Raw genomic sequence first — 230,686 nt, 5'->3', positions numbered from 1 at the left:
GCGCAGTTCGGTTTGCCGGAAACCAGTCTTGGTCTGCTGCCGGCGCAGATCGCGCCGTTTGTGGTGCAGCGCATCGGCCTCACTGAAGCCCGCCGCCTGGCGCTGACCGCCGCGCGTTTTGACGGCCATCAGGCACGGCGTCTGGGGCTGGTGCACTTTGTCGAGCAGGATTCCCAGGCGCTTGCCGAACGTTTGGATGAAGTGCTGCAACATGTGCTGTGCTGCGCCCCCGAAGCGAATGCCGCCACCAAGAAACTTTTGCTGGCCAGCGCCGGCCAACCATCGAGTGAATTGCTGGATGAAGCGGCGCAGTGGTTCAGCGAAGCCGTGACCGGTGCCGAAGGTATCGAAGGCACGATGGCGTTTGTGCAAAAACGCAAACCCGGATGGAGCACCTGACCTTGCGAAAGCGAGCTCGCGATGAGGCCCTCCAATCCACCGCCAACATTCAGGAAAAACCACCATGCCCGCCCTCCACAAAGTCCTGATCGCCAACCGCGGTGAAATCGCCTGCCGCATCCAGCGCACCGCCCAGGCCCTCGGTTATCGCACCGTCGCGGTGTTCAGCGACGCCGACGCCGATGCGCTGCATGTCCGAATGGCGGACGAGGCAGTGAACATCGGCCCGGCACCGGTTCAACAGTCCTACCTGAATATCCCGGCGATCCTCGACGCCGCCCGGCGCAGCGGTGCCGACGCCATACACCCAGGCTACGGCTTCCTCTCGGAAAATGCCGAATTCGCCCGCGCCTGCGAACAGGCCGGCCTGACCTTCATCGGCCCCAGCGTCGAAGCCATCGAGCTGATGGGCAGCAAACGCCAGTCGAAAATTGCCATGCTCGCCGCCGGAGTGCCGTGCATCGCCGGCTATCAAGGTGCCGAGCAGGACGACGCAACCCTGACCCTTGAAGCCGAACGCATCGGCTATCCACTGATGATCAAGGCCAGCGCCGGCGGTGGCGGACGCGGCATGCGGCTGGTGCATCACGCCGAGGATCTGACGGCGCAATTGCGCACGGCGCGCTCTGAAGCCCTCAACGGATTCGGCAGCGACGAACTGATCCTCGAACAGGCCCTGATCGAACCACGGCATGTCGAGATTCAGCTGTTCGGCGACCAGCACGGTAACCTGATTTACCTCGGCGAACGAGACTGCTCGATCCAGCGTCGTCACCAGAAGGTCATCGAGGAAGCGCCGTGCCCGGTAATGACCGAAGAACTGCGCCAGGCGATGGGCGAAGCGGCGCTCAAGGCTGGGCGGGCGGCGAACTATGTGGGTGCCGGCACCGTTGAGTTCCTGCTCGATGCCCGCGGCCAGTTCTACTTTCTGGAGATGAATACCCGGTTGCAGGTCGAACACCCGGTAACCGAATTGATTACCGGGCTGGACCTGGTGTCCTGGCAACTTTTGGTTGCCGAAGGCCAGCCGCTGCCGTTGACCCAGGCGCAGGTAAAACTCGAAGGCCACGCCATGGAAGTGCGTCTCTACGCCGAGGACCCGGCCCAGGGATTTCTGCCTCAGACCGGTCGTGTCGAAACCTGGGCACCGGCGCTGGATCGTGGGGCGCGGGTTGATCACGGGCTGATCGAAGGTCAGTCGATCTCACCGTTCTACGACCCGATGCTCGGCAAACTGATCACACACGGCGCGACCCGCGAAGAGGCCCGGCGCAAACTGTTGTGCGCGGTGCAGGACAGCGTGTTGCTCGGCGTGCAGAGCAATCAGCGACTGCTCGCCGGTCTGTTGCAGCATCCGCAGTTCATCAGCGGTGAGTTCAGCACCGGGTTTATCCCGCAACACTTCGCCGATCATCCTTGTCTGCATCCCCATACACCGAGCGCCGAAGAACTCGCAGTGGCGGCGCTGCTGTTTTATCAATCCGCCGCAGGTTCGCATCGCACACCGCTGGCCGGTTGGCGCAACAACGCTGGCGCGCCGCTGAACTATCGGCTGGGCCTCGACGATCAGGCGTGGAGTGTGCATTTGCTCGCCGCCCCAGACGGCATCGTTCGGGTTCAAGTGGCTGAACGTGCCTTCGAACTGAAGCTCATCGAATACAACGAACGCTCGATATCCCTGGAAATCGAAGGCCTGCGCCGACGCCACGCCTATCGGCTGCACGACGACCAGCTCTGGCTGTTCACCCGTCCCGGCAGCCTGCGCCTGGTGGATCGAACTCATGCCGTGATCGACAGTCAGACCAGCGTCAGCACCGGCACCTTGAAAGCCCCGATGGATGGCGCAATCATCGACGTGCTTGTCAGCGAAGGCAGCCCGGTCAGCAAAGGCCAGTTGCTGGTGGTGCTGGAGGCGATGAAAATGGAGCACCCGCTCAAGGCCGGCATCGATGGCGTACTCAAGCGGGTGCAGGTCAAGGTCGGCGATCAGGTGAAAAATCGTCAGGTTCTGTTGCAGGTCGAGTAGTCACCGCGCGCATCCGCAAGGTTTGACTACGCTCTGAATAATCAGGACGCGGAAATCAGGAACCCTGCGATGCCCCATTGGCTGGTCATAGATCTGGAAGCCACCACCGATGAGGGTGGCTGGCCGGTTACGGAAATGGAGATCATCGAGATCGGCGCCACGCTGGTGGATCGTGCCGGTCGCGAGCAGGATCACTTTCAACGCTTCGTCAAACCGACGCGTCGGCCACTGCTGACGCCGTTCTGTCGCGAACTCACGCATATCACCCAGGCCAATATCGACGCGGCACAGCCGCTGACCGACGTCTGGCCGGCGTTCGAGCGCTGGCTCGGTCAGCACCAGACACGCCTTGAAGGCTGGGCCAGCTGGGGCGATTACGACCGCAAGCAATTGCTTCAGGAATGGCAGCGCCTGCAACTCGACAGCGCGCTGAGCCGTGTGCCGCACATGAACCTCAAACAACGCTTTGCCAAGGCCCGACGTCTCGAACGACCTCTTGGACTCAATGGCGCCCTGCAACTGGCGGGGATGCAGTTCACCGGTCAGCAGCACCGGGCACTGGAGGATGCACGTAATACCGCCCGATTATTGCCGCTGGCGCTGCCGCTCTAGCGCAGGTGACGACGCCCTGAGCCTTGTGCATACTGGCCAACCTTTTTGACCCTTTTAAGCCCTTTTCGAGAGGAATCGCCCATGTTTAAAGTCAACGAGTACTTCGACGGCACCGTCAAGTCGATCGCCTTTGGCACTGCTGAAGGTCCTGCGACCATCGGCGTCATGGCCCCGGGCGAATACGAATTCGGCACCAGCCAGCGTGAAATCATGCACGTGGTGTCCGGCGCACTGACCGTCAAACTGCCGGACAGCAGCGACTGGGAAACCTTCGCTGCAGGCAGCCAGTTCAACGTGCCAGCCAACAGCAAGTTTCAGCTGAAAGTGGCCGTCGACACCGCTTACCTGTGCGAATACCGCGGCTGAAACCACGGTTTTCTGCGGCAATAAAAAATGCCCGTGTCCTTGAACACGGGCATTTTTCGTTTCGGGGCAGATTACTCGAGGATCTCCACCGGCATGCCGACTTCGAGTCGACCGTTGCTGTCATTGACCAGGTTCTGACCGAACATCGCACCATCGGCCTGGGCGCGGGTCTTCTGCAGGGTCGCCAGTGGTTCGCGGTCAGCGCTGCGCTCACCGGTCTGCGGATCGATGGTGGTGAGAATGCACCGCGAGCATGACTTGACCACGCGGAACTCGACATCGCCGATGCGGATGCGCTTCCAGCCATCCTCGGCATACGCCTCACTGCCTTCGATCACCAGGTTCGGCCGGAACCGCAGCATTTCCAGCGGGCGCCCGACTTCCTGCGACAGATGTTGCAGCGACGCCTCGCCAATCAGCAGCAACGGGAAACCGTCGGCGAACGCCACCTGGTCGTCATCGTTGCCGTACCCGGCTGCAGTCGTACGGGCGCGATCCAGCGGCACTTGCACCAGACGGGTCGGTTTGCCGATGAACTCGCTGACCCAGCGGGCCGCTTCTTCGCCGGCATCAGGCACGCGCAGGGTGTCGCGCCAGATGGTCACGCCGCGCAGTTCGGCTTCGTTGCCCGGCAAGGCGATATCAATCGCCGAATGCCCCGGCGCTTCGAGGGTCAGGCCACCGTCGGCATTCCACAGCGCCGACAACTGGCTCATCTTCGCTTCGGCACGCTGAGTCAGGAAACGCCCGCTGGCCTCATCCACCAGCATCCAGCGTCGATCGCCCTCAAGCCCCAGTTTGTCAAGGCCGATCCCTTGCAGAACCTCGCCCTTGCCGGATTTCAACGGGTAACGATAAAGCGCGCTCAGACGCAGCATGGCCAACTCCCTGGTGGGTGAAAAACGCCACCCTATACGAGCTGGGTCGCCGAATCAAAGGCCGGAGAATGAGGAAGCGAACTAGCTCGCTTCCGCTGCAACCACGTCGTGATCAGGCCGGGACTTCGTCGAGCATCAGACGCTGACGAACTACATCGACCAGCTTGTCCGGCTGGAACTTGGAGAGGAAGTTGTCACAGCCGACCTTCTTCACCATCGAGTCGTTGAAACTGCCGGACAGCGAGGTGTGCAATACCACATACAAGCCACGCAGACGCGGGTCGTTGCGGATTTCGGTGGTCAGGCGATAGCCGTCCATCTCCGGCATTTCGGCGTCGGTGAACACCATCAGCAGTTTGTCGGTCATGTTCACCCCGGTGTCCGCCCAGGCCTTGAGCATGTTCAGGGCTTTAAGGCCGTCGCTGGCGATATGCATCTTCACGCCCAACTGGCCGAGGGTGTCGCGCAATTGCGAGAGCGCCACGTTGGAGTCGTCCACCAGCAACACTTCGCGGCCACGGGCGCGTTCCAGCACCGGATCGTCCAGTTTGTCGCGAGAAACCTTGGCGTTGTACGGCACGATTTCGGCGAGGACCTTCTCGACGTCGATGATTTCCACCAGTTGATCGTCAACCTTGCTGATGGCGGTCAGGTAGTGCTGGCGGCCGGCGCTGGTCGGCGGCGGCAGGATGGCTTCCCAGTTCATGTTGACGATGCGGTCCACACCACCGACGAGGAACGCCTGCACGGAGCGGTTGTACTCGGTGACGATGATCGTGCTGTTGGGGCCCGGTACCAGCGGACGCATGCCGATCGCCTGGGACAGGTCGATCACCGGCAGGGTCTGGCCGCGCAGGTTGACCACACCGCAGACAAACGGGTGACGCTGAGGCATCAGGGTCAGCTTCGGCAGTTGCAGGACTTCCTGAACCTTGAACACGTTGATCGCGAACAATTGGCGCCCGGCCAGCCGAAACATGAGAATTTCCAGGCGATTCTCACCCACCAGTTGCGTGCGTTGGTCTACCGTATCGAGAATGCCGGCCATCAATGACTCCTGGGCTGTTCTGGTGAATTCATTAAAGGGGGTTATCGGCTGATTCCGGCCAATCTTGATCCCCATACAAATCACCTACAAAATGCCATGAGAAGGCATTGATGTCACATTAACATCATGCTTTACTGCCTCCGTGATTTCATCTGCTACATTCTCTGCGGCGCGACCTCGGTTTGCGCGGCAGGTTCCCGTGTCTAAGGGATTCCCCTAGTAACAATCAGGCCCAACCTGATGTTCGCAATATCCAATAGCCATTAATGTGACGCCATTCTCATTGCATGAACGGAGTCAGGCTTTTGTGTGCGATCGCAGGTCAGTGGAAACTCACCCTCTCGAAACCCCTGTCAAAAGCCTCGGGACCGCAGGGCGCGATCTCACGACGGTTCATGATCGTCGACACACACGACATTCGCTCATCAGACATGACGTTGTGGAGATAAGCATGCCGAACGACCGTAAAGAGTGGGCGCAGCGGTTCCCCGAATTTCTTGTCGAGGCTGAAACGCTCCTGGCCAAGTCCGAAGAGTGCCTGAGTCATTTACAACTGATCAGCAATGACAAGGACGCCATCGACTGCATGCTCAGCAGCCTGCTCAAACTGGCGAACAAGGCTGACGCCCTCGCATTGGTGGCAGTGTCCGAATTCTGCCTGCACCTGCACGGCCTGCTCACTCAGACGCAGGATCATGTCGACCTGCATGCCCAGGCGCTCGACGCCCTGAAAGATTGCTTCACCTTGATGGCCTGGCAACTTGAACTGGTCGACCAGAGCACCGGCCAGTTGAGCCTGGACGAAAGCGAGCAGACGTCCCTCATCGAAGCGTTCGCCTTCCAGGTCGGACAGAGCCAGTTTCAGCCGCCGCTCAGTGCCAAACCCTTGTCCCTCGTGTCATACGCGGAGCGGCAAGCGTAATCGAGTGCACGCCGGGCCCATTGCAGGCCGTTAGTTCGAGCCATCGAATGTCGCAATTGAATAACTCATGCCTGCCAGCGACAACCTCAAATAAATAAATACGCTCCAACATGCAGACTGGCCATCGTTGAAGTCAGGGTTTACCTGTGTATGAAAATTGAAAACTTCAGGTTTCATCGATAATTATCGATCCCAATAAATCAACTTTTTCCATTATGGAACTCGCGTCCAAATGGCGTAATTCCTGACTCTTTGGACATATAGGGTGAACGCGACCAACGGTATGTTAAGTGGTATTATGCCGCCCGTTAGTTGCTTTCACTTAATGGCACAGTGACTTCAATGATCGGGCCCCACCGAAGTTGGCAGTCAATTATCGATCACTGAACCGTATTGAAACCAACAACCTGAATCACAGATTTTCAGACAGAGACCGCCGGCCACTCCGCCCGGTCTACCCGCAGCGAACATCCATTGGCTCCATCCGCTATGTACGCCAGCCTCAAGTCAATCACCACATGGCCACCCTCCCGAGAAAACGCGCGCAGGTTCACGCTCACGCTTTGCATTGGCGCGGCGGTGGGCAGCCTGCTGACTTATGGTTTGTCTGCACCGCTGTCGTTTGGTCTGCTTTTGATCAATCTGGCAGCTGCCGGCTGTGTCTGGACACAGCATCGCCTGTCGCGCAAGTCGATTAAGTTTCAGCCTCAGGAACTGGCCGATCGATTACTCGAAGTTCAGGAAAACGAACGTCACCGCCTCAGTCGCGAATTGCACGACGATATTGGCCAGTTGCTGACCGCCGCCAAGCTGCAGAGCGAATGGCTCAAGCGACGGCTGCCGGACGAATTGCAGGAACAGTGTTCGGCACTCTGCGACACCCTTGAGGAAACCCTCAATAAAGTCCGCGACGTTTCGGCCATTCTCAATCCACGGCAACTGACCAGCCTTGGCCTGGAAGCCAGTCTGCGTGCGCATCTGCTCAAGACATTGACCAACACTTCGGTGCACTGGAGCCTGGACTGTCAGCAGCGTTTGAACGGCATTCCCGAAGAAATGGCAGTCGCCGCGTTCCGCATCACCCAGGAAGCCGTGACCAACATCCTGCGTCATGCGCAGGCCAAGAACCTGCTGATCCGCGTGCAACGCCTTCCCCAAGGCTTGACCCTGCTGATCAGCGATGACGGTCTGGGCTTTGCCCCGGCCGCCAATCCCGGTCGTGAAGGACAACGAGGCATGGCCGGGATGGCCGAGCGGATCGAGCAACTGGGCGGCAGCCTGAGCGTGACGAGCGAACCGGGCAAAGGCACTCAAATCGAAGCACTATTCCCCTGGGCGCCCCGTGCACTCGAGCGGGCCAGTACGAATAAGGTTATGCGTTGACTTGTAACTTACTTCTGGTGGATGACCACTCGCTGATCAGGGCCGGCGTGCGCGCTCTGGTGCTGGATATTCCCGGTTATGCGGTAATCGGCGAAGCCAATGACGGCTCGCAGTTGCTTGAAATGGTCGAGCAACTGAACCCCGATATCGTCTTGCTGGATATTTCCATGAGAGAAACCGGCGGCCTGGAGGCGTTGCAACGGCTCAGACGGGTTCGTCCGCACAGCAAGGTACTGATTCTGTCGATGCACACCGACCCTGCGTTGATCATGCAGGCACTGGAATCCGGTGCCCACGGTTATCTGCTCAAGGACACCACGGCCACCGAGCTCGAACATGCGCTGGAAGCCCTGCGCAACAATGAACGCTACCTGAGCCCGGCCATCGCCCACACTGTGATCAATCAGGCACTGACCCGCAATCAGAAGCTGCAACCGGAAGTCGCCGACTCACATAACCTGACAGCGCGCCAGCTGGAAATCCTGCGCCTGATCGTGCGCGGCAAGTCCACCCGCGAGATCGCCAATGGTCTGGGCCTGAGCATCAAGACCGTGGAAACTCACCGCTCGCAGATCATGAAACGCCTGCAGATTTACGATGTGGCCGGGCTGGTGCTGTTTGCCGTACGGGAACAGATCATCAGTCTGGACGACTGACGCGCGGCGTCCTGCCCAATAGCGGCGAGTTTTCCGGCAAGTGCACACGCAACGCCGCCGGACGCGCCGCAAACCGCAGACTGTCTCCTTCCAGAGGCTCGCCATCGAGATTGATGCAGAGCCCTTCGGCGACCTTGATTTCGACCCACGGCAAACGCGTGCGCACAAACATGTTGTCGATGCCGAACCCGTCGCTGAGCAGATTTTTCAGTGTGCCAACCAATTCCTGCGGGGCCGGCAGGATGCTGATATCCAGCAGGCCGTCATCCGCTAATGCCTCTGGGCACAATACATGCCCTCCGCCCGCTTGGCGGCCGTTGCCGATGCCCAGCGCGAGCAGCTCACCGCGCCAATGGAAATCCGGCCCCTGCAATTCGCCATAGGCGGCGTGCAGCTCACTGAATCGCGACAAGCCTGTAAACAGATAGGCCGCGCCCCCGAGTACCTTTTTCAGATCTTCCGAGGTATTGGCGGTGACCTGACTGCCAAACCCGCCCGTGGCCATGTTCAGGAATATCTGCCCGCCCACCTCCCCCAGATCGATCTCACAGGCAGGTGCATCAAGCAACTCGAGTGCCTCATCCGGCTCCAGAGGAACACCGGCCGCGCGAGAAAAATCGTTGGCAGTGCCCAGAGGCAACAACACCAGACTGGCCTTGCCCGGGTGAGCCGCCAGGGCCTCGGCGATATCACGCAAGGTGCCATCGCCACCGCCAGCAATGATCTGCCCGAATCCGGCAGCCAGAGCTTCTTCGACCAGACGCTGGGCATCGCCGGCTTCCCAGGTCAGGCGTACAGCCAATTCCCAGCCCTGCTTGCGTTTGCGCTCAACAGCGGCACGAACCGCTTCGTTGAGTGCCTGCTTGCCATGCAGAATCAACAATGCCCTGCGTTCACTCATTTTGTGTCACTCCCGGAATTGAATCAGCTCGGGACATCTTGACCCTCACGGCACGTAAAAGAGCCGTCGCAATCCCAAGTATTTCCAGTACCCCCTTTCACTCGTCCTACAAGGCGGTATTTTTTCGTACGGAATGTAAGGAATCGGCTCAATTGACCCACCCTGGCCATTGGTACACCGTGTGTCGGTGGCAACAATTTTCAACCCGATAACACAAGGATGTGCAGGTAATGAGTCAAAACATCATCAGGACTTTCGATCATTCGAGTAGCCGTTTCTGCCGGCAGAAACTCATGGCAGCAGGCGGGTATTTCCATGCACAGCCATAAAGCAAGAATGCCAGTGAGTCCGGTTGCCCCCCTCTCCGACAGTCGCGCCAGTCAAAAAGCCGAATTCAACAGCTGTACCAAAAACACTGGAGAAACCGTTATGGAACCTCGTGTCACCGAGCTGGAAACCCACCTCAAGTACATCCGCCGTGACATGGACGAAGTAAAGGGAGACGTCAAAGCCATCAAGCACCGTCTCGCCTACTCCGCAGGTGCCACAGCGGTGGTTCTTGGATTGTTGGGCTGGGTTGCCAATAGTCGCTTCGACCAGCTCGTTGCACTGATCAGCCGTTGACGGACTGAAGTGCAGGCCCATGACGAGCCTGCATTTCAATGATCAGCCGAGAAGTTCACTCATGGGAATGAAGGGCACCATGTCTCCCTGAGTCAGGGTGCGCCCCTCCTGCACCTCTACCAATCCATCAGCCCAAGCGGCGCTACGCAAAACGCCCGAACTCTGGTTGCGGTAGATCGTTGCCTGTCCCTGCTCCAGACGTCCCCTCAGGAATTCACGCCGATTGCCGGCCTGGGGCCAGACGAATCCAGCCGGAACTGGAAACTTGAGTGGCTCGACATCCTGCACCCCCTGACGACGCAGCAAATAGGGCTTGGTCAACAAGGCAAACGTCACCAGGGTCGACGCCGGGTTGCCGGGCAGACCGATGACCGGAACATCGCGGAAATGACCTACAGTCAAAGGCTTCCCGGGTTTGATCGCCAGCTTCCACAGTGTCAGCTCACCCTCTTCCCTCAGCGCAACGCCGAGGAAGTCCGCTTCCCCAACCGATACGCCACCGGTCGACAGTATCAAGTCGGCTTCCTTGAGCGCCTCAAGACGTGCGCGGGTGATGGACAAGTCATCCGGAAGAATCCCGGCATCCAGCACTTCACAACCCAAACGCTGCAGCCAGCTGCACAGCACCACCCGGTTGCTGTTGTAAATCTGTCCCGGGCCCAGTGCCGTTCCCGGTTCGACCAACTCATCGCCAGTGGACAACACTGCCACGCGGATCTTGCGGACCACATCAAGGCCGGCGCAGCCCAAAGACGCAGCCAGCCCTTGCTCGATCGGACCGAGCCGGGTTCCCGCAGACAGGATCAACTCACCCACTGTAGTTTCTTGCCCCTGCGGGCGGATGTTCTGGCCGGACACCATGGTCTCGATGAACCGCACTCGTTCGTCAGCTTCGATCACGGCGTTTTCCTGCATCTCGACGCAATCGGCGCCCGGCGGAACGGGCGCCCCCGTAAAGATACGGGCGCAGGTGCCCGGCTCCAGCGGTTCAGGCGCCTGACCGGCAAAAACCTTCTGACTGACCGGCATCGGCTCACCAGTCCAGTCGGCCAGGCTCAAGGCATAACCGTCCATGGCACTGTTGGGCCATGGCGGCAGATCCAGCGTCGAAACCAGATCCTGCGCCAACACCCGCCCCTCGACCTGCGCCAATGGCAGATACTCTGATTCGACAATCCGCGAGGCGTCAGCCATGTCCAGCAGACGCGCCAGGGCCACCTCGACCGGCATCAGGCTTCCGGCCTTTCCAGGCTTACCCGCGGGATACACAGGGAGCCACCTGTTTCAGATGAGGGACGAAATTGCATGGACGGTGCCGCGAATCCAGTTGCTCAGCCAGGATGCCATCCCAACCGGTACGAACCGCGTTGGTCGAGCCCGGCAGACAGCAGACCAGCGTACCGTTGGCCAACCCTGCCAGGGCACGGGACTGCACAGTGGAGGTGCCGATATCGGCAACCGAGATCTGGCGGAACAGCTCACCAAAACCATCGACTTGCTTGTCGAGCAGGCACGCAACGGCTTCGGGTGTACTGTCGCGACCAGTAAAGCCTGTGCCCCCGGTGATCAGCACCACCTGCACGACGTCTTCGGCAATCCAGTGGGCGACTTGCGCACGGATTTTGTACAGGTCATCTTTGAGCAATACCCGCTCCGCCAGGTTGTGACCGGCTGCGGTCAATCGGTCGACGAAGACCTGGCCGGAGGTATCGGTTTCCAGGGTACGAGTGTCGCTGACCGTCAATACCGCGATATTGAGCGGTGCGAAAGGTACATCAGCCTTGGCTTTCATAGGCTCATCCAGTTGTAGGAGAAACAGCCCGGTGTTATATCACAGCGCCCCATTTTTTCGCCGAACCTGCGGAGAGTTGCCATGACTTCCAATACCCGATTGCCGCCCTGTTCCGTCCTGTTGCTGGCCGGTGGACGAGGCCAGCGCATGGGTGGTCAGGACAAAGGACTGATCGAATGGCAAGGGGAACCACTGATCGCTCATTTGCAGCGCAAGGTTCGTCCGCTGACCGACGACCTGATCATTTCCTGCAACCGCAATCGCGAACGCTATGCACCCTTTGCCGATCAATTGGTCTCGGATGACGAGGAAAATTTTCCCGGGCCATTGGCCGGTATTCGTGCAGGCTTGCGAGCCGCCCACCATACGCATCTGCTGGTATTGCCATGCGACGTACCGCTAATCGACCTTCCCCTGTTGCAGAGCATGCGCGAGACCGCGAGCCTGCAACCTGAAAACCCGTTGATGCTGCGTCACGACGAGCACTGGGAACCGCTGCTTTGCGTGATTCCCGTGGCGCTTCTGCCCGCATTCGAAGAGGCCTGGCATGAGGGGGAGCGCAGCCCTGGCCGGCTCATGCGCAGCCTTGGCGCCCAGGCCCTGATTTGCCCGGACAACGACCCACGGCTGGCCAATCTCAATACCCCGGAACTGTTAAGCTCTCATAACACTGTGTCAGACTGACCGCATTCAAGGAACTCTCACGCCTTGCATACGTCTACAAGCTCAGTAACCAAAAGAATTCCCTTCGGAGACAAACACATGACTCAACGGACTCTCGCCACTTTCATGCTCGCTCTGGGCCTGGCCACCCTCGCCGGTTGCGCTTCGCCAACGGTGATCACCTTGAATGACGGTCGCGAAATCCAGGCTGTCGACTCGCCTAAATACGACAAGGATTCGGGCTTCTACGAATTCGAACAACTGGACGGCAAGCATACTCGCATCAACAAAGATCAGGTTCGCACCGTTAAAGAGCTGTAAGCGACGCCAGATATAGAAAAGCCCGCATGATGCGGGCTTTTTCGTGGGCGCAAGAAAGTGGCCAACGGTGATAATCACCAGTCCAGCGTGATCCGGCTTTCAAATTCGCGCTTCTGCCTAGTGACTGGATCGATGAACCGCAACCCCTGCGCCAGCAGCTTCAGCGGTTTGGCGTAATCATCCTCAACGTCCTTCAGAACCTGAGGGTAGAACGGATCGTTGCAGATGCTCGCGCCCAGCGCCGTCATGTGTACCCGCAACTGATGCTTCTTGCCGGTCACCGGATACAGGCCGTAGCGCCAGAGTTCACCGTTCCTTTCGCGCACTTCCACTGCCGTTTCGGTGTTGCTGACACCGGGAGCTTCCTGCATGCGGAAAAAAGGCTCGCCATCGACCATACGGCTCTTGTGTACCAATGGAAAATCCAGCCCCGGCAATGCAGCAGCGATGGCTTCGTAGCGTTTTTCGATTTGCCGTGTCGGGAACAATGACTGATACGCCGAACGCGTCTGCGGGTTGGCCGAAAAAATTACCAACCCGGCGGTATGCCGGTCAATCCGGTGCAGCGGCACCAGGTGCGGATTGTCCAGTCGGCGAATCAACCGGCGCAGCAGCGTTTGCTCCACGTATTCCCCCGCTGGCGTCACCGGCAGGAAGTGGGGTTTGTCTGCGACGACCAGATGCTCGTCCGCGTAGAGAATCGACTCGACCACCGGAATCGGCTTTTCATCCGGCACTTCGCGAAAGTAATGGATACGCAGGCCTTCCTTGTACGGCAAGTCCAGCGCAATTGGCTGGCCTTCACCATCCAGCACCCCACCTCGGGCAATCCGGTCCAGCCATTGAGCGCGTCCGATGGCACTGAAGTGATCACATAGACAATCGAACACTGTCCGCCAGTCGCCGGGAGGCAGATAAAGCGTGCTGGCCTGATTCTGTGCGGCGGAAAATGTAGGTGTGCTGGACATACGGAGAACTCGAATCCTCAAAGCAGAGCGGCATTATCCAACACGGGGCGCAGCAGACCTAGCGCAGAATCAGGCAGGGATCGATTTGAGGGCCGCTGCCTCGGTGAACTCCTTCAGCCAGCGCAACACATCGACAGCCTCCCAGCGGCCCGGATCGTACAACGCGTACAACAAGCCCTGATAACCCACCACATCCAGCTGCTTGTGATAGCCGGCGCGCTGGAACAACGCCTCGATCTCGGCAAAACAGGTATTGAAATGCAGCTTGTTGAACGGCGTCTTGCCCTCCGTGACCAGACCGTCCAGGCGCAATTCGTGGACGGCTTCGCGCACTACGTCAACCGACATCCGGTTCACGCTGCTTTTCAACTGTTCGACATTGACCACGGTTCATCCCTCTGACGTCCTGACTGCCCTGCTTATCGCCCCAAAGGGGCACAGCACGACGAGCTCACCCATTTACTGTATGAACATACAGTAACCGAATAAACCCCAGAGTGCCAAGGTTCGATAACCGTCTCGATGAATGGCCAGACAGCGTCGAGGGAAAGGATTAACGCAGAAATGCCACAACCTGATCGGCGCTGAACGGCCAGCCCAGTTCCGCCCCGGTATCAACCCGGCGCAGCACAGGAATCCGCAGGCTATAAGCTTCGAACCAGGACTCATCGTCAGCAATGTCCACCAGTTCCACTAGCAGGCCATGCTCGACAAACGGCATCAGCTCGGCTTCAGCGACTTCACACAGATGGCACCCCAGGGTACCGAACAACTGGCATTCAGGAAGCATGCGCGTTCAATCCCAAAATTTGATTGGCCATTTTAGGCCTGACCTGTGAACCCGTCGACCCACCAGAGACCTCAAGCCGTTGAGCGGGGCTGTCCTCGCAAAACCCTGACTCAAATCAGCCCGCACAAATGTGTTTTACACCATGCTCCGGTGTTTTTTGCCTCTACGCTTGAAGAGCCTGACCCTGCCGCCGGAGTGTTTTGTGTTTGCCAATCTGTTGATCATTCTTGCCTCGTCACTGGTGATGATTGCCCTGTTCCGCCGCCTGCGCCTGCCACCGGTGCTGGGCTATCTGTGCGTCGGGCTGATGGTCGGACCGAAGGCGTTCGACTGGATCAACGAGAGCGAGCATCTACCGGACCTTGCAGAGTTGGGCGTGGTATTTCTGCTGTTTTCCCTGGGGCTGGAATTCTCCCTGTCGAAAATGATCGCCCTGCGTCAGGTGGTTTTTCGTCTGGGCAGCCAACAGGTGCTGGTCAGTTCAGCGCTGTTGGGAAGTGTGCTGATGCTGCTGGGCATGCCTCTCACCCCGGCGCTGCTGCTCGGCGCGGGTCTGTCGCTTTCTTCCACGGCGATCGTCACCAAGGAACTGGGCAGCCTCGGCGAAATCTTCAGCAGCCACGGCCAGAACGCAGTGGGCGTCCTGTTGTTTCAGGACGTGGTAGCCGTGTTGTTGCTGACGCTGGTGCCCGTCTTCGCCGGCAGCAGCGATCAAGCCTGGTATTGGGCGTTGCCGCTGACACTGCTCAAGACTGTCTTGCTGTTCATCGGCTTGCTGCTGGCCAGTCGCTGGCTGTTGCCACGCCTGTTCCAGGAGGTGGCGGCATCGCGCTCGGCCGAGCTGTTCGTACTGTTGGCGCTGGTCATCGTGTTGCTCACGGCATGGCTGACTCACCTGCTCGGCCTGTCCCCTGCCCTCGGCGCCTTCCTGGCCGGCATGCTGCTGGGGGAAAGCCATTATCGGCATCAGATCGAGGCCGATATCCGGCCGTTCCGCGACATCTTGCTCGGCCTGTTCTTCGTCAGCATCGGCATGCTGATCGACCTGCAATTGTTCGCCAGCCACAGCGTGCTGATTATTGCGATGACCCTGGGTTTGCTGGTGATCAAGGGTTCAGTGGTGGCGCTGCTGGTGAAATGGCGCGGCAACGACAATGAGACCGCGTGGCGCAGCGGCCTGGCACTGGCTCAGGGCGGTGAGTTCTGTTTCGCCCTGATGGCCCAGATGCAGCAGACCCGATTGCTCCCCGCCGAACTCGGCGCCCTGCTGCTGGCCGCCACGTTTTGCTCGATGCTGCTGACGCCGCTGATGCTGCGTGCCGCACCACGCATCGCCGCCGCTCTGCACCGCAAACCCAATCAGGAAGCGCAGATCGAGGAAATCAGTGCCCTCAATGCCGGGTTGGAAGGGCATGTGGTGATCTGTGGTTACGGCCGTGTCGGTCAATCCATCGGGCGCATCATGCGCAATGCCGGGCAAACCTACATCGCACTGGACAACGATCCGGTGCGGATACAGGAAGCCGCCACCGCCGAACGCGACGTCCACTACGGAGATTCAACACGCGGCGATCTGTTGACCGCCGTCGGTTTGCTGCGCGCGAGGTTGCTGGTGATTGCCGTGGATCAAGCCGACGTGGCCTTGCGGGTTCTCAATGAGGCCCGGCGCCTCAACCCGAAAGTGCCGATCCTGGTGCGCACCCGGGACGACAGCCAGTCGGCCGAGCTGAAAGCAGCCGGCGCCAGCGAGGTGGTGCCGGAACTGCTGGAGTCGAGCCTGATGCTCGGTTCGCATGCCTTGGTCCTATTGGGGTTTCCTGCGCACCAGGTGCAGGAGAAAGTCGATCAGGTGCGCGCCGACCGTTATCGCCTGCTTCACGGCCTTTATCCCGGGGCCGCTGATGAGGAGACCTAATCCTGACTTACCGCGCCAATCTTGTGCAGCGACAGGTCAGCGCCGTAATACTCCTGTTCCTGACTCAGGCGCAGACCATGCAGTGCCTTGATCGAGCCGTAGACGGCAAAGCCACCGACCAGCGCCACCAGCACGCCCGATGCCGTGCCGATCAACTGGCTGATCAGGCTGACGCCACCGAGTCCGCCCAACGCGCTCGAACCGAAGATCCCGCAGGCGATGCCGCCCCACACGCCACACAAGCCGTGCAACGGCCAGACACCCAGCACGTCGTCGATCCGCCATTTGACCTGCGCGGCCGTGAAGCACCAGACAAACAGGGCACCGGCAATCGCACCGGTGACCAGCGCGCCCACCGGATGCATCAGGTCGGATCCGGCACACACCGCCACCAGACCGGCCAGCGGACCGTTGTGCAGAAAGCCCGGGTCATTGCGTCCGACGATCAACGCCGCCACGGTACCTCCCACCATCGCCATCAACGAATTGACCGCCACCAGGCCACTGACGCCCTGCAAGGTTTGCGCGCTCATCACGTTGAAGCCGAACCAGCCGACGATCAGGATCCACGAGCCCAGCGCCAGAAACGGAATGCTCGACGGCGCGAACGCCACCAGCCGGCCATCGCGATAGCGGCCGTTGCGTGGGCCCAGCAACAGCACCGCCGCCAGCGCCAGCCAGCCACCCATGGCGTGAACCACCACGGAGCCGGCGAAATCATGGAACGGGGCGCCGAATCGCGCGGTCAGCCAGGCTTGCAGACCGTAGTTGCCGTTCCAGATCATCCCCTCGAAAAACGGATAGATGAACGCCACAATCAATGCCGTCGCGCACAGCTGCGGAACGAACCGCGCCCGCTCGGCAATGCCGCCGGAAATGATCGCCGGAATCGCCGCCGCAAACGTCAGGAGGAAGAAAAACTTCACCAGCCCGTAACCATGATCGGCACTGAGCACCGCCGCCGGTTGCAGAAACGTCACCCCGTATGAAATCCAATAGCCTATAAAGAAATAGGCCAGGGTCGATACGGCGAAGTCGCTGAGAATCTTCGACAGAGCGTTCACCTGATTCTTCTGGCGAACCGTTCCGACCTCCAGAAAGGCGAAACCGGCGTGCATGGCCAGCACCATGACCGCACCGATCAGAATGAACAACGTGTTGGAACTATGAACGAGCGTATCCACAGCGCTTTGCAGATTTTCCATGAAGAGGCAGACCCAAGGCTGAAAAAGGCACCAAAGCGGTTCATGCAGACATTTCATGCACCAAGTTGCGACCGCGCAGTCATGACCCCCATGGAGCCGGTGAACCGCTTTGGCGCACGAGGTCGATGTCCTGAGCTGAACCCGTGTCATCCGGGCTATGATTTCCCGGCTTCGCGCCCGACAACAGCGCACTGCTGCCGGATGACGCACCACGACATAGCAAAAGATGTACCAGTCATTTGTAATGAACCTTCACGCAAGGCTCATACTCGAAAGTTTCAGAAGCCGCTTCAGACCGCCACTTACGGAGATTCCCAATGGCCAGCACCAAGGCAAAGACTGCTCAAGAAATCCTGATGAACGACTTCCAGACCCTGGTCAGCGACACCGAACGGTTGCTGGAACACACCGCCACGCTGGCCGGTGATCAGGCTGACGAATTGCGCGAACAGATCCACGAAAGTCTGCTGCGTGCGCGAGAAACCCTGAAGCTGACCGAAGACACTCTGCGCGAGCGCGGCCAGGCTGCGGTCACTGCCACCGAAGATTATGTGTCGGCCAACCCGTGGCAATCAGTGGGTATCGCGGCGGGTGTGGGCTTTCTGATTGGCCTGCTGGCCACGCGGCGCTGATCATGTCGATCGGTGAATCCGGCCCGACTGCGGGCACTGCCTCTTCCACGCGGCGCCTGGGTGCAGCCGTCCTTGGTCTGTTGCACAGTCATGTCGAACTGTTCGGCATCGAACTGCAGGAGCAGAAAGCACGCACCGTCAGCCTGTTGCTGTTTGCAGGCCTGGCGCTGGTGTTTGCATTGCTGTTGCTGGTCGGCCTGTCGACCCTCGTCCTGATCGTGTTCTGGGACACGTATCGTCTCGCCGCGATCGTCGGCCTGTGCGTGTTCTACACCCTGGCGGCGATCTTCTGCGCATTGCGCCTCAAGGCTGCGATCTTCGATGAGTCCTCGCCCTTCCACGGTACCCTGGAAGAACTGGCCAACGACCGGGAGCGTCTGCTGCCATGAGCCTTCCTGAACTTCCGCGCAACAGCTCGCGCCAGGAAATGCGCAAGGCCCTGATCCGTCTGCGCATGGAAATGCATCGCCAGGAAATCCGTCACGAAACCGGCCAGGTGCTGCAGCCCTTGCAACGCATGCGCGGCATGACGCAGAACCTGCAGGACGGTTTCGGCATCAAACATGCGCCGTTATGGGGCGTAGCCGCCGTGACACTACTGGGGTTCCTGACCGGCAAAGGTGCGAAAAGCGGTGGCATCGGCGGCCTGAGCCGGTTGATCCGCCTCGGCACCAGCCTCGCCCCGCTGATCAAACTGGTCATGCAGAACTCGGGTAAACGCTGAGCTGCACATCTGGCTGCATTCTTGCACTGCTGGCGGGATTGAATCTCTTCACCCGGAGATTCAATCCCGTTTGCCTACCCGGCAGGCAGGACCCCACCAGAACAACAATGACCAAGGAGGCCCCGTGATCGACGGGCAACCGCTCGCCTGCTTTCAGCCTTTCATCGATACCGCCACCGGACGCATTGCAGGCGTCGAGGCTCTGGGTCGACTGCGCCAGGCGCATGGACAACTGACCTCGGTCGGGCCGTTGTTCGCCGACCCACGAACGCCCGCTACCGCCTTGCGCCGCCTCGACCGGCAGATTCGTGACAATGCACTGAGCCGATTTCACGAAGCACCGCCAGACTGGTTTCTCAGCCTGAACATGTCACCGCGCTGGATCAGCCGTCTGCGCGCCGATCAGGCGCTTCCCAGCCTGAAACAACTCGCCCGGCATGGCGTCGACCCGCAGCGGATTGTCTTCGAGATCACTGAACTGGGCGGCAACAGTGAGCGTCTGTCTGAAGTGGTCGCACGCTATCGCGATGCCGGGGCGCGAATCGCGATCGACGATTTCGGCGCCGGGTATTCACAACTTGATCGTGTGCTCGCATTGCAACCGGACATCCTCAAGCTCGACATGCGCCTGTTTCAGGCCGCCGCGCTCGGCGGCCCGAGCAGCGATGTGGTCAAGGCGCTGGCACAGATGGCCGAAAAAACCGGCTGCTGGATCATCGCTGAAGGCGTGGAGACCGAAGCGCAGCTGAATTTCGCGCTGGAGTGTGGTTCACGCTACGTACAGGGTTTTCTGTTCGCCCAGGCGCAGGAGGCTTTTTTTGCGACGGATGCGTTCGTCCAGCGCTTCGCTGAACTACGCCAATCCTATGTGAAGCAGAAGCTCAATGAGCGAGGCAAGTTGATGGCCATGCGCCAACAGCTCGGCGAGTTGATGACGATCCTGCAGACCTGGGCCCAGGCTCGCGCGCCGCTCAGCGCCTTGCCGCAACTTGATGCCTTTCCGTGGTTGCTGCGGTTTTATCAGTGCGACCGTCAGGGCACGCAACTAACCCCGAATCTGGAATGGCGCCAAAGCGGCTGGGTCGCCGACAACCGCTATCTGGGGCACAACTGGTCGTGGCGCCCTTATTTCTACCACCTGCTGGCCGAAGGCTGGGAAGAACGGCGGCTGACGCTCTCCAACACCTACCGCGATGCCACCAGCAACCAGTATTGCCTGACCGCCGGGCAATTCTTCGACAATGGCGAACGCCTGCTATTGATCGATATTGATGCCGCCGGACTGTAGTTGCGCTTGCAGACACTCGCTCGAACCGGGAAGCTAGGGCACCAGTCACCCGACGGAGAGAATCAGCCTTGGATTGGCAAACCCTGCTCAACCGCGAACGTCTCGGCAAGCCTCTGCACAGCCCGCAGGAACTCGGGCGCAGCCCGTTCCACAAAGACCATGACCGCATCATTTTCTCTGGCGCCTTTCGCCGCCTGGGACGCAAGACCCAGGTGCATCCCGTGTCGAGCAACGACCACATTCACACGCGACTGACCCACTCGCTGGAAGTCAGCTGCGTCGGTCGTTCGCTGGGCATGCGCGTCGGTGAAACCCTGCGTCGCGACCTGCCAGAGTGGTGCGAGCCGAGCGATCTGGGCATGGTCGTCCAGTCCGCCTGCCTGGCCCATGACATCGGCAATCCGCCGTTTGGCCATTCCGGTGAAGACGCCATTCGTCACTGGTTCCAGCAGGCTGCGGGGCGCGGCTGGCTGGATGCGATGAGTGACGCCGAGCGCGGTGACTTCCTGAACTTCGAGGGTAATGCCCAAGGTTTCCGGGTCCTCACGCAATTGGAATATCACCAGTTCGACGGTGGCACCCGGCTGACCTACGCGACCCTCGGCACCTACCTCAAGTACCCGTGGACCGCGCGTCACGCCGACTCCCTGGGCTACAAGAAACACAAATTCGGCTGCTATCAGAGCGAATTGCCACTGCTGGAACAGATCGCCCACAAACTGGGTCTGCCGCAACTCGAAGAGCAGCGCTGGGCACGCCATCCACTGGTGTATCTGATGGAGGCCGCGGATGACATCTGCTATGCGCTGATCGATCTGGAAGATGGCCTGGAGATGGAGCTGCTGGATTACGCCGAAGTCGAGTCGCTGTTGCTGGGTCTGGTCGGCGACGATCTGCCGGAAACCTATCGACAGCTGGGCCCGCAGGATTCGCGCCGGCGCAAACTGGCGATCCTGCGGGGCAAGGCCATCGAGCACCTGACCAACGCCGCCGCCCGGGCCTTCGTCGAGCAGCAGGACGCGCTGCTGGCGGGAACGCTGCACGGGGATCTCGTGGAGCATATGCACGGCCCGGCCAAACGCTGTGTCTTGAATGCAAAAGACATCGCCCGCCGGAAGATCTTCCAGGACAAGCGCAAGACGCTGCACGAGATTGGTGCCTACACGACACTGGAAATTCTTCTCAACGCGTTTTGCGGCGCGGCTCTGGAACAGCACAACGGCCGTACGCCGTCGTTCAAAAGCCGCAGAATCCTCGATTTGTTGGGTAACAATGCGCCGGATCCACACGGCCCGTTGCACACATCGTTCCTGCGCATGATCGACTTCATCGCGGGCATGACTGACAGTTACGCCAGTGACATGGCCCTGGAAATGACGGGGCGCTCCAGTCATTGATGCTTCGTAGCCCGATCGGTCAGGCATTGATCGGTCGGGCACGATCCCACGATCCACGCAGCACATAAAACAGATTCGGGCCAGGGTCTGTTGCAGGTTCCACCCTCACTCACATAGGCATCGTCCGAATGTCGCGAAGCATCATCGAAACAAAAAACCGAAGAAATATTAATGTTCGATAAATATTAAACAGCCAGGCTTTTCAGCAATACACTGCGCTCCTTTGAAGAAATCCAATTAACGCCCCACTCCCTCTACCTACGTCAAAACGAGTTAACACGTAGTACTGTTCTTGTTTATTTGTAGGATTAATCCTAGATTGCCGATGAAGCACTATCACTTCATGCGACCGCTCATTCATCTGAGCTAAGGTGCGCCCTTTATTCGCGCTCGCATGGGACTTTATTATGAACTCCGTTTTTATTGTCGACGATCATCCGGTTATTCGTCTTGCCGTTCGAATGTTATTGGAACATGAGGGCTACAAGGTCGTCGGTGAAACCGATAATGGGGTCGATGCCATGCAAATGGTTCGAGAGTGCGCGCCTGACCTGATCATTCTCGACATCAGCATTCCGAAGCTGGATGGCCTGGAAGTCCTCGCTCGCTTCAATGCCATGAGTTCCCCGTTCAAGACATTGATACTGACCGCACAGTGTCCGACGCTGTTCGGCATTCGCTGCATGCAGTCCGGCGCATCGGGTTACGTATGCAAGCAGGAAGACCTGAGTGAACTGGTCAGCGCCATCAAGGCAGTACTTTCCGGTTACAACTATTTCCCCAGCCAGGCTCTGAATCCCGCTCGCAATGATGATGTTCGCTATGCGGAACTGGAACTTTTCAAGTCCGTCAATGACCGGGAACTGATGGTATTGCAACTATTTGCCCAAGGCCGCACAAACAAGGAAATCGCCAAAGGCATGTTCCTCAGCAACAAAACCGTCAGCACTTACAAGAAACGGCTGATGCAGAAACTCAAGGCCAAATCCCTTGTAGAACTAATCGAAATGGCCAAACGTAACGCACTCGTGTGAGAGCCAACATGCCCAGCCGTTTAAAGAATTGTCTGATTGTAGTGAGTGCGTACCTTGGATTGAGCGTTCATGTAAATGCCACGCCCATCACCTCGCAAGACCTGACCCTGCTCAACCGTTCGACCAGCAAGTTGCTGCCAGTTTCGCTTGAATACTCGCAACGGGATTGGCTGCACGGTCGCAAAGAACTGATTCTGGGTACATCAGCTCCCGACTATCCGCCTTTTGACATGACAGCCAGCGGCCACGACTACGAAGGCTTCACAGCTGACTACGCCGGACTCGTGGGCCAGGCAACCGGCCTGCCGATCCGGGTAAAGCGCTATGCCACGCGAGACGCCGCGATACGAGCATTGATCGATGGCAATATCGACATGCTCGGAACGTCCAACGGGCTGGAAGCGGAAAATGCCCACATCATGCTGTCCGCCCCCTACGCCGTCGATCAACCGGTATTGGTGACCCGCGAGGGCGAAACCCGGTCACTGAGCGATGGGCTGGCCGGTATGCGGCTGAGTATGCTGTATCACTACCTGCCGCTGGACGAGGTCAAGTCCCTCTATCCAAAAGCATTGATCACGTCCTATCCGTCTTACCAGAACGCAATCAACGCGGTCGCTTTCGATCAGGCAGACGTGTTTCTCGGTGACACCATTTCCACCCACTACATGATCAGCAAGGGTTACCTGAACAACATCCGGATGGCCAATTTCGGCAAACACGAAGCCCACGGTTTCAGCTTCGCCGTGCGCCGTGACAATCCTCATCTGCTGGGCATCATCGATAGTGTGCTCAAAGCCGTCCCGGGCAGCGAGCGCGAGACTATTGCCAAACGCTGGAGTGCCGGCAGCGACACCTTGCTGACCGACCAGAAACTGCAACTGACCCATCGCGAAGAACAATGGCTGAAAAAGAATCCGGTGGTGAGCGTGGTCGTCAACGAGGCCTTTGCTCCTCTGACGTTCTTCGACACGGACGGCAATTTTCGCGGCATCAGCGCCGACCTGCTCGAACTCATCCGGTTGCGCACCGGCCTGCGCTTCGAAATCCGTCGCAGCCGCAGCGACGCCGAGATGATCAAGCAGATCGAGAACCATCAGGCCGACCTGATCGCCGCTCTGCTACCTACCGCTCAGCGAGAGAAAACCCTGAAATTCAGCCGCCCCTACCTTGAAAACTCCTACGTTCTGTTGACGCGCAAGGCGGCGGACAGTCCGACGCATCTGGGCCAGCTCAAGCGCAAACGCCTGGCCATAGCCCAGGGCAATCCGATGATCGAGTACCTGCGCCACGAGTTTCCGCGCATTCAGTTGATCGAAACACCGGACACCTTCAGTGCCGTGGCACTGCTCGACGAAGGCCAGGTCGAGGGGGCGGTGAACTCGCTGGTGATTGCCAATTACTTCATCGCCTCACACATCTTCGAACAGCCGTTGCAGATCACCACCACGATTGGCACGCGGCAGGCAGCCTTTTCCCTGGCAACGGCCCGGGACAGCACGGAGCTGGGCTCGATCATCGACAAGGCGCTGATGAGCACAACGCCCGAAGAACTGGGGATCATCAATGGTCGCTGGCGGGGTTACTCAACCCTTTCACAGGGCACCTGGCACCATTATCGACGCTTGTTCTATCAGGTGATCGGAGGCGCCGGCCTGCTCTTGCTGTTGTCGATGCTCTGGAATGCCTACATGCGCCGCCAGATCAAACAACGCCAGTCGGCCGAACGCGCGTTGAATGATCAACTGGAATTCATGCGTTCGTTGCTCAACGGCACCCCTCATCCGATCTATGTGCGTGATAGACAGGGCCTGCTGCAAAGCTGCAACGACAGTTACCTTGAGGCCTTCAATGCCAGACGCGAAGATGTCATTGGCAAGAATGTGATGGAAGGTGCGCTCAACAACGCTTCCGAAGCCAGAGCCTTTCAGGCCGACTATCACCGGGTAGCGTCCGAGGGTAAGCCACTCGTGCAAGACCGGCCTTTGCATATCGGCAACCGGCGACTGACCATCTATCACTGGATACTGCCGTATCGCGACTCCAGTGGCGATGTCCAGGGAGTCATCGGCGGCTGGATCGACATCAGTGAACGTCATGAACTGCTCGACGAATTGCGCACCGCCAAGGAGCGTGCGGATGAAGCCAACCGGGCCAAGAGTACCTTCCTGGCAACCATGAGCCACGAAATCCGTACCCCGATGAACGCAGTGATCGGCATGCTGGAGCTGACGCTCAAGCGCATGGACAAAATGCATCCGGACCGCTCCAGCATCGAAACCGCCTACAGCTCGGCCAAGGACCTGTTGGGCTTGATCGGCGACATACTGGATATCGCCCGGATCGAATCCGGACGCCTGAGCCTGAGTCCCGAACGGGTCAATCTCATTGAAACTGTCGGCTCGGCGACCCGGATTTTCGAAGGCCTGGCCCGACAGAAACGGCTGGCCTTGATCGTGCACGTCTCCCCTCCCGAACTTAACGTCGACGTGCACCTGGACCCCTTGCGCTTCAAGCAGGTGCTGTCGAACCTGATCAGCAATGCCATCAAGTTCACCAACAAAGGCCAGGTCAGAATCACCCTTGAACTTCTGGCCAGCGATGTTCCCGAATGCTCGCAAGTGCATCTGACCGTTCAGGACAGCGGCATCGGTATCTGCGCCGAAGATCAGCGACGTCTGTTCGAACCTTTCACCCAGGCCCGCCATGGCAAGGATCGGGCAATCAGTGGTGCGGGACTTGGACTGGTCATCAGTCGTAGCCTCTGCGAAATGATGGGTGGCCAACTGCAACTGAGCAGCCAGCCCGGGGTCGGCACACAAGTAAGTGTGTCGCTGCCACTGGCCACCCTGCCCGCTGAAGTGACCGGTCCGAAACACGAACCGCAGATCAAGACCGCCCTCACCCCCCTGAATGTTCTGGTAGTCGACGACCACCCGGCCAATCGCCTGTTGATGTGCCAGCAACTGGAATTCCTCGGCCATCTCTTCAGCATCGCCGAAGAAGGGCGAAGCGCACTGGAACAATGGAAAAACGGTTCATTCGATCTGGTCATCGCCGATTGCAACATGCCCCTCATGAACGGCTATGAACTGACTCGCGCCATCCGTCGCCACGAAAAACTCATGCGGCGTCCGACCTGTACCGTGCTGGGGTTTACGGCCAATGCACAACCGGAAGAGATTCTTCGCTGCAAGCAGGCCGGCATGGACGACTGCCTGTTCAAACCCCTGAGCCTGATTGTCTTGAGCCAGTGGGTCGACAGCGTCCAGCCGCTGTTCCCTGCGCCTGCATTCAACCTGCAAGGGTTGAAGTCGCTGACCGGAGGCAATCCTGTCCAGATTCAGCGACTGCTGACTGAACTGCTCGACAGCAGTCGGCTGGACCGAAAGGATCTGCAGGCATTGTCCCCCCAACGGGATCACCAGGCACTGGCCGAGATCGCACACAAAATCAAAGGTGCAGCGCGTATTGCCCAGGCATCACGCCTGATCGAAAGTTGCGACGCGCTGGAACAGGCCTGCCTGCAAGCATTGCCGACTGACGAGATCCAACGCCGCTGCAAAGCGAGCAACCTCGCCATCCTTGAACTGGAGAAAGCACTGGAGCAGCAACTGATGCAGGCTGATCAGAGCATAACGATCGGGCGTTAACTATGCTTGAGCGCTGAGCAGTGTGTTTACCAACACGGAGAGCCCGCAATGCCCAGCCCACTGCGTCCGGATCAACGCCGGTTTCCTCTGCACGTGCACATTAGCGTGATGTTCACCTTTCTGCTGTTGCTCACAGGAGTCGTGCTGGGGCTATTCAATTACCGCCAGACGACACAGATCATTCTGTCAAGCAGCGAGAAACTGTTCGAACGCATCGAACAGGATGTACGCGTCGACCTGCAATCGACCTATTCGCCGATCCGGCACCTGCTGAGCCTGCTCGCGGACAACCCGGGAACCCAGACCTTTGTCCTCGAACAACGCCTGGCGCTGCTCAAGCCGTTCAGCCAGTCACTCGCGGACAACCCGGACCTGGCCTCATTGTATTTGGGTTACGACAACGGCGATTTTTTCATGGTGCGCCCATTGCGCAGTGCATCACTCAAAACGCTGCTGAAAGCTCCGGGCGCGGCGGCGTATCAAGTCTGGAGCATCGAACATGACGCCAATGGCAGCGTCAGATCGCAATCGCTGTTCTTCGATCAGGCGTTATCACCGGTCGGTCGACACGACAATCCGGACGATGCCTACGACCCGCGCAGCCGAGGCTGGTACATCGGCGCACAAAAACAGAACGAGCAGATCACTACCGAACCCTACGTGTTCTTTTCCACCCACAATGTCGGCACGACCCTCGCCAAGCGTAGCGGTGAGCATGCCGTGATCGCTGCCGATCTGACCCTCGACGCGCTGTCGGCAACCCTGACCAAGCATGTTGTGACGCCGGCGACAGAAATCGTCCTCTTCGACGTCGATGGCAACGCCGTGGCGTATCCCGACAGCGGCCGGCTGATCGTCGATGATCGTACCGCGCGCCTGGCCAAGGCGGCCGACTTGAGCCCGAGCCTGAATGCCCTGTTGTCCGGCGGGCATCAGGGCAATCGGCTGAAGGCTGACGGACGACGCTGGATCGTCGCCCGCAGCAGTCTGCAGGAAGGCGGCCCGAAAGGTTTGCAGATGGCCTTGCTGGTACCAGAGGACGAGTTGCTGGTCGATGCCTATCGCATGCGCTGGCAAGGTGCGCTGATTACTCTCGCCACCCTGTTGCTCTGCCTGCCGCTGGGCTGGCTGATCTCGCGAATTCTGGTCAAGCCGCTGCATGCACTGGTCAAGGAAGCCGATGCCATCCGCAGCTTCGATTTCAACTTTCCCCTGACCCGTCGCTCGCCGGTGCTGGAGGTTGACCAGTTGAGCCTGTCGATGGCGCGGATGAAGGACACCCTGGCCAGCTTCTTTCGCATCACCGACAGCCTGACCGCCGAAACCCGGTTCGCCCCGCTGCTGCAACGGGTGTTGTTCGAAACGGTGCAAATTGCCCAGGCCCAGGTGGGCCTGATCTACCTGCGTGAAAGTGATGGCAACCGCATGGAGCCTTACGGGCTCGTGGTCGACGGCACTTCCCAGCCACTGGCAGCGTTCGACATTCAAGGCCACAACCTTGACACCGCGCAGGGTCCCGCCTGGTTCGAGCAACTGGCGCATGCCGACAACGTGGTGAGCAACCTCGGCTTCGAACAGGCCGCCGACCTGCAAAAGGTTCTGCTGGCCATGGACACGCCGCGCGTCCACCTGATCGGGATCCGCCTGCACAACCAACACAACGAAACAATCGGATTACTGGTGTTGCTGATCAACGACAGCGGCACCCCCGCCGACCTGGAGAAGCTGCGGCCCGACCGCATTGCGTTCCTGCAAGCGGTGTCCGGTGCGGCGGCGGTGAGTATCGAAAGCCAGCGCCTGCAAGCCCGACAGAAACAACTGCTCGATGCGTTCATTCAACTGCTCGCCGGCGCCATCGATGCCAAGAGCCCTTACACCGGCGGGCATTGCCAACGCGTGCCGGAACTGACCCTGATGCTCGCCCACGCCGCAGCGGCCAGCGAGGCCCCCGCCTTCAGCGACTACCAGCCCAGTGAGGACGAATGGGAAGCCTTGCACATCGCCGCGTGGCTGCACGACTGCGGCAAGGTCACGACGCCGGAATACGTCGTCGACAAAGCCACCAAACTGGAAACCCTGAACGATCGCATTCATGAAATCCGCACCCGGTTCGAAGTGCTCAAGCGCGATGCCTGGATCAGCTACTGGCAAGCCCTGGCGTCAGGTGGCGACGAGCGAAACCTGGCTAACCTGCGCGACACGACGCTGGCAGCTCTGGATGATGATTTCAGTTTCGTAGCACGCTGCAATCTGGGTAGTGAAGCAATGGCAGACGCCGATCTTAGGCGTCTTGAGGGCATTGCACAGCGCACCTGGACACGCACACTGGATGACCGCCTGGGCGTTTCATGGGAGGAAAACCGGCGTCAGGCACGCACATCGGCGCCCCTCCTGCCGGTCAGCGAAAAGTTACTGTCCGACAAGCCCGAACACCTGCTCGAACGCGCCGACAGCGAACTGATTCCGGAGGACAACCCGTGGGGGTTCAAACTCGACGTCCCGCGCTACAAATACAACCGCGGCGAGCTGTACAACCTGAGCATTCCTCGCGGCACCCTGACCCGAGAGGAGCGTTACATCATCAACCATCACATGGTGCAGACGATTCTGATGCTCAGCCATCTGCCCTTCCCCGGGCATCTGAACAACGTGGCGGAAATCGCCGGCGGCCATCACGAAAAAATGGACGGCACCGGTTACCCGAAACGCTTGAGACGTGAAGAAATGAGCCTGCCGGCACGGATGATGGCGATTGCCGACATCTTCGAAGCGCTGACCGCCGCCGACCGCCCGTACAAAAAGGCCAAGACCCTCAGCGAAGCGCTGGGGATCATGGCCACCATGTGCCGCGAGGCGCACATCGATGCCGAACTGTTCGGCCTGTTCATTCGCGAAGGCCTTTATCTGCAGTACGCCAGTCGTTTCCTCGATCCGCAACAGATCGATGCGGTCGACCCTGCCGGCGTGCTGCGCAAGGCGGGGCTTGCGGCGTGATCAGCAGTCGGTCAGGCGCAGGAAGATCGCTGCCAGTCGTTCGATACCAGCCTGATCGTCTACACCGAAACGTGAAAGCTTCGGGCTGTCGAGGTCGAGCACACCGATCAGACGACCGTCCTTGACCAGCGGCACCACCAGTTCGCTGTTCGACGCGCTGTCACAGGCGATGTGGCCGGGGAACGCGTGAACGTCTTCGACCCGTTGTGTCTGCAGACTGGCCGCCGCCGCGCCACACACACCGCGACCGAACGGAATGCGTACGCAAGCGATCTGGCCCTGGAACGGGCCGAGCACCAGTTCTTCATTGCGATTGAGGTAAAAACCGGCCCAGTTCAGATCATCGAGCTGGTTGAACAGGAACGCCGAAAACTGCGCGGCGTTGGCGATGAAATCGCGTTCGTCCGCCAGCAGCGACTCCAGTTGCGCGGCCAACATGCCATAGCCTTCGAGGCCCTGGCCGCTCTGTTGCAAATCAATCATGCCTTGTGCTCCAGCAATTTCAGTCCCACCCAGTAACGGGCGAATTGGTACGCGCAACGTCCGTTGCGGTTGCCACGGCCGGTCGCCCAGCGCACGGCAAGAATGTCCAGTTGTTCGTCGCGTTGCCAGCTCAGGCCGGCCTTGGCGGCCAACTGGCCGATCCAGTGCTCGACGACATTGAGAAAGTGTTCCTGGGTAAACGGATAGAACGACAGCCACAAGCCGAAGCGATCCGACAGCGCGATCTTGTCTTCTACCGCTTCGCTGGGATGCAGTTCGCCATCGACGCGCTTCCAGTTTTCGTTGTCGCTTTCCTTTTCCGGCACCAGATGGCGACGGTTGGAGGTGGCGTACAGCAACACGTTGTCCGGCGCCTGCTCCAGCGAGCCATCCAGCACGCTTTTCAGCACGCGGTAATCACCTTCGCCGGATTCGAACGACAGGTCATCGCAGAACAGGACGAATCGTTGCGGCAGTTTGGCAATCTGCTCCACCACCCGCGGCAGATCCGCCAGGTGATCGCGCTCGATCTCGATCAGGCGCAGACCAGCCTTGGCGTGTTCGGCCAGCAGCGCCCGCACCAGTGAGGATTTACCGGTACCGCGCGAACCCCAGAGCAGCGCATGGTTGGCCGGCATGCCGTCGAGAAACTGTTGGGTATTTCGGCCCAATTGCTCCAGTTGCCGATCGACACCGATCAAGTCCGACAGACGCATGTCTAGGCTGACTTCCAGCGGCAGCAGATAGCCGCTGTGACCGTCACGCTGCCAGCGTGCGGCCAGGCAAGTGCCCCAGTCGATGACCGGGCGTGGCGCCGGCAGCAGCGGTTCGATCCGCGCCAGAACCGATTCGGCGCGCTCAAGAAAAGCATTCAATCGGGAATCCACGTCTTCTCCTCGGGCTGGTTCACAGTAATGATGGCGATACAGCGACGACCAATAGCGTTCGACACCCGCCCCGGCCCTTGTTACAAGGCGATTCGGGAACCACGGTATCCATACATGATCGACTATGCTTGAGCAGCGAAGGGAAACGGAAGTGGTTCAACACCCCATGGATATCAAATTCACCCACCGGCTGTCGTACAAACAGGCCCGGCTTACCGTGCTGGTCGGGTTCATTCTGGGCACGCTGCTCAGCCTGCTGCAAATCGGCATCGATTATGCCAGTGAAGACGCGTCCATCAACCGTGAAATCCTGTCTTTGCTGGAAATCAGCCATAACCCGGCCTCGCGTATCGCCTATAACATCGATGCCGAGCTGGCCCAGGAACTCACGCTGGGCCTGCTGCGCTCGCCGGCCATCATTTCCGCACAACTGACCGACAACAATCAGACGGTACTGGCCAGCGTGAAGCGCCCGGAGCTGCAAAGCGGCTATCGGTTGATCAGCGACTTCCTGTTCGGCGCCAAACGCGAGTTCGAAGATCGGCTCTATCTCGACCACTTGCCCAACGAATCCCTCGGTACCCTGAGCCTGGAAGTCGACACCTATGCCTTCGGCAGCCGCTTCCTGCGTCGGGCCGAAGTCACGCTGCTCAATGGTTTTGCCCGCAGCCTGATTCTGACCGGCATCCTGCTGGCACTGTTCTACGTGATGCTGACCAAGCCGCTGGTGCGGGTGATCCGTGAACTCAGCGGGCGCGATCCGCGCAGTGCCGAACCGACCACTCTTGAATGTCCGAGTGGCCACGCCAACGACGAGATCGGCGTGCTGGTGAAGGTCGCCAACCAGCAGTTCGAGAACATCGCCACGGAAATCCAGCAACGGCGCACCGCGGAAAACCGCCTCACCGACTACCTCGCCCAACTCGAAGATATCGTGTCGGCGCGCACCGCCGAACTCAAAGCGATCAACGCCCGCCTCAGCCAGTCCAACGAAGAACTGGAGGTCGCTCGCAGCACTGCACTGGACATGGCCGAAGCGCGCTCGGCGTTCCTTGCCAACATGAGCCACGAGATCCGCACCCCGCTCAACGGCCTGCTGGGCATGATCGCGCTGTCCCTCGACGGCCCGCTCAATGGCGAACAACAGCAACAACTGTCCATTGCCCACGACTCGGGCAAAGTGCTGGTGGAGTTGCTCAACGATATTCTCGACCTGTCGAAATTCGATGCCGGGCAACTGGAGCTGGAACAGATCCCGTTCGACCTCGGCTCGCTGATCGAAGACACCGCCAACCTGCTTTCGCAGAATGCGGCACCGAGTGTCGAGCTGACGTGCCTGATCGATCCGCACTTTCCGGCGCTGGTGCTCGGCGACCCGACACGGGTCAGGCAGATCGTCAGTAACCTGCTGTCCAACGCCCTGAAGTTCACCCGTTTTGGTCGGGTCGATGTGCGTTTGTCGACCTGGAAGGATGGCGTGCGCATCGAGGTATGCGATACCGGCATCGGCATTGCCCAGGAGGCCCAGGTCAAGATTTTCCAGCCGTTCACCCAGGCCGGGGCCGGTATTACCCGCCAGTACGGCGGCACCGGACTGGGCCTGGCGCTGACCTACAACCTGTGCGAAGCCATGGAGGGGCGACTGACGATCAGCTCCGAAGTCGGTTTCGGCAGCCAGTTCTGTGCCGAACTGCCACTGCCCTGCCACACCCGCGCGGTCATTCCGGCACAACTGCATGGCAGCGTGCTTGCCATCACCACGGCGGCCAGCGGCCTGTCAGAGCTGCTGAGCAGTCTGTTGCCGGTCTGGGGCCTGTCGTACGAACAGCGCACGATTGAAGCGTCACTGCTCGGCCCGTCACCGGACATCATCATCACGGATTGCCCCGAATGCCTGTTCGGCCTGCGGCCGACCATGACCGCACCGATTCTGCTGGTGACGGCTTACGGCAGTTTCCTGCCGGGCGAAGAAGCCGCCGCCCTCGCCCCGCTGCAACAGCAGGCTCGCCCCCTGGCTCGCAATGCGCTGTATCAGAATCTGCGCAGAACCCTGCAACCGGACATCACCACCATCGACCGCGGGCGGCTTGAAAGCGTGCCGTCACAGCGTCGCGGGCGAGTGTTGCTGGTGGAAGACAACCCGGTCAACCAACTGGTGGCCAAGGGCATGCTGGGTAAACTCGGTTGCGAAGTGGTGGTGGCGGCCCATGGCGCAGAAGCGCTGGATCAACTGGAATACCACGAGTTCGATCTGGTGCTGATGGACTGCAACATGCCGGTGATGGATGGCTACGAAGCGAGCCGGCAAATCCGTCAGAGCGGCCGCTGGCCGCACCTGCCGATCGTGGCGTTGACGGCCAACGCCATGTCTGAAGAACGCGAACGCTGCCGGGCTGCTGGTATGAGTGACTATCTGGCCAAACCATTTCGTCGCGAAGAACTGGCCGCACTGCTGGATCAGTGGATACCGACTACGACAACGCTTTGATTTGCCCCAGCAGATGGTCAAGCCCGGTGCGCAGTTCGTTGAGCCGATCCATGTCCACGCCGCTGTCGCACAGCAACCGTTCCTTCAATGGCCCGACTTGCTCGCGCAGCGCCTGCCCCTGAGGCGTGAGGCTCAGGTGAACCTCACGCTCGTCCCGCGCCGAACGTTGGCGCTGCACCAGTTGCAGTTGCTCCAGACGCTTGAGCAGTGGCGTCAGCGTCCCGGAATCCAGCGCCAGACGCTCACCCAACGCCTTGACGGTCGGTTGTTCAGGCGCCGCTTCCTGCCATTCCCACAACACCAGCATCGCCAGGTATTGCGGGTAGGTCAGGCCAAGCTGATCGAGCATCGGCTTGTAGGCACGAATCACTGCCCGGGACGCGGCGTACAGCTTGAAGCACAACTGACTGTCGAGCTTCAGCGCATCGGCTGACAGTTCGTTCATTTGAGCAGGGCTTCGATCTCACGGCTCAAATCCTGCGGCTTGGTGGCCGGGGCGAAGCGCTTGACCAACTGGCCGTCCTTGCCGATCAGGAATTTGGTGAAGTTCCACTTGATGCCTTGGGAACCCAGTACCCCCGGCGCACGCTTCTTCAACTGCACGAACAGCGGATGCGCACCGTTACCGTTTACTTCAATCTTCTTGAACAGCGGGAAGCTGACGCCGTAGTTGAGCTCACAGAACTCGCTGATCGCACCCTCGTTGCCGGGCTCCTGCTTGCCGAACTGGTTGCACGGAAAGCCCAGCACCACCAGCCCCTGATCCTTGTAGGTCTGCCAGAGCTCTTCAAGACCCTTGTATTGCGGGGTGAAGCCGCACTTGCTAGCAGTGTTGACCACCAGCACCGCTTTGCCGGCGAAATCGGCCAGGGTCTTCTGCTCACCCTTGATGGTGGTGCACGGGATGGTCAGCAGGTTATCGCTCATGGTGCGCACTCTGGAAAGTTGAGAAGCTGTAAAAATAGCGAGCAATTGAATTGTGTGCAATTTAATTATCCGAAAGGCGATCCGTGGATCGCCCGCATCGGCTATTCGCGCGGCACCAGGTCCAGGCACACCGAGTTGATGCAGTAACGCAGGCCGGTCGGCGGCGGGCCATCGGGGAATACGTGGCCGAGGTGAGCGTCGCAGCGGGCGCATTTCACTTCGGTGCGGATCATGCCGTGACTGGTGTCGCGGATTTCGGTCATGGCGCTCTCGCCGATCGGCGCGTAGAAGCTAGGCCAGCCGCAACCGGAGTCGAATTTGGTCTTGGAATCGAATAGCGGCTCGTTGCAGCAGACGCAGTGATAGACACCGTCGGTCTTGGTGGCGTTGTATTTACCCGAGAACGGTCGCTCGGTGGCACTGAGACGACACACGTTGTATTGCTCAGGGTCGAGCATCGCGCGCCATTCCTCCAGGGTCTTTTCTATCTTTTCCATCATCACACCTCAGCGGCTGAAAAAGCCCGATCTGTACCTTTTCCACGGATCGGGCGGCACGTATGATTGCGCCTCGTCACACGCCAGTCTGGCAGCGGGATCCTGCGCATTCAAACGGATTATTGGAAACCGCCGCTCAAGACGCTTGCCTGTGTGAAGACGCAGGATTCCCAGCACGGTTGTCCATTCGCCGCCTGGATCGTTCATTTTCGGGATCACATCGCCATGCAGTTCAGCAAATCGAACAAGCTCGCCAACGTCTGCTACGACATTCGCGGCCCAGTGCTCAAGCACGCCAAACGCCTGGAAGAGGAAGGCCATCGCATCCTCAAGCTGAACATCGGCAACCCGGCGCCCTTTGGTTTCGAAGCGCCGGACGAAATTCTCCAGGATGTGATCCGTAACCTGCCGACCGCCCAGGGCTACAGCGACTCCAAAGGCCTGTTCAGCGCCCGCAAGGCCGTGATGCAGTACTACCAGCAAAAGCAGGTAGAAGGTGTCGGCATCGAAGACATCTACCTGGGCAACGGTGTCTCCGAGCTGATCGTGATGTCGTTGCAGGCACTCCTTAACAATGGCGACGAAGTGCTGGTGCCGGCGCCGGACTATCCGCTGTGGACCGCTGCGGTGAGCCTGGCCGGCGGTAACGCGGTGCACTACCTGTGCGACGAAGGCGCCGACTGGTTCCCGGATCTGGCGGACATGAAGGCCAAGATCACCCCGAACACCAAAGCCATGGTGATCATCAACCCGAACAACCCGACCGGCGCGGTGTATTCGAAGGAAGTGTTGCTGGGCATGCTGGAACTGGCCCGCCAGCACAACCTGGTGGTGTTCTCCGACGAGATCTACGACAAGATCCTTTACGACGACGCCGTGCACATCTGCACCGCTTCGCTCGCGCCGGACCTGTTGTGCCTGACCTTCAACGGTCTGTCGAAGTCGTATCGCGTGGCGGGTTTCCGTTCCGGCTGGATCGCCATTTCCGGGCCGAAACACAACGCCCACAGCTACATCGAAGGCATCGACATGCTGGCCAACATGCGCCTGTGTGCCAACGTGCCGAGCCAGCACGCGATCCAGACCGCCCTCGGCGGCTATCAGAGCATCAACGACCTGGTGTTGCCGCAAGGTCGCCTGCTGGAACAGCGCAACCGCACTTGGGAGTTGCTCAACGACATTCCCGGTGTGAGCTGCGTGAAGCCGATGGGTGCCCTGTATGCATTCCCGAAGATCGACCCGAAGATCTGCCCGATCCACAACGACGAGAAATTCGTCCTTGACCTGCTGCTGTCCGAGAAGTTGCTGGTGGTTCAGGGTACGGCCTTCAACTGGCCGTGGCCGGATCACTTCCGCGTCGTGACCTTGCCTCGTGTCGATGACCTGGACATGGCCATCGGACGTATCGGCAACTTCCTCAAGTCCTACCGTCAGTAACCACCCACCAGTGCGCAACGACCTTTTCGTTGCGCACTGTCTGATTCAGCAACACTTCTGCCCAGCCCCCTTCCGTACGCCTTCTACACTGTCGACTCGTACCGATCACACGTGCCTGACGCAACGGTCGTGGGTAGCGGACGACTGTCATCCATGTCGTCTCCGGGGGTAGGAATTGTCCCGCACACCGGAGAATCCGATGTAGGACACAGTTTGAAATAGTCACTCGGTTGAATCGCCCGGTGCCGCACCTTATATACCCCGCAGTACGCTACATCTTTAGCTTGAGGAGATTTCTACAACCATGATGCGCATCCTGCTGTTTTTGGCCACTAACCTGGCGGTCGTGCTGATAGCCAGCATCACCCTGAGCCTGTTCGGCTTCAACGGGTTCATGGCGGCCAACGGGGTTGACCTCAACCTCAGTCAGCTGCTGGTTTTCTGTGCGGTCTTTGGTTTCGCCGGTTCGCTGTTCTCGCTGTTCATCTCCAAATGGATGGCGAAGATGAGCACCAGTACGCAAATCATCACTCAACCGCGCACCCGCCACGAACAATGGCTGCTGCAAACCGTCGAGCAACTGTCCCGCGAAGCCGGGATCAAGATGCCCGAAGTCGGGATTTTCCCGGCCTACGAAGCGAACGCCTTCGCCACCGGCTGGAACAAGAACGACGCGCTGGTCGCCGTGAGTCAGGGCTTGCTCGAGCGGTTCAAGGAAGACGAAGTGAGGGCCGTTCTGGCCCACGAGATCGGCCACGTGGCCAACGGTGACATGGTCACCCTGGCACTGATCCAGGGCGTGGTGAACACCTTCGTGATGTTCTTCGCGCGGATCATCGGCAACTTCGTGGACAAGGTGATCTTCAAGAACGAGGAAGGCCAGGGCATCGCGTACTACATCGCGACCATCTTCGCCGAACTGGTTCTGGGCATTCTGGCCAGCGCAATCGTGATGTGGTTCTCGCGCAAACGGGAATTCCGTGCCGACGACGCCGGCGCTCGCCTGGCCGGTACCGGCGCGATGATCAACGCCCTGCAACGCCTGCGTGCTGAACAGGGCCTGCCGGTGCACATGCCCGACACCCTGAACGCATTTGGTATCAACGGTGGCATCAAACAAGGGTTCGCACGCATGTTCATGAGCCACCCGCCGCTGGAAGAGCGTATTGACGCCCTGCGTCGTCGCGGCTGATCATCCCGGCTGAAAACGAAAGGCCCGCAGTGATGCGGGCCTTTTTTGTGCCTGTTACCGACCAGTTAACCGGTACACCCGCTCTTCCAGGCGCATCACTCCTGCCTCCAGGAACTTCCCGCTTTCGCTCAATACGTCCTGTTCTTCCAGCGCCTGTACCTGCCAGTCGCCACCAAACAGCCGCTGCACCTCGGCATCTTCCACCGCAAACGGCGGCCCGGGCATTCGCGCCTGATCATAATCCAGCGTGATCAGCAAACCGCGTACGCCCGCCGGCAAGATATTCTGCAAGTGCGTCGCGTAGCGCTCACGCATCGGTGGCGGCAGGGCAATCAGCGCCGCACGGTCATACAGAGCCGTGCAATCGGCCACATCGCTCGCGGACAAGGCGAAGAAGTCCCCGCACCACAACTCGATCGCCCCGGCCCGATAAACCTTGAAGCCGCCCTCTTCGCTGAGCTGCGGCTGCAATTGCTGCTCACGGAAGAAATCCTCGACAGCCCTCTGCGACAGTTCGACGCCGAGAACCCGATTCCCACACCCAGCCAGCCACAACAGATCCAGGCTTTTCCCGCACAACGGCACCAGCACACGCCCCTGCGCCGGGATGCTCAGATCGGGCCAATGCCGCTGTAAATACGGGTTCACCTCGGGCTGGTGAAAGCCGATCTGGTTCGATTCCCACTTCTTGTGCCAAAACTCCGGCTGCATGGTTCCTCCTAAGAATTCGATCAAAAAGCGTTAAAACTTATATTGGAATTAGATCAATGAACTGACTGAAGATGAACCATCTTAACGCTCAGGAACCCTTCCATGTTTCCCAGCCTGTTTATCTCTCACGGCTCACCCATGCTCGCACTGGAACCCGGCGCCAGTGGCCCGGCCCTGGCGCGCCTGGCCGCCGAACTGCCACGCCCGAAAGCCATCGTCATCGTTTCCGCCCACTGGGAAAGCCATGAGTTGCTGGTCAGCAGCCATCCGCAACCGGAAACCTGGCACGATTTCGGCGGTTTCCCCCGTGCATTGTTTGAAGTGCAGTACCCGGCACCGGGAAATCCGCAATTGGCGCAAGAGGTCGCCGAACTGCTGATCGTCAACAACCTGCCCGCGCGTCTCGACTCGCAACGACCGTTCGACCATGGGGTGTGGGTACCGCTGTCGCTGATGTATCCGCAAGCCGATATCCCGGTAGTTCAGGTGTCCCTGCCCAGCCGTGGCGGCCCGATGTTGCAGACCCGGGTCGGCCAGGCGCTGGCCAGTCTGCGCAGCCAGGGCATTCTGTTGATCGGTTCCGGCAGCATCACCCACAACCTGCGTGAACTGGACTGGCATGCCGGCCCGGAAAGTGTCGAGCCGTGGGCCCGGGAATTCCGCGACTGGATAGTCGACAAGCTCGCCGCCAACGATGAAGTCGCCCTGCACGATTACCGCCAGCAAGCGCCTAACGCCGTGCGCAGCCATCCGAGCGATGAACATCTGTTGCCACTGTACTTCGCCCGCGGCGCCGGCGGTGATTTCAGCATTGCGCACCAAGGGTTCACCATGGGCGCGCTGGGCATGGACATCTACCGTTTCGGCTGAGGCGCTCATTTCCCAGCTCAAATCGCAGGCAAAAAAAATCCCCGAACCAGTCGGGGATTTTTTTATGTTCGATCAATCAGCCCAAGGGCGGATCAATCTTCGCGGTAGCGACGCAGCTTCAACTGCTTACCGGCAACGCGAGTGTCCTTCAGCTTGGTCAGGAGCTTGTCCAGACCATCTTCCGGCAGCTCGACGAGGCTGAAGCTGTCACGCACCTGGATGCGACCGATGGCTTCACGTGCCAGACCACCTTCGTTGAGGATGGCGCCCAGCAGGTTTTTCGCCGCGATACCGTCACGCGCGCCCAGCGCGGTACGGCAACGAGCACGGCCTTCGCCCAGCGGCATCGGAGCACGACGCTCGCGATCACCACGGTCCGGACGATCACCGGAACGCTCAGGACGGTCGCCACGTGGAGCGCTGTTCGGCACCAGTGGACGTTCCTTCTCGATCGCTGCCAGGTTCAGCGCCTGACCATTGGTGGCCTTGCGCAGCAGAGCGGCAGCCAGGGCACGCGGGGTGCAACCGATGTCGGCGGTCAGGCGATCCAGCAGATCACCGTGAGTCGATTCGGCGTCAGCCACCAGCGGCGACAGGCTGTTGGTCAGTTTCTTGATGCGGGCATCGAGAACGGCCTGGGCGTCCGGCAGACGTACTTCGGCAACTTTCTGACCGGTTACACGCTCGATCACTTGCAGCATGCGACGCTCACGAGGCGTCACCAGCAGCAGCGCGCGGCCTTCGCGACCGGCACGGCCGGTACGGCCGATACGGTGCACGTAGGATTCCGGATCGTACGGCATGTCCACGTTGAACACGTGGGTGATGCGCGGAACGTCCAGACCACGGGCGGCAACGTCGGTCGCCACAACGATGTCCAGACGGCCATCCTTGAGCGAGTCGATAACGCGCTCACGCTGGTTCTGGGCGATGTCACCGTTCAACGCTGCGGCTTTGTAGCCTTTGGCGTCGAGAGCACTGGCCAGATCCAGGGTCGCTTGCTTGGTGCGCACGAACATGATCAGAGCGTCGAAATCTTCCACTTCCAGCAAGCTGAGAACGGCAGAGGTCTTCTGGTCAGCGTGAACCAACAGGTGAGCCTGTTCGATCGCGGTAACGGTCTGAGTCTTGCTCTGGATCTTCACGTGCTTTGGATCGCGCAGGTGACGCTCGGCGATGGCACGGATCGATTGCGGCAGGGTCGCCGAGAACAATACGGTCTGACGGGTTTCCGGCATGGCCTTGAAGATGACTTCGAGGTCGTCCATGAAGCCCAGCTTGAGCATTTCGTCTGCTTCGTCGAGAACCAGGTGGTTCACGGTCTGCAGCACTTTTTCGTCGCGACGCAGGTGGTCGCACAGACGGCCCGGAGTGGCGACAACGATTTGTGCGCCATTACGGATTGCTTTCAATTGTGGGCCCATCGGCGCGCCGCCGTAGACAGCCACAACAGTTACGCCCGGCATTTGCTTGGCGTAGGTTTCGAAAGCGGTTGCAACTTGTAGCGCCAACTCACGAGTTGGGGCCAGGATCAGAGCTTGCGGCTCGCGCTTGGACGGATCAATGCGGTGCAGGATAGGCAGGGCAAAGGCAGCGGTTTTACCGGTACCGGTTTGCGCCTGACCAATCATATCGTGACCGGCGAGGATGATCGGGATCGACTGCTGCTGAATGGCCGAAGGCTCTTCATAGCCGGTAGCGACTACTGCAGCGACAATATTGGGATGAAGTTCAAGAGCGGCGAAGCCGCCGATTTCCTGGGTCATGGGTCTGCCTCTAAGTGCATCCGCAAAGACCCATGCTCCAAAGCTGCACATGCCGTGTTGAGACTCAAGAGTCGCCCTGGCAGCTTTGTCGGCGGGGATTTGCGAAAACGAATGAATGAAAAAGAATCGTCAAGGAAGAGCCCGCAGTGCGGACGTGCAGCCGAAGCTGACTTCGGGGAATTGCGCTACCTAAACGCGGCCCGGTTAAAGGCCGGCGCGCACTATACCGGAATTTGCCCAAAAAGGGAGCTTTTTTTATCGGTGAAATACAGTTGTCACCGCTGTGTAACGGGGTTTTGCGGATAATCGGGCAAAGGTCTATTTTTCAAAGACCCCGGCCCTGCGGGCGATGGCACTTAAACGATTCACCGATGTGCGGCATCTGGTCGCTGCACCCTTTCTTTCCGTCCGAGGAAACACCCATGAATCAGCCCTGCCCCGGCCGCGTCAGCCGTGCGCGCCACGGTCACGTCCATTTGATTGGTCTGGACCGTGCAGCCAAGCGCAATGCTTTCGATCTGGATCTGCTCAATGACCTGGCCCTGGCCTACGGTGAATTCGAGGCCGACAGCGATGCGCGGGTGGCTGTGGTGTTCGGGCATGGTGAGCACTTCACCGCCGGGCTCGATCTGGTGAATGCCAGTTCCGCCCTGGCCCAAGGCTGGCAGGTGCCATCCGGCGGTTGCGATCCGTGGGGAGTGTTCGTCGGGCCACGGGTCAGCAAACCGGTGATCGTTGCCGCGCAGGGTTATTGCCTGACCATCGGCATCGAGCTGATGCTCGCCGCCGACATCAACCTGTGCGCCAGCAATACCCGGTTCGCCCAGATGGAAGTACAGCGCGGGATCTTTCCGTTCGGCGGTGCGACGTTACGCTTTCACCAGGTCGCTGGCTGGGGCAATGCCATGCGCTGGCTGCTGACCGGCGACGAATTTGATGCCCATGATGCGTTGCGCCTGGGTCTGGTGCAGGAAGTCATGGCCAGCGAAGACTTGCTGCCGCGCGCCATCGAACTGGCCGAACGGATTGCCCGACAGGCGCCGCTGGGGGTGCAGGCGACGCTGATGTCGGCGCGTCAGGCGCGCTATGAGGGCGAGACCGCCGCGGCGCAGAGCTTGCCGCCGCTGGTGAAGAAATTGCTGGCAACCGAGGATGCCAAAGAAGGTGTGCGTTCGCTGGTGGAGCGCAGACCGGGGGTCTTCAAGGGCATTTGAGGCTCAGGTTGCCGGGCGAATTGCCTTGATCAACGACGCCAGCGAATAACCCAGCTTCGGCGCAAGCGCTTCAGCTCGCGCGGTGAGCGCCTGCATGTCCAGCACCTGATCGAGATCCGCCGGCACGATCAGAATCACGTTGCCCTCCTTCACCGGCAGTTCCCAGTAATGCCGGTGATAGAGCCCGCGCAACAGCGCCGCCCCCAGAGGTTTTCCGTCATCGGTGGCCCACTGGTTGATCACCAGCCAGCCACCGGGATTCAGACGTTTCTGACAGTCACCGAGGAAATTCCACGCAAGGTGCGCGGCGCCCGGGCCGACATCGGTGTAGAGGTCGACGAAGATCAGATCCGCGGGTTCGGCCGTCGGCAACAGTTCGATTGCATCACCAACGCGGATGTACAGACGCGGATCGTCATCCAGCCCGAGGTATTCGATAGCCAGACGCGGCACGTCCGGGCGCAGCTCGATAGCTTCGACATCTTCCAGCGGCAGGAACTTGAGGCAGGCCTGGGTCAGCGTCCCCGCGCCCAGCCCGAGAAACAACGCGCTCTCCGGTTGCTCATGGCAAAGCGCGCCAATCAGCATTGCCCGGGTGTAGTCGTACTCCAGCCAGCTCGGGTCGGCGGTAAACACGCAGCTTTGCTCGATCGCATCGCCGAACTCCAGAAAGCGGTAGTCGGCCACTTCCAGCACGCGAATCACGCCGAACTCATCCTGTACCTCGGCGAGCAACAGCTCGACGCGCTCCTCAGTCATTTCATCTCCTGGTGGTCACCGGGCGCGGTGACGCGATGGCACCGCTGTGGCGCCGTGGCAAAGCGGCGATTGTCGGCGAAGCGGCGGGAGCAGGTCACGCACTAATTGCTGCTAACATGGCCGTCCGTGCGTAGAACCTTAGAGACCGTGATGAACCAACCCTGGAGCCCTGACAGCTGGCGCGCCTTGCCGATCCAGCAACAACCCCAATACCCCGACGCCGCGCACCTGCGCCAGGTCGAGCAGACGCTGGCCAGCTATCCGCCGCTGGTGTTTGCCGGCGAAGCGCGCGAGTTGCGTCGTCAGTTTGCCGAAGTCACCCAGGGCCGGGCGTTCCTGTTGCAGGGCGGCGACTGCGCGGAAAGCTTTGCCGAGTTTTCCGCCGCCAAGATCCGCGACACCTTTAAAGTGCTGCTGCAAATGGCGATCGTCATGACCTTCGCCGCCGGTTGCCCGGTGGTGAAAGTCGGGCGCATGGCCGGCCAGTTCGCCAAGCCGCGCTCGGCCAACGACGAGACTATCGACGGCGTGACCCTGCCGGCCTACCGGGGCGACATCGTCAACGGCATCGGTTTCGACTCGGCCAGCCGCGTACCGGATCCGGAGCGCCTGCTGCAGTCCTATCACCAGTCCACCGCGACCCTCAACCTGTTGCGCGCCTTCGCCCAGGGCGGTTTTGCCGACCTGCATCAGGTACACAAGTGGAACCTCGATTTCATCGCCAACTCGGCGTTGGCCGAGAAGTACAGCCACCTCGCCGACCGCATCGATGAAACCCTGGCGTTCATGCGTGCCTGCGGCATGGACAGCTCGCCGCAACTGCGCGAGACCAGTTTCTTCACGGCCCACGAAGCGCTGCTGCTGAACTACGAAGAAGCCTTCGTACGCCGCGACAGCCTGACCAACGACTACTACGATTGCTCGGCGCACATGCTGTGGATCGGCGACCGTACCCGTCAGCTCGACGGCGCCCACGTCGAGTTCCTGCGCGGGGTGAACAACCCGATCGGTGTAAAAGTCGGCCCGAGCATGAACCCCGACGACCTGATCCGCCTGATCGACGTGCTCAACCCGGATAACGATCCGGGCCGCCTCAACCTGATTGCGCGGATGGGTGCGAACAAGGTCGGCGATCACCTGCCGGCGCTGATCCGCGCGGTGCAGCGCGAAGGCAAGCAGGTGCTGTGGAGTTCCGACCCGATGCACGGCAACACCATCAAGGCCAGCAGCGGCTACAAGACCCGCGACTTCGCGCAGATCCTTGGTGAGGTGAAACAGTTCTTCCAGGTTCACGAAGCGGAGGGCAGCTACGCCGGCGGCATCCACATCGAGATGACCGGGCAGAACGTCACAGAGTGCATCGGTGGCGCGCGGCCAATCACTGAAGATGGATTGTCGGATCGCTATCACACCCATTGCGACCCGCGGATGAACGCCGATCAGTCGCTGGAACTGGCATTCTTGATCGCCGAGACGCTGAAACAGGTCAAACGCTAAATCGCGATGACGTTGGCTCGGTCGTTTTCGACTTGAGCCAACGCCACCCGCAACCGGTCGGCACTTTCGCGCTGACAATTAAGCTGCACCTGCTGAAGTCCCAGCCAATCTGCCATCCGCCGCAGATTCAGCGCCAAGGCCAGCATCCCCGCCTCGTCCAGTCCCGTTTCCTCCTCGTGTACGGCATGCACCGTCAACCGCCCCGCCGCCCGCTCGGCGCGCAGATCGACCCGCGCAGCAATCCGTTCGTTGTGCAGGAACGGCAGCACGTAATAGCCGTAAACACGTTTATCCGGCGGCGTGTAAATCTCCAGCCGATAGCGGAAATCGAACAGCCGCTCGGTGCGACTGCGCTCCCATATCAATGAGTCAAACGGCGACAGCAATGCGCTGGCCTCGACTTTTCGCGGGATTTTCGGCTCGGGCAGGCAGTAGGCAATCTGGCGCCAGCCAGCAACTTCGCAGGTCAGCAGTTGCCCGTCTTCCACCATCTCCGCCAGACGCGGGCGGGCATCGGAAGGGTTCAGGCGGAAGTAATCGCGCAGGTCTTTTTCCGTGCCGACACCCAGCGTCTGCGCTGCATGCAATAGCAAACCGCGCTGCGCCTCGGCCTCATCGGGCAACGGCTGTTGCAGCACAGAAGCCGGAATCACCCGCTCCGGCAAGTCATACAGCCGCTCGAACCCACGGCGCCCGGCCACGGTGACTTCGCCAGCGGCAAACAGCCATTCCAGCGCATGTTTTTCCGCGCTCCAGTCCCACCACGGTCCAGCCTTTTCCTGGCGGGTCGACAGACTGCCGGCGCCCAATGCGCCTTGCTCCTCGACCGACGCCAGCACCCGGCGAATGGTGTCCTGTTGCTCGCGGCCGAAACGCGCCAGTTGCTGATAGATGTCTTCACCACGCCTGGCCCGCTGCATTCGCCAGCCCATCAACGGGTACATCGACAGCGGCAGCAACGACGCTTCATGACCCCAGTATTCGAACAGCGAACGACGTCGCCCCGAACTCCAGGCAGCCTGGTCGAGCAAGTCAGCAGAATAAGAACCGAGACGGGAAAACAGCGGCAGGTAGTGCGAGCGCACCACGGCGTTGACGGAGTCGATCTGCAACAGGCCGAGGCGTTCGATCAGCCGGTTGACGTGCAGAGCTTTGACAGCCGGCGGCTGGCGCCCGTGAAACCCTTGGGCAGCCAGTGCCAGACGTCGAGCCTGTTTAAGGGAAAAGGACAAAGTCGCGGGCATGTGTACCTCCATGGCTGCTCGCAACCTACCTCACTGCAAGATGGTTTGTGTAGCGGTGGCCTCATCATTTATGCATCGGATCGTCCCAGAACGGCCGAATCGCTTCATGCTCGACATCGGCACGGCTGACCCCGATATCCTTCAAAGCCTCGTCGCTCAGACTGGCGAGCAGCTCGCGTTCACGGTGAAGTTCGTACCAGCGGCTAAACTTGTGCAGCAGATCGGAAATCAGATGGACCGGCACTCTTTCATCGCTCACATACAGTTTTTGACCTTTCATCGTGTTGCCCTCCTTTAGGGATGGCTCAAGTCTCGCGCTGGGGCTACGATCAATCCAACGAATGTTTCTGATGGCATGCATCACGGAGATTCATCAATTGTCGGCGTACCCCAGTATCGATACCGATGTTCTACGCACCTTTGTCGCAATTGCCGATCAGGGAGGTTTTACCCGCGCCGGCGAAATGGTCAACCGCACTCAGTCGGCGGTGAGCATGCAGATGAAGCGTCTGGAAGAGGACGTGTTGCAGCGCCAGTTGTTCGAGCGCGACGGACGTCAGGTGCGCCTCACTGCCGAGGGCCAAGTGTTGCTCGGTTACGCGCGGCGCATCCTGAAATTGCACAGCGAAGTTTTCAACACCCTGCGCGAGCCGCACATGGTCGGCACGGTGCGGATCGGCACGCCGGACGATTACGTGATGCGGTTTCTGCCGGGGATCCTGTCGCGTTTCGCCCAGTTCTATCCGCTGATCCAGATTGAAGTGCACTGCGAGTCGACCAAACAGTTGCTGCAACGCACGGACCTGGATCTGTCGATCGTCACCCGCGAGCCGGGCAACGAGATTGGCCAGTTGCTGCGCAAGGAGCGCTTTGTCTGGGCCGAGGCGCAGAATTTCAGCGCCCACGAACAGACGCCGTTGCCGCTGGCGATGTTCAACAGTGATTGTTTCTGTCGCCTGTGGGCCTGCAACGCGCTGGACGCGATGGGCCGCGAATACCGGATTGCCTACAACAGCACCAGCCTGTCGGCGTTGATGGCGGTGGTGAGCGCGGGTCTGGCGATCACCGCGCAGCTGGAAAGCCTGATCACCCCGGACCTGCGGATTCTCGGGGCCGCCGAAGATCTGCCGCTGTTGCCCGAGGCCAGCATCATGCTGATCCGCAACCTGAACAATCCGTCGCCGATCACCGAATGCCTGGCCGAGCACATCGTCGAAGGCTTCAAACTTTAAAGGCGAGCATCACCGCACACAGCACCAGGAAGCCGCAGAACAGCCCGCGCAGGAGTTTTTCCGGCATCGCGTGGGCCACTTTCACGCCCCAACTGATGCTGGCCAGCCCGCCAACGGCCAGCGGCAGGCCGATCATCCAGTCCACTTCGTGATGCACCGCGTACGTCACCAGCGTCACACCGGTGCTGGGCAATGCCAGCGCCAGCGACAGGCCTTGAGCGACCACCTGAGTGGTGCCGAACAGACTGGTCAACACAGGCGTCGCCACCACTGCCCCACCGACACCGAACAGACCGCCCATGGTGCCGGACGCCGCGCCGAGCACGCCCAGCCACGGCCATGAATAACGCATCTCGGATGTCGCTGCCGGACGCGCGCCGAACATGCGCACCAGGTTGTAGGCCGACAACGCCACGAGGAACGCGACAAATCCGATACGCATCGTTTGCGCGTCGATGCCCACGGCCCAGATCGAGCCGATCCACGCGAAACAGAATCCCATCACCGCCAGTGGCAACGCGTGTCTGAGTTCGATGCGGTTGCGCTGGTGATAACGCCACAGTGCCAGCATCACGTTCGGCACCACCATCACCAGCGCCGTGCCCTGGGCGATCTGTTGATCGAGCCCGAACCACACGCCCAACAGCGGAATGGCAATCAAGCCGCCGCCGATTCCGAAGATCCCACCCAGAGTGCCAAGTGCGGCGCCAAACAACAGGTACAGCAAAAACTCGATCACAGCAGAATTCCTCATACGTCAGGCAACTCATCCTACGCAGTCGGCGCTGGCACGGAAACGCACAGCAACGCACAATGGCTATGCCAAATTCGCATAGGCACTGAGCCGATTCATGAATCCCAATCAATTGACCGAACAACTTGGGCTGTTTCTCGATGTGCTGGAGAGCGGCAGCTTTTCCGCCGCCTCGCGCCGGCATCCGCTGACGCCATCGGCCGTCGCCCGGCGCATCGACAGTCTGGAAAGTGCTGTCGGCAGCCAGTTGTTCATCCGCAGCACGCATGCGGTGCGCGCCACGCCGGCCGGTCTTGCGTTTGCCGAACGGGCACGGCGCATCGTGGCGGAGTTGCAACTGGCCCGGGCTGAAGCGGTGTCTCTGAGCAGCGCGCCGGAAGGCTTGATTCGGGTGGATGCGCCGGCGGCATTCGGGCGTCGGCATTTGGCCCCGGTGATTGCCGATTTTCTGGTGCTGTATCCGGGACTCGACGTGCAACTGCACCTGATAGACAGCTTCGTCGACATGGACGGATCGAACCTGGGCAAGGTCGATCTGGTGCTGCGTGCCGGACAGATGGCTGACACTCGCCTGGTGGCCACACCATTGGCGAGCATCGTGCGCATTGCCTGCGCCAGCCCCGACTACCTGAAGCGTCGAGGCGTGCCGGGCGAGCCCGCGCAATTGAGCGAGCATGACGGCCTCGATTGGGACGGCCTCGCCCCACCTTTCGCCTGGCGTTTCGAGCAGGCCGGGCAGATGCAGTTGCACCGCCCGGCGAGGGTGCGCATGAGCGCCAACAACGCCGAGGCGTTGGTCTGCGGTGCACTTGCGGGACTCGGGATCGCGCATTTGCCTACCTGGCTGGCCAGCGAATACCTGTTGCATGGTGAGTTGCTGCCGCTGTTCTGTGAAAACGGCTTGCCGAAACCGGAGAGCACAGGCATCTACGCGCTGCGGCTGGAACAGCAAGCCAGCTCCCGCAGCCGCCTGCTGCTGGAATACCTCAAGACCCGTTTCAGCCCCGTGCCGCCGTGGGATCTGGCACTGCAACGAGAACTGGGCCGGCATTGACCGATTCGCCACCGGCCATAATTGTCTGGCGCATTAAAGATTCGAGCGCTAGATTCATCGGTATCACCGTTCAAGGCACCGACATGACCAACGACCGCGACACCTCCGATCACTGCGAAGACCTGCTGCTCGACAATCAGGCCTGCTTCGCCCTGCATTCCACTTCGCTGATGATGACCAAGGTCTACAAGCCGCTGCTGCAAGCGCTTGGCCTGACCTATCCGCAATATCTGGCGATGATGGTGCTGTGGGAAAAGGATGGCTTGACCGTCGGGGAAATCAGCACCCGACTGTTGACCGATCCGGGTTCGCTGACCCCGCTGCTCAAGCGCCTGGAAGGTGAAGGCTTGCTGAGCCGAACCCGCAGCCGCGAGGATGAACGGGTGGTGATCGTCGAACTTACTGCACAGGGCCGCGCGCTGAAAGACAAGGCCCGATCCGTTCCGCAATGCATTCTGGGGGCCAGTGGCTTCACGCTGGAGCGCCTGCAAAACCTGCAAGCCGAGTTGCAGGCCTTGCGTGGTCATTTGCAGGATAGCCTCACCTAAGCCTCACTCTTCCCTGTAGTGCAGCCTCGCACCTACAGGGAAACCTCACCTTTCTGTGATTGCCCTCTCTCCCGAAAAATTTTTTTCCTCTCGCTTTTCCTTCATAAAAACCTTTCATATCAAAAGCTTGGGATCTCATCCCAGCCTGAACCACGTTTCGATTCAGTTCTTCTTCAAAAATTTATCTTGCGCACTAAATATTAGAGCAGTACATTTACTTCGCACCTAGTTAGCGCGCAAACAATTAGCGCAACAAACCACACTTAATGAGGCTCACACCATGCAAACTCTCTACACCGCAATCGCAACCTCCACTGGCGGCCGTGACGGTCGTGCGATCTCCAGCGACAACATTCTCGACGTCAAACTGGCCACCCCGAAAGAACTCGGCGGTGCCGGTGGCGCAGCTACCAACCCTGAGCAACTGTTCGCTGCCGGCTACTCGGCCTGCTTCATCGGCGCGCTGAAATTCGTCGCCAGCCAGACCAAACGCAAAATCCCGGACGACGCCTCGATCACCGCTCACGTCGGTATCGGCCAGATTCCTGGCGGTTTCGGTCTGGACATCGACCTGCACATCAGCCTTCCAGGCCTGGAACAGGCTGACGCGCAAAGTCTGGTCGACGCGGCTCACCAGGTTTGCCCGTACTCCAACGCCACCCGTGGCAATGTCGATGTACGCCTGCACGTCACCGTGTAATCACTGACACCCAGGCCCGAACAGGAAATGAACATGAACACTTTCAGCAAAGTCTTGACCGGTACTCTTCTCGCTCTGTCCATCCACAGCGCATTTGCCGGGGAGGTTGAACACAACACCCAGGCGTTCCTCGATGTGCTGAACGCCGGCACCGGCAAACCGATGGAACAGATGACGCCCAAAGACGCCCGCGCCGTACTGACGGGCGCGCAGTCCGGGGTCAAACTGACGCTGCCCAAAGCCGATGTCAGCGAGAAGACCATCCAGGTCGATGGCCAACCGTTGAGCCTGACCATCGTCCGTCCGGCCGGGGTCAAGGATGAGTTGCCGGTGTTCATGTTCTTCCACGGCGGTGGCTGGGTGCTGGGAGATTTCCCGACCCACGAACGTCTGGTGCGGGATCTGGTGGTCGGCTCAGGGGCAGCGGCGGTATTCGTCAACTACACCCCTTCGCCGGAAGCGCATTACCCGGTGGCGATCAACCAGGCTTACGCGGCAACCAAGTGGGTGGCCGAACACGGCAAAGAGATCAACGTCGACGGCAAGCGTCTGGCGGTGGCGGGCAACAGTGTCGGCGGCAACATGGCGGCAGTCGTCGCCTTGATGGCCAAAGACAAAGGCACGCCGGCAATCAAGCTCCAGGTGTTGCTGTGGCCGGTGACCGATGCCAATTTCGACACTGGTTCGTATAACCAATATGCCGAGGGGCACTTCCTCACCCGCAACATGATGAAGTGGTTCTGGGACAACTACACCACCGACGCCAACCAGCGTAACGAGATCTACGCCTCGCCGCTGCGGGCCACGACTGCACAATTGAAAGGTCTGCCGCCTGCACTGGTGCAGACCGCCGGGGCCGACGTGCTGCGTGACGAAGGTGAAGCCTACGCCCGAAAACTCGACGAAGCCGGGGTGCCGGTGACTTCAGCGCGCTACAACGGCATGATCCACGACTACGGTTTGCTCAACGTGGTCAGCCAGGTACCGGCGGTGCGCTCGGCGATGCTGCAAGCTTCGGAAGAACTGAAACAGCATCTGAAGAAGTAATTTTCATCAGATACAAAAAAGCCCGACTCAATGGTCGGGCTTTTTCTTTCCGCAAAAAACAGTGCTTATTTAGCACGGCCTTTGTAGGAACCGCCTTCGCGGGTATCGATCTCGATCATGTCGCCGATTTCGATGAAGTCAGCAACCGACAGCTCGGTACCGTTCTTCAGTTTGGCAGGCTTCATCACCTTGCCGGAAGTGTCACCGCGAGCGGAACCTTCGGTGTAGTCAACCTGACGCACGATGGTGGTCGGCAGCTCTACGGAAACCAGACGCTCTTCGAAGAACACGGCTTCGCAAACGTCGGTCATGCCTTCTTCCACGAATGGCAGAACGCTTTCGATGTCTTCAGCGTTCAGCTCGTACATGGTGTAGTCAGTGGTGTCCATGAACGTGTAGGTGTCACCGCTGATGAAGGACAGGGTCGCTTCTTTGCGGTCCAGGATCACGTCGTCCAGCTTGTCGTCCGCACCGTAAACGGTTTCGGTCTTGTAACCGGTCAGCAGGTTCTTCAGCTTGGTCTTCATGATCGCGCTGTTACGGCCCGACTTGGTGAATTCAGCTTTCTGAACCAGCCAAGGATCGTTGTCGATACGGATCACGGTACCGGGTTTGAGTTCTTTACCAGTTTTCATTGCGAATATCCGAATTTGGATGGGATTTACAAAAATCTAGGCCGCGTATCATATCCAATTTCGGTAAAACTGTACCAGCGCCGTCGCAAGATCGGCCTGCAAGGCCTGTTCCAGACACCATGCTTCGGCATTTTCCTGCAGTTCCGGCCAATATTTACGGGCCTCAAGCCAGTTCTCGCCGATAGGCTTCCCGGCACTCCAGGCCCGCCAGAGACCGTTCATCGCCTCGGCAGCTTCAGTCGAAAGACCTTTTCCATAGAGCGCGAGGAAGGCATCGAGCTTGTCCAGATGGATATCTTCGTCCTGCTGATAGATGTGCCACAGCATCGGCCGCCCCGCCCATTGCGCCCGTACGAATGAGTCTTCGCCGCGCACTGCGTTGAAATCGCAGCACCACAACAGTTGATCGTATTGATCCTGTCGGACGAACGGCAGTACCTGCACGGTCAGTGACCGATCGACATGCACTGCGCCGACCGTCAACGACTCAACGCCGAGCCAGCGTGCAACATCACCCAGAATCCGTCCCTCCGGCACCAGCAGATAAGTGGGCGTCGAGTCTGCCGCAAGCACATCCAGCCAACTGGCGAGTCCGGCATTCTCGTAGGCGAACAGCGAAATCAATTGCGTACCGGGCGCAGTAACAACTCCCAGTGTTTGCAGGAATTGTCGTTGCGCCTCGGGATCCTGCTGAAACCGCTGACGTCGCACAAGCAATCCGCTTTCACGCAACAACCCGCCAGTGCCCGCCTGGAACCCCGGGAAGAAAAAGATCTTCTGCACGGACTTGTACTTCACCGACGGCAGACCGTGACAGCCGACCACCCAGTCTTCAGCGCTGAGATAGTCGAGGTTAATCCACAATGGCGGCGTTATCCGCTCGGCCATGGCGTCCATGTAGACACCCGGCAACTGGCAGGCGAACGCCGCGATCACTACGTCGGCGGCGTCCGTTTCCGGCCATTCTGCCGGCCAGTGCCGGACCTCGACACCCTGCTGCCATTGCGAGTCGAGATTGATGTCGAGTTCCGGGCAAATCCGTTCGAACGCGCGCAGGTCATCGACCCACAGCCGCACCGCCAATGCATGCTCGGCCACCAGTTGCCGGGCCAGACGCCAGGTCACCCCGATGTCGCCATAGTTGTCGACCACGGTACAAAAGATGTCCCAGCGGGTTTTCGGTTGCGGCATTCAAGACTCCCGTTGGCAAAAGCGACGATTGTCCGCATAAATGTCTGCGTGCAGAAGAGCCGACGACGATTAATCTTCGTGCGACAATCGCCACTTGCCCGCAATCATCCGCCAGGAGGCAGCCATGCCCTATCGCCCCAATACGCGTCGCCCCTTGCCTGTCCAGCTTAGCGCGCTGCAATTGACCGGCAGCATTGCCCTGGGCCTGTGGCTGGGTTTTCTGGCCATTGCGCTGACTTGCTGGCTCGCTTCAATACTGTTCAGCCGTCAATTGCAACCGGTGGCGGATGCAGTGCAACAACTGAGCAAGCCACCGGTGGCCACCCAGCCACAATCAGAATCCGAGCCGCAAAACCGTCTGTTCGAACAATACGAAGAAAACCTGCGCAAGAACGAACAGCAGAATCGCCTGGATCAGGCCCGCAGCAGCACGCGCAACCAGTCGAACCCGAAATGCCAGTTCTGGCTCCAGCAGGATCAGACTGCTCCGAGCGAAAAGAGCCGCGCCAACGTCCTGCAATTCTGCGATTGATCATGAACAAGTACGCCGTCCACCAACTGATTCTCGACAAACTGCGCGTCGACCTCGACATCGCCGAGCGCGCGGCACAAACCGCATACGAAACCGCGACCCACGAAAAGAACATCGCTGAAAACAAGTACGACACCCTGGGGCTTGAGGCGTCGTACCTGGCGGCCGGGCAAGCGAAACGGGTCGAGGAGATCCGCCAGGCACTGGCGGTCTGCCAGAACCTGACGCTGCGGGCCTATGACGATCAACGCGGGATTGAAATCGGTACCCTGCTCGGTCTGGAAGACGAGAAGGGTCGCGAGCAATGGCTGTTTCTGGCGCCGGATGCGGCGGGCCTGAAAGTAGACGTGGTCGGTCAGCCGGTCACCGTCATCACCCCGCGCTCGCCGCTGGGCAAAAGCCTGCTGGGCAAGTTCGAGGGTGATGAGGTGGAGATTCTGGTGGCGGGCACCCGGCAACAGTTCGCTGTCACCGAGGTGCTCTAGACAGGGGCTTAGTGGACGGGCAGTTCGACGCCTTCGAACAGTTCTTCCAGTTCCTGCTTGTTGTGGCACTGGATGGCCTTGGCCATGACGTCGCGAGTCAGGTGCGGCGCGAATTTCTCGATAAAGTCGCACATGAAACCACGCAGGAAAGTGCCGCGACGGAAACCGATCTTGGTCACGCTGGACTCGAAAAGCTCGCTGGCATCAAGCACCACCAGGTCGTTGTCGAGTTTGGTATCGACCGCCATTTTCGCCACGATGCCGACACCCAGACCCAGGCGTACGTAGGTTTTGATCACGTCGGCGTCGGCGGCGGTGAACACCACTTTCGGCGTCAGGCCACGATGGCTGAAAGCCTCGTCGAGTTTCGAGCGACCGGTGAAGCCGAACACGTAAGTCACGATCGGGTATTCGGCCAGCGCTTCGAGGGTCAGCTTCGGCAGTTTGGTCAGCGGGTGGCCCTGAGGCACGACCACGCAGCGGTTCCAGCGGTAGCACGGCATCATCACCAGATCGCCAAACAGTTCCAGCGCCTCGGTGGCAATGGCGAAATCCACGGTGCCGTCAGCGGCCATTTCGGCGATCTGCATCGGCGACCCCTGGTGCATGTGCAGTGCCACGTCCGGGTATTGCTTGATGAAGTTGCTGATCACCGGCGGCAGTGCGTAACGTGCCTGGGTGTGAGTGGTGGCGATCGACAGGGTGCCTTTCTTCTCGTTGGAGAACTCCTGAGCGATCTGCTTGATGCTCTCGACCTTGCGCAGAATCTCACCGGCGGTGGTGATGATGCGCTCGCCGGCCGGGGTGACGCGGGTCAGGTGCTTGCCGCTGCGGGCGAACACTTCGACGCCCAGTTCGTCTTCCAGCAGACGGATTTGCTTACTGATGCCCGGTTGCGAGGTGTAGAGACTTTGGGCTGTAGCGGAAACGTTGAGGTCGTGGTGCGCCACTTCCCAGATGTAGCGCAATTGTTGAAGCTTCATATGAATCCCTCAAAGCAGGTAGACGCCACGGGCATCAGCGACGGTATATAACTATATTAATGGTTTGAAGAATAAATCTAGAACTTTTTATCAAAACGCCATTATTCCCGCCTCAGCGATCCTCCCGACGCCGACGCTCCACCAGCGGCACCATGTAAACCGGCACCTTGGACAACTGCAGCAAGCGAGTCGCCGTGCGCCCCAACGGTGTTTCCGCCCCAACCCCGTGGCTGTGACTTCCTACGATCAGCAAATCGACGGAGAGTTTCTGTACCTGGTCGAGAATCACCTGAGACGGATCGCCCTGCAGCACACGCACCGCACGAATCCGCAGCAGATCCTGTTCGCCTTCGTCCCCCAGTTCCTCGCGAAAACTATCCAGCACCCGCTGCTCGATATTGGCGATGACAGTTTTCAGACCCTGACTGTGAAATTCGTTCAACGCCTGCTCGTCGAGATAGCTCTGCAACACAGACTCGGCAAACAGCCCCATGGGCTCCACCGCGTGCACCACATACAAGTCGGCATTGAAGATTCGCGCCATCGCCAGGGCATGCTGCATCACTAACGGTGCGTACAGACCGAGGTCAGTGGCATACAGCATCGAACGAATCATATGACCTCCTCGCAAGCCAACATGGCGGAGATTTGATTCAGCTTAGCAGTGCCTTGGCGAGTACGACGTGCGACGCAACGTCTTGAACCACGAGGGCTTTAGACCGCCGGTTCGTTGCTGATGCCGTGGGGGACATGGCCGGTGGCAACCACCTCCCGGGCCAGCTCGCAGTGACCGGCCTGATCGTCGAAAAACACGTCCGCAGCGAACGCTTCGAGGAACGCCGATTTGGTCAGTCCGCCCAGAAACAGCGACTCGTCCAGACGGATGTCCCACTCACGCAAGGTACGGATTACCCGCTCGTGAGCCGGTGCCGAACGCGCGGTGACCAGTGCGGTGCGGATCGGGCAGTTATCGTCCGGGAACTCACGCTGCAATAGATTGAGCGCTGCGAGGAAGCCCTTGAACGGCCCGCCACGCAATGGCTCGCGAGCGGATTCGCGCTCCTTGGCCTGAAAGGCTTCGAGGCCTCCGGACTGATAAACCCGCTCCGACTCGTCGGAAAACAGCACCGCGTCGCCGTCGAAGGCAATGCGCAATTCATCGCTGGCCGCACGGCTGGCGCCACCGGAAAGGATGGTCGCCGCCGCAAAGCCGTTGTCCAGCGCCGAGCGCACGTCTTCGGCGTGGGTGGAAAGAAACAGGTCGCAACCGAACGCCTTCAGATAAGGATAAGGACTGCGCCCGCCGACGAACGCTGCGCGGGAAATCGCCAGACCATAATGGTCAATTGAGTTGAACACCCGCAGGCCGGTGTCGGCACTGTTGCGCGACACCAGAATCACCTCGACCCGGGCACGGCCGAGGCGGCTGTTGAGGTTGAGCAGTTTTTCCACCAGCGGAAAGGCATCGCCCGGCGCGAGGATTTCGTCTTCGTGCTCGATCTGATATTGCCGATAGGCTTCGACACCGCTCGACAGATATACCTTGTGACTCTCGCTCAGGTCGAACAGGGCACGGGACGAAATCGCCAGCACCAGTTTGTCATCGATGTTCTTGGCCATGCCTTCCCCCCAAATCCCCTCAAGAAACCGACTCAGGTGTTACGCCGGTCGATGAAACGCAAACTGCGGTACAACGCTTCGATGCGCGGCAGCTCGCAACCTGCCGCTTTTGCCGCCGCCAAGGGTCGAGCGTAGATGGCATCCAGCTCCAGCGGTCGCTTGTGCAGAAAATCGTGGTACATGCTCGGCCAATAGTCGGGCATTTTCTCGGTCATCATGAACAGGTACCCGGCATAACCGGGCGGCATGTCATGACCGCAGGCCTTGGCGCCCTGCACCACTTCGGCCATCAACGCCTGAATCAGAATGCGGCTGTCGGCATCGGCCATCAGCGGCGTGGTGCTCGCGCCGAGCAGCACCGATAGACCGTTGTAGGGAATGTTCCAGACCAGTTTCTGCCAACGCGCCTGATGCAGGTTCGGCATTGCCTGTGAATCGATGCCCGCAGTGCGGAACAGACCGACGCCCTCCTCGACGATCGCCATGCGCGCCGCATCATCGGCTGCCGGGCCACTGTGATAACCGACGTTGACTGCCCCCAGCGCTTGGTGGGTGATATGGCCCGGGCCTTCCCGGTGAACGCAGATCAGGCACAAGCCACCCAGCAAGTGCAGCGAATCGGGCAGCAACGCCCGCAAACCGTCTTCGACGTCCAGGCCGTTCTGCAGCACCAGCACTTTCGCGTCGGGTTTCGCCGCCTGAATGATCGACGGCGCCAGCCCGGCATTGCTGGTGGTCTTGGCGCCGACCAGCAACCAGTCACAGGGCGGCATGTCTTCTGCCGATGAATAAGCCTGCACCGGATTCAGCGTCAGCGTGCCGTGAACCGCACTGTCCACCTGCAAACCACGCTCGGCGACGGCGGAAAACTCGCTGCGAAGCAGAAAATGCACATCGAACCCGGCCCGGGCCAGCATCAAGCCGTAGAACCCTCCGATAGCGCCGGTGCCGATAATCCCCACGACCGGTTTATTCACTGCTCCCATCACGGCAACTCCTCTGCAATTCGACCCAGCACCTGGGCCACGGCTGCGTTCAGCTCCGTGGCGTTCAAGCGCGTATGTACTGCCCCAAAGAACTCGCCGTCGCGCACCACAAACAACGCCGGCAAATGAAAGACCTGATAACGCTCGACCAGCCCGCCGTTGTTGCCAGCGTCGATCCAGCACACGCGATCGACTGCCAGATTCAGCCCCGGCAACACCTCGCGGGCATAACGGCAACGGGTGCAGCCGGCACTGGTGAAGATCACCAGCGAAACGCCGCTCATCGCCAGCAGCCGTTGGTCGGCGTCGAAATCGGTCAGTTCAGATTCGAACACTATACTGGGGGAAACAATGTCAGATGGCCGACACAGGGAGTCTGTGCTCATGGGACGGTTTATTCCTCATCCGGATGATGTGCCCGTCGAATTAACGTTGCTCAAACCTGAGTGTATTTCGCGGCAACAGCTGCACACTATCAGCCTCGGCGGCATCGCTTGCAATTACCACCGTGCCTGGCGCCATGGCACCGCGCTGCAAGTGCGCATGCCCACACTCAATGCCGACTTCGCCTATCCGGGCTATGTAGCCTGGTGCCTGCGCCGTAAAAAAGGCTATCTGGTGGGCATTGCGTTCACCGATGAGCAGACACTGTTCAGCGCGCGAATGGGTGAGCAGGTGTGTCAGATCGAGCGTTATTGCCGGATCAATGATGCCCACGATGACCTGCAGGATATCCAGGCGCGAGCGCTGCAATGGGTCGAGCAGCACGCCGAAGAGTTCTCCCACGACAGCGTTCGCAAGGCTTTTGCGTAACCAGAGCTGGACTGAACAGTGACTTGCCCATTGTCTAGCAGGCGTCTAACGCGATAAGGTTCCGCTCCCCGACGCGCTTAAATCTGCTGTGCTCCGCCGCGCGGGGATCGCTGGCGGCCGGCACCCGTGACCTGACGAGTAAACGATGGCTGATTTACCGATCAACGACCTGAACGTCGCCTCCAACGAGACCCTGATCACTCCCGATCAGCTCAAGCGTGATATCCCTCTGAGCGACGCTGCCCTGCGCACCGTCACCAAGGGTCGCGAAGTCATCCGCAACATTCTCGATGGCACCGACCACCGTTTGTTCGTGGTCATCGGGCCCTGCTCGATCCACGACATCAAGGCTGCCCACGAATACGCCGATCGCCTGAAAGTGCTGGCGGCGGAAGTGTCGGACACCTTGTATCTGGTCATGCGCGTGTACTTCGAAAAACCGCGGACCACTGTCGGCTGGAAAGGCCTGATCAACGACCCGTACCTGGATGACTCGTTCAAGATCCAGGACGGTCTGCACATCGGTCGCCAGTTGCTGCTGGATCTGGCCGAGAAAGGCCTGCCAACCGCCACCGAAGCCCTCGACCCGATCTCCCCGCAGTATCTGCAGGATCTGATCAGTTGGTCGGCCATCGGCGCACGGACCACCGAATCCCAGACCCACCGCGAAATGGCTTCCGGCCTGTCCTCGGCGGTCGGTTTCAAGAACGGCACCGACGGCGGCCTGACTGTGGCAATCAACGCCTTGCAGTCGGTTTCCAGCCCGCACCGTTTCCTGGGCATCAACCAGGAAGGTGGCGTGTCGATCGTCACCACCAAGGGCAACGCCTACGGTCATGTGGTACTGCGCGGCGGCAATGGCAAGCCGAACTACGATTCGGTCAGCGTCGCCCTGTGCGAACAGGCGCTGAACAAGGCGAAGATCAAGCCGAACATCATGGTCGATTGCAGCCACGCCAACTCCAACAAGGATCCGGCCCTGCAACCACTGGTGATGGAGAACGTCGCCAACCAGATCCTCGAAGGCAACCAGTCGATCATCGGTCTGATGGTCGAGAGCCACCTGAACTGGGGTTGCCAGGCGATTCCGAAAGACCTCGCCGACCTGCAATACGGCGTCTCGATCACCGATGCCTGCATCGACTGGTCGGCCACCGAAAACACTCTTCGCAGCATGCACGCCAAGCTCAAGGATGTACTGCCGAAACGTCAGCGCGGCTGACAGCCGTTTCGCAGGCATAAAAAAACGCCGGGGATTGCCCGGCGTTTTTTTGTGTGTGGTGTGAGGTCAGTCAGATCTTGGCGGTGCGCCGCTGATGACGCTCCATGTAGCGCTCCACGTAGGAGCACGACGGGATGACCGTGTAGCCCATTTCATCGGCGTACTGCAGCGCCCGCTCGGTCAGAGCTGCCGCGATACCTCGGCCACGCAATGCGTTGGGCACGAAGGTGCGGTAGATATCCAGGGTCTGTTTCCCCAGATCCATATAGGTCAGGTAGGCACGATGACCGTCCACATTGGTCTCGAACTGATGACCAGCCTGGTCATGGTGGATGGACAACGCCTCGCTCATCACTACTCCTCGCGGGTCTTTGATTCGACCCCTACCTTACCGATGTTTTCCCGGCGAAGGAACATCTACGCCACCCTGTGCCTGATGGACACCGAGAAGAACTGCACCGTTCTCGTGCAACCCGAGCACGTATCAAATAGTAGGCACCAATGACGAAAATGCTCAAGGCACGCTCGTCATCATGCTGATTGATGGGGCAGTTCCGGTGGACTCAGGTTCGGCTCGGGAGACGCTCGTCCCGAACCGAAAGGCTGAACATCGCCGGATGTTGAGACTTAAGACGTGCCCGTTTTTTTAAAGTCACCTGAACATGGACAAAGATAGGTGAGACGCTGCACAAAATCGCAACAAAAGTGTGGACGAATCCATATAGACAGACTCTAGCCACTACCTGCAAAACAGCACTGGACGACGGGAACTTTTTCTCATTAACTCGCTCAGCTCGGGCCTTGCAGCTGAATATTTTTTATACAATCCAGTTAAAAGTTGCTCGAAAAAGAATCAACGCCTACAATTTTTTTTGCTTCTTGCCTTACGTCAGTTTACTTACTACAAGTAATGGGTAGTATGTACGCCGGCTATTTCCTCAATCGGAGGAGACAGCCACTTAATTGAAAGTCCTTGAAGGGGAACACGATGAACAACGTTCTGAAATTCTCTGCTCTGGCTCTGGCCGCAGTTCTGGCTACCGGTTGCAGCAGCGCATCGAAAGAAACCGAAGCACGTCTGACCGCTACTGAAGACGCAGCTGCTCGCTCCCAGGCTCGTGCAGACGAAGCTTACCGTAAAGCTGATGAAGCTCTGGCTGCTGCTCAAAAAGCACAACAGACTGCTGACGAAGCTAACGAGCGTGCTCTGCGCATGCTGGAAAAAGCTAGCCGCAAGTAATAGTCCTTCGGGATTGTTATCAAGCCGACCCGTTTTTCGGGTCGGCTTTTTTTTGCCTGAAATTTTCTTCATGCAATAAAAAACCCGCCGATGCGAAGACATCGGCGGGTTCTTTTTATCGGCTTACTGCTGCAAATCGATCGGTGCGCTGGAGACGATCGGCGCCGAGGTGTTCGGTGTGCCGATTTCGGTTGGCAGGCCATCTTCGGCCGCCACCACATCACGCACCACATCCCAGTTCATGCGCAGATTGTTGGTGATGTCTTCACGCTTGAGCATCGCGTTAATCACGGCGGTGTGCTTGTCGACCACCGACGGGTTGCCCTTGTCGTCGATCGGCGTGTGCGCTTCCAGGTAGATCTTGCCGCCACTGCGACCGAACTTGTACGCATCGTTGAGGATTCGTACCGACGTGCCCACCGGTACCATGCTGGCCATTTCCAGCACATTGTTGTTGAACATGCGGAAGCAGCCGTGGCTGGTGCGCATGCCGATACCGAACTTCTTGTTCGAACCGTGGATCAGGTAGCCCGGGGTGCCCAAGGTGAACTTGAACGGGCCCAGCGGGTTGTCCGGACCGGCTGGCACTACGTTCGGCAGCGGATCGCCATCGGCGGCGTGTTCGGCCTTGATCGAGGCTGGCGGTGTCCAGGTCGGGTTTGGCGTCTTGGCGGTGATCGTGGTGTGGGCGATCGGCGAGCCCCAGCCTTCGCGACCGATACCCAGCGGGAAGGTGTACACCACGTTCCGGCCTTTCGGATAGTAGTAGAGGCGGTACTCGGCGAGGTTGATCACGATGCCTTCACGCGGGCCTGGCGGCAGGATGAAGCGGGTCGGCAGGACCACTTCGGTGCCGGCGCCCGGCAGCCAGGCATCGACGCCCGGGTTGGCCGCGACCATTTCCGAATAGCCCAGATCGTAGGTGGTGCCCAGATCGGCAAAGGTGTCTTCGTACTTGGCCTTGATCACCTGCACCTGGCCGATGATGTCTTCACCAGGTGGTGGCAGGGGAAACTCCAGTGCGGCAACGGGACCGGCCACACACAGGGCGGCAAGAGACAGGCAGCGGGTGACGGCAGGAAAACGCGGCAACATCCGGAGAATCCTTCGCAAGATCGACAAGGGTGATAAGAACGCGATTGTACACCGCGCCTCGGGGATTCGGGGAGATACGCCGATGGGCAGGCAGAACTCTTCATAATTGAAGCCACCGCCAGCTCGGGCTGTGTTCGGAAGATGTTTGCGCTTAAAGCTCGAAACGTAGCTCAGGCCAGATCGGTGAGGTTCCACGCTTCTGCGATTCGAGAATGGCCCGGCACAGCGAACACAGACGCTGATCCTGAAACACTCGACGATCCACGCTCGACCAGCGCGGTTGCGCCGGCAACAGGCTGCCGCACAGGGTTCGGTCGGCCGAGCCACCGAGCTCCAACTGACGGGTCACCAGATGCACCCGCACTTCCTGGCAGGCGAACAGATCCAGCTGTTCGTCAGGCTCGATCAGTTGGTAGGCAAACAGGGACCAGGCAGGACGCGGCATCGGGGGCTCCAAATAAGGGGGCGCCACATTAGCCGAAAGCCTGCCGCTAGAAAAGCCTCATAACAGCGGTTTTAGCGTCGGCCAGACATTTTCCAGCAACTTGCCCTGAGCCCCGGCTGCCGGGTGCAGACCGTCGGCCTGCATCAAGTCCGGGTGCCCACCCACGCCCTCGAGGAAAAACGGCACCAGCGGAATCTTTTTCTCCTCGGCCAGCTTGCCGTAGACCTGTGCAAAGGCATCGGTGTAGCGCTTGCCGTAATTGGGCGGCAGTTGCATGCCAAGCAGCAGCACCCTGGCACCGCTTTGACGGGAGCTGTCGATCATCGAAGCAAGATTTTGTTGCAATTGCGTGGGCGGCATTCCGCGCAGGCCATCGTTGCCGCCCAACTCGAGGATCACCAGCTCCGGCTTATGCTCTGCAAGCAGCGCCGGCAGCCGCGCCTGGCCTCCGGCACTGGTGTCACCGCTGATGGAGGCGTTGACCACTTTATCGTCAAAACCTTCGGACTTGAGCCGCTGCTCGAGCAACGACACCCACCCCAACCGGGTATCCAGTCCGAAACCGGCGCTGATACTATCGCCAACGATCAGGACTGTACCCGCCGCTGCGTTCTGGGCCATGCACATCAAGGCCAGGCCAGCACTCAAAAACCACACACGCATCGGATTCTCCATGGGCGCAAGCATTCTCACCGCGAAGAACCTTAGCAAAGTGGTTCCCAGCGCGGAAGGTGAACTGACCATCCTGCACGAACTCAGCCTGGAACTGAACAAGGGCGACAGCCTGGCCATCGTCGGCGCGTCTGGCTCCGGCAAATCCACCCTGCTCGGCCTGCTCGCCGGCCTTGACCTGCCAAGCAGCGGCGAAGTCATTCTCGCGGGCCAGTCCCTGAGCAATCTCGACGAAGACCAACGCGCGCGCATTCGTGCCGAACATGTGGGTTTCGTGTTTCAGTCGTTCCAGTTGCTCGACAGTCTCAACGCCCTGGAAAACGTCATGCTGCCGCTGGAGCTCGATGGCCGCAAAGATGCCCGCGGTCGCGCCACGGAATTGCTGCAACGGGTTGGCCTCGGTCAGCGCCTGACGCACTCGCCGCGCCAGCTCTCCGGTGGCGAGCAGCAGCGTGTCGCCATTGCCCGGGCCTTCGCCGCCGAACCTGACGTGCTGTTCGCCGACGAACCCACCGGCAACCTCGACAGCCACACCGGCGAGCGCATCAGCGATTTGCTGTTCGAACTGAACAAGGAACGCGGCACCACCCTGGTGCTGGTGACCCACGATGAACGCCTGGCCCATCGCTGCAGGCGCCTGATCCGACTTGAAGCCGGCCTGTTGGTCGCCCCTCTGGAGCCTTGATGGCACGTCTGCCGCTGTTGCGCCTGTTCAGCCTTGCCCTGCGCCAACTTATGCGCGATGCCCGTGCCGGGGAGTTGCGGGTGCTGTTCTTTGCCTTACTGGTGGCCGTGGCGGCGAGTACCGCCATCGGCTACTTCGGGGCTCGCCTGAATGGCGCCATGACCTTGCGCGCCACCGAGTTTCTTGGCGCGGACCTGGTGCTCGAAGGCAGCTCTCCCGCCCGAACCGAGCAAATCAAGAGTGGCACCGAGCTACGCCTCGACCATGCGCAGATCGTTGAATTCTCCAGCGTCATCGCCACCGACAACGGCATTCAGTTGTCGAGCATCAAGGCCGTCGACCGCGCCTATCCGTTGCGTGGTGAGCTGAAAAGTGCACCAGCGCCGTTCGCTGCCGAAGAATCAGGCGGCGAACCACAGCCGGGAGAAGCCTGGGTCGAATCGCGTCTGCTCACGGCGCTGGACCTTAAGATCGGCGACAGCATCGACGTCGGCATGAAGACGTTGAAGCTCACAAGGGTGCTGACTTACGAACCGGATCGTGCCGGCAACTTTTACAGCCTGACGCCACGGGTACTGATCAACCTCGAGGACCTCGCCGCGACTGGCGTGGTCCAGCCCGGTAGCCGGGTGAGCTACCGCGAATTGTGGCGCGGCGAACCCAATGCGCTGGAAACCTATCGCCAACTGATCAAACCGGGGCTTGCCGCCAACCAGCGAATTCAGGATGCCCGCGACGGCAACCGGCAGATTGGCGGCGCACTGGGCAAGGCCGAGCGTTATCTGAACATGGCCAGTCTGGTCGCCGTGCTGCTGGCAGGCGTGGCCGTGGCGTTGTCGGCGAATCGCTTCGCCAGCCGCCGTTTCGATGCCAGTGCGCTGTTGCGTTGCCTCGGTTTGTCTCGCCGGGAAGCCATGGTGCTGTTCAGCCTGCAACTGGCAGTGCTTGGCCTGTTCGCCAGCCTCAGCGGCGCCCTGCTCGGCTGGCTTGCTCAGTTGGGATTGTTTGCGCTGCTGCATGATCTGCTGCCGGCCGATGTACCGCCGGGTGGCTTGCTGCCCGCATTGGCCGGGATCGGCACCGGGCTGGTGGCGCTGGCCGGTTTCGCCCTGCCGCCACTGGCCGCATTGGGTCGCGTACCGCCACTGCGAGTATTGCGTCGGGACATGCTGCCGATTCCGTCGAGCACCTGGATGGTCTACGGCGCGGCACTCGGTGCGCTCGGGCTGATCATGTGGCGTCTGAGCCTGGATCTGCTGTTGACCTTTGCCCTGCTCGGCGGTGGTGTGGTCGCCGCGCTCGTGCTGGGTGGGTTGCTGTTGTTGCTGCTCAACAGTCTGCGTCGCCTATTGGCTCGTGCTTCGTTGCCATGGCGTCTCGGCCTCGGTCAGTTGCTGCGTCATCCGTTGGCAGCGGCCGGACAGTCGCTGGCATTCGGTCTGATCTTGCTGTCCATGGCTTTGATTGCGCTGCTGCGCGGCGAATTGCTCGACACCTGGCAAAACCAGCTGCCGAAAAACGCCCCCAACTATTTCGCCCTGAACATCCTGCCTGCGGACAAACAGGCCTTCACCGATCACCTCATCAACGTCTCGGCCCAGGCTGCGCCGTTGTATCCGGTGGTGCCGGGACGACTGATCAGCATCAACGGCGAAGCGGTGCAGCAAATCGTCAGCAAGGATTCCGCCGGTGACCGGGCGATCCAGCGCGACCTGAGCCTGACCTGGGCCACCGACCTGCCAGCAGGCAACAAGCTCACCGCCGGTGAGTGGTGGAAAGATCAGCCACAGGACGATGTGCCCGGTGTGTCAGTGGAAGGCAAGGTCGCTGAAAGCCTCAAGCTCAAGCTCGGCGATCATCTGGTGTTCACCGTTGGCGGAGTGAATCGCGAAGCGAAGGTCACCAGCCTGCGGGAGATCAACTGGGACAACTTCCAGCCGAACTTCTTCATGATCTTCCAGCCTGGCACCTTGAAGGATCTGCCAGCGACCTACCTCACCAGCTTCTATCTGGCCCCCGGCCACGATCAGCAGATTGTCGAGCTGTCGCGGGCGTTTCCGGCGGTGACCATCCTGCAGGTCGAAGCCTTGCTCGAACAGCTGCGCAGCATCCTCGCTCAGGTCACCCTGGCGGTGGAGTACGTGTTGTTGTTTGTGTTGGCGGCCGGTATGGCGGTGCTGTTTTCCGGGTTGCAGGCAACTCTGGATGAACGCATTCGCCAGGGCGCGCTATTACGTGCGCTGGGGGCGGAACGGCAGTTGCTGGTCAAGGCACGGCGGATCGAGTTCGGCCTGCTTGGTGCGGTCAGCGGGTTGCTGGCGGCCATCGGTTCGGAAGTGGTGAGTCTGGTGTTGTATCGCTTCGCATTCGACCTGCCCTGGCATCCGCATCCATGGTTGCTGGTCCTGCCGTTGATCGGCGCGGCCCTGATCGGTGGCGCCGGCGTGTTCGGCACCCGTCGGGCACTGAATGCGAGCCCGCTGACAGTGCTGCGCGAGGGTTGATAGACTCCAGCCCTCAATATCACAAGAAGTTGCCATGAGCCGTTATCGCCCTCCCCGCACCGCTGGCACCGCGCTGATCACCCCCGAAGGTGAAGCGCGGATGCGCGCCGAATTCCATGAGTTGTGGCACGTACGCCGCCCGCAGGTGACGCAGTCGGTCAGCGAAGCGGCGGCTCAGGGCGATCGTTCGGAGAATGCCGAGTACACCTACGGCAAGAAGATGCTGCGCGAGATCGACAGTCGTGTACGTTTTCTCACCAAGCGCCTTGAGGCCTTGAAAGTCGTCAGCGAAAAACCGAGCGATCCGAACAAGGTCTACTTTGGCGCCTGGGTGACCATCGAAGATGAAGACGGCAAGCAGTCGCGCTACCGCATCGTCGGCCCGGACGAGCTGGATCTGAAGCTGGGCCTGATCAGCATCGACTCGCCGCTGGCACGAGCATTGATCGGCAAGGCGCTGGACGCCGAAGTACGGGTCCAGACGCCAACCGGCGAGCAATTCGTTTACATCGTGGCGATCGACTATCCCTGACACTCAGCGCCGGGCAATCAGACCCTGGCGGGCAACGCGGGTCAGTTGACGGATCATTTCCGGGGCGTCTTCAGCGCTGGGCGACTGGATCACCGCCAGGTCGAAACTGTCATCGGCAAAACGCGCCAGCGACTCGCCGTCTTCAACAAACTGGATCAGGAAGGCGGCAGGACCGCCGCTGCGACGTGGCCAGCCATCGAGATAACGCAACAGCGTCGGCTGGTGTTTGCCGCCAAGCAGGATTTTTGGATTGCGCTGGGTGACATGTGCCGTGATCGGCGCGGGACGTGCTGGAGGGCGAAGTGCATTCATCGTGTCGTGTCTCTGCCTCAAAAGTCTGCATGGCAGGTGAGAGGCAACACCGAACCAGCGCTTTAGCGGTATTTCGAAGCCCTGTTCCGGCTTCTGACGGCAACTTGAGAATAGTCACCTGGCGCCCCGCAAGTAGCTGTTTAAATCGGCGCATGAGCGGCATCCTAGAGAACGTGACCGGCCAGTGTCAAGAATCAGCCGCAACAAAAAAGGCCCGCACAATGCGGGCCTTTTGCTTGAGCCAGAGCCTTCAACCGGCGATGGCGCGATCCACCGAGAGCTTGCCAGCACCTTCGATCAGCACCGCGAGGCTGCCACCGAGCAGAGCCAGGGCGAACTCGTAACCATTGTTGGCCATGAACAGACCGTTGCTGATATGCACAGTGAAGATGGCCACCAGCGACAGGAAGGTCAGACCCAGTGCCGCCGGGCGCACCAGCAGGCCGATGATCAGCGCCAGACCGGCGAAGAACTCGGTGCCGCCGGCCAGGGTGGCCATCAGATAACCCGGGGTCAGACCGATGCTTTCCATGTATTGCGCGGTGCCTGCCAGACCGTAGCCACCGAACAGGCCAAAGAGTTTCTGCGAGCCGTGGGCGGCGAAGATCACGCCGACGGCAATGCGCAGAATGGTCAGACCGTAGCCGGCGCGGGTGAACAGGACCTTGTTGATCAGAGAGCTCATGTTGCGTTTCCTTGTTGTCAGAAGTGCTTGTTGGTTGGCCGCTATATTAATCAGTTAATTTCATGTTAAAAGCGCAAAAAATCCGCCATAACAATCAATTTATTAGATCATTTGCGTGAGACCACTTTTTGCCCTGCGGGCTCCAACGACTCCCGCTCCCGGTCGAACGCCAAGTAATACTTGTTCACGCTATTAACATAGCTGACGGCTCCCATTCCCACCTGCTCCATGGCGATGCGCTCGACCTGGAAGAACCACTGGTTCGGGTTCAGCCCACGGCGCCGCGCCTCGGCGCGCATGCCCTGCACACGTTCCGGGCCGATGTTGTAGGCAGCCAGGGTGAACGCCATGCGCTCGCGCTCGTTGAGCTTGGGGCTGTTGAAGAACTTGCGGCGGATCATCGCCAGGTACTTGGCCCCTGCCTGCACATTCGCATCGAGATTCTGGATATTGTTGACGCCGACCCGCTGCGCGGCGGACGGCGTGATCTGCATCAGCCCGGTCGGCCCGCCGCCACCGCGTGCACTGGGTTGCAGCGCCGATTCCTTGAACGCCAGCGCAGCCAGGTTCAGCCAGTCCATGTTCTGCGCTTCGGCATGCTTTTGCAGGGTCGGACGCAGTTTTTCCAGGCGCTGGCGGTCAGCTTTGGCCAATGGATAGTGAACTTGATAGAGACGACGGTAAATCCGCAGAAACGCTGCGTCTTCATTCGAAGGCGTCTTGTAGCCAGTCAGGAAGCGGTCGATGCTCGCCCGCAGCATCGAGGCATCGCGTCGCACGAACCAGTATTCCTCGCCCGGTTCGCTGATCATCAACTGCCGGTCGAATCGCAGTTTGGGCAGGATCTTGCCCCAGCGTTCGGCAATCGGTTGCTCGACGATGGTCAGGTGGAAGATCCCGCCCTGGACCATTTCCAGCACGTCCTCGACCGCCAACGTAGGATCGACCCATTCGATCTTGATCGGCGCCAGTTTGTGCAGCGCCAGTTTCTGGTTGAGCTGACTGACCGCCTCCCCCGCCGCACTGCCGGTGGGCAGCGCCAGGGTCTTGCCGGCGAGTTGCTCGACCTTGGTGTAGCGCTTCTCCCCCTTGATGCCGACCAGCACCAGCGGCACATTACTGGCAATCGGCTCGCTGCTGGCGACTGCATGACCCGGTTGCAGGTCGAGCAATTCACCCGGCGCCACCAGATCGCCTTCGCCACGCTGTAACGCGCCGAGCAATTGATCCTTGGCTTTGGGAATGATCTTGAGGGAAATTTCCTGGCCGTCGCGTGCGTGGCCATTGAGGTACTGCTCGAAGGCGCGCAAACGGTGATATTCGACGCCGATGGTCTGGCCCTGGACTTCGCCAGAGCTGTTGCGGCTCTGGTTGACCAGCACCCGCAACACACGGCTGTTGCGGATCTCGGTCAGGTCGCGGACCTTGGCGGCCGGCACGGCTTGCAGCGGCCCGGGCAAGCGCGCGACCGCCGTCATCGGCAGCAGCAACGAACCACACAGCAGGAGCAAAACCGAGGGACGAATCATCCACTCTCCGGAAAGAATACGGGGCGTTTTTGCCGCTGAACGGTCGCAAAACACCGACGAAAACAGAGCGCCTGGAGCGCTGATAAAGTGCGAGAGACTGGCACAGTGATGGCAACTGCACCACCCCGTGTTGCCTCGCGGCCTCAACAGACAGCCATAAGCCGTTGTAGTTCTTGGTTTTTCTTTTAAATCTACTGCTCTGATATGCTTTCCGGCCTTCGGCCCGAGGTAGCACCATGCAACTCATCGATATCGGCGTCAACCTGACCAACCCCAGTTTCGCCGACAAACACCAGGCCGTACTCGACCGCGCCTATGCTGCCGGGGTCTGCCAACTGGTGCTGACCGGCACCAGCGTCGAGGGCAGCGAACAGGCGCTGGAACTGTGCCAGCAACTGGATTCGGACGGGCAGCGACTGTTCGCCACCGCCGGTATTCACCCGCATTCGGCCAGTGACTGGAACGCCGACAGCGCACGGCGTCTGCGCGCTCTGCTGAAGGAATCGAAAGTGGTGGCGGTGGGTGAATGCGGGCTGGATTTCAACCGCGATTTCTCGCCGCACCCGCAGCAGGAAAAAGTCCTCGAAGAGCATCTGGCCCTGGCTGTGGAACTGCAATTGCCGGTGTTCCTCCACGAGCGTGACGCCAGCCAGCGCCTGCTGGAAATTCTCCGTGATTTCCGCGATCAATTGCCTGCCGCCGTGGTGCATTGCTTCACCGGCGAACAGAAAGCGCTGTTCAGTTACCTCGACCTCGACCTGCATATCGGCATCACCGGCTGGATTTGCGATGAGCGTCGTGGCACCCATTTGCATCCATTGGTGAAAGAGATCAAACGGGGTCGCCTGATGCTGGAAAGCGATGCGCCTTACCTGCTGCCGCGCACTCTGCGCCCAAAACCGAAGAACGGACGAAACGAGCCGGCGTATCTGACCGAAGTGCTGCGTGAAGTAGCGTTGCATCGGGGCGAGACCGAGGAAGATCTGGCGGCCCATACCACCGCCTGCGCCCGGGCGTTCTACGGTTTGCCTGCCCTGCCCTAAGCCCAGTCGAATGCATCACTTGTTGATGCACATCAAGTTCCGAAGCCCTGCGTAGCGGCACAATGCTGGCACCTTGCCAAAACTGTTTCCGCTATCAGAGAAGACCTCCATGGGTGCCTGGCTTAGCAATATCTCGCTGAAATACAAATTCTGGGCGGTCAATGCGGTCGCCTTTGTCACCACCCTGTTGTTGGTCTTGTACGCGGTACAGCTCGAACAGCAGGCACGCAGCCATGCCGCGCAAACCTCGGCGCAGGCGCAGGCGCAATTGCTCAAGGCCTGGCCTGCGGATCAGGCCCTGCCCAAGAGCGATCAGGTGCTGACGTTCAAACGCGGTGAAGCGCCGCGCCTCAACGATCAACCGCTGCTGGAAATCACCGACAGTAACGGCTGGGTCGACATCAGTCACTTGCCGCTGTTTGGCGAAAACCCGTTGCTCGGTGCCGAGGTGTTCAGCCGCGCTGATGGCCAGGTTGCGGTGATTGCTTTCGCGCCGAGCCTGAGCCAGGTGTTCAGCGAACGTTTCGCCAACTATGCGGTGGCAGTGTTCATTTTGATGTTGGCGATGCTCGGTGCTTCACAGTTGCTGATCCGCTTCCTGCTCAGCCAGCTCAACACGCTCAAAGACGTGATGCTGCACGTGGAGAAAACCGGCGATCTTTCGGCGCGGGTGCCGTTGGCCTGCAAGGACGAAGTCGGTCAGATGGCCAATGCGTTCAACGCGATGCAGGCCGGCTACCAGCGTGTGGTCACTACTGTGGCCAACACTGCTCGGCAACTGGACGTCGGTGCTGCGCGGCTGGCATCGAGCATGAACGAGGTGCGCCACGGCATGCTTGGTCAACAGAGCGAAACCGATCAGGCGGCCACCGCGATCAACGAGATGACCGCCACCGTCTACCACATCGCCCAGCACGCCGGCGCCACCCGCGACCTGTCGCAGACTGCCGACGGCCTGGCCGGCAGCGGTCAGCAGGTGGTCACACGCGTTCAGCATTCGATTGCCGGCCTGTCCAGCGGCGTGCAGCAGACCGCCGAAATGATCCAGCGCCTGGCCGAGGACAGCCAGAAAATCAACGGCGTGGTCAGCGTCATCCACAGCATCGCCGAGCAGACCAATCTGCTGGCCCTCAATGCCGCCATTGAAGCGGCGCGCGCCGGGGAAATGGGTCGCGGGTTCGCGGTGGTCGCCGACGAGGTGCGCAACCTCGCCAAGCGCGTGCAGACCTCCACCGATGAAATCACCACCATGGTGTCGGCATTGCAGGCCGGCACCCGCGACGCGGTGGATTTCATGCAGGAGAGTTCGTACAAGGCCGACGACTGCGTGCAGCAGGCGCAAGAGGCTGGTGTAGCGCTGGCGGAAATCACCGGGGCGGTGGCGCAGATGCGCGAGAGCAACACGCAGATTGCCGTGGCGGCAGAACAGCAGAGCCAAGTGGCCGAAGAGATGAACCGCGCGGTGGTGAGCATTCGTGATGTGACCGAAAACACCGTGCAGCAGACCGTGGATTCGGCGACCACCAGTAACGAGCTGGCGACGCTGGCCGGTGAGCTGAACAAGGCAATCGGTCAGTTGAAGCTCTAGGGACAACATCAAGAATGACCATTGTCCCTATCACTGCAATAGCCAACCTTGATTCGCCGCCCTGCCCACCCGGGCCTATTCTTCAACTATGAATCGAACATGGATTGAGGAGCAGCAACATGGGCAAACGTCACCCCAACCTTCCCGCGTGGCAATGGCGCGCGTACCCGGCCAATCATCAGCACCCGACCAATCTGGTGTTGCACCTGATCGCCGTGCCGCTGTTCATCGTTGCGTTTCTGTTGATCGTCTCTGGCGTGTTCAGCCTGAGTCTGGCGAGCGTGGCGATTGGCGTCATCGGGATCGTCGCGGCGCTGGGTCTGCAGCGCCACGGCCACAGCCTGGAGGCGCAAGCCTCCGAGCCGTTCAGTGATCGCAAGGACGCGGTATCGCGCCTGCTGGTCGAGCAGTTTCTGACCTTCCCACGGTTCTTTCTCAGTGGCGGCTGGTATCGCGCCTGGCGTGAACGTCACCGCCGGCATTGAGTCAGGCGAAGATCGTCACCGTCTGCCGGCTCATGGCGATCAGTTCACCCTCCGCGCTCCACAGCTTGGCGGCGACGTGGCCGTAACCGTCGGCGGCATACTCGATGTCCGCCAGATACTGGCACCAGTCCAGCGTGCTCAAATCGTGTAAGGGCTGAACGAATTCGATGGTCCAGGTCAGCGTACTGCCCGGTGCCGGTTTCTTCAGATACGGCAACAGCGCCGGCGGCCAGGCATCGACCAGCGCCAGCAGATGCGCCTCGTTGACCGGCTCTTCCTTCACATCCCCACGCAAGCGCACCCAGCCGCCCATCAGCCGCGATTGAATGCCGGTAAATGGCATGCCGCCGACACTCCAGCGCATCGCCAGATGACGCATGAACTCCGGGGTCATGCCTTTGATGTACGGCAGTTCCTGGCAGTCGTCCCAGTGCTTCATCTCGGGCGCCGGATAGGCTGCAACCGCCACTTCCGAAGGGCGCGAAGCACCGAAGCTGCCTTGTACCATCGTCACCACCTGACCGTTCTGCACGGCGCGTCCCAGCACCTGAATGACCGCTTTGCCTTCGCGCAACACCTCGACCTCGAAGCTCACCGGCACTTCGGGCTCGACCGGGCCGACGAAGGTGATCGCCAGCGAACGCACCGGCCGTCCAGTTGGCACCCGAGTGCGCATCACTTCAAATTGCAGTGCGGCAACCAACCCGCCAAAACTGGCTCGGCCCTGACCCCACTCCGCAGGAATCGTGACCTCCGGTTGACGACGGACAGCATCGATCAGATCGCAAAAGCGCATGGGAACCTCGGACACGAAAAAGGGAATGACCGGATCTTAACCAGCGCGACAGAGCGGCGCAGCGTCCATTCCGGTCAAAGAGACTGACAGATAAGACAGCCGCGCCGAGCTGTAGAGGGTTTCAGGACTTGAAGCAGGCTGCGCTGAGCTTTTCCAGCACCCGGTCAGCCTTGATCTCGGCCTTGGCCATGGTCGCCTGCCAGGTAGCAATGCAGGGCTGCAGATCTGATTCCTGCTCGGCTTTCGCCAGCCACTGCCAGCAATCATGCCAGTCGCCCAAGGCGCCTTGCGCAGACTTCAGGCGCTCCAACGCAGCTTTAGGCAGGCGATCGAGTTCGGGATAGGCTTCGATCCCGTAGCGCACCCGCTTGATCAACAGGCGCAGACGATGACGGTCGTGGGCCGGATCGTGCAGCGCCACGTCGAGGTTCTTCCATTGTTTGCCCAGGCGTTTTTCGATGCGTTTGTCCAGATCATCGAGCAAGCCCTGACGCTGGGACGCCCTCAGGAAACGCGGAAACGCATCGAGGATCATCAGCAGCGAAGCCACTTCGGCACTGGCTGCCAAAGTCGGGTAAGCCTCGGCCATCTGCGCCATGCGCCGCTGCGCGGCTTCAGGCTGGCCATGTTCGGTCAGCCAGGCTGCCAGCACCTCGCGGTCACGCCAGGGCGTGGTCAGTTGCCCGACAGCAGCGGCCGCATCTTCCAGTTGCTCGACACCGGGCAAGCCGCGCAATGGCCGCAACAGGCTGCGCAAGCGGCGCACGGTGGTTCGCAGATCATGCAGCGCCTCAGGGTCGGTCCGAGCGGTCAAACGTGCCTGACAGGCCAGCAGCCTGACTTCCAGGCTCAGGACATGAGCCACCAACCGGTCGACCAACGCAGACATTACTTGCTCCTGAATTCAATGGCGCTGCATGAGTGTGCGCCTGCGCACGGCAGCTGCACTTGCGCTACGTCAGCAGCTTAGCGCCCGGCGCGGGATTCGCGAATGTAGAAACGCGCCTTCTCGGCTTTTTTGCTGCAACCCTCGAATCCCTCGAATTGCTGCTGAGTCTTGGCCGCAGTCAGCAACGACAGGGCTTTGGAGTAGCTGACCGTGCCGGCGAAACCCTCGGCCTTGGCCAGGTCCAGTTCATGCCACGCCGCGTCGAGCTGGCTGCCGCAGCTGTCGCGATAAGCAGTCTTGCCAGCGCAACCGGCCAATGCCAGGGCAATCAAGGGCACACAGATCCAGGCTTTCATCACTTACACCTCAAAGATAGGTCAACAGTCGTGCAGTTAAGACGTTCGGGTGGTGAAAAAGTGCCTTGTGCCCCGTGAATCCACCGCACGGCGAAAGATAACGCCAGCGGGTCATGAAGTATCGAAATAACGACGCCATCGCCACCCCGAGCGACCGTGACGATTGTAGCCCGACCCTCGATGGGTGCATTGTGGAAACCTGTCGGGGAGGAAGTCTGATGAAAAAGCGTGTCGCACTGGTGCTGGGCTCCGGTGGCGCCCGGGGCTATGCCCATATCGGGGTCATCGAAGAGATTGAACGGCGTGGTTACGACATCGCCTGTATTGCCGGTTGTTCGATGGGCGCCGTGGTCGGCGGAATCTATGCCGCCGGTAAACTCGACGAGTACCGCAACTGGATCGAAGGCCTGGATTATCTCGATGTGCTGCGGCTGGTGGACGTGAGTTTCCGTCTCGGCGCAATCCGTGGCGAAAAGGTCTTCGGCCAGATCCGCAAGATCGTCGGCGAGGTCAACATCGAGGAGCTGCGCATCCCCTACACGGCGGTGGCCGCCGACCTTACCAATCAACAGGAAATCTGGTTTCAGGAAGGCTGCCTGCATCAGGCGATGCGTGCCTCGGCGGCGATTCCCAGTCTGTTCACGCCGGTGATGCAAGGCAACCGGATGCTGGTGGACGGCGGGATTCTCAACCCGTTGCCGATCGTGCCGGTGGTGTCGAGCCATTGCGATCTGATCATCGCGGTCAATCTCAACTCGACCAACCAGCGTCATTACAAATTGCCGGTGATCCAGCGGCCTGCCGCGTTTCGTAGCCGCTTCGACAACCTGATCAGTTCACTCGGTTCGAAGATGCCGTTCCGCCGCACTCAAGCCGAGCAATTGCTGCGACTCGAACAGGAGGCGTTGCGCGCCGAGGCCGCCGAGATCAACCCGTGGGTCGAAGGTGCGGAGCCTGAAACCCAGCAACCGGCGGCCGCTCCCGAACGTGAAGGCGCCCCGAAATCCGCCACCGGTTCGTTCATCATCGATAACGTCGGGCCGGCATCGTTGCTGGACTTGATCAACCAGAGTTTCGAGGTGATGCAGACCTCGCTGGCGCAGTACAAAATCGCCGGGTATCCGCCGGACATCCTGATCAACGTACCGAAGCGGGTGTGCCGGTTCTTCGAGTTCTACAAGGCGCCGGAGCTGATCGCGCTGGGTCGCGAGATCGCCCGGGACACCCTCGACCGTTACGAGAGCGAACAGAACTAAAGGCTGTTCTCGTTCAACAACCGATAACCAACGCCGGCCTCGGTCACGATGAACCGTGGCCGGGTCGGATCGTCCGCCAGTTTCTGCCGCAGATGCCCGACCACGATCCGCAGATAATGACTGTCTTCGGTGTGGGTCGGGCCCCAGATATCCTTGAGCAATTGCTGCTGGGTGATCACCCGCCCCGGATGCCGCGCCAGTTGCGCCAGCACCGCGTATTCCTTGCGGGTCAGGGCGACTTCGACGCCGTCGAGCAACACGCGGCGATACGCTAGGTCCACGGTCAGCGGGCCGAAATTCAACGCGGCCTGCTGTGCTTCGCCGGCCGGTGCCTGACGCAGCAACGCGCGCACCCGGGCGAGAAATTCCTGAATGCCGAACGGCTTGGTCACGTAGTCATTGGCGCCGCCATCCAGCGCCTGGACTTTTTGCCCTTCGCTGGCGCGCACCGAGAGCACCAGCACCGGTACCGTAGCCCACTCGCGAAACTCGCGCAGCACTTGCTGACCGTCCATGTCCGGCAGACCGAGGTCGAGCACCAACAGGTCAGGTTTATTCAGCGCCGCATGGGCCAGGCCCTCGGCACCAGTGCCGGCCTCCAGCACTTTGTAGCCTTGCGAGGCGAGGCTGATGCGCAGGAACTTGCGGATCTGCGGTTCATCATCGATGACCAAAATGGTCGCGGTCTGAGTCATGAGTTCACATCAACACAAAAGAGTGGCAAGAGAGTAGCGCAGCGCGGATCAGGCTTCACCGTCCATCCCCGGTTGTGCCTGCAAAGGAAGGTGCAGGGTGATACAGGTGCCGCGCCCGTCGATGCCGTCGCCGACACTGATCCGCCCGCCATGGGCGCCGACCATGCCCTGACAGATCGCCAGCCCCAGGCCGGTGCCCTGCCCGCCGCGATCGCCCCGGGCGGCGGTGTAGAACATGTCGAAAATTTTCGCCCGCTCATCGACGGGAATCCCCGGCCCCTCATCGCTGACCGAGAAAAACACCTCGCTGTCATCCGCCCCGGCACGCAGTTGCAGACGGCCGTGGGACGGCGAGAAACGCGCGGCGTTTTCCAGCACGTTCACCAGCGCCTGTTCGATCAACGCGGCATGGACGAACAGCAGCGGCAACTCGGCCGGTACGTCGGTGCTGACTTGCAATGATGACAATACGGCACGCAGGCGATTGAGCGCACTGCCGACGATGTCCGCCGGCGATACCCAGTCCCGCGCCAGTTTCAGGGCGCCGTGGCCGAGGCGGGTCATGTCCAGCAGATTCTGAATGTAACGGTCGAGACGTTCGGCTTCATCGCGAGTGCCTTCGAGCAACTCGCGGCGATCCTCCAGCGGGATTGCTTCGCCGAGTGCCAGCAGGCTGTCGATGCTGCCGCGCATTGACGTCAGCGGCGTGCGCAGATCGTGGGACACCGAAGCCAGCAAGGCGCTGCGCAGTTGTTCGGTTTCGCCGTGCAGGCGCGCGGCTTCCAGGTCATCGGCCAGTTGCGCTCGGGCCAGTGCCTGAGCGAGTGGCTGGCTCAGTGCGGTCAGTAAGCGGCGGCGTTGCCCACTCAAAGTCTGACCTTCTTTGGCACACACACCGAGCAGTGCGAGCGGCCCGTCCTCCACCGACAACGGCCACCACCACCAACGCCCGAAAGGCAACGTGCCGGTGCCCATGCCCGCCGGTTGATCGTGTTGCCAGGCCCAGTCGGCAGCGGCGCGTTCGGATTCAGTGAACTGCAACGGCCCACCGGTCTCGACTTTCCAGCCACCCTGCCCGTCGCGATTGAGCAGGCACAGTTGCAGATCGCTCCAGCCATTGAGGTGCTGTGCGGCGGCGCTGACCACGGCCTGACGGTCGGTGGCGGCGGTGAGTTTGCGCGAAAGGTCGAGCAGCTCGGTGGTCTCTTCCTGGGTATCGCGCAACGCCTGCAATTGCCGCCGCTGACGCGCCGCCAGGTTGCCGGTAAGCGCTGCCATCAGCAGGAAGAACAGCAAGGTCAGCACGTCTTCTTCGCGCTGGATAGCGAAGGAAAAATTCGGCGGAATGAACAGAAAGTCGTAGGTCAGAAACGACAACGCCGCACAAGCCAGCGAAGGCCCCAGACTGCTGCGTACCGCCACCAGCAATACCGCGGCAAGGAACACCAGTGAGATGTTCGGCAACGGCAATACGCTGGACACCGCCCACGCCAGCGCACTGGCCAACACCGTGGCCACCAGCGCCAGCGCGTAGTCGAACCACACCAGCGTTGGCGCCGTCCGCAGGCGTGGCGCGTGCTGCTCGTGATCGCTGTCCAGCACGTTGATTTCCAGGCCATGGGACTGACGCAACAATCGCGCTGCCAGACCACCACCGAACAAGCGCCGGCGCAGACTCGGGCGCGACTGGCCAACCAGCACCAGACTGGCCCGGCGCTCGGTTGCATGCTGAATCAGGGTCTTCGCCACTTCGCCGGCCCGCAGCAGCACCACTTCCCCGCCAAGCCGTTCGGCCAGTTGCTGGGCGCCTTGCAGGCGCAGCCGCGATTGCTCATCGCGCACACTGCCGTTGTCGACGTGCACCAGGCTCCACGGCAAATGCCGACGTTGGGCGACACGGCTGGCATGACGCACCAGACGTTCGGCATCGGCATTGCCATCGACGCCGACCAGCAAGCGTCCGCGCACTGCCGGCGCGGCCTGACCGAGCTTGCGGTAGCCCTGGGCCAGATCGTTGTCGACCTGCGCCGCAGCCGTCTGCATCGCCAGTTCCCGCAACGCGGTGAGATTGGTCTGGGTAAAAAACGCATCGATCGCGGCCCGGGCCTGCTCGGGCACGTAGACCTTGCCTTCGCGCAAGCGCTCGAGCAGTTCCCGGGGCGGCAGGTCGATCAGCAGCAGTTCGTAGGCTTCCTGCAGCACCCAGTCCGGCAGGGTTTCGCGCACCTGCACGCCGGTGATGCCACGCACCTGATCGTTGAGGCTTTCCAGGTGCTGGACGTTGACCGTGGTGTAGACGTCGATGCCGGCGGCGAGCAGTTCCTGAATGTCCTGCCAGCGTTTGGCGTGGCGACTGCCGGGGGCGTTGCTGTGGGCGAGTTCGTCGACCAGCACCAGTTTCGGTTTTGCTGCGAGCAGACCGTCGAGGTCCATTTCCTCCAGCGTCACGCCACGGTATTCCGAACGCACCAGCGGCAGTTGCGGCAAGCCGCCGAGCAGCGCTTCGGTTTCGGCGCGTCCGTGGGTTTCGACCACACCGGCGATGACTTTCACGCCCTGGCGCAGCTGGCTATGGGCGGCCTGCAGCATGGCGAAGGTCTTGCCCACGCCCGGCGCGGCGCCGAGAAAAACCTTGAGCCGGCCGCGTCCGTCGCGGGGCAGTTCTGCTAACAGCGCGTCGGCGCGGCCGGAGTCACTCATGCTTGAAGCTCTCTTCCTGAAGGATTCATTACAGCTTTTCCAGCGCCATGTTCAACGCCAGCACATTCACCACCGGCGGCCCCACCAGCGGCTGTTCGATGTGGGCGTCGAGCAACTGTTGCAAGGTCGCCACCGGCAAGTTGCGCGCGTGGGCGACACGCGCCAGTTGATAGGCAATCGCGGCCGGTGGCAAGTGCGGATCGAGACCGCTGCCGGACGTAGTCAGCAGCGCCAGCGGCACCGGGCCCTGACCGGGCACCAGCAGTTTGTTGGCGTCATCGATCACCCGAGTGGCCAGTGCCGGATTACTCGGCGCCAGGTTGCTCGCGCTGCTCGACACGGTGGCAAAGGCACCGGCCGACGGACGTGGATGAAACCACGCATCGCCGACAAAATCCTGAGCAATCAGGGACGAGCCGCGCACCTTGCCTTCGGCATCGCGCACCAGGCTGCCGTTGGCCTGCTCGGGGAATGCGACTTGCGCAACACCGGTGACCACCAGCGGATAGGCAACGCCGGTGACCAGGGTCATCAGCACCAGCAGGCTCAGGGCCGGACGTAACAATGTGGACATTTCAGACTCCTCGAATTCGGGCTTAAAGCGGTGTGCCCGGCACACCGCTGTTCAGGGTCAAACCAGATGCAACGCTGTCAGCAACATGTCGATCGCCTTGATCCCCACGAACGGCACCAGAATCCCGCCCAGGCCATAGATCAGCAGGTTGCGTCGCAGCAACGCCGCCGCATTCGCCGCCTGCACCCGCACGCCGCGCAGGGCCAGCGGGATCAGCACGACGATGATCAAAGCGTTAAAGACGATGGCCGACAGGATCGCGCTCTGCGGGCTGCTCAAGTGCATGATGTTCAGCACGCCCAGTTGCGGGTAGATCGCAGCGAACAGTGCCGGCAGGATCGCGAAGTACTTGGCCACGTCGTTGGCGATGGAAAAGGTCGTCAATGCGCCGCGAGTCACCAGCAGTTCCTTGCCGATCTGCACCACATCCAGCAGCTTGGTCGGGTCGCTGTCGAGATCGACCATGTTGGCCGCTTCACGCGCCGCCTGAGTGCCGTCGTTCATCGCCATGCCGACGTCAGCCTGGGCCAGCGCCGGGGCATCGTTGGCACCGTCGCCGCACATCGCGACCAGGCGACCGTCGTTTTGCTCGTGACGGATGCGCGCCAGTTTCTTCTCTGGCGTCGCTTCGGCCAGTACATCGTCGACGCCTGCTTCAGCGGCAATCGCGGCGGCGGTCAGCGGGTTGTCGCCGGTGACCATCACCGTGCGGATCCCCAGTTTGCGCAGCTCGGCGAAACGCTCGCGGATGCCCGGCTTGACCACGTCTTTCAAGTGGATGACACCGAGCAGTTTGCCGTCGGCACAGACCAGCAACGGGGTGCCGCCGCTCTGGGCAATCTTGTCGATTTCCCGGGACAGCGCCGGCGCCAGATCCTTGCGTTGTTGACCGAGGAATGCCAGCAGCGAATCCACCGCGCCCTTGCGGAATACACGGCCCTGATAGTCGACACCGGACAAGCGTGTTTCCGCACTGAACGGCACCGCAGTCAACACATCCAGCGCAGGTTCCGCTTGCGGATGCAGGCCACGCAGGTACTCGACGATGGACTTGCCTTCGGCGGTTTCATCGGCGAGCGAAGCGAACAGCGCGCCTTCGGCCAGCTCGCGACCACTCACGCCGGGAGCGGCATACACCGCGCTGCAACGACGGTTGCCGAAGGTGATGGTGCCGGTCTTGTCCAGCAGCAACACGTGCACATCACCCGCTGCTTCCACTGCACGACCGGACTTGGCAATCACGTTCAGGCGCACTAGACGATCCATCCCGGCGATACCGATCGCTGACAACAGGCCGCCGATAGTGGTCGGAATCAGCGTGACCAACAGCGCCACCAGGAACACCAGCGGCAGGCTGCCGTTGGCAAAGTGAGCGAACGGTTGCAGGGTCACGACCACCAGCAGGAAGATCAGGGTCAGACCGATCAGCAGAATGTCCAGCGCCACTTCGTTCGGGGTCTTCTGGCGTTTGGCGCCTTCGACCAGCGCGATCATGCGGTCCAGAGTCGATTCGCCGGGGTTGGCGGTGATCTTCACCAGCAGCCAGTCGGACACCAGCCGCGTGTTGCCGGTGACCGCAGAACGGTCGCCGCCGGACTCGCGGATCACGGGAGCCGATTCACCGGTAATCGCCGCTTCGTTAACGGCCGCGATGCCTTCGATGACCTCGCCGTCACCGGGGATCATCTCCCCGGCTTCAACGCGCACCACATCACCCTTGCGCAGGCTGGCGGCGGGCACCACCTGGAAGCTGCCGTTGGCCAGTTTGCGTCGCGCACTCAGGCCTTCGCTGCCAGCCTTGAGGCTGTCGGCGCGGGCCTTGCCACGGCCTTCGGCCAGCGCTTCGGCGAAGTTGGCGAACAGCACGGTGAACCACAGCCACAGCGCAATTTGTGCCGCGACGAAGGTCGGCACGACGTTGTCCGGGATGAAGCACAACACGGTGGTGAAAATCGCGGTCAGTTCGACCACCAGCATCACTGGAGAGCGCACCAACTGGCGTGGGTCGAGCTTGACGAACGCTTGCACCAGCGCCGGACGCCACAGGGCGCTGATCGCGGTTTTGGGCGCTTCTGCCGACTTGGCAACTACCGCAGGTTTTGAAGCTGGAACATGCATATTCATGATGGATTCCTTAGAAGCCCATGCTCAGGTGTTCGGCAATCGGGCCGAGCGCCAGGGTCGGCAAGAAGGTCAGGCCGCCCACCAGCAAAATGGTCACGGTCAGCAGGGTCACGAACAGCGGGCCGTGGGTCGGGAAGCTGTTCTGGCCGATCGGCGCGGTTTTCTTCATCGCCAGGCTGCCGGCCAGGGCCAGTACCGGGAGGATGTAACCGAAGCGACCGATCAACATGCCCAGGCCCAGCATCAGGTTGTGGAACGGGGTGTTGGCACTCAGGCCACCGAAGGCCGAACCGTTGTTGGCACTGGCCGAGGTATAGGCGTACAGCAACTGGCTGAAACCGTGGGGGCCGGGGTTGCTGATGGTCGCCGCCGGGCCAGGCAGGGCAGCGGCGATCGCGCCCAGCACCAGTACGCCAACCGGCATCACCAGCAAGGTCACGACCAACAGTTGCACTTCGCGGGCCTGGAGTTTCTTGCCGAGGTATTCCGGGGTGCGGCCGATCATCAGACCGGCGAGGAACACCGCGATCAGCACGTTCAGCAACATGCCGTAGAGCCCGGCACCGACGCCGCCGAAGATCACTTCGCCGACCATCATGTTGACCAGCGCCACCATGCCGCTGAGCGGGTTGAGGCTGTCATGCATGCCGTTGACCGAACCGTTCGAGGCTGCGGTGGTGGTCACCGACCAGAGCACGGTGGCAGTGGTGCCGAAACGCGATTCCTTGCCTTCCAGCGGTGCGGTCTGTTCGACGGCCACGTTGTTCAGCGCAGGATTCGGTTGATACTCGGCCCACAGCGACGTGGCGCCGCCGATCAGGAACAGTGCGAGCATGCAGCCGATGATGGCGCGGCTCTGACGCAGATCCTTGACGTAGTGACCGAAGGTGAACACCAGCGCCACCGGGATCAGGATGATCGAAGTGACTTCGAACAGGTTGCTCCACGCGGTCGGATTCTCGAATGGATGCGCCGAGTTGACGCCGAAAAAACCACCGCCGTTGGTGCCCAGTTGCTTGATCGCAATCTGGCTGGCTGCGGGGCCGAGCGGGATTACTTGATCCACGCCTTGCAGAGTCACCGCATTCACGTATTGCGCGAAGGTCTGCGGCACGCCCTGCCACACCAGATACAGCGCCAGCAGCAGGCACAGCGGCAGCAGACCGTAGAGGGTGGCGCGGGTCATGTCGGCCCAGAAGTTGCCGAGGGTCTTGGTGGATTTGCGACCGATGCCACGGCACAACGCGACGAGCACGGCAAGACCGGTGGCGGCGCTGACGAAGTTCTGCACGGTGAGGCCGACCATCTGGCTCAGGTAGCTGAGGGTCGCTTCACCGCTGTAGGACTGCCAGTTGGTGTTGGTCATGAAGCTGACGGCGGTGTTGAACGCCTGGGTCCACTCCTGGCCCGGCAGGTTTTGCGGGTTCAGCGGCAGGTGATCCTGGAACAACAGGATCGCGAACAGCAACAGGAAACCCGCGAGGTTGAACGCCAGCAGCGCCAGCGTGTACTTCTGCCAGCTCTGTTCGGCTTGCGGATCGACCCCGGCAATGCGGTAACAGCCGCGCTCGACCGGGCCGAGAATCGGCGTCAGCCAGGTGCGCTGACCTTCCATCACCTTGTAGTAGAAGCGCCCGAGGAACGGCGCCGGCAGCAACACCAACGCGAAAAACGCGAGGATCTGCCAATAGTCATAACTGTGCATAGCCGCTCCTAGTTCCGGTCCGCGCGCAACAGCGCAACCAACAGATAAATGAACAGCCCCACTGCCAGCAGCAGGGACACCCCGTCCAGAACGCTCATGGAAGATCTCCGTGTTACGGCTTATTGCCGCGTGTGGAGGCATTGTCGGAAAGGAGGCTGTAAAGAAACGAGACCGAGGGTGCGGGCGGGGCATAAAGAATGCGTAAAGAGTGGGTTTATGCCTTCTTTACGACTGTTCCCGATGGCCGACGCACCTGACTGGCGCACAGAAATGTGGCTATCGAGTCGCGAACATCCCCGATACGACAGCTTTCAGCCCATTGCGACCCGCCAATACAAAATGGCACGCCCACTGCACACGCCCTCCCCCGAGCTTTCCAAACCGTTCAGGGAGCAAACGCATGAACACACAACTCAAACCCACGCTGGGCACATTGCACCTGTGGGGCATTGCGGTGGGGCTGGTGATTTCCGGGGAGTATTTCGGCTGGAGTTATGGCTGGGGCGTCGCCGGAACATTGGGCTTTCTGGTGACCTCGTTCATGGTCGCGACCATGTACACCTGCTTCATTTTCAGCTTCACCGAACTGACCACGGCGATCCCGCATGCGGGCGGGCCGTTTGCCTACAGTCGCCGGGCTTTTGGTGAAAAGGGCGGATTGATCGCCGGATTGGCAACGCTGATCGAATTCGTTTTTGCCCCACCGGCGATTGCGCTGGCGATTGGCGCCTATCTGAACGTACAGTTTCCGGCCCTCGATCCGAAACACGCAGCGGTTGGTGCATACATCGTGTTCATGGGCCTGAACATTCTTGGTGTGAAACTGGCCGCGACCTTCGAGTTGATCGTCTGCGTGCTGGCCGTCGCCGAGTTGCTGGTGTTCATGGGCGTGGTCGCACCCGCCTTCAGCTTCAGCAACTTCGCCCTCAATGGCTGGGCCGGCGCGGACGTGTTCGGCGCACCGGCGATCGCCGGGATGTTCGCGGCGATTCCGTTTGCGATCTGGTTCTTCCTCGCGATTGAAGGCGCGGCCATGGCGGCAGAAGAAGCCAAGGATCCGAAACGCACGATTCCCAAGGCTTACATCAGCGGCATCCTGACCCTGGTGCTGCTGGCCATGGGCGTGATGTTCTTTGCCGGCGGCGTCGGCGACTGGCGCACCCTGTCGAACATCAACGACCCGCTGCCGCAGGCGATGAAAGCGGTGGTCGGCGACAATTCCGGCTGGCTGCACATGCTGGTGTGGATCGGCCTGTTCGGGCTGGTGGCGAGTTTCCACGGGATCATTCTCGGCTACTCGCGGCAGTTCTTCGCCCTCGCCCGTGCCGGTTACCTGCCCGCCTCGCTGGCGAAGCTGTCGCGCTTCCAGACGCCGCACCGGGCGATCATCGCCGGCGGAATCATCGGCATTGCCGCCATTTACAGCGACGGCCTGATCAACCTCGGCGGCATGACCCTCACTGCCGCAATGATCACCATGGCCGTGTTCGGCGCCATCGTGATGTACATCATGAGCATGCTCAGTCTGTTCAAGCTGCGCAAAAGCGAACCGAATCTGGAGCGGACTTTCCGCGCGCCGTGCTACCCATTGATCCCGTTCATTGCGCTGGTCCTGGCAATCGTGTGCCTGGTAGCGATGGCGTGGTTCAATGCGCTGATCGGCCTGATTTTCCTGGGGATCATGGCGGTCGGTTTCGGCTACTTTTTGCTCACCGGGCAGTTGCGCGCGAACGCTCCGGCGGATGCCATGCTGACGGGGCTTTAACCGCACCGGGCATAACCGGCCTAGAATGGAACCACTGCGATTTCCCATCGCTCAAACGTGGTAAGCAGCATCGCCGGCGAAATCCTCGCCCGGCGACCTGCCATTAAGGAGAGCCGCTATGCCCTGGTATGCCTGGTTGATTCTGGTCGTTGCAATCGGCTCGATCGTGGGGGGTCTGATGATGCTGCGCGACACCGCCAACAAGGTCGAACTGACCGAAGAACAACGTCAACGCGTTGCCGAGCGCAATGCCGAAGCGGACATCAAGGACGCGCAGGACCGCTGAACGAAAAACCCCGCCTGAATCGGCGGGGTTTGTTTTTTATCGCGGTTACTTTTCCCAGTCGGCCTTGGCAATGTGCAAGCCATGCAGGCCTTTGTACGCCGCGCGCTCCGGCGAGCTCCAGCCTTCCAGCAGAGACTCGTCCAGACGATAGATTTCCACACCCAGCGGGCGGCACACGCTCAATGGATCCTGCGCGTCCGGCCCCCACATCGCCAGCGACAGATCACCGCCGGGACACGTCGACAATGCACACAGCAAGTCGATTTCCGCAAAGAACTCCAGATAATCGCCCTTCTGCGCCGGGCAGGCCTTCATGAAGTACAAGTCATCATGATTCAGCCCCGTGCACTGAAAGATGTTCAAAACGTCATGCACATCGAATTCGGTCAGACCGTGCGGTAGCACGGCGCGGGTCAGGTTGGAGTGGCAGTGATGGTGGAAGTCTTCGCCGGTGAGCATTTTGTTCACATACGGATCACAGCGTGTGCCGAGCAAGTCGTGCAGGCGCCCGCCGTGTTCATCGATGCCGTAATCGGCCAGGCTGTCATCGGTGATGGTCACCAGAGGCCGTAGAAAAGGCAGGTTCGACCAGAGACGATCATGGGTGCTGACATGCGCGCCCTGCAGTTGTCGGGTGCGCGCCGCCCACATCCGTTCACGCGGATCGTGGGCATTCCACACATTGAAGTCGCCCACCTGAGGCCCCACCGGTGTGGTGACACGAAACACATGCCCCGCCGGAACATGCCAGGCGCGGCCGGTGCGGATCGGCACTTCGAATTGCTCGATCAGGGTCCGCGCAGCCTTCTGGTCGCGAATCCGCTCATAAAACGGTGTATTGACCTGCAAGGCCGAGCCCTTACTGACTTGATAGGCGGCCGGATAGTCTTTGTACATGGTTCTCCTGCTCCTTCGGTGATGGCAACTTTGTGAGCTGCTACCACTATCCGTGCCAACCATTGACGGCTGTTACGAACATGTTGGATTCACCGGCAGGCTTTTTAGAAGTAGAAGTACAGTCACCATTCAATTTGCATTGGTTAAGATGGCGGTCTTGTTGCGGAGAGTTTAAATGCGTTACTCGCAAGATCATAAAGCCCAGACCCATCAGCGCATTATCAAGGAAGCATCCGAACGCTTTCGCAAGGACGGCATCGGCGCGACCGGTCTGCAACCGTTGATGAAAGCGCTGGGCCTGACCCACGGTGGCTTTTATTCGCATTTCAAATCCAAGGACGACCTGGTCGAAAAAGCCCTGCAGGCGGCTGGCGATCAGGTCGCGGGCTTGTGCGAGGAGCTGTTCGCCCAGGAAAAACCGCTGGAAGCCTTCATCGATACGTACCTGTCCGAATGGCACCAGACCTCTCCTCATGAAGGCTGCCCGCTGCTGACCATTTCTTCGGAACTGGGATTGCGCGGACAACCGAGCCCGACCAGCGATCTCGTGCTCAAGGCGCGTCTGGATCAGATCCAGAACACCCTTGAAGGCGAGAACGCGGCCGAACGCAGCATCGTCATCATGGCGACACTGGCGGGCGCGCTCCTGCTCTCACGCAGCGTCGCGGATGCCGGGTTTGCCCAACAGATCCTCGACGTCACCCGCGAACAACTCAAGCGCTCCGAAGACTAAGCCTGCCAGCGCTTGAACAGCACGCTGGCATTGACCCCACCGAAACCGAAGCCGTTGGACAGCGCGTATTCGATCGGCATTGACCGCGCCTGACCGTGGACGATGTCCACGCCTTCGCTGGCCGGGTCGGGATTGTCCAGATTGAGGGTAGGCGGAACGGTCTGGTCGCGGATAGCCAACAACGTGAAGATCGCTTCCAGGCCACCGGCAGCTCCCAATAAATGGCCGGTGGCGGATTTGGTCGAGGTCACGGCGATCTTGCTCTGCGCTCCAAACACCGACTTGATGGCCGCCAGTTCCCCGAGATCGCCAACCGGCGTCGAGGTCGCATGTGCATTCAGATGCTGCACCTGATCCGGCGCGATACCGGCCTGAGCCAGCGCCAGCGTCATGGCTCGTCGAGCTCCGCTGCCGTCTTCCGGCCCGGCAGTCAAATGATAGGCGTCGGCACTGGTGCCGTAGCCGACCAGTTCGGCCAGTGGCTTGGCACCACGGGCCAATGCGTGATCCAGCGACTCGATCACCAGCAACCCGGCCCCCTCGCCCATCACGAAACCGTCACGCCCGCTGTCGAACGGGCGCGAAGCACGCTCGGGCGTTTCGTTGTAGCCACTGGAGAGTGCCCGCGCCGCTGCAAATCCGGCAAGGCTCACGCGGTCGATGCATGCTTCCGCACCGCCGCACACGGCAATGTCGGCCTCACCGGCACGAATCAGCCGAGCGGCGTCACCGATCGCCTGCACGCCAGCGGCACACGCGGTGACCGGCGCACCTAGCGGGCCCTTCAGACCGTGCTGGATCGAGACATGGCCCGCCGCGAGGTTGACCAAAAACGAAGGGATGGTGAACGGCGACAAGCGACGCGGACCACGGCTGTCGGTGGTGCGCACGGCATCGGCAATCGCGCCGAATCCGCCGACACCGGAGCCGATGATGGTCGCTGTGCGCTCCTGAGCGAGGGGGGCGTTCGGGTGCCAGCCGGCCTGCTCAAGCGCCTGACGGGCAGCCTCCATGGCAAACAGAATGAAACGATCCATTTTCTTCTGCTCTTTGGGCGGCGTCGCCCGATCCGGATCGAAACCGGCCTCGGCGTCCTCTTCCATTGTCGGCACCACACCACCGACCCGGGCCGGCAGATCGGCAATCACCGCTTCCGGCAACTGGCGCAAGCCCGAGCGCCCGGCAAGCAAACGCTGCCAAACGACTTCGACACCACTGCCCAAGGGCGATACCAGGCCCATACCCGTAACAACTACTCGACGCTGATCCATATCGGGTTGACCTCTCACGACTCAAAAGTCCTTCACTTGTAACGGCTGGCCGCCGAGCTGTGGGACAGGTTGGGCGCCATCACATGACGCGCGGCGACGAAGGCTTGCCACTCTGCGGCGTCTGGCAGCGAAGGAATGGTGACGAGTTCGCCCTGATCCAGCCCGGACAATGCGGCATCGACCATTTCGCCCGCCTCCATGACCATCTCCGCGGGTATGCCACTGGCGTCAGTGCCGGACCGTTCCCAGATTTCAGTTCGGGTCACACCGGGCAATACCGCTTGCACCTTGACCCCGGTGCCTTCAAGTTCCGTATTGAGCGACTGAGTGAGGCTCAACACGTAGGCCTTGCTGGCACTGTAGGTGGCATTGAAACGTTCGGGGAACAAGGCGACCACCGACGCGATATTAATGATCGTGCCGCGCCCGGCGCTGGTGAATGCCGAGGCAGCAGCGGCTGCCAGCCGGGTGAGGGTTGTGACGTTCAATTGAATCAGCTTCTCCAGCGCCTCGGGATCGGCATTGGCCAGCAATCCATTAATTGCCACCCCCGCATTGTTGACCAACAGGCTGATGCTGGAATCGCTGCGCAGGCGCTGCTCAAGCTTGAGCACCTCATTTTTTTGCGTCAGATCGGCCCTCAGCACTTCGACCTGGACACCGTGAGCATCCCGCAACCTGTCTGCAGCAGACTCCAGGCGTTCCTGATCGCGAGCCACCAGCAACAGATCAAAACCACGCGCCGCCAATCGATCGGCATACACCGCACCGATGCCGGAAGAGGCGCCCGTGACAAGCGCCGTGCCTTGGGTTTTCGGTGAATTCATAACGATACTCCTGAAATGCGTGAAGGATGAGCGACCTCTGAAAAGCAGAAGGCTTCAGTGGCGGCTGAAATTATTATAGGCATAATCTCAAAGCAATATGATAGCCGTAATTTTCTATTTTCCGACGGAAAGGCTGTCGTCCTTCTGCGATGTACTCAGGAACCGGGAACCAAAAAGGGCCGGTCAATGACCGGCCCTTTAGCGTTGAACAATAAGCTTAGTTCACTTCCAGCTTGTCGCGATTGCGATCCAGGATCGCCTTGCCGATCCCCTTCACTTCCAGCAATTCATCCACCGACGCGAACGGCCCGTTTGTTTCACGATAAGCAACAATCGCTTTCGCCTTGGCCTCGCCTACGCCTGCAAGTTCCTTCTGCAGAGTGGCCGCATCGGCACCGTTCAGATCGACCTTCTGATTTTCAGAAGCGGCTGAGGCGTCCATCACCACAGGCGCCTTGTTCGTTTCGGAAGAAGCCAGAGGTGCAGCAATGGCGGCAATCGAGGCACTGGTCAGCAAGGCAAAAATCAGGGAGTAGAAATAACCGGTACGCATAAGTGACGCTCCATCATCAATTGAGAAAGCAGCTTTTCCGAAGCTGCTCTCCAAACTTAGGCGATGATGGGAGCCTGTCAAAAACGTGTCCGTTACAGGATGTGAAACAATCAGGGTTCGAGACGGCGCTGCTGGTAGATCCAGTCGACGATTTCGCCGTCAGGGGTGTAGCCGCTGACGGTTTCGCGCAGAAGCTGGCGGACGCGGGAGTAGTCATCCGCATCGACAGCAGCGAGCAGCTCTCCCAACCGGGATTTAAGAACATCCCATGGCAAATGATCTTCACTGGCAGTCATGATCATCGGATGCGGCGTGGCGGCGACGTTGTCGCCGATCAATAGCTCTTCATAGAGCTTTTCTCCAGGCCGCAAACCGGTGAACTCAATTGAGATGTCACCCTGCGGATTACGCTCGGAGCGAATGCTCAGACCGGACAGATGGATCATCTTTTCCGCGAGCTCAACGATTTTCACCGGCTCCCCCATATCCAGCACGAACACATCGCCGCCCTGCCCCATGGAGCCTGCCTGGATAACCAGTTGTGCGGCTTCGGGGATGGTCATGAAGTAACGGGTGATTTTCGGATGGGTGACTGTCAGCGGGCCGCCGGACTTGATCTGGTTGTGAAACAGCGGAATCACCGACCCGGATGACCCCAGCACATTACCGAAACGGACCATGGTGAAGCGGGTTTTATTGACCCGAGAGACATTGGATTTGTCGCCAAACAAAACCGGCGCAATTTCACGACTCAAGGCCTGAAGGGTCAACTCGGCCAAGCGCTTGGTGCTGCCCATGATGTTGGTCGGACGCACAGCCTTGTCCGTCGAAATCAATACAAAGTTGGACACGCCTGATTGCAATGCTGCCTGAGCCGTATTGAGCGTGCCGATCACATTGTTCAGCACGCCTTCGGCAATGTTGTGCTCGACCATAGGCACATGCTTGTAGGCGGCAGCGTGATAAACGGTGTCGACCCGCCAGGTCTTCATGACATCGAGCAGTTTATGCGGGTGGCGGATAGAGCCGAGAATCGGCAGCAAGTGCACGGATACAGACTCCCGGCAACCACGCCGTTCCAGCTCGGACAGAATGCTGTACAGATTGAACTCACTGTGATCGAACAGCAGCAGCGTGGTCGGTCCCAGTGCGAAGATCTGCCGGCACAATTCCGAACCGATCGAGCCGCCCGCTCCCGTCACCATCACAGTCTTGCCCTTGATACAGCGCTCCAGCAGATCCGGCTGCGCGGGCACCGAGTCGCGTCCCAGCAGGTCGGCAATATCTACCTCTTGAATATCCTCGACCTTGACCCGGCCGCTCGCCAGATCGGTGAAATTCGGCACACTTCTTACGTGAAGCGGAAACCCTTCAAGCAGGTTAAGAATCTCCCGACGCCGCGCCCGGGTCGATGACGGAAGCGCGAGGAGGATTTCCTGGGCGCCTGTGACATCGATCATCTCTTGAATGTGTTTGGGCTTGTAGACATGCAGCCCGGAAATCGAACGCTCCGCAATACTCGGGTCATCGTCAACGAACGCCACCGGGCGCATCACTTTACCCATGCGAAGTGCTGCCACCAATTGATTGCCGGCAACACCGGCGCCGTAGATGGCGACCTTGGTCAAGCCGTTGTCGCGACTGGTGAACGGTACATGCAAAGACGCGGTAAACCAGTCCCCCATGAAGTACTGACGCATGCAAAGGCGCAATCCGCCGATAATGACCAGACTCAGCCACCAGTAGTTGAATATGATCGAACGCGGAACAACGGTTTCGTGATTGCTGTACCAGTAGACAACTACAGCCAAAATCAAGGAGGACAAACTGACGGCTTTGATAATCGCGATCAACGCGTCATTGCCGAAGTAACGCATGACCGCCCGGTACATGCCAAAACGAATAAACAGAGGAATCGCGACAACGGGTGCGCATGCGAACAGCCAGAGATGCACTTTGAAGGGGTTGTACATGTCGTCAATCCCCAGTCGGACAATGAATGCCAACCAGAGCGCGGCCCAGACCAGGATAATGTCTGTTGCCACTTGTATAAGACGCTTTCGCCGCCGGGGCAATCCCAGCAACCGCTCTCTGATCTTGTTCATTGAATCCTCAAACACCTCAGCCCCTCCCTTCAACTGATGCATCGCCTCGGTAAATCAGTAGCGCATCTCGTCTACTTTAAACCTAAATGACAATCTCAATACCGTTAACAGTTATTCATCAACCTTCTATTCAAGTTCACCGGCCCGAAACCTGATTGCCAGCAACAGCAAAGGAGCATAGGCCACAATCAGGCCCAGGCTGCCGTCCAGCCCAAAACGTGTCACCGCCACGGCAACCGGCAACAGCCAGAACATATTGATCGCCGCAACGGCAATAGTTACCGGCAGATGACGACCAAACCGACGAGAGGCGAACTGATAGGCATGGCTGCGATGGGCTTCATACACTTTGTCACCGCGTAGCAATCGGCGAAGCAAGGTGTAAGTTGCATCAACAATGAATACGCCGAGCAGGATCAGCCAGCCCCATAAAAAATCACTCGAAACCGCCGCCGCCTGCAGCGACAGGCCTCCCAGCACGATGCCGAGGAAGCCACTACCGGCATCACCCATGAAGATTTTTGCGGGCGGAAAATTCCAGAACAGGAAACCGGCGACGCACACCGCAAGCAGCAGCGGTGCCCAGACCAATTGCAACCAACCGCCTAGCCAGGCAAGCAGACACGCACTGAGACAGATGCTGATGGCTTCGACACTCGCGATACCGTCAATGCCATCCATGAAGTTGTATAGATTCAGCAACCACACCAGATAAACCACGGCAAGCAACTGCCCAACCACGCCGAGATCGACCTGCCATCCGAAAATCGCGATAGGCGGCAGACCTCCCATCCAGAAAAGCAGCCAGGTGGCGGCTGCAAAATGACCCAACAGGCGCCAGCGAGCAGCGATATGCCCGTGGTCATCCATAAAGCCGATGACCGCGACCAGGCCGCCCGCTCCCGCAATCGCCCAGAACTGAGCCGTGACGATCAGGTCCCGCCAGAGCAGGAAAACCAGTGCGACCATGAAAGTCAGGACTATGGCTACTCCGCCACCACGCGGGGTCGGCACAGAATGCGAACTGCGCGCATTGGGAATATCCATCAGGCTGCGCGACAACGCGTAGTGGCGTAATAGCCAGGTACAACCGAAGGACAGAAGTGCAGCGACTGGTATGAACCATCCGTAATTCATGATTGGCGAGTATCCAGAAAGTGTTGCGCCGTCATTGCCAGGGCGCGGTCCAGGGCTACCGGAGGCACCCAGTTCAACAGCCGCCGGTTTTTGCTGATATCAACTTGCAGGGAGGCAAAAATCCTTTGCGACAGCGCCCGGCGCCCCAACACGGTGGCCACGCCATTCATCACGCTGACCGGCACCGGCAACAGATGCGCATGGCGCCCCATGGCAACTGCCAGCTTGCGCAGGAGCTGAGTGGTCGATAGATCTTCGCCATCACTGGCCAGGAAAATCTGGTTGGCGGCGCCTGGGTGCTCGGCGCATGTCATGATCAGGTCGACCAGATTGTCGATGGCAACCAGGCTTCGCCGATTCCCTACAGCGCCAAACGGTAGCGGCACGCCGCGATACAGCCAGCGCATCATGCTGAGAAAGTTGGCTTTCACCCCGGGACCATAGACCAGCACCGGGCGGATGATCACCAGCTCCATGCCTGTTTCGGCCGCCAGCACCTGCAAGGCCTGTTCGGCCTCAAGTTTGGAGACGCCATAGGGATCGACGGGAGCGGGCAAATCGTCTGCGGTGAAGGGGTGCCCGGGCGTCGTGACCTCGCCATTGACCTTGATCGAACTGATGAAAACGAACCTGCCGACCCCGGCTGCAGCGGCCTGACGCGCCAGGTTCAAGGTGCCATCGACATTGACCAGGCGAAACGCCGCCAGCGGATCGGCCGCGGCTTCTTTCATGACATGAACGCGAGCGGCAGCGTGAATGACACACTCGACACCGTTCAGCGCCGCACTCCAGTCCTGCGGCGACTCAAGACTCGCGCACGGGACCGAGCGTGCTCCGGGCGGAAGTGGTATCACCGCGCCCCGTACCGGAGCAACGACAGAACACTCTGGTGTCACTGACAGTCGTTCGATTAATGCGCGCCCCACAAAACCGCTGCCACCAGTAACCAGGAATATCTTGGAGCTCATGGGTGACCCTTGGGGAAACATGAATGAGGGCGAAGAGGACGCGCGGACTCTTCGTGAAATGGCAATCAACTGCCCCATCAATGAGGAGACAGACGTTATCCGGGGAATAGCTTTGGGCCGCAGTTTATTGAATCGGTGAACGGTTGACCACTTTCGCTGAACAGCCGTCTTGTAGCACTGGCTCACGATAGTCCGGACTCACGCCGAACAATGATTTGCAGCACAAGATATCGAATAGCCAGAAAATAAACTTTAGCGCGCACTGATTCTTGACGATTCGCAATCCAGTACGACACATCACGTTCAAATCAGTAGTGCCCGTCACGCCAGCGAAAATGCGGTTCCCACCTCCACAACACAAACAAATCGCCTAAATCCGCTTCGCTGGTTGGAGCTGGCTCAGGGTACGGATAGAATCCGTCCGGAAAAGTGGCACGAGCCCATGCCTGCAAGAGCCAACTGCATGCTCGGCACATAATATTATCGGCGAACACCGCCAAAAATACATATATCGCACGTCTTTTGCTTCGAAATGGAGAGCCCCATGCAGCAGATCAATAACCTTGCAGCGAAGATAGAAAAGTTTCAATCGCAAATCAGTTCTTCGGTGCAACGCGTAATTGCCAGCGGCTGGGTGATTTTGGGACCGGAAGTCAAACGCTTTGAAACCGCCTTCGCGCAATATTTGAATGCCGGTCATTGCATCACTGTCGCCAACGGTACCGATGCCATCGAACTGGCTCTCAAGGCTCTGGGCGTCGGCAAAGGCGATCAAGTGGCAACCGTCGCCAATGCCGGGATGTACACCACTACGTCGGTTCTGGCCATCGGCGCCACCCCGATTTTCATGGACGTCGACCTGCAGACTCACGTAGTGACCCTCGAAGGCGTCAAGCAGGCGATTGAAGCCGGTGCCAAAGCCGTGGTCGTCACCCACCTGTACGGCCTGGCAACCCCACAAATCAAGGCCATCGCCGAATACTGCAGCGAGCGGCAGATTCCATTGCTCGAAGATTGCGCCCAGGCCCACGGCGCCGAGCGCGACGGACAGCGAGTCGGCACTTTTGGCGACGCTGCGAGCTTCAGCTTCTACCCAACCAAAAACCTTGGCGCACTGGGTGACGGCGGCGCCGTCGTCACCAACTCCGCGACCATTGCCCAGCGCGTAGCGCAATTGCGCCAATACGGCTGGTCCTCGAAATATTGTGTCGAACTGGACGGCGCCCGCAACAGTCGCCTGGATGAAATGCAGGCAGCGATCCTGTCCGAGTTTCTGCCGCACCTCGACGAGAGTAACGCACGCCGTCGTGAAATCGCGTCGCGCTACAGAAACGAAATCCATCACGCGGATGTAAATCACGCCGAAGATCAAGGCACCGCCTCGGTCGCCCACCTGTACGTGATCAAGTCGGCGAAGCGCGATGCGCTGCAAGTGCACTTGCGCGAAGCACAGATCGCGTCCGACGTTCATTACCCGATCCCGGACTACAAGCAACCAGTCTTTGGCAAGCAGTTCGCCGACTACAGCCTGGCCAACACCGAACAACTGGCCTCGCTGATCCTGACCCTGCCTTGCTACCCGGAAATGACCGACGAAGAGGTCAGCACCGTGATCACCGCCGTCAACGGATGGGTGGCATGAGATATTCCGTTATCGTCCCGGTTTACAAGAACGCTGACTCGATACCCCGGCTGATCCAGGCCCTGACAGACATGAACGACACACTCGAGAATCAGCTCGAGGTGGTTTTTGTGGTGGATGGCAGTCCCGACGATTCGTTTGCCCTGCTCAAGAATGCACTGGGCACCATGCGCTTTTCCGCGCAATTGTTGGCTCATTCGCGCAACTTCGGCTCGTTTCCGGCCATTCGCACTGGCCTGATGGCTGCCAGGGGCGAGTATTTCGGCGTGATGGCAGCAGACCTTCAGGAGCCGCCAGAGCTTTTGATCAGCTTCTTCAAGTCGCTTTCCAATGACGAATGCGACGTCGCCATCGGCACCCGCAATGCCCGTCAGGATCCGCTTTCCAGCCGCATGGCCTCCTCGATCTTCTGGGGTCTGTATCGCCGACTGGTCGTGCATGACATGCCAAAGGGCGGCGTGGATATTTTCGGTTGCAACAAGGCGTTCCGTGAACAACTGCTACAACTGAACGAGTCCCGCTCGTCGCTCATCGCACTGATCTTCTGGCTGGGCTTCCGTCGCAAGTTCATCGAGTACGAGCGTCAGACCCGCCTCGAAGGCAAATCGGCATGGACCTTCAAGAAAAAGCTCGAATACATGATGGACAGTGTGTTCGCCTTCACCGACTACCCAATCAGACTGCTGACCCGAATGGGCGCGATGGGCTCGCTCATCTCTCTGTTCATTGGCGTAATGGTCATCATCGCGCGACTGTCGGGAGCCATTGAGGTACCGGGTTACGCCGCAACCATGCTGGTGGTGCTGCTGCTGGGGACATTGAATCTGCTCGGGGTCGGCCTCGTGGGCACTTATGCCTGGCGGGCCTACGAAAACAGCAAGCAGCGACCGCTGGCCATTGTCTGCATGAAACTCGACAACAAGGAAATTCCAAATGAGTGAGCCGTTCATCCACGCCAGCGCCGATGTCAAAAGCAAGAACATCGGCAAGAACACGCGCATCTGGCAGTACGTGGTGGTCTTCCAGGATGCGGTGATTGGTGAAGACGTCAATGTCTGCTCGCACTCACTGATCGAAAACGACGTGGTGATCGGCGATCGTACGACCATCAAATCCGGGGTTTATGTCTGGGACGGCCTGCGGATCGGCTCCGATGTGTTCATCGGCCCGAACGCCACGTTCACCAACGACAAGTTCCCACGCTCGAAGGTCTATCCGGAGTCGTTCTCTCAGACGGTGATCCAGGACGGCGCTTCCATCGGCGGCGGAGCAGTCATCCTGCCAGGCATCACTATCGGCACGGGTGCGATGGTCGGCGCAGGTGCCGTGGTCACAAAATCTGTACCGCCATACGCCATCGTCACGGGATCCCCTGCCCGGATCACCGGCTACGTCGAGAACTCCGCCTTCAGCGATGCAGCCAAAAGCCCTGCGGCGAAACCCGAAGAGCAGTCGGATGCTGTGGTTCGGATCGGTGTGGGCGATGTCACCACCCACCGATTCAAATACATCGCCGACATGCGTGGTGACTTGTCGGTCGGCGAGTTCCACAAGGAAATCCCCTTCACACCAAAACGCTACTTCCTGGTATTCAACGTTCCGAGCCAGAAGACTCGTGGTGAGCATGCTCATCACAAATGCCACCAGTTCCTGATTTGTGTGAAAGGCAGCTGTGCGGTGGTGGTCGATGATGGTACCAATCGGGCAGAAGTTACTCTGGATGCGCCAAACAAAGGGATTTACCTGCCACCACTAACGTGGGGCATCCAATACAAATACTCTGAAGACGCAGTGTTGCTGGTGTTCACTTCCGATTACTACGAAGCTGACGACTATATTCGAGATTATTCGGAATTCGTCAAACTCACCTCGAAAAAATCACCATTGTGATAGCACTTAAAGACAATAACCAAGCTCGTCGCTGGATTCAGTTTCTGATCGGCGGCGGGCTCAACACCGGCCTGACCTACTGCCTCTACTTGATGTTGAGTTACTGGATCGACTATCAGATAGCCTATGCAATCGCCTATGCGGCCGGGATTGTTTTTGCCTACTTCTTCAACTCGAAAGTTGTTTTCAAGGTTCAACAGTCATGGATTGGCATGGCGATCTATCCGAGCATCTACCTGGTGCAGTATCTGCTCGGCGCATTAATACTCAACCTCCTGGTCGAGCACCTGCATTTACACAAAGCGATCGCTCCGATTCTGGTGATTTTGCTTCTGCTGCCATGCAGCTATCTATTGAATAAATTTGTCCTGAAGGTCACACATAAAACAAAACCATAACAGGACCAACGGGCACCACATGACTGCAATTTTCAATCAGGCGCCAACTTTGGCGCCAGCAACACTTCATGGAAAAAAACTGATCTGGCTCGCCCATCTGGGCCCAGCTCTGCTTACCGTATTTTTTATCTGGCTTCCGTTTGGCTTCGCCCTGACCGGATTGCTCGAAGAGTGGGGGGTTGTTGGGTTATTCAGCAGAGTCGGTGTGTTTTTTCTGACAGATGCCGCCAGTGCAATGCCGGCGCATGCCCTTCGACCGCTCACTATTCTTCCTCATGCAATTGCATACAGCCTCGACCCTAACTCGTTCAACTATTGGCATGTCTTACTGATCATTGCCTTGGTGATCAAGGGATGGGCTGCCAGTGTCATCACCACCCGCATCACAGGCGCAATCAAATGGGGAATGCTGGCGAGCGTGCTGGTCATCGTTTTCCCCGCTGACACCATGCAACTGTCGTTCAGGTCCATCCACATCAACTGGGCCCTCAGCCTTGTCTTGTTGGCCAGCGTCCTGCTGATACGGGCACTCGACGAAAGAAACAGAGTCAAGTCCTTAATTCTCAGTGCCCTTGCAAGCCTGATACTCGCTGCCAGCTGCGCGATGTACGAAGTAGCGCTACTGCTGGCGGCCATTCCAGCATTCGTGGTCTTCATACAAGTCGGCATCAAAGGCATTGCTGCGCATATCAAGCGGTTCTACTGTCAACACCTGATCTGGGCGGTCGGCCCGGCCGCGTATATCATCTATGTAATACACACTCTGCCGCTGGTACACAGTTATCAAAGCGCAGTGGTGGGTGATAGTGCACTAGCCTCTGTAAAAATGTACTTCCCCAAACTGTTCACCCTGGGTGTAAAACGAAGCGTTTTCGGCGGCTGGATTGATGCATTCAGAATCACCGGTTCTGAAATCGGCAGTTATTGGTATGTGACCGTCGCTACCGCGCTACTGCTTGCATTGATTGCATTTGCCGCCTGGAAATCAAAAGACACCCTCCTGGTCGAGACAGGTTCGAACTCACGCTGGACGTTGCCCGTGCGCATGATCGCGATCGGACTCGTCCTGATTTGCCTAGGCTATCTGCCGTTCATTTTCAATCCTGCGCACATGGCCGTCAGCCAGAGAACTTTTCTATATGCAGCTCCCGGAGCGACGATGATATTTATCGCACTGCTCCTGTGCATTTACCGATATTCGAAAACAGCCACAGCCACGCTGTCTGCAATGCTGATTTTCACCGGACTGTCAGCACAGCTGTTTCAGTTCCAGCACTACATTGAAATTTCCAAAAGGCAACAGTCGATCCTCAACGACATCGCCCATAACTTTGACGGAAATGCAGTCGGTAAAACTCTGCTGATCCTTGACTACTCCAATCAACTCAATCATGACTGGATGTTTTTGAACCCAGACCTGAGCGCCATCCTTTTCCATATATACGAAAAGCCGGCGGACACCATTGAAGTCTGCTATATGCCTAGCCACGAGTGGCAACAGACCGACCCGTTGCAGCGCAAAGGTACATGCGAGAAAACCGAAGAAGGATGGACACTCAACTATCCCGTGCCGTTTGACACTCCCCCACCACCGAGCAAGAAACTTTCCAATGCGGACGTTGTAACTGTCGAAGTTGGAAGGGGCGAAGCACCTGCTGCCAATGCCGAGCTGAATGCATGGCGCAAGGAGCTGGAGTCCGAGTCATCTCCGGCAGGTGCCCGGCTGCGAGGCATCACTGAATCGCACCCCTGGTTTCAATTCTTCCAGTTCCGCCAACCGGCCCCTGATGAGTACTACTGGGACTTTGGCAGGTGGTGGAGCATGACTCCGCCAATCGCCGGGTCTGGCTGGAGGAACACGCAATGGGAAACAAGACGCTTTGTTCATACAGCTTCGGCGTGGAAAAACGCACCGCAGTCATCTCTCGTTTTCGATTTGATACCTGCATCTGCCCCTTATGAGATCAATGGTTTTTTCAAAAGCTTCGCCAATAAACAGTTACGCGACAAGATGCAGGTAGAAGTCAACGGAATCCATATTCCGCTGCAGTGGATCCAGGACGGCAGATTCAGTGGAAGCGTGCCGGCCGACACACTCAAGCCAGGTCGAAACTCCATCGAATTCATTTCAGATGTGGACGCCGGAAATGGCGGCGTTTCCGCCGAACTGGACTGGATAAACGTTACTAGGCAAATCAGATGAAAGCGCGATAAGTAACGTTGTACAGACGTCATGCTGCGACTGATCCAGCCTGCAAAATGACAAATATCGGACGCTGCCTGTCAGGCCAGAACCCGATCAGGCACCAGAATTTATAAAGCCATGGAAAGATAAATGAGCATCAGGTCATCCACAGCCCCATCCAGTACTCACCCGGACGAAAACTCAGAGCCTGATGCCACTCCTGTGGCGGTAAAGCGCTGGCTCGCACACATTGCTCCCGCAGCCGTTATCATCTTGATACTTTGGCTGCCGTTCGGTTTCGCCATGACCGGGCTGATCGAGGAGTGGGGGATTTTAGGACTCTTCGTCAAAAACGGGATATTCTTCATCTCCGATACCTCCAGCCCGCTGCCGTTACACGCACTGAGACCACTGACGATCCTTCCTCAGGCCGTTGCTTTCTGGCTTGACAACAACTCGTTCTTTTTTTGGCATGTTCTGTTAATTCTTGCACTGCTGATAAAAGGCTCTTCCGTTAGCTACATCATCGAGAAACTGACGAGCAGTTCAAAACTCGGAATCATTGCATGCGCACTGGTCATCATTTATCCAGCAGACACCATGCAACTTTCCTTCAGAAGCCTGCATATCAACTGGGCACTTAGCCTCACGCTATTGAGCAGTGCTGTTTTCCTGCACGCACTGTCACTTAACCGAAAGTCCCATGCCCTAATGCTAAGCATAGTGGCGAGTGCCCTGCTCTCCTCTGCCTGTTTCATGTATGAGGCTTCACTGCTGCTCGCCTGCATTCCAGCTTTGCTGTTGTTTATCCGTGACGGCATGCTATCGGCGCTGATTCAAATCAAACAGAAACTGCTGGAGCACGCGATCTGGGTCGCCGGAGCCGTTGTTTATGTTGCATACGCCCTCCACACCGCACCACTTGTAAACAGCTATCAAACAAGTGTTGTCGGGTCCAATCTGCTGGCAACTCTGAAAATCACCTACCCAAAACTCTTCAGCATCGGGCTACTGCGCAGCACACTTGGCGGCTGGTTTGATGCCGTACGAATTACCAAACATGAATTTTCCAGCTACGGATATGTAATCGCCGCAAGCGTTTTTTTCTTTTTGATTATCGCGGCGATACTTATATCTAATAGCAAGCACAACAAAGCTGCCCCCAAACAAAGCCTTTCTTTTAATGGCAGGCTCGCAATTGCAGGCGTGACACTCATTCTCCTTGGCTACTTTCCATTTCTGATTTCCCCTAGCCATCTCTTGGTTAGTCAAAGAACATTTTTATTTGCAACACCTGGCGCCGCACTTCTGCTGTTGGCAATCATCAGCACCGGATACCGCCTCTCCAAATCGATAACCAATATAGTTTTTGGTTTCTTTTTCATTATCGGAGTGTCATTCCAGCTTTACCAATTCCACCACTACATTGAAATCTCCCGCAAGCAGGCGACGGTACTCAATGAGATCACCGAAAAATTTGATGGCAATATCGAGAACAAGACCCTTCTGATTCTCGACCATGGGAATCAGCTGAACTACATATGGATGTTCATCAACGAGAGCCTGACCGGTTCTTTGTCCTTCTTGTATAACAAACCGATATCAGACATCCAGGTTTGCCATATGCCCAGCAAGCACTGGCAGCACTCGGATTCGCTGGGGCGTAAAGGTCGGTGCGTAGAGAACGCTCAGAACTGGACGTTCGAATACCCGACCCCGGTCAGCGGGCCGGGCTTTCCAGCCTCGGAGCAACCCGCAAGCCTGGTAATCCCCAAGACCTCAATCGTCACAGTGGAGATTGGCAACGAGAGTGAAGACAGTCAGAGCGGTCGTACAACTCCAGAGAGTCGAGGCGTTGTAGCGGAACGTCGAGATGCCATTGAAAGTGCACGCAACGCACAGACACGCTTCGTTCGCTTTGAAGACGCTGTTGTGAGTGACGAATACGACTGGACGTTTGGCAAATGGTGGAGCATGGAGTTGCCCACTCACGGTACTGGCTGGCGAGAAGCCGAGTGGGATATAGGCAGTTTTTATCACCATCCATCGGCCTGGAAAATTGATAAGCACGCCAACCTTGCTTTCGAATTCAAACCCGGAAGCGACATAGCTTATGAACTCAAAGGCCGGTTTACTCTATTCGCGGAACCAGACGCTCAAAGCAATATGGTCATCAAACTCAACGGCAAGACCTTACCTGTCCAATGGAGTGAAAACGGAGAGTTCGAGGCAAAAATCGATAACGGCGTACTAAAAAACGGCTCCAACAACCTGGAGTTAGACTCGCCGACCAACGATACCTACTATGGACTGTCCGCCCGACTGGAAGGTATCCATATAAAAAGGCAACAATAAGCCCCGCGAGACACCGGCTCACCGGGCATGGAAATATGCCCCGTGAGCTGGTGAAAAAATTGAAGCTCTTGGCGGGCTTCAACAATGCATCAATGATCAGTCAGCGATCTGTGACACCCAACTCCCGAGCGATCGCTCGCGCGACGAAATCCGAGCCGTGACGGGTCAAGTGAACGATGTCGAGATAAAAAGCATCACCACTCGATGCCGTCTCTCTCATGAGACAACCCTCCTCGTTACACATTTTCTGAGCCACTGAAATGTAAAGGGCGCCTGACTCCTGCGCCAAAATTCTCAAATCCCTTTCCGCAGCGTCGGTTCCAGTGTCCAGCTCACCATTCACCTCCTGCTCCTGACCCATTCCATACTTCTCGTAGTCCAACCGCTCTGATGGAATACGATGCAACGGATCATGACTCCACAAGTTGAAGGCAATACGAGAAGGCGTGTCTTTCCAGGCAGGCGTAGGCCCCAGGAGAATCACTCTACGACTCCCGGCATCCTGAATCTGTTTGACGGTCGCTGACAAAAGCGTCTTGTCATATCGCGGCCACATGCCAGCAAGAATCACAGTATCAGGCACCAGCTCGCGAACCTTATCGATGGTCCACTGATTGTTTGATTTGCACGCCGGATTCTTTCCCTGAAATCCGACTATCGGCGGGCATGACGAAGATGTGAATTGTGCCAGCCGGAATTGTCCGGAGCGATCCGCAAGCCCACGCAACCCCGAATATATGGCGGCGGCATCGGAATCTCCCCACAACACCCACAACGGCTTGTCACCCTTGTCTACGCACTCAGGAGCGTACTGGGTCGCTTCTTGCCCGACATCCATGAAACAGACGAGGTTACGAAGACCTGCGCGGTAGCCGTCGAGATCATATTCGGTCGCACGCTGGATGATTTGCGGGTACCGGGAAGGAAAGCCGCCAGATTTGAAAACGATGCCTGCCAATACACCCGCCACGCACATCAATGCACAAAGAACGAGGACACTGAAACGCTTACTGGAGCCCGAACGAAATGGACGCTCGATATAAACGTATGTAAGAGTCGCGAGAAAAGCACTGCCAGCCAGAAGACCTAAACGCACCAGCCAAGGCACACCTTCCGGATAGGCACTCCTGGCAAACGTCAGCAATGGCCAATGCCATAGATAAAGCGGGAAGCTGATCAGCCCGATAAACGTCATCACACGGTTGCTCAGCAGGGCTCGATTCATCCAGGCACCAGGGCCAGCCACAATAATGAGTGCGGCACCAATAACCGGAAAAAGTGCCCACTTGCCGGGAAAAGGTAATGTGCTATTGATGCGGAAAACTGCATAGACAATGAACAGCATTCCAATAACTGAAATTACAGTTCGCGTCTGCTGCCGATCAAATACCTGTGCAATCTTTTTCATTGATCGGCCGTACCTGTCAGCTCTCAAACACGAGCCCGACCCGAAGCAAGCCAACACCGCACCAACGACAAGCTCCCACCCTCGAGAAAGCGGCGAATAGAAAGTTGCGGTTGCGTGCTCATGCACTCCGATGATGTTCAGTACAAAGGATAAGACTCCAACAATGACAACAATTGGCAACAGCGGAATTCGCATTCGCCAGACAGCCCAAAACAAGAGCGGCCATATGACATAGAACTGCTCTTCTATCCCCAGTGACCACAGATGAAGCAGAGGCTTGAGCTCTGATGCCTTGTCAAAATAATCGGCCTCACCCCACAAAATGAAGTTTGAGACAAAAGTGGCACCACCAAGAACATGTTTTGCCAGCAGCGTCAGGTCATCGGCAAGCATCGTGCTCCAGCCGAAAGCCAAACATACGGCCAATACGGTAAATAGCGCGGGAAAAATGCGTCGGATGCGCCGGGAATAAAAGTCAGCAACGCTGAACGTACCCTGATCCAGCGTCGTGATGATGACCCTGGATATCAGGTAACCGGAGATGACAAAGAATATGTCCACCCCTACAAAACCGCCCCGCAACAGCGCAGGGAAGGCGTGAAAAAACAATACAGACAAAACAGCGATGGCCCGAAGCCCATCGATATCGGGCCGGTATCCAATATGACGGGTTTGATTACGCGAAACGGGAGAGACTACGGATTGGTTTTGAGTTGCGCTCATCGTCATCGGTATCTACCAAAACTGAGTTACTACCAAAGGGCGGACCTGAAGCCGTCCAAAAAGTGCAGAAAGAAGTACCGGCGATTATTTGACCAGCAGAAGCGAGTTGCGCCGCAAGCCCAGGATGGCTCAGCAGTCATCAGACTGCCTTGCAAACCTTCCGATACAAGTCGGCATAGGCCTTGGCCATCTCATCGGCTGAAAACACATCCCTGTAACGACACAGAGCACGTTGCCCCATCTCGCGAGCCAACTCATCGTTGTTCCAGAGTGTATTCATTGCGCCGGCCAGCGCCGTGGAGTCGCGCGGCGGGACTACGAGGCCGGTTTCATTCGCAAGATTGATAAACGTGGTACCGGAACCGATTTCACAGGAAATAAGCGGTTTTCCGTACATCGCCGCCTCGAGCAACGAAATACCGAACGACTCCGAGCGAAGATGCGACGGGAATACAAATCCATGGCATAACGTCAGCAACGCGGCCTTGTCGTCATCACCCAATCCGCCCAGAAAGTGCACATTGGTCAGGCCGAGGCGTGAAGCTTGCTCCTTCAGTTCGCTCTCCTGGTGCCCTCCTCCCAGAAGAACGACCGGCAACCCGGTAATCCGCGCCGCCTCAAGCAGATAGTCGAGGCCCTTGTAATAACGCAGGGCACCGACAAACAAAAAGAATTTCTCGCCAACCCTGACTCGCCAATCCGCGAGTTTTTGCGGCGTTGCGACTGGATAGGTTGTCGCGTCCAACCCATACGGGATGATTTCGACTTTATCGCGGAACCGGGTCAGCACCGGGCTGCTTTGCGCATAGTTCGGTGAAGAGGCAACGATGCAATCCACGCTGGACAGAAACCGGCTCATCAACGGCTCATATAGTTTGAGCAGCGTCTTTTGCTTGACGATATCCGAGTGATAGCTGACCACCGAAGGCTTGCCATGCCGACTGGCAAAATGAAGCAGATCCATATAGGGCCAAGGAAAGTGGTAGTGCACCACATCCGCTTCTTTGGCCAGCTCGGAAAAATCCTTGAAGGCCGACAACGAAAAGCCAGTCGAAGCCACATGTAGATCAAGTTTCGAGCGGTGAGTCAGGTGATTGCCTACCGTTTCGTTTCGCGCCGAGCCTCGCTCGCTGAGATAAAGAACCTGCGAAGAAAAACCGTGGCTGGCACCACCTTGGGCAATCTGAAAAATAACCTGTTCGATACCACCCATGGTTTCCGGGTAATAGGTTTTGAAAAAGTGCAGGACCTTGATCATGTTCCTTTGATTACCCTCTGGTAGACCTGCATGGTTTCGACGGCACAGCGCTCCCACGAGAAGCCCTGCGCATGCTGCTGTCCCTTGATGACCGCAGTCTCGCGCCAGGCATCATCGGTCAGCCCTCGCTCGAGCAGACGGGTCAGTTCGTCGACATCCATCGGCGCGCACATCAGCGCCGCCTCACCCGCGACCTCCGGAAGCGACGAACTGTTGGAACACACCACCGGCACCCCTGAACTCATTGCCTCGAGCACCGGCAAACCAAACCCCTCGTAAAGAGACGGAAAGGCAAACAGACGAGCACCGGCAAAAAGCAGCGGCAGATCTGCGCTCGGCACGAACCCGAGATAATGCGCCCAGCCTTCACGTCGCGCGCTCTCGAGCTTCCGATGAATCAAATCGCTGCGCCATCCCTGGTAGCCGGTGAGAATCAGCGGCCAGCGCGTTCGCAAGGCCAGCGGCAGTCGCTCATAGGCATCAAGGAGCGTCTCGATGTTCTTGCGCGGCTCGATCGTACCGACAAACAGCGTATAACCACCTCGCTCCAGCCCATGCCGATCGAGCGTAGCCCTGAGCTCGTCATGCGACCGGGGGTAAAACTCTGGAGAACTTGCCAGCGGCACGGTATGTATCCGCTCAATTGGCCATGAAAAATAGCTGGCCAACTCCTGGCGGGTAAACTCCGAATCGGTGATCAGCGCATCGGCTCTCACCAGTGTGGTCTTGAGCTCTTTCTGCAGGTAGCGGACCAGTTGTGGCGCATGACAGTGGGCCCAGGTAAAGGGCGAAAGATCATGAAACGTGGCGACACTGCGCCCGGCAAAGGGAGGGAGATAATAATTGGGACTGTGATACAGAAAGTCGCCGTGCCCCTTGAGGGCAGCCTTTCGCAGCATCGGCATCAACAATCGATAGGCTTCTACAGCTAGAAAATTCTTCTGTACCGCACGCTTCAAACCATAGCCACTACCGGATTCGTTCGCAGCAGTGGGCAATTCGGGCAAGAAACGTCGACCGGCAAAAAACTGCAGGTCTGTAATTTCGGGACTTTGCTGAAGTCTCAGCGCAAGTTCGTAGGTATAGCGACCGATACCGGTCAGTGGAAAGCGGATCGGCTCAACAGAGAGAACTAGCTTCATTTATTCCGCCGAAAGCATCCAACTCAGTGTTTTATCCAATCCTGGCGTATCCCAGCCCGCCACCAACTGGCAGAGACGAGTGTTATCACCACAGAGGATCTTCACTTCATTGGCTCGGACAAATGCCGGATTCACCTCGACCTCCAACTGGTGGCCGGTGTATGCAGAACACATGTCGATCACTTCACGAAGGGTATGACTCTTTCCGGAACTGACGTTGACGGTTTGCCCCAATGGTCTGGCCTCGATCAAGCCACGATACGCCTTGACCACTGCCCGCACATCACTGAAATCACGGGAAACATCCAGATTGCCCAGTTCGATCTTGTCGGCACGCCGACGAAAGTGCGTAACGATCTTGGGCAACAGGAAACTGTCGGCCTGACCCACGCCGGTATAGTTGAACGGGCGCGTAATCACGATCGGTAACCGGTTGAACCAAAGACTGGCCATGTACTCCATGGCGAGCTTACTGACCGCATAATCGTTGGCAGGTGCTGGTGAAGTGGTTTCGCTCAACAACCCCGCCGACGCATTGCCATAGACATTGGCGCTGCTCGCAAGCAGCACGCAATCTGGCACCTTGCCGCAGGCTTCAACAGCCTCCAGCAAATGGCGGGTGCCAATGAGATTGACGCGGTAGAACGCATCTGCGGCACCGTGCCCGACAAAGGCCAGCGCCGCAAGATGCACTACTACATCAGGTTGAATAGTTGCCAGCAACTCGCGCAGAGCAGGGCCATCGGCCAGATCCACCTGAAAATAACCAGGTTCGTCCGAGGGTTGCGTCCCCATTCCTATCACTTCATAGCCACCGGCCTTAAGCTCGGCAGCCATGTATCGACCAGTGAAACCTTGAACCCCTGTAATCAGCGCGCGTTTACCAGCAGTACTCATCAGAACGAAAATCCTTTTTCATTTCGGCGCAGGTCAGCTTCGACCATCATGCGGCACAGCTCTTCCAGCGTGGTTTTCGGTTCCCAACCCAATGCCGCCTTGGCCTTGGCCGGATTACCGATCAGCAGTTCAACTTCCGTAGGGCGGTAGAACTTCGGATTGATGGTGACCAGCACTTTGCCGGTTGCCTTGTCGGTACCCTGCTCGTCTTCCGCAGCGCCGCTCCAGGAAAGGTCAATCCCGGCAGCCTTGAACGCCATGGTGACAAAATCACGCACAGTTTCAGTGCGGTTGGTTGCCAGTACGAAAGTGTCCGGTTCATCGGCCTGCAGCATGCGCCACATGCCCTCGACGTATTCCTTGGCGAAACCCCAGTCGCGCTTGGCGTCCAGGTTGCCGAGTTCCATCTTGTCGAGCAGGCCCAGTTTGATCTTGGCCACGGAGTCGGTGATCTTGCGGGTCACGAACTCACGGCCACGCAGTGGCGATTCGTGATTGAACAGAATACCGCTGGTGGCGAAGATGCCATAGGACTCGCGGTAGTTGATGGTCATCCAGTGCGCGTACAGCTTGGCAACACCATAAGGGCTGCGTGGGTAGAACGGCGTGCTCTCGACCTGAGGAATCGCCTGGACCTTGCCGAACATCTCGGAGGTAGAAGCCTGGTAGAAACGTACCTTCGGGTTGACGATACGGATTGCTTCCAGAAGATTCACACAACCCATGCCGGTGATGTCGCCGGTCGTCAGAGGCTGATCGAAAGATACGCCTACAAAGCTCTGGGCCGCGAGGTTGTAGACCTCGGTGGCTTCGGTGGTCTGGAGCAGACGAATGCTGGCCGACAGGTCGGTCAGGTCATACTCGACCAGGTGCAGATTGGGATTGTTGTGGATCCCGAGCTCTTCGATACGCCAGAAATTGACAGAACTGGTCCGACGGTAGGTGCCGTAAACCGTGTAACCTTTTTCCAGCAGCAGTTCCGCCAGGTAGGCGCCGTCTTGCCCAGTAATGCCAGTAACGATAGCTTTCATGCGAATCCTCTAAACTCCATTTGAGCGCCTTTAGCAGGCTCTGTTGTGTCAAACGCGCCATTGGGCTCCACTGGAGAGCCGCAAATTCTTGCAGATCATACAGAATGCGGCCCCGAACGACGATACCCAACCTTCTTTCAACACGTAACCGTATACATCCTGCCAGCATTGACTGGCTGCAATTCTTGCTTGTCGCATTTCAAACGGAGCAACTGCAACGCAATACTCCTCGAAACGCTTCCCTTCTGAAATTCAAGGAATTGAAGAGTCCACAACGATTCCGCCCCCAATACTCTACGAACCCTAAAGAAATAATGCAGAAAGAGTGACACTCCTCTGCCCCCAGCCTAAAATGGCGTGTTTTTTTGATCACTAATCTGGTGCTATTAATGCGCAATGGTTCTGTAAGTATCGCGCTGTCGGATATCGTCGCTGCGACAAAACGATACGCTCTGGTAGGGATGCTAGGCTGGCAAGACGTCCGGCAGCGCTATAGAAGGTCGGCACTGGGCCCATTCTGGCTGACGATCAGTATGGGCGTGATGATCGGGACCATCGGGATAGTGTTCGGCCAGATCTTCAACTCCCCCATGCACGAGTTCCTTCCGTTTCTCGCCATCGGCATGATTCTCTGGAGCTTCATGTCCTCGGTCATCACCGAGGGTTGTACCGGCTTCATCGCTGCCGAAGGCATCATCAAGCAATTGCCGATCCCTTTGTTCACCCACATTCTTCGCATGATCTGGCGCAACATCCTGATCCTGGGCCACAACATCGTGATCTTCCCGCTGGTACTGCTTGCCGTCAGCAAGCCTCTGACCTGGCTGGCGTTCATCAGTATTCCCGGCCTTTTGCTGGCACTGCTGAACCTGACGTGGATCGCCTTGCTGCTGGGCATCCTCTGCGCACGCTATCGTGACCTGCCTCAGATTGTCGGAAGCTTGTTGCAAGTAGTGTTCTACCTCACACCGATCATGTGGATGCCGAGTTTGCTGCCTCAAAGGGCCGGGCTTTACCTGCTTGACCTGAATCCGGTCTACCACATCATGTCGATCGTCCGCTCCCCACTGATCGGGCAGTTGCCAACCGCCACCAACTGGTGGGTTTCCCTGGGCATGGCCGCTGTCGGCTGGGTCGTTGCGCTCGTGGTCTACGGCCGTTACAAGCGCCGCATCGCTTACTGGCTCTAAGAAGAACTCCTAATGTCGCTGATCGAATTCAAAAATGTTTGTGTGGATTTTCCGATCTACAACGCTAACGGCCGTTCCCTGAAGAAACGCCTGATTCAGGTTGCCACCGGTGGACAATTGGGCGCGGATCAACAGGGTCGCGTCATCGTCAGAGCGCTCGAAGACCTGACCTTCACCTTGCGTGACGGTGACCGGGTCGGGCTGCTGGGCCATAACGGCGCCGGCAAGAGTACGCTGCTGCGCCTGCTCAGCAGTGTCTATGAGCCATCGTCGGGCACCGCTCGAATCGATGGAGAGATCGGTTCCCTGATCGACATTTCCCTGGGAACGGATCCCGAGGCTACCGGGCGGGAGAACATCTACCTGCGCGGCGGAATTTTGGGCATGACCAAGGCACAGATCACCGAAAAGCTCGACGAGATCATTGAGTTTTCCGAACTGGGTGACTTTGTCGACATGCCTATCCGCACCTATTCCTCGGGCATGCACCTGCGCCTGGCTTTCGCAGTCTCGACCACGATCAAACCGGAAATCCTGCTGATGGACGAATGGCTATCGGTGGGTGATGAAGGCTTCAAGCACAAGGCCGAGATCCGCATGAACGAGCTGGTGAAATCGACCAACATTCTGGTGATTGCCAGCCACTCCCGCGAACTGGTCATGCACACCTGTAATCGGGTGCTGTGGCTGGAGCACGGCAAGATAAAAATGGATGGAGACCCGACAACGGTCACCACTGCCTACTTTGGAGCTTGAAGCTAATGAACAGCATTAAGCGCAATGGTGTGGAAATCGAAACGGCCTTTTCGATTGCGTCGAAGCGCTTGTTCGCGCGCGCAGTTTCCCATCCCGTCATCAGCGCGCCGACCGATGTCGAGATCGATGTCGCCAGCAGTGCCAGTGATATCCCTCATGCAACCTCACCAGCCATGAGCCGGATGCTGCGCCATCACGTCAAGCAGACACTTCGGCGGATTGCCCAGAGCGTTTTTCGCGTCACCCGGCCTTTCACGCGTCCGGTGCTCTTCCGCCTGCGCAACTATTTGAATGCCACGATCCGCCAGGACATGTTGCAAGAGTTCGCCACTCTCCAACAGGCGTTCGCCAGCCTGCAGGAGCAACAGCGCGAACAAACCCAGCAAGTCATGCTGGAGCTTCAGCGACTGACCAACTCGACGAATGTCCAGGCTTCCCTGTCGCGAGAACTTTTCGCCAGCCAGCTCCCGGTGGAAAAAGCCGGCCCGCAACTCGATCGAATCGAGCAATATGCATTGCTTGATGTCAACCGCATCGCCATCAACTCCGGACCGGATGAAACACTGGTCAAAACTGCAGTCGGCTATATGCTCTGCGGCGCCAGGGATCACGCTCTGCTGGCCAACCTGATGGAAGCAGGAGAGCTTGAACCTGGAACGCGGATTCTGATCGAGCGCATTATCAAACCTGGGGATGTCTATATCGATGTCGGGGCCAATATCGGAATGCATTCGATAGCCGCCGCTCGAGCCATGTCGGGACAAGGCAGGATATTTGCTTTTGAGCCATTCGAGCCGACCCGAAAACTGCTGGAAAGAAACCTGTGGCTCAACGGTTTTTCATCCATCAGCGAAATCTCCCATTACGCACTTTCGGACAAAGCGGGCAGTCACAAACTGCACCTGGGTGCTACCAGCGGCCACCATTCACTTTATGAGCTGGAACCCTCGACGTTTGCCCCGACGACTTCCGTGGACATCTCAACCATTACCCTGGACGAGTTTCTGCCGGAAGATCTGACTGCAAAGCTGCTGAAAATCGATGCGGAAGGCGCAGAAATCGATGTCATGAAAGGTGCGCGACGCCTGCTTGCCGCCAATCCAGAAATGCTTCTTATCGTTGAGCTTGGCCTCTCCCACCTGAAGCGAAATGCGATAAGCCTCGAGAACTGGCTCAAGAGTTTCACTGCTTCCGGACTGGTGTTCAGTGTTATCAATGAACGTACCGGCAACCTTGAAAGCTGGTCGGTCGAACAACTGTCGCACACAGACTCGGTCAATCTACTGTTTCACCGCCCGGAGTGGACTCATTCCGCAAGGAGTGACGCATGAAGACTGAAATCATCGTTGTAGGGGCCGGCGGCCATGCGAAGGTTTGCATCGAGCTACTGCAAGCCCAGGGCGAAAAAATTGCCTACTGCGTCGGCAATCCAGACAGCCCGGACACTTGCCTGGGCATCCCGGTTCTGAAAAGCGACGACCACCTGCCGGCGCTGCACAAGGACGGGTATGAACGAGCATTCATCGCCATCGGGTCAAACCCTGTCCGAAACAAACTGGCGAAAAAAGCAATTGAGACGGGCTTCAGACTGGTAAATGCCATCAGCCCTGCGGCAGTTGTTTCGCCCTCGGCCAACCTGGGCGTCGGCATTGCCGTCATGGCAGGCGCGGTGATCAATGCGGAGGTCTCCATATCCGACCTTTGTATTATCAACACCGGGGCGACTATCGACCACGATTGCGTGATCGGACTGGCGGCTCACATTGCCCCTCAGTGCGCACTGGCCGGTAACGTGCGCGTAGGCAATTTAAGTTTCGTCGGCATAGGCAGCAAAGTCATACCGGAAATTCATATCGGCGAGTCCGTCATGGTCGGTGCTGGCAGCGTCGTCATTTCGAATATCGATTCAGCAGTCACGGTTGTGGGTGTGCCTGCCAAAGCTTTGAACAAATTTTGAAGGAAGAGACATGAAACGTATTTCCGTTGCACAACCAAAACTCGCTGGAAACGAACGCAATTACGTGCTCGATTGCCTGGATACAAACTGGATCTCCTCCAACGGCAAGTACATCACCGCCTTTGAAGAAAGCTTTGCCGCGTTCTGTGGCGTCAAGCACGCGATCGCCACCAACAACGGCACCACCGCTCTGCACCTGGCCCTGGTCGTACTTGACCTGCAACCTGGCGACGAAGTGATCATCCCTACCGTGACCTACATCGCAACGGCCAACGCCGTACGCTATTGCGGCGCGACTCCGGTACTGGTGGATGTGTGCGCAGATACCATGAACATCGATCCACAAACGATCGAAAGCAAGATCACTGCCAAGACCAAGGGCATCATCCCGGTGCACCTCTATGGTCATCCGGCACAGATGGACGTCGTCAACGAAATCGCCCGCAAGCACAATCTGTGGGTTGTCGAGGACGCCGCCGAGGCTCACGGCGCCGAGGTCAAGGGCAGCAAAGTGGGCAGCCTGGGCACTTGCGCGACCTTCAGCTTTTTCGGCAACAAGATCATTACCACCGGCGAAGGCGGCATGATCACCACCAATGACGACGAACTCGCCGCCAAGCTGCGCCTGTTCCGTGGTCAGGGCATGGATCCGAATCGTCGCTACTGGTTCCCGGTAGTCGGTTACAACTATCGTATGACCAACATCCAGGCGGCCATTGGCCTGGCCCAGATGGAGAACATCGATACGGCACTTGCCGATCGCGAACGCCTGGCAGGCTGGTACAACGAAGCACTGGCAGAACTCAAGGGCAAGATCGTCCTGCCGACCGAGGCGTCATGGGCCAAGCAGGTCTTCTGGATGTACAACATCTTCCTGGCGGACGGTGATGAGCACAAACGTGACGCAGTCATGCAGAAACTGGATGCAATGGGCATCGAAACCCGTCCGGTCTTCTACCCGATGCACGTCCTGCCGCCTTACAAGGAAGACAACACCTACCCGGTAGCAGACCTGTGGTCTGGCCGTGGCATCAACCTGCCGACGCATCAGGATCTGACCCGGGAAGATGTCATCAGAATTGCGGCGAGCCTGCGCGAGGTCCTCGCGGCCTGATGAAAATCGCCCTTTGCTCCTCGTTCATGCCCTTCATCAGGGGCGGTGGAAGAAATATCGTCGACTGGCTGGCCTCGACCCTGACCGAAGCCGGGCACCAGGTAGAAGTCGTGTACCTGCCGGAACTCGACTCGCCTCCGGATATCCTGTTTCAGCAGATGATGGCGCTGCGCTGGGTAGACCTTCAGGCAGCGGACCGGATCATTTGCTTCCGGCCGCAGGCCCACCTGATACCGCATCCGCACAAGATCCTGTGGTTCATTCACCACATACGTACTTTTTACGATCTGTGGGACTCGCCTTATCGTGACTTCCCGGACACCGCGCACAATCGCGCTATCCGTGAATCCCTGATTGACGTGGATACCCGGGCAATGGGTGAAGCAAAGACTATTTTCACCAACTCGAAGGTTGTCTCTGGTCGCCTCAAGACCTTCAACGGTGTGGACAGTGAAGTGCTGTACCCTCCGGTTTTCGAACCGGAGCGCTTTTTCAGTGCCGGATACAACGACGAAATCGTGTGCATCTGTCGCCTGGAACACTACAAGCGCCAGCACTTGCTTATCGAAGCCCTCAGCTACACCAAGACTCCGGTTCGCTTGCGCATTATGGGAACTGGCGCAAGCCCGGACTACGGTATTGCGCTTCAACAAAAAGCCGAGACCTGCAATGTAGCCGATCGAGTGACTCTTGAAGACCGCTGGATCACCGAAGAAGAGAAAGTGGAGCACTTGTCGCAATGCCTGGCCGCCGCCTATCTGCCGATCGATGAAGACTCCTACGGCTATCCTTGCCTGGAGGCCAGCCACGCTCAGAAGCCTGTCCTGACCACCTCCGATTCCGGTGGCGTGCTTGAACTGATTCAGGACGGTTACAACGGCTACATCGCCGAACCGACTCCCGAATCACTGGCTCGAGCCATGGACAAATTGTACCGGGATAAAAACGTGACAGAAGCAATGGGCAAGAATGCCGCACAGCGATTGGTCGACTTGAAGATTTCATGGTCGCAGGTGCTGGAGCGTCTTTTGGCATGAAAGTATTAATCGTAAACAACATGGCACCGTTCATTTGGGGTGGCGCCGAAGAGCTGGCTGTCAACCTGCAGAAGAACCTGGTCATTTCCGGCCATGACGCGGAAATCCTGCGAATTCCGTTTCAATGGGAACCCTCGACAGGCATTCCCGCGCAAATGCTGTTGGCGCGCACCATGGAAATCGCCAATACCGATCACGTCATTGCCTTGAAGTTTCCCGCGTATCTGGTTCGGCATCACCGCAAATCGCTGTGGCTGCTTCATCAATACCGGCAAGCCTATGACTTGTATGATGCTGGCCAGACCAATCTGCCTCCGGGCCAGCACGGTGCGGATATCCGCAAGGTGATTGCCCATGCGGATAATGAAAGCTTCGCAGAGAGTCGCCACATCTACACCAACTCTGAAGTTACAAGACAGCGACTGCTGAAATACAACGGTTTTGACTCCAAGGTACTGCTTCCACCGGTCAACGACCCGGAAGTCTTCACCGGTGGCGAGTCTGATGACTACATATTTGCCGGCGGCCGGGTAAACGGCATGAAACGCCAGTACCTGCTTCTGCAAGCACTGGCGAAGGCCGATCGAAGAGTCAAAATGATCATCGCTGGGCCACCCGAGTCTCCTGCCGACACGCAACAATTGCACGCCATCATTGAACAACTCGGCCTGAAGGATCGCGTGAAGCTCGACCTGCGCTTTCTGCCCCGAGCCACCTATGTGGATTATGTCAATCGTGCGCTTGCCGTAGCCTACATCCCCTTTGATGAAGACTCACTTGGCTACGTGAGCATGGAAGCGGCCACTGCTCGCAAAGCGCTGATCACCACCACTGACAGTGGTGGCATTCTAGGCCTGGTCAAGCCCGGTGAAACCGGCTGGAGAGCAGAACCGACCGCAGAAGGTCTGGCCGAGGCGATGAGCGCCGCTTACGAAAGCAAGGCGCGAACCCGACAGTACGGAGAAGGAGCTCAGGCGCTGTGGAACAGCCTGGGCATAAATTGGCCCGAAACTGTCGAGGCGCTTCTGAAATGAAACTTGTCATATTCACACCTGCGGTCAAAACATCGGCTATCGGTCGAATGGCCCGACTCGTCGTTCGTCAACTCCTGGCCAACCAACATGAAGTTATCGTGGTTCGTACCGAAAGCCAGCACGTATCGGCGAAGGAGCTGCATGACTTCGGCTGCGCTGTGCTGCCATGGGACAACGACTCGCAAGTCACCCGCGAAATCGAGAGCGCCGATTGCTGCGTCTATCAGATTGGTAACAGCTATGAATTTCACGAAGGCGCCATCGCCTGGCTTGCAAAGGTGCCAGGAATTGTCTGCCTGCATGACTTCTTCCTGGGGCATCTGTTTTTTGGCTGGTCACAAAACCGACGCGAAGAAGCCATTCGAGTATTGAGTCAGTGGTACGGCGCAACGATTGCCGACGAATACTTCAAAATTCATGATGGCTCGGTGTTCATCAGCAAAACGCGAAACGAAGCACCACTGACCGAGTGGATCAGCTCAATGGCGACCTGCGTGATCACCCATAGCAATTGGGGCTGCGATCGCGTGATGGCCGCCTGCCCAGGCCCGGTTTTCGTTACGCCGCTGGCCTATGATGCGCCAGGAGCCACAGGCTCTGAGCTTCAGTCAGACAACGATAAGCTGAATGTCCTGACCATTGGCCATGTCAACCCCAACAAACGAGTCGAGAGTTGCATCCTGGCAATTGCCAGCAGCCCTGCATTGCGCTCGAACGTTCGTTATCGCCTGGTCGGCGCCATCCAGCCGGAAACCGAAAAAAGGTTGTCCGAACTGGCAAATGACAACGGCGTAGAGCTGATCATTTCCAATGAGGTCGACGACGCAGCGCTATCCATGGCCATCAGGGAAGCGGACGTCATCAGCTGCCTGCGCTGGCCTAGTCTGGAAGCCGCTTCAGCCTCGGCTATTGAAGCCATGCTCTATGGCAAAGCCACCATCGTTACCGATACCGGCTTCTACAGTGAGCTTCCCGATGAATTTGTGCTGAAGATATCCGTCGACAACGAAGTAGAAGACTTGAAGAAAATCTTCCTGTCTCTTCATAGCGACCAAACCTCGGCCAAGGCAATCGGAAAGCAGGCGCAGGAATGGGCACAAACCACCTTCACGGCCGAGAACTACGCACAGAAGCTGGAACAGGCCGTTCCTGCAGCGCTTCGAGCGAACGTCATCCTCTCGGCGGTCGAGCACTTTTCATCCATCTTCGAAAAATGGTCAGCGAACCCGGAACTGCTGGAAACCCCGGACATACTGCAGCCATTGAGTGTGTTTAACACCAATACCATCGTGTAAACCGTATGCGGTGGATCAGCGCTGCTGCTCCACCGCATTTCACAACCTTTGCTGCATTCGCCCCTTACTTCAAACTGCCGAAGACATACTGCGCCGTGTCCTTCCACGCGACGGGCTTGTAGTCACGCTTGATTGCATCTTCCTTGGCAGCCAGCGCTGCAGGGTCGAACGCATACTTCTGCAGTTCCGCCACCCATACCGAGACATCCCACGGTTCCAGGTAATCCAGCAGTTCACCACCCACTTCCGGTATGGACGCCGCACTGGAGGCAAGGCAGTACTTGCCGGCAGCCAGACTCTCTGCAACCGGCAGTCCCCAACCTTCATACAGCGACGGAAATGCCGTCATCATGCAATGACGGTACAGGTGCATGAGGTCCGAATCGGAGACATTGTTCAGGATACGAATGTAGTCCTTGGTTCTCGGATCAAGCTGGATGTCCGCCATCAAGTCACCAACGCCCCAGCCCTGCATCCCGACAAACACCAGTTTCGGCAGATCCTGAACACCACTATCAATCAGACGCGTGTAGGCACGATAAAGAACCTCGTGATTCTTGCGGCGCTCGATCGTTGAAACGAACAACACGAACCGCTCTTTCAATAGCGCCTTCACATCAGCACTGATGTCATCGCTCAGTTCATGCGAGAGCTGGCATCCCAGCTTGACCACGGCCGTTTCCGGGACCGGCGCACCGAGTTCCTCGAGCAGAGCGATCAGGTCTTTGCGGGTGCATTCCGAAATACACAGGATCTTGTCCGCACACCAGGAGACGTCAGTGAAATAGTTGGCAAACTTGGCCGCCACATCACCCACGCACAAATGAGGGAGTCTTACCGGGATCACGTCATAGCAGAACAGTATGACGCGCAGACCAACTTGCTTCTTGAGCTCATAAAGATGCGGAAGATTCTTATTGTCCCAGTCCAACCCCACAGAAATGTAACTGTCGCCCTTCGAGAACGGGTGGCCGGCCATGCTTGCCTTGACGGACGACGGAGTGAAGACATGAGTCCGGTTGGCTGGCTTCAGGAAGCCCCTGACCGCCGAGCGCATGTGCCGCAGAGCGATCACGGCCTCGACGATGGACACGCGACGCAGCTGAAAGAACTGATAAATGCGCCCACTGACCTTTGGCGGCAAGCGGTTGAGCACCTTGGTTGCTTTCTCCTTCAGCCGTGCTTCAATCGAACTCTTGCTCGAGCTGCTCGCCACTACCTTGCCCGCCGCGGCCGAGTGGGCACCGGAAATTCGCTTCAGGGTTGCGGCCACATCAGCAGAGTCGACAGCGCTATAACCCGTGGAGTGACTGTAGAAGCAAAACTTCACATCTTCGCCGGCGGCGATCAGCTCGAGCGCGTGGGCAGCCGCTTCCGCTTCAGTACGAATAATGCCTACCGCCGGCCGACGCCAGCCAAGGATGGTCGTTACGTCAAACCAGGTCGTCATGCTTGCGCCTTCTTCTCAATGACTTGTATTGCTGCATGCGGAATCGATTCCAGGCTTCGTGCCCAGGTCAACGATTCCCGGGACTCTCTGTCCGGGCCACGGACATCGATCGTCGCCGGCCCGGTCAAGCGCATGCGGATCGCCGCATGAAACTCGCCCGGTGTGCGGGCGACACTGATTTCCGGCAGATCCAGATGCTGCTCGAAGCCACGGAACGCCGACTCCGTTCCGACCACGTACTTGCCGGAGTAGATAGCTTCTGCAGTCTTGATGTTGGAACCGCCACCATGGGGAATCGGCAACAGGAACGCATGAGCGAGGGTTTTCACTGCATCCAGGTCATCATCCGGCAGCATGTACAACAGTTGCAGGCGCGACAGGTTCAGTTGCCCCCAACGGCTGTCCCTAAGCGTCGACTCCAGGTGTTCGCACACACTGCCGACCACCACCAGCTTGCTGTCAGGTGGAATGCACGCAAGGGAACTGCCCAGGCACTCATTGAAACCTTTGAAGTTGGGCGGATGGGCGCTGGCGACATAGAGAATCCACGGCGACTCGGGCAGGCGTTCCCTCCAGCTCTCGAGCACCTCGGCCTTCGCTGTCCAGGGTGCGATGCCATTGGGCGCCAACAGGGGCATTTTTGCACCCCAGGCCTTGAGAATGTCGTAGTCCGCTTGCGTAACAGCGACGGCAATATCGGCTTCCAGCGCAGCCTTGCGCTCAAGGGCTTCAATATCGGCAATGACCGGCTCAGCGCCCTTGATACCGTAGCTGTCGAGGATTTCCTGCTTCAGCGGGGCCTCGATGTTCTGCGATCCATAAATCAGGCAGGCATTACTGTATTGCGGCAGTTGCTTGATCTTCAGCACCAACGGCCAGAGCCAAGGCTGCTCGACATGAATGACGTCGATAACCGCAGGCAGTTTCTTGAGAATATCGGCAAACCCGCCCTCTTCCGACGCGGCGAACTCTCCCGAAAGCAGATCGTTGATCAACGGCACATAGGTGCCTTTGTATTTGCGGAAGCGGCTGCCGGCGGGAAAACTGACGTCGTTGGAACCCAATGTCGACGGCGGGTAACCTTCAGGCTCATAAACGGCCAGATGGGTAACGTCCCAGCCACTTTCCTCGAAGGTTTTCGCGATGTTGGCAACCCGGACCTGGCCCCCGTGGCGGGGACTGGCGATCGGATAGGTGCTTAGCAATAAAACCGTTTTCAAAATATGAACCTATAGTATTGATATTTCACAACCCGCGACCGCACCGCGATGAATCGCTCACCGCAGCACGGGCGCCGTTGAATACCAAAGAGACCGAAGATCTCAAGCACCCTTGATCAGCGTTTCGAGCTCTTTCAGTCGAGCCCACATCAACGTTTGATCACCCCTTGCTTCAACGTTCAGTCGCAACAACGGCTCGGTATTGGAACCGCGCAAATTGAAGCGCCAGTCGGAAAAGGAGACACTGATGCCATCCGTCCTGTCGAGGACCGGATTCTGTGGCAAATAGTGTTCCAGCACCTTCTGCAGCATCGCCGGCACATCGTCCACCCGATAGTTGATCTCGCCGGTACACGGATAAGCCGCAATACGCTCATCAACCAGTTGCGCAAGGGTCTTGCCGGTGGAGGACATCAGGGCTGTCACCAGCAACCACGGAATCATCCCGCTGTCGCAGTAGGCAAAATCGCGGAAATAGTGGTGGGCGCTCATTTCGCCGCCGTAGATCGCATCCTCAAGCCGCATGCGCTCTTTGATAAAGGCATGCCCGGTCTTGCACAGCACCGGCACACCGCCGGCCTGTTCAACCTGGTCGATGGTGTTCCAGGTCAGGCGCGGGTCATGAATGATCTTGCTGCCCGGGTGCTGTTTGAGCAGCATTTCCGCCAGCAGACCGACCAGATAGTAGCCTTCGATGAATCGACCGGTTTCGTCGAAAAAGAAGCAGCGGTCAAAGTCACCATCCCATGCCAGGCCCACGTCACAGCCTTTGTCCAACAGCGCCTGACGGGTCAGTTCGCGGTTTTCCGGCAGCAGTGGATTGGGCACGCCGTTGGGGAAGTTACCGTCCGGTTCGGCATTGATCAGCACCCACTCGAAAGGCAGCTTGTCGATCAGTTCCTGCAGTACCGGGCCGGCGGCGCCGTTGCCTGGATCGGCGAGGACCTTCAGCGGTTTCAGATCCGCAACGTCGATATAAGTCAACAGATGGGCGATGTAGCGCGCCTTGTCCAGCTCGTGACGAACAGCACCAGGCTCGTCTGCCAGCGGCCCGAGATCGCCACTTTCCACGCGGTCTCGGATCGCATTGAGCCCCGTATCACCACTGATCGGTCGCGACTGCGACTTGACCAGCTTCATGCCGTTGTACCCTTTGGGGTTGTGACTTGCGGTGATCATCACACCGCCATCGGCGCCGAATGCGCTGGTAGCGAAGTAGACTTCTTCGGTGCCACACAAGCCGATATCAATGACCTGTGCCCCGGCCTCGCGCAGACCGCGGGTCATTGCTTCGGCCAGCATCGGGCTTTCCAGCCGCATATCCCGCCCCAGCACAATGCTCTTGCCTTGCAGCTCGGCGACCATTGCACGGCCAATCCGATAAGCCACATCTTCGTTGAGGTCGGAAGGCACCTGGCCACGGATGTCATAAGCCTTGAAGCAGCGGGTTTTGATAGGGGTATGCATTCTGGTCTCTTGCCGGGAAACGGGGATGACACATTTCGAACGGGTCGTGCGTCATCGATAGGAATTAAAGTCGAGGGTGGACACATGCAAATAAGCCTGACCGGTTGAACAATCACCGGTCAGGCTTATGACTGCCAGCACGCTGTTACTTGTCAACGCGGCCGTAGATGTCTTCAAAACGAACGATATCGTCCTCACCCAGATACTCGCCGCTCTGCACTTCGATGAGCACCAAGTCGATCATGCCCGGGTTCTCCAGCCGGTGCCGGTGACCTGCACGGATGAACGTCGACTCGTTGGTGTCGAGCATCAACTCCTGCTGATCATTGACCACCTTTGCCATGCCGCTGACAACAATCCAGTGTTCACTGCGGTGGTGATGCATCTGCAGAGACAGGGACGCCTTCGGCTTGACGACAATACGTTTGATCTTGAAACGCTCGCCGTTTTCCAGGGTGGTGTAGGTGCCCCATGGACGATGTACCGTGCGATGCAGCAAGTGCACGGTATGGCTGCACGCCTTGAGCTGGTTGACGATGTGCTTGACGTCCTGAGCGTGATCCTTGTGGGCAATCATCACGGCATCGGGCGTGTCGATGACCAGCAGGTCTTCCACACCGACCAGAGCGGTCAGGCGCCCTTCACTGTTCACATAGTTGTTGCGTGAGCCATGGGACAGAACCTCACCTTCGAAACGGTTGCCGTTTTCGTCAGCCGGGGTCAGCTCGCTCACGGCGTTCCAGGAACCGATGTCGCTCCAGCCAATATCGCAAGGAATGGTCGCAACTTTCGTCGAGCGCTCCATCAGGGCGTAGTCGATGGAAATATCCGGAACCTCGGCAAAACGCTCAGCATCCAGCGCCAGGCAGCGATATTTGCTCGAGGAGGTCAGGCGCGAGGCTTCGATGGTTTTGGCCACGGCATCGACAACGTCAGGCGCGTGCTGGCGAAGCTCTTCCAGCACAGTGCCCACGCGGAAGCAGAACATGCCGGAGTTCCAGAAATAGTTGCCGGCGCTCACGTACCCCTGGGCTGTTTCCAGGTTGGGCTTCTCGACAAAACGCGCGACCTTCAAGCCACCCTCGAGTGGAGCATCCTTCTGCGCCTCGATGTAGCCGAAGCCGGTTTCCGGATAGGTCGGCTGAATACCAAACGTGACCAGCCAACCCTTGCTGGCCAGCGCAACGGCCTTGCCGACCGCCGCCGCAAAGGCTTTTTCATCCTTGATCAGGTGGTCAGCTGCCAGCACCAGCATATGCGCATCCGGGCCATGGGTGGCCTCCAGTTGCAGTGCCGCTGCCGCCACCGCCGCTGCCGTATTGCGTCCGAAAGGCTCCAGGATGAAGCCTTGGGCGTGCTTGGCCGTGTTGACGACACCGTACTCGTCTTCAGTCTTGAACAACAGTTCACGATTGGTGACAGTGAGAACCTCAACGACGCCTTCAAGGCGCGAAGCGCGCAGGAACGTCTTCTGGATCAGATTCTGGCCATCCGGCAGATCCATGAAAGGCTTGGGATGAGCTTCGCGAGAAACAGGCCACAGGCGGCTGCCTACGCCACCAGACAAAATTACGGGAATCAGTTCCATGCTCTAAATCCTTAATCCCCTTTACTGACGGTAAGTATCAGAAAAACGGGCTCAGTTATGTTTCTAGTCATTCTTGCACCGAAATCAGTGCACATTCTTGCCCCGACCGTTCGCTTGAAACAGTGGAAGCTCTGCCACATCCCGCCCAAAGAGTACCTGCCTGCCCCTTTGACAACAGGCAAAGGGGCTGATTGAACCGCCCTCCGAGGCGTCAAATACATCGCTGGTTTCTGCCTGCCATTCTAGCGTGACAACCATGAATTAATAACTCGGTAATTAGCCTCCGAGACCCATGGACCGACAGAAAGAACGATATTAGATCGAAGGTTGGTCCAGCAGCTTTTGCAGGTACTGCCCATAACCGGTTTTCCGCAGACGCTCGGCCTGAGTCGCGACCTGTTCAGCGGTGATCCAGCCATTGTTGTATGCAATCTCTTCGAGGCAGGCGACCTTCAGGCCTTGGCGATGCTCGATGGTATGCACAAAGTGACCGGCTTCAAGCAAGGAGTCATGCGTTCCGGTATCCAGCCAGGCAAAGCCGCGACCTAACATTTCGACATTAAGCGTTCTCTTCTCCAGATAGGCGCGATTGATGTCGGTGATCTCCAACTCGCCACGCTCAGAAGGCTTGATGCTCTTTGCGATCTCCACAACCTGATTATCGTAGAAATACAACCCGGTAACCGCGTAGTTGGACTTCGGTTTGAGAGGCTTCTCTTCAATGCTCAAGGCTCTGCCATTGGCATCAAATTCCACAACCCCGAAACGCTCCGGATCGGAAACGTGATAACCGAACACCGTAGCACCCGATGCCTGAGCACTGGCCGAACGCAGGTTCTCGGTGAAATATTGTCCGTAGAAAATATTGTCGCCCAGAATCAGGCAGCAAGGATCTTCACCAATGAACTCTTCACCGATGATGAACGCTTGGGCCAGCCCGTCCGGGCTTGGCTGCTCGGCATAACTCAATTCGATGCCGTACAGGCTACCGTCACCCAGCAACTTGCGAAAATTCGGCAAATCCTCAGGTGTGGAGATGATCAGGATTTCCCGCATCCCTGCCAGCATGAGCACCGACAACGGATAGAAAATCATCGGTTTGTCATAGATCGGCAACAACTGCTTGGACACACCAAGGGTGACCGGGTGCAGGCGTGTACCCGAACCACCGGCCAGAATGATGCCTTTACGGTTAGTCTTGATCATTTGTTGAGAATTTCCCTGAGCATTCGGGTGACACCACTTTGCCAATCCGGCAAGTGCAAAGAAAAGGCCCGGCACAGCTTTTGAGTATTCAGACGAGAATTCAAAGGGCGGCGTGCGGGGGTTGGATAGGCGCTGGTTTCAATCGGGTTGATCGTTGTCACCGCAAACGCCTCGCCATGGCGTCGAGCAAAATCGATCACAAAAGACGCATAACCGTGCCAGGACACTTCACCGCCAGCCGCCAGGTGGTACACCCCGGCAAGTTCCGGAGAATGCATGACACGCTGAATAGCCAACGCCGTGACATCGGCAATCAGATCCGCACCGGTCGGCGAGCCGATCTGATCCACGATCACACTCAGCGTGTCACGCTCACTGGCCAGCCTCATCATGGTCTTGGCGAAGTTGCTGCCGCGCACGCCATAACACCAACTGGTACGGAAGATCAGGTGCTTGCAGCCTGAGGCGATAATCGCCTGCTCACCGGCGGCCTTGCTGAAGCCATAGCGGTTCAGGGGAGCAATTTCATCGGTTTCGACCCAGGGTGTCGAACCTTGGCCATTGAATACGTAGTCGGTCGAATAATGAATCAACCATGCATCCAGTGCCGCTGCTTCTTCGGCCATGACCTGACTGGCCCGCGCATTCACGCAATCGGCCAGCTCGGTCTCGACTTCAGCCCTGTCGACAGCGGTGTATGCCGCTGCGTTGACGATAATGTTCGGGCGGACACTACGAATGGTGGCGCGCAGACCGACGAGGTCGGACAAGTCGCCGCACAAACCATCCGCGCCATGGCGATCCAGCGAAATCAGTTCCCCCAATGGAGAAAGGGAGCGCTGCAGCTCCCATCCCACCTGGCCACTTTTCCCTAGCAAGAGAATTCTCATCACTGGCCTGAGCGACTTGCGTAGTTCTGATCAATCCACTGTTGGTAACTGCCACTTTTGACATGAGCGACCCAGTCGGCATTATTCAAATACCACTCGACCGTTTTACGGATGCCGGTTTCGAAAGTTTCCTGCGGCGTCCAGCCCAGCTCCCGCTGGATCTTGCTGGCATCGATCGCGTAACGCTGGTCATGGCCCGGCCGGTCCTGAACATATGTGATCAGACTGGCATGTGGGCGATAAGCAGATTCAGGACGCAACTCATCAAGCAGCGCGCACAACGTATGCACCACTTCGATGTTCTGCTTTTCGTTATGACCACCGATGTTATAGGTCTCGCCGATCACACCTTCGGTAACAACTTTATAGAGTGCACGGGCATGATCTTCGACGTAGAGCCAGTCACGAACCTGATTACCCTTGCCATACACAGGCAGCGGCTTGCCCTCCAATGCATTTAGAATGATCAGCGGGATCAGCTTTTCAGGGAAATGGCAGGGGCCGTAATTGTTCGAGCAATTGGTCACCAGAGTCGGCAGACCATAGGTTCGAGCCCAGGCGCGGACGAGATGATCGGAGCTGGCCTTGCTCGCCGAATACGGGGAGCTCGGCTGATAAGGCGTTTCTTCGGTGAAAAGATCTTCAGGCCCTTCAAGATCGCCGTAAACCTCGTCCGTCGAGATATGGTGGAATCGGAAAGCGCTCTTGCGATGATCGTCGAGGGTTATCCAGTACTGCCGTACAGCCTCGAGAAGCGTGTAGGTACCAATAATATTGGTCTGGATGAATTCCGAAGGACCGGAAATCGAGCGGTCGACATGCGACTCTGCCGCCAGGTGCATGATCGCGTCTGGCTGATGCACTTGCAGGACACGCTCAATCTCTGCGCGATCACAGATGTCCACACGTTCGAATACATAACGCGGGTCGTGACTGACCTGAGCCAGCGATTCAAGATTACCGGCATACGTCAACTTGTCGACGTTCACTACAGAGTCGGATGTATTGGAAATGATGTGACGGATAACTGCTGAGCCAATAAACCCGGCACCGCCGGTTACTAGAATTTTCACGCGAAACCATACCCTTGAGGTGCTGACAGGGCTGCCAACCGAGCGCTGTCTAATCCATGAATGCAAAGCCTGAGTCGAGAGGCTTCTTTAAGAGCAAGTCTTCAGCGACATGCAAATATGCCACTGTCGAATAAGGGCGGCATTTTACAGCTAAATGAACGTTTTACTAATGGATATAGACAGGTAGCGGTGCAAATTCACGACCTCCCACCCCCCCATCATTTCAGACCAGTCGCTTGCGAGCAGCTCTGGAGGAGCGCCCCAGAAACCAGCCCAGCACAGGTCCGATCAGCATCCCGACGAGCAGCGCGACAACCATGATCAGCGAGACGGGAAGTTGCGGACCAGCCCAGCCAAGAAACACCAGAGAGATTGACTGCTGATTCTCGAGAACGAACGCCAGAATCACCAACACCAGCAGAAGAATGAAAACACCAAGAAGCATGCGCTTGAAATTACGCATGGAAAACTCCCCGAAGGATAGCAACTGTCAAAGCCCCTCCTCCTCTTCCTCGTTCACCCGATCACGCAATTCCTTTCCCGGCTTGAAATGCGGAACGAACTTGCCGTCAAGACTGACAGATTGACCAGTTTTTGGATTGCGCCCGACCCGCGGGGCACGATAGTGCAGGGAGAAGCTGCCAAAGCCACGGATCTCGATGCGATCACCCGTAGCCAGGCATTGGGACATTTGTTCGAGCATGGTCTTGATGGCCAACTCCACATCCTTGGATGAGAGCAGCCCTTGATGGGTGACAATTCGTTCGATCAACTCCGACTTCGTCATATTTTTCCCTTCTTTTTCAAGCAGCTAGATCAGCGCTTAAAAGGTTTTAGCACGCCCGAAAGATTTTGAACAGCCCAGGGGTTGACATATCTTTTCCCACACCAAAACGCCCACTTCCAGGGCATCTAGTCACCCGCCGGAACAACGCACTCTCAGCGACAGATGACCAGCATGGTACGAGTGACGTAGCCTGCGGGATTGAAGCCGAAGGGAAACAAATCCTCATCCTTGGCATCATCCGATCGGGTGACCACCTTATAACCCGCCCCCTTGCATTCTTTCGCCGCACGTTTTTGACACTTCTCCCAACCCGACCCCAAACCGGAGCAATCAACCTCAATGCCACTGACGCCGCGCACCGCATGAGTCTTCGCGCTGGTCGTACAGCCCGCCAAAGCCAGCATGCCCATCAAGACTATAAGCTTGTTCATTCATTTCCTTATGCCAGGCTTCACACCCGACTACTGCGATCTTCAGACTAAGCCTAGACGCGAATAGACGATTGATCCGATTAAAGAAACAGACCGCCGCACAAAGGGAATGGTTTCACCGGGACAACACACAGCATGGCGCCACACCAAATCGCAGGCATAAAAAAGGGCGACCGAAGTCGCCCTTTTTAATGATCAGACAGAACTCAGTTCTGTTTGGCCATTGCTTGACGCAGCAGTGCCGCCATAGTGGTGTCAGCTGCTTCACCTTCCGGAGCCGCTTTCAGGCTCTGGATGGCTTCTTTCTCTTCAGCATCGTCTTTCGATTTGATCGACAGCTGGATTACGCGGCTCTTACGATCAACGCTGATGATCTTGGCTTCTACTTGCTGGCCTTCTTTCAGAACGTTGCGCGCGTCTTCAACGCGGTCACGGCTGATTTCGGAGGCTTTCAGAGTCGCTTCGATATCGTCGGCCAGAACGATGATGGCGCCTTTGGCGTCAACTTCTTTCACGGTGCCAGTAACGATTGCGCCTTTGTCGTTAACCGAGACGTACTCGGAGAACGGATCGCTTTCCAGTTGCTTGATACCCAGGGAGATACGCTCACGCTCCGGGTCAACCGACAGGATAACGGTGTCCAGCTCGTCGCCCTTCTTGAAACGACGTACGGCTTCTTCGCCCACTTCGTTCCAGGAGATGTCGGACAGGTGAACCAGACCGTCGATGCCGCCGTCCAGACCAATGAAGATACCGAAATCGGTGATCGACTTGATGGTGCCGGAGATCTTGTCGCCCTTGTTGAACTGGCCAGAGAAGTCTTCCCATGGGTTCGACTTGCACTGCTTGATGCCCAGGGAAATACGACGACGCTCTTCGTCGATGTCCAGAACCATGACTTCCACTTCGTCGCCGACCTGTACGACTTTCGAAGGGTGGATGTTCTTGTTGGTCCAGTCCATTTCCGAAACGTGTACCAGACCTTCAACGCCTTCTTCCAGCTCAGCGAAGCAGCCGTAGTCGGTCAGGTTGGTTACACGAGCGGTAACGCGAGTGCCTTCTGGGTAACGGGCTTTGATAGCAACCCATGGATCTTCGCCCAGTTGCTTCAGGCCCAGGGAAACACGGTTGCGTTCGCGATCGTATTTCAGAACCTTGACGTCAATCTCGTCACCAACGTTGACGATCTCGGAAGGATGCTTGATGCGCTTCCAGGCCATGTCGGTGATGTGCAGCAGGCCGTCCACGCCACCCAGATCGACGAATGCGCCGTAATCGGTGAGGTTTTTGACGATACCTTTAACTTGCTGGCCTTCCTGCAGGGATTCCAGCAGAGCTTCACGCTCGGCGGAGTTCTCAGCTTCCAGGACACTGCGACGGGAAACAACAACGTTGTTGCGCTTCTGGTCCAGCTTGATGACCTTGAATTCCAGCTCTTTGCCTTCCAGGTGCGTGGTGTCGCGCACTGGACGGACGTCAACCAAGGAACCTGGCAGGAACGCACGGATGCCGTTAACGTCGACAGTGAAGCCGCCTTTAACCTTACCGTTGATAACGCCCTTGACCACTTCCTCAGCTGCGAAGGCTGCTTCCAGAACGATCCAGCATTCAGCGCGCTTGGCTTTTTCACGGGACAGCTTGGTTTCACCGAAACCGTCTTCAACCGAGTCCAGAGCAACGTGAACTTCGTCACCGACGTTGATGTTCAGTTCGCCAGCGTCGTTGTAGAACTGCTCCAGAGGGATCAGCGCTTCGGACTTCAGGCCAGCGTGAACGGTTACCCAGCGAGCTTGGTAATCGATATCAACGATAACACCGGTGATGATGGAGCCTGCCTGAAGGTTCAGGGTCTTTAGGCTTTCTTCAAAGAGTTCCGCAAAGCTTTCGCTCATTTTAATTCCTGTTGATTAGGGCGAAAAAGTACGCCCATCTCCACATCCCAGACAATGTGGGTTAGTTTCATTAAAAAGAAGCACCGCAGGACTATGACTGGTCCCCTGTGGCCCTCTTGGTCACCCGGCGATATCGCGAATGGCAATCTCGCTCATGATGCGTTCAAGCACCTGATCGATGGACAACTCCGTGGAATCCAGCTGTAACGCGTCGGCCGCCGGCTTGAGCGGGGCCACCGCTCGCTGAGTATCACGCTCATCGCGCGCACGGATCTCATCTAGCAGACTCGACAGACTAACACCCTCGACTTTGCCCTTCAACTGCAAATATCGACGGCGCGCCCGCTCCTCGGCACTGGCGGTCAGGAAAATCTTCAAGGGCGCATTCGGAAATACCACCGTTCCCATGTCGCGACCATCGGCCACCAAGCCCGGCGCTTCCTGAAAAGCACGCTGGCGCTGCAGCAGCGCCTCGCGCACGGCCGGCAATGCAGCCACCTGGGAAGCGCCGGAACCGACGCTCTCGGTGCGAATGACATCGCTGACTTCGTCACCTTCCAGAATGATGCGCTGCAACTGACCGTCGGTCGCCGCGATGAACTGCACATCCAGATGAGCGGCCAGTTTCTTCAGCAGCTCTTCATTGGTCAGGTCTACACCATGGTTGTGCGCAGCAAACGCCAGCAAGCGATACAGCGCACCGGAATCCAGCAGATTCCAGCCCAGACGCTTGGCCAGAATCCCGGCTACGGTGCCTTTGCCCGAGCCGCTTGGCCCATCGATGGTGATGACCGGAGCAATGTTGTTCACGACTGAGCCTCTTGCGCCACACGAATACCGACCTGCGCGCACAGCGCCAGGAAGTTCGGGAACGATGTCGCGACGTTGGCGCAATCATGGATGCGGATCGGTGCAGTGGCGCGCAACGAGGCCACGCTGAAAGCCATCGCGATGCGGTGATCGCCATGACCGTGCACTTCGCCGCCGCCGATCTGGCCGCCGTCGATGATGATGCCGTCCGGGGTCGGTTCGCACTTGACGCCCAGCGCCAGCAAACCGTCCGCCATGACCTGGATACGGTCCGATTCCTTGACCCGCAACTCTTCTGCGCCGGTCAGCACGGTGCGCCCTTCGGCACAGGCTGCCGCCACGAACAGCACCGGGAACTCGTCGATGGCCAGTGGAACCAGCGCTTCCGGAATCTCGATACCTTTGAGTTTAGCTGCTCGTACGCGCAGGTCTGCAACCGGCTCGCCACCCACTTCACGCTGGTTTTCCAGGGTGATGTCGGCACCCATCAGGCGCAGGATGTCGATTACACCGGTACGAGTCGGGTTGATGCCGACGTGCTCGAGCACCAGCTCCGAACCTTCAGCAATCGACGCCGCCACCAGAAAAAACGCCGACGACGAGATGTCGCCCGGCACTTCGATGTGGGTCGCGGTCAGCTTGCCGCCGGACTCGACCGATGCCGTCGCGCCATCGACGCTCACCGAATAGCCGAAGCCGCGCAGCATGCGCTCGGTATGGTCGCGGGTCGGGGCTGGCTCGGTCACGGTTGTCTTGCCTTCGGCATACAGCCCCGCCAGCAGCAGGCAGGATTTCACCTGAGCACTGGCCATCGGCATGGTGTAGGTCAGGCCTTTGAGCTTGTGACCGCCACGAATGGTCATCGGCGGACGACCGTCGGCAGCAGTTTCAATCACGGCGCCCATTTCCCGCAGCGGGTTGGCGACGCGATTCATCGGACGCTTGGACAGCGACGCGTCACCGGTCAGGGTGCTGTCGAAATCCTGCGCGGCCAGCAGGCCGGAAAGCAGGCGCATCGAAGTGCCGGAGTTGCCCAGATAGATCGGGCCCGGCGCAGGTTTCAGGCCGTGCAGGCCGACACCGTGAATGGTCACGCGGCCGTGATGCGGGCCTTCGATGACCACGCCCATGTCGCGGAACGCCTGCAAGGTCGCCAAGGCATCTTCGCCCTCGAGGAAGCCTTCGACTTCGGTGACGCCTTCAGCCAGGGAGCCGAGCATGATCGAACGGTGGGAAATCGATTTGTCACCCGGTACGCGAATCCGACCGGACAGGCGGCCACCAGGTTGAGCCAGGAAGATCAGATCGTTGGAGTTCATAGCGTCCACATAGGCCCTGCGGGCCAGGATTTTACTGAAATGCTCGCGGGCAACCCGGGCGCGCGTGAAGACGCCCAACAATTGGTGCCCATCCCCTGCATCGACCGCGTCGCGCAAGGCGTCGAGGTCGCTGCGAAATGTATCGAGTGTGCGCAGGACAGCCTCGCGATTGGCGAGAAAGATGTCATGCCACATGACCGGGTCGCTTCCGGCGATTCTTGTGAAATCGCGAAAACCGCCCGCAGCGTAACGGAAGATCTCAAGGTTTTCATTGCGTTTGGCCAGCGAATCGACCAGACCGAAGGCCAGCAGATGCGGCAGATGACTGGTCGCTGCCAGCACTTCATCGTGCCGCTCGACCTGCATGTGCTCGACGTCGGCACCCAGCTCGCGCCACAAACGATCAACCACTGCCAGCGCAGCCGGATCAGTCTGCTCCAACGGGGTCAGAATCACCTTGTGACGACGAAACAGCTCTGAGTTGGAGGCTTCCACCCCACTCTGCTCGGAGCCGGCAATCGGATGACCCGGCACGAAGCGCGCCGGCATGCCGCCGAACGCTTCGGTCGCCGCACGCACCACATTGCCCTTGGCGCTGCCGACGTCCGTCAGGATCGCCTGCCCCAGATCCATGCCGGCCAGACGGGCCAACACTTTTTCCATAGCCAGGATCGGCACCGCCAACTGGATCACATCCGCGCCCTGGCAAGCAGCAACCAGGTCGTCTTCGCAGCGATCCACCACGCCCAAATCGACCGCCAGCTTGCGCGATTGCGGGTCGAGATCGACCCCGACCACTTCGCGGCACACACCGCTTTCACGCAAGCCTTTGGCAAACGAACCACCGATCAGCCCCAGACCGACCACCACCAGGCGCCCGATCATAGGTGCCGCAGGTTGCAACGCAGTGACATCACCCACGAGCCAGAACCTTGCGCAGCGCTTCAAGGAAGCGACTGTTTTCCGCCGGCAGACCGATGGTCACCCGCAGATGGTTCGGCATGCCGTAGTTGGCCACCGGACGCACGATCACGCCTTCGCGCAGCAGACCCTGGAACACCGGAGCCGCCACCTGAGCGAGGTCGACGCAGATAAAGTTGCCCTTGGACGGAATCCAGCTCAGGCCCAGCTCGCGGAAACCCGCTTCCAGCTGTTGCATGCCGGACTCGTTGAGCTGACGGCTCTGCGCCAGATACTCCTCGTCCTTCAGCGCCGCACACGCTGCCGCCAGGGCCAGGCTGTTGACGTTGAACGGCTGACGTACGCGGTTCAGCACGTCTGCCACCACCGGGGTGGACAGGCCGTAACCAACGCGCAGCGCCGCCAGACCATAGGCCTTGGAGAAGGTGCGCGAGACCAGCAGGTTCGGATAAGCCGCGAGGAAATCCAGACCGTCCGGCAGATCACTGCCTTCGGCGTATTCGATGTAGGCCTCGTCCAGCACCACCAGCACATGCTCAGGCACGTCCTGCAGGAACTCGTCCAGCGCTTCGGCGCCGAACCAGGTGCCAGTCGGGTTGTTCGGGTTGGCGATGAACACGACGCGCGTGTTGGCGTCGATGGCCGCCAGCATCGCCGGCAGATCATGCCCCCAGTCCTTGGCCGGAACGACCTTGGCCTGAGCGCCGACCGCCTGGGTCGCGATCGGATACACAGCAAACGCGTGCTCGCTGAACACCGCATTCAGGCCCGGCGCCAGATAGGCGCGCGCCACCAGCTCGAGAATGTCGTTGGAGCCGTTGCCCAGGGTCACCTGGTTCAGCTCGACACGGCACTGCTCGGCCAGCAGGGATTTCAGAGCAAAACCGTTGCCGTCCGGATAACGGGTCAGCTCGTCCAGCGCTTCGCGGATTGCGGCCAGCGCTTTCGGGCTCGCGCCCAGCGGGTTTTCGTTGCTCGCCAGCTTGACGATGCTTGCCGGATCCAGGTCCAGCTCGCGCGCCAGCTCGTCCACGGGCTTGCCCGGCACGTATGGCGAAAGTTGTTGCACGCCCGGCTGTGCCAGAGCGAGGAAGTTGCCACTCATTTGCTACCGCCCCTTAGAGAACTGCTTTCGGGTAGGAACCCAGCACCTTGAGTGCTACTGCTTCCTGACTGATCTTTTCCAGCACACCTTTGATCAGCGGATCACGGTGATGGCCGACGAAGTCGATGAAGAACACGTAGGTCCATTTACCGCTGCGCGACGGACGGGTTTCGATCCGGGTCAGGTCGATCCCGTTGTCATGGAACGGCACCAGCAGCTCGTGGAGCGCACCTGGCTTGTTGCTCATGGACACGATGATCGACGTCTTGTCGTCGCCGGTCGGCGGCACTTCCTGGTTACCGATCATCAGGAAGCGCGTGGAGTTGTCCGGACGATCCTCGATCTTCTCGGCCAGACGGGTCAGGCCATACAGCCCGGCCGCCATGTCGCCGGCGATCGCCGCCGAATTCCATTCGCCCTTGACCCGCTTGGCCGCTTCGGCGTTGCTGGACACCGCCACGCGCTCGACATTCGGGTAATGAGCGTCCAGCCACTTGCGGCATTGGGCCAGAGACTGAGCGTGGGAATAGATGCGACTGATGCTGTCGGTCTTGGTGTTTTCACCGACCAGCAGATGATGGTGAATCCGCAGCTCGACTTCGCCACAAATAACCATGTCGTGCTCGAGGAAGCTGTCGAGGGTGTGGTTGACCGCACCCTCGGTGGAGTTCTCCACCGGCACCACGCCGAAATTCACAGCACCGGCCGCCACTTCGCGGAACACTTCGTCGATCGCCGCCATCGGCTTGCTGATCACTGCGTGACCGAAGTGCTTCATGGCCGCCGCCTGGGTGAACGTACCTTCCGGACCGAGATAGGCCACTTTCAGCGGGTTCTCAAGGGCGAGGCACGAGGACATGATTTCGCGGAACAAGCGCGCCATCTCTTCGTTGCCCAGCGGCCCCTTGTTGCGCTCCATCACGCGCTTGAGGACCTGCGCCTCACGCTCGGGACGATAGAACACCGGCTGCTCGCCTTCGGCCAGACTGGCCATCTTGACCCGGGCAACTTCCTCGGCGCAGCGAGCGCGATCGCTGATCAGCTGGAGGATCTTCTCATCGAGGCTGTCGATGCGAACGCGCAGCGCCTTGAGTTCCTGTTCGGACATCAGGAATGCTCCTTCTCGAACTCAGCCATGTAGCCAACCAGCGCTTCAACCGCATCCAGGCCCAGGGCGTTGTAGATCGAGGCACGCATGCCGCCGACCGAACGATGGCCCTTGAGGTTGAGCAGGCCACGAGCATCAGCACCGGCCAGGAACGCCTTGTCCAGACGCTCGTCAGCCAGGCGGAACGGCACGTTCATCCAGGAACGGGCGTTAACGCTGATCGGGTTGGTGTAGAAATCGCTGTTGTCGATGAAGCCGTACAGGCGATCTTTCTTCGCCTTGTTGCGCTGCTCCATCGCAGCGACGCCGCCCTGCTCCTTCAGCCACTCGAAGACGAGGCCCGAGAGGTACCAAGAATAGGTGGCCGGGGTGTTGTACATCGAACCGTTGTCGGCCGAGATCTTGTAGTCGAGCATGGTCGGGCACGAACTGCGGGCACGGCCCAGCAGGTCTTCACGGACGATCACTACGACCAGACCGCTCGGGCCGATGTTCTTCTGCGCACCAGCGTAGATCAGGCCGTACTGCGACACATCGATGGGACGCGAGAGGATATCGGAAGACATGTCGACCACCAGCGGAACGTCACCGACCTCGGGAACCCAGTCGAACTGCAGGCCGCCGATGGTTTCGTTGGACGCGTAGTGCAGATAGGCCGCACCCGGGGTCAGCTTCCACTCGTTCTGGCCGGGGATTGCCAGATAGTCATAAGGCTTGGCGCTGGCAGCAACGTTGATGTTGCCGAAGCGACGCGCCTCCTCGATGGCTTTCTTCGACCAGATGCCGGTCTCGACATAGTCGGCAGTGCCATTCTCGGGCAGCAGGTTCAGCGGAATCTCGGCGAACTGCTGGCTCGCGCCGCCCTGCAGGAACAGCACTTTGTAATTGGAGGGGATGGACAGCAGGTCGCGCAGGTCCTGTTCGGCTTTCTCGGCGATGGCCACGTAGTCGTCGCTACGATGGCTCATCTCCATGACCGACAGACCCTTGCCGTGCCAGTCGAGCAGCTCGGACTGGGCACGCAACAGGACAGCTTCAGGCAGCGCAGCGGGACCTGCGCAGAAGTTAAAGGCTCGTTTGCTCACATCCACTCTCGCTATGCAATCACGGTAGCGGACAGAGCAAACACTCTGCCCTGCTACGATTTGGTTAGTCTTGCGACTCTTCTTCGTCTGCGGCGTCCGCCTGCAGGTTGTCGACTGCATCGTCCGGTTCAGCGCCGATCACGCCCTCTTCCAGCTCGACACCTTCTTCACCCTCAAACTCTTCACCCTCGACTTCCGACGGCTCCTGGACCCGCTCCAGACCGACCAGGGTTTCATCCTTGGCCAGCTTGATCAGGGTCACGCCCTGGGTGTTACGACCCAGACTGGAAACTTCGTCGACGCGGGTACGCACCAGCGTGCCCTGGTCGGAGATCAGCATGATCTCTTCGCCGTCCTGCACCTGAACCGCACCGACCAGACGGCCGTTACGCTCGTTGCTGACCATGGCGATAACGCCCTGGCCGCCACGCTTGTATTCAGGGAACTCGGTGATCGCCGTGCGCTTGCCGTAGCCACGCTCGGAAGCCGTCAGGATCTGGCTGCCCTCTTCCGGGATCAGCATGGAAATCAGCTTCTGCCCTTCCGGCAGACGCATGCCACGCACACCGCGAGCGGTACGACCCATGGCGCGGACTTCGGATTCCTTGAAGCGCGTCACCTTGCCGCCGTCGGAGAACAGCATGATTTCCTGCTCGCCATCGGTGATGGCAGCGGAGATCAGGATGTCGCCCTCGTCCAACTCCAGCGCGATCAGACCGACGCTGCGCTGACGACTGAAGGCCACCAGCGGGGTCTTCTTGACGGTACCGTTGGCGGTCGACATGAAGATGAACGGTGCCTTCTTGCGGTCGGCAGCCTTGATACGCGCCTTGCGCTCTTCTTCGGTTTCGTTGCTGTTTTCGATGTCGTCTACATCAGCCTCGGCGCCTTCGGCTTCTTCTTCATCAGCCTGACGCTTCATGGCTTCGAGATCGACCGGCAGCATGGTGGTGATGTATTCACCGTCATCCAGCGGCAACAGGTTGACCAGCGGACGGCCACGGGCGGCGCGGGACGCTTCCGGAATCTCGTAGGTCTTGAGCCAGTACACCTTGCCCTTGCTGGAGAACAGCAGCAGCGTGGTGTGGCTGTTGGCGACCAGCAGGTGAGCGATGTAGTCCTCATCCTTCACGCCGGTAGCCGATTTACCCTTACCACCACGACGCTGAGCCTGGTACGCAGCCAGTGGCTGAGTCTTGGCATAACCGCCGTGGGAGATGGTCACGACGCGCTCTTCTTCCGGGATCATGTCGCCCAGGGTCAGGTCGAGGCGTGCATCGAGGATCTCGGTGCGGCGCACGTCGCCGTATTCGGCGCGGATCACTTCCAGCTCTTCGCGGATCACTTCCATCAGGCGCGTGGCGCTGTTGAGGATGCGGATCAGCTCGCCGATCTGGTTCAGGATCTCTTGATACTCGGCCAGCAGCTTTTCGTGCTCCAGGCCGGTCAGGCGGTGCAGACGCAGTTCCAGAATGGCTTGTGCCTGTTCCGGCGACAGGAAGTACTTGCCGTCGCGCAGACCGTATTGCGGATCGAGGTTTTCCGGACGGCACGAATCGGCACCGGCACGCTCGACCATGGTCATCACCGCACTGGATTCCCACGGCGTGCTGACCAGTGCCTCCTTGGCTTCCGACGGGGTCGGCGACGCCTTGATCAGCGCGATCACCGGGTCGATGTTCGACAGGGCGACGGCCTGACCCTCAAGGATATGGCCACGCTCGCGAGCCTTGCGCAGTTCGAACACGGTACGGCGGGTAACGACTTCGCGACGGTGACGAACGAAGGCTTCCAGCAGATCCTTGAGGTTCAGGATCCGCGGACGGCCGTCGATCAGCGCGACGATGTTGATGCCGAATACCGATTGCAGCTGGGTCTGGGCGTAGAGGTTGTTGAGGATCACCTCAGGCACTTCGCCGCGACGCAGCTCGATCACGACGCGCATACCATCCTTGTCGGACTCGTCGCGCAGCTCGGTGATGCCTTCGAGTTTCTTCTCTTTTACCAGCTCGGCGATCTTCTCGATCAGACGCGCCTTGTTCAACTGGTAAGGCAGCTCGGTGATGACGATCTGCTGACGGCCACCGACCTTGTCGATGTCTTCGATGATCGAACGCGCACGCATGTAAATGCGGCCACGGCCGGTGCGGTAGGCTTCGATGATGCCGGCACGACCGTTGATGATCGCAGCGGTCGGGAAGTCCGGACCGGGAATGTATTGCATCAGCTCATCGACGGTCAGCTCAGGGTTGTCGATGAGAGCCAGGCAACCGTCGATGACTTCACCGAGGTTGTGCGGCGGAATGTTGGTCGCCATGCCCACGGCGATACCGCTGGAACCGTTGACCAGCAGGTTCGGAACGCGGGTCGGCATGACCGCCGGGATCAGTTCGGTGCCGTCGTAGTTCGGCACCCAGTCCACGGTTTCCTTGTGCAGGTCGGCCAGCAGCTCGTGCGCCAGCTTGGTCATGCGCACTTCGGTGTATCGCATGGCCGCGGCGTTGTCGCCGTCCACCGAACCGAAGTTGCCCTGACCGTCCACCAGCAGGTAACGCAGCGAGAATGGCTGAGCCATACGGACGATGGTGTCGTACACCGCGGTATCACCGTGAGGGTGATACTTACCGATCACGTCACCGACAACACGGGCAGATTTCTTGTACGGCTTGTTGAAGTCGTTGCCCAGCTCGCTCATCGCGAACAGCACGCGACGGTGCACGGGCTTCAAGCCATCGCGCGCATCCGGCAGTGCACGGCCGACGATCACGCTCATCGCGTAATCGAGATAGGACTGTTTCAGCTCGTCTTCGATATTGACCGGGAGGATTTCTTTGGCCAGTTCGCCCATGAGAAGCCTGATTCCTTTTTCTGGTGAAACTTCGCCATATCCATAGGGGACGCACGAAGCTCGTCGATGCAGGCCGAGTGCCATGCGCCGACTTACGACAAATCAACAAGTTGACCCTGGATTTGCGCAGTGAAGACAACCCCGTGGGACTGCCTCGGAAAACGCCGGATGTTATCACAAGAGCCGCCACGCACCTATCCCCCAGATGCGCATGGAGCATAGTTAGATGACCGATGACAGGCTTAACGGGGACGAGAGAGGCTCAGAGCTTCCCTGAATGCAAATTTCGGGACGAAATTGCGGATGTTTATTGACTTTCAAGACCCCATCGCTGGCACGCCAGCTGCCACAGAATCAGTGGTGAACACTGAAGCTGTGGGAGCCAGCCTGCTGGCGATGGCGATTCAGCGGGCGCGCCCCCCCCCCTAATGCAGGCGCTTGCGGCACATCAACTGCGCCATTTTCGCGGTATCCGGGCGCTCGACGATGCCTTTCTCGGTGACGATCGCATCGATCAGGTCTGCCGGGGTCACGTCAAACACCGGGTTGAACGCTTCAACGTCTGCCCCGACGCGCTTGCCACCAACTTCCAGCAATTCGGCGCCGGCGCGCTCTTCGATCGGGATGTCATCACCGCTGGCCAGATTCATGTCGATGGTCGAACTCGGCGCCACCACCATGAAACGAACGCCATGGTGCATGGCGTTGACTGCCAGTTGATAGGTGCCAATCTTGTTCGCCACGTCGCCGTTGGCAGTGATCCGGTCAGCGCCGACGATCACCCAGGTCACGCCTTTGGTTTTCATGATGTGGGCGGCAGCGGAGTCAGCGTTAAGGGTCACCGGAATGCCTTCATTGGCCAGTTCCCATGCCGTCAGGCGCGAGCCTTGCAGCCACGGCCGGGTTTCATCGGCATAGACACGCTCGACCATACCCTCAATGAATGCGGCGCGGATCACCCCGAGCGCCGTGCCGAATCCGCCGGTGGCCAGGGCGCCGGTATTGCAGTGGGTCAGGATTGCCTGGGCGTTGCCCTGATGTTTGCGGATCAGGTCAACGCCGAGCTGGGCCATGGTCAGGTTGGCTTCGCGATCGCTTTCATGGATGGCGATGGCTTCGGCCTCCAGCGTCGCCAGCGGATCGGCGTTTTCTTTCAACCGATCCAGCCGGTCATGCATGCGGTTCAACGCCCAGAACAGATTGACCGCCGTCGGCCGGGAATCGGCCAGCAGCATGAAATCCTCTTCCAGCGCCGCGTACCAGTCGCCACCTTCGGCGATCCGGGCACGGGCGGCCAACACGATGCCATACGCCGCACTGATGCCAATGGCCGGCGCACCGCGCACTACCATCGAACGAATCGCCTCGGCCACGCCGGCGGCGCTGGTGTAGGCGATCCAGTTTTCCTCGAACGGCAAAACGCGCTGATCCAGCAGGTGGAGCGCGCCATCACGCCAATCGATGGCCTTTACTTTCTCCGCAGCCAATAGTCGATCGCGCATCCCTCACCCCGCACTCATGAACAAAAGCCGCCGATTATAGCGATCCCCCCGCGAAGACGCTCGGGTATACTTCGCCATCCTTATACAAAAGCACTGGAACCGACCCTCGATGCCGAAACCTGCCATTGCGCTCGACTTATTATTGCTGCCGACCTGGCTGGTACCCGTCGAACCCGCAGGCGTGGTCCTCAAGGAACATGGCCTGGGCATCCGCGACGGTCGCATCGTGTTCATCGGCCCGCGTGCCGAAGCCTTGAAGTGTAACGCCGCCGAAGTCCGCGAATTGCCGGACGTGCTGCTCAGCCCCGGCCTGATCAACGCTCACGGCCATGCGGCCATGACCTTGTTCCGCGGTCTCGCTGACGATCTGCCGTTGATGACCTGGCTGGAAAACCATATCTGGCCGGCCGAAGGCAAATGGGTCGATGAAGACTTCGTACGTGACGGCACTGACCTCGCCATCGCCGAGCAGATAAAAGGTGGCATCACCTGCTTCTCGGACATGTACTTCTTCCCGAAGGTTGCCAGTGAGCGCGTGCACAACAGCGGAATCCGTGCACAGATCGCCATTCCGATCCTCGATTTCCCGATTCCGGGCGCTGCCAGCGCCGATGAAGCCATTCGTCAGGGCGTCGAACTGTTCGGCGACCTGAAGCATCACGAACGCATCAAGATTACTTTCGGCCCTCATGCACCCTACACCGTTGGTGATGAGAACCTGGAAAAAATCCGCGTGATCGCCGAAGAGCTGGACGCCTCGATCCACATGCACGTCCACGAAACCGCCTTCGAAGTGCAGCAAGCAGTCGAACAGCGCGGCGAACGCCCGTTGGCGCGCCTTGGCCGACTGGGCCTGCTCGGCCCGCGCTTCCAGGCCGTGCACATGACCCAGATCAGCGATGACGACCTGGCGTTACTGGTAGAAAGCAACACCAGCGTGATCCATTGCCCGGAGTCGAACCTGAAACTGGCCAGCGGTTTCTGCCCGGTCGAGCGCCTGTGGCAGGCCGGGGTCAACGTGGCCGTCGGCACCGATGGCGCGGCGAGCAACAACGATCTGGACCTGCTGGGCGAAACCCGCACCGCTGCATTGCTGGCCAAAGCTGTCGCCGGCTCGGCCACCGCGCTGGACGCCCACCGGGCGCTGCGCATGGCCACGCTGAACGGTGCGCGAGCCTTGGGGATCGAAGCCGAGACCGGCTCGCTGGAACTCGGCAAGGCGGCAGACATCGTCGCGTTCGATCTGTCCGGTCTGGCACAGCAACCGGTCTATGACCCGGTCTCGCAGCTTATTTACGCCACCGGCCGGGACTGCGTGAAACACCTGTGGGTTGCCGGCAAGCAGTTACTCGACGATCGCCGCCTGACCCGCCTGGACGAACAACAGCTGGGCGAAACCGCCCGGGCCTGGGGCCGTCGCATCAGCGGCCACACCGAATCGTAAACACCCCGGGGCAAACTCCGGGGCTACAGCCTTTTTCAAGTTTTAGAGGATTGAAACATGAGCAACGTCGACCACGCCGAAATCGCCAAATTCGAAGCACTGGCCCATCGCTGGTGGGACCGCGAAAGCGAGTTCAAACCGCTGCACGATATCAACCCACTGCGGGTCAACTGGATTGACGAGCGGGTCAACCTGGCCGGCAAGAAGGTCCTCGACGTCGGGTGCGGCGGCGGCATTCTCAGCGAAGCCATGGCCCAGCGCGGCGCGACCGTGACCGGCATCGACATGGGCGAAGCGCCACTGGCGGTCGCACAACTGCATCAGCTGGAATCCGGCGTGAACGTCGAATACCGCCAGATCACCGCCGAAGCCCTGGCCGAAGAAATGCCCGAGCAGTTCGACGTCGTCACCTGCCTGGAAATGCTCGAACACGTACCGGATCCATCCTCGGTGATCCGCGCCTGCTTCCGCATGGTCAAACCCGGCGGCCAGGTGTTCTTCTCCACCATCAACCGCAACCCGAAGGCTTACCTGTTCGCCATCGTCGGTGCCGAATACATCATGAAGCTGCTGCCGCGCGGCACCCACGATTTCAAGAAATTCATTCGCCCGTCCGAGCTGGGCGCCTGGAGCCGCATGGCCGGCCTCACTGTCAAGGACATCATCGGTCTGACCTACAACCCGTTGACCAAGCACTACAAGCTGGCAGCGGACGTTGACGTCAACTACATGATCCAGACCCTGCGCGAGGAATAAGCCGATGGCTATCAGAGCAGTCCTTTTTGATATGGACGGTACCCTGCTCGACACCGCGCCGGACTTCATCGCCATTTGCCAGGCGATGCGCGCGGATCGTGGTTTGCCGCTGATGAACGACAAACACATCCGCGACGAAATCTCCGGTGGCGCCAAGGCCATGGTCGCAGTGACGTTTTCGATGGATCCTGAATCGCCGGGCTTCGAGGAGCTGCGTCTTGAGTTCCTCGAGCGCTATCTGGTGGGCTGCGCCGTGCACAGCAAGCTGTTCGACGGCATGGGTGAATTGCTGGCCGATATCGAAAAATCCAATCTGGTCTGGGGTGTGGTCACCAACAAGCCGCTGCGCTTCGCCGAACCGATCATGCAACAGTTGGGGCTGGCCGAGCGCTCGGCCTTGCTGATCTGCCCGGATCACGTAAAAAACAGCAAACCGGATCCCGAGATGCTGACCCTTGCCTGCAAGATGCTTGATCTGGATCCGTCGAGCGTTCTGTTTATCGGCGATGATCTGCGCGATATCGAGTCCGGCCGTGACGCGGGTACCAAGACCGCCGCAGTGACCTATGGCTACATTCACCCCGAGGACAACCCTCGGCATTGGGGCGCGGACGTCGTGGTGGATCATCCGCTGGAGTTGCGCAAGGTGCTCGACAACGCTCTGTGCAGTTGCTGAGTGGTGCCGGACTGCACACCCATGCAGGCCGTGGGAACGATCAGAAGTTAATGGATTAGAGGTTTTTATGTTTGATTACTCCGCTCGCCCCGAATTGCTCAAGGATCGGGTCATTCTGGTCACCGGTGCCGGTCGCGGCATCGGTGCGGCCGCCGCCAAGACCTACGCCGCCCACGGCGCGACCGTGCTGCTGCTGGGCAAGACCGAAGCCAACCTGACCCAGGTCTACGACGAGATCGAGGCAGCCGGGCATCCGCAGCCGGTCGTAATCCCGTTCAACCTCGAAACCGCCCTGCCCCATCAATACGATGAGCTGGCGGCAATGATCGAGACCGAGTTCGGCCACCTCGACGGCCTGCTGCACAACGCCTCGATCATTGGCCCGCGCACGCCGATCGAGCAGTTGTCCGGTGAAAATTTCATGCGTGTCATGCAAGTCAACGTCAACGCGATGTTCATGCTGACCAGCACCCTGCTACCGCTGCTCAAATTGTCGCAGGACGCCTCGGTGGTATTCACCTCCAGCAGCGTCGGGCGCAAGGGCCGTGCTTACTGGGGCGCTTATGGCGTGTCCAAGTTCGCCACCGAAGGACTGATGCAAACCCTCGCCGACGAAGTCGAAAACGTCGCCCCCGTGCGCGCCAACAGCATCAACCCGGGCGCCACTCGCACCAGCATGCGCGCTCAGGCTTACCCGGGGGAAAACCCGCTGAACAACCCGACTCCGGAAGAGATCATGCCGGTCTATCTATACCTGATGGGCCCGGACAGCACGGGCATCAATGGCCAAGCGTTCAACGCTCAGTAGTGCCATACGTCGCTTTTGTTGCCGCGGCGGATTCCCGTCGCGGCAGGCATTTGCCGCTTTGTACAGACCCATTTCAGTCAAATAACCACCACACCCTACCGTGCTAAAAACCCAAGCCATTGATTCAAAACAGTTTTAATAAAACATGAACTGAATGGCACGACTTTCGCTCTACATTCCCTTAAAGCACGCCGAGTGAAGGCAGTCGGGCAAGGCCTGATTCGATAGCTGACTAATCGTCATCGGGCAGACTAAACTTGCGTCAAATGTCCTACGGGACTGATGGATCAGTATGACGCGCAGCCCATAGCCGCTCTCACCCAGCCTGTAAGACAGACTTACTGCTTAGGGGCTCACGCCATATGAAATCACCCTCCCAGACCACTGCAATTGACTTCGATAGTGCCAAATTGCAACGCCTGGGCTTTGGTCAGCTACCTCCGCTTCTGGAGCGACCTGTCAGCCTGGCGCAATTGCACCAGCAAATGAGCCTGCAACTGCAAACCAGCCTTGAGCCCCAACGCATCCTCGGTCTGTTTTTCCGCGAAGTTCAGCGCCTGGTGCCGCTCGATGCCTTGAGCTATGTGCACAGCGGCAGTGACTTGCGCCTGGAATTCGGCGCCCGCGGTCATCACTCGGCCAGCTACAGCCTCAGCCACGACGGCGAACACATGGGCAAACTGGTGTTCCGCCGCAACCAGCGTTTTAGCGAGCAGGAACTGGGAAATCTGGAGTCACTTCTGTCGTCCCTGCTGTACCCGATGCGCAACGCGTTGCTCTATCGTGTCGCGACGCAAACCGCCCTGCGCGATCCGCTGACTGGCGCCGGCAATCGCATCGCCCTGGAGCAGACCCTGCAGAGGGAAATCGAAATGTCGCGTCGACACCTGCAACCGTTGTCGCTGCTGATGCTGGATATCGACCACTTCAAACAAGTCAATGACAGCCATGGCCACAGCGCCGGCGACGAGGTGCTCAAAGCCGTCGCGGCATCGATCAAGGATCAGTTGCGCAACGTCGACATGGTGTTTCGCTATGGCGGGGAAGAGTTCTTGATCCTGCTGTCCAACACCAGCCGCGAAGCCGCCGCGATGGTCGGCGAACGCCTGCGGTATGCAGCACAAGCCCAGGACTACTACGCCGATGGCCAGTTGATCGAGCTGACCGTAAGCCTCGGCTGTTCGACCCTGCTGCCGGGCGAATCCGCCGACAGCCTGCTGCGCCGCGCCGACAGCGCGCTGTATGTGGCCAAGCGTGACGGGCGCAACCGCCTGACAATGGCTGGCTGACCCTTCTTCGAGCAAATAAAAACGGGAGCATGCGCTCCCGTTTTTTATGGGTGTCGTCGAACTAGCTCTCGACCAGCGCTCGTCGCTCGCGCCCAACTGTCACTCGCTCAGCAAGTTCCAGTTGCATGCAGCGCTCGAGGAACAGGTACATGTAGTCATAGCTCTTGCACACGGCCTGGCGCAGCTCCGTCTGCAAAGACCGACTCGGGTTCATCCCGGCCAGGGTGCAGATAATTTCCAGTGCTTCCCACGGGTGGGCATCATCGTACTGGGCATGCATCTTCAGCCACTTCATCGCCCGCTTTCGGTCTTCTTCAGGGAAAGCGGCGGCGTACACACCTGTCGAGCAGACCAGCGCCGACCACTCCCCGGTCGCGCCCTCAATCGCATAGTTGGTGGCGGCGATGGCTACGATCAGCGAATCGGCCGAACTGGTGTGCCAGCACCAGTGACTCAGCGCGTGCAATTCCGGCGGCACTTGCTGGGCCTGCAGGTCTTCCAGGCTCACGCCGTGGGCCCGACTCCAGTTTACCCAGTAATCGGCATGGTTGAGTTCGACGCGGATGTTGCGCATCAACCAGCGCCGCGCCATGTCTTCACCCGGGTGACGGGCGAACTTGGTCTTGGTGAGATTCTGCGCCATGTACAACGCGAACTGCTCAACGACGGGCCAGCCCCCGATCAGGTACTGTCGCATGGTCTTGGCGCTGAGCTTGTTATCACGCATGCGCAGGTAAAGTTCATGTTCGACAACCCGGCGTTTGCTCTCGCTGCAATCCTGAATCAACTGTTGTGCCCAGGCAGGATAACTTGCAGCTTCCATGAGTGGTCCGGTTCGGTTGAATGTGTCGATCACTGTTCGGCTCCTTTTGATTTGTGATTGTGAGGATCGGCAAGAGACTTCAACGGAACGTGCCAGGCGCCTTGAACAACAGCGGCTGCGGCCTGGCGGGCCGACTTTGCAAACTGTCGCAGGTAAACAATTGCGGGCGTTCGATGACATAACCCTGAGCGTAATCGACGCCGATTTCAAGCAATGCCTGCTCGATCTGGGCTGTTTCGACAAACTCGGCAATTGTCTGCTTACCCATGACATGCCCGATGTGATTGATCACTTCGACCATAGCGCGGTTAATCGGGTCGTCCAGCATATCCTTTACGAAACTCCCGTCGATCTTCAGGAAGTCTACAGGCAAATGTTTCAAATAAGCGAATGAAGACATTCCGGCGCAAAAGTCATCCAGCGAGAAGTAACAACCCAACCCTTTGAGTTCATTAATAAATCGGATGGCACTGCCAAGATTTGCAATGGCGCTGGTTTCTGTAATTTCAAAACAAATCATTTCAGGCGGAACGGAATAGTTATCAAACTGTTCCCGCAGAAAGTGCAAGAACGCGTCATCTCCGATAGTAATGCCTGAAAGATTAATCGCACACATTGCGAGAGGGCCTTCGCACTCTTCGTTAATACATTGAGCAATAACCTTAAATACATTCTGCACAACCCAGCGATCCAGCGATGTCATCAAACCGTAACGCTCGGCCGCCGGTATGAAACTGTCTGGCAGAATCATCCGACCCGCCTCGTCATGCAGGCGCAACAAGATTTCGATGTGCCCGCCCTTACCATCGGCAACCGAACCCAGCGGGGCGATTTCCTGGGCATAGAGACAGAAGCGGTTTTCCTCCAGAGCCATGTGCAGGCGCTGCACCCAGGCCATCTCACCGAAACGCAGGGATAGCTCCGAGTCGTCGGCATGGTAGACCTGCACCCGGTTGCGACCCTTTTCCTTGGCCATGTAGCAGGCCATGTCGGCCGCCCGCAGCGAGGCTTCGAGGGTGGTCGGGGTTTGCGCGACATGCACCAGACCAATGCTGACGGTGGTCAGGAACGGCCGCCCCTTCCAGACGAAATGCAGGTTCTGCACCGTCTGACGCAGCCCCTCGGCGATCTTCTCGGCCGCCTCCGGTGCGCAGTTCTCCAGCAAAATGCCGAACTCGTCGCCCCCCAGCCGAGCCAGCGTGTCGCCCTCGCGCAGGCCTGATTGCAGCAATGCGCAGATGTGCCGCAGCAACTCATCGCCCGCCGCATGCCCGCAGGTGTCGTTGACCAGTTTGAACTGATCGAGATCGAGGAACATCAGCGCATGTCGCCCCGGTTGCCGGGTCAGATTGTGCAGAGCCTGTTCGAGGCGGTATTCGAACTCGCGGCGGTTGGCCAGCCCAGTCAGCGCATCATGGGTCGCCTGCCACGATAGATTGGCGATGTATTGCCGCTCCTGGGTCATGTCGTGCAGCACCAAAACCGTCCCGCTGACCTTGCCGGCATTGCGGATTGGAGCCCCGACCAGGGTCACCGAAACGGTACTGCCATCAAGTCGCTGAATCAGCTTCGAGTGCTCGCTGCCACCGCTCAATTGGCCGCTGAGAATATGTTCGATCAGGGTCAGCCCTTCGGCCTGGGCGTTGTCATCCAACAAATTGAACAACGCCGCCAGCGGCAGGCCCGCAGCCTGTTCAGCCTTCCAGTGGGTCAAGGCCTCGGCTGCCGGGTTCATGTATTCGATCGCACCGCTCACATCCGTGGTGATGACCCCGTCGCCAATCGATTGCAGGGTGATATGGGCCCGGTCCTTTTCCAGTTGCAGGGCCTCGGCAAAGGCATGCCGCTGCTTGAGCAATTTACGGGTGCGCAACAGCGCCAGCACGATCAGGCCCAGCGCCGTGGCGAGGTTGGTGAACAGCAGCAGGCGCAGGATCATCCGCGAGCCCTCGCCCAACGCGTCGCTGAAGGCCTTGGCTGCGGGGGTCACACCATCGTTGATCGCAAAGATCCGGTCTTTCCAGCGCCGGATGTCGGCATCACTTGCCTCGTCGGCCGTGATGCGCCGGTGCATCTCCTGAGCCACGTCATCGAGCTCCACCAAGTAGGCATCACCCAGCGTCCAGCGGTCGATGGCGGTTTCCAGATAACTGAAGTGACGGAAGTTCAGGTAGAGCCAGATCAGGCTGGAGACATCGTCCGGGTGGTTGCCGCCCTTGAGGATGCCCTCGCGCGCCGCCTGCAGATCGGGCGGTTGCTTGTCCAGTGCCAGACGCAACTGATGACCGCCCTGAGGCACCGCAATCGCATTCTTGTATTTGAGGTAGATCGCCTCGTCGCGGCTGTCGGCGTACAGATTCAGGTAGTAGATGGCATCTTTCTGCCCCTTGGACCATAGGCTCTCGCCCGCCACATAGCCCCGAACGGCCGACAAGACGTAAAGACTCACGCCCCCCAGCAACGCCTGAAACAACACGACGGCAATGAATGGCCAGACGATGCCCAACAACCGAGGCGTTCCGAGAGTCCGCTTTTGCTTCATGGGATTCCTTGCATGAGCACTGCCTGATCGTCCTTCTCTTTTCGAGCATCCCCCCAAGACTAGGAGGCGTTACCGGTTCCGGCAAGCGGCGGATCAGCCTCAATACAGCACAAGCGCCAAGCGTAGATATGTACCGCCAACCCGAAGCTCCGGATCGCTTTACTGCGCACTCCCATTTGCGTAACAGGATCCCGCGCCAAGGAGTGCGACATGACAGAGACGACTACCGATACAGCCGAGACCTCAGCCGCGAGGGAACTTCGTGCCCGGCTAGCATTGGGACTTGATAGCGGCCCGAATATAGAAGGCTTTGTGCAAGCCACCGCCAAGGATCAAAAACGGTTCAATGCCCTGCGACGTGCCACACCCGGTGCCGCACCCTCCGATACCCTGAAAGCTTACAAGGCCAAACTCATCAACGCGCAAATGACCGCCACCGTTAAAAGCTTCATGTCCGGCAGCCCCATGCTGATCGGCCGCCTGGGTGCCGAGGTGCTGTTTCCCGCTTCCGCCGAAGAGGTGCGCGCAACACCTTCAGTATTTCTTAAGCAGATTCTGGACTCGGTACCGTCACAGGATCTGGCCAATCGATTGCTGAAGACTCTCAAGTGGTACGGTGCACGCACCGGCGAACAGACATCCGCTTCAATACGCAACCAACTGCTGTGCAAAGCCATCGGTCTTTACCTGCATGCACCATCAGCCGATGAATATCAGGAGCTCGCCGGTTTCCGCTGGCAGGATCCATCGCACTGGGGCAAAAGCTACCAGACCCTTCGCAACGATTTCGCACAACATTTGCTGCGGACCAAACGGGTCGCCAACACCAATGAGTCCATCGTGCTGGCACACATTTACCAGACGCAGCTATCAAAAGACTTCCAGGTACCTGATGTCCCGCCCGATCTTCGCTACAAGAGTTCGGTGGTGTGGGTCAATTTCATGCAGGGCGTGCTGCTGGCTGACGAACTCGGCCTCGATCGACCGCAACCGCTTTCCTTTCAACAGCTCGTCAATCTGCCTCTGGAACTTAGCGCCAACGCCTCCACCGCAGAGCTTGAAAAAATGGCGCGGCTGAGACTGGGCCCGGCACTTGAGTGGGCAATCTGTATGGGCATTGTCCCGTCACGAGCGTCATCCGACTACAGCCAGGAGGAAATCGAACGAGCATTGACGGCACTGGAGAACCAGAGCGAAAACCTGAACAAGGCCGTGCAGTCGCTGGAATTGCGCCCTCCCGACAGGCTGCAGATGGCCAAGCGCATGAAACACGATGCACTGGGCAGCCATGTATTGGAATCAGACGGGCGCAAACTTCTACGGGATGATCCACCGGCGTCCCTCAGTTTCAGAGACATGCCGTCACTGAAACGGGAAGGGTATGGGTTTCTGGACCTTTATGCCGATGGGCAGTTTGATGATGGCAAACGCTGGTTCTTCACTGAGCCAGACGGAAAAACGCAAACCTTCGATACCTTCAGAATCGACGAACACCGGGATTTTCACTCGGAGCGCAAAGTCCACGGCATTTACCGGCAGATTTTTTCCGGCGGAATCAATCTCAACCATTCCGGCCAGAAGCTGCCGGATGTCAATGCGGTGTTCGATGCCGACTTAAAGAATCATTTGGCAACCATCAGATCGGCCTATCAGACCTTGATCCTGAGCCTCTTGGCGTCATTGCCATCGATTGAGCGTCGGGCACTGGAGCGAGGAGCCATCAAGGTATTGGGGTTGCGTCAGATCCTCAAAAAAGAAGGCAAGCCAGATAATGTCCGGGCGAGAAAAGGCTTCGTTCTACAAGCGACCTGCGATGATGAAATCAGCTATTACGAACTCATCCCGAGTGCTGCCGTCATTCGTCGCCGAGTCGGTCTGCGATCTTCGACTGTCAATGGCGTGCGCACCGAGTTTCCCCTCCACGCCTCGATTCCCGGACAAACCTATTCTCCCGAACGGAATCTGGCCACAACCCTTCTCCTCGACTGGTCTGCCCACTTGCATGGCAAGGCGCCCCTCGAGCAGCAGTACTACATTGGCTTTCTCGATACGATGGGTCAAATGCCTGCCGTCGGGCCATCCGGCGAACCAGTGACTCTGACATCCTCTCGTCTCAATGCAGTGGCTCAGTGCATCGCGGAGAATTATCTCTATGTCGATGAAAAGCATTTGCGCACCCAGGCCCGCGGCATGACGATCTTTGACACCTTGAGGGCCAGAAGCGAACAACGCCTGAATACATTTCTGACCATCGTCAAAGGATTCGTACCGTTCTGGGGCAGCATCGAGGACCTTCTGTCGGACGATGTCACCAAAAAGATCATGGGCGGGGGCGGACTCCTTCTGGATCTCGCGTCATTCCTCTTTCCCATCGGGAAATTCATTTCAGGGACGGTGCGACTGATTCGAGCCGCGAACACTGCCTCGCGCATGGCCGTCAAAGCGAGCCTGCCTTCCTTTACGACGCTGACTCGCAAGCTCCTGACGGCGACGGTGAGTAATCTGAACCCGTTGAGCGGCATTCCGACGTTGCTCAAGGCAACATTGAGCGGAGTTGGCCGTGGGTTGCTTGGGGTGGGTCACCTGGCGTTGGGTGGAATAAGGAAGTTGTCTGGGAATGCCGACAAGTACAGACTGGTCAGCAACTTGCCGCAGACGATCAATCCAGGGCAATGGAAACCATTGGCCGCTGGCGATCGACTGGCATCCGTCAAAGGGATCGATGATGTGTTGGTACGCAACACGAGCTCATCGAACCTGAAGCAATTCCACCTTGTCGATCCCGTCACATCACTGCCCTATGGTCCACGCCTGCTCAACCATCGAAAGCAATTCACGCAAGGTCGATCCACCTTCAACACGCTGCCCCCCGGCAAACTTCACGCGAGCGCTGAAGTCCCCGAGCAGGCCAGCATCCGCGAAATGCTCGAAATCGACGGGCGCACCACCCTGCTGATCGATGGCATTCCCTATCGTCTGGACGGCGATCAACTGCGCCGCGCTGACCTGATCGATCAAAAAACGGTGTTCAAACCCATTCCTTGCCGGGTGCGGCGTGCACCGGGTAGCGATGTCTGCAAAACGAGTTATGTCTCCCGGACTCCAGCGCCGACGCCTCCCCCGAACAGCCAGGATACAAGCAAGGGATGGGCGCAATGGTTCGGCGATACCATTTACACACCGGCCATCTCATCTCAGCCATTACTGACCAGCGCCATCAAGACCTACAAGCAACTCAACGCATCATTGGAGTTTCAAAAGGGAATCTATGCGCGCATCAAGGTTCGCCTACCCTACGAGCGTTCAAAAAAGTTCGATACGCTTGAAGTCGGCGCGATCATCGTTCCAGCGAAAGATGACTCGAAGCACTATGTATTCACCCGCCTGAACGCCGGAGACTTCTACGTCACCGAGCGCTTGCCAGGGCAGGTCCTTTCCGATCCTCTGGTTTTACGCAAGGCACAAACCTTACCGATCGAACTGGCCGATGAACTGAAGACGGTTTACACCGGATCGCTTAATGCCAACAACACGGCCCGGATCAATTCGATACCGGAGGTCGAGCGCGCCCTGAAAACCATGGATGACATCGCCATACCTCTGGGCACTCATGCCAACCCGCCTGCCGGCATGAAGTGGCTGAAAGTAGATACCAGCCCAAGTGAAGCGCTGATGTTCGACCACTCGACGCGAATGATCATCGCCAAGCGCGCCGAAGGTGCGACCACGTGGGCACGGAGCAAGGACGCCCCGGAAGCTTTGCGGCAACGAACGGCAGAAATTTTCGACACCCTGTTTCTTTCACCGACGATCAAGCCACCCGTGGCCGATGCGGCGCTGCGCATCGATGAAACAATGCAGAAACTTCAACGCCTGCTGAGCCGATTCGACCGCACAGACAATGCCCGGAACATTGCCTATGCCGAAGTCATCGCCGCGAATGGCGTGCGGGAAGTTTACGTCAGTGTTTCCGGCGCTCATGGCACAACCAAACACCTGCCCCTGTTTCGGCACCTGGGTGCCAATCATGTAAAGATCGGCGACACGACTTACGTCAACGTCGACTTCAACCTGACTGTTGCCAAGACGAACCTGGAGTTGACTGATAAAGGGCGCTTGGTTGCAGTCCCACTGACCATCAAGAACATCGATACCTACACACCGGCACTGGCTACCCGACCAACCTCCCTGGACAGCGAAAGCAAGTTGATACGCGTGATTCGCGAGAAATACACGGATCCACTTGAGCTGAAATCGGTAGACGTCGCTACCACGATGCCACCCTGCGAGTCGTGCTCATTGGTCATGAAAGAGTTTGGTCACAGAGGCGAAGCAGACGCACTACAGGTGCTGTGGAAATAACCTACAACCGCTGCAAATGCCCATACAGCTTGGCGTACAACCCGCCATCGGCAATCAATTGCTGATGGTCGCCATCCTCGGCCACTTGCCCCCCATCAAACACCAGCACCCGATCCGCTTGCTTCACCGCCGACAAGCGGTGGGCAATGATCAGCGTGGTGCGGCCATGGAGGAAGCGCGCCATGGCCTGGTGCAAGTTGTATTCGGTGGCGGCGTCGAGGGCTGACGTCGCCTCGTCGAGGATCACCACTTTCGGCTCGGCGAGGATCATCCGCGCAATCGCCAGACGTTGCCGCTGACCACCCGACAGGCGCACGCCGGAGCGGCCGACAATGCTGTCCAGGCCGTCCGGCAAGGCGCGGATGGTGGCCTCGAGCTGGGCGATTTCCAGCGCCTGCCAGCAGGCTTCGTCGCTGCGGGTACGGCCCATGGTCAAGTTGGCGCGTACGGTGTCGTTGAACAGCGCCGGATGCTGCAGCACCACCGCGACATTTTCCCGAACCGTTTCCAGGCCGATTTCCTGCTGGGTCGATCCGCCGAAACGGATCGTCCCGGCCAGTGGCGTGTACAGGCCCAGCAGCAATTGCACGAGGGTACTTTTGCCACCGCCGCTGGCGCCGACAATTGCCACTTTCTCGCCGGGGGCGATGGACAGGTTCAACTGATCCAGCACCAGTTCGTCGCCGTAACCAAAGCTCAGACCCTGCACCTGAATCCCGACGGTATCGCGGCCCTTGAACGGGTCGACGCCACCGGGGTATTGCGGTTCGTCGGCGCGCGCCAGCAATTCGTTGATCCGCGACAGCGCACCCCCTGCCGCGTAGTAGGCGTATTGCAGGTTCAGCAGTTGTTCGACCGGGCCGATCATGAACCACAGGTAGCTGAACACCGCGAGCATCTGGCCAATCGACAGGTCAGAGAACAACACCGTCAACATGGCCGCCGCGCGGAAAATGTCGATGCCGAACTGGAACAGCAGACCACTGGCACGGTTCGAGGCGTCGGTCTTCCACTGCGAATTGACCGCGTAGTTGCGCACTTCCTGAGCCCGCAGACCGAGCCTTCCGAGGAAGAAGCCCTGACGGTTGCCGGCACGCACTTCCTGGATTGCATCGAGGGTTTCGCTCAGCGCCTGGGTGAAGCGCGAGGTGCTGTCGTTCTCCAGTTTTTTCAGGTGTTTGACCCGTTTGCCCAATTGCACCGTGGCGTAGATCACCAACGGGTTGAACAACAGAATCAGCAACGCCAGCTTCCAGTGCATCCACATCAGGATGCTGGCGGTGCCCACCAGCGTCAGCATCGCCACCAGGAAACGGCTTAGGGTTTCGCCGACAAACTTGTCGAGGGTGTCGAGGTCAGTGACCAGGTGCGTGGTGACCGTGCCACTGCCCAGGCTTTCGTATTCGCCGAGGGAAATACGCTTGAGTCTTTCGATCAAGCGCACGCGAATTCGATAAACGATGTCCTTGGCCAGCCGCGCAAACAACCGCGCCTGCAACACGCCAAAACACAGGGCGCTACAGCGCAGAGTCAGCGTCACCACCAGCATCAGGCCGATGTAGCCCGCCGCTTGTTGCCACATCGAGGGCAGCACATGGTTCATGACTTTCAGCGCGGCATCGCCGTGGCCGAGCAGGACTTCGTCCACCAGCAACGGCAACAGTAACGGAATCGGCACGCTGCACAGCGTTGCCAGTACGGCCACACCGTTGGCGATCCACAGGGATTTTTTGTGATGAAGTGCCAGACGCCGGACTTCAGCCCAGCTCAGCCGGTCGACACGCTTGACGGCTGGCGTGTCATAGGCCGGGTCAGACACAGGCGGCGCGCTCCAGCCATCGACCAAGCAACGGCGACAGTTCACTGAGCGGCTGATAGCCGTTGGTCAGCAACGCCAGTTGGCCATTGCGTTCGGCGAGCAGGGTCGGGAATCCGGCGATACCCAGATCCTGCACCCAACTGAAATCCGCCTGGGTCGCCTTGTGTTGATCGGCATGATCAAACAGGGCAGCAAATTCGATGCGCGGGACGCCGGCCTTCTCTGCCAGCTCCACCAGAACGCTGGCCTGGGTGACATCGCGGCCTTCAGCGTAAAACGCGTGCTGGATCAACCCGACCAGTTTCCAGGCGCAATCCGGCGCCAGGCTGCGCGCGGTGACAATGGCCCGGCAAGCAGGCTCGGTGTCATAGACAAAACCTTCGGGCAACGCACCTTCGAACTTGAACGGCTGGCCGGTGGCTTCGGCGACTGCCTGCCAGTGCTCGAGGATATAGCGTCGGGTCGTCGGCTCCAGCGCCGCACCGCTGCCAGTGCGCAACCCGCCAACCACCAGGTGCAGTTCCACCCCGGCTGCCTGCGCCTGCTCCACCAATGCCTTGGCTACCGGGGCAAATCCCCAGCACCAGGAACACATCGGATCCATCACATAGAGCAGGCGTGCAGACATGATTAAGCCTCGGAGGATGCTTGCTTATAGTTGTAGCCGATCGGGTGCGGCATGTTGCGCGCTTTTGCCAGTTCGATCTGCTTTTGCCGGTCGATGGCGCTGCGGCGGGTCTTCTCGCTCAGGCTGTTCCAGCAATGCGGGCAACTGATGCCGGCCACGTAATGCTCGGAGGCCCGATCCTCGACGCTGACCGGGGTGCGGCAGGCATGGCACTGATCGTAGTCGCCTTCGCTCAGGTCATGGCGCACGGTCACGCGGTTGTCGAACACGAAGCAGTCGCCCTGCCATTTGGTTTCTTCCTGCGGCACCTCTTCGAGGTACTTCAGAATACCGCCCTTGAGGTGGTAAACCTCTTCGAAGCCTTCGCCCAGCATGTAGCTCGACGCCTTCTCGCAGCGGATGCCACCGGTGCAGAACATCGCGACCTTCTTGTGCACGGCCGGATCGAAGTGTTCTTTGATGTAGTCGGGGAATTCGCGAAAACTGGTGGTTTTCGGATCAATGGCGCCTTCAAAGGTGCCGATCGACACTTCGTAGTCGTTGCGGGTGTCGATCAACAACACTTCCGGATCACTGATCAGCGCATTCCAGTCCTTTGGATCGACGTAGGTCCCGACCTTCTTGTTCGGATCGACGCCTTCGACCCCCAGGGTCACGATCTCTTTCTTGAGCTTGACCTTGGTCCGGTAGAACGGTTGTTCGTCGCAGTAAGATTCCTTGTGGTCGATGTCGACCATGCGCGGATCGTTGCGCAGCCAGGCCAGCAGGCCGTCGATACCTTTACGGCTGCCGGAAACCGTGCCGTTGATGCCTTCTTCGGCAATCAGCAGAGTGCCTTTGATGCCGTTGTCGACCATCGCTTGCAGCAGGGGCTCGCGCAGGTTGACGTAATCTTCAAGGGTGACGAACTTGTACAGTGCCGCCACGACAATCGGTTGTGTCATGGGTGTTTCTCCAGGTGGCTACCCTCGTAAAGGGTGAACCGGATGCGAAAAAAAACGCGCCGGGTCAGCGGCGCGTTGCGGATTCTAGCAAAAAACCTCAGTTCATTGCTGCAAGGCTCAATGCTTACTCCCGCCGGCACAGGTCGGCGATGCCGGAGCGGCGCCCACTTCTGCCCATTCCTGCGGCGTGTAGGTGTGCAGCGCCAACGCATGGAATTCGCCCATCAGCTCGCCGAGCGTGCCGTAGACTTTCTGGTGGCGCTTGACCCGGTTCAGGCCTTCGAACTGCGCGCTGACCACCACTGCCTTAAAGTGGGTCTGCAACCCGCGACTATGCATGTGGCTCTCGTCCAGCACCTGCAGATGCTCAGGCTGAAGCAGCGCCAGCGTCGATTCGATGCGTTGTTGCATGGTCATCACGAACTCCGCTTACTTCTTCTTCGCCGGAGCCGCGCCTTTCGGTGCCAGCTCGTTGGTCATGTCGTCCAGCAGCTTGTTGACCACAGGAACGGCGGGTTCCAGTTTAGCCTGGGTCATCTGGGCCGATTGCTGGGTCAGCTGCGGCATTTTTTCCAGGACTTTCTTGCCCAGGGGCGACTGGTAGAACGCGACCAGGTCTTTGAGTTCCTGCTCACTGAAGGTGCTGGTGTAGAGCTTGATCATGTCCGGCTTCAGCTTGTTCCAGCCAATGGCCTGGTCCAGGGCGGCGTTGGCCTTGGCCTGGTAGGTATCCAGTACGGCTTTCTTGGATTCCGGAGCCTTGGTCTGTTCAAAACGCTGGGCGAACATCTGCTGCACTTGCATGTACACCGGAGTGCCCAGCTTGTCAGCGTGCGCCAGGGTCAGGAAAGCTTCGGCACTGGCGTTGTGGCTGGCGGTATCGGCAAGCACCTGGCCGCTGGCGCAAACCAGGGCAACCGCGGTGCAGATGGCACGAAGACGAGTCATCGAGTTTCCTTTTCAGCTAGGCGAGGTAAAACCCCAAGGGCGACCATTCTGCGCCTGAATAACGCTGCGGCTCAACCCCCGGGCCTTGCCGCGCTTGATTGGCGGGGATTTGCCGGTCAACAATCGACCGGAGGGAACCACCCGGGCCGACACCGGCCTAAACTGCGCAAACAGACCAACAGGAGTGTGCACGATGAGCCGTATCGAAACCGACAGCCTGGGCCAGATCGAAGTCCCGGACGACGCTTACTGGGGCGCTCAGACGCAACGCTCGCTGATCAACTTCGCCATCGGTCAGGAACGCATGCCATTGCCGGTCTTGCACGCCCTGGCCCTGATCAAGAAAGCCGCGGCCCGGGTCAACGACCGCAACGGTGACCTGCCCGCCGACATCGCCCGCCTGATCGAACAGGCCGCCGACGAAGTGCTCGACGGCCAGCACGACGACCAGTTCCCGCTGGTAGTCTGGCAGACCGGCAGCGGCACGCAGAGCAACATGAACGCCAACGAAGTAATCGCCGGCCGCGCCAACGAACTGGCCGGCAATCCGCGCGGTGGCAAGACGCCGGTGCACCCGAACGATCACGTCAACCGCTCGCAGAGTTCCAACGACTGCTTCCCCACCGCCATGAGCATCGCCACTGCGCAGGCTGTGCAAACCCAACTGCTGCCGGCCATCGCCGAGCTGTCGGGTGGCCTGGCCGAGCTGTCGGCACGGCACATGAAACTGGTGAAAACCGGTCGCACCCACATGATGGACGCCACGCCGATCACCTTCGGTCAGGAGATCTCCGGCTTCATAGCGCAGCTGGATTACGCCGAACGGGCGATTCGCTCAGCGTTGCCGGCGGTGTGCGAACTGGCCCAGGGCGGCACCGCTGTCGGCACCGGGCTCAACTCGCCCCACGGTTTTGGTGAAGCGATTGCCGCCGAGCTGGCTGCACTTTCCGGTCTGCCGTTCGTCACCGCCCCGAACAAGTTCGCCGCCCTCGCCGGCCATGAGCCACTGACCACGCTGTCCGGCGCACTGAAAACCCTCGCCGTGGCGCTGATGAAAATCGCCAACGACCTGCGCCTGCTGGGCTCCGGGCCCCGCGCAGGTTTTGCCGAAGTGAAATTGCCGGCGAACGAACCGGGCAGTTCGATCATGCCCGGCAAGGTCAACCCGACCCAGTGCGAAGCGCTGTCGATGCTGGCCTGCCAGGTGCTGGGCAACGACGTGGCGATCGGTTTCGCCGCCAGTCAGGGTCACCTGCAGTTGAACGTGTTCAAACCGGTGATCATCCACAACCTGCTGCAATCGATCCGCCTGCTCGCCGATGGCTGCAGCAACTTCCAGCAGCACTGCATCGCCGGGCTTGAGCCGGATGCCGAAGTCATGGCGCACCACCTGGAACGTGGCCTGATGCTGGTGACGGCGCTGAACCCGCACATCGGCTACGACAAATCGGCGGAAATCGCCAAGAAGGCCTACAGCGAAGGGAAAACCCTGCGCGAGGCAGCGCTGGAGCTGGGCTATCTGACCGATGAGGAGTTCGATGCCTGGGTACGGCCGGAGAACATGATCGAGGCCGGGGCCAAGGGCTGAGTCATCCCGATCCTTCCCGTGCCCGGCGCGGGAAGGATCATCCGACCAACAGTTTCGCCCGCCGGGCCTTGAGTCCGGCAATCAGCGATGGCCCCAGTGCCACCAGCGCCGAACCCAGCACCACCAGCACCGCCCCGCCATACGCCAGCAGATTGATCTGCTCGGCGTGCACATACTCAGGCCACACCCCGGCCGCCACCGCTACCGCTGCGAACGTAACCAATGGCGTGATCGCAAGCGTCGCGCTGACCCGCGAAGCTTCCCAATGCGCCAGCGCCTCGGCAAACGCGCCATAGGCGATCAGGGTGTTCATGCAGCACGCCAGCAGCAGCCAGCCCTGCAACGGGCTCAACTCCAGCGCCTCCAGCGGATGGACCCAAGGCGTCAGCAACAAGGCGCAGAACAGGTAGATCACCATCATCACCTGCAGCGAATTCCACACTGTCAGCAGTTGCTTCTGCCCCAGCGCGTAAAAAGTCCAGACGGTCGAGGCCAGCAACACCAGTAACACGCCGGCGGTATAGTCAGACAAAGAGGTGAGCAATTCCGCGAGACGCTGATTGAAGAACAACGCGAACCCGATCAACAGCACCGCCAGGCCGATGCCCTGACCGATACTGAAGCGTTCCTTGAACACAAACAGACTGGCGATCAGCAACATGATCGGACCCATCTGCACCACCAGTTGCGCGGTGCCTGGGCTCAGCAGGTTCAGGCCCATCAGGTACAGCACGTAGTTGCCCACCAGCCCGAGCACCGCCATCAGCACCAGCCAGCCGCCCTTCGGCCCGAGCACCTTGCGACTCGGCAAGCGCTTTGTGGCCGCCAGATAAATGAACAGGCAACCACCGGACACCAGCAGGCGAAACCAGGTCACCGTGATCGGGTCCATCACCTGCAGCACCTGTTTGAGCTTGATCGGCAGGATTCCCCACAGAAACGCGGTCAACAAGGCCAGGAACATGCCGTACACCCAGCGACCAGACGAAACGTGCATGAGAACCCCGAAAGCCAATGACAGGAGCGCTCATTCTAGGCGCAGCGGCAAGCGCGACACAGGGACAGTTGCGCTCAAGCCGCAAATGAAACTGTGCAGGTCGCAGCATTAAATTGACGTGCTGCCGTTGATCGGTTCATGAAGCGCTGCAAGTGGTTCAGGCATAAGCTCTTTGGATGCCATCCAGCGCAGCACTCAAGGAGATCGATCATGTTCGGAATGCGCGCCCAGGACACCGCCCCCGCCACGCACTTTCGCAGCGACCGGGTGTGCCGGGTCAATGGCGAACTGTTTTTCAGCACCCGGGAGAACACCCTCGAAGGGCCGTTCGACAACCCCGAGAAAGCCGAGCAGGCAATCCGCGCGTACATCGCGCGGATGCAATTGCTGGATTCCGGCAGCCGGTCTTAGCGCACCGCTTCAAACAACCCGGTCGCGCCCATTCCGCCACCCACGCACATGGTCACAATCCCGTAGCGCAGATTACGTCGCTGCAACTCGCGCACCAGATGCCCGACTTGCCGCGAACCGGTCATGCCGAACGGATGGCCGATGGAAATCGAGCCACCGTTGACGTTGTACTTCTCGTTATCGATTTCCAGACGATCACGGGCGTACAGGCACTGCGAGGCGAACGCTTCGTTCAATTCCCACAGGTCGATGTCCGCCACCTGCAAACCTTTGGCCTTGAGCAGCTTCGGCACCGAAAACACCGGGCCGATGCCCATCTCGTCCGGCTCGCAACCGGCAACGGTGAAACCACGGAAAAACGCCTTTGGCTTGAGTCCCAGTTGCAGGGCTTTTTCCAGGCTCATCACCAGCGTCATCGAGGCGCCATCGGACAACTGCGACGAGTTGCCTGCCGTTACCGAACCATCCTCGGCGAACACCGGTTTCAGTCCGGCGAGGCTTTCATAGGTGGTATCCGGACGGTTGCAGTCATCGCGATCAACGATGCCGTCGAGGATCTGCACTTCACCGCTGTTCTTGTCTTCAACGCGGTACTTCACCGCCATCGGCACGATTTCATCGTTGAACAGGCCGGCTGCCTGCGCCTGAGCAGTACGGATCTGACTTTGCAGCGAGTAACGATCCTGCGCCTCGCGACTCACGCCATAACGGCGCGCCACCACTTCGGCGGTCTGGCCCATGGTGTAGTAGATGCCTGGCGTCTGCTGCTTGAGCAACGGGTTGATCAGGTGATCGGTGTTGACGCTTTTCAGGGTCAGGCTGATCGACTCGACGCCGCCGGCGACGATGATGTCGCTGCAACCCGATGCGATCTGGTTGGCAGCAATCGCAATCGCCTGCAAGCCCGACGAACAGAAACGGTTGAGGGTCATGCCCGCCGTGCCGGTGCCCAGTTGCGAAAGCACCGCCACGTTACGGCCGATGTTGTAGCCCTGGGCACCTTCGTTGGAGCCGGCGCCGACGATGCAATCCTCGACGCTGGCCGGGTCGACGTCGTTGCGCGACAGCAAGGCGTTTACACAATGGGCCGCCATGTCATCGGGGCGGGTCTGGTTGAACTTGCCGCGAAAGGACTTGGCCAGGCCGGTCCGCACGCTGTCGACGATCACCACTTCACGCATGGCATACCTCATTGTTACGTCAGTTGAGAGTGGACCGAGCATATGTCCACTCAATCGCCGACCGCGACAATCATTCACCTCGCGTATGCGTGCCCATCGGTTCAGTCCTTGTGCTTCTTGGCTCGTTTGTCGGACTTCTCGAAAGCTTCTTCCAGCGCACGGTTGATCGTGCGCAAGACCTTGACCCGGGCCCAGCGCTTGTCGTTGGCCTCAACCAGGGTCCAGGGGGAGATTTCGGTGCTGGTGCGGTCGACCATGTCGCCCACGGCGGCACGATAGGCGTCCCACTTGTCGCGGTTGCGCCAGTCGTCCTCGGTGATCTTGAAACGCTTGAAGGGGATTTCTTCACGCGCCTGGAAGCGCTCCATCTGCGTGTCCTTGTCGATGGCCAGCCAGAACTTGACCACGATCACTCCGGCATCGGCAAGTTGCTCTTCGAAGTCGTTGATTTCACCGTAGGCACGCATCCAGTCAGCAGTGCTGCAAAAGCCCTCGATCCGCTCCACCAGCACCCGGCCGTACCAGGAGCGATCGAACACGGTGAACTTGCCTCGGGCCGGAATGTGTCGCCAGAAACGCCACAGGTAAGGCTGTGCCCGCTCCTCTTCGGTCGGCGCGGCAATCGGCACGATGTTGTACTGACGCGGATCGAGCGCCGCCGCCACCCGACGGATCGCCCCGCCCTTGCCCGCCGCATCGTTGCCTTCGAATACCGCCACCAGCGCATGACGGCGCATGCGTTTGTCACGCATCAGGCCGGACAGTCGCGCCTGCTCGGTGATCAGTTGTTCCTCGTAATCTTTTTTGTCCAGGCTCTGGCTCAGGTCAAGACTGTCGAGCAGGTTCAAATGATCCACGGACGTCGCCAGCGGCTGGACATTGACCGCGTGCGGGTGCACATCCGGGCGCTTGAGGGCATTCTGCAATCCTTCGAGCAGGATCTTGCCCACTGTCAGGCTGCGAAAGTGCGCGTCCACCCCCTCGATGACATGCCACGGCGCATAGTCGCGGCTGGTTCGGCGCAAGACTCGCTCGCCGTATTTGACGAACTTGTCGTAGGTTTGCGATTGCTGCCAGTCCAGCGGGCTGATCCGCCAGCTGTGCAGCGGGTCGTCGGCCAACGCCTTGAGCCGCGCATTCATTTGCTTCTTGGACAGGTGAAACCAGAACTTGAAGATCAGCGCGCCTTCGTCGCACAGCATCTTTTCCAGGCGTTCGGCCCCGGCGATGGCCTGATCCAGTCGCGGATCCTTGAACAAGCCGTGGACCCTGCCCTGCAGCATCTGGCTGTACCAGTTGCCAAAGAAAATCCCCATCCGCCCCTTGGCCGGCAGCATCCGCCAGTAACGCCAGGCCGGTGGCCGCGCCAGCTCTTCATCGGTCTGCTGGTCGAAAGTACGCACTTCGATCAGACGCGGATCCATCCACTCGTTGAGCAATTTCACCGTCTCGCCCTTGCCGGCGCCTTCGATGCCGTTGATCAAAATGATCACCGGAAAACGCTTTTGCTGCTGCAACTCGAACTGGGCTTCCAGCAACGCTTCACGCAGGGCGGGCACGGCGGCGTCGTAGGTGTCTTTGTCGATGGCGTGACCGATTTCAGCGGATTCGAACATAGGGACGGCTCCTTCCAGGATTCAGCAAGACTAGCGGATTGGGCTCTGGCGCGGCACAGAAATTCCCGTTGGCGGCGGATTGTCCTTGAGTGATCTTCAGCCAGGCTTGCCATGGATCAAGCGCCGCCTGCGTGATCGGCTAGAATGGCCGCCTTGTCGTTGCCGAGCCTGCCATGAAACCTGTAATGCCCCACGCCCAAATCGACTGGGATGACCAGGGACGCCCGCGTTCGCGAGTGTTCGACGATGTGTATTTTTCCGACCAGTCGGGGCTGGATGAAACCCGCTACGTGTTCCTCGAACAAAACCGTCTGGCCGAGCGTTTTGCCGCGCTGCCGGCGGGTGGGCGACTGGTGATCGGTGAAACCGGCTTCGGCACCGGGCTGAATTTTCTCTGCGCCTGGCAGTTGTTCGAACAGCATGCGGTGGCCGGTGCGCGGCTGCATTTCGTCAGTGTCGAAAAGTTTCCGTTGAGCCCTGCTGATCTACAGCGAGCCCTCTCGTTGTGGCCCGACCTGAAGCAATTCTCCGATCGGTTGCTCAAGCATTACGTGGCGATCCATCAGGGTTTCCAACGCATTGTTCTGGATAACGGCCGAGTCACTCTGACGCTGCTGATCGGTGATGCGCTGGAACAGTTGCCGCAACTGGACGGCCAGATCGACGCCTGGTTTCTCGACGGTTTCGCGCCGGCGAAAAACCCGGAGATGTGGACCGCCGAACTGTTCGCCGAACTGGCGCGATTGGCGGCGCCCGGTTCGACCATCAGCACTTTTACCAGCACCGGTTGGGTACGACGCCTGCTCAACGCTGCTGGCTTCAAGATGAAGCGCACCCCGGGCATCGGCCACAAGTGGGAAATTCTGCGTGGCGAATTTCTTGGCTGGCCTGAGGATGTTCCGCTACCGGCGGCAGTAAAACCGTGGTTCGCCCGCCCTGCTCCTGTCACGGGAGAGCATCGTGCACTGGTGATCGGCGCCGGTCTGGCCGGTTGCGCCACGGCGGCCAGCCTCGCGGCGCGGGGCTGGCAGGTCAGTCTGCTGGAGCGACATGACGCGGTGGCCCGGGAAGCCTCGGGCAATCCTCAAGGCGTGCTGTATCTGAAACTGTCGGCCCACGGCACAGCACTTTCGCAGTTGATCGTCAGCGGTTTCGGCTACACCCGCCGCCTGTTGGAAACCCTGCAACGGGGTACCGACTGGGACGACTGCGGCGTGCTGCAATTGGCGTTCAATGAAAAGGAGCGCGAACGTCAGGCGCAACTGGCGGCCGCGTTTGCGGAAGACCTTCTTCAATGGCTTGATCAACCCGAAGCGCAGGCCCGTGCCGGGGTCGGTCTGGCCCATGGCGGTTTGTACTATCCCGAGGGCGGCTGGGTGCATCCGCCGGCATTGTGTCAGGCGCAATCCGCACAACCGGGGGTCACGCTGCTCACCCATCAGGAAGCCGTGGAACTGCGCAAGGTCGACGGCCAGTGGCAGGCCTTCGACGGTGGTCGATTGATCGCAACAGCACCTGTCGTGGTGTTGGCGGGTGCCGCTGAGATCAAGCGTTTCCCCCAGAGTGCCGACCTGCCCCTCAAACGGATTCGCGGACAAATCACCCGACTGGCAGAGACTACACAAAGCCAGGCGCTGGCCACCGTGGTGTGCGCCGAAGGTTATGTCGCACCGGCACGCTTGGGCGAGCATACCCTCGGCGCCAGTTTCGATTTCAACAACGACGACCTGACCCCGACCACCGCCGAACACCTGGGCAATCTGGCGATGCTCGAAGAAATCTCCACGGATCTGGTCGCACGCCTGCACATCAGCGAACCCGACACCGACCGCCTCGAGGGTCGCGCCGCCTTCCGTTGCACCAGTCCCGACTACCTGCCGATTGTCGGCCCGCTCGCCGATCACGAAGCGTTCACCGACGCTTATCGCGCCTTGAGCAAGGATGCCCGGCAAGTGCCGGACATTCCTTGCCCATGGCTGGACGGTCTATACGTCAACAGCGGTCATGGTTCACGCGGATTGATCACCGCGCCACTGTCTGGCGAGTTGCTGGCCGCGTGGCTCGATAACGAACCGCTGCCTCTGCCTCGCAGCGTGGCCGAAGCCTGTCATCCCAACCGGTTTGCCCTGCGCCGTCTGATTCGTGGCAAATGAACTCGAGCACAATCAGTCAGTGGGCACAATGCAACCGGTAAGGTCGACACGCTTATAACTGATCGTTCTAAAACTCCCACATCCGTGCCGGGTCAGTTTCTGGGTACCGGCCATTTCGGCGCGGTTCAGCAACACCCTCCCCAACGGAAAAACCGGTAAGGATTTTATGTGCGGATTAGCTGGCGAGTTACGCTTTGATCAACAACCTGCAGACCTTGCAGCCATAGAGCGAATCACCCATCACCTGGCCCCTCGCGGCCCCGACGCGTGGGGCTTCCATGCCCAGGGACCGATTGCCCTGGGCCATCGACGCCTGAAAATCATGGACCTGTCGGACGGCTCGGCGCAGCCGATGATCGACAGTCAACTGGGCCTCTCCCTGGCCTTCAATGGCGCGATCTACAACTTCCCGGAACTGCGTGCCGAACTCGAGGCGCTCGGTTATGCGTTTTACTCGGGCGGCGACACCGAAGTGCTGCTCAAGGGTTATCACGCCTGGGGCGAAGCGCTGCTGCCGAAACTCAACGGCATGTTTGCCTTTGCCATCTGGGAGCGCGATGCCCAGCGCCTATTCATTGCCCGCGACCGCCTCGGTGTGAAGCCGCTGTACCTGTCACGCAACGGTCAGCGCCTGCGTTTTGCGTCAGCCCTGCCGGCACTGCTCAAGGGCGGCGACATCAACCCGATCCTCGATCCGGTGGCGCTCAACCATTACCTGAATTTCCACGCCGTGGTGCCTGCGCCGCGCACCTTGCTGGCCGGCATCGAAAAGCTGCCGCCAGCAACCTGGATGCGCATTGAAGCGGACGGCACCACCGGGCAGAAAACCTGGTGGACCCTGCCCTACGGCCCACACGACGACGAGAAGAATCTGACCCTGGAAGACTGGCGTGACCGCGTACTCGACAGCACCCGCGAAGCCGTAGCGATCCGCCAACGTGCGGCAGTGGATGTCGGCGTATTGCTTTCCGGCGGTGTCGATTCGAGCATGCTGGTGGGTCTGCTGCGCGAAGTCGGCGTGGAAGATCTGTCGACTTTTTCCATCGGTTTCCAGGATGCCGGTGGCGAACGCGGTGATGAGTTTCAGTACTCCGATCTGATCGCCAAACATTACGGCACCCAGCACCACCAACTTCGTATCGACGAAAAAGAGATCATCGAGCAACTGCCCGTCGCGTTCCGCGCCATGAGCGAGCCGATGGTCAGCCACGACTGCATCGCCTTCTATCTGCTGTCCCGTGAAGTGGCCAAGCACTGCAAAGTGGTACAGAGCGGCCAGGGTGCCGACGAGTTGTTTGCCGGCTATCACTGGTATCCGCAAGTGGACGGTGCAGCCGATCCGTACGCGGCCTATCGCGAAGCGTTTTTCGACCGTAGCTACGACGATTACGCCGCCACGGTGCAGCCGAAGTGGCTGACAGCCAATGACGCTGCCGGCGACTTCGTGAAGGAACATTTCGCACAACCCGGCGCCGATGCGGCAGTCGACAAGGCCCTGCGTCTGGACAGCACGGTGATGCTGGTGGACGACCCGGTCAAACGCGTCGACAACATGACCATGGCCTGGGGCCTGGAAGCGCGCACACCGTTTCTCGACTATCGCCTGGTGGAATTGTCGGCCCGTGTTCCAGGCAAGTTCAAACTGCCTGATGGCGGCAAACAGGTCTTGAAAGAAGCCGCGCGGCTGGTCATCCCGAGCGAGGTGATCGACCGCAAGAAGGGTTACTTCCCGGTGCCCGGCCTCAAGCACCTGCAAGGCGAAACCCTGAACTGGGTGCGCGAACTGCTGCTCGATCCGAGCCAGGATCGCGGTCTGTTCAACCCTGCCATGCTCGACAAATTGCTGACCGACCCACAAGGCCAGTTGACCCCGCTGCGCGGCTCCAAGCTGTGGCAGCTGGCGGCTCTGAATCTGTGGCTCAGCGAACAAGGAATCTGATCGATGAAACCTCACGCCACGGCTTACAGCCAACGGCTGCTACGCGGTCAGACACCGTCCTATGAACGTTTGCAGGCGCGTCTGGCCGAGGATGGCAACCAGCCGAGTGCCGAGCCGATTGCCGTGCATTGCGGCTGGGGCCGGTTGCTGATCGGCCACACCTTCCCTGACCCCGCCAGTCTTGCTCGAGAGTTGCTCAACGAGCAGCCCGGCGAGCGCGACATCGCCCTGTACGTGGCCGCACCACAGCAAATTCTCGGTCTGGAGCCGACTCAACTGTTTCTCGACCCCTCCGATACGTTGCGTCTGTGGTTCAGCGATTACCGTCAGGCCACACGGGTGTTTCGCGGCTTCCGCATCCGTCGTGCTCAAAGCGAAGAGGACTGGCAGGCGATCAATCAGCTGTATCAGGCGCGCGGCATGTTGCCGATCGATGCCACCCTGCTCACTCCACATCATCGGGGCGGGCCGGTGTATTGGCTGGCCGAGGACGAGGACAGCGGCGCGGTGATCGGCAGCGTCATGGGCCTCAATCATCAGAAGGCTTACAACGACCCGGAAAACGGCAGCAGCCTGTGGTGCCTGGCGGTCGATCCGCAGTGTTCGCGTCCCGGGGTCGGTGAAGTGCTGGTGCGACATCTGATCGAACACTTCATGAGCCGCGGTTTGAGCTACCTGGATCTGTCGGTGTTGCACGACAACCGTCAGGCGAAGAACCTCTACGCCAAACTCGGTTTTCGCAACCTCTCGACCTTCGCCATCAAGCGCAAGAACGGCATCAATCAGCCGCTGTTTCTCGGTCCCGGACCAGAGGCAGATTTCAATCCCTACGCGCGGATCATCGTCGAGGAAGCCCATCGACGTGGCATCGATGTGCAAGTGGACGATGCCGATGCCGGGCTGTTCACCCTCAGCCACGGCGGTCGCCGGGTACGTTGCCGCGAATCTCTGAGCGACCTGACCAGTGCCATCAGCATGAATCTGTGCCAGGACAAAAGCCTGACCCATAAAGTGCTGAAAAACGCCGGGTTGAATGTGCCTTCACAGCAACTGGCGGCGAACGCGGACGACAATCTGGCCTTTCTCGACGAGCACCAGCGGGTGGTGGTCAAACCGCTCGACGGTGAACAAGGCCATGGCGTGGCGGTGGATCTGCAAAGCATCGAAGAGGTGCAGAAGGCCATCGACTCAGCGAAACAGTTCGACAGCCGTGTGCTGCTCGAAAGCTTCCACGAAGGCCTCGACCTGCGGATTCTGGTGATCGGTTTCGACGTAGTCGCCGCTGCGATCCGCCGGCCTGCCGAGGTGGTCGGTGACGGTCATCACTCCATCGGCGCCCTGATCGAAGCCCAGAGCCGCCGCCGGCAAGCGGCCACCAGCGGCGAAAGCAAAATCCCGCTGGACCACGAAACCCAGCGCACCCTGCACGCGGCAGGTTATGACTACAGCAGCATCCTGCCAGCCGGCGAACATCTGTTCGTGCGGCGTACGGCGAACCTGCACACCGGCGGCACTCTGGAAGACGTGACGGCCATTCTGCATCCGACCCTGGTCGATGCCGCCGTACGTGCGGCGCGAGCGCTGGACATTCCGATGGTCGGGCTCGACCTGATGGTGCCCGCTGCCGATCAGCCGGAGTACGTGTTCATCGAAGCCAACGAACGGGCCGGCCTGGCCAACCATGAGCCGCAGCCGACGGCCGAACGGTTTGTGGATCTGTTGTTTCCACACAGTCAGCCGGCCGTTTGATCCCTCTTCTGCGTCATTCCCGCACCCAACGCGGGGATGGCGCTCCGCAACAGGAGTTTCCATGACCACCCAAATTCCCGAACCGGATCTGAACTACCTGCAAAAAGTCCTGCTGGAGATGCTCGCCATTCCCAGCCCTACCGGGTTCACCGACACCATCGTGCGTTACGTTGCCGAGCGGCTGGAAGAACTCGGCATCCCCTTCGAAATGACCCGTCGCGGCACCATCCGAGCCACCCTCAAGGGCAAGAAAAACAGCCCCGACCGCGCCGTATCGGCGCACCTGGACACCATCGGTGCCGCCGTGCGCGCGGTGAAGGACAACGGGCGCCTGACCCTGGCGCCGATCGGTTGCTGGTCGAGCCGTTTCGCCGAGGGCAGCCGCGTCAGCCTGTTCACCGACAACGGCGTGATCCGCGGCAGCGTGTTGCCGCTGATGGCGTCCGGGCACGCCTTCAACACCGCCGTCGACGAAATGCCGATCAGCTGGGATCACGTCGAACTGCGCCTGGACGCCTACTGCGCGACCCGCGCCGATTGCGACTCGCTGGGTATCTGCGTGGGGGATGTGGTGGCGTTCGATCCGCTGCCGGAGTTCACCGAAAGCGGTCACATCAGCGCCCGACATCTGGACGACAAGGCCGGGGTCGCCGCGTTACTGGCAGCACTGAAAGCAATCGTCGACAGCGGTCAGGAGTTGATGATCGACTGCCATCCGCTGTTCACCATCACCGAGGAAACCGGCAGCGGCGCGGCGGCGGCCCTGCCGTGGGATGTCAGCGAGTTTGTCGGGATCGATATCGCGCCGGTCGCGCCCGGCCAGCACTCCAGCGAGCACGCGGTGAGCGTGGCGATGCAGGATTCCGGTGGGCCCTACGACTATCATTTGTCGCGGCATCTGCTGCGGTTGGCTGGCGAAAACGAGTTACCGGTGCGGCGCGACCTGTTCCGCTATTACTTCAGCGACGCCCATTCGGCCGTCACCGCTGGCCACGACATTCGCACCGCCCTGCTCGCCTTCGGCTGCGACGCGACCCACGGCTATGAACGCACGCACATCGACAGTCTGGCGGCGCTCAGTCGTTTGCTGGGGGCGTACATCCTTAGTCCGCCGGTGTTCGCCAGCGACGCACAACCGGCCAATGCGTCACTGGATCGCTTCAGTCACCAGATCGAACACGAGACACAAATGGAAAGCGACACCCGGGTGCCGTCAGTGGACAGCCTGGTGGGGCAACGCTCGGACAGTTGAGTCTGGCCCTCGGCGGTCATTCGCCGTAGCATCCCGACATTGATTTAGCCGAGGTGCCCATGCTGATTCCCTACGACGCGCTCGAAGTCGACACCCTAACCCGCCTGATCGAGGATTTCGTCACCCGCGACGGCACCGACAACGGTGACGACACCCCACTGGAAACCCGCGTGTTGCGGGTTCGCCAGGCCCTGACCAAAGGCCAGGCGCTGATCGTCTTCGATCCGGAAAGCGAGCAGTGCCAGTTGATGCTCAAGCACGACGTGCCCAAGCACCTGTTCGACTGAAACGGTCAGCGGCCCTTGCCGTTGACCTGTTTGCGCTGGATCCGCTCGTAGACTTCGGCACGGTGCACGTTGACCTGCTTAGGCGCCTCGACGCCGAATCGCACGCTGGAGCCATTGACCGCCAGAACGCGCAAAGTGATGTTGTCGCCGATGGAAATCAGTTCACCGACAACACGGCTGAGTACAAGCATGGGGGTGTCCTTCAAGGTTTTCGAGCCTTGAAGATGCGCGGCTTTCGAGCGCCCTACAATGCGCTGCGGGCAAATCAGTCAAACCCTACACCCTCAGGCGCTTCAGCCTTCAGACGTTTCCTTCAAGTCGGTGCTTCAGGTCGCCGAAAACCGTGGCCCGAACAGAATCACGCTGGCCCCGATCACGCACAAGGCAACTCCGATCCAGTCCGAACCCAGCGGACGGATGCGCTCGACCACGGCCAGCCAGCCAATCGAGGCAATGATGTAGATGCCACCGTAAGCGGCATAGGCGCGACCGGCGTAGGTCGCTTCAACACGCGTCAACAACAGTGCAAACAAGGTCAGGCTGAGCAGCGCCGGGATCACCCACAAGGCGCTCTTGCCCTGGCGCAACCACATCCAGAAGGCGAAACAGCCGGCGATTTCGAACAACGCGGCGAGGAAAAACCACAAGTAGTTGAGCATGCAGATGACTCGTCAGGGTGACTGTGGCGGTCACCCTAACGACGGGGCTCTGGCGGTGCAAGTTCAGCCGTTGTTCTGTCTGGCCTTGGCGCGCATCTTTTCGGCCATCGCGGTCATTTCGTTGTACAGCAGCTGTGGGTTCTTCTGCTTGATCGCCCAGGCCATGCGGCCCTGTTCGTGGGGCAGGATCATGAACTCGCCGGCGGCGACCTGCTGGTAGATGTAGTCGGCGATATCGGCGGCGGTAATCGGCGAACTTTCCAGCAGCTTGCCGACCTGAGCTTTCATGGCCGGGGTCGGACCGCGGAACGAGTCCAGCAGATTGGTCTGGAAGAACGACGGGCAAACCACATGGACACCGACTTCCTGCTGGGCCAGTTCGATCAGCAGACTTTCGGACAATGCTACGACGCCAGCCTTGGCCACGTTGTAGTTGCTCATCGCCGGACCTTGCATCAGTGCCGCCATCGAGGCGATGTTGATGATCTTGCCCTTGCTCTGTTCCAGCAGCGGCAGGAACGCCTTGCAGCCCTTGACCACGCCCATCAGGTTGATCGCGATCTGCCAGTCCCAGTCTTCCAGCGACAGCTCGCTGAAGAATCCGCCCGAGGCCACACCGGCATTGTTGACGATGATGTCGATGCCGCCGAACTTCACTTCGCAGGCCTGGGCGAACGCGGTGAGCTGGCTGTAATCGCGCACGTCGCAGCGCTGGATGAAGCCATCGCCACCGGTCTCGCGAACCAGTTTGAGGGTTTCCTGCAGGCCCGGCTCACTGACGTCGGACAAGGCCAGTTGCCAGCCCTCACGCGCCCAGCGCAGCGCGATTTCGCGACCCAGGCCGGAGCCCGCGCCAGTGATCATCATGCGATTTTGCATAACAGACAACCTTGTTGTTCCGGGGAAGATGCGCGGAGTGTAGCGAAGGATCCGGAGCGACCCACGCTCCATCAGATTGCTGAATGGCAAGAGCAAACCGTGGCATCGAACGATATAAGACCGTGAACCAAATACGTTAAAAAAACATTGAATTTTCTTTCACGCGCGCCAGTCGGAATTTGTAAGCCGTCTGGATTTAGTTCAACTTCCAGCCGCCCTTTAACAACGAGACTCCTCAGACACTATCAACAAGGAAATCGACATGGGCACAATTCTTATCATTATCCTGATCCTGTTGCTGATCGGTGGTCTGCCGGTCTTCCCGCACTCCAGAAGTTGGGGTTACGGTCCTTCGGGCATTATCGGCGTAGTGCTGGTTGTACTGTTGGTGCTGCTGTTGCTCGGCCGCATATGACGTTTTGACCGACAAAAAAGAGGCCCTGAAAAGGGCCTCTTTTTTATTGCGCGGAATGATCAGTCCGGCTTGCCGTTAATCACACCGGCGGTGTTGTCGAGCAGGCTCTTGGTAGCCGTCTGCAGGAACGCTTCGAGCTTGAGTTTCAGCTCGGCGGTGCGCGGTGCATCCGGAATGATTTCAGCCGAAGGATTCGCGCCCAGTTGGTACTGGTAGATCTTCGGCGCCATTTCCTTCTCTTTCGGCAGCACCAGGATCTGGTCGGCCGTCACGATGGCGGTGGTCTGCTCGCTGCCCGATGGCTTGATCACACCGAAACCGGTGTCGCCTGCCGGCAGGTTGAGCAGGTCACGACCCCAGCACTGATGACGCACTTCGCCACCCAGACGCCCCATGATGGTCGGCACGATGTCGATCTGGGTACCCACGGTGTGGTCACGGGTACCGAATTTTTCCTGGATGCCCGGTGCGATCATCAGCATCGGTACGTTGAAGCGGCCCAGGTCCATTTCGGTGATTTGACGCTCGTTGCCGAAGCCGTGGTCGCCGACGATGACGAACAGGGTTTCCTTGAAGTAAGGCTCTTTACGGGCCTTCTCGAAGAACTGGCCCAGTGCCCAGTCCGCGTAACGCATGGCGGTCAAGTGCTCGTTGAGCGTGCCACGGTCGGTCACGCGCTCGACCGGCAATGGCGTCGGCAAGGCGTAAGGCGTGTGGTTGGACAGGGTTTGCAGCAGCGCGTAGAACGGCTTGCCGTTTTCCCGTGCCTTCAGTTCCACCAGACCGCGGTCGAACATGTCCTGGTCGGACACACCCCAGGTCGGATCGGAAAACACCGGGTTGACGAAGTCATTGCGGCCAACGAAGTTGGTCATGCCCTGGTTGCTGAAGAACCCGGACTGGTTGTCCCAGGCGAAGTCACCGTTGTAGACGTAGACGTCGTCATACTTGCGCGCGCTGAGCAATTGCGGCAGGCCGGACAGTTTGTGGCTGCCTTCCGGGGTCTGCATCAGGTATTCGAAACCCGGCAGGTTCGGGAAGCACGCCATGGTGGCGAACATGCCCTGGTGGGTGTGGGTACCGTTGGAGAAGAAGCGGTCGAACAGCAGGCCTTCCTTCGACAGTTTGTCGAGGTACGGCGTGATGTTGCCCGGCGCGCCCAGAGCGCCCACCGAGTGACCGGCCATGCTTTCCATCAGGATCACGACGACGTTCTTGATTGGCAGGGTCTTGTCGGCTGGCGGCGTGTAGTCACGACGCACGGCGGCGATGTCGGCATCGACCAGTTTGTCGTCCGGCATGACCAGCATGTCGCGCACGACTTTCTGCGCCTGATCCTGCGGCAGCGTGGCTTTCCAGATATTGTTGCGGTCTTCGCCCATTCGGTCCTTGGCTGCCGCGATCAGCGACAGGGTGCCATTGAGGCCGAGCTGGTTGGCGAAGTTCGATTCGGTGGTGTACACGTCCCCCCAGCGCAGCGGCGGGCCTTGACGCAGGGTGCCACGCACGGCGACCACACAGATCAGCAGGCACACCACGAACACGGCCAGACGCGCGTACCATGGCGCCACCTGACGGGTGCCGACGTTGCCGCCGCTGAACGGGCCACGCGGACGGGTCAGACGGTCGGCACCCTTGAACGCCAGCGTCAGGATCACCGTGCCCACGGCCCAGGCCAGCAGGTAGCGCACCACCGGGAAACCGTACCAGAGCATGCTCATCACGGTTTTCGGGTCTTCCTTCACGTACTGGAACACCAGGCCGTTGAGGCGCTGGTGAAACTCGCGGTAGAAGTCCATCTCCATCAGGCCGAGGAACAGCGCGATGCTGGAGGTCACGGTCAGCCACAGACGGAAGAACCCGCGAGCGGCCATCGCCCGGGCACTGAACAGCGCCAGGACCATCGGAACGCAGAGGTAGACCACCAGACGCAAATCGAAGCGCAGGCCATTGGCGAAGGCTTCGAGAAAGGTCGAAGCCGGGGTGTCGAGGATCATCTCGCGGTTGTAGACCAGCAGCGCGAGGCGCAGCACGGAAAACATCACCATCATGACCAGCGCGCACAAGAGCGTGTAGGCCAGATGCGATTTGACGGTCGGTTGCAGCAGGCGACTGGAAGATCGCTGCTGATTCAGGGCGTCCGGGTTTGCCATGTCGTTTTAGGACCCATTGGAAGTTGAAGTTGCAAAAATACAGCTGCGCCCTGCCCTCTGTTGGCCATTCCAGGCCCCGGGGCTTGCGCGGTGCGCAAATGTTGCACGATCACCGGCGGCATTGCCATTGATTACTGCCCTGCTGCCGGACTCTTTCATTAAAGGCACGGCATACCCGGACAGATTCAAATTGCGCGGGCGAATTGTCTTGAAGCGTTTGTGAAAATTTCGTTCAACGCATATCCGGAAACACAATATCGCTACAAAACAAAACGCCCCGAGTTCATCGGGGCGTTTGCAGAGCACGCGCTACTTACTTCTCGGCGCGTTCTTTCAGGGCTTTCAGGGTATTGAACGGTGCGTCGACCACAAACTTGTTGGCAATCATCGATGGCACGCTGCCGCCTGGCTCAGTGTGGACCTGATAGGTCACTTCGACCTGATCGCCCTTCGGCACGAACTTCCAGAAGCCTTTGACCTGAGCTACGCGCACAAAGCCTTTTTCTTCTGGCAGGTACTTTGGCACGCCTTCGAGGTTGCGGGTCAGGCTGCCATCGGCGCCTTCAACGGTGGTGACATGCAGGATCGAATCGCGCGGGGTTACCGGCCATGGTGTGTTGAACTGGGTGTAGGTCCAGCTCTGGTCGCCTTCGTGCTTGAGCAGTTTCTGGGTCTTGCACTCGTGAATCCAGGCACAGGCACCGGGGACGTCTTCCTGCAGTGCGCGCAGTTTGGCGACGGTAGTCTTCATCAAGGTCACGCCCTGATAAGACTTGTAGTCAGAACCCGGCACTTCGCTCAGGGAGACCTTGATGCCGTCTTCGTTCTTGGCCACTTTCCAGTCTTCAGCCTGGGCAGCCGAAGTGGCCAGCACGGCAGTCAAACCACACAACACAGCGATACGATGCAGCGAACCCATAGTCTTATTCCTTATTGTTGAAGTTCCGTACGTTTGACACATCACGCCGCCGTCATCTGCTCCCACCAGCCGAGCAGTCTGATCGCCTCTTCCTGACTGCTTCCGCAGACTTCGACATCGGCGCTGAACCCTGAACAGACCGCCGGACGTTCCGGTCGGCCGAAAATGCTGCACAGGTTTTCGACCGAGAGCTGAACGCAACGTTCGCCGGCAGGTTTGCCATCGGGCATGCCTGGAATCGGCGAGCTGATGGAGGGGGCAATGCAACAGGCGCCACAGCCTTCACGGCATTTCATGACGACGAGCTCCTCGCGACGGGCAATGTGTTAAAGGGACGCGGAACAGGGTAACCGCTAAAACGGCTGTTTTAAATTCCCTTAAGCCGGGTTTTTACGCAGAAACGAAAGTGACTGACCAGTCTCCGACAAAGCGTCTGGTCTGCGGGTCACGGATCGATTGAATTTACTGCTTGAATTCGAAATCCAGCGCCGCGCCTTCGACTTCACGGCGCTCTTCGTTACGCAGCTGCAACTGCATTTCGTTGCTGAGCAGACGACCGTTGAGTTGGAAACCGCTGTTCTTCTCGCCAAACATCTGCGGCAGGACCCCTTCGCGCTTGGCCAATGGCACAGTACCGACCGGTTTCAACTGCTGAACCATTTCTCTGGGCAGGCTCAAGTCGAGTTTGGGGGTCGGCAGTTGGGTTTTCACCACTTCACTGGCTGGCTTCGACTTGGAAGCAATAGGTGCACGTTTCTTTGCGGGTACAGCTTTCTTCTGCTGTTTGTCTTTCGCAGGAACGGCTTTCTTGCTGGCCACCGGTTTTTTCACCGTGGAGGCTGCTGTCGGTTTTTCCGAAACGGCAGCGGCCATGACAGCTGGCGCGTGACCGATCATCAACAGACAAAGCAAAACCCAGGCAGCAGGAAAAATCGCTTTCATGGAACCTACAACGCTAACGGCAGAGGGCCATATGCTCGCCTGTTGAACGCCACATGACAAGCGCGCTGCACGGTCTGTTCAGAAACCGCCAGCGGTTTCCTGACACAGTTGCGTCGCCAGCAGGCCGAGGGTCATCAGCGCCCGTTCCGCCTCGCGATTCCACGGCGTGCCGCAGTTCAGGCGGATACAGTGGTTGAACTGCTCGGTATTACTGAAGATCAGCCCGGGTGCGATGCTGATGCCCTGCTGTAACGCGCGGACATGCAATTCCTGGGTATTGACCCGCCCCGGCAGGCTCACCCACAGGATGAAACCGCCCGTAGGCCGGGTCATCTGCGTGCCTTCAGGGAAGTACTGCTGCACCGCCAGCTGGAACGCGCTGAGGTTTTTTCGGTATTCCTGGCGGATGTACCGTAAATGCCGGTCATAACCGCCATTTTCCAGATAGGCGGCAATCGCCATTTGCGTGACGCTGCAAGCCGAATGCGTGGTGAAGGTCTGCAGACGCTGGATTTCCTGCTGATACTTGCCGGCAATCATCCAGCCCACCCGCACACCCGGTGACAGGGTCTTGGAGAAACTCGAACAGTAAATGACCCGATCCAGCCGGTCGTAGGCCTTGAGCGCCTTGGTGCGACCTTGCTCGAACATCAATTCGCCGTAGATGTCGTCTTCGACGATCTGGATATCGAAGTCCGAGGCCAGACGCAGCAATTGTTTTTGCCGTTCTTCGGGCATGGTGCCGCCCAGCGGGTTGCTCAGGCGGGTCGTCAGCACCAAGGCTTTGATCGACCATTGGTTGGCCGCCAGTTGCAGGGCTTCAAGACTCATGCCGGTGGCCGGGTCGCTTGGGATTTCGATGACTTTCAGGCCGAGCAGGTCGGCCAGTTGCAGCAGTCCGTAGTAGGTCGGTGATTCGGCGGCGATCAGATCGCCCGGACGGGTCAGCACCCGCAACGACATCTGCAAGGCATCGACACAGCCGTGGGTGATCACTACTTCCGACGGATCGACCACCACACCGGCGTCGCGCATGCGGATCGCGACTTGTCGGCGCAACGGTTCGAAACCCGGGCTGAACATGTAGCTGAAGGCACGAGGGCTATGGAATCGGGTGACCTTGGCCAATTGCTGATGCAGTGCGCGCACCGGCAAATAATCAACACTGGGTACCGCTGCACCGAGCGGGAACACGCCTTCGCGGCGCGACTCGACCAACACTTGCTGAATGATGCTGGCGCGGGTGACCAGGCCAGGTCGTTCGACCCGGGCAATGTCCGGGGTTGGCGCGGTCAGGGCCGGGGTCTGGTGCACGTAATAGCCAGACTGCGGCCGTGCACGGATCAGCCCCTGATCCTCAAGGTTGGCGTAAGCCTGCAACACCGTAGCGTGGCTGACGTTGAGCTGCGAACTCATCTTGCGCACCGAGGGCACGCGCTCACCCGGTTGATACACGCCGCGGCGGATGTCTTCGGCCAGCTGTTGAGCAATACGTTGGTAGAGCAAGAGATTGGTCATGACGCAGCACTCGATATCACGGGCGTTTTATTTTTGTGTGAACAATACCGGAACAGTTCTGAAGTGTACTGGGACAGTTGCCATATTAGTCAACCATACAGTGCAGTGTCGGCTAAATCTGGACTGCTTTGTGAGGTAATCGACAGACGTAAAAAAGCCCGGCGCTGCATGACAGGCCGGGCTTTCCAGTAACGCCACCCTCAGCGGGCGGCGCCGAGCTGGCCTTTTTCGTCGGAGAACACGATTTCCACCCGACGGTTCTGCGCGCGCCCACGCTCGGATGCGTTGGCGTCCACCGGATATTCGTCGCCGTAGCCTTCGACTTGAATGCGTTTTTCGTCGATACCCAGATCCGTCAGCACATCGGCAACCGACTGTGCGCGATCGCGGGACAGCTTTAGGTTTTCCTGCTTGCCGCCAGTGCTGTCGGTATAGCCCTCGATGCGCACCACGCGCTTCGGATTGAGCTGCAGGAACTGCACGATCTTCAGGACCACGCGATTCGCCGAATTCTTCAGCTCGGCTTCGCCGGTGTCGAACAGCACGTCACCGAGGGTCATCACCAGGCCACGGTCAGTCTGGGTGGTGGCCAGTGCGACGATCTGTTCCTCCAGCCATTTGCCCTGCTGCTGCACGCTCAGCAGTTTGGACTCGCGCAGTGCCAGTTGCAGGCGTTGACGCTCAAGCTCCAGCTTCGCCGCACGCTCTTCGTTGAGCACCAGATTGGTGTGCTCGCGGGCGATCTGGCTGTAACGCTGGCTCAGGTAGGAGTAATGCGCCACGTCCGCGCCACTGCCCCAATAAGTGGAAAGACGATCGGCACGGGCCAGGGATTCACCGGCACGGATCACGTCTTTTGGCGCGATACGCAGCACATTGGAATCTTCCTTGACCTTCTGGAAGTCAGCGCTGGCTTCCTGCAAAGCGGTTTCGCTGTGTTGACCGGCGCAGCCGTAAAGGCTGGCGCAACCCACGAGGATCAGAGTGCCGAAGGCTTTTGAAGTCAGGCTCATTGGGCATCCCCCAGTTGCTTGCGCAGGCGGACGATGCGGGTGTTGAGCACGTTCAGTTGCTCCTCGCTCTTCTGGGTCAGCACCTTCGCTTCGGCCAGGCGTGCATCCAGCTCAGCCTGTTCGGCGCGCATCCGCGCGTTCTTGAAGGATTCGCCGGCCATGCTGCCCTTGGCCCGGTTGAACTTGTCTTCTGCCAGTTTCATTTCCGGCACTTCATCGGCGGTGGCGCCGACGGCCTTGGCCTGCTCCAGCGCCTGTTCAGTCAGGCGCATTTGTTCATTGGGTGCCGGATCGCTGGCGCAACCGGCCAGGACCAGAACGGCCAGGGCCGTGAAAAGAACTCGATTACTCACTAAGAATCCCTACTGTTTTGGGGCGCTGACAGGTTCTTGCGGCGGCTGTTGCTGCTGCGCCTTCCAGCGCTCGATGTTGCGTTGCAGCGCGGCTTCCGTCAGGCCGGACGCGGGCAATTCTGTCATCTTTTTGGCCAGCTGTCCGCGCAACCACGGATCGTTGCAAGCCGAGTTGTGGGAAAGCGCAAGGAACAGACCGGGCCGGTCAATCGGTTGCTCGAAGGCCAGCAGATCATTGGCCATACCCAGGGCCTGCGCGGCCGCCATCCCCGAGTAGCGGCCGGCGAGTACATATTCCACTTCACCCAGCAGAAGTTTCTGTAGGGCCAGAGTGAGGTTTGCCGTACGGGTCAGGGTCAATTGCTTCTCGGCGAAAGTACTGAATGCCTGGGTCATTCGAGACTTTTCCGACAATCCTCCTTGGTGGCCCTGGAGATCCCTGGCTTCGCTGTAGACCAGGGTCGAGCCCTTGCGGGTCCAGACCAGATAGTCGTTTTCCAACAGCGGCGGATGAATATAGTCGAGGTTTTCCAGCTCGTTAAAGGTCATGGGCGCGTCAGCCAGCATGTCCATGCGCCCGCTGCGCACTTCGTCGAGGGCCTGTGAGCGCTTGCCGGCATACAGCAGTTCGACCTTGATGCCCAGGTCCTTCGCCACTTGCTGCAACAGGTCGGCACTCGCACCAATCAGTTGCTTTGGATTCTGCGGATCCTGCCAGAGATACGGCGGTGCATCCGGGCTGCCGGTGACGACCAGTCGCTCGCATTTGCCCGCTGCCACGGACAACCCCGGCAGCAGGCTGGAACACAGCAATAACGAGAAGCCCAACCGACGATGCAGATCCATGGCGAAACGCTCCCACTCAAATCCGAGACAAAAAAAAGCCCGACCAACAGGCCGGGCTCTTTATAAGTGAAGCCGCTGGATTAGACCAGCTTCTCCAGCTCAGGTACGGCTTCGAACAAATCCGCCACCAGGCCGTAATCGGCCACCTGGAAGATCGGCGCTTCTTCGTCCTTGTTGATCGCAACGATCACTTTGGAGTCTTTCATGCCAGCCAGGTGCTGGATCGCGCCGGAGATACCGACGGCGATGTACAGCTGTGGTGCAACGATCTTGCCGGTCTGACCGACCTGCATGTCGTTCGGTACGAAACCTGCGTCGACTGCAGCGCGGGAAGCACCCACAGCGGCGCCCAGCTTGTCGGCCAGAGCGTACAGGTGTTTGAAGTTGTCGCCGTTCTGCATGCCGCGGCCGCCGGAAACGACGATCTTGGCAGCGGTCAGCTCAGGACGATCGGACTTGGCCAGCTCTTCGCTGACGAAGCTGGAAGTGCCGGCGTTGTGAGCTGCGGCAACCGATTCAATGGCAGCCGAACCACCTTCTGCTGCAACCGGGTCGAAACCGGTGGCACGCACGGTGATCACTTTGATCGCAGCAGTCGATTGCACGGTAGCGATGGCGTTACCGGCGTAGATCGGACGCTTGAAGGTGTCAGCGCTTTCTACCGAGATGATCTCGGAGATCTGGTCAACGTCCAGCTGGGCAGCAACGCGCGGCAGGATGTTTTTGCCGTTGGAAGTGGCGGCAGCAAGGATGTGGCTGTAGCCCTTGCCCAGTTCGGCAACCAGCGGAGCAACGTTTTCCGGCAGCTGATGCGCGTAGGCAGCATTGTCAGCGTTCAGGACTTTGCTCACGCCAGCGATTTTCGCAGCGGCTTCAGCCACGGCGCCAGCGCCCTGGCCTGCAACCAGAACGTGGATGTCGCCACCGATTTTGGCAGCGGCAGCAACGGTGTTCAGAGTGGCCGGGGCCAGCACTTTGTTGTCGTGTTCAGCAATAACCAAGATAGTCATTTAGATTACCTTCGCTTCGTTTTTCAGTTTCTCGACCAGTTCAGCCACCGACTTGACCTTGATGCCTGCGCTGCGTGCGGCCGGCGCTTCGACTTTCAGGGTTTTGTTGGTGGAGGCGGTGGAAACGCCCAAAGCGTCCGGAGTCAGCGTCTCGAGAGGCTTCTTCTTGGCTTTCATGATGTTTGGCAGGGACGCGTAGCGCGGCTCGTTCAAACGCAGGTCGGTGGTGACGATCGCTGGCAGTTTCAGGGAAACGGTCTGCGCGCCGCCGTCGATTTCGCGGGTCACGGCAACGCTGTCGCCGGAGACTTCGACTTTCGAAGCGAAAGTGCCCTGACCGTAGCCGCTCAGTGCAGCGAGCATCTGGCCAGTCTGATTGTTGTCGCTGTCGATGGCCTGTTTGCCCAGGATCACCAGCTGAGGCTGTTCCTTGTCGACCACGGCCTTGAGCAGTTTGGCCACGGCCAGGGAAGTCAGGTCTTCAGCGGATTCGACGAGGATGGCGCGGTCGGCACCCAGAGCCAGTGCGGTACGCAGCTGTTCCTGAGCAGTGGACGGACCGATGGAGACGACGACGATTTCAGTCGCAACGCCTTTTTCTTTCAGGCGTACGGCTTCTTCCACTGCGATTTCGCAGAACGGGTTCATCGACATCTTGACGTTGGCGAGGTCTACGCCGGAATTGTCCGCCTTGACGCGAACCTTGACGTTGTAATCCACAACGCGTTTGACAGCTACAAGAACCTTCATGGATTCCTCGTTACTCTCCGGTGAAAAGAAAGTCGCCTAGGCGAACCTGGCGGTTGATGCTCATCGGGCACAAGGGCACCTCTAAAAACGCCGGCTGAGCGGGATGACCGTTCGTCAGTCGTGACCGATGAGTCATGCCGCGCCGCGGTGTGTAAACTGCGCGCCAAACCTGCGCTGCGCATCACCGGTTACCGCCTACGCCCTGTCTTTAGAGGTCCTCTTGAAACCACCATTCAGCCTACGGCGAGCGCAAAACCGCCCGTATCTTGACCGGAACGCCCATTCTGGTCAATACGCCAAAATGCCCTGTCATAAGCCGCGCTTCTTTGATTTCTCTGGGCTGGAGCCGATTCAAACAAACGTTTGTATTGGACGCTAAGAGTGGTGTAGATATAATGCGCCGCCTAGAGAGAAAGGTGGTTTGCCCATTATTAGCCTTGACGTTAACGTAAAGGCAATAACGGATACGACACCGAACCTCCAAATTAGAAAAAAAACTGTTGAGCCTTGAGTAGGAGATAGCCTGTGGAACGCGAATACATGGAATTCGACGTGGTCATCGTCGGTGCCGGCCCCGCTGGCCTGTCCGCCGCCTGCCGTCTGAAGCAGAAGGCCGCCGAAGCCGGTAAGGAAATCAGCGTCTGCGTGGTCGAAAAAGGCTCCGAAGTCGGCGCGCACATCCTGTCCGGTGCCGTATTCGAACCACGGGCCCTGAACGAACTGTTCCCGGACTGGAAAGAACTCGGCGCCCCGCTGAACACGCCAGTCACCCGCGATGACATTTTCGTGCTGAAAAACGCCGAAAGCGCGCAGAAAATTCCTGACTTCTTTGTGCCCAAGACCATGCACAACGAAGGCAACTACATCATCTCCCTCGGTAACCTGTGCCGCTGGCTCGCTCAGCAGGCCGAGAACCTGGGCGTGGAAATCTACCCGGGCTTCGCCGCTCAGGAAGCGCTGATCGATGAAAACGGTGTGGTGCGCGGGATCATCACCGGCGACCTCGGTGTCGACCGCGAAGGCCATCCGAAAGAAGGCCTGTACACCCCGGGCATGGAACTGCGTGGCAAATACACGCTGTTCGCCGAAGGCTGCCGTGGTCACATCGGCAAGCAGCTGATCAAGCGCTACAACCTCGACAGCGATGCCGACGCCCAGCACTACGGCATCGGCCTGAAAGAAATCTGGGAAATCGACCCGGCCAAGCACCAGCCAGGCCTGGTGGTGCACACTGCCGGTTGGCCGATGGACATCATGGGCACCGAGAACACCGGCGGTTCCTTCCTCTATCACCTGGAAAACAACCAGGTTGTAGTCGGCCTGATCGTCGATCTGTCCTACAGCAACACCTACTTGTCGCCGTTCGACGAGTTCCAGCGACTCAAGCATCACCCGGTGCTCAAGCAATATCTGGAAGGCGGCAAGCGCATCAGCTACGGCGCACGTGCGATCTGCAAGGGTGGCCTGAACTCGCTGCCGAAGATGGTGTTCAAGGGCGGCGCGCTGATCGGTTGCGACCTCGGCACCCTGAACTTCGCCAAGATCAAAGGCAGTCACACCGCAATGAAGTCCGGCATGCTCGCCGCTGAATCCGTGGCCGACGCGCTGTTCGCTGAAAAGGATGGCACCGAAGAACTGACCACCTACGTCGACGCCTTCAAGAAGAGCTGGCTCTACGAAGAACTGTTCGCCAGCCGCAACTTCGGCCCGGCGATCCACAAGTTCGGTGCCATCGTCGGCGGCGGTTTCAACTGGCTGGACCAGAACATCTTCGGCGGCAAACTGCCGTTCACCCTGCACGACACCAAGCCGGACTACGCCTGCCTCAAGCTCGCGGCCGACTGCAAGAAGATCGACTACCCGAAACCCGACGGCAAAATCAGCTTCGACAAGCTGAGCTCGGTGTTCATCTCCGGTACCAACCATGAAGAAGAACAGCCGTGCCATCTGAAGCTGACCGACCCGACCATCCCGTTGAGCCGCAACCTGCCGATGTACGACGAACCCGCGCAGCGCTACTGCCCGGCCGGCGTATATGAAGTGATCACCAAGGAAGACGGCGAGAAGCGCTTCCAGATCAACGCCCAGAACTGCGTGCACTGCAAGACCTGTGACATCAAGGACCCTTCGCAGAACATCACCTGGGTGACGCCGGAAGGCGCTGGCGGCCCGACTTACCCGAACATGTAAGTCGATCCGCTGAACATCAAGGCTCCCTGTATGGGGGCCTTTTTGTTGCCTGCGATTTGTACATGATCAAGCCGCCCGCTCATCCCCCGGACTACGCTCGAAATAACGTTTGTACTCGCGACTGAACTGCGACGTGCTCTGATACCCCACCCGGTGCGCCACCTGCGCAACCCCCAATCCCTCGGCGATCAACAACGTCTGCGCCTTCAACAAACGTAAACGCTTCAAGTACTGCACCGGCGACAACAGCGTGCTGCGTTTGAAATGCTCATGAAAGGTCGACACGCTCATGTTCGCGCAACTGGCCAATGTCTCGACGTTCAACGGTTCGGTGTAGTGCGAGTGCAAATGGCTGATCGAAGCCGCAATACGTGCAAACTGCCCCTGCTGCTCCACCAATGCCCGCAACACATCGGCCTGAGGTCCGCGCAACGCGACGAATAACAATTCACGCACCCGCGCCGGCCCCAGAATCTGGCACTCCAGCGGATCGTGCAGACAACGCAGCAGGCGCTCGACGCAACCGCGCATCTCATCGTCAAGCACCACAGAGGTCATCGATTCCGGTGTCTGCGCCGGAATATGCCGCCCCGGCGCCAGCCCCATGGCCAGCACCAATTCACCGAGCAGCACCCGGTCGATCGCCACCGACACACCGAGCAACGGCGCATCCGGCAACGCATAGGTTTCGCACTCGAACGGCACCGGCAAGGCCTGGATCAGGTAATGCCCGGCGCCGTATTCCATGGTGCGAGGGCCGAGATACGCGAGCTTGCTGCCCTGAGCAATGATCATCAGGCTCGGCTCATAAATATGCGGGCCACGGGCGACGTCGCAACTGGCGCGCAGCACCTGTACGCCCGGCAGCCCGGTCTGGCTGTAACCATCGCGCAGCGCCAGCGGTTCGATCAGCGAAACCAGGGTGGCGTTGGCATCAAGGTGACGGGTCAATTGCATCGGGTGGCTCTTCAGAAAAAATCACGGAAAAAGGGATAAAAGCATCATCGCAGATCCTTTTGCCAATGCGACCGATCAACCCCGCATGCCGGAGGATTAGGCATGACACCCGGAGGAATCGCCATGGCCGGGCGACCGGACGGCGCCCAGAATGCGCCGCCTCACTTGTCACTGCTTTTGCGAGGTTTCACATGTACACCGCCATCGGCTATGCCGCTCAAACGGCCACCACGCCCCTCGCCCCGATGAAATTCGAACGCCGCAGCCCTCGGGCCGACGACGTCGCCATCGACATCCTGTACTGCGGCGTCTGCCACTCCGACATCCACCAGGCGCGCAACGAATGGGGCATCGCCGTTTACCCGTTGATGCCCGGCCATGAAATCGTCGGAAAAGTCACCGCCGTCGGTGCGAACGTCACCAAGCACAAGGTAGGCGATCTGGTCGGTGTCGGCTGCATGGTCGATTCCTGCCGCACCTGCGAAGCCTGCCAGTCGAACCTCGAGCAATACTGCCTCGAAGGCCCGACCATGACCTATGCCACCCCGGACCGGGTCGACGGCAGCAACACCATGGGCGGCTATTCGGACAGCATCGTCGTCAGCGAACACTTCGTGGTGCGCATCCCCGAGAAACTGGATCTGGCAGCCGCCGCACCGATTCTCTGCGCCGGAATCACCACTTACTCGCCGCTCAAACACTACGGCGTGAAGCCCGGCGACAAGGTCGGGATTCTCGGCATGGGTGGCCTCGGTCACATGGGTATCAAGTTCGCCAAGGCCATGGGCGCCGAAGTGACGCTGTTCACCCGCTCGGCGAGCAAGGCTGAGGAAGGTCGTCGCCAGGGTGCCGATCACGTCATCGTCTCCACCGACGAAGAGCAGATGAAAGCCGCAGCCGGTCGTTTCGACTTCCTGCTCGACACCATTCCGGTGCAGCACGATCTCAACCCGTACCTCGACACCCTGCGCTTCGACGGCGTGCACATTCTGGTGGGTCTGATCGAACCGATCGATCCACCGGTCCACGCCGCCAAACTGGTATTGGGCCGTCGCGTATTGGCCGGCTCGTTGATCGGTGGCGTCGCCGAAACCCAGGAAGTGCTGGATTTTTGCGCCGAGCACAACATCAGCTGCGACATCGAAATGCTCGACATCCGCCAGATCAACGAAGCCTACGCGCGGATGATCGCCGGCGACGTGAAGTATCGTTTCGTCATCGACATGGCGACTCTGAAGCTCTGATTCAGACCTTCAAGCCAAGCTCTGCCGAAAGCCGGGCCGTGACCCCTTTGATCAGGGGAATCAGCTCGGCCATTTTTTCCAGCGGCATGTACGGCACGGTGCTGGCGATGCTGATCGCCGCGACGATGCGCTTGCTCGCGTCGCGAATCGGCGCCGCCACGCAACGGATCGACGGTTCGTTGTCTTCCAGATCGAACGCGTAGCCGCCGGCCACGTACTCGGTCATCCGCTGCTCCAACTGTTCCCACGACTGCTGGGGATGCTGCGGCCAGAACTGACTTTTCCCACCCGCCGGAAGGCTGATGTCGTACAGACGCTGCCAGTCCTTCGGCGCGTCATCCAGCATCAGCGCCTTGCCGATCCCGGTGCGCACCAGCGGCATGCGATGGCCGACCCGCGAGCGCATTTCCGGGCCGTTGCGCCCCGGATTCTTCAACAGGTACAAGACTTCGTCGCCTTCACGGATGCCCAGGTGAACGGTGTCGCCGGTCAGTGCCGACAGCTCGTCCAGATACGGCCCGGCCAGAGTCACCAACGGCAACTCTTCGCGCGCCTGAAAACCCAGTTCGATCAGCTTCGGCCCCAGCAGATAACCGACTTGCGGTACGACGCGCAGGTAACGCTCCTCCACCAGACAACTGGCCAGACGATGCGTAGTGCTGCGGGTGGTGCCGATCAGGCGGGCAATCTCTTTGAGATCGCGGGCGCCACTGGCGACGGCTTGTACCACACCCAGCCCTCGAAGCAGGGTCTGGGTGCCGGTCGGCGCGGCGTCCTTGGCGGTTTTTGGGGCGTCTTCCTGCATATCCAGCCTTTAGCGTTGAGCGAGGGAACGGACGGCATTATGGTCGCCCGACAGGGACGACTACAACTCGATGCGCTCGACCTTGCCCACCAGCAGCACGTAGGACAAAGCACCGATCAATGCCAGAACTGCGATGTAGGTGATCGCCGGAGCGAACGAATCGCCGCTGGCCAGGAAGCCGATGACAATCGGCGTGGCAATCGCCGACAGGTTGCCGATGAAGTTGAACACCCCACCGGTCAAACCCAGCAAGCGCGCCGGCGCCAGGGTCGAGACCAGCGACCAGGTGATCGACGCCAGCCCGTTGCCGAAAAACGCCAGCGCCAGGAAGGCAATCACCAGCGGCGTCGATTCAACGAAATTGGCGCCGATGATCGAGGTGGAAATCAGCAACCCGCCAATGATCGGCAACTTGCGCGCAAACCCGACGGTGCAGCCACGGCGGATCAGGAAGTCGGAAAAGAATCCGGAACACAGCACGCCGATGAACGCGGCAAGAAATGGCAGCGACGCCAGCAGGCCGGACTTGATGAAGTCCATGCCGCGATACTTCACCAGATAGGTCGGGAACCACGTCAGGAAAAACCACAGCGTCGAGTTCAGGCAGAACTGGCCGAGGTAGATCCCCCACAACTTGCGTTTGCTGAGGACGATGCCGAGATCGGTCCAGCTGAATTTTGCCTTCACTTTTGCGGTTTCGGCTGCAATGTCCACCAACCCGCCGCCCTCGCGGATCAAGTCGATTTCGCCTTCGTTGGCGCCTTTGAAATCCCGTGGCTCGCGATACACCGCGTACCAGATCGCCGCCCACACGATGCCCACTGCGCCGGTCACGACAAACACCATGTGCCAGCCAAACTCGTGTTGCAGCCACGCCAGCACCGGCGTCAGGAACGCCAGCCCGACAAACTGTCCGGACGTGTAGAAACCGATGGCCGTGGCCCGCTCGCGCTCGGGGAACCAGGTTGTCACTACGCGGCTGTTGATTGGATACGCCGGCGCTTCCAGCGCACCGACCGCCATGCGCAGCACGAACAGCGCGATGAAACTGGCGGCGAAACCGAGCATCACGGTGGCCAGCGACCACAGCAGCAATGCGACGCTATATAGGATGCGCGGCGGCACCCGATCTACCAGCCAGCCGCCAGGGATCTGCATCGCGGCGTAGGTCCAGCCGAACGCGGAAAAGATCAGCCCGACGCGCACCGGATCGATGCCCAGCTCGGAGGTGAGAGCCGGTGCAGCAATCGACAGGTTGCTGCGGTCGAGGTAGTTGATGACCACGGTGATGAACAGTAGCACCATGATGAAAAACCGCTTGCGGCTGGGCGTGACTAACGTCGCTTGCCCGGTAAGGGTTTGCGGTTGCATGGGGAGAACCTCTTCTTATGTTTATTGAGGTTGGCCTGAGGCCTTGAGTCGCTCCCGCGTTCGGCACGGGAACGATCAGATGTGCTGAGTCAGCCACTCACCACTCGGCAAAACTGCCATCGGCATGCCGCCAGATCGGGTTGCGCCAGCGGTGGCCGACAGCCGCACGTTCGATCACGTACTCCTCGTTGATCTCGATCCCCAGGCCCGGTCCGTTCGGAATCGTCACGAAGCCTTTGTCGTAGTCGAACACCCGTGGATCCTTCACATAGTCGAGCAGGTCATTGCTCTCGTTGTAATGGATGCCCAGGCTCTGTTCCTGGATAAACGCGTTGTAACAAGCAGCGTCCAATTGCAGACACGCCGCCAGCGCAATGGGCCCCAGTGGGCAATGCAGCGCCAACGCCACGTCGTAGGCTTCAGCCATGTTGGCGATCTTGCGGGTCTCGGTGATGCCGCCCGCGTGGGACGCATCCGGCTGGATGATGTCGACGTAACCTTCGCTCAACACCCGTTTAAAGTCCCACCGCGAAAACAGCCGCTCGCCGAGGGCAATCGGGGTGCTGGTCAGCGGCGCCAGTTCCTTCAGCGCTTCGTAGTTTTCGCTGAGCACCGGCTCTTCGATGAACATCAATTTGTACGGGTCGAGTTCCTTCATCAGCACCTTGGCCATGGGCTTGTGCACCCGGCCATGGAAGTCGACGCCGATGCCGACGTTCGGACCCACCGCATCACGCACCGCGGCGACGTTGGCCAGCGCCAGGTCGACTTTCTCGAAGGTATCGAGAAATTGCAGCTCTTCGGTGCCATTCATTTTCACGGCGGTAAAACCACGGCCCACCGCCTCTTTCGCGGCTCGCGCGGTGTCCGCCGGCCGGTCGCCGCCGATCCACGAATACACGCGGATCTTGTCCCGCACCTGACCACCGAGCAGATCACTGACCGACACGCCGAGCGCCTTGCCCTTGATGTCCCACAACGCCTGGTCGATGCCGGCCAGCGCACTCATGTGGATCGCGCCGCCCCGGTAGAAGCCACCGCGATACAACACGGTCCAGATGTCCTCGATATTGCGTGGGTCTTTGCCGATCAGGTAGTCGGACAATTCCTCGACTGCAGCAGCGACGGTGTGGGCGCGACCCTCGACCACGGGCTCGCCCCAACCGGTCACACCCTCGTCGGTCTCGACTTTCAGGAAGCACCAGCGCGGCGGGACGATGAAGGTGGTGAGTTTGGTGATTTTCATCTGCTTGTCTCTCTTGTTAGATGCAGCGCACGCAGCGCCAGAAAAGTCTTAGCGAAGGGCTTTCCAGGCCGCCACGTAGGCCTTGGCATTGGCCGCCACTTGCTCAGTCGTCATGCCCGGTTTGAACAGCCCGGAGCCGAGGCCGAAGCCTTTGACGCCAGCGTCGATGAACGCCTGCATGTTGTCCGGCGTGATGCCGCCGACCGGCGCCAGAATCGTCCCGACCGGCAACACCGCCAGCCAGGCTTTCACCACCGCCGGGCCCATCTGCTCGGCCGGGAACAGCTTGAGAATGTCCGCGCCCTCCTCCAGTGCAGCAAAGGCTTCAGTCGGTGTGGCAACACCCGGCGACAGGTACAGTCCCGCCGCTTTTGCAGCCCGCAACACCTTGGCATCGCTGTGGGGCATGACAATGACCTGGCCGCCAGCCTCCTTCACTGATTCGACCTGTTCCGGGGTCAGCACCGTGCCGGCACCGATCAGGCAATCGGCGGGCAGGGTTTTGCGCAGGGTGCGAATGCTTTCGTACGGTGCGGGGGAATTGAGCGGTACTTCAATGACGCGAAATCCGGCGGCATACAGGACTTCTCCGACAGCGGCGGCTTCCTGCGGATGCAGGCCACGCAGAATCGCGATCAGACCGTTTTGCGCCAGTGCTTGCTTGAGCATGTCAGGCCTCCAGTCAGGGTTAACGGGATGAGGAATCGATCAGTCCGGCGGCGAGCGCCAGTTGCCACAGACCACGCTCGGTGGCTTGCTCGGCCAGGGTCACCCGGGCGAAACCGCAGGCGTCGAGCGCACGGCTGTAGCGGACGCACAACTGCGCGTTGCCGATGAGGATGATCGAAGGAAGCTGCGCGCTATTGCGACGACGCCGTTGCACGGAGGCCAACGCTGTCAGCTCGTGGCCGATCAGCAGGCCGGACAGATAGTCGGGTTGCGCGGTGGCAGTGAGTTCGCCGGTCAGACCCAGGCTGCGGGCGCTGAACAGGGTCGACAGCACGCCGATCTCGCCTTCTGCCGACAACGCCACCTGCACGCCGCGATCGAATGCCTCAGCGTCGAACGTCGCGCTGTGCTGCTGGGTACGGCCGAGAATGCTGTGTTCGCTGAGCACCGCGAACACTTCGCCGGTCATGAATGTGTCGAAACGGGTGATACAGCCGTCGGCCACTTCCACCCATTTCGAATGACTGCCCGGCAGGCCGATCAGCAAATCATTGCCCGCCTCGACCGGCAGATTCTGCAGGACGCCGAGGACCTGGGTTTCCTCGCCGCGCATCACGTTCGGCAGTGCCGAACGCTGAATCACACCCGGCACGATATGCACATCGACACCGCGAAGGCTGCGAACGGTTTGCAGGGATTTTCCGAGATCGGCGACGTTGGCCGGCGTATCGCGGTAGGACGCTTCGCGCCAGCCCTGAGCGCTGCCGACCATGCCGCAGGCAATCACCGGCAAGCCGGGCTGCGCATCGAGCCAGTCGCCGCACGCCTCGTCGAACGCCAGTTCAAAACCCTCGGCGCATTCACGACCGTTAATGACCCGCGGCGTCTTCGGCAACTGCATGATCCCGAACGACAGCGACCGCTGCGCCAGCACCTGCCCGCCCGCCCCAAGTTTGTAAGCACGTAGTGAGGTCGTCCCCCAATCGAGCGCGATCAATTGCGCCAGCATCGCTTCACCTGTTTTGTTATTGGCAGTGAGTGAGCTGGACTATAAACCCGGGCACAACAAAATCTCAATATATAAATATCATTCCCACATAATGGGATGATGGCAAAAAAAATACCGCAGGCAGTAACAGCGTCTTCAGAGAAATTCAACTTCCCTGCAGGAACCGTCTCGGGCTGCGGTATTCCTGGCGCGGCTCAGTTGCCCTCGGCAAACTCGCGCAATACCTTGCCATCCATGCGGTAACGCACCCACTCCTCCTGCGGCTGGGCGCCGAGGGATTTGTAGAATTCGATGGCCGGGGTGTTCCAGTCCAGTACGCTCCATTCGAAGCGGCCGCAGTCGTTGGCGCAGGCGATTTTCGCGAGGTGGCGCAGCAGGGTTTTGCCGGCGCCGCCGCCTCGTTGCTCAGGAGTGATGTAGAGGTCTTCGAGGTACAGGCAGTTGCTGCCCAGCCAGGTCGAATAACTGAAGAAGAACACCGCGAAACCGATCGGCAGACCGTCACGCAGGCAGATCAGGCCATGGGCGGTGGCGCCTTCGCTGAACAGGCTGCGTTCGATGTCGGCGACGCTGGCGATGACTTCGTGACGGGCCTTTTCGAAGTCTGCAAGTTCAGTGATGAACGCGAGGATTTGCGGAGCATCGCTGGGGGTCGCCGGGCGGATTTCGATCGTCATGGACGGGCCTTGTCGGAAAAAGGAAAACGCCATACTAAGGCGCCGCGCCGCGCTCGTCACATGGCAATCCACGGATTAGGCTAGTGCGGCCGGTCACTCTGAAGGATATTCATGAACGCATTCGAACCATTGGCCCCACTCGCCGCCGAACTGCTGCCCCACGCACTGGAACCGTCGGAGGACGGCGCTCACGATCTGTCGCACCTGCAACGGGTCTGGCACAACGCGCGCACCTTGCAGGCCGAGGAAGGTGGCGACCTTGAGGTGCTGCTCGCGGCGGTGTTGCTGCACGATTGCGTGGCGGTAGAAAAGAACTCGCCGCTACGTTCACAGGCATCACGCCTGGCAGCGGAAAAAGCGTCAACGGTGCTGGCAAACCTGAACTGGCCAGAAGAGAAAATCAGCGCCGTCATCCACGCCATCGAAGCCCACAGTTTTTCCGCCAACATCACCCCGCTCACCCTCGAAGCCCGACTGATGCAGGACGCCGACCGTCTCGATTCCCTGGGCATGCTCGGCGTCGCCCGCACCTTCTACACCGCAGGGCGCATGGGCAGCGCGCTATACGACCCGCACGATCCCGAGGCCCGGGAAAGGGACTACGACGACAAGCGATTCTGCCTCGATCATTTCCGGACCAAACTGCTGCACCTTGCCGACGGTTTCCAGACCGCTGCCGGACAACGTCTGGCACAGGTCCGTCATCAACGCCTGAAGGGTTTCATGGAGCAATTCAAGGAAGAGATCGGCATCGCCTGAAGGCATTACTCCGGTCAATCACGATCCTGAGATCGCCAAGCTCAGACCTAAACCACAGGACTGGCGTGTTAGATAGATGACGCTCGATTTTTCCGGTCAAGGAACCGCGTCATGCCTCAAGCAACACCTCAGGTCCCGGGCAAACTGTTCGGCCTGTTCTGCCTCGCCAGTTATCTGTTGTCGCTGTCTTATGGCGCGACGTTTCTGCTCTCGCTGCTGATCGGTTCTCGCGGTGGCAACGAGCACGACGCCGGCAGCGTGATCAGTGCGGCGATGCTCAGCACCTTCGTTGCGGTGCTGGTGTCCGGGCACCTGTCCGACTGGCTGGGTGCGGCGCGTTCGATTGCGCTGTTCGGGCTGTTGCTGGTGGCGGCGAGCCTCGGGTTTGCGATGACGCCGGGCTTCGGCCATCTGCTGCTGTTTTTCGGTTTGCTGCTTGGATTGGGCTGGGGCGTTTTCTATACGCTGGGGCCGATCATCGTCGCCAGTCTGGTGAGCCCGGCACAGCGGGCGAAATACTTTGCGCTGCTGTCCGGCAGCATGATGACCGGGATCGGCAGCGGCCCGCTGCTCGGGCGATCCGCCACTGCGCTGGGTTTGCCGGTGACGTCGGCGTTCTATCTGGCGGCTACGGCGAGCCTGGTCGGAGTGCTGCTGTTCTGGCGTCTCGGTGCTCGTTTGAACAGTACACAAGCCGCGTCAGCGGCAAAAATCAGCTGGCAGGCGACTGCTCGGGTGCTCAGTTCACGAGCCGTGTTTCCGATCATCATGGTCGGCCTCGGCGGTTGCGTGTTCGGGGGGCTGTCGAGTTTCCAGACCAGCTATGCCGCCGCCCGTTCGCTGGACTATTCGCTGTTCTTCCTGGGTTTCATGAGCGCCGCGATCAGCAGTCGAATGTTGATCGCAGGCTACGTAGTCAAACGTGATCCGCTGCGGGCATCGTGTCTGCTTTCGGGGTTGATGCTGAGTTCGATCATGTTGTTCGCGTTCGGCGTGCAAAGTGGCTTCAGCTATCTGCTGGCAGCGGTGATGCTCGGTGTCGGTTATGGCCTCACCTACTCGGTGATCAACGGACTGGCGGCAAACGAAGCACCCGCCGGCACCACGTCCCAGGCATTGTTGCTGTTCAGTCTTTCTTATTTCATCGGTGTATTCGGCTTTCCGCTACTGGCAGGAAAAATCATTGTCGAACACGACATGACGACGCTGTTGCTGACAGTGCTGGCGGTGGCGGCGTTGAACTGGTCGATCACTGTCGGCCGTCTGCTCTGGCGACGACTCACGGTGGAAAGCGCTCTGACGAACTGAACCGTTCGTCACTCTATCGGCACCTATGCCGCGCGCGAGCAGACCAAGATCAGGTAAGGATCCCAATCACTGGAGACACACCATGATCTCGTCAAGGTTGACTGCTTTCGTGTTTGCCACCCTGCTCTGCCCCATGGCGTTCGCCGCGACCGCCACGGGCACCGGCCCCACCGATCCGGTCACGCCACCGCGCGCCCCTGCGATCAACAGCGCTCCGGGCATGAATACCGATGGCTCCGGCGTTCCGCTGATCAATCAACCGCCGGCCACAGGAACCGATCCGCGCACCCAAGGCAATGACCCGGGTCGCCAGGGTGGTATGAACACGCCGGATTCTCCCACTACCCCAGACAACTCCGGCTCCGGTATCGGTTCGAAAACCACGACCGGTGGTTCGGGCTCCGAGGGCACCGGTCAGTAATTCGACAGGAGAAGCACCATGCCTCGTGGAAGCAAAACCAAGTACACCGCCGAGCAAAAGCGCAAGGCCGAGCACATTGAAGACAGTTACGAAAAGAAAGGTGTGTCGAAGGATGAAGCCGAAGCGCGCGCCTGGGCAACGGTGAATAAACAGTCCGGCGGCGGAGAAAAGGCCGGTGGTTCCGGACGCCGGAAACCGGCCAGCGCCAAGTCCGAAGATCGCAAGGAGTCGGCACGTCGCGCGGTGGTGAGTCGTGAAGGTCAATCGCGCAACAGCAAGGCGTCGCGCGAAGTGCAGACGGTCGAGAGCCTGCGCAAGGAAGCCCGGGACCGGAAGATTCCCGGGCGCTCCTCGATGCGTAAGGACGAACTGATAGCGGCGCTGCGCAAGGCGAGTTGAATCAGGCCGGGAGGTGAGTCGTCAGGCCTGTTCGTGAAAGCAATAGATCAGTGATCGCAAGTCTCGCGGATCAGTGCATCGACTTCATCACCTCCCGGCGCAGTCGCCGGCCCCCAGCGAGTGACGGCCAACGCGGCTGCAGCGTTGGCGCGCCTCGCGGCTTCATCAGCCGCCCGACCTTGCGCCAGCCCGGCGACAAACACACCGGCATGGGCATCGCCGGCACCGTTGCTGTCCACAGCCTGCACCTTGAAACCCGACACATGCCGACGCTCGCCGTGCTGATGAATCCAGCAACCCTGCGGGCCGTCGCGCACCACCTTCAGCGCTTCCTGCGGCAGGTGCACAGCCAAGCGATCCAGTGCCGTTTCGATGTCCACTGCGCCGGTAAAACGCAGCGCTTCAACGCTGTTGCTGGTCCACACATCAATGCGCGGCAACAAGGCCTGCATCATCGGTGAGTCCGGTGATTCCACCAGCGGGCCCGGATCGAACACCACATTGATCGTCTTCGGCAGCGCCAGCGTCCAGTCCAGCAACGCCTGCGCCTTGCCACTGTGCAGCAGGCTGTAGCCGCTGACGTAGACATAGTCCCCCGCCTCGGCGGCAACGCTATTCAACTCCGCCGCCGTCACTTCACCTTCAGCGCCGATGTAGGAAATGAAACTGCGCTCGGCCGACGCGTCGGTCAGCGCAACGCAAATGCCAGTGTCGCGTTTTGCAGGTTGTTCGATGCCGATGCGAATGCCTTCGGCGTTCATCGCCTGCCGCGCCAGATCGCCGAAACGGCCGTTGCCGTGGCGACCGAGGTAGACCACCGGCAAGCCGTTGCGCGCAGCGGCGGCCATCACATTGAAACCGCCGCCGGCTTCGAAACTGGCGGACTGCGCCAGCACGTCACCGCCGATTTGGGGTAGCGCATCCACGGCCATGACCAGGTCGATAATGACCTGGCCGGTGTGCAACATCTTAGGCATGAGCATTCTCGGTTTGCGCGGCGCGGCGGTCTTTCGCCCCGCCGAGTACGAAGTAAATGCCGCCGGCCACCACAAAGGTCACGATCCAGCCGAGGCCGTTATGACCCAGCCACGAGTCGGACAGGAAGCCCTTGAACCAGACGTTCTCGGCGGTGGTGCCGATGGTGGTGAAACTGAAGCCCAGCACGATGGCAATCGCCCACGCGCCGAACGCGCGCCACTCGATGCCGCCGCTGTACCAGTAGGCGCTGCTCGGGCTGACGTCCAGCAGGTCTTTCGGGCTGTAGTAGTGACGGTGAATCAGGTCGACCACGAAGATCCCGACCCAAGCGGTGATCGGCACCGCCAGCAGGGAAATGAAAGTGATGAACGGGCCGTAGAAACTGTCGGCGATCAGCATGAAGTAGATCGAACCGGCGAAGATCGCGACGATGTCGACCACCACCGCGTACACGCGTTTGACCTTCAGGCCGAGGGTCAGCGTGGTCAGGCCGGCGGAGTACACCGACAGGTTGTTCGACAGCAACAGGCCACCGAACGCGGTGATCAGGTACGGCACGGCCATCCAGGTCGGCAGCATGTCGCGGATAGCCACGATCGGGTCAGTCGCCGAGGCAAGATCGTTGTTGCCCACCGACAGCAGGCCGCCGAGGGTGATCAACAGCACCAGCGGAATCCCCGCACCAAACGCTGCCGACGCGACCAGGCGCACGGCTTTGACGCTGCGATGCTGATAGCGCGACATGTCGGCGCCGGCGTTGGCCCAGCCGATCCCGGTGCCGGCCGCCATGGTGCCGATACCGATGATCATCGCGCTCATCGGCGCCGGCGTGGCGTTGAACACCGCGCTCCAGTCGATGGTCGCGCAGAGGAAGCCGCCGACCAGAATGTTCAGCGCGCCGAACACGTAGGTCGCCCACTTCTGGATCACCAACAAGGTGGCGTGGCCGAGGCCGGACACCGACAGAGTAAGCAGCACGAAAATCGCGATGAAAATCAGGGTCAGCACCGGCGCGCTTTTAGCTTCCACCGGCGAGCCGAACAGGATCGAGCACAACGACAACAGCACGAACGCGGCGGTGGTGGTATTGACGGTTTCCCAGCCCAGGCGCGACATCAGCGACACCAGCGTCGGGCCGATATTGCCGCGCACACCGAAGATCGCCCGAGACAAAGTCAGGCTCGGCGCACGACCGCGACGGCCGGCAATCGAGATGATCCCCACCACCGCAAAAGAACCGGCGGCGCCGAGGATTGCGACGATGATCGCCTGCCAGATCGCCAAGCCGCGAAACGCTACCAGCGTGGCGCCCAGCGGCAGGCCGAGGATGGAAATATTGGCAGCAAACCAGACCCAGAACAGTTGCAGCGGATGGCCGTTGCACTCGCCTTCCGGCACCGGTTCGATGCCGCGGGTTTCCAGTTGCCCGGCGCTTTGCCCGGCGTTCAATGAACTCATGAAAAATGCTCCTGTTGCCATTGTTGTGGTTGTCGGCAAGACAGTTGATTGACGTGTGGCGGGCGGCGTTTCAGCGCAGCGCGAGGAGTCCTTTCACCAATGGTTCCAGCTCCAGATCGTTGACGGTTTTGACGGTTTCAATCATCGGCACCGGCCAGCTCTGTAGGCCCAGACAGGCCCCGAGCATGGCGCCGAGAATCGCGGCGATGGTGTCGGTGTCGCCCCCCAGGCTCGCGGCCATGCACAGCGCCTCGAACGGCGTCATTTCACCGACCGCGACTTGCTGCGCGAGGGCGAACGACACCACCACCGATTCCTGCGACGCCACCGAAGTGCCGATCACGTCGTACAGCAGATCCGCGAGCAACACCGGGTCACTTTCGACACTGATGCTGCGTGCCCAACTGATCCGCGACGCGATGCGTCCACCGGCCACCCAGTGCCCGTGTGCTTCTGCTTGCTGGGCGATCTGTTGACCGAGGTTCAGCGCCTCACCCAGATCCACGCCGTTGATGCCGGCAGAGACCACCGCCGCCACTGCCGCCGCACTGGAAATCCCCAGCGTGGTGTTGTGAGTGACCTGACAGGCCTGCACCACTGCCGCGATGAAGCGCTCTGGGTCACCAACATCCGCCGCAATCCCCACCGGCGTGATGCGCATCGCCGCGCCGTTGGTAGTGCCGTAGCGTCCGGCCTCTTCCGGCGAATGACCGGCGAGGATCATCTCGATGGCACGCTTGGTGGACGGGCCGAGCAAGTCCTGCGAGCCCTTGGCCTGCATCTCGGCTTCCCATTCGATCAGCCGTTGCGCCAGCATTGCCGGCTCGATCCGGCCCTTGCCTTTGACCAGCAACTCGCCGACCAGAATCGCCTGCTCGGTGTCATCGGTGATCGAGCCCTTGGGCATGTTCGCGGCAATCGGTTGCAAGGGGCCGGCGTCTTGCAGATCAGTGATCTGGCCGAAGCGCTGCCTGATGGTTTCGCGGTTCAGGGATTGCGTCGGCATCCCCAGCGCATCGCCGAGGGCCAGGCCGTAAAACGCGCCCAAGGCACGGTCGAGGGCGGTCATTTCGTTTCTCCAAATTGCAGGTGCAGACGGAAATGCACCGGGTCGAGCAGGCTTTCGACCTGTTCCATGAAACGGTTCTGCCGGTCGTACGTAGTGCGCAATGCCTTGAGGAACACCGTGCCTTCCGGACGCCCGAGCAATTCGGCATCGACAGCGTTGAGCGGCTCGGCGCCGATCCACTGATCGCCGCGTTCGCCGATGTAGCCATAGGCCGCCAGGGTAATGGTCAGGGAATTGTCGATCAGACCGACCCGCGGCAGGCTTTCCAGGCCTCCGGTGGCGGGCATCAGAGAACGTTCAAGGGACACCGCCGTGCCGTCATTGGAACGGCGACGGCGGTCAAGGGTGATGAATTGGTCGGTGCCGAAGCGCGGCAGCAGATCGGGCCGGGTCACGGCTTCCAGGCGCAACACTTCGGTGTTGATCAGTGCCCCGCTGTCAGCCAGGGCCTGGGCCCAGCCGCTGCGCTGATCGAGCGCCACACCGTCGAAAGTGACGATGGAACCGACCCCGCTTTGCGTGGCGATGTAATTGCGCCGTTTCAGTTCGGCCAGCGCTTCGCGCAACGTGCCACGGCTGACGTTGAATTCCTGAGCCAACTGATGCTCGCCGGGCAACAGAAAGCCGTCCTCCATGAGGCCGCTTTCGATGCGTCGGACGAGTTCGTCGACCACCCGTTGTTTCTTGTCAAATCGTACCTGTCTAATCATGTACAAAGTGATAACCGAAACGGGTTGGGACGGGCAAGGTAATTTTTGGGAAAGGTGACAAAAGGCGCGGCACTGGAGGCACCCTCTCCCAAAGGAGAGGGTTAGCAGAATATTGATCTCAGCGCTGTTTCAGACGGTCGATCACTACAGCCAGCAGCAGAATCGAACCCCGAATCACATACTGATAAAACGTGTCGATATTCTTCAGGTTCATCGCATTCTCGATAATCGCCAGAATCAACACCCCGGCAATCACATGCCGGATCATCCCGATCCCGCCGCTGAGCGACACCCCGCCCAGCACGCAAGCCGAAATCACCGTCAGTTCAAACCCCTGCCCGATCATCGGCTGCCCGGAAGTCATCCGCGACGCCAGAATCACCCCCGCCAGCGCACCGATCACCCCATGCACGGCGAAGATGATGATCTTCGTGCGATCGACATTTACACCCGCGAGCAACGCCGCCTCCTGGTTGCCGCCGATGGCCATGGTGTTGCGCCCGTACGTCGTGTAGTTCAGCAACCAACCGAAAAACAGGAAGCAGACGATGGTGATAAGGATCGGTACCGGAACACCGAACAACTGGCCGTTGCCGAACACGAAGAACGACTCCTGCGACACGCCCACCGCTTTGCCGTTGGCAAAAATGTAGGCCAGGCCACGAACGATCTGCATGGTCGCCAGCGTCGTGATCAACGCATTGACCCGCAACTTGGCGATCACGATGCCGTTGATCAACCCGACGATCAGGCCCATCACCAGCGCCGCGCTGACACCGAGAAACACGCTGTTGGTGTCGCGCATCACCACCGCCGCAACCACCCCGGCACAGGCAATCACCGAACCCACCGACAAGTCGAAATGCCCGGACGCCAGGCAGTACAACATGGTGCACGCGGCAATCCCGGTGGTGGAAATCGCCAGGCCCAGACCGCGCATGTTCAGCGGCGAGAGGAAGTTGTCGATCAACAAGGTGCAGGCGAGAAAAATGCCGACCGCCGCCAGCAACATCACCCAGTCATCAAGAAAGCGCCGCATATCCAGAGGTTTGCGCGCGGTCGGCAGGGTTTCGTTTTGGGTTGTCATCATAGTCACCTCTCAGTTCGCCACGCCGTCAGCGCGGTGGCGCGGCAAAGCCAGTTGCAGCAGGTTGGATTCATTGGCCTGGTCGCGGCTGACTTCGCCACGCAGGGCGCCCTCGCACAGCACCAGAATGCGGTCGGAAATGCCCATCACTTCCATCAGATCGCTGGACACCACGATCACCGAAATACCGTCGGCGGCCAGGTTATGGATGATCTGGTAGATCTCGGCCTTGGCACCGATGTCGATGCCACGGGTCGGCTCGTCGAGCAGCAGGACTTTCATCGGCATCGACAGCCAGCGGCCGAGAATCGCCTTCTGCTGATTGCCGCCTGAGAGAAACTTGATCTGCTGCCCGGCGTGTGGGGTTTTCACTCTCAGGGCCTTGATCTGTTTGTCGGCGTTGCCCTTTTCCCAGATCCCGCGCAGCAGGCATCCGAGCCCGGAATTGGCGCCACGCGCACTGATGTTGATGTTCTCGGCGACGCTGGCGAGCGGGATGATGCCTTCCTTCTTGCGATCCTCCGGGCACAGTAGAATCCCGGCAGCGATCGCATCACGGGGCGAGCGCAGCTTCAGTTCATGACCGCGCAATTCAAGGCGTCCGGCGGTGTTGCGCTCCAGCCCACTGAGCAACCGGAACAGCTCGGTGCGCCCTGCCCCGACCAGTCCGAACAGGCCAAGAATCTCGCCTTTGTGCGCGTCGAAACTGATCGGCTCACGCAGGCCCGGGCCGAGCAATCCATCGACTCTCAGCGCCACCGCGCCACGGGGGCGACCGCGATAATCGTAGATGTCCTGAATGTCGCGCCCGACCATGCAGGTCACCAGTTGATCGTGGGTCAACTGGCTCATGTCATCGAAAGTGCGCACGTAGCGACCGTCCTTGAACACCGTCACCGCGTCGCAGATGCGGAACACTTCTTCCATGCGATGGGAGACGTAGAGCACGACTTTGCCCTCGTCGCGCAGCCGACCGATGATCGCCATCAACCGGTCGATTTCCCGTGCCGAGAGGCTGCTGGTCGGTTCGTCAAAGGCAATCACATGGGCGCCACGGGACAGTGCCTTGGCGATTTCCACCAGTTGCCGCTGGCCGAGGGACAGGCGCCCGACCTTGGTTTGTGGGTCGATTTCGTCGGCCAGGCCTTTGAGACAAGCCAACGCCTGCTGGCGCAGCGCGCCGCGATTGATCAGGCCGAAGCTGGCCGGCAGGTGGCCGAGAAACAGGTTCTCGGCCACGGTCATTTCCGGCACCAGATGCAACTCCTGGTGAATCACCGCCACGCCGCTGCCGATGCTGTCGGCGGTGGACTTGAAGGCCATCGACCGCTCGCCGATCTGCAGTTCGCCGCTGCTCGGAATGTAGGCGCCGCCGAGGATTTTCAGCAGGGTCGATTTGCCGGCGCCGTTCTCGCCCATCAAGGCGTGAACCTGCCCGGGGTGAGCGACAAAACTGATGCCGTCCAGCGCCTTAACGCCCGGGAAGGTCTTGCCGATCCCGTTGAACCGCAGGCTACCGCTGGCGCTGTGTTGTTGTGTTTGTACTTGCGCGTGCATTTGAACCACCTCATCACACCGTTCAAGCGGCCCGGCTGCCCGGGCCGCCGCTGCCGTCAGTTCCACAGGCCGATCTTCTCCAGCTCCTGCTTGAAGTTATCGCGGGTGATCAGGGTGACGTCGTCCATCGCGGTGTACTTCGGCGGTTCTTTGCCGGTGGTGACCCACTCGTACATCATGCTCGCGGTGTTGTAGCCCTCGATGTGCGGGCTCGGCAGCATCGAACCGTAGAAGCCGCTATTGGGCTTTTTCAGCTCGCCGATCGCGTCAGTGCCATTGATGCCGATGCCGATCACGTTGGCGGCGGCAAACCCGGCGGCTTCAGTGGCGCGCACGCCGCCCAGCACGGTGTTGTCGTTCATGCCGCCGATGATCAGGTTCTTCGCTGCGCCGGGCAGCTTGACCAGCGCCGAGTTGGTGGCGTCCATGCTGCCCGGTACGTCGAGGGTTTTCAGGGCGGCGGTCAGAATGTGCTCTTTCGGCAGGCCGGCATCCAAGAGCGCCTTCATCGAGCCGTCGGTGCGCTTCTTGCCGGTGTCGAGTTCGTTGTAGGTGTTCACAACGGCGTAGGTGTCTTTCCAGTCCCAGTTACGTTTTTTCGCCTCGGCGGCCATGGCGGCGCCCTGCTTCTGGCCGACTTCGAACGCAGCCATGCCGAGGTACGGCACCTCTTCCATGAACTTGCCGTTGGCGTCGACGAAACGATCGTCGACGGCAATCACTTTCAGGTCATTGAGTTTGGCCTTGGCCATGATCGCCGGGCCGAGGGACACGTCCGGCGGACAAATCACAAAGCCTTTGGCGCCGTTGGCCGCGAGGCTATCGATGGCCGAGAGAGTTTTCTCGCCATCCGGCACGGCGATCTTGATCAGCTCGAAACCTTTGTCCTTGGCAGCTTTTTCAGCGAAAGCCCATTCGGTCTGGAACCACGGTTCTTCGGCCTGCTTGACCAGGAAACCGATCTTCACCGGATCGGCGGCCAGCAGCGAACTGCTCAGGCTGAACGCAGTGACCGCCAGCGCGGTACTGCACAGGGTACGAATCCCGAAACGACGTTTCATAAGCAGACTCCTTGTTATTTTTCTTGAGCGTTATTTGAAAAGCGTTGAAGCGGTCGAAGCATGTTTCTGTAAATCATCAGGACAATAGTCATATCGTATGATGATTGGATTTCAGACGGACCTTTCCCCCTGAAATCCGGTTTTTAGTCGTGGTACATCACCGAGCGACCACCATCGATGGTGATGCACGAAGCGTTGATGAACGGTGCTTCATCACTGGCCAGGAACACGGCGGTCATCGCCACTTCGATCGGTTGGCCGATGCGTTTTGGCGGATGTAGGTCAAAGGCGCGCTGGCGTTCAGCGTGCGGGTCGGCGAAACCGTTCCAGTAATCGACGTTGAGCTGGGTTTCGATATAGCCCGGGGCGATGGCGTTGACGCGAATGCCCTTCGGCGCGTACTCGATGCCCAGCGCGCGGGTCAGACCGAGCAAGCCGTGTTTGGCCACCGGATACGGGAAGCAACCGGGAATGATGTTCGTGGAATGGGTCGAGGCAATATTGATGATGCTGCCGATGCCCTGCTCGATCATCTGCGGCAACACGGCTTTGCAGCCATACCAGGCGCCGTCGAGGTCGATGGCGAAGCAGCGGCGCCAGTCTTCTTCGGTCATTTGCAGCGGATCGCGGAACACGTTGACCCCGGCGCAGTTGACCAGCACATCGATGCGCCCGTGCAGCTCGATGGCCAACTTGGCCATGGCGTGCACATCCTGCTGGCGCGATACATCGGCCTTGATCGCTTGTACATCGGCGCCCTGCTCGCGCCAGTGCGCGGCGACTTTCTCGACTTTTTCAGCCTGGATATCGCTGATCACCAGTTTCGCCTGCTGGGAGGCGAAGGTCGCAACGATAGCTTCGCCGATGCCTTGGGCGGCGCCGGTCAGCAACACAACCTTGTTTTTCAGGCGCTCGCCTTTGGGTGGTTCGGGCACCGGTGGCAGGGACAGAGGTTCAGCCATGAATCAGGACTCCTGTTCGAAAGCATAAAAAAACCGGGCATCTGACGATGTCCGGTCTGGAAGGCTTTTGGAACGAAACAGGCGAGCGCCGCAGACGGCATCGGGCCGTTGCGAGACGCTGACTCCGCTAAGGAGTGCGATAGAAATTCGCTGCATCACTTCACCTGTTTTGTTCTTTTTAAGTGTGAGTGCGTGTTACTGCTGGAGCCGACTATAAACCCGACCGCCAAATAATCTCAATATATAATTTTGCATCCCACATTCTGGGACTTAATCAGCGAAACGCGTACAGAGCTTTCCGGCGACATCCACTCTCAACGACAGCACGGCGCCATCCAGCGGGTGGTTCAGAGGACTTTTGGCGCTGGTGACGTACAGGGTTTTCAGGTCTTCGCCGCCGAATACGCAACTGGTGGGGCGGCTGATCGGCAGATCGATCTTGCGGTCGATTTGGCCATCCGGCGTCAGGCGCAGCAGGCAACTGCCGTCCCAGCGGGCGTTCCAGATGTAGCCCTCGGCGTCCATCGCCGAACCGTCCGGGCCACCGTTCTGATCGGCGCCGTACCAAGGCCGGGCAGTGTCGAGGTTGCCGTCGGTGTGGATGAAATAGCGATACAACGTGCCGTCGAGGCTGTCGCCGAACAACAGCGTGGTGCCGTCATCGCTCCAGAGCAGCGTGTTGGGAATTCCCAGGCCACGCAGCAATGGCGTGACTCGTTTATCCGGATCAACCCGAAACAGGCCGCCGGAACGTCGGGTGATCGGCAGATCCTCGCCCTGCTCTCCGATGTTGTTTTGCATGGTGCCGAGCCACAACCGGCCCTGGCCATCGCAACGCGCTTCGTTGGCCCGATTGCCCGGTTGCGGGTCGGCGACGCAGAACAGCGTCAACCGTGGTTCAAGTCCGGGGGAATCCAGATCGAGTCGGTAGACGCCGCTACTCAGAGTCACCAGCGCATCGCCACTGGCGCAGGGAATGAACGCCGAGACGTGTTCCGGCATCTGCCAGATCTGCACGTTCTGCCCGATCAGCCGCAGTGCCTGCCTGCCGGCGATGTCGACCCAGTACAGCGCCTGGGTCGGCGCGTCCCAGAACGGTCCTTCGCCCAGTTGCGCCCGATGCTCTGTCACCGCAGTCCACGTCATGCAACCTCCTGTCTTGTTGTTTTTGTCAGCTGGCTTTTTTGTCGGCCATTACCTGCGGGTAAAACCGCTTGATGGCCAGGTCGGCATTGTCGATCAGGGTCATACAAGCCCACACCCCGCGCGCGGCATCCCGGGCGGCGATGGCGTCGGCCATGTCTTTGTGAATGGGCAGTGTGCGGCGCAATTCGTCGGGGTCGGCGGCAGACACTTCGAAGGACACAGCAAGCAGCGCGCCGAGAGCCGGCACCATCTGCTCAATGAATTGATTGTGACTGGCGGCGAGAATGCACTCGTGGAAGAACTGGTCGGCGCGGTTGTAATCGATGCCGCTGTCCACCGCCCGTTCCAGCGCGTTGTAGGCCTGCCGCACGGCTTGCACCTGTTCGACGCTCGCCCGCTCACAGGCCCAGCGCACCGCCATCGGTTCGATGGTGCGGCGTAGGTCGAGCAAGTCATCGACGAAGTTTTCCGGCAGGCCGCTGCGTGACAGCCAGCCGACGACTTGCGGATCGAACAGGTTCCAGCGCTTGATCGGCAACACCCGCGTGCCGACTTTCGGCCCGACTTCGAGCAGGCCTTTGGCGACGAGGGTCTTGATGGCTTCGCGGATCACGGTGCGACTGACACCGAGCTGTTCACCCAGCTCAGCCTCGACCTTGATCGCCTGCCCGGGTTTCACCTGGCCGGCGGCAATCCAGGCGCCCAGCCAGTCAACCGTTGATGCGTGAAAACTGCTCGACATGGACACCCCGAAGCCGTTCGCTGTGGGTGCCTACGCTAATCATCATATGATTGGGAGTCAACGACAAAAAACCGCAGCCTGCTTTCACAGACTGCGGTTTTTTAGGGTTCGAGGTCGATGGGGGAGAACTCGCCACCGCTCCAGACACCGAGCCAGCGCTGACCATCGATTTCACGGCTGACTGCCAGCTCGACCAATTGGTAGAACACGTTGCGGTGGATCAGCGCTTCGAGGTTGGTGCGTACATGCACGTAGGGGGCAGGTTCTTGAGTGGCCGGGTCGATCTCGACGCGGATCGGATGTTCCGCGCCGGCCTCGGTGGTTTCATCGACGTTGGTGGTAAAGCGCAGCACTTGCGCCTCACCCTCGCCTTCCACCTCGACGGCAATCGCCACGAAGGGCGCGTCGTCGACCTTGATCCCGACCTTCTCCACCGGCGTGATCAGGAAATAATCATCGCCATCGCGGCGGATGATGGTGGAGAACAGCTTGACCATCGGCTTGCGCCCGATCGGCGTACCCAGGTAGTACCAGGTGCCGTCGCGGGCGATACGCATGTCGATGTCGCCGCAGAAATCCGGGTTCCACAAGTGCACCGGCGGCAAGCCTTTGGTTTTGGGGATTTGCCCCAGCAGGTCATTGGCTTTTTGCGGGCCACTCATGGCGTACTCCTTGAATTACTGGTCCCCGACGCCCAGCAGGCTGCGCGCATATTGCGCAAGCGGTGGGCCGATCAGGTCTTCGGGCTTGTTGTCGTGGAACGTCAGTAAACCGCCACGACTCTTGATCCGTGCAGTATCAATCAAATACTGGGTGCTGGTCTCGATCAACATGATCTGAATCACGCCGCCGTCGATACCGAGGCGATCCACGGCTTCCTGATCCAGCCACTCATCGGAGTTGCCGATGCGGTCGTCGGCCTTGGCGAAACGGGTGTACAGCAGGTAGTGGGCACCGGCGTCGCGGGCTTCGCCCATCGCCTGGTCGAGGCCCTCCGGCGCACGGGCCCGGCGGACCATCGGGAAGTATTCGACGAAACCTTTGAAGGCCTCTTCAGCGACTACGTTGGGACGCGGGTAAGAACCACCCGGCGGTGCGAACGAACCCTGCGCGATGTAGATAAACGAATCCGGCTGAATGCGGAAATTGTTTACGCGGCGGCTGTCGCTGTGATCCAGCAGGCCCGCGTCGCTCATCTGGTAGCGAGTCCCTTCGGCCATGTCACTGACAGTCATACAGCCGCCCAGCGCCAAAACGGCCAGCAGCAAAACCAGGCTACGCATCCTAATCCTCCAGAAGCCGGTGACGGAAAACCGGCGAATGGCCGTAGGATGCAGCTTTTGCGCCAGTCCATGGAAATGTGCAGGTATCCGGTTTGAAATAGAGTTTTGGTGACGAGAGATTTAGCCGCCGATGATCTTCATGACGGTGGCGCCACCGGAGAATGCGACTTCCTGCTTGTCACCCAAGGCCTTGACCAGCAATCGTTGCAATGCCGGCAGCGCCTCGTGGCGCGGCTTGTCGAGCAAGTCACCGACATAGTGGCGGTTGCTCGATGACAAGCAGCCATGCAGCCATCCGGTCGACGACAGGCGCAGGCGCGAGCAGGTTCGGCAGAACGGTACGCTTTCGTTGGCGATCACGCCGAAATTGCCGAGACCGGGAATCGCGTAGCGAACAGCCGTGGCGTCTACCGGTGCATCGGTTTGCGCGTACTCGTAACGCTCGCCAATCAGTTCCAGCAGTTGTTGCAGGCTGACGAACTGTTGCAGGAAGGCGTTGGAGTCTTTGGCCAGGTGGCCCATGCGCATCAGCTCGATGAAACGCAGCTCGTAGCCTTGCTCAAGGCAGTAATCGAGCAATGGCATGACCTGGTCGAGGTTCTGCCCGCGCAGCGGCACCATGTTGACCTTGATCTTCATGCCCGCCGCTTTGGCTCGATCCATCCCGTCGAGCACCGTTGCCAGATCGCCCCCACGGGCAATGCTGCGGAACGCGCCGGCGTCCAGGGTATCGAGGGAAACGTTGATCCGGCGTATACCGGCATCCACCAGCAACGGCAGTTTTTTTGCGAGCAACTGGCCGTTGGTGGTCAGGCTGATGTCTTCCAGCCCCATCTTGCCGACGGCGCTCATGAAGGATTCGAGTTTGGGACTGACCAGCGGCTCACCGCCTGTGATGCGCAGGCGCTCAATGCCGGCGGCTTCGATCAGATAGGCCACGCCGCGTGCCATGGCCTCGGCCGACAGTTCATCCTGCGCAGCCACCAGCCGCTTGCCGTTGGGCACGCAGTAGGTACAAGCGTAATTGCAGGCTGAAGTCAGACTGATCCGCAAATTGCGAAAACGCCTGCCTTGACGGTCAACGATCATGAAGCACTCCGGCGATGGAAAATCGAGCGGCTAAAACTTGACTCACAATTCAAGTTTTAGCAAGCCCTATGCCTGAGTATATTCCTGCGGTACTGCGCCATGTAGCGAAAAACACGGCGCATAAGGCGACTGAATGATTCAGCTGCTTGGCGTTTCAGGGTCGCGCTTGCGCTTGTTGCCCATGCGCACGCCGATGTCCATCAGGAACTGGAAGAAACCTTCCTGATCTTCCAGCACATTGCTCCAGAACGGCGAGTGATACAGCGCCACTGCGCCGTGCACCAGCGCCCAGGATGCGCAGTAATGGAAGTATGGCGGCACGTCTTCGAGCTTGCCTTCGCTGATGCGGCCCTTGATGAGCAGGGTCAGGCGTTCGAAGTTCGAGGCGCGGATCTTGTGCAGCTCCTCGACCATCTCAGGCACCTGATTGCCCTTGACCACCTTCTCTTCCAGGCGATCGAACAGGCGATAGCGCTGCGGGTCGCGCATGCGGAATTCAAAGTAGGCACGGGACAGGGCTTCCTTGTCCTTGTCGACATCGGCCGAATGCAACAGCTCGTTCAAGTCGCGCTCGTAATCGAGCATCAAGCGCAGATAGATTTCCGCCTTGGACTTGAAGTGCTTGTAGATCGTGCCTTTGCCGATACCCACGGCATCAGCAATCATCTCGACGGTGACACTGTCTTCACCTTGTTCGAGGAACAGCTTGAGCGCGGTATCGAGAATTTCTTGCTCGCGGCGACGAAACTCACGGACCTTACGAGGTTCTTTGTGCATAAGAAAAGGTCTGTAGGGGTCAAAATTCGAAGCCGCGTATTATGCCTAACTTGCGCAAAAATGCACGGATCATCCGACCATATCTGCGTTTCTTGTTCATTTCACGAACGTTTCGGGGGCAATGAGAACATAACCGAAGCGAACGTATTCCAAATTTGTTTAAAAACCCCGACCGGCCAACTGGACTGAACGCCAGACTGATCAATACTTGAACTGTCGGGCGACATCTCCCCCAAGTGTCGCGCCGGTAAAGGTACCAAGGGACCGCGTGCCTTTGTTTTACTCCTAATGGTCTTAACCCGGATTCACCCCCCAGAACCCGGGTTTTTTTTGCCTGCGATTCAGGCTTTTACGTGCGCCAGCGGAAACAGTCGCTTGAAGTTCTCCGTGGTCTGCTCGGCAAAGCGCTCGTAATTCTCGCCTCGCAGCATCGCCAGAAACTCTGCCACTTCCCGCACGTATTGCGGCAGGTTCGGCTTGCCGCGATACGGGATCGGTGCCAGGTACGGCGAATCGGTTTCCACCAGCAGACGATCAGCCGGAACCTTGCTCGCCACGTCGCGCAGCGCATCGGCATTGCGGAAGGTGACGATACCCGACAGGGAAATGTAATAACCCATGTCCAGCGCTGCCTTGGCCATGTCCCAGTCTTCGGTGAAGCAATGCAGCACACCGGCCTGGGGCAGCGCGGCTTCGCGCAACAGTTCAAGCGTGTCCGCGCGGGCACCACGGGTGTGGATGATTACCGGTTTGCCAGTCTGTTGCGCGGCCTGCAGATGGAGACGGAACGATTCCTGCTGCAGTTCGGCGGCTTCCGGCTCGTAGTGGTAGTCCAGACCGGTTTCGCCGATCGCCACCACTTTCGGGTGATTGAGCTCGTGCAGCAGCCAGTCCAGCGCCGGCGCGGCGCCCGGCTGCACATCCAGCGGATGCACGCCAACCGAGCAATCGACGTCGTCGTAACGCTCGGCCAGGGCTTTGACGTCGGCGGCGTTATCGGCGCTGACGCCAATGCACAGGAAATGCCCGACTCCACGCTGGCGGGCCGCATCCAGCGCGGCATCCAGGGAACCGTCGTGAACGGCGAGGTCGAGGCGATCAAGGTGACAATGGGAATCTACGAGCATAAAAAGGACTGCAACTTACATCGTATGAGTGGGACGGTCGGACTTGAGGGCTCCGGCCAGATGAGTTTCGATGCGACTGCGCGCGGTGTTGTCGCCATCGTTGAATTGCACGCCGACGCCGGCCGCGCGGTTGCCTTGGGCGCCTTTGGGGGTGATCCAGGCGACTTTGCCGGCCACTGGAATCTTCTCCGCCTCATCCATCAGGTTCAGCAACATGAACACCTCGTCGCCCAACTTGTAGCTCTTGTTGGTCGGGATGAACAGGCCACCGTTCCTGATGAACGGCATGTACGCGGCATAAAGGACAGACTTGTCCTTGATGGTCAGGGACAAGATGCCGTTGCGCGGCCCCGGGCTGACGGGTTCATTCATGTTGACCTCCACTGCTGATGTTCAGAGTCTAGGTACACATTCTTATCTTTGGCCAGGCAATCCCGCCCATTGCACCAACAACGCTTCCAGCAGCAATGCCGCATTGAGGTTGGCCTTGCTCAGGACTTTCTGGCGCTGGGCGAGAATCCAGTCCTGGATATCGAGGACTTTGCGCTGGGCGCTTTTCTGCGCCAGATACTGCACAACCTTGCGCATGTCGGTCAGACCGAGGCCCGCTTCATCCTGGGTCAATTGATAGCGCAGGATCAGGCTCGACCAGTCGCAGAACCAGTCGAACAGACGCAGCATCGGAATGTTTTTCCACTCCTCGGCCAGTTGCGTCGGCGATTGCTGCTGTTTGAGCAGTTTCTTCACGCCTTCGACCACTTGCGCCCGCTGTTCGCGCACGCCCTGCCCCTGCAGATTGACGGCGGCCAATGGCGAACCGGCGGCCAGGGTCAACAGTTCAACACGTTCGTCTTCGGAACATTCCGGCAGCGCCTGAGCCAGCCACTGCAGACTCATGGCCTCGCTCGGCAGCGGACAGGCCTGCTGCACGCAGCGGCTCTTGATGGTCGGCAACAAGCGGCTCGGCTGGTGACTGACCAGCAACAGCACGGTATCGCCGGACGGTTCTTCGAGGCTCTTGAGCAAGGCGTTGGCGGCGTTGATGTTCATCGACTCCACCGGTTCGATCAGCACTACCTTGCGACCACCTAGTTGCGCGGTCTGCACCACGAAACTGACCAGATCTCGCACCTGGTCGACTTTGATCGCCTTGTCCGCTTCTTCCGGTTCGAGGATGTAATTGTCCGGGTGGCTGCCGGCCTTGAGCAGCAGGCAGGATTTGCACTCGCCGCAGGCCTCAGGCGTCGGACGCTGGCACAACAGGCTGGCCATCAGGCGCTCGGCCAGCGCGCGCTTGCCGATCCCGGCCGGCCCGTGCAACAGATACGCGTGGGCGTGCTGGGTGCGTCCGGCCAGTTGCTGCCAGAGACTGTCCTGCCACGGATAGGCCTCAGCCACGGCTCAGCTCCAGCAAACGCGGGAGCAAGACATCCAGCGACTGCTGGACCTGCACCAACGGCTGGCCGGCGTCGATCCGCACGTAACGCGCCGGATCCGCCTCGGCACGCTTGAGGAACGCGCTGCGCACCGCCTCGAAAAACGCCCGACCTTCCAGCTCGAAGCGATCCAGACGCCCCCGGGCGCTGGCCCGGGCCAAACCGATTTCCACCGGCAGATCGAAAATCAGCGTCAGGTCAGGGCGCAGATCACCCTGAACAAAAGTCTCCAGCGCCGCAATGCGCTCCAGCGACAAGCCGCGGCCACCGCCCTGGTAGGCATAAGTCGAATCAGTAAAACGATCACACAGCACCACCGCGCCACGGGCCAGTGCCGGGCGGATGACTTCAGCCAGATGCTGGGCACGGGCGGCGAACACCAGCAGCAACTCGGTGTCCGGGTTCATCACTTCATCGACCGGGGCCAGCAACACCTCACGAATGCGCTCGGCCAGCGGCGTACCGCCGGGTTCGCGGGTCAGCACCACTTCTATACCGGCGGCGCGCAGGCGCTCGGCGAGGTATTCGCGATTGGTGCTCTTGCCGGCGCCTTCCGGGCCTTCCAGGGTAATAAACAAGCCAGTCACAGGCAGTCCTTAATCAAAGTCATTGCGCAGTTTGCGGTGCGGCCGCTTCTGTTTCCGGAGTCGGCGCGGGCTCTTGGGCAGGAACCGGCGGCAACGACTCTGGTGCAGTGTCGGGTGATGCGGCAGGAACCGCTTCCCCGGTTGTCGGAGCGGCTTCGGACGTCGAAGCCGGCGCCGGACTCGAACGGTAATCCGCGCGCCGCTTGAGCTGGTACTCACGCACCGCACTGTTGTGTGCATCGAGGTCATCGGAGAACACGTGGCTGCCATCGCCCCGGGCGACAAAGTAGAGGCTGGTGCCTTCCACCGGGTTCAACGCGGCGTGAATCGCCTCGCGGCCAACCATCGCAATCGGCGTCGGCGGCAGCCCCGGAATCACATAAGTGTTGTACGGCGTGGCTTCCTTGAGATGAGCACGAGTCAGCTTGCCGTTGTAGCGATCACCCAGACCGTAGATCACCGTCGGGTCGGTCTGCAGCTGCATGCCCAGCGCCATGCGACGCACGAACACGCCGGCAATCTGGCCACGCTCTTGGGGAACGCCGGTTTCCTTCTCAACCAGTGACGCCATGATCAGCGCCTGGTAAGGCTCGGTGTAGGGCACATCGGTGGCGCGGGTTTCCCATTCCTTGGCCAGCACTTCATCGAGGCGGTCGAACGCCTTTTTCAGCAGCTCGGTATCGGAGGCCCCGCGTACGAAACGGTAGGTATCTGGGAAGAATCGACCTTCGGGAAACACGCCCTTGTGGCCGATTTTGCTCATCACATCGCTGTCGCTCAGACCGGTCAGGGTCTGCTCGATCTTTTCATCTTTCGCCAGTGCGGCGCGTACCTGATGGAAATTCCAGCCTTCAACGAGTGTCAGGCTGTACTGAACCACTTCGCCACGCTTCCACAGATCGATCAGGCCTTTGACGGTCATGCCCGGCTGCATGCGGTACTCGCCCTTATGGATCGGAGTGCCTGCAAGGTTGTAGCGCCAGTAAATGCGTAGCCAGAAAGCGTCCTTGATCACGCCATCGGCTTCAAGTCCAAGAATAGTGCGGGTCGGCGTGGATCCCTTGGGCACATCCAGCAGTTCTTCCTGCGTGATGTTCAGGGGCTGTTCCAGCGCCGAATGAATCTTCCAGGCGCTGGCGCCCAGCAACAGCCCTGCCAGAACCAGTCCGGTTTCCAGCAGCAGCAAAAGTTTACGTCTCACGAATCAGGCATCCAGTAGCGTGCGGGCAATGGTTTGCAGTTTACGGGTGAGCGGCCCAACCGGCCAGCTCAGTGCAGCGTACGCGCGTACCGGCCAGACGCCATACACGCTGTTGCAGACAAAGACTTCATCAGCCCATTGCAGCTGATCGAGGCTGATATCGGTGATTTGCACGGGGATACCCGATGACGCTGCCTGAAACAATAATTCGGCGCGCATCACACCGGCCACGCCGCAGCGTTTCAGATCCGCCGTGACCAGCACGCCATCACGTACCAGAAACAGGTTGCTGAACACGCCTTCGATCACACGGCCTGCCTGGTCGAGCATCAAGCCTTCGGCGTGCTCGCTGTCTTGCCACTCGGCGCGAGCGAGGACTTGTTCCAGACGATTGAGGTGCTTGAGACCTGCCAGCAAGGGCTGGACAGATAAACGCGTCGTACATGGAAACAGGCGAACGCCTTGCTCGCCATGAACGGCAGGATAAGCAGCGGGAGGATTGCCTTGCAGAATGCGTCGGCCAGGCGCCGAAGGATCCGGCGCATAACCGCGCAAACCGTCGCCACGGGTGAGGATGAGCTTGAGCACACCCTCGCCCATGGCCGCTGCATAGGCTTGCAGCTCGCTACGGATCAGCTCGATATCCACCGCGATGGCCAGGCGTGAACAACCTTCGGCCAGTCGCGTCAGGTGTCGCTCCAGCAGCAAAGGCTGGCCGTTACGCACGGCAATGGTCTCGAACAGACCGTCGCCGTAAGCCAGGCCGCGATCTTTCAGCGACAGAGTGTCAGCCGGTTGACCGTCGACCCAGCAGTCCATCAGCCGGCGAACCGACGGAACGCCAACGTGCCGTTGGTGCCGCCAAACCCGAACGAGTTGGACAGCACGACATCGATGTCCATGTTGCGCGCGGTGTGCGGCACGAAGTCGAGGTCGCAACCTTCGTCCGGTTCATCGAGGTTGATGGTCGGCGGCGCCACCTGGCTGTTGATCGCCAGCACGCTGAAGATCGCCTCCACCGCGCCCGCTGCACCCAACAGGTGACCGGTCATGGACTTGGTGGAGCTGACCGCCAGTTTGTAGGCGTGATCACCGAACACCGACTTGATCGCATTGGCTTCGGCGAGGTCACCGGCCGGCGTCGAAGTGCCGTGGGCGTTGATGTATTGCACTTGATCAACATTGATCTTCGCATCGCGCAGCGCATTGGTGATGCAGCGTGCAGCACCGGCGCCGTCGGCAGGTGGCGACGTCATGTGGAACGCATCGCCACTGGTGCCGAAACCGATCAACTCGGCGTAAATGGTCGCGCCACGGGCCTTGGCGTGCTCGAGTTCTTCGAGCACCAGGGCGCCAGCGCCGTCGGACAGTACGAAGCCGTCACGGCCCTTGTCCCATGGACGGCTGGCGCGGGTCGGTTCGTCGTTGCGGGTCGACAGTGCGCGGGAGGCGCCGAAGCCGCCCATGCCCAGACCGCAAGCAGCCATCTCGGCACCGCCGGCAATCATCACGTCGGCTTCGTCGTACATGATGTTGCGCGCCGCCATGCCGATGCAGTGCGTACCGGTGGTACACGCTGTGGCGATGGCGTAGTTAGGCCCCTGTGCACCCAGGTGGATGGACAGGAAACCGGAAATCATATTGATGATCGAGCCAGGCACAAAGAACGGAGAAATCCGGCGCGGACCGGTCTCGTGCAGGGTGCGGCTGGTTTCTTCGATGTTGGTCAGACCGCCGATACCTGAACCCATGGCCACGCCAATGCGTTCACGGTTGGCATCGGTGACTTCCAGACCGGCATTGCGCACAGCTTGAAAGCCTGCCGCCAGACCGTACTGAATGAACAGGTCAAGCTTGCGCGCTTCCTTGACCGACAGGTATTCCTCGACATTGAAGCCCTTTACCGAGCCGCCAAAGCGGGTGGAATAGGCAGAAAGGTCGGTGTGTTCGATCAGACCAATGCCACTGCGGCCAGCCAGAATGCCCTGCCAACTGCTCGGCACATCCGTGCCCAGTGGCGACAACATACCCATACCGGTGACTACGACGCGTCTACGCGACACAGCACTCTCCTTTTTCAAATGACGACTTTGCATCAGGCCTAAAGAAAAAACCGCACGCCATGATGGCAGTGCGGTTTTTCCATGACAGCAAGCAACGATTACAAACTATTACGCCTGGTGGCTAGTAACGTAGTCGATTGCAGCTTGTACAGTAGTGATCTTCTCAGCTTCTTCGTCAGGGATTTCGGTCTCGAATTCCTCTTCCAGAGCCATCACCAGCTCAACGGTGTCAAGGGAGTCGGCACCCAGGTCTTCTACGAAGGAAGCAGTGTTAACCACTTCTTCTTCTTTAACACCCAGTTGCTCGGCAACGATTTTCTTGACGCGCTCTTCGATGGTGCTCATACCTTGTTTTCACTCCTAATGGACAAATTCAGGCAGCTGGCCAGTGGGTAAGTGTATAGAAAGACTTTTCAGCTTTTCAACTGAAAGCTTCACTCCTCAAACCCTGCGACCCTCTGCCTATAAATAGATTGCAGCTTTATAACGGATTTTAGACAGCTCGTATGACATTTTTTTGAAGCAATCCGTCACATTTGAATTACATGTACATCCCGCCGTTAACCGGGATTGTAGCCCCGGTCACGTATGCCGCACCGTCGGAAGCAAGAAAAGCGACCACGGAAGCGATCTCTTGAGCTTGTCCCAGACGGCCCAGCGGAATCTGCGTCTGCAAGGCTTCACGCTGTGCTTCAGGCAGCTCGCGAGTCATATCGGTGTCGATGAACCCTGGGGTTACCGAGTTGACCGTAATCGAACGCGAACCGACTTCACGCGCCATGGCACGGCTGAAACCTTCCAGACCGGCCTTGGCGGCTGCATAGTTTACTTGGCCAGCGTTACCCATGGCACCCACCACCGAGCCAATACTGATAATTCGACCCCAACGCGCCTTGGTCATGCCGCGCAGAACGCCCTTGGACAGGCGATACAGACTGTTCAGGTTGGTATCGATCACGTCGTACCACTCGTCGTCTTTCATGCGCATCATCAGATTATCGCGGGTGATGCCGGCATTGTTGACCAGGATCGCTACCGGAGCACCGAACTGCTCCTGGATGCTCGCGAGCACTTTGGTGACCGATTCGTCGCTGGTGACGTTCAGTTCGAAACCTGCACCCTGAATGCCATTCTCTTTCAGGGTCGCAGCAATGCGCTCGGCGCCTGAAGCGGAAGTCGCGGTGCCGACAACAATGGCGCCCTGACGACCCAGTTCCAGTGCGATAGCCTGGCCGATACCACGGCTTGCGCCGGTGACCAGTGCAACTTTACCTTGCAGACTCATGCAAGTTTCTCCTGATTCAGACAGCCGCTGCGCGAGCAGCAGCGAAAGCGTCTGGGGTATTGAGGTTGGAAGTCGAAACGCCTTCGGCGCAACGTTTGTTCAGACCGGCCAGCACTTTGCCAGGGCCGCACTCGACCAGATTGGTCGCGCCTTTCGCTGCCAGAGTCTGTACGGACTCGACCCAGCGAACCGGCTTGTAGAGTTGCTCCAGCAGATCACGCTTGAGGGTTTCCAGATCCGCCGGCACCTGAGCGCTGACGTTCTGTACCACAGGGATCTGCGGCGCCTGCCAGTCGATGGCAGCAATGGACTCGGCGAAACGCTCGGCAGCCGGACGCATCAGTTCGCAGTGCGACGGCACGCTGACTGGCAGCGGCATGGCACGCTTGGCGCCACGAGCCTTGCAGCCTTCGATGGCGCGCTCCACAGCAGCCTTGGCACCAGCGATCACCACCTGGCCCGGGGAGTTGAAGTTCACCGCGCTGACCACTTCGCCTTGCGCCGCTTCGGCACAGGCCGCCAGCACATCGGAGTCTTCCAGACCGAGGATGGCAGCCATGCCGCCCTGCCCGGCCGGAACAGCCTCCTGCATAAGCTGGCCACGGCGCTCGACGAGTTTTACCGCGTCCGCCAGGCTCAGGCTGCCGGCAGCAACCAGTGCGCTGTATTCACCCAGGCTGTGACCGGCAACAAATGCCGGGCGCGCACCACCTTCAGCCAGCCACAGACGCCACAGGGCGATCGAAGCGGTCAGAATGGCCGGTTGGGTTTTGTCGGTTTGGTTGAGCAGCTCCTCCGGACCCTGCTGGGTCAGCGCCCACAGGTCGTAGCCCAGAGCTTCGGATGCTTCTTTGAAAGTTTCGAGGATCAGCGGATGTTGCGCGCCCAGCTCGGCCAGCATGCCGAGGGACTGCGAACCCTGTCCTGGAAAGACGAATGCGAGGGAAGCAGACATGTAACAAGCCCCTAATGATCTTGTCGTCGGAAAAATGGCATCCCGCTAGAGGGACGCAAGAAACTGACAGTTGGATGGCCCTTTGAACCGGGCGGTCACATTTAAGCATTGTCCGACGAAAACGCCTAAGACAACAAATCCTCCAGACGGCCGTGCAGGCGCTCAGGAAGATTCTCCTGAATCTCGATCAGTGCTCGCTGAATGGCGCTCTGAAACCCCTGAACCCCGGCCGAACCGTGACTTTTCACCACAATCCCCTGCAAACCGAGGAAGCTTGCGCCGTTGTGTCGCGCAGGCGCCAGATCAGCCTGAAGGCGCTTCATCAATGGCAGCGCCAGAGCGCCGACAACACGGGAAGCGAGATTTTTTTTGAACAGCGCCTCGATGCGCGCGGCGATCATTGTCGCCAGGCCTTCACTGGATTTCAGCAGGATATTGCCGACGAAACCGTCACAAACCACCACATCCGCCTCGCCGCGATACAAGCCGTCGCCCTCGATGAAACCGATGTAATTGATGCCTCTGGCGGCCTGCAACAAAGTCGCAGCAAGCTTGACCTGCTGATTGCCCTTGATGTCCTCGGTGCCGATATTCAGCAGCGCAACCCGCGGACGGGCAATGCCCAGCGTTTGTGCCGCCACAGACCCCATCACAGCAAACTGCAATAAATGCTCGGCACTGCAATCAACGTTGGCGCCCAGATCGAGCAACTGGCAGTAGCCCTTCTGCGTAGGAATCGCGGCAACCATGGCCGGACGATCAATCCCCGGCAGGGTCTTGAGCACAAATCGCGATAGCGCCATCAACGCACCGGTATTCCCGGCACTGACACAGGCCTGGACCTTGCCATCACGCAGCAATTCGAGAGCGACACGCATCGACGAATCCGGCTTGCCACGCAAAGCCTGGGCAGGCTTTTCGTCCATGGTGATGACTTCGGACGCAGGAACGATCGTCAGGCGCGCGCGATCGGCAGCCGACTGGCCGGTGATCAGTTCTTCAAGAAGGGAGGGTTGACCGACAAGGGTCAGGTGCAGCGAGGGCGTAGCAGAAAGGCAAGCAAGGCTGGCCTGAACAATGCTGCGGGGACCGAAGTCCCCGCCCATTGCGTCAATCGCGATGACTTGAGCGGACAAGTGATTACTCGTCAGCGCCCTTGTCGATCACTTTACGGCCACGGTATACGCCTTCTGGCGATACGTGGTGACGCAGGTGAACTTCACCAGTGGTTTTTTCTACAGACAGGGTGCTAGCCTCGAGAGCGTCGTGCGAACGGCGCATGTCACGGGCAGAGCGGGATTTTTTGTTCTGCTGAACAGCCATAATTGATTAACTCCTAAACGTTTGGGTCACGCTTTAACTGCGCCAATACACTGAACGGGTTGGACCGCGTTACCTCGTCCTCGCTCGGTTCGGGCTCATCTGCTCCCGCCGGCTGCTGGCATTCTTCCGGATGATGAGCAGGCACAATAGGCAAGGCGAGCAGAAGCTCTTCCTCGACCAGTGACTGCAGATCCAAAGGATCTTCGCCCAGTTCCAGCACGTCATAACCTTTCGGTAACGACTGGGTATTCGCACCCTCCTTCACTACAGCGTAACTGCATTCGCTGTGGATCGGCAGGGTGACCAGCTCAAGACAACGCTGGCAAACCATTTTGACTTCGGTGTCGATAAAGCTGTGAATCACCACAGATTTACGTTCATCTCGTTCAAAAACGAATTTAGCCTGCACCGTACCGACATCGTCGGAAAGCGGGTCGCAGAGTCTCTTCAAATCGGCCAGCAGCAGTTCACCTTGAAGGGTGGTGCCACGGTCAGCCAATTTGCGCGGGTCAACGTGAGGTGGAATCGGGTCATTCAACATAGGCGCAGCATTATAGGGATGCACCCACCCATGTCAAAGGAAATTGTGCCCTGTCCGTCACTTGCGCGGCTCCGCTAGAATCTGTCGCCTGCCTCTGGAGATGCGAATGCTGCCTTTATTACTCGCTTCAAGCTCGACCTATCGTCGAAAATTGCTCAGCCGCCTGCGCCTGCCGTTCGTCTGCAGCTCACCGGATATCGATGAAAGCCATCGCCCGAACGAGTCCGCAATCGAGCTGGTCAAACGCCTCGCCGAACAGAAAGCCCGGGCACTGGCCGACAGCCACCCCGCCCATCTGATCATCGGCTCCGACCAGGTTGCCGTACTCGGCGAGCGAATCATCGGCAAGCCGCACACCTTTGAAAACGCCCGCGAACAACTGATGGCCGCCAGCGGCGCCAGCGTGACCTTCCTCACCGGCGTGGCCCTGCTCAACAGCCAGACAGGCCGCTGCCAGGTCGACTGCGTGCCTTTCACCGTGCACATGCGCGTACTGGATCAGATCCGCGTCGAGCGCTACCTGCACGCAGAGCAGCCCTACGACTGTGCTGGCAGCTTCAAGGCCGAAGGACTGGGCGTAAGCCTGTTCCAATCCACCGAGGGGCCCGACGCCACCAGCCTGATTGGCCTGCCACTGATTCGCCTGATCGACATGCTGCTGGCCGAAGGCGTACAGATTCCATGACCCACAAAAAACCGGCCCTCGGGCCGGTTTTTCTTGCAGCATTCGATCAGCGCAACGACGGGCCGTTGAAACCCATCCACATTGCCAGTTTCTCGGCAACGCTGGCGCCGAGCTTCTTCGAGAAGCGGTCGAACGGCGATTCCTGAACGGTGAAGTCCACCAGTTCCTTTTCGCCAATCACGTCACGCGCCACCGAACTGGCATTGCCCAGCCCATCGATCAGCCCCAGCGGCAGCGCCTGCTCGCCAGACCAGACCAGCCCGGAGAACAACTCCGGATGCTCTTTATCCTTCAGGCGATCACCACGCCCCTGCTTCACGCTGTTGATGAACTGCTTGTGCGTGGTATCCAGCACACTTTGCCAGAACGCCGTCTCTTCCGGCTTCTGCGGCTGGAACGGATCGAGGAACGACTTGTGCTCGCCGGAAGTGTAGGTGCGACGCTCGACGCCCAGCTTCTCCATGGTGCCGACAAAGCCGTAACCGGCTGCTGTCACACCAATAGAACCGACCAGGCTCGCCTTGTCGGCGTAGATCTGATCCGCAGCACTGGCAATGTAATAGGCACCGGAGGCACCGAGATCGGAAATCACCGCATACACCTTGGTATCCGGATGCAGGCCGCGCAGGCGCTTGATCTCGTCATACACATAACCCGACTGCACCGGACTGCCACCCGGGCTATTGATACGCAGGATCACGCCCTTGACCTTTTTGTCTTCGAACGCCGCCCGCAGACTGCCGACGATGTTGTCGGCACTGGCCGGCTCCTTGTCGGCAATCATGCCGGTGACGTCGATCAACGCGGTGTAGTTCGGACCACGCGTGGCGCTTTTTTCCATGTCCATCAACGGCGTGAACAGGATCAGCGCAACAAACAGATAAACAAACGTCAGCAGTTTGAAGAAGATTCCCCAACGCCTGGAGCGACGCTGCTCTTGCACACCGGCCAGCAGAGTCTTTTCCAGTAGCTTCCAGCTTTTCGCGTCACCGTCGTCGGCAGTTGCCTTGGCCGGTGCTTTCCATTCGTCGGTCATGCCATCCACCCCAGCAAAAACGTATTAAGCCCGCTGAGCCAGCCAGGCATGCAATTCAGAAAACCGGTCAATCGACAGTCGCGGTTCAAACTGCTGCAGCGACTCGATCGATTGCGCACCGTAACTGACCGCCACCGAGTCCATCCCTGCATTGCGCGCCATCAACAGATCGAAGGATGAATCGCCGACCATCAGCGCCTGTTCAGCACGCACACCGCAATGCGCAAGGATCTGCTCCAGCATCAGAGGGTGTGGCTTGCTCGCCGTTTCATCGGCAGCACGGGTGATATCGAAATAATCTTCCCAGTCATTGGCCTTAAGCACCCGATCCAGCCCGCGGCGATTCTTGCCGGTCGCGACCGCCAAGTGGTAACCCTGCTCGCGAAAGGACGCCATCGACTCGACTACGCCTTCGAACAACGGCGAAGGCACGGCTTCCGCGGCGATGTAGTGATCCGCGTAATACTCGCGAAACAAGGTCATTTCGGCATCGCTGATGTCCGGATACAAGGTGCGGATCGCTTCGGGCAAGCCCAGACCGATGATGCCTTTGACGGCAAAATCATCACGCAACTCGAAACCTGATCGCTCGGATGCCGAGTGCATTGCCTCGACAATCCGATGAATGGAATCGGCCAGCGTGCCGTCCCAATCAAAAATCAGCAGCTTGTAATCAGATGGGCGCACTCAATCGCTCCACAGTCTTGGCCCACATTTCATCGACCGGCGCCTGCAACTTGAGTTCACCGCCATCGGGCAGCGGCACGGTCAGCATGTAGGCGTGCAGGAACAGGCGCTTGCCGCCCAGATCACGGATTTCCTTACTGAAACTGTCATCACCGTATTTGGTGTCACCGGCAATGCAGTGCCCGGCGTGCAATGTATGGACGCGGATCTGGTGCGTACGACCGGTGATCGGCTTGGCTTCGATCAGAGTGGCAAAATCGCCAAAGCGACGCAGGACCTTGAACACGGTCACAGACTCCTTGCCCTCCTCCTCGTCGACCTCAACCATGCGCTCGCCGGAGCGCAGATTGCTCTTGCCGAGCGCCGCACGGACTTGCTTGATCGAGGTCGCCCAGTTGCCGCGAACCAGTGCCATGTAGCGCTTATCGACACCGTCACCACGCAACGCGGCATGCAAGTGACGCAACATGCTGCGCTTCTTGGCGATCATCAGCAGGCCGGAGGTATCACGATCGAGACGGTGAACCAGCTCGAGCTCCTTGGCATCGGGGCGCAACTGACGAAAGGCTTCGATAACGCCGTAATTCAAGCCACTGCCACCGTGAACCGCAATGCCGGCGGGCTTGTTGATCACGATCAGGGCTTTGTCTTCGTAGACAATCGAGGCCTCCAGGCGCTGCAACAGCCCCTGGGCAAGCGGCACTGGCTCATCGCGTTCAGGCACGCGCACCGGCGGCACGCGCACGATATCGCCGGCCTGCAGCTTGTATTCGGGCTTGATCCGCCCCTTGTTAACTCGCACTTCGCCTTTGCGCAAAATGCGGTAAATCAAGGTCTTGGGCACGCCTTTGAGCCGGGCGAGGAGGAAATTGTCGATTCGTTGGCCGGCATATTCCGGCGAGACCTCAAGCAATTGAACGCCTGGAGTCGAAGGGGCAGTAGTCGTCATGGCGCGGATGATAACAATTTTTATGGAATTGAAGCACTTAATCATTGCTGCTATAGTCGCGAACGCCGCCAAAAGCGGCCTGGACAGCGGAACCACGGTCAAAAACCGGCCCTGACCAACGCAATTCACCAGGACGCGAGGCCGTCCTACGGGGCTTTCGCTACGTAACGGTGGAGTTTGCAGCTGTAACAAGCGCAGGTGACATGAGGCCTGAATCACGCCGCAAAGCAGAGTTCTGACTCGCCACGCGAGCCATATTCACGGCCAGTTCACAAAGTGCAGTCAGCCGCGGATGACCCCGAGCGAAAGCGCCGGAAACACCGCCTGAATTAGCCATGATGCGTGACCTCCCCTTTCGGAGCTCACGGTAAATGCCAACCCGCTGCGGATTCTGCGCGCGGCAGCACCCGAATTATCAGGGATACGTGTAGGGTGGAGATGCACAACCGCTGGACTGTGTAGCAACAGGCTTTATCAAGACGCTTCATCTCGTCCACAGCCACGGTTGATTCCTCCTCCTGACTGAGTGCTTAAGTAGCCACAGCAAGCAGGACGCGTACGTCGCGATAACGGCCCAATTGGCCGGACATCGCTGGACACGGGAATGGCCAACCACTCCCGACGCACCTGACACCGACCGTGAGAAGTCGTGTGTGCCGAACGCCGTTTCCGGCAGCCCGGAAACCGACGGTACTACATGAAAAGAATGCTGATTAACGCAACTCAACCCGAAGAGTTGCGTGTTGCACTGGTAGATGGCCAGCGCCTCTACGACCTGGACATCGAATCCGGTGCACGCGAGCAGAAAAAGGCCAACATCTATAAAGGCCGCATCACTCGCATCGAACCAAGCCTTGAGGCTGCCTTTGTCGATTTCGGCTCCGAGCGCCACGGCTTCCTGCCCCTCAAAGAAATCTCCCGCGAATACTTCAAGAAAGCCCCCGAAGGCCGCGTCAACATCAAGGACGTCCTGAGCGAAGGCCAGGAAGTCATCGTTCAGGTCGAAAAAGAAGAACGTGGCAACAAGGGTGCAGCCCTGACCACCTTCATCAGCCTGGCCGGTCGTTACCTCGTTCTGATGCCGAACAACCCGCGTGCCGGCGGCATCTCCCGTCGCATCGAAGGCGAAGAGCGCAACGAACTGCGCGAAGCGCTGAACGGCCTGGTCGCTCCAGCCGACATGGGTCTGATCGTGCGCACTGCCGGCCTGGGCCGCAGCAGCGAAGAAATGCAGTGGGACCTCGATTACCTGCTGCAACTCTGGACCGCTATCAAGGAAGCCTCCCTGGATCGTTCCGCGCCGTTCCTGATCTACCAGGAAAGCAACGTCATCATCCGCGCCATCCGCGATTACCTGCGCCAGGACATCGGCGAAGTGCTGATCGACAGCGTTGAAGCCCAGGACGAAGCCCTGACCTTCATCCGCCAGGTGATGCCGCAGTACGCCAGCAAGATCAAGCTGTACGAAGACAGCGTTCCGCTGTTCAACCGTTTCCAGATCGAAAGCCAGATCGAAACCGCTTTCCAGCGCGTCGTCGAACTGCCTTCCGGCGGCTCCATCGTCATCGATCCGACCGAAGCCCTGGTGTCCATCGACATCAACTCGGCGCGCGCCACCAAAGGCAGCGACATCGAAGAAACCGCCCTGCAGACCAACCTTGAAGCGGCCGAAGAAATCGCCCGTCAGTTGCGCCTGCGCGACATCGGCGGCCTGATCGTCATCGACTTCATCGACATGACCCCTGCCAAGAACCAGCGCGCCGTGGAAGAGAAAGTCCGCGAATGCCTGGAAGCCGACCGCGCCCGCGTGCAGATCGGCCGCATCTCGCGCTTCGGCCTGCTGGAAATGTCCCGTCAGCGCCTGCGTCCTTCGCTCGGCGAAAGCAGCGGCATCGTCTGCCCGCGCTGCAGCGGCACCGGCATCATCCGTGACGTCGAATCGCTGTCCCTGGCGATCCTGCGCCTGATCGAAGAAGAAGCCCTGAAGGACCGCACCGCCGAAGTTCGCGCACAAGTGCCGATCCCGGTGGCCGCGTTCCTGCTCAACGAAAAACGCAACTCGATCACCAAGATCGAACTGCGCACCCGCGCCCGCATCGTCATCCTGCCGAACGACCACCTCGAAACCCCGCATTTCGAAGTTCAGCGTCTGCGTGACGACAGCCCGGAAGCCGCGACCAACCAGTCCAGCTACGAAATCGCTGCCGCTGCTGCCGAAGTCGAAGACGTCCAGCCAGCCGCCGCGACCCGCACCCTGGTTCGCCAGGAAGCTGCGGTCAAGACCGCTCCGGCCCGCGCCAACGCTCCGGTTCCGACCGAAGTTGCCGCACCGGCGCCAGCGCCTGCTCCTGTTGCCGCGCCAGAACCAAGCCTGTTCAAAGGCCTGGTGAAGTCGCTGGTCAGCCTGTTCGCCACTAAAGAAGAGCCTGTTGCTCCGGTTGTGGTTGAAAAACCTGCCGCCGAGCGTCCGGCCCGCAACGAAGAGCGTCGCAACGGTCGTCAGCAGAGCCGCAACCGTAACGGTCGCCGCGATGAAGAACGCAAGCCGCGTGAAGAGCGTGCTCCACGTGAGGAACGCGCACCGCGTGAGCCACGTGAAGAGCGCCAGCCTCGTGAAGCCCGTGAACTGCGCGAGCCACGCGAGTCCCGTGACGAAGCACCGGCAGCCCGCGAAGAACGCGCACCACGCGCCCCTCGTGAAGAACGTGCACCACGTGCTCCACGTGAAGATCGCAAGCCGCGTGGCGAGCGTGAAGAACGCGTACGCGAACTGCGTGAACCTCTGGATGCTGCGCCAGCCGCTGCTACCGCCGTTGCTGCCACCGCTGAAGAGCGCCCAGCCCGTCAGCCGCGTGAAGAACGCGCGCCACGCCCACCGCGTGAAGAGCGTCAACCGCGTGCCGAGCAAGCCGCTGCTGCCGTGGCTGAAGAAGAAATCACCACCAGCGAAGAGCAACTGCCGGAAGACGGTTCGGAGAACGCCGAAGGCGATCGTCCACGCCGCCGCTCCCGTGGTCAGCGTCGTCGCAGCAACCGTCGCGAGCGTCAGCGCGATGCCAACGGCAACGTGATCGAAGGTTCGGAAGAGTCCACCGAGAACGCTGGAGCCGCCGAGCCAAGCACTGCCGATCTGGCTGCCGGCCTGGCCGTTACTGCCGCTGTTGCCAGCACCGTGATCAGCGCTCCGGCCGAAGCTCAGGCCCACGAGCAAGCTGAACGCGCTACCGCTGCAACGCTGGAAACCGCTCCAGTTGAAGCGCCGGTGGTTGAAGCCACCACTCCGGTAGAAGTGGTGGCTGCTCCGGAAGTCGAAGTGGCGCCGGTTCGCGAAGCTCAGCCTAAGGTTGAAGTCGCTGCCGAACCTGCTTTCGTCGCCCCGGAACCTGTTGCAGTGGCAGAGCCGGTTGTCGAGACCGTCGCTGAAACCGTGACCGAAACCGTGCGTGAAGTTCGCGAAGAACAGACCGCTTTCAACTGGGTCGCCGAGCCGGCCGTCGCTGAAACACCAGCGCCAGTGGTTGAAGCGCCTGTCGTGGAAGATGCCAAGGCCGCTGAACCAGTGGTTGTCGCTGAACCGGCACCTGCCGTTGAAGCGCCGGTCGTAGAAACGCCAGTCGTTGCCGAAGCACCAGCGCCAGTCGCTGCGCCTGCTCCGGTCAGCGCCCTGACGCCAAGTGGCCGCGCCCCGAACGACCCGCGTGAAGTGCGTCGTCGCAAGCGTGAAGAAGAGCGCCTGCAGAAGGAAGCCGAACTGGCTGCCGCTGCCGCCGCTGCTCCAGCCGTTGCCGAAGTGGTCGAGGCAGCCCCTGCCCCGGTCGCGGAAGAAGCTGCCGTAGAAGTGATTGCCGAAGCACCGCGCTCCGTACAGGAAGCGGTCGAGCACCACGAAAAGGCCCAGGAAAAAGAACACGAGCCTAAACCTCTCGTCTGATTCCGACCGCCAATAAAAAGCCCCGCCTGGTGATCCAGGCGGGGCTTTTTTATACCTCGAGGTTTGTATCAGGCCGGCGGAAAAACCAGCGCCTGCGGCACATCGATATCCCACAGCACACCGGGATCATCAACCGCCACTTCCACTACCCGCCCCTGCTTGAACAAAGGTCTGGCCCCGCGATTACCGGACAATGCCATCAACCCCGGCCCAAACGAGCGACCAAATCCGACCGGATGCCCAAACTCGCCGCCCTGCACCGGCACACTGACCGCATCGTCGGCAATCGCCGCCACCACCCGCTCAATACTCGACGGCAGGATGAACGGCATATCGCCCAGCACAATCAACCAGCCATCCAGATCCGGGCAAGCGGCAACGCCCGCCGCAATGCTGTCGCCCATCCCCGTGGACTCGATCGAGACAATGTCACACCCGTAAGCTTGCGCCATACGCATCGCCTGCGGCCGCACTTCGGTCGTCACCAGCACTCGCTTGTCGAGACTCACCGGCAGGTTCACCAACGTCTGCTCGATCACCGAGCGCACAGCCCCGTCGCGCCCCGTGCAATCGGCCAACAACTTGTCCTTGTCGGCGCCAGCCACTTCGCGAAAGCGGCTGCCCTCGCCTGCCGCCAGCACAATCACGCCAATGGATCGACTCATGCGCGCTCTGCCTTCTTCTGCTTCAACTCGACACCATTCTTGATCGCGACGATTTCCGCCAGCAATGACAACGCGATTTCCGCCGGGGAATGACTGCCGATGGGCAGACCGATCGGCCCGTGCAATCGAGCGATGGCCGCTTGCGACAAGCCTAGCTCAGCCAGGTATTCCCGGCGCTTGAGACTGTTGACGCGCGAGCCCAGGGCGCCGACGTAAAAGGCCCTGGAATCCAGCGCCGTCAGCAGCGCCATGTCGTCCAGACGCGGATCGTGAGTCAAGGCAACGATGGCGGTGCGTTCGTCGGTCTGAATGTTCAGCACCGCTTCATCCGGCATGCCCGGGACAAAGCGGCCATGCTGCTCTTCCCAGTCATACACGAATTCGGTGCGGGGATCGCAGATCAGCACTTCGAAATCCAGCAATCGCGCCATCTCGGCCACATAGCGCGACAACTGTCCTGCACCGATCAGCAGCAGACGCCAGCGCGGGCCGTAGATGGCGCGCAAGGTCTTGCCGTCGAAAACCAATGCATCCGTTTTGCTCGCCGGCGAAAGAATCACTTCACCGCTTTCGAGGTTCAGCTCACGAGCAACGATTTCGTGAGCCTCACAACGAGCCAACAACTCGGCGACCCATGCCGTGTCGCCGACACGCTCTTCGGTGAGGCGCAAAGTGCCGCCGCAAGGCAGGCCGAACCGCGCCGCCTCATCCCGCGTCACGCCATAGGTGATCAACTGTACTGGCGGCCCGTCGACGGGAATCCGCCCGTCATGCAGCCGGGCGATCAGATCGTCCTCGACACAGCCGCCGGACACCGAACCGATCACCACACCATCCTCGCGCAACGCCAGCATCGCGCCGGGGGCCCGGGGCGCAGTGCCCCAGGTCTGCACCACACTGAACAGCACCACCCGCTGCCCGGCGCGGCGCCATTCCAGGACGCTGCGCAGGACATTGAGATCGGCGCTGTCCATCACGCTTGCGCCTTTTGCCAGCCCTGCAACTGGTAACGCACCGGCAGGCTGCGGATGCGCTGGCCGGTCGCAGCGAAGATCGCATTGCACAGCGCTGGCGCAATCGGCGGCACGCCCGGCTCACCGACGCCGCCCAGCGGCACCTCGCCCGGCGGCGTCACCAGATGCACCGCGACTTCCTTCGGCGCCAGCGACATGCGCGCCACTTCATACATATGGAAGTTGTCCTGCTGCACCTTGCCGTCCTTGAAGCTGATCTCGCCCCAGACGGCATTGCCCAGGCCCATCACACACGCACCTTCGAACTGCGAACGAATGCGCTCCGGGTTGATCTGCGGCCCGCAATCCACGGCGATATCGGCCTTGTGCACGATCAGCGTGCCGTCGTCCTTGACCTCGACTTCGATCACCGCCGCCACATAAGTGACGAAGCTGTAATGCACTGCCAGGCCGAGACCACGGCCCTTGGGCAACTGGCGCCCCCAACCCGCAGCCTTGGCCGCGGTTTCCAGAACGGTACGCATGCGTCCGGTGTCGATTGGATAACGCTCGGGGGATTCGCCGTAGTTCCACTCTTCGCTGAGCGTGCGCGGGTCGATCTGTCGATCCGGGCCGAGCAATTTGATCTGGTACTTGAGCGGGTCTTCCTTGGCCTTGTGCGCCAGTTCGTCGACAAAGCTCTGAATCGCGAAGCCATGGGGAATGTTCGACACCGAGCGATACCAGCCGACCCGCGTGTGTACCGTGGCTTCTGGGTTTTCCAGACGTACGTTGGGAATCGCGTAGGCCATGTTGGTGAAGCCCATGCCCAGCTCGAACGCGGCTTCGTGATTCATGTTGGGCGCAAAGAGCGCGGTGATGCTCGGCGCCACCGTGCGATGCAGCCAGGCAGACGGCAAACCGTCCTTGCCCACGCCGGCCTTGAGGTACTCGGCCGATACTGTGTGGAAATACGAATTGTGGATGTCGTCTTCGCGCGTCCATTGGACCCGCACAGCCTTGCCGGGAAACTCTTTGGCGAGAATGGCAGCTTCGACAACAAAATCCGGTTTGGACTTGCGACCGAAACCACCGCCGAGCAGGGTCACGTTGAAGGTCACATTATCGAACGGCAGACCGAGGCGTTCGGCGATCCGCTCACGGGTGACCTGCGGTGCCTGACTCGGCGCCCAAGCCTCGCACACACCCTCTTTATAGCGTGCGATGGCCACCATCGGTTCCATCGGCGCCTGTGCCAGATGCGGCAAATAGTAGGAGGCCTCCAGGGTGCTGGCAGCGCTGCCGATGGCCTTTTCGATGTCGCCGGTGTTGCGCACGACCTTGCCCGGTTTCAGCGAAGCGGCTTCCAGTTCCTTGCGGTAGGCGATCGAGTCGTAACTGGCGTTCGGGCCGTCGTCCCACTCGATTTTCAGCGCCTCGCGGCCCTTGAGCGCCGCCCATGTGTTGCTGGCCACCACGGCAACGCCACCCAGCGGCTGGAATTCCGAAGGCAATGGCCGGGGTTCGATCTGGATGACTTTCAGCACGCCCGGCACCTTCAGCGCGGCGCTGTCGTCCACTGACTTGACCTTGCCGCCGTACACCGCAGGGCGAGCGATCACGGCGTACAGCATGCCGTCGAAATGCACATCGGCCCCATACACGGCGCGTCCATTGACGATGTCATTGCCATCGATGGCCTTGGTGCCTTCCTTGCCGATGTAGCGGAATTCCGACGGCTGCTTGAGCCGCAGGCTGTCACGCCCCGGAACCGGCAACGCACTGGCTGCAGCGGCGAGCTCGCCGTATCCCAGCTCACGCCCGGAAGGCTGGTGAATGACTTTGTGCAGTTGCGCGCGGCACTCGCCGACCGGCACCTTCCACTGTGCGGCGGCTGCCTGCTCCAGCATCGTCCGGGCAGCGGCGCCGCAACGACGCATCGGTTCGTACCAGTGACGCATGCTGCGCGAGCCATCGGTATCCTGGTTGCCGAAACGCACTTCATCGCCCGGTGCCTGTTGCACTTTGACGTGAGCCCAATCGGCCTCAAGTTCATCGGCGACCACCATGGTCAGACTGGTGCGCACACCCTGGCCCATTTCCGAGCGGTTGCAGACCACGGTCACCGTGCCGTCGGCGGCAATACTGACGTAAACCTTCGGATCATCGATCCAGCCGTTGGGCATGCCATCGGCACCGAATTTCTTCGGCTTGTCTTCGGCCAATGCATCCTGCCAGCCCCAACTCGCGGCCAGCACCAGCGCGCCGGTTGCGCCGACACCCTTGAGGAAGCCCCGGCGGCTCAGATTGCTCAGAGCGAAATCGTTCGGTAGACGGCTCATGCCTTGGCCTCCTTCAAGTGGGTGGAGGCCTGGCGGATGGCGGTCTTGATTCGGTTGTAGGTGCCGCAGCGGCAGATGTTGCCGACCATCGCCTCTTCGATCTGCTCGTCGCTCGGGTTAGGGTTGGTCTTGAGCAACGCGGTGGCGGACATGATCTGCCCGCCCTGACAGAAACCGCACTGAGCCACGGCGGTGTCGAGCCAGGCTTGTTGGACGATCTGGCCAATCGGATCGGCGTGCAGGTTGTCGATGGTCGTTACATTCTGCCCGGCCACCGAACCGATCGGCGTGATGCAGCTACGCACCGGCAATCCGTCGATATGAATGGTGCAGGCGCCGCACAGGCCCATGCCGCAGCCGAATTTGGTGCCGTTGTAACCGGCGACGTCACGGATTGCCCACAACAGAGGCATGTCCTCGGTGACATCGAGTGGATGGTCTTGGCCATTGAGTTTCAGGGTAATCATGGGCACGCCCGCATATTCATGAGGTTATGGGGTCGAGCAATCTGCCGCCGGAAATCAGCGGTGGGTTCACGCAGATCGACTCAGGCTAATGAGGCTCTCTTGTGCCGACGAAAACGTCTGCACCGGGCCTTTGGTGGAGCAAAGGGTTTATCGTTAGCTGGCTAAGTTAACCCGGGATTAACAAAAAAGCCCTGCACTTTTTAAATAGTGCAGGGCTTTGGATTGTGCCTTGAAAGCGTAGCCTCAATAACGGTTAGGCTCCATTTCCAGCTCGACATTGAAACGTTCTGCAATGTCTTTCTGGATACGTTGGGCCAGATCGAGCAGTTGTAGCCCGGTTGCCGCGCCGTAATTAACCAGCACCAGCGCCTGCAATTTA

At 59.5% G+C, this 230,686-nt stretch carries 219 protein-coding genes (2 of these 219 only partly in view); 81 read left to right on the top strand and 138 right to left on the bottom strand.

Going from position 1 to position 230,686, the window contains the following annotated elements; all coding sequences use genetic code 11:
* The 4 genes from CAF87_RS03300 to CAF87_RS03285 all read left to right on the top strand — a co-directional run.
* A protein-coding gene (locus CAF87_RS03300; RefSeq protein WP_085730619.1) for an enoyl-CoA hydratase/isomerase family protein crosses the window boundary here: on the top strand, positions 1-399 show its final stretch. Its footprint begins 399 nt before the window's first position; only the last 399 of its 798 coding nucleotides appear in the window; the start codon falls outside the window, past its left edge; the stop codon is at positions 397-399.
* Positions 400-463: 64 nt separating this feature from the next.
* Positions 464-2,425 carry an acetyl/propionyl/methylcrotonyl-CoA carboxylase subunit alpha gene (locus CAF87_RS03295; protein WP_085730618.1) on the top strand — a complete coding sequence of 654 codons (1,962 nt, stop codon included), beginning with the start codon at positions 464-466 and terminating at the stop codon, positions 2,423-2,425.
* A gap of 69 nt (positions 2,426-2,494) precedes the next feature.
* Positions 2,495-3,037 carry an exonuclease domain-containing protein gene (locus CAF87_RS03290; RefSeq protein WP_085730617.1) on the top strand — a complete coding sequence of 181 codons (543 nt, stop codon included), beginning with the start codon at positions 2,495-2,497 and terminating at the stop codon, positions 3,035-3,037.
* 81 nt (positions 3,038-3,118) lie between these two features.
* The gene (locus CAF87_RS03285) at positions 3,119-3,403 is read left to right on the top strand and encodes a pyrimidine/purine nucleoside phosphorylase (RefSeq protein ID WP_007940055.1); all 285 of its coding nucleotides are present in this window, start codon (positions 3,119-3,121) and stop codon (positions 3,401-3,403) included.
* Between the two features lie 71 nt (positions 3,404-3,474).
* Here CAF87_RS03285 and CAF87_RS03280 read toward each other — a convergent pair whose 3' ends face one another.
* A complete protein-coding gene (locus tag CAF87_RS03280; protein ID WP_085730616.1) occupies positions 3,475-4,281 on the bottom strand; it encodes an MOSC domain-containing protein in 807 nt (268 codons plus the stop codon).
* Between the two features lie 112 nt (positions 4,282-4,393).
* Positions 4,394-5,329, bottom strand: a complete 936-nt coding sequence (locus CAF87_RS03275) for a chemotaxis protein CheV (protein WP_003226705.1) — start codon at positions 5,327-5,329, stop codon at positions 4,394-4,396.
* A gap of 451 nt (positions 5,330-5,780) precedes the next feature.
* Here CAF87_RS03275 and CAF87_RS03270 point away from each other — a divergent pair, with 451 nt between their 5' ends.
* From CAF87_RS03270 to CAF87_RS03260, 3 genes are all read left to right on the top strand, one after another.
* Positions 5,781-6,251 (top strand): hypothetical protein, encoded by a 471-nt coding sequence (locus CAF87_RS03270; RefSeq protein ID WP_085730615.1) that lies wholly within the window; start codon positions 5,781-5,783, stop codon positions 6,249-6,251.
* A gap of 489 nt (positions 6,252-6,740) precedes the next feature.
* On the top strand, positions 6,741-7,634 hold the full coding sequence (locus tag CAF87_RS03265) for a sensor histidine kinase (RefSeq protein ID WP_085730614.1): 894 nt from the start codon (positions 6,741-6,743) through the stop codon (positions 7,632-7,634).
* Entirely contained in the window at positions 7,631-8,290 is a 660-nt protein-coding gene (locus CAF87_RS03260; protein WP_085710728.1) for a response regulator transcription factor, read from the top strand. Before CAF87_RS03265 ends, CAF87_RS03260 begins: the two co-directional genes overlap by 4 nt.
* Here the strand turns inward: CAF87_RS03260 and yegS are convergent.
* Positions 8,274-9,191: a lipid kinase YegS gene (yegS, locus tag CAF87_RS03255; protein WP_085730613.1), complete on the bottom strand. Its 918-nt coding sequence runs from the start codon at positions 9,189-9,191 to the stop codon at positions 8,274-8,276. The genes CAF87_RS03260 and yegS overlap by 17 nt on opposite strands.
* 315 nt (positions 9,192-9,506) lie before the next feature.
* Between yegS and CAF87_RS29190 the strand changes: the two genes are divergently transcribed.
* Entirely contained in the window at positions 9,507-9,815 is a 309-nt protein-coding gene (locus tag CAF87_RS29190; protein ID WP_170929618.1) for a hypothetical protein, read from the top strand.
* A gap of 42 nt (positions 9,816-9,857) precedes the next feature.
* Here the strand turns inward: CAF87_RS29190 and glp are convergent, their stop codons facing one another.
* Together glp and moaB are read right to left on the bottom strand one after the other, a co-directional pair.
* A complete protein-coding gene (gene glp, locus CAF87_RS03245; RefSeq protein ID WP_085730611.1) occupies positions 9,858-11,084 on the bottom strand; it encodes a gephyrin-like molybdotransferase Glp in 1,227 nt (408 codons plus the stop codon).
* Entirely contained in the window at positions 11,068-11,607 is a 540-nt protein-coding gene (gene moaB / locus CAF87_RS03240; protein WP_085730610.1) for a molybdenum cofactor biosynthesis protein B, read from the bottom strand. Before moaB ends, glp begins: the two co-directional genes overlap by 17 nt.
* An 81-nt stretch (positions 11,608-11,688) precedes the next feature.
* Between moaB and mobA the strand changes: the two genes are divergently transcribed.
* A complete protein-coding gene (gene mobA / locus CAF87_RS03235) occupies positions 11,689-12,291 on the top strand; it encodes a molybdenum cofactor guanylyltransferase MobA (protein WP_085730609.1) in 603 nt (200 codons plus the stop codon).
* 78 nt (positions 12,292-12,369) lie between these two features.
* Positions 12,370-12,591 carry a YgdI/YgdR family lipoprotein gene (locus tag CAF87_RS03230; protein ID WP_085730608.1) on the top strand — a complete coding sequence of 74 codons (222 nt, stop codon included), beginning with the start codon at positions 12,370-12,372 and terminating at the stop codon, positions 12,589-12,591.
* A 74-nt stretch (positions 12,592-12,665) separates the two neighbouring features.
* Here CAF87_RS03230 and CAF87_RS03225 read toward each other — a convergent pair whose 3' ends face one another.
* From CAF87_RS03225 to CAF87_RS03215, 3 genes are all read right to left on the bottom strand, one after another.
* A complete protein-coding gene (locus tag CAF87_RS03225; protein WP_085730607.1) occupies positions 12,666-13,559 on the bottom strand; it encodes a pseudouridine synthase in 894 nt (297 codons plus the stop codon).
* Between the two features lie 69 nt (positions 13,560-13,628).
* Entirely contained in the window at positions 13,629-13,946 is a 318-nt protein-coding gene (locus CAF87_RS03220; protein ID WP_085730606.1) for a transcriptional regulator, read from the bottom strand.
* 166 nt (positions 13,947-14,112) lie between these two features.
* On the bottom strand, positions 14,113-14,349 hold the full coding sequence (locus CAF87_RS03215) for a glutaredoxin family protein (protein WP_007955734.1): 237 nt from the start codon (positions 14,347-14,349) through the stop codon (positions 14,113-14,115).
* Positions 14,350-14,551: 202 nt separating this feature from the next.
* On the opposite strand from CAF87_RS03215, the gene CAF87_RS03210 reads away from it, so the two are divergent.
* Positions 14,552-16,264, top strand: a complete 1,713-nt coding sequence (locus CAF87_RS03210; RefSeq protein ID WP_085730605.1) for a monovalent cation:proton antiporter-2 (CPA2) family protein — start codon at positions 14,552-14,554, stop codon at positions 16,262-16,264.
* Here CAF87_RS03210 and CAF87_RS03205 read toward each other — a convergent pair.
* A complete protein-coding gene (locus CAF87_RS03205; RefSeq protein WP_085730604.1) occupies positions 16,261-17,469 on the bottom strand; it encodes an ammonium transporter in 1,209 nt (402 codons plus the stop codon). The genes CAF87_RS03210 and CAF87_RS03205 overlap by 4 nt on opposite strands.
* A 317-nt stretch (positions 17,470-17,786) precedes the next feature.
* On the opposite strand from CAF87_RS03205, the gene CAF87_RS03200 reads away from it, so the two are divergent.
* The 8 genes from CAF87_RS03200 (at position 17,787) to CAF87_RS03165 (ending at position 29,191) form a co-directional block, all read left to right on the top strand.
* Positions 17,787-18,101, top strand: a complete 315-nt coding sequence (locus tag CAF87_RS03200; RefSeq protein ID WP_085710739.1) for a YqjD family protein — start codon at positions 17,787-17,789, stop codon at positions 18,099-18,101.
* 2 nt (positions 18,102-18,103) lie between these two features.
* Complete coding sequence (locus tag CAF87_RS03195; RefSeq protein ID WP_085730603.1) at positions 18,104-18,490, top strand: phage holin family protein; 387 nt, start codon at positions 18,104-18,106, stop codon at positions 18,488-18,490.
* Positions 18,487-18,825 (top strand): hypothetical protein, encoded by a 339-nt coding sequence (locus CAF87_RS03190; protein WP_085730602.1) that lies wholly within the window; start codon positions 18,487-18,489, stop codon positions 18,823-18,825. Before CAF87_RS03195 ends, CAF87_RS03190 begins: the two co-directional genes overlap by 4 nt.
* 124 nt (positions 18,826-18,949) lie before the next feature.
* Positions 18,950-20,113 (top strand): EAL domain-containing protein, encoded by a 1,164-nt coding sequence (locus tag CAF87_RS03185; protein ID WP_085730601.1) that lies wholly within the window; start codon positions 18,950-18,952, stop codon positions 20,111-20,113.
* A 68-nt stretch (positions 20,114-20,181) separates the two neighbouring features.
* Entirely contained in the window at positions 20,182-21,510 is a 1,329-nt protein-coding gene (locus CAF87_RS03180) for a deoxyguanosinetriphosphate triphosphohydrolase (RefSeq protein ID WP_085730600.1), read from the top strand.
* A gap of 407 nt (positions 21,511-21,917) precedes the next feature.
* Positions 21,918-22,544, top strand: coding sequence for a response regulator transcription factor (locus CAF87_RS03175; RefSeq protein WP_085730599.1), 627 nt, complete (start codon positions 21,918-21,920; stop codon positions 22,542-22,544).
* An 8-nt stretch (positions 22,545-22,552) separates the two neighbouring features.
* Complete coding sequence (locus CAF87_RS03170) at positions 22,553-26,197, top strand: transporter substrate-binding domain-containing protein (protein ID WP_085730598.1); 3,645 nt, start codon at positions 22,553-22,555, stop codon at positions 26,195-26,197.
* Between the two features lie 48 nt (positions 26,198-26,245).
* A complete protein-coding gene (locus CAF87_RS03165) occupies positions 26,246-29,191 on the top strand; it encodes an HD domain-containing phosphohydrolase (protein ID WP_085730597.1) in 2,946 nt (981 codons plus the stop codon).
* On the opposite strand, the gene CAF87_RS03160 is transcribed toward CAF87_RS03165, so the two are convergent.
* Complete coding sequence (locus CAF87_RS03160; RefSeq protein WP_085730596.1) at positions 29,192-29,674, bottom strand: GAF domain-containing protein; 483 nt, start codon at positions 29,672-29,674, stop codon at positions 29,192-29,194.
* Entirely contained in the window at positions 29,671-30,561 is an 891-nt protein-coding gene (locus CAF87_RS03155; protein WP_085730595.1) for an ATP-binding protein, read from the bottom strand. Before CAF87_RS03155 ends, CAF87_RS03160 begins: the two co-directional genes overlap by 4 nt.
* A gap of 166 nt (positions 30,562-30,727) precedes the next feature.
* Here CAF87_RS03155 and CAF87_RS03150 point away from each other — a divergent pair, with 166 nt between their 5' ends.
* The gene (locus CAF87_RS03150; protein ID WP_085730594.1) at positions 30,728-33,049 is read left to right on the top strand and encodes a response regulator; all 2,322 of its coding nucleotides are present in this window, start codon (positions 30,728-30,730) and stop codon (positions 33,047-33,049) included.
* On the opposite strand, the gene CAF87_RS03145 is transcribed toward CAF87_RS03150, so the two are convergent.
* The 3 genes from CAF87_RS03145 to msrB form a co-directional block, all read right to left on the bottom strand.
* Positions 33,033-33,494 (bottom strand): MarR family winged helix-turn-helix transcriptional regulator, encoded by a 462-nt coding sequence (locus tag CAF87_RS03145; protein ID WP_085730593.1) that lies wholly within the window; start codon positions 33,492-33,494, stop codon positions 33,033-33,035. The genes CAF87_RS03150 and CAF87_RS03145 overlap by 17 nt on opposite strands.
* A complete protein-coding gene (locus CAF87_RS03140) occupies positions 33,491-33,976 on the bottom strand; it encodes a glutathione peroxidase (protein ID WP_085730592.1) in 486 nt (161 codons plus the stop codon). Before CAF87_RS03140 ends, CAF87_RS03145 begins: the two co-directional genes overlap by 4 nt.
* 101 nt (positions 33,977-34,077) lie before the next feature.
* Positions 34,078-34,473 carry a peptide-methionine (R)-S-oxide reductase MsrB gene (gene msrB / locus CAF87_RS03135; protein ID WP_085730678.1) on the bottom strand — a complete coding sequence of 132 codons (396 nt, stop codon included), beginning with the start codon at positions 34,471-34,473 and terminating at the stop codon, positions 34,078-34,080.
* Positions 34,474-34,698: 225 nt separating this feature from the next.
* Between msrB and CAF87_RS03130 the strand changes: the two genes are divergently transcribed.
* Entirely contained in the window at positions 34,699-35,910 is a 1,212-nt protein-coding gene (locus CAF87_RS03130) for a pyridoxal phosphate-dependent aminotransferase (protein WP_085710751.1), read from the top strand.
* Positions 35,911-36,214: 304 nt separating this feature from the next.
* Complete coding sequence (gene htpX, locus CAF87_RS03125) at positions 36,215-37,102, top strand: protease HtpX (protein ID WP_085730591.1); 888 nt, start codon at positions 36,215-36,217, stop codon at positions 37,100-37,102.
* 54 nt (positions 37,103-37,156) lie between these two features.
* On the opposite strand, the gene CAF87_RS03120 is transcribed toward htpX, so the two are convergent.
* Positions 37,157-37,813: a thiopurine S-methyltransferase gene (locus CAF87_RS03120; protein WP_085730590.1), complete on the bottom strand. Its 657-nt coding sequence runs from the start codon at positions 37,811-37,813 to the stop codon at positions 37,157-37,159.
* Between the two features lie 102 nt (positions 37,814-37,915).
* Between CAF87_RS03120 and CAF87_RS03115 the strand changes: the two genes are divergently transcribed.
* Positions 37,916-38,683 (top strand): class III extradiol ring-cleavage dioxygenase, encoded by a 768-nt coding sequence (locus tag CAF87_RS03115; RefSeq protein ID WP_085730589.1) that lies wholly within the window; start codon positions 37,916-37,918, stop codon positions 38,681-38,683.
* A gap of 92 nt (positions 38,684-38,775) precedes the next feature.
* Here the strand turns inward: CAF87_RS03115 and CAF87_RS03110 are convergent, their stop codons facing one another.
* Positions 38,776-40,449 carry a DEAD/DEAH box helicase gene (locus tag CAF87_RS03110; protein WP_007955707.1) on the bottom strand — a complete coding sequence of 558 codons (1,674 nt, stop codon included), beginning with the start codon at positions 40,447-40,449 and terminating at the stop codon, positions 38,776-38,778.
* A gap of 422 nt (positions 40,450-40,871) precedes the next feature.
* Between CAF87_RS03110 and CAF87_RS03100 the strand changes: the two genes are divergently transcribed.
* Complete coding sequence (locus CAF87_RS03100) at positions 40,872-41,663, top strand: crotonase/enoyl-CoA hydratase family protein (RefSeq protein ID WP_085730588.1); 792 nt, start codon at positions 40,872-40,874, stop codon at positions 41,661-41,663.
* A gap of 3 nt (positions 41,664-41,666) precedes the next feature.
* On the opposite strand, the gene CAF87_RS03095 is transcribed toward CAF87_RS03100, so the two are convergent.
* On the bottom strand, positions 41,667-42,422 hold the full coding sequence (locus tag CAF87_RS03095) for a spermidine synthase (protein ID WP_085730587.1): 756 nt from the start codon (positions 42,420-42,422) through the stop codon (positions 41,667-41,669).
* A gap of 150 nt (positions 42,423-42,572) precedes the next feature.
* Here CAF87_RS03095 and CAF87_RS03090 point away from each other — a divergent pair, with 150 nt between their 5' ends.
* Positions 42,573-43,919: a class II 3-deoxy-7-phosphoheptulonate synthase gene (locus tag CAF87_RS03090; protein ID WP_085730586.1), complete on the top strand. Its 1,347-nt coding sequence runs from the start codon at positions 42,573-42,575 to the stop codon at positions 43,917-43,919.
* Here CAF87_RS03090 and CAF87_RS03085 read toward each other — a convergent pair.
* Positions 43,916-45,163, bottom strand: coding sequence for a winged helix-turn-helix domain-containing protein (locus tag CAF87_RS03085; protein ID WP_085730585.1), 1,248 nt, complete (start codon positions 45,161-45,163; stop codon positions 43,916-43,918). The two genes, CAF87_RS03090 and CAF87_RS03085, sit on opposite strands and share 4 nt — an antisense overlap.
* 64 nt (positions 45,164-45,227) lie before the next feature.
* Positions 45,228-45,443, bottom strand: coding sequence for a DUF1127 domain-containing protein (locus CAF87_RS03080; protein ID WP_085607148.1), 216 nt, complete (start codon positions 45,441-45,443; stop codon positions 45,228-45,230).
* Between the two features lie 97 nt (positions 45,444-45,540).
* On the opposite strand from CAF87_RS03080, the gene CAF87_RS03075 reads away from it, so the two are divergent.
* Complete coding sequence (locus CAF87_RS03075) at positions 45,541-46,395, top strand: LysR substrate-binding domain-containing protein (protein WP_007955701.1); 855 nt, start codon at positions 45,541-45,543, stop codon at positions 46,393-46,395.
* On the opposite strand, the gene CAF87_RS03070 is transcribed toward CAF87_RS03075, so the two are convergent.
* A complete protein-coding gene (locus CAF87_RS03070) occupies positions 46,385-47,134 on the bottom strand; it encodes a sulfite exporter TauE/SafE family protein (RefSeq protein WP_170929619.1) in 750 nt (249 codons plus the stop codon). The two genes, CAF87_RS03075 and CAF87_RS03070, sit on opposite strands and share 11 nt — an antisense overlap.
* 112 nt (positions 47,135-47,246) lie before the next feature.
* Between CAF87_RS03070 and CAF87_RS03065 the strand changes: the two genes are divergently transcribed.
* The 4 genes from CAF87_RS03065 to CAF87_RS03050 all read left to right on the top strand — a co-directional run bounded on the left by CAF87_RS03065 (position 47,247) and on the right by CAF87_RS03050 (position 50,498).
* Positions 47,247-48,203, top strand: coding sequence for a LysR family transcriptional regulator (locus tag CAF87_RS03065; RefSeq protein ID WP_085730583.1), 957 nt, complete (start codon positions 47,247-47,249; stop codon positions 48,201-48,203).
* Between the two features lie 83 nt (positions 48,204-48,286).
* Positions 48,287-48,751 (top strand): MarR family winged helix-turn-helix transcriptional regulator, encoded by a 465-nt coding sequence (locus CAF87_RS03060; protein WP_085730582.1) that lies wholly within the window; start codon positions 48,287-48,289, stop codon positions 48,749-48,751.
* 280 nt (positions 48,752-49,031) lie between these two features.
* Positions 49,032-49,451 carry an organic hydroperoxide resistance protein gene (locus CAF87_RS03055; protein ID WP_034155242.1) on the top strand — a complete coding sequence of 140 codons (420 nt, stop codon included), beginning with the start codon at positions 49,032-49,034 and terminating at the stop codon, positions 49,449-49,451.
* A gap of 33 nt (positions 49,452-49,484) precedes the next feature.
* Positions 49,485-50,498 carry an alpha/beta hydrolase gene (locus CAF87_RS03050; RefSeq protein ID WP_085730581.1) on the top strand — a complete coding sequence of 338 codons (1,014 nt, stop codon included), beginning with the start codon at positions 49,485-49,487 and terminating at the stop codon, positions 50,496-50,498.
* Between the two features lie 65 nt (positions 50,499-50,563).
* Here the strand turns inward: CAF87_RS03050 and CAF87_RS03045 are convergent, their stop codons facing one another.
* Together CAF87_RS03045 and earP are read right to left on the bottom strand one after the other, a co-directional pair.
* A complete protein-coding gene (locus tag CAF87_RS03045; protein WP_003226785.1) occupies positions 50,564-51,133 on the bottom strand; it encodes an elongation factor P in 570 nt (189 codons plus the stop codon).
* A gap of 48 nt (positions 51,134-51,181) precedes the next feature.
* Positions 51,182-52,324 (bottom strand): elongation factor P maturation arginine rhamnosyltransferase EarP, encoded by a 1,143-nt coding sequence (gene earP, locus CAF87_RS03040; protein ID WP_085730580.1) that lies wholly within the window; start codon positions 52,322-52,324, stop codon positions 51,182-51,184.
* Positions 52,325-52,448: 124 nt separating this feature from the next.
* Here earP and CAF87_RS03035 point away from each other — a divergent pair, with 124 nt between their 5' ends.
* A complete protein-coding gene (locus CAF87_RS03035) occupies positions 52,449-52,856 on the top strand; it encodes a hypothetical protein (RefSeq protein WP_085730579.1) in 408 nt (135 codons plus the stop codon).
* 2 nt (positions 52,857-52,858) lie between these two features.
* Positions 52,859-53,341: a GreA/GreB family elongation factor gene (locus CAF87_RS03030; protein WP_085730578.1), complete on the top strand. Its 483-nt coding sequence runs from the start codon at positions 52,859-52,861 to the stop codon at positions 53,339-53,341.
* Positions 53,342-53,349: 8 nt separating this feature from the next.
* Here the strand turns inward: CAF87_RS03030 and cysB are convergent, their stop codons facing one another.
* The 5 genes from cysB to CAF87_RS03005 form a co-directional block, all read right to left on the bottom strand.
* On the bottom strand, positions 53,350-54,324 hold the full coding sequence (gene cysB, locus CAF87_RS03025; protein ID WP_085700020.1) for an HTH-type transcriptional regulator CysB: 975 nt from the start codon (positions 54,322-54,324) through the stop codon (positions 53,350-53,352).
* Positions 54,325-54,436: 112 nt separating this feature from the next.
* Positions 54,437-54,940 carry a universal stress protein gene (locus CAF87_RS03020; protein ID WP_085730577.1) on the bottom strand — a complete coding sequence of 168 codons (504 nt, stop codon included), beginning with the start codon at positions 54,938-54,940 and terminating at the stop codon, positions 54,437-54,439.
* A 98-nt stretch (positions 54,941-55,038) separates the two neighbouring features.
* Positions 55,039-55,944, bottom strand: coding sequence for a 5'-nucleotidase (locus CAF87_RS03015; RefSeq protein ID WP_085730576.1), 906 nt, complete (start codon positions 55,942-55,944; stop codon positions 55,039-55,041).
* 32 nt (positions 55,945-55,976) lie between these two features.
* Complete coding sequence (locus tag CAF87_RS03010) at positions 55,977-56,933, bottom strand: putative 2-dehydropantoate 2-reductase (RefSeq protein WP_170929620.1); 957 nt, start codon at positions 56,931-56,933, stop codon at positions 55,977-55,979.
* Complete coding sequence (locus CAF87_RS03005; protein WP_085730574.1) at positions 56,930-57,316, bottom strand: co-chaperone YbbN; 387 nt, start codon at positions 57,314-57,316, stop codon at positions 56,930-56,932. Before CAF87_RS03005 ends, CAF87_RS03010 begins: the two co-directional genes overlap by 4 nt.
* Between CAF87_RS03005 and CAF87_RS03000 the strand changes: the two genes are divergently transcribed.
* Together CAF87_RS03000 and CAF87_RS02995 are read left to right on the top strand one after the other, a co-directional pair.
* Positions 57,315-57,743, top strand: coding sequence for a PilZ domain-containing protein (locus CAF87_RS03000; RefSeq protein WP_085730573.1), 429 nt, complete (start codon positions 57,315-57,317; stop codon positions 57,741-57,743). The two genes, CAF87_RS03005 and CAF87_RS03000, sit on opposite strands and share 2 nt — an antisense overlap.
* Positions 57,744-57,888: 145 nt before the next feature.
* Positions 57,889-58,965: a 3-deoxy-7-phosphoheptulonate synthase gene (locus CAF87_RS02995; protein ID WP_011335309.1), complete on the top strand. Its 1,077-nt coding sequence runs from the start codon at positions 57,889-57,891 to the stop codon at positions 58,963-58,965.
* 70 nt (positions 58,966-59,035) lie between these two features.
* Here the strand turns inward: CAF87_RS02995 and CAF87_RS02990 are convergent, their stop codons facing one another.
* Complete coding sequence (locus tag CAF87_RS02990) at positions 59,036-59,317, bottom strand: GNAT family N-acetyltransferase (protein WP_007955658.1); 282 nt, start codon at positions 59,315-59,317, stop codon at positions 59,036-59,038.
* 636 nt (positions 59,318-59,953) lie between these two features.
* On the opposite strand from CAF87_RS02990, the gene oprI reads away from it, so the two are divergent.
* Positions 59,954-60,205 (top strand): outer membrane lipoprotei OprI, encoded by a 252-nt coding sequence (gene oprI / locus CAF87_RS02985; protein ID WP_003183784.1) that lies wholly within the window; start codon positions 59,954-59,956, stop codon positions 60,203-60,205.
* 123 nt (positions 60,206-60,328) lie between these two features.
* Here the strand turns inward: oprI and CAF87_RS02980 are convergent, their stop codons facing one another.
* The 3 genes from CAF87_RS02980 to CAF87_RS02970 all read right to left on the bottom strand — a co-directional run bounded on the left by CAF87_RS02980 (position 60,329) and on the right by CAF87_RS02970 (position 62,408).
* Entirely contained in the window at positions 60,329-61,300 is a 972-nt protein-coding gene (locus tag CAF87_RS02980) for a L,D-transpeptidase family protein (RefSeq protein WP_085710772.1), read from the bottom strand.
* A gap of 151 nt (positions 61,301-61,451) precedes the next feature.
* The gene (locus tag CAF87_RS02975) at positions 61,452-61,745 is read right to left on the bottom strand and encodes a hypothetical protein (protein WP_003226812.1); all 294 of its coding nucleotides are present in this window, start codon (positions 61,743-61,745) and stop codon (positions 61,452-61,454) included.
* Between the two features lie 57 nt (positions 61,746-61,802).
* On the bottom strand, positions 61,803-62,408 hold the full coding sequence (locus CAF87_RS02970; protein WP_085730572.1) for an arylesterase: 606 nt from the start codon (positions 62,406-62,408) through the stop codon (positions 61,803-61,805).
* Positions 62,409-62,418: 10 nt separating this feature from the next.
* On the opposite strand from CAF87_RS02970, the gene CAF87_RS02965 reads away from it, so the two are divergent.
* The 3 genes from CAF87_RS02965 to greB are packed head-to-tail and all read left to right on the top strand — an operon-like array spanning position 62,419 to position 66,138.
* Positions 62,419-63,102: an ABC transporter ATP-binding protein gene (locus CAF87_RS02965; RefSeq protein WP_085730571.1), complete on the top strand. Its 684-nt coding sequence runs from the start codon at positions 62,419-62,421 to the stop codon at positions 63,100-63,102.
* Entirely contained in the window at positions 63,102-65,606 is a 2,505-nt protein-coding gene (locus tag CAF87_RS02960; RefSeq protein WP_085730570.1) for an ABC transporter permease, read from the top strand. The genes CAF87_RS02965 and CAF87_RS02960 overlap by 1 nt, the downstream gene beginning before the upstream one ends.
* 34 nt (positions 65,607-65,640) lie before the next feature.
* Positions 65,641-66,138, top strand: a complete 498-nt coding sequence (gene greB / locus CAF87_RS02955; RefSeq protein ID WP_003226818.1) for a transcription elongation factor GreB — start codon at positions 65,641-65,643, stop codon at positions 66,136-66,138.
* Between the two features lie 3 nt (positions 66,139-66,141).
* Here the strand turns inward: greB and CAF87_RS02950 are convergent, their stop codons facing one another.
* The 3 genes from CAF87_RS02950 to CAF87_RS02940 form a co-directional block, all read right to left on the bottom strand.
* Entirely contained in the window at positions 66,142-66,450 is a 309-nt protein-coding gene (locus CAF87_RS02950) for a hypothetical protein (RefSeq protein ID WP_085730569.1), read from the bottom strand.
* Between the two features lie 250 nt (positions 66,451-66,700).
* Positions 66,701-67,135 (bottom strand): DoxX family protein, encoded by a 435-nt coding sequence (locus tag CAF87_RS02945; protein ID WP_007950955.1) that lies wholly within the window; start codon positions 67,133-67,135, stop codon positions 66,701-66,703.
* Between the two features lie 107 nt (positions 67,136-67,242).
* Positions 67,243-68,664, bottom strand: a complete 1,422-nt coding sequence (locus CAF87_RS02940) for a transglycosylase SLT domain-containing protein (protein ID WP_085730568.1) — start codon at positions 68,662-68,664, stop codon at positions 67,243-67,245.
* A gap of 236 nt (positions 68,665-68,900) precedes the next feature.
* Here CAF87_RS02940 and CAF87_RS02935 point away from each other — a divergent pair, with 236 nt between their 5' ends.
* From CAF87_RS02935 to CAF87_RS02925, 3 genes are all read left to right on the top strand, one after another.
* Positions 68,901-69,707 (top strand): TatD family hydrolase, encoded by an 807-nt coding sequence (locus CAF87_RS02935; RefSeq protein ID WP_085730567.1) that lies wholly within the window; start codon positions 68,901-68,903, stop codon positions 69,705-69,707.
* 109 nt (positions 69,708-69,816) lie between these two features.
* Complete coding sequence (locus CAF87_RS02930; RefSeq protein WP_085730566.1) at positions 69,817-71,295, top strand: methyl-accepting chemotaxis protein; 1,479 nt, start codon at positions 69,817-69,819, stop codon at positions 71,293-71,295.
* 119 nt (positions 71,296-71,414) lie between these two features.
* Complete coding sequence (locus CAF87_RS02925) at positions 71,415-71,780, top strand: Mpo1-like protein (RefSeq protein ID WP_085730565.1); 366 nt, start codon at positions 71,415-71,417, stop codon at positions 71,778-71,780.
* 1 nt (position 71,781) lies between these two features.
* Here CAF87_RS02925 and CAF87_RS02920 read toward each other — a convergent pair whose 3' ends face one another.
* The 3 genes from CAF87_RS02920 to CAF87_RS02910 form a co-directional block, all read right to left on the bottom strand.
* The gene (locus CAF87_RS02920; protein WP_085730564.1) at positions 71,782-72,576 is read right to left on the bottom strand and encodes an acyl-CoA thioesterase II; all 795 of its coding nucleotides are present in this window, start codon (positions 72,574-72,576) and stop codon (positions 71,782-71,784) included.
* 121 nt (positions 72,577-72,697) lie between these two features.
* Positions 72,698-73,465 (bottom strand): CHAD domain-containing protein, encoded by a 768-nt coding sequence (locus CAF87_RS02915; RefSeq protein WP_085730563.1) that lies wholly within the window; start codon positions 73,463-73,465, stop codon positions 72,698-72,700.
* Positions 73,466-73,542: 77 nt separating this feature from the next.
* Complete coding sequence (locus tag CAF87_RS02910) at positions 73,543-73,821, bottom strand: hypothetical protein (protein WP_041069470.1); 279 nt, start codon at positions 73,819-73,821, stop codon at positions 73,543-73,545.
* Positions 73,822-74,039: 218 nt separating this feature from the next.
* On the opposite strand from CAF87_RS02910, the gene CAF87_RS02905 reads away from it, so the two are divergent.
* On the top strand, positions 74,040-75,077 hold the full coding sequence (locus tag CAF87_RS02905) for a patatin-like phospholipase family protein (RefSeq protein WP_085730562.1): 1,038 nt from the start codon (positions 74,040-74,042) through the stop codon (positions 75,075-75,077).
* On the opposite strand, the gene CAF87_RS02900 is transcribed toward CAF87_RS02905, so the two are convergent.
* The 6 genes from CAF87_RS02900 to kdpF are packed head-to-tail and all read right to left on the bottom strand — an operon-like array spanning position 75,074 to position 82,973.
* The gene (locus CAF87_RS02900; protein ID WP_085730561.1) at positions 75,074-75,772 is read right to left on the bottom strand and encodes a response regulator; all 699 of its coding nucleotides are present in this window, start codon (positions 75,770-75,772) and stop codon (positions 75,074-75,076) included. The two genes, CAF87_RS02905 and CAF87_RS02900, sit on opposite strands and share 4 nt — an antisense overlap.
* 48 nt (positions 75,773-75,820) lie before the next feature.
* Positions 75,821-78,472: a sensor histidine kinase KdpD gene (locus CAF87_RS02895; protein WP_085730560.1), complete on the bottom strand. Its 2,652-nt coding sequence runs from the start codon at positions 78,470-78,472 to the stop codon at positions 75,821-75,823.
* Between the two features lie 28 nt (positions 78,473-78,500).
* Entirely contained in the window at positions 78,501-79,046 is a 546-nt protein-coding gene (kdpC, locus tag CAF87_RS02890) for a potassium-transporting ATPase subunit KdpC (RefSeq protein WP_085730559.1), read from the bottom strand.
* 57 nt (positions 79,047-79,103) lie between these two features.
* A complete protein-coding gene (gene kdpB / locus CAF87_RS02885; protein ID WP_085730558.1) occupies positions 79,104-81,170 on the bottom strand; it encodes a potassium-transporting ATPase subunit KdpB in 2,067 nt (688 codons plus the stop codon).
* Between the two features lie 10 nt (positions 81,171-81,180).
* Positions 81,181-82,875 (bottom strand): potassium-transporting ATPase subunit KdpA, encoded by a 1,695-nt coding sequence (gene kdpA, locus CAF87_RS02880; protein ID WP_085730557.1) that lies wholly within the window; start codon positions 82,873-82,875, stop codon positions 81,181-81,183.
* A gap of 8 nt (positions 82,876-82,883) precedes the next feature.
* Entirely contained in the window at positions 82,884-82,973 is a 90-nt protein-coding gene (gene kdpF, locus CAF87_RS02875) for a K(+)-transporting ATPase subunit F (protein ID WP_007899818.1), read from the bottom strand.
* 302 nt (positions 82,974-83,275) lie between these two features.
* Between kdpF and eat the strand changes: the two genes are divergently transcribed.
* Both eat and CAF87_RS02865 read left to right on the top strand, forming a co-directional pair.
* Complete coding sequence (gene eat, locus CAF87_RS02870) at positions 83,276-84,640, top strand: ethanolamine permease (protein ID WP_085730556.1); 1,365 nt, start codon at positions 83,276-83,278, stop codon at positions 84,638-84,640.
* 118 nt (positions 84,641-84,758) lie between these two features.
* Positions 84,759-84,926, top strand: a complete 168-nt coding sequence (locus tag CAF87_RS02865; protein ID WP_065257130.1) for a DUF2897 family protein — start codon at positions 84,759-84,761, stop codon at positions 84,924-84,926.
* 45 nt (positions 84,927-84,971) lie between these two features.
* On the opposite strand, the gene CAF87_RS02860 is transcribed toward CAF87_RS02865, so the two are convergent.
* Positions 84,972-85,823 carry a DUF1989 domain-containing protein gene (locus CAF87_RS02860; protein ID WP_085730555.1) on the bottom strand — a complete coding sequence of 284 codons (852 nt, stop codon included), beginning with the start codon at positions 85,821-85,823 and terminating at the stop codon, positions 84,972-84,974.
* Positions 85,824-85,998: 175 nt separating this feature from the next.
* On the opposite strand from CAF87_RS02860, the gene CAF87_RS02855 reads away from it, so the two are divergent.
* Positions 85,999-86,556, top strand: coding sequence for a TetR/AcrR family transcriptional regulator (locus CAF87_RS02855; RefSeq protein WP_085730554.1), 558 nt, complete (start codon positions 85,999-86,001; stop codon positions 86,554-86,556).
* Here the strand turns inward: CAF87_RS02855 and fabF (CAF87_RS02850) are convergent.
* From fabF (CAF87_RS02850) to CAF87_RS02825, 6 genes are all read right to left on the bottom strand, one after another.
* Positions 86,553-87,827 (bottom strand): beta-ketoacyl-ACP synthase II, encoded by a 1,275-nt coding sequence (gene fabF, locus CAF87_RS02850; RefSeq protein WP_085730553.1) that lies wholly within the window; start codon positions 87,825-87,827, stop codon positions 86,553-86,555. The genes CAF87_RS02855 and fabF (CAF87_RS02850) overlap by 4 nt on opposite strands.
* Before the next feature lie 32 nt (positions 87,828-87,859).
* Complete coding sequence (locus CAF87_RS02845) at positions 87,860-88,654, bottom strand: SDR family oxidoreductase (protein ID WP_085730552.1); 795 nt, start codon at positions 88,652-88,654, stop codon at positions 87,860-87,862.
* Between the two features lie 217 nt (positions 88,655-88,871).
* Positions 88,872-89,207, bottom strand: a complete 336-nt coding sequence (locus tag CAF87_RS02840; protein WP_085730551.1) for a ComEA family DNA-binding protein — start codon at positions 89,205-89,207, stop codon at positions 88,872-88,874.
* A gap of 110 nt (positions 89,208-89,317) precedes the next feature.
* On the bottom strand, positions 89,318-91,312 hold the full coding sequence (locus CAF87_RS02835; RefSeq protein ID WP_085730550.1) for a nucleoside-diphosphate sugar epimerase/dehydratase: 1,995 nt from the start codon (positions 91,310-91,312) through the stop codon (positions 89,318-89,320).
* Between the two features lie 126 nt (positions 91,313-91,438).
* Positions 91,439-92,449, bottom strand: a complete 1,011-nt coding sequence (locus tag CAF87_RS02830) for a glycosyltransferase family 4 protein (protein WP_085730549.1) — start codon at positions 92,447-92,449, stop codon at positions 91,439-91,441.
* The gene (locus CAF87_RS02825; RefSeq protein ID WP_085730548.1) at positions 92,446-93,417 is read right to left on the bottom strand and encodes an SDR family oxidoreductase; all 972 of its coding nucleotides are present in this window, start codon (positions 93,415-93,417) and stop codon (positions 92,446-92,448) included. Before CAF87_RS02825 ends, CAF87_RS02830 begins: the two co-directional genes overlap by 4 nt.
* A 544-nt stretch (positions 93,418-93,961) precedes the next feature.
* Here CAF87_RS02825 and CAF87_RS02820 point away from each other — a divergent pair.
* The 6 genes from CAF87_RS02820 (at position 93,962) to CAF87_RS02795 (ending at position 101,887) form a co-directional block, all read left to right on the top strand.
* On the top strand, positions 93,962-95,059 hold the full coding sequence (locus tag CAF87_RS02820) for a DegT/DnrJ/EryC1/StrS aminotransferase family protein (RefSeq protein ID WP_085730547.1): 1,098 nt from the start codon (positions 93,962-93,964) through the stop codon (positions 95,057-95,059).
* Entirely contained in the window at positions 95,056-96,000 is a 945-nt protein-coding gene (locus tag CAF87_RS02815) for a glycosyltransferase family 2 protein (protein ID WP_085730546.1), read from the top strand. Before CAF87_RS02820 ends, CAF87_RS02815 begins: the two co-directional genes overlap by 4 nt.
* The gene (locus tag CAF87_RS29605; protein WP_085730545.1) at positions 95,993-96,949 is read left to right on the top strand and encodes a WxcM-like domain-containing protein; all 957 of its coding nucleotides are present in this window, start codon (positions 95,993-95,995) and stop codon (positions 96,947-96,949) included. Before CAF87_RS02815 ends, CAF87_RS29605 begins: the two co-directional genes overlap by 8 nt.
* Positions 96,946-97,347, top strand: a complete 402-nt coding sequence (locus tag CAF87_RS02805) for a GtrA family protein (protein ID WP_256575963.1) — start codon at positions 96,946-96,948, stop codon at positions 97,345-97,347. The genes CAF87_RS29605 and CAF87_RS02805 overlap by 4 nt, the downstream gene beginning before the upstream one ends.
* Positions 97,348-97,366: 19 nt before the next feature.
* Complete coding sequence (locus tag CAF87_RS02800; protein ID WP_085730544.1) at positions 97,367-99,550, top strand: hypothetical protein; 2,184 nt, start codon at positions 97,367-97,369, stop codon at positions 99,548-99,550.
* A gap of 132 nt (positions 99,551-99,682) precedes the next feature.
* Positions 99,683-101,887: a hypothetical protein gene (locus tag CAF87_RS02795; protein WP_085730543.1), complete on the top strand. Its 2,205-nt coding sequence runs from the start codon at positions 99,683-99,685 to the stop codon at positions 101,885-101,887.
* A gap of 100 nt (positions 101,888-101,987) precedes the next feature.
* Here CAF87_RS02795 and CAF87_RS02790 read toward each other — a convergent pair whose 3' ends face one another.
* From CAF87_RS02790 to gmd, 5 genes are all read right to left on the bottom strand, one after another.
* Entirely contained in the window at positions 101,988-104,024 is a 2,037-nt protein-coding gene (locus CAF87_RS02790; RefSeq protein WP_256575961.1) for an acyltransferase family protein, read from the bottom strand.
* A 133-nt stretch (positions 104,025-104,157) separates the two neighbouring features.
* The gene (locus CAF87_RS02785) at positions 104,158-105,276 is read right to left on the bottom strand and encodes a glycosyltransferase family 4 protein (protein ID WP_085730542.1); all 1,119 of its coding nucleotides are present in this window, start codon (positions 105,274-105,276) and stop codon (positions 104,158-104,160) included.
* Positions 105,273-106,418 carry a glycosyltransferase family 1 protein gene (locus CAF87_RS02780; protein WP_085730541.1) on the bottom strand — a complete coding sequence of 382 codons (1,146 nt, stop codon included), beginning with the start codon at positions 106,416-106,418 and terminating at the stop codon, positions 105,273-105,275. Before CAF87_RS02780 ends, CAF87_RS02785 begins: the two co-directional genes overlap by 4 nt.
* Complete coding sequence (locus tag CAF87_RS02775) at positions 106,419-107,315, bottom strand: GDP-mannose 4,6-dehydratase (RefSeq protein WP_085730540.1); 897 nt, start codon at positions 107,313-107,315, stop codon at positions 106,419-106,421.
* The gene (gene gmd, locus CAF87_RS02770) at positions 107,315-108,346 is read right to left on the bottom strand and encodes a GDP-mannose 4,6-dehydratase (RefSeq protein WP_085730539.1); all 1,032 of its coding nucleotides are present in this window, start codon (positions 108,344-108,346) and stop codon (positions 107,315-107,317) included. Before gmd ends, CAF87_RS02775 begins: the two co-directional genes overlap by 1 nt.
* A 365-nt stretch (positions 108,347-108,711) precedes the next feature.
* Here gmd and CAF87_RS02765 point away from each other — a divergent pair, with 365 nt between their 5' ends.
* From CAF87_RS02765 to CAF87_RS02730, 8 genes are read left to right on the top strand one after another with little or no spacing between them, the layout of a single operon-like run.
* A complete protein-coding gene (locus tag CAF87_RS02765) occupies positions 108,712-109,536 on the top strand; it encodes an ABC transporter permease (protein ID WP_256575958.1) in 825 nt (274 codons plus the stop codon).
* A 12-nt stretch (positions 109,537-109,548) separates the two neighbouring features.
* Entirely contained in the window at positions 109,549-110,292 is a 744-nt protein-coding gene (locus CAF87_RS02760; RefSeq protein ID WP_085730537.1) for an ABC transporter ATP-binding protein, read from the top strand.
* Between the two features lie 5 nt (positions 110,293-110,297).
* Positions 110,298-111,623, top strand: a complete 1,326-nt coding sequence (locus tag CAF87_RS02755) for an FkbM family methyltransferase (protein ID WP_085730536.1) — start codon at positions 110,298-110,300, stop codon at positions 111,621-111,623.
* A complete protein-coding gene (locus tag CAF87_RS02750; protein ID WP_085730535.1) occupies positions 111,620-112,249 on the top strand; it encodes an acetyltransferase in 630 nt (209 codons plus the stop codon). Before CAF87_RS02755 ends, CAF87_RS02750 begins: the two co-directional genes overlap by 4 nt.
* A gap of 10 nt (positions 112,250-112,259) precedes the next feature.
* Positions 112,260-113,363 (top strand): DegT/DnrJ/EryC1/StrS aminotransferase family protein, encoded by a 1,104-nt coding sequence (locus CAF87_RS02745; protein WP_085730534.1) that lies wholly within the window; start codon positions 112,260-112,262, stop codon positions 113,361-113,363.
* The gene (locus CAF87_RS02740) at positions 113,363-114,400 is read left to right on the top strand and encodes a glycosyltransferase family 4 protein (RefSeq protein WP_085730533.1); all 1,038 of its coding nucleotides are present in this window, start codon (positions 113,363-113,365) and stop codon (positions 114,398-114,400) included. The genes CAF87_RS02745 and CAF87_RS02740 overlap by 1 nt, the downstream gene beginning before the upstream one ends.
* A complete protein-coding gene (locus tag CAF87_RS02735) occupies positions 114,397-115,434 on the top strand; it encodes a glycosyltransferase family 4 protein (RefSeq protein WP_085730532.1) in 1,038 nt (345 codons plus the stop codon). The genes CAF87_RS02740 and CAF87_RS02735 overlap by 4 nt, the downstream gene beginning before the upstream one ends.
* Complete coding sequence (locus CAF87_RS02730; protein ID WP_085730531.1) at positions 115,431-116,729, top strand: glycosyltransferase; 1,299 nt, start codon at positions 115,431-115,433, stop codon at positions 116,727-116,729. The genes CAF87_RS02735 and CAF87_RS02730 overlap by 4 nt, the downstream gene beginning before the upstream one ends.
* A gap of 64 nt (positions 116,730-116,793) precedes the next feature.
* Here CAF87_RS02730 and CAF87_RS02725 read toward each other — a convergent pair whose 3' ends face one another.
* The 18 genes from CAF87_RS02725 to mtnA form a co-directional block, all read right to left on the bottom strand.
* On the bottom strand, positions 116,794-118,179 hold the full coding sequence (locus CAF87_RS02725; protein WP_085730530.1) for a glycosyltransferase family 1 protein: 1,386 nt from the start codon (positions 118,177-118,179) through the stop codon (positions 116,794-116,796).
* Complete coding sequence (locus CAF87_RS02720) at positions 118,176-119,399, bottom strand: glycosyltransferase family 4 protein (protein WP_139831696.1); 1,224 nt, start codon at positions 119,397-119,399, stop codon at positions 118,176-118,178. The genes CAF87_RS02725 and CAF87_RS02720 overlap by 4 nt, the downstream gene beginning before the upstream one ends.
* 102 nt (positions 119,400-119,501) lie before the next feature.
* Positions 119,502-120,866, bottom strand: coding sequence for a phosphomannomutase (locus CAF87_RS02715; RefSeq protein WP_085730528.1), 1,365 nt, complete (start codon positions 120,864-120,866; stop codon positions 119,502-119,504).
* 145 nt (positions 120,867-121,011) lie between these two features.
* A complete protein-coding gene (locus CAF87_RS02710; RefSeq protein WP_085730527.1) occupies positions 121,012-122,454 on the bottom strand; it encodes a mannose-1-phosphate guanylyltransferase/mannose-6-phosphate isomerase in 1,443 nt (480 codons plus the stop codon).
* Positions 122,455-122,769: 315 nt separating this feature from the next.
* Positions 122,770-123,660 carry a glucose-1-phosphate thymidylyltransferase RfbA gene (rfbA, locus tag CAF87_RS02705; RefSeq protein WP_085730526.1) on the bottom strand — a complete coding sequence of 297 codons (891 nt, stop codon included), beginning with the start codon at positions 123,658-123,660 and terminating at the stop codon, positions 122,770-122,772.
* Complete coding sequence (rfbD, locus tag CAF87_RS02700; protein ID WP_085730525.1) at positions 123,657-124,550, bottom strand: dTDP-4-dehydrorhamnose reductase; 894 nt, start codon at positions 124,548-124,550, stop codon at positions 123,657-123,659. Before rfbD ends, rfbA begins: the two co-directional genes overlap by 4 nt.
* Positions 124,550-125,623 (bottom strand): dTDP-glucose 4,6-dehydratase, encoded by a 1,074-nt coding sequence (gene rfbB, locus CAF87_RS02695; RefSeq protein ID WP_085730524.1) that lies wholly within the window; start codon positions 125,621-125,623, stop codon positions 124,550-124,552. Before rfbB ends, rfbD begins: the two co-directional genes overlap by 1 nt.
* Positions 125,624-125,846: 223 nt before the next feature.
* On the bottom strand, positions 125,847-126,086 hold the full coding sequence (locus CAF87_RS02690; protein ID WP_085730523.1) for a LapA family protein: 240 nt from the start codon (positions 126,084-126,086) through the stop codon (positions 125,847-125,849).
* Positions 126,087-126,113: 27 nt separating this feature from the next.
* A complete protein-coding gene (gene ihfB / locus CAF87_RS02685; protein WP_007899751.1) occupies positions 126,114-126,410 on the bottom strand; it encodes an integration host factor subunit beta in 297 nt (98 codons plus the stop codon).
* 152 nt (positions 126,411-126,562) lie between these two features.
* Positions 126,563-126,841, bottom strand: a complete 279-nt coding sequence (locus tag CAF87_RS02680) for a hypothetical protein (RefSeq protein WP_085730522.1) — start codon at positions 126,839-126,841, stop codon at positions 126,563-126,565.
* Between the two features lie 206 nt (positions 126,842-127,047).
* Positions 127,048-128,733: a 30S ribosomal protein S1 gene (gene rpsA, locus CAF87_RS02675; protein WP_039770554.1), complete on the bottom strand. Its 1,686-nt coding sequence runs from the start codon at positions 128,731-128,733 to the stop codon at positions 127,048-127,050.
* Positions 128,734-128,853: 120 nt separating this feature from the next.
* Positions 128,854-129,543 carry a (d)CMP kinase gene (gene cmk, locus CAF87_RS02670; RefSeq protein WP_085730521.1) on the bottom strand — a complete coding sequence of 230 codons (690 nt, stop codon included), beginning with the start codon at positions 129,541-129,543 and terminating at the stop codon, positions 128,854-128,856.
* Complete coding sequence (locus CAF87_RS02665; RefSeq protein ID WP_256575969.1) at positions 129,540-131,747, bottom strand: bifunctional prephenate dehydrogenase/3-phosphoshikimate 1-carboxyvinyltransferase; 2,208 nt, start codon at positions 131,745-131,747, stop codon at positions 129,540-129,542. The genes cmk and CAF87_RS02665 overlap by 4 nt, the downstream gene beginning before the upstream one ends.
* Before the next feature lie 28 nt (positions 131,748-131,775).
* Positions 131,776-132,888 (bottom strand): histidinol-phosphate transaminase, encoded by a 1,113-nt coding sequence (hisC, locus tag CAF87_RS02660; RefSeq protein WP_085730519.1) that lies wholly within the window; start codon positions 132,886-132,888, stop codon positions 131,776-131,778.
* A 13-nt stretch (positions 132,889-132,901) separates the two neighbouring features.
* Positions 132,902-133,996: a prephenate dehydratase gene (gene pheA, locus CAF87_RS02655; protein WP_085730518.1), complete on the bottom strand. Its 1,095-nt coding sequence runs from the start codon at positions 133,994-133,996 to the stop codon at positions 132,902-132,904.
* Positions 133,996-135,081, bottom strand: coding sequence for a 3-phosphoserine/phosphohydroxythreonine transaminase (serC, locus tag CAF87_RS02650; RefSeq protein WP_085730517.1), 1,086 nt, complete (start codon positions 135,079-135,081; stop codon positions 133,996-133,998). Before serC ends, pheA begins: the two co-directional genes overlap by 1 nt.
* Positions 135,082-135,145: 64 nt before the next feature.
* The gene (gyrA, locus tag CAF87_RS02645) at positions 135,146-137,929 is read right to left on the bottom strand and encodes a DNA gyrase subunit A (protein WP_085730516.1); all 2,784 of its coding nucleotides are present in this window, start codon (positions 137,927-137,929) and stop codon (positions 135,146-135,148) included.
* 425 nt (positions 137,930-138,354) lie between these two features.
* Positions 138,355-139,431 (bottom strand): S-methyl-5-thioribose-1-phosphate isomerase, encoded by a 1,077-nt coding sequence (gene mtnA, locus CAF87_RS02640; RefSeq protein ID WP_085699925.1) that lies wholly within the window; start codon positions 139,429-139,431, stop codon positions 138,355-138,357.
* 109 nt (positions 139,432-139,540) lie between these two features.
* On the opposite strand from mtnA, the gene CAF87_RS02635 reads away from it, so the two are divergent.
* The 5 genes from CAF87_RS02635 to CAF87_RS02615 all read left to right on the top strand — a co-directional run bounded on the left by CAF87_RS02635 (position 139,541) and on the right by CAF87_RS02615 (position 144,404).
* Entirely contained in the window at positions 139,541-140,875 is a 1,335-nt protein-coding gene (locus tag CAF87_RS02635; RefSeq protein WP_007950908.1) for a TRZ/ATZ family hydrolase, read from the top strand.
* 57 nt (positions 140,876-140,932) lie between these two features.
* Positions 140,933-141,631, top strand: coding sequence for a bifunctional 2-polyprenyl-6-hydroxyphenol methylase/3-demethylubiquinol 3-O-methyltransferase UbiG (gene ubiG, locus CAF87_RS02630; protein ID WP_007950906.1), 699 nt, complete (start codon positions 140,933-140,935; stop codon positions 141,629-141,631).
* Positions 141,632-141,635: 4 nt separating this feature from the next.
* Positions 141,636-142,307, top strand: a complete 672-nt coding sequence (gene mupP / locus CAF87_RS02625) for an N-acetylmuramic acid 6-phosphate phosphatase MupP (RefSeq protein ID WP_085730515.1) — start codon at positions 141,636-141,638, stop codon at positions 142,305-142,307.
* 67 nt (positions 142,308-142,374) lie between these two features.
* Positions 142,375-143,115 (top strand): YciK family oxidoreductase, encoded by a 741-nt coding sequence (locus CAF87_RS02620; RefSeq protein WP_085730514.1) that lies wholly within the window; start codon positions 142,375-142,377, stop codon positions 143,113-143,115.
* 362 nt (positions 143,116-143,477) lie between these two features.
* Complete coding sequence (locus CAF87_RS02615; protein ID WP_085730513.1) at positions 143,478-144,404, top strand: GGDEF domain-containing protein; 927 nt, start codon at positions 143,478-143,480, stop codon at positions 144,402-144,404.
* Positions 144,405-144,465: 61 nt separating this feature from the next.
* Here the strand turns inward: CAF87_RS02615 and CAF87_RS02610 are convergent, their stop codons facing one another.
* Together CAF87_RS02610 and CAF87_RS02605 are read right to left on the bottom strand one after the other, a co-directional pair.
* Positions 144,466-145,260 (bottom strand): TenA family transcriptional regulator, encoded by a 795-nt coding sequence (locus CAF87_RS02610; protein ID WP_085730512.1) that lies wholly within the window; start codon positions 145,258-145,260, stop codon positions 144,466-144,468.
* 46 nt (positions 145,261-145,306) lie between these two features.
* Positions 145,307-147,769 carry an EAL domain-containing protein gene (locus CAF87_RS02605; protein ID WP_085730511.1) on the bottom strand — a complete coding sequence of 821 codons (2,463 nt, stop codon included), beginning with the start codon at positions 147,767-147,769 and terminating at the stop codon, positions 145,307-145,309.
* A gap of 210 nt (positions 147,770-147,979) precedes the next feature.
* Here CAF87_RS02605 and CAF87_RS02600 point away from each other — a divergent pair, with 210 nt between their 5' ends.
* Positions 147,980-152,131 carry a hypothetical protein gene (locus tag CAF87_RS02600; protein WP_085730510.1) on the top strand — a complete coding sequence of 1,384 codons (4,152 nt, stop codon included), beginning with the start codon at positions 147,980-147,982 and terminating at the stop codon, positions 152,129-152,131.
* Position 152,132: 1 nt separating this feature from the next.
* Here CAF87_RS02600 and CAF87_RS02595 read toward each other — a convergent pair whose 3' ends face one another.
* The 5 genes from CAF87_RS02595 to CAF87_RS02575 form a co-directional block, all read right to left on the bottom strand.
* Positions 152,133-153,950, bottom strand: a complete 1,818-nt coding sequence (locus CAF87_RS02595; protein ID WP_085730509.1) for an ABC transporter ATP-binding protein — start codon at positions 153,948-153,950, stop codon at positions 152,133-152,135.
* A complete protein-coding gene (locus CAF87_RS02590) occupies positions 153,943-154,545 on the bottom strand; it encodes a DsbA family protein (protein ID WP_170929624.1) in 603 nt (200 codons plus the stop codon). Before CAF87_RS02590 ends, CAF87_RS02595 begins: the two co-directional genes overlap by 8 nt.
* A 35-nt stretch (positions 154,546-154,580) precedes the next feature.
* Positions 154,581-155,522 carry a rhodanese-related sulfurtransferase gene (locus tag CAF87_RS02585; protein ID WP_085730507.1) on the bottom strand — a complete coding sequence of 314 codons (942 nt, stop codon included), beginning with the start codon at positions 155,520-155,522 and terminating at the stop codon, positions 154,581-154,583.
* A 117-nt stretch (positions 155,523-155,639) separates the two neighbouring features.
* Positions 155,640-155,939: a BolA family transcriptional regulator gene (locus CAF87_RS02580; protein WP_065257175.1), complete on the bottom strand. Its 300-nt coding sequence runs from the start codon at positions 155,937-155,939 to the stop codon at positions 155,640-155,642.
* 12 nt (positions 155,940-155,951) lie between these two features.
* Complete coding sequence (locus CAF87_RS02575; protein WP_085730506.1) at positions 155,952-156,470, bottom strand: DUF2059 domain-containing protein; 519 nt, start codon at positions 156,468-156,470, stop codon at positions 155,952-155,954.
* A gap of 193 nt (positions 156,471-156,663) precedes the next feature.
* Between CAF87_RS02575 and CAF87_RS02570 the strand changes: the two genes are divergently transcribed.
* On the top strand, positions 156,664-158,058 hold the full coding sequence (locus tag CAF87_RS02570; protein ID WP_085730505.1) for a class II fumarate hydratase: 1,395 nt from the start codon (positions 156,664-156,666) through the stop codon (positions 158,056-158,058).
* A 37-nt stretch (positions 158,059-158,095) separates the two neighbouring features.
* Here the strand turns inward: CAF87_RS02570 and CAF87_RS02565 are convergent, their stop codons facing one another.
* On the bottom strand, positions 158,096-159,055 hold the full coding sequence (locus CAF87_RS02565; protein WP_085730504.1) for a DMT family transporter: 960 nt from the start codon (positions 159,053-159,055) through the stop codon (positions 158,096-158,098).
* A gap of 210 nt (positions 159,056-159,265) precedes the next feature.
* On the opposite strand from CAF87_RS02565, the gene CAF87_RS02560 reads away from it, so the two are divergent.
* Positions 159,266-159,466 carry a DUF6316 family protein gene (locus tag CAF87_RS02560; protein ID WP_085730503.1) on the top strand — a complete coding sequence of 67 codons (201 nt, stop codon included), beginning with the start codon at positions 159,266-159,268 and terminating at the stop codon, positions 159,464-159,466.
* Here CAF87_RS02560 and CAF87_RS02555 read toward each other — a convergent pair.
* Entirely contained in the window at positions 159,463-160,647 is a 1,185-nt protein-coding gene (locus tag CAF87_RS02555; protein ID WP_085710837.1) for a thiolase family protein, read from the bottom strand. The two genes, CAF87_RS02560 and CAF87_RS02555, sit on opposite strands and share 4 nt — an antisense overlap.
* Positions 160,648-160,748: 101 nt before the next feature.
* On the bottom strand, positions 160,749-162,263 hold the full coding sequence (pap, locus tag CAF87_RS02550; RefSeq protein WP_085730502.1) for a polyphosphate:AMP phosphotransferase: 1,515 nt from the start codon (positions 162,261-162,263) through the stop codon (positions 160,749-160,751).
* Positions 162,264-162,436: 173 nt separating this feature from the next.
* Between pap and mnmC the strand changes: the two genes are divergently transcribed.
* The 5 genes from mnmC (at position 162,437) to CAF87_RS02525 (ending at position 169,643) form a co-directional block, all read left to right on the top strand.
* A complete protein-coding gene (mnmC, locus tag CAF87_RS02545; RefSeq protein WP_085730501.1) occupies positions 162,437-164,416 on the top strand; it encodes a bifunctional tRNA (5-methylaminomethyl-2-thiouridine)(34)-methyltransferase MnmD/FAD-dependent 5-carboxymethylaminomethyl-2-thiouridine(34) oxidoreductase MnmC in 1,980 nt (659 codons plus the stop codon).
* Between the two features lie 166 nt (positions 164,417-164,582).
* Positions 164,583-166,355: an N-acetylglutaminylglutamine amidotransferase gene (locus CAF87_RS02540; protein ID WP_085730500.1), complete on the top strand. Its 1,773-nt coding sequence runs from the start codon at positions 164,583-164,585 to the stop codon at positions 166,353-166,355.
* A 3-nt stretch (positions 166,356-166,358) separates the two neighbouring features.
* Positions 166,359-168,104 carry an N-acetylglutaminylglutamine synthetase gene (gene ngg, locus CAF87_RS02535; protein WP_085730499.1) on the top strand — a complete coding sequence of 582 codons (1,746 nt, stop codon included), beginning with the start codon at positions 166,359-166,361 and terminating at the stop codon, positions 168,102-168,104.
* A gap of 61 nt (positions 168,105-168,165) precedes the next feature.
* Positions 168,166-169,356: an osmoprotectant NAGGN system M42 family peptidase gene (locus CAF87_RS02530; protein ID WP_085730498.1), complete on the top strand. Its 1,191-nt coding sequence runs from the start codon at positions 168,166-168,168 to the stop codon at positions 169,354-169,356.
* A 59-nt stretch (positions 169,357-169,415) separates the two neighbouring features.
* A complete protein-coding gene (locus CAF87_RS02525; RefSeq protein ID WP_003192759.1) occupies positions 169,416-169,643 on the top strand; it encodes a YheU family protein in 228 nt (75 codons plus the stop codon).
* Between the two features lie 5 nt (positions 169,644-169,648).
* Here CAF87_RS02525 and csrA read toward each other — a convergent pair whose 3' ends face one another.
* From csrA to CAF87_RS02510, 3 genes are all read right to left on the bottom strand, one after another.
* A complete protein-coding gene (gene csrA, locus CAF87_RS02520) occupies positions 169,649-169,834 on the bottom strand; it encodes a carbon storage regulator CsrA (protein ID WP_085710894.1) in 186 nt (61 codons plus the stop codon).
* A gap of 135 nt (positions 169,835-169,969) precedes the next feature.
* A complete protein-coding gene (locus CAF87_RS02515) occupies positions 169,970-170,302 on the bottom strand; it encodes a YnfA family protein (protein ID WP_085710895.1) in 333 nt (110 codons plus the stop codon).
* 63 nt (positions 170,303-170,365) lie between these two features.
* The gene (locus CAF87_RS02510) at positions 170,366-171,181 is read right to left on the bottom strand and encodes an SDR family oxidoreductase (protein ID WP_085730497.1); all 816 of its coding nucleotides are present in this window, start codon (positions 171,179-171,181) and stop codon (positions 170,366-170,368) included.
* Positions 171,182-171,437: 256 nt separating this feature from the next.
* Here CAF87_RS02510 and CAF87_RS02505 point away from each other — a divergent pair, with 256 nt between their 5' ends.
* On the top strand, positions 171,438-171,596 hold the full coding sequence (locus CAF87_RS02505; protein WP_169432680.1) for a DUF3309 family protein: 159 nt from the start codon (positions 171,438-171,440) through the stop codon (positions 171,594-171,596).
* A gap of 59 nt (positions 171,597-171,655) precedes the next feature.
* Here the strand turns inward: CAF87_RS02505 and CAF87_RS02500 are convergent, their stop codons facing one another.
* The 10 genes from CAF87_RS02500 to CAF87_RS02455 all read right to left on the bottom strand — a co-directional run bounded on the left by CAF87_RS02500 (position 171,656) and on the right by CAF87_RS02455 (position 181,100).
* Entirely contained in the window at positions 171,656-173,749 is a 2,094-nt protein-coding gene (locus tag CAF87_RS02500; protein ID WP_085710897.1) for an LTA synthase family protein, read from the bottom strand.
* A 313-nt stretch (positions 173,750-174,062) separates the two neighbouring features.
* The gene (locus CAF87_RS02495) at positions 174,063-174,668 is read right to left on the bottom strand and encodes an START domain-containing protein (RefSeq protein ID WP_085730496.1); all 606 of its coding nucleotides are present in this window, start codon (positions 174,666-174,668) and stop codon (positions 174,063-174,065) included.
* A 41-nt stretch (positions 174,669-174,709) separates the two neighbouring features.
* Entirely contained in the window at positions 174,710-174,964 is a 255-nt protein-coding gene (locus CAF87_RS02490) for a YkgJ family cysteine cluster protein (RefSeq protein ID WP_085710899.1), read from the bottom strand.
* 166 nt (positions 174,965-175,130) lie between these two features.
* The gene (locus tag CAF87_RS02485; RefSeq protein WP_085730495.1) at positions 175,131-175,610 is read right to left on the bottom strand and encodes a translation initiation factor 2; all 480 of its coding nucleotides are present in this window, start codon (positions 175,608-175,610) and stop codon (positions 175,131-175,133) included.
* A 78-nt stretch (positions 175,611-175,688) separates the two neighbouring features.
* Complete coding sequence (locus tag CAF87_RS02480; protein ID WP_003226969.1) at positions 175,689-177,128, bottom strand: PLP-dependent aminotransferase family protein; 1,440 nt, start codon at positions 177,126-177,128, stop codon at positions 175,689-175,691.
* A gap of 200 nt (positions 177,129-177,328) precedes the next feature.
* Positions 177,329-178,141, bottom strand: a complete 813-nt coding sequence (locus tag CAF87_RS02475) for an OmpA family protein (protein WP_085730494.1) — start codon at positions 178,139-178,141, stop codon at positions 177,329-177,331.
* Positions 178,138-178,494 (bottom strand): DUF4398 domain-containing protein, encoded by a 357-nt coding sequence (locus tag CAF87_RS02470; protein ID WP_085730493.1) that lies wholly within the window; start codon positions 178,492-178,494, stop codon positions 178,138-178,140. The genes CAF87_RS02475 and CAF87_RS02470 overlap by 4 nt, the downstream gene beginning before the upstream one ends.
* A gap of 9 nt (positions 178,495-178,503) precedes the next feature.
* Positions 178,504-179,340 (bottom strand): ABC transporter substrate-binding protein, encoded by an 837-nt coding sequence (locus CAF87_RS02465; RefSeq protein WP_085730492.1) that lies wholly within the window; start codon positions 179,338-179,340, stop codon positions 178,504-178,506.
* A gap of 80 nt (positions 179,341-179,420) precedes the next feature.
* Positions 179,421-180,350 (bottom strand): electron transfer flavoprotein subunit alpha/FixB family protein, encoded by a 930-nt coding sequence (locus tag CAF87_RS02460; protein WP_085730491.1) that lies wholly within the window; start codon positions 180,348-180,350, stop codon positions 179,421-179,423.
* Entirely contained in the window at positions 180,351-181,100 is a 750-nt protein-coding gene (locus tag CAF87_RS02455) for an electron transfer flavoprotein subunit beta/FixA family protein (protein WP_007950859.1), read from the bottom strand.
* A 525-nt stretch (positions 181,101-181,625) separates the two neighbouring features.
* Between CAF87_RS02455 and CAF87_RS02450 the strand changes: the two genes are divergently transcribed.
* Positions 181,626-183,290, top strand: a complete 1,665-nt coding sequence (locus CAF87_RS02450) for an electron transfer flavoprotein-ubiquinone oxidoreductase (RefSeq protein ID WP_085696964.1) — start codon at positions 181,626-181,628, stop codon at positions 183,288-183,290.
* A 66-nt stretch (positions 183,291-183,356) separates the two neighbouring features.
* Here the strand turns inward: CAF87_RS02450 and CAF87_RS02445 are convergent, their stop codons facing one another.
* Entirely contained in the window at positions 183,357-184,247 is an 891-nt protein-coding gene (locus tag CAF87_RS02445; RefSeq protein WP_085730490.1) for an AraC family transcriptional regulator, read from the bottom strand.
* 191 nt (positions 184,248-184,438) lie between these two features.
* On the opposite strand from CAF87_RS02445, the gene CAF87_RS02440 reads away from it, so the two are divergent.
* The gene (locus CAF87_RS02440; protein ID WP_085696966.1) at positions 184,439-185,491 is read left to right on the top strand and encodes an NAD(P)-dependent alcohol dehydrogenase; all 1,053 of its coding nucleotides are present in this window, start codon (positions 184,439-184,441) and stop codon (positions 185,489-185,491) included.
* Between the two features lies 1 nt (position 185,492).
* Here CAF87_RS02440 and CAF87_RS02435 read toward each other — a convergent pair whose 3' ends face one another.
* The 6 genes from CAF87_RS02435 to CAF87_RS02410 all read right to left on the bottom strand — a co-directional run bounded on the left by CAF87_RS02435 (position 185,493) and on the right by CAF87_RS02410 (position 191,268).
* Positions 185,493-186,296, bottom strand: a complete 804-nt coding sequence (locus CAF87_RS02435; RefSeq protein ID WP_085730489.1) for an IclR family transcriptional regulator — start codon at positions 186,294-186,296, stop codon at positions 185,493-185,495.
* A 60-nt stretch (positions 186,297-186,356) separates the two neighbouring features.
* Positions 186,357-187,667 carry an MFS transporter gene (locus tag CAF87_RS02430; RefSeq protein ID WP_085730488.1) on the bottom strand — a complete coding sequence of 437 codons (1,311 nt, stop codon included), beginning with the start codon at positions 187,665-187,667 and terminating at the stop codon, positions 186,357-186,359.
* A gap of 97 nt (positions 187,668-187,764) precedes the next feature.
* Positions 187,765-188,913 (bottom strand): galactonate dehydratase, encoded by a 1,149-nt coding sequence (dgoD, locus tag CAF87_RS02425; protein ID WP_085730487.1) that lies wholly within the window; start codon positions 188,911-188,913, stop codon positions 187,765-187,767.
* Positions 188,914-188,961: 48 nt separating this feature from the next.
* Positions 188,962-189,582, bottom strand: coding sequence for a 2-dehydro-3-deoxy-6-phosphogalactonate aldolase (locus CAF87_RS02420; protein ID WP_085730486.1), 621 nt, complete (start codon positions 189,580-189,582; stop codon positions 188,962-188,964).
* A 19-nt stretch (positions 189,583-189,601) separates the two neighbouring features.
* On the bottom strand, positions 189,602-190,591 hold the full coding sequence (locus CAF87_RS02415) for a 2-dehydro-3-deoxygalactonokinase (protein WP_085730485.1): 990 nt from the start codon (positions 190,589-190,591) through the stop codon (positions 189,602-189,604).
* A 194-nt stretch (positions 190,592-190,785) separates the two neighbouring features.
* Positions 190,786-191,268, bottom strand: a complete 483-nt coding sequence (locus tag CAF87_RS02410; protein ID WP_039770630.1) for a GNAT family N-acetyltransferase — start codon at positions 191,266-191,268, stop codon at positions 190,786-190,788.
* A 111-nt stretch (positions 191,269-191,379) separates the two neighbouring features.
* Here CAF87_RS02410 and CAF87_RS02405 point away from each other — a divergent pair, with 111 nt between their 5' ends.
* From CAF87_RS02405 to CAF87_RS02390, 4 genes are all read left to right on the top strand, one after another.
* On the top strand, positions 191,380-192,027 hold the full coding sequence (locus tag CAF87_RS02405) for an HD domain-containing protein (RefSeq protein WP_139831695.1): 648 nt from the start codon (positions 191,380-191,382) through the stop codon (positions 192,025-192,027).
* Between the two features lie 111 nt (positions 192,028-192,138).
* Positions 192,139-193,335, top strand: coding sequence for an MFS transporter (locus CAF87_RS02400; protein ID WP_085730483.1), 1,197 nt, complete (start codon positions 192,139-192,141; stop codon positions 193,333-193,335).
* An 82-nt stretch (positions 193,336-193,417) separates the two neighbouring features.
* Entirely contained in the window at positions 193,418-193,756 is a 339-nt protein-coding gene (locus CAF87_RS02395) for a hypothetical protein (RefSeq protein WP_085730482.1), read from the top strand.
* An 18-nt stretch (positions 193,757-193,774) separates the two neighbouring features.
* Positions 193,775-194,155, top strand: a complete 381-nt coding sequence (locus CAF87_RS02390) for a Rho termination factor N-terminal domain-containing protein (RefSeq protein WP_085730481.1) — start codon at positions 193,775-193,777, stop codon at positions 194,153-194,155.
* Between the two features lie 47 nt (positions 194,156-194,202).
* On the opposite strand, the gene CAF87_RS02385 is transcribed toward CAF87_RS02390, so the two are convergent.
* The 27 genes from CAF87_RS02385 to CAF87_RS02255 all read right to left on the bottom strand — a co-directional run bounded on the left by CAF87_RS02385 (position 194,203) and on the right by CAF87_RS02255 (position 218,592).
* On the bottom strand, positions 194,203-195,132 hold the full coding sequence (locus CAF87_RS02385; protein WP_085730480.1) for a PfkB family carbohydrate kinase: 930 nt from the start codon (positions 195,130-195,132) through the stop codon (positions 194,203-194,205).
* Positions 195,125-196,591 (bottom strand): cytosine permease, encoded by a 1,467-nt coding sequence (locus tag CAF87_RS02380; RefSeq protein WP_085730479.1) that lies wholly within the window; start codon positions 196,589-196,591, stop codon positions 195,125-195,127. Before CAF87_RS02380 ends, CAF87_RS02385 begins: the two co-directional genes overlap by 8 nt.
* Before the next feature lie 70 nt (positions 196,592-196,661).
* A complete protein-coding gene (locus tag CAF87_RS02375; protein WP_085730478.1) occupies positions 196,662-197,660 on the bottom strand; it encodes an ADP-ribosylglycohydrolase family protein in 999 nt (332 codons plus the stop codon).
* On the bottom strand, positions 197,657-198,370 hold the full coding sequence (locus tag CAF87_RS02370) for a GntR family transcriptional regulator (protein WP_085730477.1): 714 nt from the start codon (positions 198,368-198,370) through the stop codon (positions 197,657-197,659). Before CAF87_RS02370 ends, CAF87_RS02375 begins: the two co-directional genes overlap by 4 nt.
* Positions 198,371-198,488: 118 nt before the next feature.
* A complete protein-coding gene (gene araH / locus CAF87_RS02365) occupies positions 198,489-199,457 on the bottom strand; it encodes an L-arabinose ABC transporter permease AraH (protein ID WP_085697229.1) in 969 nt (322 codons plus the stop codon).
* Between the two features lie 12 nt (positions 199,458-199,469).
* Positions 199,470-201,014 (bottom strand): L-arabinose ABC transporter ATP-binding protein AraG, encoded by a 1,545-nt coding sequence (gene araG, locus CAF87_RS02360; RefSeq protein ID WP_085730476.1) that lies wholly within the window; start codon positions 201,012-201,014, stop codon positions 199,470-199,472.
* 56 nt (positions 201,015-201,070) lie between these two features.
* Entirely contained in the window at positions 201,071-202,075 is a 1,005-nt protein-coding gene (locus CAF87_RS02355; protein WP_085730475.1) for a substrate-binding domain-containing protein, read from the bottom strand.
* Between the two features lie 143 nt (positions 202,076-202,218).
* Entirely contained in the window at positions 202,219-203,037 is an 819-nt protein-coding gene (locus CAF87_RS02350; RefSeq protein WP_085730474.1) for an SDR family oxidoreductase, read from the bottom strand.
* 270 nt (positions 203,038-203,307) lie between these two features.
* Positions 203,308-204,183, bottom strand: a complete 876-nt coding sequence (locus tag CAF87_RS02345) for an SMP-30/gluconolactonase/LRE family protein (RefSeq protein ID WP_085730473.1) — start codon at positions 204,181-204,183, stop codon at positions 203,308-203,310.
* Positions 204,184-204,208: 25 nt separating this feature from the next.
* Positions 204,209-204,925 (bottom strand): FadR/GntR family transcriptional regulator, encoded by a 717-nt coding sequence (locus tag CAF87_RS02340; protein ID WP_085730472.1) that lies wholly within the window; start codon positions 204,923-204,925, stop codon positions 204,209-204,211.
* Positions 204,926-205,026: 101 nt separating this feature from the next.
* A complete protein-coding gene (locus CAF87_RS02335; protein ID WP_085730471.1) occupies positions 205,027-205,587 on the bottom strand; it encodes a DUF1285 domain-containing protein in 561 nt (186 codons plus the stop codon).
* A gap of 15 nt (positions 205,588-205,602) precedes the next feature.
* Entirely contained in the window at positions 205,603-206,208 is a 606-nt protein-coding gene (locus tag CAF87_RS02330; protein ID WP_007950810.1) for a DUF4823 domain-containing protein, read from the bottom strand.
* Positions 206,209-206,328: 120 nt separating this feature from the next.
* Positions 206,329-207,297, bottom strand: a complete 969-nt coding sequence (locus tag CAF87_RS02325) for a GTP 3',8-cyclase MoaA (RefSeq protein ID WP_085730470.1) — start codon at positions 207,295-207,297, stop codon at positions 206,329-206,331.
* 138 nt (positions 207,298-207,435) lie between these two features.
* Positions 207,436-208,074: a TetR/AcrR family transcriptional regulator gene (locus CAF87_RS02320; protein ID WP_007950805.1), complete on the bottom strand. Its 639-nt coding sequence runs from the start codon at positions 208,072-208,074 to the stop codon at positions 207,436-207,438.
* 341 nt (positions 208,075-208,415) lie between these two features.
* A complete protein-coding gene (locus CAF87_RS02315; RefSeq protein ID WP_085730469.1) occupies positions 208,416-209,201 on the bottom strand; it encodes a TatD family hydrolase in 786 nt (261 codons plus the stop codon).
* 15 nt (positions 209,202-209,216) lie between these two features.
* A complete protein-coding gene (locus CAF87_RS02310) occupies positions 209,217-209,573 on the bottom strand; it encodes a PilZ domain-containing protein (protein WP_085704734.1) in 357 nt (118 codons plus the stop codon).
* A 42-nt stretch (positions 209,574-209,615) separates the two neighbouring features.
* Positions 209,616-210,599: a DNA polymerase III subunit delta' gene (locus CAF87_RS02305; protein WP_085730468.1), complete on the bottom strand. Its 984-nt coding sequence runs from the start codon at positions 210,597-210,599 to the stop codon at positions 209,616-209,618.
* Complete coding sequence (gene tmk / locus CAF87_RS02300; protein ID WP_085730467.1) at positions 210,592-211,224, bottom strand: dTMP kinase; 633 nt, start codon at positions 211,222-211,224, stop codon at positions 210,592-210,594. The genes CAF87_RS02305 and tmk overlap by 8 nt, the downstream gene beginning before the upstream one ends.
* A gap of 19 nt (positions 211,225-211,243) precedes the next feature.
* Positions 211,244-212,425 (bottom strand): endolytic transglycosylase MltG, encoded by a 1,182-nt coding sequence (gene mltG / locus CAF87_RS02295; RefSeq protein ID WP_085730466.1) that lies wholly within the window; start codon positions 212,423-212,425, stop codon positions 211,244-211,246.
* 3 nt (positions 212,426-212,428) lie between these two features.
* A complete protein-coding gene (gene pabC, locus CAF87_RS02290) occupies positions 212,429-213,244 on the bottom strand; it encodes an aminodeoxychorismate lyase (RefSeq protein ID WP_085730465.1) in 816 nt (271 codons plus the stop codon).
* The gene (gene fabF / locus CAF87_RS02285; protein ID WP_007908259.1) at positions 213,244-214,488 is read right to left on the bottom strand and encodes a beta-ketoacyl-ACP synthase II; all 1,245 of its coding nucleotides are present in this window, start codon (positions 214,486-214,488) and stop codon (positions 213,244-213,246) included. Before fabF (CAF87_RS02285) ends, pabC begins: the two co-directional genes overlap by 1 nt.
* A gap of 108 nt (positions 214,489-214,596) precedes the next feature.
* Positions 214,597-214,833 (bottom strand): acyl carrier protein, encoded by a 237-nt coding sequence (gene acpP, locus CAF87_RS02280; RefSeq protein WP_003175607.1) that lies wholly within the window; start codon positions 214,831-214,833, stop codon positions 214,597-214,599.
* 196 nt (positions 214,834-215,029) lie between these two features.
* Complete coding sequence (gene fabG / locus CAF87_RS02275) at positions 215,030-215,773, bottom strand: 3-oxoacyl-ACP reductase FabG (RefSeq protein WP_007950790.1); 744 nt, start codon at positions 215,771-215,773, stop codon at positions 215,030-215,032.
* A gap of 16 nt (positions 215,774-215,789) precedes the next feature.
* Positions 215,790-216,728, bottom strand: coding sequence for an ACP S-malonyltransferase (fabD, locus tag CAF87_RS02270; RefSeq protein WP_085730464.1), 939 nt, complete (start codon positions 216,726-216,728; stop codon positions 215,790-215,792).
* A gap of 125 nt (positions 216,729-216,853) precedes the next feature.
* A complete protein-coding gene (gene plsX / locus CAF87_RS02265; protein WP_085730463.1) occupies positions 216,854-217,864 on the bottom strand; it encodes a phosphate acyltransferase PlsX in 1,011 nt (336 codons plus the stop codon).
* A gap of 4 nt (positions 217,865-217,868) precedes the next feature.
* Positions 217,869-218,051, bottom strand: coding sequence for a 50S ribosomal protein L32 (rpmF, locus tag CAF87_RS02260; protein WP_003179396.1), 183 nt, complete (start codon positions 218,049-218,051; stop codon positions 217,869-217,871).
* A 13-nt stretch (positions 218,052-218,064) separates the two neighbouring features.
* Positions 218,065-218,592 carry a YceD family protein gene (locus tag CAF87_RS02255; RefSeq protein WP_038364482.1) on the bottom strand — a complete coding sequence of 176 codons (528 nt, stop codon included), beginning with the start codon at positions 218,590-218,592 and terminating at the stop codon, positions 218,065-218,067.
* Between the two features lie 106 nt (positions 218,593-218,698).
* Here CAF87_RS02255 and CAF87_RS02250 point away from each other — a divergent pair, with 106 nt between their 5' ends.
* On the top strand, positions 218,699-219,277 hold the full coding sequence (locus CAF87_RS02250) for a nucleoside triphosphate pyrophosphatase (RefSeq protein ID WP_085730462.1): 579 nt from the start codon (positions 218,699-218,701) through the stop codon (positions 219,275-219,277).
* 46 nt (positions 219,278-219,323) lie between these two features.
* On the opposite strand, the gene sppA is transcribed toward CAF87_RS02250, so the two are convergent.
* Genes sppA through rluC form a run of 3 tightly spaced genes read right to left on the bottom strand, consistent with a single transcriptional unit; the run spans position 219,324 to position 221,949 of the window.
* Complete coding sequence (gene sppA / locus CAF87_RS02245) at positions 219,324-220,313, bottom strand: signal peptide peptidase SppA (RefSeq protein ID WP_085730461.1); 990 nt, start codon at positions 220,311-220,313, stop codon at positions 219,324-219,326.
* Positions 220,314-220,337: 24 nt separating this feature from the next.
* Entirely contained in the window at positions 220,338-221,000 is a 663-nt protein-coding gene (locus CAF87_RS02240) for an HAD-IA family hydrolase (RefSeq protein WP_085730460.1), read from the bottom strand.
* Positions 220,987-221,949 (bottom strand): 23S rRNA pseudouridine(955/2504/2580) synthase RluC, encoded by a 963-nt coding sequence (rluC, locus tag CAF87_RS02235; RefSeq protein WP_025113008.1) that lies wholly within the window; start codon positions 221,947-221,949, stop codon positions 220,987-220,989. Before rluC ends, CAF87_RS02240 begins: the two co-directional genes overlap by 14 nt.
* A gap of 697 nt (positions 221,950-222,646) precedes the next feature.
* Here rluC and rne point away from each other — a divergent pair.
* Complete coding sequence (gene rne / locus CAF87_RS02230; RefSeq protein ID WP_085730459.1) at positions 222,647-225,880, top strand: ribonuclease E; 3,234 nt, start codon at positions 222,647-222,649, stop codon at positions 225,878-225,880.
* 68 nt (positions 225,881-225,948) lie between these two features.
* Here rne and CAF87_RS02225 read toward each other — a convergent pair whose 3' ends face one another.
* The 5 genes from CAF87_RS02225 to murB form a co-directional block, all read right to left on the bottom strand.
* Positions 225,949-226,545 carry a nucleotidyltransferase family protein gene (locus CAF87_RS02225; RefSeq protein WP_085730458.1) on the bottom strand — a complete coding sequence of 199 codons (597 nt, stop codon included), beginning with the start codon at positions 226,543-226,545 and terminating at the stop codon, positions 225,949-225,951.
* Positions 226,542-227,519, bottom strand: coding sequence for an XdhC family protein (locus CAF87_RS02220; protein WP_085730457.1), 978 nt, complete (start codon positions 227,517-227,519; stop codon positions 226,542-226,544). The genes CAF87_RS02225 and CAF87_RS02220 overlap by 4 nt, the downstream gene beginning before the upstream one ends.
* Entirely contained in the window at positions 227,519-229,840 is a 2,322-nt protein-coding gene (locus CAF87_RS02215) for a xanthine dehydrogenase family protein molybdopterin-binding subunit (RefSeq protein WP_085730456.1), read from the bottom strand. Before CAF87_RS02215 ends, CAF87_RS02220 begins: the two co-directional genes overlap by 1 nt.
* On the bottom strand, positions 229,837-230,307 hold the full coding sequence (locus CAF87_RS02210) for a (2Fe-2S)-binding protein (protein ID WP_085710940.1): 471 nt from the start codon (positions 230,305-230,307) through the stop codon (positions 229,837-229,839). The genes CAF87_RS02215 and CAF87_RS02210 overlap by 4 nt, the downstream gene beginning before the upstream one ends.
* Before the next feature lie 243 nt (positions 230,308-230,550).
* A protein-coding gene (gene murB / locus CAF87_RS02205; protein WP_085730455.1) for a UDP-N-acetylmuramate dehydrogenase crosses the window boundary here: on the bottom strand, positions 230,551-230,686 show its 3' portion. It continues 884 nt past the right edge of the window; the window shows 136 of its 1,020 coding nt (coding positions 885-1,020); its start codon lies off the right edge, out of view; its stop codon occupies positions 230,551-230,553.

The sequence above is a fragment of the Pseudomonas sp. R38(2017) genome (assembly GCF_002112395.1).
GTDB lineage: Bacteria > Pseudomonadota > Gammaproteobacteria > Pseudomonadales > Pseudomonadaceae > Aquipseudomonas.
The sequence above is the reverse complement of the archived record's forward strand: the minus strand, read 5'-3'. Positions and strand labels throughout refer to the sequence as shown.

Coding starts and splice junctions, on each gene's coding strand:
- CAF87_RS03295 (WP_085730618.1), top strand. CDS start 464: ATGCCCGCCCTCCACAAAGTCCTGATCGCCAACCGCGGTGAAATCGCC.
- CAF87_RS03290 (WP_085730617.1), top strand. CDS start 2,495: ATGCCCCATTGGCTGGTCATAGATCTGGAAGCCACCACCGATGAGGGT.
- CAF87_RS03285 (WP_007940055.1), top strand. CDS start 3,119: ATGTTTAAAGTCAACGAGTACTTCGACGGCACCGTCAAGTCGATCGCC.
- CAF87_RS03280 (WP_085730616.1), bottom strand. CDS start 4,281: ATGCTGCGTCTGAGCGCGCTTTATCGTTACCCGTTGAAATCCGGCAAG.
- CAF87_RS03275 (WP_003226705.1), bottom strand. CDS start 5,329: ATGGCCGGCATTCTCGATACGGTAGACCAACGCACGCAACTGGTGGGT.
- CAF87_RS03270 (WP_085730615.1), top strand. CDS start 5,781: ATGCCGAACGACCGTAAAGAGTGGGCGCAGCGGTTCCCCGAATTTCTT.
- CAF87_RS03265 (WP_085730614.1), top strand. CDS start 6,741: ATGTACGCCAGCCTCAAGTCAATCACCACATGGCCACCCTCCCGAGAA.
- yegS (WP_085730613.1), bottom strand. CDS start 9,191: ATGAGTGAACGCAGGGCATTGTTGATTCTGCATGGCAAGCAGGCACTC.
- CAF87_RS29190 (WP_170929618.1), top strand. CDS start 9,507: ATGCACAGCCATAAAGCAAGAATGCCAGTGAGTCCGGTTGCCCCCCTC.
- moaB (WP_085730610.1), bottom strand. CDS start 11,607: ATGAAAGCCAAGGCTGATGTACCTTTCGCACCGCTCAATATCGCGGTA.
- mobA (WP_085730609.1), top strand. CDS start 11,689: ATGACTTCCAATACCCGATTGCCGCCCTGTTCCGTCCTGTTGCTGGCC.
- CAF87_RS03230 (WP_085730608.1), top strand. CDS start 12,370: ATGACTCAACGGACTCTCGCCACTTTCATGCTCGCTCTGGGCCTGGCC.
- CAF87_RS03225 (WP_085730607.1), bottom strand. CDS start 13,559: ATGTCCAGCACACCTACATTTTCCGCCGCACAGAATCAGGCCAGCACG.
- CAF87_RS03215 (WP_007955734.1), bottom strand. CDS start 14,349: ATGCTTCCTGAATGCCAGTTGTTCGGTACCCTGGGGTGCCATCTGTGT.
- CAF87_RS03205 (WP_085730604.1), bottom strand. CDS start 17,469: ATGGAAAATCTGCAAAGCGCTGTGGATACGCTCGTTCATAGTTCCAAC.
- CAF87_RS03200 (WP_085710739.1), top strand. CDS start 17,787: ATGGCCAGCACCAAGGCAAAGACTGCTCAAGAAATCCTGATGAACGAC.
- CAF87_RS03195 (WP_085730603.1), top strand. CDS start 18,104: ATGTCGATCGGTGAATCCGGCCCGACTGCGGGCACTGCCTCTTCCACG.
- CAF87_RS03190 (WP_085730602.1), top strand. CDS start 18,487: ATGAGCCTTCCTGAACTTCCGCGCAACAGCTCGCGCCAGGAAATGCGC.
- CAF87_RS03175 (WP_085730599.1), top strand. CDS start 21,918: ATGAACTCCGTTTTTATTGTCGACGATCATCCGGTTATTCGTCTTGCC.
- CAF87_RS03170 (WP_085730598.1), top strand. CDS start 22,553: ATGCCCAGCCGTTTAAAGAATTGTCTGATTGTAGTGAGTGCGTACCTT.
- CAF87_RS03165 (WP_085730597.1), top strand. CDS start 26,246: ATGCCCAGCCCACTGCGTCCGGATCAACGCCGGTTTCCTCTGCACGTG.
- CAF87_RS03160 (WP_085730596.1), bottom strand. CDS start 29,674: ATGATTGATTTGCAACAGAGCGGCCAGGGCCTCGAAGGCTATGGCATG.
- CAF87_RS03150 (WP_085730594.1), top strand. CDS start 30,728: ATGGATATCAAATTCACCCACCGGCTGTCGTACAAACAGGCCCGGCTT.
- CAF87_RS03145 (WP_085730593.1), bottom strand. CDS start 33,494: ATGAACGAACTGTCAGCCGATGCGCTGAAGCTCGACAGTCAGTTGTGC.
- CAF87_RS03140 (WP_085730592.1), bottom strand. CDS start 33,976: ATGAGCGATAACCTGCTGACCATCCCGTGCACCACCATCAAGGGTGAG.
- msrB (WP_085730678.1), bottom strand. CDS start 34,473: ATGGAAAAGATAGAAAAGACCCTGGAGGAATGGCGCGCGATGCTCGAC.
- CAF87_RS03130 (WP_085710751.1), top strand. CDS start 34,699: ATGCAGTTCAGCAAATCGAACAAGCTCGCCAACGTCTGCTACGACATT.
- htpX (WP_085730591.1), top strand. CDS start 36,215: ATGATGCGCATCCTGCTGTTTTTGGCCACTAACCTGGCGGTCGTGCTG.
- CAF87_RS03120 (WP_085730590.1), bottom strand. CDS start 37,813: ATGCAGCCGGAGTTTTGGCACAAGAAGTGGGAATCGAACCAGATCGGC.
- CAF87_RS03115 (WP_085730589.1), top strand. CDS start 37,916: ATGTTTCCCAGCCTGTTTATCTCTCACGGCTCACCCATGCTCGCACTG.
- CAF87_RS03110 (WP_007955707.1), bottom strand. CDS start 40,449: ATGACCCAGGAAATCGGCGGCTTCGCCGCTCTTGAACTTCATCCCAAT.
- CAF87_RS03100 (WP_085730588.1), top strand. CDS start 40,872: ATGAATCAGCCCTGCCCCGGCCGCGTCAGCCGTGCGCGCCACGGTCAC.
- CAF87_RS03095 (WP_085730587.1), bottom strand. CDS start 42,422: ATGACTGAGGAGCGCGTCGAGCTGTTGCTCGCCGAGGTACAGGATGAG.
- CAF87_RS03090 (WP_085730586.1), top strand. CDS start 42,573: ATGAACCAACCCTGGAGCCCTGACAGCTGGCGCGCCTTGCCGATCCAG.
- CAF87_RS03085 (WP_085730585.1), bottom strand. CDS start 45,163: ATGCCCGCGACTTTGTCCTTTTCCCTTAAACAGGCTCGACGTCTGGCA.
- CAF87_RS03080 (WP_085607148.1), bottom strand. CDS start 45,443: ATGAAAGGTCAAAAACTGTATGTGAGCGATGAAAGAGTGCCGGTCCAT.
- CAF87_RS03065 (WP_085730583.1), top strand. CDS start 47,247: ATGAATCCCAATCAATTGACCGAACAACTTGGGCTGTTTCTCGATGTG.
- CAF87_RS03060 (WP_085730582.1), top strand. CDS start 48,287: ATGACCAACGACCGCGACACCTCCGATCACTGCGAAGACCTGCTGCTC.
- CAF87_RS03055 (WP_034155242.1), top strand. CDS start 49,032: ATGCAAACTCTCTACACCGCAATCGCAACCTCCACTGGCGGCCGTGAC.
- CAF87_RS03050 (WP_085730581.1), top strand. CDS start 49,485: ATGAACACTTTCAGCAAAGTCTTGACCGGTACTCTTCTCGCTCTGTCC.
- CAF87_RS03045 (WP_003226785.1), bottom strand. CDS start 51,133: ATGAAAACTGGTAAAGAACTCAAACCCGGTACCGTGATCCGTATCGAC.
- earP (WP_085730580.1), bottom strand. CDS start 52,324: ATGCCGCAACCGAAAACCCGCTGGGACATCTTTTGTACCGTGGTCGAC.
- CAF87_RS03035 (WP_085730579.1), top strand. CDS start 52,449: ATGCCCTATCGCCCCAATACGCGTCGCCCCTTGCCTGTCCAGCTTAGC.
- CAF87_RS03030 (WP_085730578.1), top strand. CDS start 52,859: ATGAACAAGTACGCCGTCCACCAACTGATTCTCGACAAACTGCGCGTC.
- cysB (WP_085700020.1), bottom strand. CDS start 54,324: ATGAAGCTTCAACAATTGCGCTACATCTGGGAAGTGGCGCACCACGAC.
- CAF87_RS03020 (WP_085730577.1), bottom strand. CDS start 54,940: ATGATTCGTTCGATGCTGTATGCCACTGACCTCGGTCTGTACGCACCG.
- CAF87_RS03015 (WP_085730576.1), bottom strand. CDS start 55,944: ATGGCCAAGAACATCGATGACAAACTGGTGCTGGCGATTTCGTCCCGT.
- CAF87_RS03000 (WP_085730573.1), top strand. CDS start 57,315: ATGGGACGGTTTATTCCTCATCCGGATGATGTGCCCGTCGAATTAACG.
- CAF87_RS03005 (WP_085730574.1), bottom strand. CDS start 57,316: ATGAGCACAGACTCCCTGTGTCGGCCATCTGACATTGTTTCCCCCAGT.
- CAF87_RS02995 (WP_011335309.1), top strand. CDS start 57,889: ATGGCTGATTTACCGATCAACGACCTGAACGTCGCCTCCAACGAGACC.
- CAF87_RS02990 (WP_007955658.1), bottom strand. CDS start 59,317: ATGAGCGAGGCGTTGTCCATCCACCATGACCAGGCTGGTCATCAGTTC.
- oprI (WP_003183784.1), top strand. CDS start 59,954: ATGAACAACGTTCTGAAATTCTCTGCTCTGGCTCTGGCCGCAGTTCTG.
- CAF87_RS02980 (WP_085710772.1), bottom strand. CDS start 61,300: ATGTTGCCGCGTTTTCCTGCCGTCACCCGCTGCCTGTCTCTTGCCGCC.
- CAF87_RS02975 (WP_003226812.1), bottom strand. CDS start 61,745: ATGCCGCGTCCTGCCTGGTCCCTGTTTGCCTACCAACTGATCGAGCCT.
- CAF87_RS02970 (WP_085730572.1), bottom strand. CDS start 62,408: ATGCGTGTGTGGTTTTTGAGTGCTGGCCTGGCCTTGATGTGCATGGCC.
- CAF87_RS02965 (WP_085730571.1), top strand. CDS start 62,419: ATGGGCGCAAGCATTCTCACCGCGAAGAACCTTAGCAAAGTGGTTCCC.
- CAF87_RS02960 (WP_085730570.1), top strand. CDS start 63,102: ATGGCACGTCTGCCGCTGTTGCGCCTGTTCAGCCTTGCCCTGCGCCAA.
- greB (WP_003226818.1), top strand. CDS start 65,641: ATGAGCCGTTATCGCCCTCCCCGCACCGCTGGCACCGCGCTGATCACC.
- CAF87_RS02950 (WP_085730569.1), bottom strand. CDS start 66,450: ATGAATGCACTTCGCCCTCCAGCACGTCCCGCGCCGATCACGGCACAT.
- CAF87_RS02945 (WP_007950955.1), bottom strand. CDS start 67,135: ATGAGCTCTCTGATCAACAAGGTCCTGTTCACCCGCGCCGGCTACGGT.
- CAF87_RS02940 (WP_085730568.1), bottom strand. CDS start 68,664: ATGATTCGTCCCTCGGTTTTGCTCCTGCTGTGTGGTTCGTTGCTGCTG.
- CAF87_RS02935 (WP_085730567.1), top strand. CDS start 68,901: ATGCAACTCATCGATATCGGCGTCAACCTGACCAACCCCAGTTTCGCC.
- CAF87_RS02930 (WP_085730566.1), top strand. CDS start 69,817: ATGGGTGCCTGGCTTAGCAATATCTCGCTGAAATACAAATTCTGGGCG.
- CAF87_RS02925 (WP_085730565.1), top strand. CDS start 71,415: ATGGGCAAACGTCACCCCAACCTTCCCGCGTGGCAATGGCGCGCGTAC.
- CAF87_RS02920 (WP_085730564.1), bottom strand. CDS start 72,576: ATGCGCTTTTGCGATCTGATCGATGCTGTCCGTCGTCAACCGGAGGTC.
- CAF87_RS02915 (WP_085730563.1), bottom strand. CDS start 73,465: ATGTCTGCGTTGGTCGACCGGTTGGTGGCTCATGTCCTGAGCCTGGAA.
- CAF87_RS02910 (WP_041069470.1), bottom strand. CDS start 73,821: ATGAAAGCCTGGATCTGTGTGCCCTTGATTGCCCTGGCATTGGCCGGT.
- CAF87_RS02905 (WP_085730562.1), top strand. CDS start 74,040: ATGAAAAAGCGTGTCGCACTGGTGCTGGGCTCCGGTGGCGCCCGGGGC.
- CAF87_RS02900 (WP_085730561.1), bottom strand. CDS start 75,772: ATGACTCAGACCGCGACCATTTTGGTCATCGATGATGAACCGCAGATC.
- CAF87_RS02895 (WP_085730560.1), bottom strand. CDS start 78,472: ATGAGTGACTCCGGCCGCGCCGACGCGCTGTTAGCAGAACTGCCCCGC.
- kdpC (WP_085730559.1), bottom strand. CDS start 79,046: ATGTCCACATTGTTACGTCCGGCCCTGAGCCTGCTGGTGCTGATGACC.
- kdpB (WP_085730558.1), bottom strand. CDS start 81,170: ATGAATATGCATGTTCCAGCTTCAAAACCTGCGGTAGTTGCCAAGTCG.
- kdpA (WP_085730557.1), bottom strand. CDS start 82,875: ATGCACAGTTATGACTATTGGCAGATCCTCGCGTTTTTCGCGTTGGTG.
- kdpF (WP_007899818.1), bottom strand. CDS start 82,973: ATGAGCGTTCTGGACGGGGTGTCCCTGCTGCTGGCAGTGGGGCTGTTC.
- eat (WP_085730556.1), top strand. CDS start 83,276: ATGAACACACAACTCAAACCCACGCTGGGCACATTGCACCTGTGGGGC.
- CAF87_RS02865 (WP_065257130.1), top strand. CDS start 84,759: ATGCCCTGGTATGCCTGGTTGATTCTGGTCGTTGCAATCGGCTCGATC.
- CAF87_RS02860 (WP_085730555.1), bottom strand. CDS start 85,823: ATGTACAAAGACTATCCGGCCGCCTATCAAGTCAGTAAGGGCTCGGCC.
- CAF87_RS02855 (WP_085730554.1), top strand. CDS start 85,999: ATGCGTTACTCGCAAGATCATAAAGCCCAGACCCATCAGCGCATTATC.
- fabF (WP_085730553.1), bottom strand. CDS start 87,827: ATGGATCAGCGTCGAGTAGTTGTTACGGGTATGGGCCTGGTATCGCCC.
- CAF87_RS02845 (WP_085730552.1), bottom strand. CDS start 88,654: ATGAATTCACCGAAAACCCAAGGCACGGCGCTTGTCACGGGCGCCTCT.
- CAF87_RS02840 (WP_085730551.1), bottom strand. CDS start 89,207: ATGCGTACCGGTTATTTCTACTCCCTGATTTTTGCCTTGCTGACCAGT.
- CAF87_RS02835 (WP_085730550.1), bottom strand. CDS start 91,312: ATGAACAAGATCAGAGAGCGGTTGCTGGGATTGCCCCGGCGGCGAAAG.
- CAF87_RS02830 (WP_085730549.1), bottom strand. CDS start 92,449: ATGAATTACGGATGGTTCATACCAGTCGCTGCACTTCTGTCCTTCGGT.
- CAF87_RS02825 (WP_085730548.1), bottom strand. CDS start 93,417: ATGAGCTCCAAGATATTCCTGGTTACTGGTGGCAGCGGTTTTGTGGGG.
- CAF87_RS02820 (WP_085730547.1), top strand. CDS start 93,962: ATGCAGCAGATCAATAACCTTGCAGCGAAGATAGAAAAGTTTCAATCG.
- CAF87_RS02815 (WP_085730546.1), top strand. CDS start 95,056: ATGAGATATTCCGTTATCGTCCCGGTTTACAAGAACGCTGACTCGATA.
- CAF87_RS29605 (WP_085730545.1), top strand. CDS start 95,993: ATGAGTGAGCCGTTCATCCACGCCAGCGCCGATGTCAAAAGCAAGAAC.
- CAF87_RS02800 (WP_085730544.1), top strand. CDS start 97,367: ATGACTGCAATTTTCAATCAGGCGCCAACTTTGGCGCCAGCAACACTT.
- CAF87_RS02795 (WP_085730543.1), top strand. CDS start 99,683: ATGAGCATCAGGTCATCCACAGCCCCATCCAGTACTCACCCGGACGAA.
- CAF87_RS02790 (WP_256575961.1), bottom strand. CDS start 104,024: ATGACGATGAGCGCAACTCAAAACCAATCCGTAGTCTCTCCCGTTTCG.
- CAF87_RS02785 (WP_085730542.1), bottom strand. CDS start 105,276: ATGATCAAGGTCCTGCACTTTTTCAAAACCTATTACCCGGAAACCATG.
- CAF87_RS02780 (WP_085730541.1), bottom strand. CDS start 106,418: ATGAAGCTAGTTCTCTCTGTTGAGCCGATCCGCTTTCCACTGACCGGT.
- CAF87_RS02775 (WP_085730540.1), bottom strand. CDS start 107,315: ATGAGTACTGCTGGTAAACGCGCGCTGATTACAGGGGTTCAAGGTTTC.
- gmd (WP_085730539.1), bottom strand. CDS start 108,346: ATGAAAGCTATCGTTACTGGCATTACTGGGCAAGACGGCGCCTACCTG.
- CAF87_RS02760 (WP_085730537.1), top strand. CDS start 109,549: ATGTCGCTGATCGAATTCAAAAATGTTTGTGTGGATTTTCCGATCTAC.
- CAF87_RS02755 (WP_085730536.1), top strand. CDS start 110,298: ATGAACAGCATTAAGCGCAATGGTGTGGAAATCGAAACGGCCTTTTCG.
- CAF87_RS02750 (WP_085730535.1), top strand. CDS start 111,620: ATGAAGACTGAAATCATCGTTGTAGGGGCCGGCGGCCATGCGAAGGTT.
- CAF87_RS02745 (WP_085730534.1), top strand. CDS start 112,260: ATGAAACGTATTTCCGTTGCACAACCAAAACTCGCTGGAAACGAACGC.
- CAF87_RS02740 (WP_085730533.1), top strand. CDS start 113,363: ATGAAAATCGCCCTTTGCTCCTCGTTCATGCCCTTCATCAGGGGCGGT.
- CAF87_RS02735 (WP_085730532.1), top strand. CDS start 114,397: ATGAAAGTATTAATCGTAAACAACATGGCACCGTTCATTTGGGGTGGC.
- CAF87_RS02730 (WP_085730531.1), top strand. CDS start 115,431: ATGAAACTTGTCATATTCACACCTGCGGTCAAAACATCGGCTATCGGT.
- CAF87_RS02725 (WP_085730530.1), bottom strand. CDS start 118,179: ATGACGACCTGGTTTGACGTAACGACCATCCTTGGCTGGCGTCGGCCG.
- CAF87_RS02715 (WP_085730528.1), bottom strand. CDS start 120,866: ATGCATACCCCTATCAAAACCCGCTGCTTCAAGGCTTATGACATCCGT.
- CAF87_RS02710 (WP_085730527.1), bottom strand. CDS start 122,454: ATGGAACTGATTCCCGTAATTTTGTCTGGTGGCGTAGGCAGCCGCCTG.
- rfbA (WP_085730526.1), bottom strand. CDS start 123,660: ATGATCAAGACTAACCGTAAAGGCATCATTCTGGCCGGTGGTTCGGGT.
- rfbD (WP_085730525.1), bottom strand. CDS start 124,550: ATGAGAATTCTCTTGCTAGGGAAAAGTGGCCAGGTGGGATGGGAGCTG.
- CAF87_RS02690 (WP_085730523.1), bottom strand. CDS start 126,086: ATGCGTAATTTCAAGCGCATGCTTCTTGGTGTTTTCATTCTTCTGCTG.
- ihfB (WP_007899751.1), bottom strand. CDS start 126,410: ATGACGAAGTCGGAGTTGATCGAACGAATTGTCACCCATCAAGGGCTG.
- CAF87_RS02680 (WP_085730522.1), bottom strand. CDS start 126,841: ATGAACAAGCTTATAGTCTTGATGGGCATGCTGGCTTTGGCGGGCTGT.
- rpsA (WP_039770554.1), bottom strand. CDS start 128,733: ATGAGCGAAAGCTTTGCGGAACTCTTTGAAGAAAGCCTAAAGACCCTG.
- CAF87_RS02665 (WP_256575969.1), bottom strand. CDS start 131,747: ATGATCGGGCGCCTGGTGGTGGTCGGTCTGGGGCTGATCGGTGGTTCG.
- hisC (WP_085730519.1), bottom strand. CDS start 132,888: ATGAGTGGCAACTTCCTCGCTCTGGCACAGCCGGGCGTGCAACAACTT.
- pheA (WP_085730518.1), bottom strand. CDS start 133,996: ATGTCCGAACAGGAACTCAAGGCGCTGCGCGTTCGCATCGACAGCCTC.
- gyrA (WP_085730516.1), bottom strand. CDS start 137,929: ATGGGCGAACTGGCCAAAGAAATCCTCCCGGTCAATATCGAAGACGAG.
- mtnA (WP_085699925.1), bottom strand. CDS start 139,431: ATGCGCGATCGACTATTGGCTGCGGAGAAAGTAAAGGCCATCGATTGG.
- CAF87_RS02635 (WP_007950908.1), top strand. CDS start 139,541: ATGCCGAAACCTGCCATTGCGCTCGACTTATTATTGCTGCCGACCTGG.
- ubiG (WP_007950906.1), top strand. CDS start 140,933: ATGAGCAACGTCGACCACGCCGAAATCGCCAAATTCGAAGCACTGGCC.
- mupP (WP_085730515.1), top strand. CDS start 141,636: ATGGCTATCAGAGCAGTCCTTTTTGATATGGACGGTACCCTGCTCGAC.
- CAF87_RS02620 (WP_085730514.1), top strand. CDS start 142,375: ATGTTTGATTACTCCGCTCGCCCCGAATTGCTCAAGGATCGGGTCATT.
- CAF87_RS02615 (WP_085730513.1), top strand. CDS start 143,478: ATGAAATCACCCTCCCAGACCACTGCAATTGACTTCGATAGTGCCAAA.
- CAF87_RS02605 (WP_085730511.1), bottom strand. CDS start 147,769: ATGAAGCAAAAGCGGACTCTCGGAACGCCTCGGTTGTTGGGCATCGTC.
- CAF87_RS02600 (WP_085730510.1), top strand. CDS start 147,980: ATGACAGAGACGACTACCGATACAGCCGAGACCTCAGCCGCGAGGGAA.
- CAF87_RS02590 (WP_170929624.1), bottom strand. CDS start 154,545: ATGTGTTCCTGGTGCTGGGGATTTGCCCCGGTAGCCAAGGCATTGGTG.
- CAF87_RS02585 (WP_085730507.1), bottom strand. CDS start 155,522: ATGACACAACCGATTGTCGTGGCGGCACTGTACAAGTTCGTCACCCTT.
- CAF87_RS02580 (WP_065257175.1), bottom strand. CDS start 155,939: ATGACCATGCAACAACGCATCGAATCGACGCTGGCGCTGCTTCAGCCT.
- CAF87_RS02575 (WP_085730506.1), bottom strand. CDS start 156,470: ATGACTCGTCTTCGTGCCATCTGCACCGCGGTTGCCCTGGTTTGCGCC.
- CAF87_RS02570 (WP_085730505.1), top strand. CDS start 156,664: ATGAGCCGTATCGAAACCGACAGCCTGGGCCAGATCGAAGTCCCGGAC.
- CAF87_RS02565 (WP_085730504.1), bottom strand. CDS start 159,055: ATGCACGTTTCGTCTGGTCGCTGGGTGTACGGCATGTTCCTGGCCTTG.
- CAF87_RS02560 (WP_085730503.1), top strand. CDS start 159,266: ATGTTCGGAATGCGCGCCCAGGACACCGCCCCCGCCACGCACTTTCGC.
- CAF87_RS02555 (WP_085710837.1), bottom strand. CDS start 160,647: ATGCGTGAAGTGGTGATCGTCGACAGCGTGCGGACCGGCCTGGCCAAG.
- pap (WP_085730502.1), bottom strand. CDS start 162,263: ATGTTCGAATCCGCTGAAATCGGTCACGCCATCGACAAAGACACCTAC.
- mnmC (WP_085730501.1), top strand. CDS start 162,437: ATGAAACCTGTAATGCCCCACGCCCAAATCGACTGGGATGACCAGGGA.
- CAF87_RS02540 (WP_085730500.1), top strand. CDS start 164,583: ATGTGCGGATTAGCTGGCGAGTTACGCTTTGATCAACAACCTGCAGAC.
- ngg (WP_085730499.1), top strand. CDS start 166,359: ATGAAACCTCACGCCACGGCTTACAGCCAACGGCTGCTACGCGGTCAG.
- CAF87_RS02530 (WP_085730498.1), top strand. CDS start 168,166: ATGACCACCCAAATTCCCGAACCGGATCTGAACTACCTGCAAAAAGTC.
- CAF87_RS02525 (WP_003192759.1), top strand. CDS start 169,416: ATGCTGATTCCCTACGACGCGCTCGAAGTCGACACCCTAACCCGCCTG.
- csrA (WP_085710894.1), bottom strand. CDS start 169,834: ATGCTTGTACTCAGCCGTGTTGTCGGTGAACTGATTTCCATCGGCGAC.
- CAF87_RS02515 (WP_085710895.1), bottom strand. CDS start 170,302: ATGCTCAACTACTTGTGGTTTTTCCTCGCCGCGTTGTTCGAAATCGCC.
- CAF87_RS02510 (WP_085730497.1), bottom strand. CDS start 171,181: ATGCAAAATCGCATGATGATCACTGGCGCGGGCTCCGGCCTGGGTCGC.
- CAF87_RS02500 (WP_085710897.1), bottom strand. CDS start 173,749: ATGGCAAACCCGGACGCCCTGAATCAGCAGCGATCTTCCAGTCGCCTG.
- CAF87_RS02495 (WP_085730496.1), bottom strand. CDS start 174,668: ATGGGTTCGCTGCATCGTATCGCTGTGTTGTGTGGTTTGACTGCCGTG.
- CAF87_RS02490 (WP_085710899.1), bottom strand. CDS start 174,964: ATGAAATGCCGTGAAGGCTGTGGCGCCTGTTGCATTGCCCCCTCCATC.
- CAF87_RS02485 (WP_085730495.1), bottom strand. CDS start 175,610: ATGAAAGCGATTTTTCCTGCTGCCTGGGTTTTGCTTTGTCTGTTGATG.
- CAF87_RS02480 (WP_003226969.1), bottom strand. CDS start 177,128: ATGACCAATCTCTTGCTCTACCAACGTATTGCTCAACAGCTGGCCGAA.
- CAF87_RS02475 (WP_085730494.1), bottom strand. CDS start 178,141: ATGAGCCTGACTTCAAAAGCCTTCGGCACTCTGATCCTCGTGGGTTGC.
- CAF87_RS02465 (WP_085730492.1), bottom strand. CDS start 179,340: ATGGATCTGCATCGTCGGTTGGGCTTCTCGTTATTGCTGTGTTCCAGC.
- CAF87_RS02460 (WP_085730491.1), bottom strand. CDS start 180,350: ATGACTATCTTGGTTATTGCTGAACACGACAACAAAGTGCTGGCCCCG.
- CAF87_RS02455 (WP_007950859.1), bottom strand. CDS start 181,100: ATGAAGGTTCTTGTAGCTGTCAAACGCGTTGTGGATTACAACGTCAAG.
- CAF87_RS02445 (WP_085730490.1), bottom strand. CDS start 184,247: ATGCAATTGACCCGTCACCTTGATGCCAACGCCACCCTGGTTTCGCTG.
- CAF87_RS02440 (WP_085696966.1), top strand. CDS start 184,439: ATGTACACCGCCATCGGCTATGCCGCTCAAACGGCCACCACGCCCCTC.
- CAF87_RS02435 (WP_085730489.1), bottom strand. CDS start 186,296: ATGCAGGAAGACGCCCCAAAAACCGCCAAGGACGCCGCGCCGACCGGC.
- CAF87_RS02430 (WP_085730488.1), bottom strand. CDS start 187,667: ATGCAACCGCAAACCCTTACCGGGCAAGCGACGTTAGTCACGCCCAGC.
- dgoD (WP_085730487.1), bottom strand. CDS start 188,913: ATGAAAATCACCAAACTCACCACCTTCATCGTCCCGCCGCGCTGGTGC.
- CAF87_RS02420 (WP_085730486.1), bottom strand. CDS start 189,582: ATGCTCAAGCAAGCACTGGCGCAAAACGGTCTGATCGCGATTCTGCGT.
- CAF87_RS02415 (WP_085730485.1), bottom strand. CDS start 190,591: ATGCTGGCGCAATTGATCGCGCTCGATTGGGGGACGACCTCACTACGT.
- CAF87_RS02410 (WP_039770630.1), bottom strand. CDS start 191,268: ATGACGATCGAAATCCGCCCGGCGACCCCCAGCGATGCTCCGCAAATC.
- CAF87_RS02405 (WP_139831695.1), top strand. CDS start 191,380: ATGAACGCATTCGAACCATTGGCCCCACTCGCCGCCGAACTGCTGCCC.
- CAF87_RS02400 (WP_085730483.1), top strand. CDS start 192,139: ATGCCTCAAGCAACACCTCAGGTCCCGGGCAAACTGTTCGGCCTGTTC.
- CAF87_RS02395 (WP_085730482.1), top strand. CDS start 193,418: ATGATCTCGTCAAGGTTGACTGCTTTCGTGTTTGCCACCCTGCTCTGC.
- CAF87_RS02390 (WP_085730481.1), top strand. CDS start 193,775: ATGCCTCGTGGAAGCAAAACCAAGTACACCGCCGAGCAAAAGCGCAAG.
- CAF87_RS02385 (WP_085730480.1), bottom strand. CDS start 195,132: ATGCCTAAGATGTTGCACACCGGCCAGGTCATTATCGACCTGGTCATG.
- CAF87_RS02380 (WP_085730479.1), bottom strand. CDS start 196,591: ATGAGTTCATTGAACGCCGGGCAAAGCGCCGGGCAACTGGAAACCCGC.
- CAF87_RS02375 (WP_085730478.1), bottom strand. CDS start 197,660: ATGACCGCCCTCGACCGTGCCTTGGGCGCGTTTTACGGCCTGGCCCTC.
- CAF87_RS02370 (WP_085730477.1), bottom strand. CDS start 198,370: ATGATTAGACAGGTACGATTTGACAAGAAACAACGGGTGGTCGACGAA.
- araH (WP_085697229.1), bottom strand. CDS start 199,457: ATGACAACCCAAAACGAAACCCTGCCGACCGCGCGCAAACCTCTGGAT.
- araG (WP_085730476.1), bottom strand. CDS start 201,014: ATGCACGCGCAAGTACAAACACAACAACACAGCGCCAGCGGTAGCCTG.
- CAF87_RS02355 (WP_085730475.1), bottom strand. CDS start 202,075: ATGAAACGTCGTTTCGGGATTCGTACCCTGTGCAGTACCGCGCTGGCG.
- CAF87_RS02350 (WP_085730474.1), bottom strand. CDS start 203,037: ATGGCTGAACCTCTGTCCCTGCCACCGGTGCCCGAACCACCCAAAGGC.
- CAF87_RS02345 (WP_085730473.1), bottom strand. CDS start 204,183: ATGACGTGGACTGCGGTGACAGAGCATCGGGCGCAACTGGGCGAAGGA.
- CAF87_RS02340 (WP_085730472.1), bottom strand. CDS start 204,925: ATGTCGAGCAGTTTTCACGCATCAACGGTTGACTGGCTGGGCGCCTGG.
- CAF87_RS02335 (WP_085730471.1), bottom strand. CDS start 205,587: ATGAGTGGCCCGCAAAAAGCCAATGACCTGCTGGGGCAAATCCCCAAA.
- CAF87_RS02330 (WP_007950810.1), bottom strand. CDS start 206,208: ATGCGTAGCCTGGTTTTGCTGCTGGCCGTTTTGGCGCTGGGCGGCTGT.
- CAF87_RS02325 (WP_085730470.1), bottom strand. CDS start 207,297: ATGATCGTTGACCGTCAAGGCAGGCGTTTTCGCAATTTGCGGATCAGT.
- CAF87_RS02320 (WP_007950805.1), bottom strand. CDS start 208,074: ATGCACAAAGAACCTCGTAAGGTCCGTGAGTTTCGTCGCCGCGAGCAA.
- CAF87_RS02315 (WP_085730469.1), bottom strand. CDS start 209,201: ATGCTCGTAGATTCCCATTGTCACCTTGATCGCCTCGACCTCGCCGTT.
- CAF87_RS02310 (WP_085704734.1), bottom strand. CDS start 209,573: ATGAATGAACCCGTCAGCCCGGGGCCGCGCAACGGCATCTTGTCCCTG.
- pabC (WP_085730465.1), bottom strand. CDS start 213,244: ATGGACTGCTGGGTCGACGGTCAACCGGCTGACACTCTGTCGCTGAAA.
- acpP (WP_003175607.1), bottom strand. CDS start 214,833: ATGAGCACCATCGAAGAGCGCGTCAAGAAAATCGTTGCCGAGCAACTG.
- fabG (WP_007950790.1), bottom strand. CDS start 215,773: ATGAGTCTGCAAGGTAAAGTTGCACTGGTCACCGGCGCAAGCCGTGGT.
- fabD (WP_085730464.1), bottom strand. CDS start 216,728: ATGTCTGCTTCCCTCGCATTCGTCTTTCCAGGACAGGGTTCGCAGTCC.
- rpmF (WP_003179396.1), bottom strand. CDS start 218,051: ATGGCTGTTCAGCAGAACAAAAAATCCCGCTCTGCCCGTGACATGCGC.
- CAF87_RS02255 (WP_038364482.1), bottom strand. CDS start 218,592: ATGTTGAATGACCCGATTCCACCTCACGTTGACCCGCGCAAATTGGCT.
- CAF87_RS02250 (WP_085730462.1), top strand. CDS start 218,699: ATGCTGCCTTTATTACTCGCTTCAAGCTCGACCTATCGTCGAAAATTG.
- sppA (WP_085730461.1), bottom strand. CDS start 220,313: ATGACCGACGAATGGAAAGCACCGGCCAAGGCAACTGCCGACGACGGT.
- rluC (WP_025113008.1), bottom strand. CDS start 221,949: ATGACGACTACTGCCCCTTCGACTCCAGGCGTTCAATTGCTTGAGGTC.
- rne (WP_085730459.1), top strand. CDS start 222,647: ATGAAAAGAATGCTGATTAACGCAACTCAACCCGAAGAGTTGCGTGTT.
- CAF87_RS02225 (WP_085730458.1), bottom strand. CDS start 226,545: ATGAGTCGATCCATTGGCGTGATTGTGCTGGCGGCAGGCGAGGGCAGC.
- CAF87_RS02220 (WP_085730457.1), bottom strand. CDS start 227,519: ATGGACAGCGCCGATCTCAATGTCCTGCGCAGCGTCCTGGAATGGCGC.
- CAF87_RS02215 (WP_085730456.1), bottom strand. CDS start 229,840: ATGAGCCGTCTACCGAACGATTTCGCTCTGAGCAATCTGAGCCGCCGG.
- CAF87_RS02210 (WP_085710940.1), bottom strand. CDS start 230,307: ATGATTACCCTGAAACTCAATGGCCAAGACCATCCACTCGATGTCACC.